Below are 226,565 nucleotides of genomic sequence, written 5' to 3'. Positions count from 1 at the left end.
ATGATCTCGTTATCAAGATTCATAGTGTATCTCCACAAGTCCGGCTGCAACCGGCTTAACTTCTACAATTCTTTTCTCCGGGCCAGTCGTCACTCGATAGGCTTGATGGTGTCGAGCAGCAGCCGGCGGCGCGTATTTTCTGCAAAATGACGGCATCCGGTCGCTTTGTGGTAAAACTCGTTTTTGCCAACGACCCACATCCGCTCTGTCTGATGCAGTTTTTTAACCTTCGGACCGTCTTTGGTGATCACGGTACCGGTATGGGTTTTTATGATTGTCATACGGACTCCCCAAGCACCCAACGGAGTGCGCTTGCATACTCACCCTCGGCAGATTCCAGGGCTTTAGTAATTTCTTTGCGGGTTTTCAGACGCGGCTTTTCCTCACCGAGAATCTTACGCTGACGCCGGGCTTTTTCATGGCCGGTTGTACCAGCTGTCGCCAGCTCGATTGCTGACACTTTTGCACGCTGCTCTTCAGGTGGGAGCGCACCAAGCTGACGCGCCTGGGTAACGGTGACAGTTCCAGATTCCACTGCATCGCGGACAGCCTGGGTGGCATCCAGCAGCGACAGCGTTGCACGTACTGTCTGAACACTCACGCCAAACATCAGCGATAAATCGTCCTCGTCGTGCCCGCGCTCCAGCGCATCAGCCATTTTCTTTGCTCGGCCCAGCGGCGTATCAGCCTGGCGGATTTCGTTAGCACTTACCATCGCCTGCGCCATGCGAACGGCAGAGCCACGTTTAGCGACTGCCGGAACCAGTAACGGTTCTTTGCCCTCTTTCGACAGACGCTTGTTGGCTTCCAGTGTATGTCGCACACGCTGGCGACCATCAACCACACAAGACAGCCCTGTCTCCGGGTCTTTCCAGACGATAATCGGCTCAAGAACGCCTTGGTCCATGATGTTCAGCACCATTGCCTCGCTGATAGGCAGGTGGATGCGCTCATCGTAAAGCGGGTGCGTTTTGTCGGTAACCAGGTGCAGGTTTTCAGGTTCAAACGTCAAAACGTTCGTTTTGCCACTGGCGCCGTATACAAGCTTTGAGTCTTTAGCCATCAGAGAGCCTCCACGTTACGGAAGCTGGTGGGACAAATTGCTTTCAAATCGCGCATTGCTTCGAGGACATGCAGATTTATACGCTTCTTGGTATATCGCTCAGTAATACGATCACACTCCTTCGCCCAGGATTTGACCTCTGCGAGAAGGGCGTCACGTTCGGTGCGCGTTTGGCGCAGAGCTATATTCGAAACATCGAGGACGGTAGCCAGTTCCTTGATGATTGCTGCCTGTTCTGGTGGCATAGTTTTGGCTATTTCGTACGCCTGTTTAAACAGTTGATTTGCTGTCTTAGCCATCTTTTGTTCTCCATCTGACGCGCTGCAACGCGTAAATTTAGGGTGCAGCAACCCAACCCATGAGAGTGGGTGAATAGCTGGTTAAAATTTCTTGCTGATGGGGGACCGCCACTGCAATGGCGGTACGTTAGTTCTCCACACAACAAAAAGAGCACTACCGCGTTCTGCCGTTCCATCCTGGCTTTTGGTACCGCAACGGCTGCGAGATATTTTTTGCATCCCAGCGCTCTTTTGGTTGTGCCCTGGTCTCTTCCGAGGCGTCACACCTTTTCGCCGCGCTGGTGGGGCGCACGTCGTGCCTGAAACACTTAGCTTGCACATTCTTCCGGAATTCCTGAGAGCGCATGGATAAAGGTAACTCTCTGGCGGCTAACGCTGCATGTGCCATACAGCGGTTGCGAATATTGCCGTTCACAACTGGAAGCGCACTCCTTCAGTTACAAACCGATCCCCACCGGAAAGAAGGGGAATGCGCTTCCATGTTGTGTGCATTCGGTTATCGGATAAACGTAATGTAGGATAACTTACCTTGGGGTGTCAATGATTATGGTAGGAAATCTTACATTGAGGTGTAAAAAAAAACCGACAATGAGGTCGGCTGTTTGTAAAAGAAGGGGGTTATAAGTCAGTTACAACCTGGCGAACGACTCCGACAATCTTGCAATTTCCGTTTACTTCAAGGACTCGGTAATTTGGATTCAGGGGGACCAGGTATTTTATAGGCCCATCGATTACAAATTTTTTGAGTGTAGCCTCGGCAGATCCCATTACCTGCGCGACAACTATCTTACCGTTAACCTCAAGTAAACTACCGTAATCAGGGTCAACGACAACGATTGATCCTTCGGGGATGCTGGGGGCTCCGTTCGGGTTGGTCATTGAGTCCCCACGGACCTTGAGAGCAAATCCTTCATCACAAAGGTTAGCTGTAGTATAAATCCATTCGGAAACATCGCTTTCAGTCACGGGGGCTCCGCTCTCAGTCCACTCTCCAGCTTGGACCCAAGATAGTACGGGTATTCTTTTCACGCCAAACCGTTCTGTTGGTTTGTAAGCCGCCTCTTCAGCATCTGATTCACCTAAGCCGCTTATAATCCACTGAGGGTTTGTTTTTAACGCAGTAGCCAGCGCCTGAAGATTAGATCCTCCAGGTTCATAGTCGCCTGATTCCCACCCAGTCACAGTTACACGATTCACGCCTACTAATTTGGCTAAAACCGCTTGGGTTAGTTTCAGTTCTTTTCGTCGAGCCCTGATGCGTTCATTCATTTTCATGTAGGTAATCCTACCACTTTGTAATGTAGGATTCCTTGACCTTGTAATGTAAGATATCCTACTATCATGAAGTCTATTCCTTTCCATCTGAGGCAAAAATGAAAAAAGAAGACGTGATCTCTTACTTTGGCACGGTCGGCAACGTAGCAAAGGCTTTAGGCATCTCACATGCATCTGTATCTGGATGGGGCGAGATTATTCCAAAAGGTAGAGCGTTTGAAATTCAGGCACTAACAGAGGAGAAACTGAAAGTTAATCCCGAACTTTATACAAAGCCTAATCAAACAGCAGCTTAACCGTAACTACAAATCGAATTTTAAAGGGGTAGGTGTGACAAAAAAAATTGAATCAGAGGTGATAAAGCGGTTGCAAGCGCTCAACCCTGAAACGGTAAGGCTGGATGAAATGAATCGAGTAGTGACTCTGATCGGGTGGACCTTATCAGAAAAACTTCCAGACACCTATAGCGATGAGAACAAAGGCAAGGATATCGAACACGACTCCGATTCGCTTGGGATTTCTCGGGTAACCAGAAATGGTTGCTGTAACCCGACCGAGGCCGTCGTACTGGAGCATTTCCTGGTAGGGGTGGTTAATCCACTCACCAATGCCCCAAAAAAAGACGCCAAGGGAAACCAGTGCTGTAGGGCCAGGAGGATATGCAGAAAGAACTCCAGTACCGTTCAGCAGAAAAACGAATGCACCAGCGACAATCAAAACTTTGTACCAGTAGTCCAGAGTCAATTTAGACAAAGGGTTATTCATTTAATACACCGGCTGTTCCGTGGGCTAAGAAAGTGATTTTAAGCGAAGGGTTATCAACATGGTAGAACAAAAGCAAAGTTTGAAAGATGTAGTCAAGGCTATGTGTAAGTCCATACATGGTGGGCGTGAGGCTATGGCTGGCGCGCTAGGCATGACCTTAACGCAGTTCAATAACAACCTTTATGAGAAAAATGGTTGTCGTTTCTTCGAAGTCAGCGAACTGGAAGCGATGGAGGACATTTCCAACACGTCGTTACTGGCTGACTACTTCGCTCGCCGTCGTGGTGCTCTGCTGGTGGATGTTCCGCACCTGGAAGAACTGGACCGCGTGGACTTGTTTAGCCGGGCAATGCGTACCTCTGCCGCCAGGGGGCAGGTTGATCAGATTATCGAACAGGCGCTTGAAGATGGCGTTATTGAAAGGCACGAGGCCGAAGAAATCATGGTGCATCACCGCCGTCACCTGGCAGCTCGTGAAGAAGAGATTGCCGCAATCATCACGCTTTTTTCACGCAAAAAGAAGTGACGCCAGCGAGTTGCAGCTCCTGGCGTCGTGGCGTGTCGTTATCAGTGGAGATTACTAACGCATGAACAGTTTATCAACACAATACCGCAGGTCGCAACTTGTAGCGCGGCCAGTTCCTGGTGGAGCAGGACCGGTGCAGTTCGTGTATGGGGTAAGAGTACCAGGCGGGTTCGAGCCTGTCTGCTACCAGTTTGCTCAGTGGGTGGTAGGGGACTTTAACGGCCAGGCGGAGAAAGTATGCGAGAGCTCAACCGATGGTTCAGAGATCACTACGGTGTCCCAGTCAGGGTCATACGCTGGGAGCCCCAGACACAGCGCGTTATATACCTGCGTGAAGGGTACGAGCATGAATGCTTTAGCCCCCTCGAGCAGTTCAGACGAAAATTCAGGGAAATAGAGGGGTCTTATGAGCCTGTTAATGCCATCAAGGCCGATAGTCATCAATCCTGACCTTGCGTATAGCATCGGCCTGAATGAAGCCATTGCGCTGCAGCAGCTTAACTACTGGCTGCAAGAGACTAACTCAGGGCTGGAGCGTGACGGCGTACGCTGGATCTACAACACAACAGAGCAATGGCTGGAGCAATTCCCGTTCTGGTCTGAATCCACTCTGAAGCGCACCTTCACCCGGCTGAAGAGCCTGGGCGTGCTTAAAGTTGAGCAGCTGAACAAGTCCCAGCGCGACATGACGAACTACTACACGATCAACTACGAGAGCGAGCTTTTAGATGAGGTCAAAGTGACCAAATCGAAGAAGTCAAAATGCGCCGCTCCATCAGGTCAAAATGACACGATGGAAGAGGTCAATGTGAAACGCTCCACCGGGTCAAAACGAACCGCTGTCATCAGGTCAAATTGGCACGATGATCTTACAGAGAATACAACAGAGAGTACTACAGAGATTACAGGTAAAGACTCTTGTCCGGTTGCGCTGCAACCAGACCAGACCGATCCGGCAGATCTCGTTCTGGATCATTTCAATCGGGTAACCAACTCGAACTATGGCAAGGGGGGACGAACCAAAACGACGCTGGGTTATATCCGGGGACGGCTGGCCGAAGATTACAGCCCTGAAGACCTGATGCTGGTGGTTGACTACCTGAACGCAAAATGGGCGCAGGACCCGAAGATGAGCGACTATCTGCGGCCCAAAACGCTGTTTGCTCCCGAGAACTGCGTCGAGTATTTCGACAAGGCCAAAAAATGGGAGGCCGCCGGACGCCCAGCCTGGACTGGCGGCAAGTGGGTTAAGCAGGATGATATTTTCAAATCCAGTTTCGCCAATGTGGTTTATACAGTGCCAGCGGGGTTCCGCTCATGAGTAAGCCATTTTTGAAATGGGCTGGTGGAAAGTATACCCAGCTGGCTGACCTGTTCGTGCATATCCCGGCAGGGAAACGCCTGATAGAGCCATTCGTTGGTGGTGGGTCGGTATTCCTGAACAGCGAAAAGCACGCAGATTACCTGCTGGCGGACGTTAACCCGGACCTGATTAATCTGTATCAGATGTTAGCGGTCGTGCCGGATGAAGTGGAATTGAAGGCCCGCTGGATGTTCGAGCACATGCGGTCACCAGAGGGCTATGAGCTGATCCGTTCCGAGTTCAACGCTCAGACGCTGGATGCTACTGAACGCGCAGCTGCATTCCTGTATCTCAACCGGCATTGCTTCAATGGCCTGATGCGCTACAACCAGGCGAACAAGTTCAATGTGGGATGGGGAGGCTACAAGGCGCCGTATTACCCGCTGGTCGAAATGAAATCCTTCGCCGCTGTGGCGCATAACTGCGTATTTATGACCGCTGACTATCGCCGGACAATCAGCCTGGCCGGGAAAGGGGATGTGGTTTACTGCGATCCGCCTTACGAACCGATGCCGGGAACAACCGGATTCACTGCCTACGCCGCTGGTGGGTTTAACTGGGAGAATCAGGTAGACCTGGCGAAGCAATGCGTATCAGCCTTTCACCGTGGGGCTCGGGTAGTGATTTCTAACTCATCTGCACCGAAGGTTCTCGACCTGTACCGGGAGCATGGTTTTAACCTGCAATTCATCAAAGCGCGCCGTTCGATCTCCTGCAAAAGCAGTACGCGGGAAGTCGCAAAAGACGTTGTAGCGATCCTTTAAGGGGGCTAAATGAAACTGACTTTACCATTTCCACCGAGCGTAAATAGTTACTGGCGCGCCCCGAGCAAGGGACCGCTGAAAGGCAGGCATCTGGTAAGCGAGACAGGGCGCAAGTTCCAGCAGGCAGCGAGAGCGGCGATTATTGAACAACTGCGGGCCGTTCCCCGGCCATCCTCTGATCTGGCTGAGGTTCACATTGTATTGTATCCGCCGGATCAGCGCCGTCGGGATATCGATAACTACAACAAAGCGCTGTTCGATGCCCTGACTCTAACAGGCGTCTGGGAAGACGACAGTCAGGTTAAGCGCATGCTGGTGGAGTGGGGGAACATCGTGAAGAAAGGGAAAGTAGAAATCACCATCCGACGTTTTCGTGCAGCTGCCTGACGTGGAGATGATATGAGAGCACTACTAACCCCTGAGATTGCCCCACGCATGGGCGTTGTTCTTCTTCGCCCAGGTGCTGATCTCATGCCGATGTTCAGGAGAGGGCGGGTACTGATTGAGCCTGCACCGGAAAAATACAGCGACTACGCAACTGGCGCTATCCCTCCCGCCACGCAGCCACTGGCAGAAGACCCGGTTTTGAAGCCAGTCTTCGAAAACAAAGACGTCATTCTGCGCGCGGGTGGTATCAGCTCGCTGGAGGCCGAGCTGGAGCGTCGTTTTGAATGCCAGTACCCGCACGGTTCGTGGCACAGCGAAAATTTTACGCTGTTCCGGCATGAGCCTGGCAGCATCCGCCTTTGCTGGGCCTGCGATAACCTGGTGCGTGATCAGTACACAGAGACGCTGGCAGGCATTGCGCGTGGGAACCTGGTATCCTGGCTGATAACGGTCATCCGCTCACAGCTGGGGTTCAACGAAGACCATCAACTGACGATCCCAGAGTTGTGCTGGTGGCTGGTAATAAACAATCTGGCGCACGTCATCCCTGAATCGCTGGCCCGGAAAGCCCTGCGATTGCCGGAAATAAAGCATCAACCAGTGATGAAGGAGAGCGATATTGTGCCGGAGCCAGCGGCGAACGAAGTGGTGCAGAAAAAGATTCTCGGTCTTCGCGTAGATCCTGAAACGCCGGAATCTTTCATGCTGCGACCAAAGCGCCGCCGCTGGGTTAACGAGAGCTGGACTCGCTGGGTTAAGTCTCAGCAGTGTATCTGCTGTAACAAACAAGCAGATGATCCCCATCACCTGATAGGCCACGGACAAGGTGGAATGGGAACAAAAGCGCATGACCTGTTTGTGTTGCCGCTTTGCAGAGCGCATCACGACGAGTTGCACGCTGACACCGTGGCATTTGAGGAGAAGCACGGCTCACAGCTGGAGCTGCTGTTTCGATTTCTGGATCGTTCGCTGGCAATTGGCGTGCTGGCATAGTGGAGAATGCATAATGATTAACCCGTCCGAGGTTGGAAAAGCTGGTGAAATGGTCAGGCTGAAAACGCTTGAGGCCATCTGGATTCAAGGGAAGCTGCGCATGTGGGGCCGCTGGTCCTACATCGGCGGCGGTAGTGGCGGCAATATGTTTAACCAGTTACTGGCTTCCGGGAAAGTCACCAAAACAGCCCTCAATGAGGCATTGCGCCGGATGAAGAAGTCTGGCATCTCGAAGCCAGAGCTTGAGGCGTTCTTTCGTGAAATACTCGCGGGGAAAAGCAAAAGCGGCCTGGCTTTCTGTACAGATGATGAAGGACTGCTGATTGATAAGGTAATGGGGGCAGTCCTTATTACGGGTGGTCACAAAGAGCTGTATCACCTGCTGGTGGAGCACTACCGGTTACGGAAGAGCAAACGCCGCATAGCGGAAGATCTCTATGAAAAGCATCCCGACTGGTGCTTTATGACCTGTAGACGCAGAGTTGATACGTGGCTTAGTTTGGCGGAATCGATGCTGTACGCACCAATGTGTGACGCATTCGGCACAAATGGCGACAGATTTTACTTGCAAAGTGAGCCAGAAACTGCTTGAATTGTGATACGCTCGGGACGTTAAAACGAACTGAGCAATAAACATAAATAACCCGCTTAGTGGCGGGTTTTTTGCTATGATGCCCAATAAAAAATTTACGGGGTTTTTATGGCTTGGCAAGGAATTCCATATCCGTCATTTATTTCAAATACAATTGATGCTGGGTTAACGGTCACTAAAATACCTGAGATTATTGTTGATACAGGGATTGGGTGGGATACTATTTTTGGGTCTGTACTTGCCGCTTTTATCGGTGCAGCCCTACCAACAGCTGTGGCATGGTACACAATTAAAAAGAATGATGATTTAGCTGCAACAGATAGAGACAATCAACGTCATATAGCAGAAATGGCTTTTGATTCTCAGGTTTTGTCTACAAATAGACAACAATGGATTAATACCCTTCGAAGTTACTGCTCAGAGTTCATTATGAGCTGTGAAAAAAATAAACGTTTTCGTAGATTGCACTCAGCTGAAAGAGATGAAGCTAGGTGGAACAATGGAACGAATGAAAAAGCAAACGAATACTTTGCTGTGGTCGTTGATTCTGAGCATCGTATCCTTGAGTTGGCAACTAATATACAGTTAATGCTAAACCCCCATGAATGGACGTCAAAGGCAATATTGAAGTGCCAGGAAAACATGATCTTTTTGTTAGAAAATGAAAATATCTATATGTTTTATGAAGATGATTCAGAGGTGGAAAAAGCTTACCGAAGACTAAAGAGGCTGTATATTAAATCAACTCAAAGATGCTTAAAAACAGAATGGAAGCGAGTTAAATTAAGACAATAATTATTTTTATCAAAAGGCTGCCTGAGAGCGGCCTTTTTTATTGCCCTCGCTATGAGAGGATTCACAGTAATTGAGGAGGACAGATGTCCGAACCAATAACCGGCACAGGCTTAGCTGGTGGCGCTTTAACTGGGGCGAGTGTTTACGGGCTATTAACCGGTACAGACTACGGTGTTGTGTTCGGGGCATTTGCGGGTTCCGTCTTTTATATAGCGACAGCGGCCGATTTGAGCGCCCCACGACGGATGGCATATTTCGTTGTGTCCTACATCGCTGGAGTTCTGTGCTCCGGGCTGGTCGGTTCTAAGTTATCCGACCTGACCGGGTATAACGATAAGCCTCTGGATGCTATTGGTGCCGTAATCATTTCGGCATTGGCCGTGAAAATACTCACTTTCCTGAACAATCAGGATATTGGCTCGCTGGTGGCGCTAATAACGCGCCGGGGAGGTTCCGGTGGTACTAAATGATCCTACTGCAACCATCAATGCGCTGTTATGTGCTGGTGTCGTTGTTACGTTGATGTTCTATCGCCGCAGAGACTCACGTCATCGTAAGTGGGTGTCGCGGCTGGCATGGCTGATAACAGTGATATACAGCTCTGTGCCGTTGGCGTATCTGTGCGGCATCTATCCCTATTCATCATGGCCCACCATTGCGGCCAATATCATGATCCTTGTTGTGCTGCTGAGCGTAAGAGGCAATGTAGCGCGGCTGGTTGATGCACTGAGGCACTAATGAATCAAACACAATTCCAGAAGGCGGCTGGTATCAGCGCCGGGTTAGCTGCGCGCTGGTATCCGCATATTACAGCCGCGATGAAAGAGTTTGGCATCACTTCCGCTATCGACCAGGCAATGTTCATTGCTCAATGCGGCCATGAAAGCCTCGGGTTTAACAGGGTGGTGGAGAGTTTCAACTACAGCATCGCCGGGCTTGCTGATTTTGTTCGTTACGGCAGGTTAACGCAGGATCAGGCCAATTCCCTCGGGCGCAGCCAGTCGGAAACTGTGTTACCTCTGGAGCGCCAGCGGGCTATCGCCAACATTGTCTATAGCAAGCGGTTGGGTAACAACAGGGCAACTGATGGCTGGGTTTATCGAGGGCGCGGACTTATTCAAATAACCGGACTTTCTAATTACCGAGACTGCGGCAGCGGCAGCGGGCTGAAGGTGGATCTGGTGGCACAGCCAGAATTACTGGAGCAGTCCTCTTACGCGGCCCGTAGTGCAGCGTGGTTCTATGTCTCAAAAGGTTGCTTGAAATATCCGGGTGATCTTGTTCGGGTAACGCAGATTATCAACGGCGGACAAAACGGGATTAATAACCGGCGAGTTCGCTTCCTGAAAGCAAAATCGGTGCTGGTGGTGTGATTATGGGAATCGAAGCTATCGCGGGGCTGGTGGTTGTCATCCTGGGTGCTATCGCTGGTGCGTTCGGCATCGGTCATGCTCGCGGGACCAGTAAGGCAGAAGCCAAAGCCGATCAGCAGCGTACTGAAGAGACCGCCGCTGCTACCGTCGCTGCGGCAGAACGTAAGGCAAAAGTCACGAAAGGGGCCAGCGATGTACAGCAGACTGTTAGCCATATGCCTGATGACTATGTTGATCGGGAGCTGCGCGAAAAGTTTACCCGCCCCGGTAGTCGTTGATACGGCCTGCAGTTGGGTGCGGATCATCTACCTGACTGACCACGATATCGACGTGCTGGATAAGCAGACCAAGCGCGACATTCTGGTGCATAACAAAGCGGCGCAGATTAACTGTGCTAAGTATATGAATGATAAAAGTGCTAATTAACAAGTTATTGGAGCGGTAAATTGTTGAGAGCAAATTGGTGTTCACAATAAATATTTTTTTGCTATATTGCTGATGATGCCAGCAAAAAATGTAAGTTTCTAACTATCAATCAATAACGTGTTGGCAGATTTTTTTGACTACACGGGATGGTTTTTATGTCAGAAGCCGCAGCAGAAGTTTTTCAGGATGCATGGCCTGAATTTTTTCCTAAAGGCGTACCACCGAAGACAGCCGAGGATGCTGAGGGGGAATTTTTTCGGTTAGTTCGAGTAAGCCCCCCTACAGCACAATGTTTTCTCTCTACGCATGAAGAGTACCCGAATCGCCACAAAAAATGTAAAGGTGAGGCTTTAATATGTGTTTTTGGAACCTCTTTCTTTTCTGAAATGAGAGGTGCCAATGATGCAAAAGCCAAATTCCCTGAAGCATTGGGCAACCGTTTGGTTGCTAAAGGTCAGGTAACCCCATTAATGGGTGTTATGAAAAAAACGTTTGCTGATCCTGCTCATTACACAATTTGGCTTAGAACTAATAGCCATATACATGAACACTTCGAGTGTGTGGGAGAAGGAGAATGAGTAATATCTTCCTCCCCAAAACTATGTTGGGAACACTGCTTTATAAAAGAGTGTATGAGTTCTTTGAAGAGCCTCGTTTCTTTTCAGTAGAAAATGAAGTTGGCTCTTTATACGTAGTGTATTGGATCTCTGAAGATGAAAATTCAGATAGTTGGTTTATCATACCGGTATCACCAACTAAACTTGAGCTAATTGAAAGAAAGAGAATAGATATTCACTCGGCTCTTACTGCGCTTGAACAAAGTTTTTTTTACAAGGTTCAGGCTCCTTACAATAGAGATGAGACTCCTGCTTGGGATGTTTTGTATGCAGAAGACTTAAATAATTTTAAGTTACCTGCCAGTGGATTGTTCATTAGCTCAGTTGTACCCGTTCTTGGCAATGGACGAATTGGCGCACCAATAAAATACTCCACGCATGAAATACATTTGGAAAAAAGCTCTAAGAAAAGTGAAGGTAATCTTGTTTTAGGCAATGTTTCAAGCGTATGCGACAGATTTAGCGAACTATACAACAGTCTTTTGGATTTAGATGGCCTTAAAGACAAATTACGTCCAGTTGATGCTCGCCCAGGATCGTTCATAATTTCATTTCAAGCAGAGAAGCTTTCTTTGTTTGAAGAATTGTTAAAATCTTTAAGCGCTTTGATAGAGGCAAGAGCTAATGTAATTGATTTCATTAATGAAAACAGGATTGATATTCAATCACTATCAAATCTTTTTCAGGCAGTTGTTTCTTCCGGTACGAACATGGAGCTCAGAAGCAACGAGACTGGTGAATTAATTTTTGTATTGACAAAGGCTGGGGCTGATTTTTATCTAAAAGATATTAATAAGTTATCAATGCTATCTGTTAGCGGTCACCAGATACCGCAAGCCGATACCTTAGAGCGAGTTTTTAATATCGTTGAAGTAAAATGGCGTGGTGAACCTTGTAGTGAGTTCAATACAGGTCTGCAGGAGCGCCATATATATTATTATATTCATGCCGCTAAGGTATTAGGGTTCCTTGATAATAATAGTAAGGTAACATCATTTGGTCAGCAGTTAATTCAATCAGAAGACGATGTTAAACTTAAGATTGCGGCGAGATGTTTTGAAACCAGTCATATAGGTTGGGCTTGGATAAATTGGGCGGGTGTTGAAAATCTCTCTCAGTTAGAACCGGAAACTGCAGAAGGTTTTCTTTTAGAGCAGTGCCATTCTTTAAGTGCCGAAACCGTGTCTAGGAGATCTAGAACTATAAGGCATTGGTGTAAGGTGTTAAAGGAGCATTACACCCCCCTTTAAGTTTTGTCTATGAATACTATCTTTTAAGCCTCGCACCTGCGAGGCTTTTTTATGTGCAAAAAAGCAGAGGTAAGACATGTCCGAGATCACCGCATCCGAGCAAATTTGCTTGGATATCATCAAGAAAGTTAACTACGACACCGCAGCGGCCAAGCTGGCCATTGACTGGGTTGGTGATAGCAATCTGAAAGCTGAGCTATTCGCTGACTCTTTCGATCGCGTCTTCACTGAAAGTGAGATTGTCTCGAAGACCCGTAAGGCCATCCAGGAAGCGACCGAGGCGCTGGCGCTGTTTGATACCATAGCAGAACAGGCGAGCTAAGGCATTACAACAGGCATTTATCGAGTGCCTGTGATAATGTTAAAGCTCTTACAAATCGGAGGGCTTATGTCAAAACAGGTCGTTTCGTTGCTTCCAGGTGATCAGGTAGATCTTATTTCAGTCGCAGATGATGATAACTACGTGACTTATTACGGAGACCAAGGTGCACAGCTTGGTATGCCGATTGAAACGTTTGCTCTTGATGATAAAGAATATTTGATTGCGAAGTGTTCAGGTAATGTAGCGGATGAAAGAATTATCGCTGCAATCAGGAAGTATTTCGGTTAAACATTTATCTTCTCGAAAAGCCACCGTTTAAAAGGTGGCTTTTTTTGGAGTGAATATGGCGTCAAGTTCACCCTGGCATCATCTCTATAACACTAAACGGTGGTATCGGCTGCGTTATCACCAGCTTCAGAAGCAGCCACTCTGCGAGTTTCACCTCAGACGAGATCAGGTGATATCCGCAACCGTTGTTGATCACATCAAACCTCACAAGGGCGATGAAACCCTTTTCCACAACCCGGACAATCTTCAATCGCTATGCAAGCGCTGCCACGACTCGGTTAAGCAACGCATGGAGAAGGGCGGAACGGTTACCGAGTTCGACAATGAAGGCAGGGTTATCTGGTAACAGGAGCACGCAATGCAAGACCTGAAGATTGAATACCAAGATGGCAAGCTGGTGGAGCTGAGCATTGATGGTGTGAGCTTTCTTTCTGCATCCGCCATCTCCTTCAGTCATACAGCAAAAGAGACGCTACCAACGATCATCCTGACAATGTCTGTCGGTGTCGGTGAGCGCCTGGTGTTACCCAGTCCTCCCCGTGAAAACCTGCGGATCATCGAGAAATGATAGCTTTTCTCATTATCAGCCCGACAGGATGGGGGGAGGGGTAAAACTCTGGCGGCAATCGTTAAAAGACCGCGCCCCCAGTTTTCTTTTCAAAAACGTCCAGAAAAAAAGGAAAAAAGCGATGGCACAGCGAGGCAGAAAATCTCTTGCCGCGACGACGGCTGTGTCGCTTCCGGCTCTGGCTGAAAGCAGGCTGCAGCCCTCGTTACACCTTAGCGATCCAGAGATAAACGTTTGGATCAGACTGGTTAACGATAACCCGGCCAGCTCATTTACTGAAACACATCGCGACATGATGGAAATGTACTGTCGGCATGTGGTGCAGGCGAGACTGTTAACCACTCAGATCGAGGAGTTTGAGCTGGAGTGGCTGGCTCGGGATGATGGGCTGAAGCGCTACGATAAATTGCTCACGATGCGCGAACGTGAAGTACGGTCTGCGTCTTCACTGGCAACGCGACTGCGTATCACCCGGCAGGCGACTGCTGATCCTAAAACAGTAGGACGCGCCAACAAAAATCTGCCGCGGGAGAAAAAACCCTGGGAAATTGAATAAGGCTCTTCGATGGCTAAAAAAACTCTGACAAGAGCCGAGAGGAATATCCTCTGGTGCGAAAGAAATATTTATATTCCCGAAGGTAAGTTTGTCGGCCAGCCTCTGAAAATGGCTGAGTTCATGAAGGATGACTTCAGAGCCATTTTCGACAACAAGCATGGTACACGTCGCGCAATCATCAGTCGCGGGCGAAAAAACGCCAAAACGGTGGAAACCGCCATGCTGATGCTGCTCTACCTGGTAGGGCCCGAGGCTGCACCGAACTCGCAGCTGTATTCTGCGGCACGCTCACGCGACCAGGCGGCCATTCTGTTTAACCTGGCCTCGAAGATGTGCCGGATGAACCCGGTACTAATGCAGTACGTTGCGATCAAGGATTCAGCTAAAGAAATCCACTGCCCTGAGCTGGGTTCTTATTACCGCGCACTGAGTGCCGAAGCTACCACGGCCTACGGTTTCTCGCCGCGATTTGTCGCACACGACGAACTGGGCCAGGTTCGTGGGCCGCGAGATCCGCTTTATGAAGCGCTGGAAACCGCCACCGCTGCACAGGATAACCCTATTTCGATAATCATCAGCACCCAGGCGCCCGATGCGAGCGACCTGCTTAGCCTGCTGATTGATGATGGCCTGACCGGAGCCGATCCCCGGACAGTGGTCCGGCTTCAGACCGCGCCGGAAGATATCGATCCTTTCTCTGTTGAGGCCATCAGGCTGGCAAACCCGGCCTTCGATGTGTTCATGAACCAGAAAGAAGTGCTGGATATGGCCGCCAGTGCGAAACGCCTGCCGTCTCGCCAGGCAGAGTTTGAGAACCTTGTTTTAAACCGCAGGGTTGAAGCGAAAAGCCCGTTCGTTAGCCAGAGTGTATGGCATATGAACAAGGAGGAACCCGGCGAACTGGCGGGGGCTACCGTATGGGGCGGGCTCGATCTTTCCAGCGTGTCAGACCTGACCGCACTGGTGCTGAACACCACGCAGGGCGATGTGCACTGTAAATTCTGGCTACCGGAGGAAGGGCTGGCAGATAAGGCGCGTAACGATCGTGTGCCTTATGACATATGGGCGAAGCAGGGCTGGCTAAACACGACACCTGGTAAGGCTATCGAGTATGGATTTATCGCCAGGGAGCTGCGGCGCGTTTTTGATCTCTGTAACGTCAGGGCGCTGGCGTTTGACCGCTATAACATGCGCTTCCTTCGCCCGCATCTGATCGATGCTGGTTTCACAGATGTGGAGCTCGAACGATTCGTAGAGTTCGGTCAGGGGTTTGTTTCCATGTCGCCTGCGCTCAGGGAGCTGGAAGCCAAACTGCTCGGTGCGCAGCTGAAGCACGGCAATCATCCGATCCTCGAAATGTGCGCCAAAAACGCCACGGTAATCACTGACCCTGCCGGTAACCGCAAGTTTGTGAAAGGTAAGTCGAGCGGACGTATCGACGGCATGGTAGCGCTGGCGATGTCTATTGGCGCGCAGACCAGTGACGAGGTAGAGGAGCAGGGTGACGTTAATGATTTCATTTACAACTTTTTGAGCGTGTAAAAATGGCAGATACCGATTACAGCATTGACCTGCGGACGCGATCGCCATTCTGGGCGCGCATGGCCTCTATCCTGACCGGCGGCCGCCTGGTGACACCCGATAAGGGCTCGCAAATGGCGGGTACGTCAGCGCACGGTGTGGTTGGTGATTCTGTTGTGACTGATGAGCGTAATATGCAAATCAGTACGGTATGGGCCTGCATCAGGTTAATCTCCACCGTAACAGCATCTTTACCACTCGATGTTTATCAGACCAAAAATGATCAGCGCACGAAAGTGGACAACAGTCACCCCCTTGCGAAACTGCTGAGATTCCGTCCCAACAACTTCATGACCGCTCTTGAGTTTCGCGAAGCAATGACTATGCAGCTATGTGCCTACGGCAACGCCTATGCACATGTTGAGCGAAACGGTGTTGGTGACGTGATTAGCATGGTTCCACTGATGAGCGCCAATATGGAAGTTCGGCTCAGCGATAACGGTAAAAATATTATCTACCGCTACCGACGGGACACTGAATACGCTGACTTTTCACAGAAAGAAATTTTTCATCTCAAAGGATTTGGCTTCAATGGTCTGACTGGTCTTTCGCCGCTGGCGTTCAGTGCGAAGTCTGCTGGTGTGGCCATAGCGATGGAAGATAACCAGCGTGAATTTTTCGCCAACGGTGCGAAGTCTCCGCAGATCCTGATGACTGACGGCAAGGTGCTGACGAAAGAGCAGCGTGGGCAGCTGGAGGAAAACTTTAAGGAGATTGCTGGTGGTCCGGTCAAAAAGCGGCTTTGGATCCTTGAGAGCGGCTTCACCACGCAACCTATCGGCGTTTCGCCTCAGGATTCAGAAATTCTGGCTGCGCGTAAATTTCAGGTCGCCGAACTGGCGCGATTTTACGGCGTGCCTCCACATCTGGTCGGCGACGTGGATAAAACCACCTCCTGGGGATCGGGGATTGAACAGCAAAACCTGGGCTTTCTCCAGTATACCCTCAAACCCTACCTTGATCGGTGGGAGTACAGCATTGAGCGCTGGCTGGTCAAAGAGTCAGAACAGGGCATCATTCACGCCGAGCATAACCTCGACGGGCTGTTGCGCGGTGATTCAACAAGCCGGGCATCATTTATGCAAATCATGGTCAATACCGGGATTCGGACCGTTAACGAGGTTCGAAGGCTCGATAACCTGCCGCCGCTGCCCGGAGGTGATGTGGCGACACGGCAGTCGCAGAACGTGCCCATTACCGATCTCGGAACAAACAAAGAGCCCCGCAATGCCGGGGCTTAATTTTTATGGGGGCTATGATGCCTGACATTCAGAAGACGCTGGCTTTCGACCAGACAGAAATCAAGTTCATCGGCGACGGCAGTAAGGGAACATTTGAAGGGTATGCCTCGGTTTTTAATAACACCGACGCCGATGGCGACATTATTTTGCCAGGTGCTTTTGCTGGTGTGATTGCTAACCAGAGTCGCAAGGTGGCCATGTTCTTTAACCACCAGACACGTGCTATCCCGGTCGGTAAATGGGATGCCATGCATGAAGATGACAAGGGGCTATTTGTCCGTGGTCAACTTACTCCAGGGCTTAGCCTGGCCGAAGACCTGAAAGCTGCCATGCAGCATGGCACGGTTGAAGGGATGTCTGTGGGGTTTTCCGTTGGGCCTGATGATTACACCGTTGGCACGTCAGGGCTCATCTTCAAAAACATCTCTTACCTGCGGGAAATTAGCGTCTGTACTTTCCCGGCTAACGAGCTTGCTGGCGTAACGGCCATGAAGAGCATCGACAGCATCAAATCTATTCGCGATGCGGAGGCCTGGCTGAGGGATTCAGTCGGGCTTTCGCGTTCTGAAGCACAGGCATTTATCGCCCGTGTTAAGTCTGCAGGCCGAAGCGAGTTCGGTAGCAACGACATTGACGCGCTGGCACAGCGCATTAACTCATTTGCCGCTAACCTGCGGACACCTTAACGGAGTAACACATGTCTGAATTATCTGTACTGGAAAAAGCTATCGAAAACTCCCAAAAAGAAGTAAAGGAGCTTATCGAAGAACAGCGTAAATCCATCAACCAGACCGGTGAAATCAACAAGCAGCTGCAGATCGATCTGACGAAAGCACAGGAAGAACTGAAAGCCACCGGCACCCGCCTGTTCGATCTTGAGCAGAAACTGGCCGGAAACTCTCCTGATCAGACTGCGCAGAAGTCATTTGCTCAGCGCGTATCTGAAGACCTGATGAAGGGCTGGGACGGCTCGCGTACCAAAGCGAAAGTCACCAGTTTTGATAAAGCGATTGGTTCCGGCGCAGCCTCGGCAGGCGCCCTGGTCCAGCCGCAGCAGCTGCCGGGTATTCTTATGCCGGGTCTTCGCCGTCTGACCGTGCGTGACTTGCTGGCACAGGGGCGTATCACCAGTAACGCGCTGGAATACGTGCGCGAAAACGTGTTTACCAACGCTGCAGCACCAGTGGCAGAAGGTACCCTCAAGCCGGAAAGTAATATTACCTTCACCAAAGAAACGGCGAACGTGAAAACTATCGCCCACTGGATCCAGGCATCGCGCCAGATCATGGATGATGCCCCGGCGCTCGAGTCTTACCTCAATTCCCGCATGATGTACGGACTGGCACTGGTGGAAGAGAACCAGATGCTGAACGGGGACGGTACCGGCGATAACCTGCAGGGGCTCAACGTAGTAGCGAATGACTACGAAACCACACTCAACGCAACCGGAGATACTGGCGCTGATGTTCTGGCACACGCCATCTATCAGGTATCGCTGAGTGAGTTCGAAGCAGACGGCATCATTCTGAACCCGGCGGACTGGCACCGTATTGCCCTGCTGAAGGACGCTAACGGCAATTACATTCTCGGTGGCCCGCAGGCGTTTGCCTCGAAAGTGCTTTGGGGGCTTCCGGTGGTGTCGACCACAGCGCAGACGGCAGGCAAATTCACCGTTGGCGCGTTTGGCCTGGCGTCGCAGGTTTGGGATCGCATGGATGCCACCATCGAGATCAGCAACCAGGACCGCGATAACTTCGTTAAAAACATGCTGACCATCCTTTGCGAAGAGCGCCTGGCGCTGGCCCACTATCGCCCGGCAGCGATTGTGACGGGTGATATTGCTGTCAGCACTGGTCCATAACAAAAGGGCGCGGCCAGCAATGGCCGCGTAAATGAGATGAAAATTAAAGCTCTCCGTATGTTCTCGCATTATCACCTGGGTACGGTATCTCAGGGGGAAATCCGCGAGGTGCATAAAGAAATCGGCGAAGTACTGGTGAAACTGCATCTGGCCGAGGCGGTTGAGCCGGAAAAGGCAACAGACTCTGGTTCTGCGGAGCCTGCTAAAGCCAAACCAGGGGGTAAAGGTGGAAATAAGCGAGGAACAGCTGGCGCAGATAAAGGCGCATCTGAAGGTTGATGGTGACGACGAAGATACGCTTATTGCTGCCTATGCTTCGGCCTCCGTCGATTATGTTGAGCGGTTCTGCGACGGTGCGCTGGTCGAAACATTAACGCCGCCAGTGGAAGGGGAAACTCAGCCCCGTGAGGTTATTTTTACTTCCGGCATCTGGGCGGCAATGCTTTTGCTGATTGGACACTGGTATGCGAACCGCGAAGCGGCAGCGCAGAACCTATCGGAAGTTCCGCTGGGCGTTGAGGCGCTGCTGATTAGGCACCGGAGGTGGAACTAATGGGCTGCTCAGGATGTGCTAAACGGCGTGAGTGGTTAAAAAAGTGGACGAAAATAGCCTATGAACGAGCAACTGGTAAACGCGCTGATAGCAGCGCTGAGAGAACAAACAACAGCACAGCGAGAGCAGACGGAAGCGATAAACCGCCTGGCTGAGTCTAACGTCGCCCTGTCCGATGTAATTATCCAGTCGCTTGCCGGCGATCTCGATGAGGCGCCAGAGCAGCAAACCTATCTGAGCGGGAAACCCAGGGGGTGATATGCAGGCCGGAAAATTGCGTCACAGGATCACCCTGCAGGAACCGGTCAAAGAACAGAACCCGACAACGGGAGCCGTAATTAATACCTGGCGCGATGTCGCAACCCTTTGGGCCGAAGTCGCTCCTTTATCCGCACGTGAGTTTATCGCCGCCCAGGCCTCTCAGGGCGAAGTTACCACCCGGATAACGATTCGTTACCGTGAGGGTGTTACCCGCAAACATCGGATCCTGTTTCGTGGCCGCATCTACAACATTGAGGGCGTTTTACCTGATCCACGGAGCGGCAGGGAATACCTGACACTGCCTTGTTCAGAGGGGGCTAACGATGGCTGATGGCGTGGAAGTAAACCTGACCGGCCTCGATTCCGTCCTGGGGAAACTGGATGCCGTCTCACAGGTCACTCGCGATAAATCCGGTCGTGCAGCGCTGCGTAAAGCGGCAAACGTCATCAGGGACAGAGCGCGCAATAATGCCGCGCGGGTTGATGATCCTCTCACCAAAGAGGCTATCTACAAAAACATTGTGGTCAGTTTCAGCAGCAAGGCATTTCGCAGAACCGGCGATCCAACGTTTCGTGTCGGGGTGATGGGAGGCGCCAGGCAATACGCCAATACAAAGGCCAACGTCCGAAAAGGCAGGGCGGGTAAAAGTTTTAACACTGCCGGAGATAAAGGTAATCCCGGCGGGGATACCTGGTACTGGCGATTCCTGGAGTTCGGCACAGAACATGCTGCAGCGAGGCCAATAATTAGGCCTGCACTGAATGGGGTCGATGCCGATGTGATTAACGTTTTTGCTTTGGAGCTGGAAAAGTCCATCGATCGCGCTGTACGACGGGCGGCTAAAAAAGGAACTCCGGTATGATTGCTCCAATATTTGCAGTTTGCGCAGCCAGCCAGGCAGTCAGGGATTTGTTAGGTTCTACTCCCGTGCGGCTTTATCCGTTCGGTATGCAGGACGACAATATCGTTTATCCCTACGCAGTCTGGCAAAACGTAGGTGGCTTCCCTGAAAATTATCTAAACCAGCGGCCAGATGCAGATCACTATTCTCTGCAGGTTGATGTCTATGGTGATACTGACACCGATGTGATCGCCGTTGCCCGCGCTTTGCGTGACGCAATAGAGGGCAAGGCCTATATCACCCGATGGGGTGAACAAAGCCGCGACCCTGAAACAATGCGATACCGCTATTCCTTCGATGTTGACTGGATAACGACCAGATAACCAACAACCCCAAACTGACCCGCCTTGTGCGGGTTTTTCTTTTATGGAGACAAAACATGTCTGTATTAACGCAAGGCACGCAGTTTTTTGTGCTCAAGTCTGGCGTGGTCAGCGAGGTTGAATGCATCACCAGTTTCAACCCCGGCGGGAACCCTGCCGATCAGATTGAAGATACCTGTCTGAGTGAACGGGATTCCAGAACCTACAAAAAGGGGCTTAAAACGCCTGCGGCCGCAACCGTCGGGCTTAACGCTGATCCGACGAACGCCAGCCACATTATGTTGCATGGCCTCGCTGAAGCGAATGACCAGACGCCGTTAACTTTTGCGGTTGGCTGGTCAGATGGAACCAGTGTCCCGACAGCCGCCGCTCCTGGCGCTGAGGATGCTGTTGATGGCCTGGTGCTGCCATCGGATCGCACCTGGTTCATTTTCCAGGGTTACGTTTCTGACTTCCCGTTTGATTTTCAGGGTAACGCTGTTGTGACGACCTCCGCCACGATCCAGCGGTCTGGCTCTTCCGTATGGGTGCCGAAGGCCGCAGCGTAATTAATATGCCCGGTTATCCGGGCTTTTCTATTCAGGAGCTGAAATGCAACTTACTCTCGATACGTTAAAAGAAACCGGTGCTTTTACCGGGCGTCCCGTGGAAAAAGAAATTAAGTGGAAAGGCCGTGACGGGAAAGAGCATATCGCAACCGTCTATGTGCGCCCGATGGGCTACCACACCACTAAAGCTGAACTGCTGGCGTACAACGGAAAATCTGATCCGGTGGCTGGGCGTATTGCTGCCCATATTTGCGATGAGGAAGGGAAGCAAATCTTTACTGAGGCAGACATTCTCGGAACTGCATCTGAAGACCGTGGCGCGCTCGATGGGCCAATCGTTATTGCTTTGCTGGCCGTCATCCAGGAAGTCAACGATCTGGGAAAGACTACGAACTCACAGGAGAAGACGAGTTCTGGTGTGAGTTAGTCATGAACGGCATCGGCGGGCGGACCATAGCGGAGGCTCAGGAGCGAATGAGCCTTCGTGAGTTTCAGGTGTGGGTAAAGTACCGTAATAAGTATGGTCAGCTTAACGTTATGATGCGAACCGAGTGGGGGGCTTCGCTGGTGGCTTCTGTCCTGGCTAACATCAATAAGGCAAAGAACACGCCGCCGTTCAAGGTAAGTGACTTTGCACCGCACATCAACGAAGCGCCATTATCTCTGGAAGATGCTATGAAAAGTTGGCATTAATAATTGTAAAATACAATTCAGCATCACTATGATCATAAGATCATTAACTACATGGATAGGGGTATGAAAAAGATAATTTTAGCTTTATTTCTTGGTGCTTCGTCTATAGCTATCACAGCTTGCGCGCCATCAGAACAGAAAATTGACTACAACCAGAAGTCAATGCTGTTGTCCCTTGGTATGACAAAAAATGATGTTATGCAGATCATGGGAGCACCGCGACGGACGGATGTAAACGCAGAACGTGAGCGCTGGATCTATTGGAATAAGACACGGTATGCCTACACAATTGTAGACAATGAACAGTTAGCCAATGATCGTTTGGTCGTTACTTTTGTAAACGGGAAAGTAACCAAATGGGGGCAGCAAACGCTGACTGATGATCTCATGGAGTCATCACAAAAAACTGCCCAAACCTATGCTGAGGCATTTAAAAAGTAGCCTTTCAAATTAATGATGAACCTCGCTGCGGCGGGGTTTTTTATTGCCTGGAGAAAACGCAATGGCTGGCAAGTCACTCGGTACGTTAACAATTGACCTGATTGCCAAAGTAGGTGGATTTGTTCAGGGCATGGGCAAAGCCGAAAGAGCTTCCCAGAAGTGGAGTGACCAGGTAAAAAAAGACGCCAAAGAGGTAAGTTCAGCAATCATCGCAGTTGGGGCAGCTGCAGCCACAGCAGCAGTTGGAATAGGGGCTGCTGGGTTATCCATTGTTAAAAATACAGCTCAACAGGTAACTGAGGCCGACCGCTGGGCTAAATCCTTAAAAATGTCCACGCAGGATTTATTGTCATGGCAATACGCAGCGGAACAGGCTGGTTTAACTGGCGATAACATTGCAGATATTTTTAAAGACATTAATGATAAAGTTGGTGATGCTGTTTTAAATAAATCAGGAGAGGCGGCTCAAGCACTCGATACTCTTGGCCTCTCTGCTAAAAAACTTTCCGAGCAATCTCCTGATAAGCAACTTATGGCTATCAGTGAAGCATTGCAGAAAATACCGAGTCAGGCTGGTAAAACTAATATTCTTGAAAGCCTCGGTAATGACTTATCAAAAATGCTTCCATTGTTCGAGAACAACAATGAGAAGTTAAAGCAATTTATTCAATTATCAAAAGATTTTGGTATTGCCCCGCCACAAGAGGATATTGACAACCTCGTCAAAGTAAACCAGTTCTTTCAGGATATTGAGGCTAGCGCTCGTGGCCTGAAGATGGAAATAGCCTCCGGGCTGGCTAAAGTGGATCTTACGCCATTACAGTCTGGACTTGATGATATTCGTGACGTCTTCACCGATCCCGCTGTTCTTCAGGGGCTATCAGACCTGGTTGGTGAAGCCATAAGCCTTGCCGGGGTTGTGGGGCGTATTGCTGGTGGCCTGGGGGCCATTGCAACTTATACCCGCTCTCGTATCGGTGCTGTATCTGGTAATTATAACGCTGCTGATGAAAGTGATATTGCACAGCGCATTGAATTCCTTAACAAACGAGGGAATCAAAGTAAGGAACAAAAAGACGAATTAGCCTTTTTAACTAAACGTCTTCAATTTCTTCGCGCGATAAAGTCAAGCATGACTCCGGAGCAGGTAGATAGAGGAGCGAAAGGGCTCACATCTCTACTTTCTGATCTTGGCATTGACACTTCTAAAGATAATGATTTTTCGTTGGGCAAAGGGGAGTCTAACCAGAACCAGCCAAAAACAAAACCAAAAAGCAATCCTACTGACAATGCTTTCAAAAATAGACTGCTTGATTTACAAAAGCAGGCCGCCCTAATTGAAACAACAGGTAAAAAAACTGCAGAAGTAACCGAACTGGAGAAGATTAATTTTGATATAACCAGCGGAAACCTTAAAAAACTATCAGAGTCACAGAAAGAGCAACTTCGTACTGCTGCAAAAGTTCTTGATGCAAGAAAAGAAGAGCTTCGCACAAACAAGGAGAATGCTAAGCTTGCAGAATATGTGTCAGGTTTAAATAAACAGAATAAGCTTGTTAAACAGGGTTATGATAATGAACTATCCGGTCTTTCATTCGGAGGGAAAGACCGCGAAAGAATGCGTGAAATAAACAGCATTCAGCAGGATTATGAAACTCGACAAGAGGAGCTTTTAAATCAACTTCAAGCTGGCGACATTGAAGAAAGCTTATATGAAAAAAAGAAAACCGCCTTAAAAAAAGCTCTTGAAGAAAGATTGCAGATCCAAAATGATTATTACCATGAGTCAGATGACCTAAGAAATGATTGGCAATCTGGTATTTCTAGTGCTCTAGCTGATTTTGCTGATAGCTCAACTGATTATTACCAACAAGCAGCGGACGCAATGACATCAATCTTAGGGGCTGCTACGGACTCAGTTTCAGAACATTTATATGATGTTGTAAGCGGAACTGAATCGATGGGGGAGGCAATAAAGGGAGTATTTGCAGACCTTGGCCAGGCAGTGATTAAAGCTCTGGTTGATATGGCTGCTCAATGGATTGTGTATCAAGGTGTTCAGATGCTGGTAAACAAAACAGCCCAAGCCTCTGCGATTCCTGCAATGATTGCTAACGCGCAAGCAACCGCATTGCAGGCTCAACTTGCCGCTTTTGCATCAACGGCTGCAATCCCAATTGTCGGACCGGGATTAGCTCCAGCCGCGATGGCTGCTGCAGCGGCTATAACAGAACCTATGGTTGCTGCTATTTCTGCAGCTTCCCTTTCTGGCATGGCCCACGATGGGATTGATGCAGTTCCTGAAACTGGTACTTGGTTGCTTCAAAAAGGAGAGCGGGTGACCACCGCAGCGACCAGTGCCAAACTGGATGCTACTCTGGATCGAGTAGCAAACCAGTCAACCGGTGGTGGAACTATTTATTCTCCCACGATCACTATCCCCATCAATGGTAACCCTTCCGATGCAACGTTGGCGCTGGTCCGTAAAGCTGCAGATGAGGGGGCAGAAAGGGGATACCGGAAGGCGGTTAATTCAGTCGCAAGCGGTCAGGGTGATTTGCATAAGGCCTTGATGGGGAAAACTACCTCGGGGAGGAAAATTAGCTAATGGCTATCACCACAACGCTTTATTACCCCTCCGCTTACCTGCCTGGACCGCTTAAAGAGAGTTTTGGTTTAACTCCTGTATCTCCTCTGAAACGGACTCAGATGGTAACTGGCCGGGCACGGCAGCGGCGTGCTTACACCTCGACACCAACCCAAACAGATCTGGCCTGGATTTTTTCTGACGCCCAGGCGCAGGCTTTTGAGGCGTGGTTTCGGGATGAGTTATCAGATGGGGCGGCGTGGTTCAACATACCGTTATTAACGCCTGTAGGGCTGAAAAATTACGTGTGTCGTTTCACGGATATTTATAAAGGCCCCACGCCAGAAGGCGGATTTTACTGGAGATATACCGCGCCAGTAGAACTCTGGGAGCGCCCATTGCCGCCGTCTGGATGGGGGCATTACCCGGAATGGATAGTCGGAAGTTCGTTGCTTGATATTGCCCTGAATAAGGAGTGGCCGAAGCATGACGCAGATTAAACGCCTCTACGCCAGCAGCGGCCCGGAGGTGATCATTGAAACGCTGCAGATCACCATTGGTTCTGACGTCCATTATCTGTGCCAGGGTTACGAGAACATCACGGCAACGACGGAGAACGGCGATACCGTAACGTTTACCGCCTGTGCGATAGACATTGCGCTGCCGGCGCGTAATGCGGACGGCACGCAGGACCTCAAATTTGCCCTGTGCAATATCGATGGTGTTGTGTCCACGGCGATCCGCAATGCGCTGGCTAACCGTCTGTCTGCATTTCTGACGTACCGGCGTTATATCTCCACGGATTTAGCGGCCCCTGCGGAAGTGCCGTATACGCTGAAAATCAAGTCGGGCTCCTGGACGGCGACAGAGGTGCAGATCACTGCGGGCTACATGAATATCCTCGATACCGCCTGGCCGCGATACCGCTACACGCTCCCTGTATTCCCCGGACTGCGTTATATCAGCTAAGGAATCCCAATGTTTAACCCTGATAAATACCGTTCAGTCACCTGGCTGAAGGGCGGGCGCGTATACCCGCAACTCGACTGTTTCGGCATTGTGAACGAGATACGCCGCGACCTGAATTTACCCGTCTGGCCCGATTTTGCAGGGGTCACCAAAGACGACGGCGGCCTCGACCGGGAAGCACGCCGGATGATGCTTACCCTTGAGCGCTGCGAACCCTGCGAAGGGGCCGGGGTGGCCTGTTATTCCGGGTCGACTGTCACCCACGTAGGGATCGTGGTCAGTATCGATGGTCTGTTGCATGTGGCGGAATGCAATCCGGGTACGAACGTCACCTTTCTGCCGTTGCCGCGGTTTAAGCGCCGATTTGTCAAAGTGGAGTTCTGGCAATGACCATTCGTTTTTACCCGTCCCGGCTTCCCGGTGAACCACTGGAAACGCATGAGCATGGTGTAACCAGTATTCGCACCTGGCTGGTGGCAAATGTTGAGGGTTACGAGGATCGGGATGTCCCACCGCTGACCGTTGAGGTCGAGGGGCAGTCAATTTTGCCAGGCGAGTGGGCCACCTGCGTGATCCGCCCTGATAGTGATGTCAGGCTTTATCCGGTTCCCTTCGGGCTGGAGGCCGCCACAATCGCGTGGATCGGCGTCGGTATCTCCGTTGCCGCTGCAGCCTATTCGCTTTTTATGATGAGCAACATCGATACGGGCGGCTATACCTCATCCACAGGGCGGAGTCTCGACCTGAACCCGGCAAAGGCAAATACGGCAAAACTCGGTGATGCCATTCGTGAGGTGTTTGGCCGGGTGCGTATCTACCCTGATTATGTGGTGCAGCCGGTTACCCGGTTTGATGCCGCTGATCCTACGAAAATGCGCGTCCAGATGCTGCTGTGTCTCGGTGTCGGTGATCTGATTTATACCAATGGCGATATCAGGGTTGGCAGTACGCCAGCTTCAACGCTACCTGGATTCAGCAGCACCCATTACCCGCCAGGCGCGGACGTTTCCGGTGATGAGCGCAGCGAAAACTGGGTCAACTCCACCGAAGTGGGCGGGACGTCATCCGGCACCGGGCTGGATATGGCCCAGACGTCGCCGGACGCAGACGACATTATCGCAGACAGCATGACCGTATCCGGTTCGAGCGTAACGTTTACCGGGCTGGACACGGATGATGATGACGATAATGACGAGAACGATAACGCGCTGCCGCCTAGCTGGGTCGCCGGCGCCGTGGTCGAACTGAAAGCCCCGGCGAACTACCAGATCACTTCGGCGGCTGGATACAGTGTTATCGCCAGCCCGCTGCTGACGGAGATCGCGCCGGTAGTAGGTATGCCGGTGACGCTGGGGTTTAACTCTGTCGATTACGATCTGTTTATCGCGTCATATACCCCCGGTCAGGCTGCAGTGCCCGGCGCCGGGGGGAGTGCGGCAAAACTCCAGGCCAGTGCGGCCCCGACCACCTACGATTTTTCGACCAGCTCCAGCACGTTCACGATCACCTGGCAAGGGGTTACCTACCCGGTGTCGCTGGTGGCTAACTATGTCTCGATGTCGGGACTGCTGGCGGCGATCACCGAGGGACTCACTGGCTCCGGCCTGGTTGCACAGGACAACGGCGGCACCGTACTGATAACCGAGTCGGCCAGTCCGTTCACGGGTGGGGCGATCACGTCCTCTTCGCTGCCTGCAGCTGTTTTCGGTGATGCTCCGGTTTACACCTCCGGCACGGCATCAACCGGCGGCAGCCCGGCGGTAACGGCGAATGTGACGCTTGCCTATAACAGCGCCACGGGAACAGCCTTTTCCGGCATGCCGGAGGGGGTGCAAAGGCTTTCACTTGCTCACCGCGGGAATGAGTACCGCATTGTCTCGACCGACGGCACAACGGCGACGGTGGCGCGCCTGGTTAATGGTGCCGTTGATGAGTCATGGCCGGGATTCACCGCCCGGACGATGATCGACTATGAGGCCACTGGTCTTAACGACACGTTGAGTTGGCTGGGGCCGTTCCTGGTTTGCCCTGAAAATGAGACCGTCGATATGTTCGAGGTGAATTTCTCCTTCCCGAACGGCATCTGTGGCTTTGACAGCAAGGGGAAAAAGCGGCTTCGGCATGTTGAGTGGGAGATTCAGTATCGCGTCTACGGTTCCGGTTCGGGGTGGGTGAGTCACCAGGGCGAGTATGCGCTGAAAAACGTCAACGGGTTAGGTTTCACTGAGCGGATCACCCTCAGCTCACCAGGGCTGGTAGAGGTTCGCTGCCGTCGGCGCAATGAGCAGGGCTCAAACAACGCGCGAGACAGTATGTACTGGCATGCGCTGCGCGGGCGACTGCTGACGCGCCCTTCATCCTATCCCGGCGTGTCGCTGATGGCGGTGACCGTTGAGACGGGCGGGAAGCTGGCGGCGCAATCAGACCGTCGCGTTAACGTTGTGGCCACGCGCGCCTATGACTCAGGAACGGCCAGAACCATTTCGGGGGCGCTGCTGCATGTTGGGAACTCGCTGGGGCTGGAGATGGATGCCGACACCATCAACGCGCTGGAGTCTGCGTACTGGACGCCACGGGGAGAGTATTTCGATTTCGCCACGGGCGACAGTATCTCAGCGCTGGAAATGCTGCAGAAGATAGCCAACGCCGGGAAGTCACGTTTTCTGCTGAGTGATGGCCTGGCTACCGTAAGCAGGGAAGGGATTAAGCCCTGGACCGGCGTGATCACTCCGCATGAGATGGTGGAGGAGCTGCAGAGCGGATTTACGGTGCCGTCCGACGATGATTTTGATGGCGTCGACGTGACGTACATCAACGGGACTACCTGGGCAGAGGAGACCGTTAAATGCCGGACGCCAGAAAATCCCACGCCGGTGAAAATCGAGGCCTACAAACTCGATGGGGTACTGAATCAGGATCACGCCTACCAAATCGGGATGCGCCGCCTGATGAAATACCTGCAGCAGCGGGTGACGTTCCAGACCACTACCGAGCTGGACGCGCTGTGCTACAACACGGGCGATCGCATCGTGCTCACGGATGATATTCCGGGTAACAACACGATTTCCTGTCTGGTGGAGGCGATGACAACGGCTGGTGGCGTGACAACGTTCACCGTTACGGAGCCGCTGGACTGGTCTTTCGAAAACCCCCGCGCGCTGATCCGCTATCAGGATGGCTCTGCATCCGGGCTGATGGTGGCTAGCAGGGTGGGTGATTTTCAGCTGTCAGTCCCGCACCTGAGCGAGTTTGATGACCCGATGAAGGTTGACCTGTCGTCGGCAACCATCGAGCCGATCCGCCTGGTGTTCTGCGGCTCAACGCGCCACGTCTACGACGCCATTGTAGAGGAGATCGCTCCGCAGTCAGACGGAACCTGTCAGGTCACCGCTAAAGAATACCTCGAATCGTTCTACCAGTACGACGACGCCACATACCCCGGCGACGTCGCTTAATACCAAAAAATCCCTTTCAACTTTTCTTTCGCTCAAACCCTCGTTTGGGCGAAGTCTCTTTTTGGAGCAAAAAACATGGCCGAACTTAACCCGCCTTTGGGAACGACGACGCCTGAAATATTCCTGGATAACGTCAAGCGCGCTGACGAGCTGGTTAACGGTCCGGCAGGAACGGTTAACGACCGCGCAGGTGAACCGCTGGATACGTGGCGTCAGATGATGGCGAAAAACGATGAGGTCAGGCAAAACATCATCCCGCTCAGTAAGCAGTATCAGACGCTGGCAGCGGCGCAGGCAGACATCGTGAATATTCCGGTGGGCTCGACCACGTATTACCGCAGCCCGGATAACAGTGCGCTCGCAATTGAGGTGATGAACGTTGGCGGGACGCTGCAGCCTACCGGGCGCCGTATGGTTTCACAGAAAACCGTAGAAGGGATTATCCCCAGTCTTGTTGGCCCCGGCATGAACCTGTTCAACAAGGGAGCGGTGATCTCCGGGTTCTATCTGTTTGAGGGAACAGGGATCCCCAGGGAAAATCCTAAGTACTGCTATTCAGAAAAGATCTCTGCCGTGGCCGGGGGAGCTTACACTTCCAGGCTTCTCACTCGTGTAGTGACATTTTTTGATGGTAACGACAATTATCTGTCTGATATCTCATCTGTTACTGCATTTACAGCGCCTGCCGGTACTGCCTATTTTATTGTTTCGGTACCGCTGGTAAACATCGACACCTATCAGGTAACGTTTGGTGCTGGCGAAATGCCCTATCGGGCATATCAGGCAGTACTGCGGGATAATATCAAAGGGGCGCCGACAAACTCCTATCGAACGCTGGGCTTTACTGCAGGTAAAAACTTATTCAATCCTGCCGACGCTATGCCCGGCGTGCATCTTTCCAGTATCGGCACAATTCTTACAGACTCTGATACCAGCATGACCGTATCGGGATACATCCCTGTTGACCCGACTCAACCTTATTGTGTCGATCATCCGTGGAAAGCAGCTACATACTATGATGCGAAAGGCGTGTTTATCAGCCGCCAGTATGATTCGTCCTATTCAACAAAACCTGTCAATCCGCTGACATTACCGTCAAATGCCGCGTATATGCGGATAGAAATTCCTGCTGTCGTGGCGTCTGTTACCATGGTGGAAAGGAATAATAAGGCCACCGAATTTGAGCCGTTTAAATCAAAGGCCCCATCGGAATATTCAGGTGTGCCAGTAGTCTTTTCTGAACCGGTAAAAGCCCTGACGGAAACAGACCTCTACGGCCCCGGTACGAACCTGTTCAATAAGAACAAGGTGGTTGATGGTTATATCAATGAGTTCGGTGCATGGTTCCCGGTTCCGGCAGCCAGTGGGTCCGTATACATCACCTCGGAATACATTAAAGTGTCGGCGGGTGATGTTCTTAATTCAAGCCGGTCGATGCGCTTCATTAACTTCTACGACTCGGACAAAAAACATCTTTCGTCGGTTTCAGCAGTTAATGTTGTCACTGCGCCTGCATCGGCAGCGTATGTGAGAATAACCACCCTTCTTTCAAACAAAGATGCGATGTTTGTCGCCAGAGCGTCAGTACTGCCGCCCGTTGAAGACTATGTGCATGTCATGCGCAAAGTACTGCCTGACGGTTTTCAGATCCGAATTCCTGGAGATATTGTTGACGCAGACCAGCTCGATATTGATTTTGTAAAGCATGGACTGATAGTACTGGGGAAAAACCTGTTTAACAGGGCGACCGTGCAATCAGGGTATATTAATGAATCGGGCACTGTTATATCCCCTGACTCACGTTACGTGTACTCAGATTATATTCCCGTTGAATTCAGCACGTCTTACGCACTTCGTGTTGGCGCCAGGTTCATTACGTTTTATAACGCCAGTAAAACGTTTATCCGTACGGATGCATCCTCCACTCAGACACTGACTTCGTTCGTTACTGGTTCGGAAATTGCCTATGTGAGAATTACATTTGGCTCGGATCGGTATGTAGAAGCCCAGGTTGAGAAAGGAGACAGCGCCACTGCATTTGAGGAATACGCGTTCTATTACCTGTCAGAAATGCCTGACGGCACGCCTGTCAAAGTGAAAGGCGCTGAAGTTGTATCAGAAGCGGTCCCGGATGTTTTTGGTATTGAGCGTCTTCGGGAAACGCATATGCGGATGACTAAAATGTCTTTTGGGGATGCTGTTCGTCTTATCGTTGCGATGATGGGAGACAGCTACACCAGAATGTCACCACGTTATGTGCTGAAAGTGGCACAAATCCTTTGGCGCTATTTCAATAGTGCAGGCACGGCCGCAACTATCCCCCCCATTGGGTACGGCTGGCGTTCGTTTGGTTTTGATCCTAACGGCGATAATACTGATGTTATGGGTACATCAGTTGTACAGTCCGGATTTTTCTGCGCTTACAACACAGGGCATGGCCCAGATATTTCGTCTGTGACGGCGAGTGCAAGCGGAGCAACGATTTCATACAGCCAGAATTTTGCGCTGGGTTTTGATTCGTTCCTGTTTGCCGAGGGGGGATCTGGTGTTATTCAGTGCCAGGGAACCGGGATGGCTGACCCCGTCACGATTGACCTGTCGGCTCATCCCGCCGGGATGCAGATTATCCCGCTGGCGTTACCAACAACCGGTAGCGGCACAGTAACGTTTACGGTTATCACTCCTCCGGTGACGTTGTACGGAGCGAATATCCTCAATCAAACCATGTCGGGTGTCCTGGTTCATAAAATGGGGGGTAGTGGTTCTCATACCAATCACTGGGTCAACGCAATGGATCAGCGCTGGCTTGATGCTTTTGATAACCTCGGGGCCGACCTCGTGACAATCATGCTGGGAACGAACGACCAGGGCGCGCAGCTCTCTGCCGCAACATTCCGGGCTAATATTCTCACGATGATAGATCGGGTTCGTTCTGTGCGGCCAACGGCTGATATTTTGCTGATTTGCCCGGCGGAAAATAACCGCGACGGCGGAAACAGTATTCCCATGTCCACTTACGCGGAGGTGATGTATAAGATTGCGCGCGATGATCGTGATGTGGCCTTTCTGAACCTGCAGGCGTCCTTCGGTCAGAAACACGAGGACTACGCAGCTGGATCAGACAGACCATGGATGATAGGGGACGGGTTACACCCTGACCCATCAACGGGAGGGTATGTCATTGCTGGAGCTATAGCTCGCGCCTTAGGCATATCTGTAAATTAACTTAATATTAGGTAATTAAATTTGCACTGTGCGAAATCATAATTTGGACAGTGCTTTTCATTTTTTTATGTGAAAATTCTGAGGGGTATTGCCACAATGTGGAAGTATAATAATGCAAAAGTGATCTGTTGTTTTTTTTATATACTGTCGCCCTCTAAATTTATTTTAAATTTGGCTGGGTGAGTTTATATTGTAAGACACGATTTGTCAGTGTTTTTAAACACTCTAAGTGCCATAAGGTTGAGATACTTCTCCGGTTAGCATATAGATAGAAAGAGCGCTCATATCTTCTTTTGTGTAATTTATCGGGTTTTTTGTTGGATACTCTAAGCGGCCGCCATGGAACTCAGGTGTAATACGGAGAATGCTGCCTTTGAAATGTTTGCCTAGGTCAAAGGAATGAAGGTTTTTGAAGATTTCTATTTCGGAAAAATAAGATATATGGACATAAAGATGTCCGATTGTGAAAGTTGATAAATAAAATGTCTGAGAGTCATCCGGGGATGTTGAATCAAAATTAATATGGCCTCTAAGGAATCTTGATGTGAAGTCGGTGTCGTGTCTGTAATATCCTATAAAGACAGATACATTATCAGGTATGTTACCATTCATTATTGTTGTGTAATGCTGGGGTGGTACTGTGGAACGCCCCTTTTCTAAATGTGATAATATTAATGCGGTTTTTATTGACCATAAGGCAAAATTATTGCATTGTTCTTCATTTAAAACTATATCATGCCCATGAATTAGCTTTGTCAATAAGTCCTTTATTCTACTTTCCAAAGCACTCATCCAACCATTGTTGCATACCATACATACATCATTTACAACTTGATCATACGGATGCAGTCCTTTTTTGAATTTGGAATTGTCAATAGGCTTTCTATGTTCAATATATTGCGAAGTATATACTAGGCCTCTGGTTTCTTTTAGTTCTTTTTTTAACCACTTAGGGAATACATGTTCCTTGGTTATTTTGTTTGTGCTACTGTCTTTTTTGCAGAAAATACATTTTTTCCCAAACATATGTTTCTCTTCTATTGGCAAAATTAGCAATGCTTTTAGTTTTTTTAATATAACAGGACTCTATGCTGCATAGCAATCTCTGAACATTATGCAAATATCCCTGCCTTATAAAACAATATCTACCATTCCTTCATATGATGCAGTTGCGCAAACACAACACGTTTAAGCCTAGAGTAGTTTCACTTAGAAAAAAGATCAATGCAAACTCCTGTCTACAAAGACTGACAAAGCATCAATTGATTTGGAATTGAAGTCACGAAAGGACTTGTTTTACCCATGACATCAGTATGTTACAACACAAGATAAAATTGATAGGCACGCCCTATCTTGATTTGGATCGTCGATAAAACTACTGTATATAAAAGCAGTATTTCAGGGGGGGTTATGCCGAGAAACTCAGATATCGAAATAGCCTGGCGTCAGGCAATTGTCATTGAGCCTAATGGCCGTCGCACCGTGACAACATCCGGTTTTATCCGGGAACTCGCCAAAGTTAACTGGATATGGTCACCGCGCCAGGCTAACCAATGGATTGAGCACTATGTTACCACTTTCCGGGATGTCTCTACTCAGGAAGGTGACGATCGCACATTCCAGCTTTACAACCCGAATGGAGGGCTGTAATCGTGGGATTTCCATCGCCAGCATCAGACTATGTAGAGGGACGGCTAACCGTCGATAAGCTATGCAGCATCGGCCCAAATACTCGGGTCGTACAGACAGAAACTGGTTATGCAGTGGTTGATTTCTCCGAAAAACCAAAGCAGCAGGACACGGTATTGATCCAGTACTCCGGCGGTACAGATTTTGCGAAAGTTATGGGGAAGGCTTTCATCACTCGGGATGGTGAAGCGCTGGAAGGTGAGGCTCTGGATGAGGTTACTGTTGTCGGGGTGGTGACATTCGTCATCAATCAAGCTTGGCCTACTGATGACGAATGTCCAATATGAGCTATAAGCGGATATTGATAATAGCATTTTGACAGATAAATGGGTGACTAACGTACCAATATATGAGCAAAAAGATAACACAGTGCTTCTAAATTGAACGTAGAAAGTGTCGGAAAGAGTAATTAAAAAAGCTTTAGAAGTACTTCTAAAGCTTATCCGTTACTCGTAATTCTAATTCAGAATTTTATTTAAATTAGCATTCAAATTTTTAATGCTTTCAATTATTTTATCAAATATAAAATCTAACGCATGGCTATAACCGGATGCTAAAGTTGCACTATCAAAGCCAAGATTAGATAAATGTACGATTGATTTATTTACTGCTTCATGTGCTTCAGCATTTCTCAAATCATTATTAATGAAGAGAGAGGCTAACTTAGGATTAGGCGAACTAAATGTTGCAAGTTCATTAGCATGTTTAAGTGCTGATTTATCCTCATTCTGTTCAATAATAGCATCAGTAAGGTTTAATATTCCTTGTAATAATTTCAGTGCTTGCAATCTATCAACATCCTTTGGGGCTACGCCCATTGCGATACTTAATTTCTTTAATGAACCAATTTTAATCTTATTTGTAATCTCGTTTATAGTTTTGCATCTCGCTAAAAAATCTTGCTCTTGCATATCGCATGAGGCTACATGAGAAAGCTTTTGCAATACAGGATAATTTCTTAATCCCTCTGCATTAAGTTCATCATTGTTATATTCAAAAATATCAGAACTAGATAGGGGAACATTTAAAAAATATCCTAAGGATACTAAGTTATCATTTAGATTTGCTAGTTCTCTTGCAAATCTAAAAGTCTTAGAAACAATATGTTCGACATTTAATGAGTTAACGTCGATAAGGTTCTGATCTTTCGCATAATCGAATACATGGTACACTTCCTTTTCTGGAACCCCTCGGTAAAGCTCATAAAAAGGTATTTTTACTAAGTTTCTGCCGACCCTGACACAGTCTCTAAAGGCCCACTGTCCTCCATAACTAGGGGCTACTTGATAATGGCCGTTATAAAGAAATGGAATGGCTTCATAGGTTTTATCTTTCTCATATTTAATAAGAAAAGCATCATCAACATATACATATTCATCTTTTCTAAAATCGCGAGCTCGGGACGCTGTCATCGGATCTTTGTGGCCAGGCCATACTAATTTGTTGATGTCCACTTCAGCACAAAGTTCGGGCAGAACAGATTGTACGGTTCCCCATGCTTGAAGTATTACTCTATTTCCATGATCAACTATTTCAAAATCAATCCAAGGAAGGTTTAATACAAAGTGATTAGACCCTGATAAAAGACCTAGTACCTCTTTGGTTCGTTCGATATAAGCTTCGAAGAAAAAAACCTTTACTCCTATGCAACCTTTCATCCATAAGTATTTCCTTAGAAATTCATTCCTCATTGTCCATTTTACATCTTTCTTGCTTTTGAAGTAGTATTCGCTTGAGACATCCCCTTGGGCGACACCATAAGATGGCGAGGCAACCTCATCAAATATTACTTTTTGTTCATCATCACCTATGAGCCTTGGTTTTAAACCCAGCTTCATCCAGACATCTTCGGCCAAAAAAAAGGAGTAGTGAGCATTAGATCCCCAAGAGGCTACTATATATCCATAACCAGAAATAGATATATCTATCCCCCTAGCTCCACCTTTCTCTGTACAATGTGGCGTGGAATATGTTACAACACCTTCACTTGATTCACGTAAAACATTTAATTTTGTGACATCATCTTCGGGAACTACAGCCATGATCATATGAGTATATTCATAATCATCTTGATGTATATTTCTTTCGTAACGATGAGTTACAGTAATATCTCGTTGAGGGTTGGAGTTGTCTTCAACAAATAGTAGATCCTTTAGGCCTTGTGGTATTTGGTCAACCGGTAATGGTATTTTTGATATATAATCAAGCACTTACTAGTCCTCTGTGATAATCATGAGTATATGCAAACTGCCTGTCTGCTGTTGACACTTAGCAGTCAATCACCGTAACTAATATGAACGTGTAAATAAGTTCCTGCAACTAAGATCATAGAGCGCTTGTAATGACAAAGGACTTGTAATTATATGACTAACGACTTCATAATTAAGCGATCTTTGTGTTTTTAACTATATGATAGTTAAGGGCAATTTCGTTCGTGTTTGTTATGAAACTCGATGATATATCTTTGATTATGATGTCAAAAACGCGCGATTTAAAATCCCTCGGCGTTCGCGCTGTGCGGGTTCAAGTCCCGCTCCGGGTACCATTGGGAAATACAGAATAATCAAAGCAATAAGCAGTGTCGTGAAACCACCTACGGGTGGTTTTTTTGTTTCTGTACTTTCGCTTTCTGATACCTTTCCCGCCAGCCTGACGCCACGGCGTTTTTCGGTTAACTCTTGCCTTACAGTCAATTTCTCATTTGTCCCAGGACAAAACGATCGCGCCTTGCTACTATCAAACGGACTCTCAGCCCAGCCTGCCGGAGGCAGCATGTTCAGTGGACTTTGCGCATTTCCTTTGACACCTTTGCATCAGCAAAAATTTGATGAAAAAGCGTTTATTCGTATTCTCGCCCGTCTTACCGATGCCGGAGTCGACTCTCTGGGCATCTTAGGTTCAACCGGTAGCTACGCTTATCTCAGCCGTGAGCAGCGCAGACGAGTGGTGCAGGTGGCGAAGGCGCATGCGGGGTCGATCCCGATGATGGTCGGCGTCGGCGCCATTGCGACTAACGAGGTGCTACGCCTGGTGGAGGATGCTCAGGAGGCAGGGGCGGATGCGTTATTACTGCCGATGATGTCCTATCAGCCGCTTTCCGCGGAGGAGATCTTTGCCTTTTACGAAGAAGTTTGCCGGCATGTCTCGGTGCCGGTTTGCCTGTATGACAATCCCCGCACTACCCACGTAATGCTGGCGGATGAGCTGCAGGGGCGCATCGCCGCCTTGCCGGCCATTGCCTCGATTAAAATTCCCGGCCTGCCCGCGCCACAGGCGAGCGAACGTGTAGCGGCCCTGCGTCAGCATCTTCCCTCTCGCGTTACGCTTGGCGTTAGCGGCGATGCGTGGGCCACTGCCGGGTTGCAGGCCGGCTGCGAAGCCTGGTATTCGGTCTGCGGCGGACTCTTTCCCCGCTGCTCACTGGCGCTGGTAAGAGCGATACGTAGCGGCGATGTGGCGCAGACTGCGGCACTGAATGAGCAGCTGGCCCCCCTATGGCGATCCTTTGATCGCTATGGTGGTAGCCTGCGAGTGATAGCCAGCGCCGCAGCGATGCTCGGACTCTGCGATCCAGACTCGCTTCCCCGTCCTTTGCTTTCGTTAGGGGAGGAGGCCTGTCGTGAGGTGGCGTCGGCGCTGCGCGGCCTGGCCTGATCGCGTATCGTTGACACCGACGCAATAGGTATCGCCGGGTGGCTTTCTGTCGGCAATTCGGCTACTGTAGGCCCGATTTTTACCATGCGAGCCTGTGAATGAATACCGGACCTTTGAACGAAAACGAACTGGAATGGCTGGATGACACTCTGGCGAAATACGCCGCCGAAGGCGCCATTCTGGATGTCTCTGAACTGGATGGCCTGCTGACGGCGATCCTCTCTGCGCCGACCGACATCGAACCCGCTCAGTGGCTGCTGGCGATTTGGGGCGGGGCGGATAATGTCCCGCGCTGGGCCAACGATCGCGAGCGCGATCGCTTTGTCAATCTGACGCTGCAGCATATGAGCGATATCGCCGAACGGCTGGAGTCTTATCCCGATCAGTTCGAACCGCTGTTCGGCACCCGCGAAGCGGAAGGTCAGGAGCTGACCATAGTCGAGGAGTGGTGCTTTGGCTATCTGCGCGGCGTGGCGCTGAGCGACTGGTCGACGTTGCCCGCTGAACTCCAGCCGGAGCTGGACGCTATCGCGCTCCACGGCAGCGAAGAACAGTTTAGCGCGCTGGATAATCTGACGGCGGATGAATTTATCGCCAGCATCGAGCGTATCACGCCGGCGGCGCTGGCGCTTTACCAGTACTGGATAGCGAATCCGCAGCCGGTGGAGGCCCCGCAGCCAATAAGAAATGAAGCGAAAGTCGGACGCAACGATCCCTGCCCATGCGGCAGCGGTAAAAAGTATAAGCAGTGTTGCTTAGCGAAATGAACAAGGGGCCAGCAGGCCCCTTTTTTATCCCACCGCGGGCAACAACCCGGCAGCGATGCTGAACTGAATAGCCACGATGCCGATCCCGCACAGCAGAACCAGCCATAGGGTCGGTGCGCCGCCGGCGACCCGCCAGGTAGCCTGCGGATGCTCTCGGCGACTCTTCATGACCAGCAGAGCCGGCATTATCAGCGCCAGCACGGCTAATGCCACCCCGGCGTAGCCGAGGGCCATGACGAAACCGCGGGGATAGAACAGGGCGAACGCCAGCGGCGGCAGGAAGGTGATTATCCCGCTCTGCAGACGCCCGCCGACGCTGTTTTTACGCTGAAACATATCCGCCAGATAATCAAACAGGCCGAGCGAGACGCCGAGGAATGACGTCGCCAGCGCAAGGTCGGCAAACAGGTGAACGGCCAGCTCCACATGCGGTGACGCCACCACTTCGCGGATCGCCTCCAGCAGGCCGTTCAGACCAGCGTTATTTGCCAGCAGGGCGGTAAAGGCCGGGGCGTCGATACTGCCCAGCGTCGCCAGCTGCCAGAAAATATAGGCCACCAGCGGAATAAAGCTGCCGATGATAAATACCCGGCGCAATTTGCGAATATCCCCCCCCAGATAGCTGACGATGCTCGGGACGCTGCCGTGAAAACCAAAGGAGGTGAAAATCACCGGAATGGCCGACAGGGCCAGGCCTTGCTCAACCGGCAGCGTCAGCAGGTTCACCTGATGAATGTGCGGCATCAGCAGGGCCAGCATAATCACCAGGAAGACGATTTTGGCGCTAAACAGGAAGCGATTGAACAGATCCACCAGCGCGGTGCCAATGCACACTACCGCCCCGCCGAGGAGGGTGAAGATCAGTACGCCTGCGGCCGGCGGTAGCTGCCAGTCCAGCCACTGGTTGAGGCTGGAAGCGAGTAATTCACCGGCGCCACTGATATAGGCTGCCGTGAGGGCGTACAGCAGAAACAGCATGCAGAATCCGGTAACCCACTGCCCATAACGGCCCAGATAGCGCGCCGCCAGAGAACCGAGCCCCATATCGGCAGGGACATGCTGGTAGACTTCCAGCAGCAAAAGGGCGGTATAGCACATCAATGCCCACAGGGTGAAAAGTAAACCCAACGTGACGGTAAAGCCGACGCCTGCGGCGGCCAATGGCATTGCCAACATTCCTGCACCGATGGTGGTGCCAGCTACGATTAAAATACTGCCCAGAGTGCGGTTTTTCACGCTTTTCGCTATCCCTACAGCAAATAACAATAAATTATGCCGCGCAGAGTAGGGGATATTACGGCTTTCGTCAAATCGGGATTACAAGTTGTGTAATGAAATGTTTACATAATAAGAGGGCGAAAGCCTGCGCTGGCGCAAGGCGCGGGTTGACGGTCTGGCCTAAGCTGGCGGTTTTTGCAGGAGGGGTTATGTCTTCTATTCATGGTCATGAAGTTTTACAGATGATGCTCGCCTCGGGTGAGTCCTGGACGGTTGCCTCGCTGGAGGCCGCCATTCGCCGCCGCTTTGGCGAAGAGGCGCGGTTTCACACCTGTTCAGCAGAGAATCTAAGCGCCGCACAGCTGGTGGCGTTTTTAGAGAAAAAAGGCAAATTTATTGCCAGAGAGGAAGGTTTTACTACCGCAGAAAATAAGATCTGCCGACATTAAGAGGGCCGCGACACGGACTGTCGCGGCGCGGGGGATTAATTCTGCGCGTCGAGGGTAGCCAGCTCTTTATCGATAAAGTACAGACCTTCGCCGCTTTTTCCAGCGAGGGTCAGTTTATCGATCACCGATTTAAATAATTTCTCTTCTTCATGCTGTTCAGCAACATACCACTGCAGGAAATTAAAGGTCGGGTAATCCTGGCTGGTCATGGCCGCGTGCGCCAGTTCATTTATTTTTTGCGTGATCAGCTGCTCATGCTCGTAGGTCTGGCGGAACAGCTCGTCGAGTGAGGCATATTCGGCAAACGGGGAGGCGATAGCGTTGATCCGCGGCAGGCTGCCGGTATCGGTTAGATAGTCGAACAGGCGCTGCATATGGGTCATCTCTTCCTGAGCATGGCGACGCAGGAAGGCCGCGGCGCCTTCAAAACTGTGGTAACTGCACCAGGCGCTCATCTGCTGATAAAGAAGAGAAGAATAGAGTTCAAGATTCATCTGTTCATTGAGTTTGTCAATCATGTCCGTTTTCAGCATCGTTGCACTCCTGGAATTAAATAATAGATGTTATTGGCTGCCACTATAATTTGTTATTTAATTATTTGCAAAAAGTAAATTTAAAAATGTTTTATTTAAAATGCTAATGGGAATAACACGCATTGGCAGTTTAATAATAAATGAGAATGCTTTTAATTTATTATTCATTGTTGCCAGGGGCGGTCAGGACTTTGTCGCCGGCGGGTGGTAAGGGAGGACGAAGCGGATGCGCCAGCATGCAGAGGGCTGAGGTCAACAGACAGGGGGAGCTTGCGAAAGTGTGAAGCACTGCGTAAATTTTAAAACAACCTTTCATAAAATTTGAAAGTTTGTTTTCAAGGTAGTAGAGTGCAGTCAACGCCAATGACATTCTGCGGGCAGGCCCGCACAGCATTCAGGAGAGTAAACCATGAAGATTGCACTGATGATGGAGAACAGCCAGGCGAACAAAAACGCCATCATCCTCAAGGAGCTTAACGCGGTTGCCGACGAAAAAGGATTCCCGGTCTATAACGTCGGCATGAGCGATGAGAACGATCATCATCTGACCTACATCCATCTTGGGATCATGGCCAGTATTCTGCTGAATTCGAAAGCAGTTGACTTCGTGGTCACCGGCTGCGGTACCGGTCAGGGGGCGCTGATGTCGCTGAACATCCATCCGGGCGTGGTCTGCGGCTACTGTATCGATCCGGCGGATGCGTTCCTGTTTGCCCAGATCAACAACGGTAATGCGCTGTCGCTGCCGTTTGCCAAAGGCTTCGGCTGGGGCGCCGAACTGAATGTGCGGTTTATCTTTGAAAAAGCCTTTACCGGCCGCAACGGCGAAGGCTATCCGCCGGAGCGCAAAGAACCGCAGGTGCGCAATGCCGGGATCCTCAACCAGGTCAAAGCAGCAGTAGTAAAAGAGAACTACCTCGATACCCTGCGCGCCATCGATCCGCAGCTGGTGAAAACCGCAGTCTCCGGCCCACGCTTCCAGCAGTGCTTCTTCGAAAACTGCCAGGATAAAGCAATCGAAGACTTTGTTCGCCAGATCGTCGCTTAACCGTCATCAGGGCCAGCGCCGCTGGCCCTTCCGTCGTTTATTTTTTCTTCTATTTCTTCTTCTCCGACACGCTGCTGCAGGCCGTTTTGGCCAGATGCAGGCTGTCGATCATCCCTACCAGACAGATCAAGGCGATAAACACAAACGACAGGCGGAAGCTGATCCCCGGTAGTTCAGTAAGATGCAGCCAGTCGCCGACCTGCTCGCCCAGGCGAATGCCAATCGCCCCGAGCGTGATCCCCAGCCCTACCGCCAGCTGCGACGCGGTACTGAACAGCGTATTAGCATCACTCATCTGCGCGGCGGGGACATCGGCGAAGGCCAGCGTGCTTACACCGGTAAACTGGATTGAGCGAAACACCCCGCCGAGATAAAGGATCAGCATGATGGCCCAGACCGGCGTCTGCGGCGTAAGCAGCGCGCAAGCCAGCAGCGAACAGACGTTCAACGCGCCATTGATCAGCAGTAGCCGACGAAAGCCCAGCCAGCGAATGAGCGGTGTGGTGGCGGGTTTAATGGTTAAATTACCGACAAACACCGCCAGCACCAGCAGGCCGGAATGAAAAGGATCCATACCGAATCCCACCTGGAACAGTAGGGGGAGCAGAAAAGGCACCGCGCTGATGGAGGCCCGGAACAACGAGCCGCCGTACATTGTCACCCGGAACGTCGGCACCTGCAGGGCGTCGAGACGAACCATAGGCGCCGCCGCCCGGCGGAAATGACGAATGGAATATAACAGACAGCCGAAGCCAAGCGCGGCGAGAGCCAGCGTCGGCCAGATCTGCGGCTGGCGATCGCCGAGCCGCTCCATCGCGGTCACCAGACTGACCATCGCGACCGAGGTAGTGATAAATCCGCTGAGATCGAAGGAGCGCCGTTCCGTTTCGCGAATATCAGGGATAATGCGCAGCGAAAGGATGATGGCGGCAAGGCCCAGCGGGACATTGATAAAGAAGATCCAGTGCCAGCTGGCGTAGCGGGTTATAAAGCCGCCCAAAGGCGGGCCGATAATGGGGGCCACCAGCGCCGGCCAGGTCAGGGTGGCGATGGCCTTGATCAGCTGGTGTTTCGGCGTGGTGCGTAGCACCGCAAGGCGACCAACGGGGACCATCAGCGCGCCGCCGACTCCCTGAAGGATACGCATGGCGACAAAGATATGCACCTCGGTGGAGAGGCCGCAGAAGACCGAGGCAAGGGTAAAGATCGCCAGGGCGAGAGTAAAAATAGCCCGGGCGCCGAAGCGATCGGCGATCCAGCCGCTGGCCGGGATCAGGACCGCAAGGGTAATCAGATAGGCGCTGATGCCGATATTCAGTTCGACCGCGGTGACGCCAAAATCCCTCGCCATATCGGGCAGGGCGGTGGCGATCACCGTCCCGTCGAGAAACTCCATAAAAAAGGCACCGGCCACCAGCAGCGCCGGCGCTGAAAAAGCACGTTCATCGCGGGAAGAGATCGCGGTATTCATGTTGTCACTGCCATCAAGAGTGTGATCCTGTGCAAAGCGGCAGGAGACGACCCGCCAGCCAGTAGGGTAGATAAAAAAACCTGCGACGGCAGGTTTTATTATCGTTAACGATTTAGGGTACTATTACGCTCCTGAAAAAAGGAGTAATTAATGTCTCAACATCTTACCGAACACGACGAGCTGGTTTCCGATGTGGTTGCCTGCCAGCTGGTTATCAAACAGATCCTCGATGTCATTGACGTCATTGCGCCGGTGGAAGTGCGTGAAAAAATGACCACTCAGCTGAAAGCTATCGACTTCGCCAGCCATCCGGCTTCTGCCGATCCGGTGACCCTTCGCGCGGTGCAAAAAGCGATCGCGTTGATTGAGCTGAAGTTTACTCCACAGGAAGAAACGCATTAATACCAGGCCTCGCCGGATACCGGCGGGGCCTTCTTCTTTAATGGGAAACGACGGTCTGCGCAGGCGCAGGGGCAGCATCTTTGAACAATTTGCTGTTGCCCCAGCACTCTTCGTAGCGATGGCCGACCAGATCCTCCACGATAACCCGCACGTCCGGCGCAATATCGCTAATTTTGCCGCCCGCTTTTATCCGCGCGACTTCCTGCAGCACCACCAGATGGGCCTTCCGGTCCAGCTTCATCTGCTTGCTGAAGACGATGGCGGCCAGGGCTAATGCGATCACCCCGACGCAGAATACCACTGCGATAGCGGTCACCGCGCTTTCCGGTTGGCTGTGCGCTTTTGACTGGAAACCGTAGAAGCTCAGGATCGCCCCCATCGAGAACACCACAATCGAGCGCAGAATTTTTCCCGAGAAGGTCATGGCGCCGGCATAGATCCCTTCCCGCCGGCGTCCGGTGTAGATCTCATCGACATCGGCCAGGAAGGTGTAAACGGTCCAGGGTATATAGTAAACCCCGCCGGTACCCAGGCCGAACAGCACGGTAATGCCGAACATCAGCACTGTCGCCAGGCCGGACGGTAGATGGAAAAACCACAGCGAGGTATACAGCAGAACCGCGAAAATGACGATCCCCAGCGCCAGGATATAGGGTTTGCTGAAGCCCTTTTTCACGCACAGGCCGATAAACAGCGCCGTAGAGATCAGCTGCAGAATCGAGTTCAGGCTGTTCAGCCCGGCCACCATCGCTGGATCGTGTTGTAGAACGAAGATCACGAAATAGGTGAAGATGGAGGCAAACAGCCATTCCGCGCCAAAGCCGCACAGGTACATACCAAGATGTTTGCGGAATACGCGTAGATAAAAAGTCGAACGCATATCTTTCGCCAGCGACAGCAGGGTGCTCAGCAGTCCTTTTTTCGCGCTGGTTTCCACCTCTTCCCCGCGCTCACGCTCCCAGCTGCACAACCACAGGCAGGAAATAGCGACGATCAGGATCGCGCCATAGGTCAGACCGGTGAGGAAGAAAGGGGTGGCAGAATCTTTGCCATACAGCAGAATGAACTGGCCGGGAATAAACGCCGCGAGGAAGTTGGCCAGCTTACCAAAGATAGCTTTATAGCCGGTCAGTTTTGAACGCAGTGAGAAATCATCGGTCATCTCTGTCGCCAGCGTTTCATAAGGCACCATGATAGAGGTGTAGATGATCTCAAACACCACATAGGTGCTAAGGTAGTACCAGAAACTCAGGCCTTCCACCCACAGCAGCGGGTAGAACATCATCAGCGGAATACCGATTAGCAGAAAGAAACGCCGGCGGCCGAAGCGCTTGCCCAAGCGCGTTTTGCCAAAATTATCCGTCAGATAGCCCATCAGCGGGTTGCTGATAGCGTCAATGATGCTGGCGACGGAGAAGATAAATGAGGCCTCGATCAGCGTCAGGCCGCAAAAGGTCGTATAAAAATAGAGTAGCCATGCGCCGCTTATCGCCAGTGCGCCGCTCCCTAACAGATTTCCGCCGCCGTAGGCTAACTGATGGCGTAACAAGATCGGTCTTCCCTGCAGCCCTTCAGAGGCTGAAGCCGTGTATCTAGCCATAAAAAAATAAACCTCGTGTTTTATATTTTTGAAACACTGTTTTTATATTTCTTTATGGTTCGTCAAAAAGTGACCGCGCTCACTAATCCCCCTTATGGGGTAACGGTGATGAGGGAATGGGATCGAGTTAAAACTTTTTTATTCTTGAAAGGAATAATAGGGGAGAAAAAATAGACGTAATGGATTAATAAACCGGGCGGGGCAGCGCAGACGCGCTCCCCCTGGCAGAGCGATAAAGGCTTGATTAATGCGCTTTCTGCGCTTCTCCAACGATAGCCATCAGACGCCGATCGGTCTGCTCCATCCCGAGACCGGCTTTATCGGCATTACGAATTTCCTCAAGCACGCTTTGCAATAGCAGGCCATCCTGCTGCTGCTCTTCCGCCAACAGCGTGAGAAACCGCCAGGTGCTGTCATCGCTTTGCGCTTTGGCTTCCTGAGCGAGACCGCTCAGCAGACGACTGCGCTGTTGGTAATCGCTCAGGGTTTGGGTAAACAGATCTTCCAGCGAGGTGCACTCAGGGTTACAGGCGTGGTCGGGATTGACGATCGGCCAGCTGCCGGCTTTTTTCAGGTAGTCAAATACGCGCATAGTGAGGGTGATGCTGCTTTGCGCGCGGGTGCGCAGAAACGTCGCGGCTCCGTCGAAGCGATGTCGGGCGCACCACTCACTTAAGTTCAGGTAAACGTTAGAGGCGTGAAACTCAAGATTCATTTGGGTGTTTAGCTTTTGTGCCATTCCTGGAACTGCCATAAAAAATATCCTTATTAACCGGGAAGGGGTTACTGGTGCGCGTCAGCGGATCCTGCGGATAACTACAAGATAAAATAGTGACACGCGGCACTGTTGCAGAATAATAAAACTCTACACATTCCGTATGAGTCGGGTATTTTTTCCATTTGCCGACGATTTAAGAATACTCGCTCAACGAAATTAAGAAAACTCTCAAGCGCGGTAATTTACGTTTTGTTACACCATTATTTGTGCAAACTACCAGGGCTGAGATTGTGCGCCGTTGGCAGGGGCTCGCTGGTTTCAGATTGGTTATAAGATATAAGTATTTGACTACGAGATTCGTCGTAGAAGAGAACGGAATAAGTTATTTCATTAGTAATGTTTCAGGTTGATGATCATTATTTTTATTTTTTGTTGCAGGCGCTTTTATCAAGAGGAATATATTTTTTCTATTCGGAATAAATTACGCCAAAGATCCGTTTTTTCGCGATATTAAGCGGGCCATGTGGCTCAGCGGTGCGAGGTGGGTTGCCATTTGAGTGGCGCACAGGCGATCGCCCGCAGCAACGCCGTCAATCGCTGATGATAACAGTGCTGTAACCCACCGTTAAACATCCTCTGACAACACAAGGATAAGCCTGCTGATGGTATAGATGATCCTGCTATGCCCCGGTAAAATTGTATGACAATTGTGTCATTTTTTATGTCATTTTTTGCTAAATGTATGTACGCAATTACTGTAATTCCGCGATGTGATAATGCTCTCGTATGGAGAAATAATTTCCGGGTATTACTACTCTAACAACGGCAGTGGGGAATGCGATTTTTCTAATGCCTTGTTTTGATGCCGATTAAATTGTTAATTCCGATTTTTCCCTACATGAAAGCGAATTAAAGCTGGAGTTTACCATGCACAAATTTACTAAAGCGCTGGCGGCCATTGGTTTCGCTGCAGTTATGTCACAATCAGCTATGGCGGAAAATCTTAAACTGGGTTTTCTGGTTAAACAGCCGGAAGAGCCATGGTTTCAGACTGAGTGGAAATTTGCTGATAAAGCAGGAAAAGATTTAGGCTTTGACGTTATTAAAATTGCGGTTCCGGATGGGGAGAAAACCCTGAATGCCATTGACAGCCTGGCGGCCAGCGGCGCGAAGGGCTTTGTCATCTGTACCCCCGATCCCAAGCTCGGGTCGGCGATTGTCGCCAAAGCGCGTGGCTATGACATGAAGGTGATTACCGTCGATGACCAGTTCGTCAATGCGAAAGGCAAACCGATGGAGAGCGTACCGCTGGTGATGATGGCGGCGAGCGAAATTGGCGCCCGTCAGGGGCAGGAACTCTATAAAGAGATGCAAAAGCGCGGCTGGGATGTCAAAGACACCGCCGTAATGGCGATCACCGCCGATGAGTTGGATACCGCGCGCCGTCGCACCACCGGCTCCATCGATGCCCTGAAGGCGGCCGGCTTCCCGGACGCGCAAATCTACCGCGTGCCGACAAAATCCAACGATATCCCGGGAGCGTTCGACGCCGGTAACTCGATGCTGGTCCAGCATCCGCAGGTTAAACACTGGCTGATCGTCGGGATGAACGACAACACCGTCCTCGGCGGCGTGCGCGCGACCGAAGGTCAGGGCTTTAAAGCTCCCGATGTGATTGGCATCGGCATCAACGGCGTGGATGCCGTTAACGAACTGTCGAAGGCGCAGCCGACCGGCTTCTATGGTTCTCTGCTGCCAAGCCCGGATATCCACGGCTACAAAACCAGCGAAATGCTCTACAACTGGGTCACCAAGGGCGTCGAGCCGCCGAAGTTCACGGCGGTGACCGATGTGGTGTTGATTACCCGCGATAACTTCAAAGAAGAGCTGGCGAAAAAAGGGCTGTAACAGCCTGATTAAACTGGCCCCCGCCGCGGCGCGGGGGCTGAGTGCAGAAGAGCGGAGTCGTTATGCAACAGTCTACCCCTTATCTCTCATTTCGCGGCATCACCATGACGTTCCCTGGCGTAAAGGCCTTGTCCGATATCAGTTTTGACTGCTACCCAGGACAGATCCACGCGCTGATGGGCGAAAATGGCGCAGGCAAATCGACGCTGTTGAAAATTCTCAGCGGCAACTATATCCCGACCGCGGGCCATCTGCAGATCGGCGGCCAGCAGATGGCATTCGCCAATACCATGGAGGCGCTGAATGCCGGCGTGGCAATTATCTACCAGGAGCTGCATCTGATCCCGGAGATGACCGTCGCCGAAAATATCTATCTCGGTCAGCTGCCGCACAGAGGCGGCATAGTCAATCGCTCGCTGCTCAACTATGAGGCCCGCCTGCAGCTGGAGCATCTGGGTCTGGATATCGACCCGGAGACGCCGCTGAAATATCTCTCCATTGGTCAATGGCAGATGGTGGAGATTGCCAAAGCGCTGGCGCGTAACGCCAAGATTATCGCGTTCGATGAGCCGACCAGCTCGCTCTCCGCCAGAGAGATCGACAACCTGTTTCGCGTCATCCGCGAGTTGCGGGAGGAGGGAAGGGTCATCATCTATGTTTCACACCGGATGGAAGAGATTTTTGCCCTCAGCGATGCCATCACCGTCTTTAAAGATGGCCGCTACGTTTGCACCTTTGACGATATGCCGAGCGTCAGCCACGACGCCCTGGTCCAGGCGATGGTAGGCCGCAATCTGGGCGATATTTATGGCTGGAAGCCTCGCTCCTATGGCGAGGAGCGGCTGCGCCTGGAGGAGGTCAAAGCGCCGGGCGTGCGCACGCCGGTTAGTCTCTCGGTGCGCAGCGGTGAAATTGTCGGTTTGTTCGGACTGGTGGGTGCCGGGCGCAGCGAACTAATGAAAGGCCTGTTTGGCGGCACGCAGATAACCGGCGGTCAGGTGTATATCGATGGCCAGCCCGTCTCCATTCGCAAACCGGCCCAGGCCATCCAGGCCGGGATGATGCTGTGCCCGGAGGATCGTAAAGCGGAGGGGATTATTCCGGTGCATTCCGTGCGCGATAACATCAATATCAGCGCCCGGCGCAAGCATATTCACGCTGGCTGCCTGATCAACAACGCCTGGGAGGCGGACAACGCCGATCAACATATCCAGTCGCTGAATATTAAAACGCCGGGCCCGGAACAGCTGATTATGAACCTGTCGGGCGGCAACCAGCAGAAAGCGATCCTTGGCCGCTGGCTGTCGGAAGAGATGAAGGTGATCCTGCTTGATGAGCCAACCCGCGGCATCGACGTCGGCGCCAAACATGAAATTTACAATGTGATCTATGGCCTCGCCGCCTCCGGTGTCGCCGTGGTGTTTGCCTCCAGCGACCTGCCGGAAGTGCTGGGCGTCGCTGACCGCATCGTGGTGATGCGCGAAGGACAAATCGCCGGCGAACTGCTGCATGAAGAAGCCAATGAACAGCAGGCGTTAAGCCTTGCGATGCCAACAGTGAGCCAGGCTGTCGCCTGAGTAAGGAGTAAATGATGTCATCAGTGACTACGTCCGGGGCTACCCGCTCAACCTTTAGCTTTGCCCGCATCTGGGATCAGTTTGGCATGCTGGTGGTGTTTGCGGTGCTGTTTATCGGCTGTGTGATTTTTGTGCCCAACTTTGCTTCATTCGTCAATATGAAAGGGCTGGGGCTGGCGATCTCGATGTCCGGGATGGTGGCCTGCGGCATGCTGTTTTGCCTGGCCTCCGGCGATTTTGACCTGTCGGTGGCGTCGGTTATCGCCTGCGCCGGGGTCACCACCGCGGTGGTGATTAATCTCAGCGAAAGCCTGTGGCTGGGGATCGCCGCAGGCCTGTTGCTGGGGGCGCTTAGTGGTCTGGTTAACGGCTTTGTCATTGCGCGCCTTAAGATCAACGCGCTGATCACCACGCTGGCCACCATGCAGATTGTCCGCGGCCTGGCCTATATTATCTCCGACGGCAAAGCGGTGGGGATCGAAGATGAACGTTTCTTCACCCTCGGCTATGCCAACTGGTTTGGTTTGCCGGCGCCGATCTGGCTGACCGTCGCCTGCCTGGTGGTTTTCGGATTATTACTAAACAAAACCACCTTTGGCCGTAATACGCTGGCTATTGGCGGCAATGAAGAGGCGGCGCGCCTTGCCGGCGTCCCGGTGGTGCGCACCAAGATTATTATCTTTGTGCTCTCCGGTCTGGTATCGGCCGCAGCGGGTATCATTCTGGCGTCGCGGATGACCAGCGGCCAGCCGATGACCTCGATTGGCTATGAGCTGATTGTTATTTCGGCCTGCGTGCTGGGCGGAGTGTCGCTGAAGGGCGGGATCGGCAAGATCTCCTACGTGGTGGCCGGGATCCTGATCCTCGGAACCGTGGAAAATGCGATGAACCTGCTGAATATCTCGCCATTCTCACAATACGTCGTGCGCGGGGTGATCCTGCTGGCGGCGGTGATCTTCGACCGCTACAAACAAAAAGCCAAACGTGCGGCCTGAATTTAAACCGAACTTTTTAGTTTACAGAGTAATTGCCGCCAGCGCCCGTTTCGCTGGCGGTAACTATCAAAAATGGCGAGGTTGGTCACACTGTCTATACTTACATGGCTCACATATAATTAACAACCAGCTTCGGCTGGCCATGATAAGGAGGAAACAGGGTGGATAACCAGATATCTGTACCGCCTGCGCTAACCGGAAACTACGCTTTTTTCTTTGACCTCGACGGTACTCTTGCCGATATCCAACCGCACCCCGATCAGGTGGTGATACCCGACAGCACGCTGCAGGCGCTCAATGCGCTGGCCCAGCAGCAGGGGGGCGCGGTGGCATTGATTTCAGGGCGCTCAATGGCTGAACTTGACGCGCTAACCCATCCCTGGCGGCTACCGCTGGCCGGCGTTCACGGGGCCGAGCGCCGTGATATCAATGGTAAAACCTACATCGTCTCTCTGCCGACAGCGCTGCGCGATGAGATCGCGGCTGAGCTGACGTCGGCGCTGGAAGCGCTCCCGGGATGTGAGCTGGAGAGTAAAGAGATGGCTTTCGCGCTCCACTATCGCCAGGCCCCGCAGCAGCAGAGCGCCGTGCTGGAGCTGGCGCAGCGGATTGTTCAGCGCTATCCGCTGCTGGCGTTACAGCTTGGCAAGTGCGTGGTGGAGATTAAACCCCGCGGCGTCAACAAAGGGGAGGCGATTACCGCGTTCATGCAGGAGGCGCCATTCGCCGGCCGCGAACCGGTTTTTGTCGGCGATGATTTGACCGACGAGGCGGGATTCAGCGTCGTTAATCAACTGCAGGGAATGTCGGTAAAAGTTGGCGCCGGGGAAACTCAGGCGCACTGGCGGTTGGCGGATGCCGCCGCTGTAAGGACGTGGTTGCAACATCTGGCGTATGACGCGCAAACCGAAAGGAGGGATGACCATGAGTCGTTTAGTCGTAGTCTCTAACCGTATCGCCTTACCGGACGATAAAAAATCGAGCGCTGGCGGTCTGGCCGTCGGCATCCTGGGGGCACTGAGAGCGGCGGGGGGTCTGTGGTTTGGCTGGAGCGGCGAGATTGGCGATGACCAGCAGCCGCTCAAGCAGGTCTCCCGCGGGAATATTTCCTGGGCGTCGTTCAACCTTAATGAACGGGACCATGATGAATACTACAACCAGTTCTCTAACGCCGTGCTGTGGCCGGCTTTCCACTATCGTCTTGATCTGGTCAGCTTTCAGCGCGAAGCCTGGGAGGGATATCTGCGGGTTAACGCCATGCTGGCGGACAAGCTTCTGCCGCTGATTGAGCCAGACGATACGCTGTGGATCCATGATTACCATCTTCTGCCCTTCGCCAGCGAGCTGCGTAAGCGCGGGGTGAACAATCGCATCGGGTTTTTCTTACATATTCCGTTCCCGACGCCGGAGATTTTTAACGCTCTGCCGCCGCACGCTGAGCTGCTGGAGCAACTGTGCGATTACGATCTGCTGGGCTTCCAGACCGAAAGCGACAGAACCGCTTTTCTCGACAGCATTGCTATGCAGACTCGCCTATCCGACCTCGGCGATAAACGCTATCAGGCATGGGGTAAGGCGTTCAGTACCGAGGTTTATCCGATAGGGATCGATCCGGACGAAATTACGCGCAACGCTAAAGGTCCGCTGCCGCCGAAGCTGGCCCAGCTGAAGAACGAGCTGAAAAATGTGAAGAATATCTTCTCCGTGGAGCGTCTTGACTATTCGAAAGGGTTGCCGGAGCGATTCCTCGCCTACGAGACGCTGCTCGAGAAGTACCCTCAGCACCACGGCAAAATCCGTTATACCCAGATCGCGCCGACCTCCCGCGGCGATGTGCAGGCCTATCAGGATATCCGCCACCAGCTGGAAACCGCAGCCGGACGCATCAACGGACAGTTTGGTCAGCTTGGCTGGACACCGCTCTACTATCTGAATCAGCATTTTGATCGTAAGCTGCTGATGAAGGTCTTCCGCTACTCTGACGTCGGGCTGGTGACGCCGCTACGCGATGGTATGAATCTGGTGGCGAAGGAGTACGTCGCGGCGCAGGATCCGGATAACCCTGGCGTACTGGTCCTGTCGCAGTTTGCCGGGGCGGCGCAGGAGCTGACCAGCGCCCTGATCGTCAATCCTTACGATCGCGACGAGGTTGCCGCCGCGCTGGATCGCGCGCTCAGCATGCCGCTGGCGGAACGTATCGCCCGTCATTCAGCGATGCTGGACGTGATCAGAGAAAATGATATTCATAACTGGCAGGCGCGCTTTGTCGAGGATCTGCAGCATATTTCACCGCGCAGCGAGGAGAGCCGTCTGCGGGGGAAGATAGCCACCTTCCCTAAACTGGCCTAGTTCAGGAAAAGGGCTAACCGGCGTTAGCCCTTTTCAAGGGAAACCAACAGGACATCAACGCCGCAGCTGCCGACGATACTTTTCGCCGAGCAGGTGGCGCGTGAAAAGAGGGAATGGTTGTGATTGCCGCAGATCACCAGATCAACACGGTGCGAGCGGCAGAAGTCCTTAATATGATGGCCTAGCTCGCCGCAGGCGATGGTCATTCTTTCTATTGGGTAGTCCGCGTGGCGAGCCAGCTCATTGAGAAACTCCCGCGTCTCTTCCTGCATCACTTCGCGCAGATTTTCCATCATCGGTGCGGCGAACTGGTTATACAGCTCCGGATCCGTAGCGAGAGTGATTAAGCTCACCTTCGCGTTAACGGGGCGGGCAATCGACACCGCTTTTTTAATTAATACCTGACTCTCCGGCGTTGGCGCGACGGCAACCAGCAGATGGGTATAAGGCATCTGGCCTCCTTGAGATACGCGGAATAACCCTTTCTTCCATTCTTTACTCCTGTTTCCCCGACTGCGCAAGGGCCGATCCCGGGATTTGCGAGCCTGTTCGTTAGTCGGCGACCTTCCAACCAGATCACATCAATGAACCTCTCTTTTGATTAAAAAGAAATGCTGTTTTATAAATGAGTGAAGTGGCGACGTCATCTCTTTGTCATTTTGCCACCGGCGACTGTTCCGTGGCAAAAGTACAAAGGTAACCTCCTTTCACAGCTTTTAGTGTAGCCAGGTACCCACTCCCTTCCGGTGGCAAATCCGGAACGATTGTCGGCGTTCTTTTAAAAAAAAGACACAGGATCACGGCGATGAAAACACGAAAAATTGGACTGGCTAACTATCTGGCCTACGGCGCGGGCGATTTTCTCGGCGCCGGCACGACGGCGTTAACCGCCGCATGGCTGCTCTACTTTTACACGACCTTTTGCGGACTGACCCCGATTGAGGCCACGCTTATTTTTGCTGCCGCCCGCGTGCTGGACGCGGTGGTAAGCCCGCTGATGGGCTTTCTCACCGATAACTTTGGCACCACCTGGCTTGGTAAGCGCTTCGGCCGCAGAAAATTCTTTATTCTGCTCGGCATCCCCTGCGTATTCAGCTATTCAGCGATGTGGGTCGGCGAGATGGGCTTCTGGTACTACCTGGCGACCTATCTGCTGTTTGATATGGTCTATACCATGATTCTGGTGCCCTATGAGACGCTGGTGCCGGAGATGACCGATGACTTTAAACAGAAAACCAAATTCTCCGGCGCGCGCATTTCGATGGCGCAGATGTCGGCGATTTTAGCCTCCTTCCTGCCGGGGATCCTTCTCTCCTGGCTCGGCAAAGATAATGCCAGCTCGTTCTTCTATGCCAGTCTGGTGTTCTCGGTGCTGTGCGCGGTGATGCTGACTCTGGTCTGGTGTTTCACCTGGGAACGACCGCGGGAGGCGTGGTCGGAAGCGGCCCTGCGGGCGGAAGCGGAAAAACAAAACTTAACCCTTGCTCAGAGCCTCAATCGCCTGGTGATTGAGCTGAGTTCTACGCTGCGGATAAAAATTTTCCGCCAGCACCTCGGCATGTATCTGGGGGCTATATCGCCCAGGACGTCTTCAATGCCGTGTTTACCTATTACGTGGTCTTTGTTCTGATGCAGGAAGCCGCCGTCGCCTCGAACCTGCTGGGGACGATGGCCATCTTCCAGTTTATTGCAGTAATCGCCATGATCCCGCTGTGCATTCGTTTTGGCCCCGCGCCGTCGTACCGCATGGTGGTGGTCCTGTTTGGCCTGAGCTCACTCTCCTACGCGCTGCTCTATTACGCCGGACTGAGCGACGTCTATTCCTTATTGCTGCTCATCTCTGCTGTCGCCGGACTGGGACGCGGCGGGATAAATTACGTACCGTGGAATACCTACACCTATATTGCCGACGTCGACGAAGCGATCACCGGCCAGCGCCGGGAGGGGATTTTTGCCGGCATCATGACCCTGACCCGCAAAGCCTCGCAGGCGGGGGCGGTGATGCTGGTGGGGATCATTATGCAGTTGTCGGGGTTTGTTTCCGGGCAAAAAATACAGCCTGAAGGGGTCAGCCATACCATTCTGCTGATCCTCAGCGTCGGCACTCTGGTGGTGTTAGCCTGCGGCTTCCTCGTCTCGCTGCGCTTCAAGCTCAACCTGCACACCCACAGCGTCCTGCGCAGCGAGACCCTCAGAATGCGCGAGCTCGGCTACGCTCAGTCGGAACAGACCAGTGCGGAACACCGCGCGGTGGTCGAGCTGCTGGCGGGGATGCCTTACGACTGTCTGTGGGGCAATAACAATATTGGCTATCTGAATCGTCATAAACCTGCTGCCCCGGCGCTCATTAAGGGCGGCGCTTTGAATTCGACATATACCCGAGGTTAACAACATGAAAGTTTGGCCGGTCAAACATAGCCCATTACTGCGTCAGCCTGAGCGTTTTATCGCCCGCAGCGAACTGCAGGCGCTGATCCGCAACGTGACGCAAAACCTGGTGAATATTAAGGATGAGAGCGGGCAATTTTTACTACGCCTGGATGACGGGCGCGTGATCGATACCAAAGGCTGGGCCGGCTGGGAGTGGACCCACGGCGTTGGGCTGTACGGCATCTATCAGTATTACCAGCAAACCGGCGATATCGAGATGCGTGATATCATCGATCGCTGGTTTGCCGACCGCTTCGCCGAGGGGGCAACGACCAAAAACGTCAATACTATGGCCCCGTTTCTGACCCTGGCTTACCGCTTTGAAGAGACCGGCCGTATGGCGTATCTGCCGTGGCTGGAGAGCTGGGCGGAGTGGGCGATGCACGAGATGCCGCGCACCGAGCAGGGCGGTATGCAGCACATGACTCTGGCGGAGGAGAACCATCAGCAAATGTGGGATGACACGCTGATGATGACCGTGTTGCCGTTAGCCAAAATTGGCAAGCTGCTTAACCGCCCGCAGTATGTGGAGGAGGCAACCTACCAGTTCCTGCTCCATGTGCAGAACCTGATGGACCGGGAGACCGGGCTGTGGTTTCACGGCTGGAACTATGAGGGGCGGCATAACTTTGCCCGGGCGCGTTGGGCGCGGGGCAACAGCTGGCTCACCATGGTGATCCCGGATTTTCTGGAACTGGTGGATCTCCCCGAGGGGAACGCGGTACGGCGCTATCTGATTACAGTCCTCGACGCACAGATTGCCGCCTTGGCAAAATGCCAGGACGACAGCGGCCTGTGGCATACCTTGCTGGACGACCCGCACTCTTATCTTGAGGCCTCGGCGACCGCCGGCTTTGCCTACGGCATTCTCAAAGCGGTGCGCAAGCGTTACGTCGGGCAGCACTACGCCGGGGTGGCTGAAAAAGCGATTCGCGGAATTGTGCAGAATATTTCGCCGCAGGGGGAGCTGCTGCAGACCTCATTTGGCACCGGGATGGGGTCAGACCTCGACTTTTATCGCCAGATCCCGCTTACCTCGATGCCCTACGGTCAGGCGATGGCGATCCTTTGTCTGACGGAGTATCTACGCAAGTACTTCTGAGCAGGGCGCCCCGCTGGCGAGGCGCCGAATAAAACTAACCCGGCTTTCGCCGGGTTGCTTGTTACATACGCTCGACGGTTTCGATACCGAGGGTATCGAGACCCAGCTTGAGGGTTTTCGCCGTGAGCAGCGCCAGCTTCAGACGGCTGTTGCGGGTCTCTTCGCTTTCCGCGCTGAGGATCGGGCAGTGCTCGTAGAAGCCGGAGAACAGGCCCGCCAGATCGTAGAGGTAGGCGCACATCACGTGCGGCGTCCCTTCGCGAGCGACCACGGAGAGGGTCTCTTCAAACTGCAGCAGGCGCGCGGCCAGCTGAGCTTCGCGATCTTCGGCGATGACCACCGGCGCGTCGATCATCGCGTTTTCGTCGATGCCGGCTTTGCGGAACACGGAGAGCACGCGGGTATAGGCATACTGCATATACGGCGCGGTGTTGCCTTCGAACGCCAGCATATTATCCCAGTCGAAGACATAGTCGGTGGTGCGGTTTTTCGACAGGTCGGCATATTTAACCGCGCCGATACCCACCACTTTCGCCAGATTTTCCAGCTCGTCAGCCGACATATCCGGGTTCTTCTCGGCCACCAGGCGACGGGCGCGCTCCAGCGCTTCGTCCAGCAGATCCGCCAGCTTCACGGTACCGCCGGCGCGGGTTTTAAACGGCTTGCCGTCTTTCCCCAGCATCATACCGAACATATGGTGCTCCAGTGGCACGGAGTCCGGCACGTAGCCTGCCTTGCGCACGATGGTCCACGCCTGCATCAGGTGCTGGTGCTGACGAGAGTCGATGTAGTAGAGCACGCGGTCGGCGTGCAGCGTTTCATAGCGATACTTCGCACAGGCGATATCGGTGGTGGTATAGAGGTAGCCGCCATCCTTTTTCTGGATGATGACGCCCATCGGTTCGCCTTCCTTGTTTTTGTACTCATCAAGGAAGACCACGGTAGCGCCTTCGCTCTCAACCGCCAGCCCTTTGGCTTTCAGATCGGCGACGATCCCCGGCAGCATCGGGTTGTACAGGCTCTCACCCATCACGTCATCGCGGGTCAGGGTGACGTTCAGGCGATCATAGGTGATCTGGTTCTGCGACATGGTGATGTCGACCAGCTTACGCCACATCTGCAGGAAGTACTCATCACCGCCCTGCAGCTTAACCACGTAGCTGCGCGCGCGCTCGGCGAAGGCTTCGTCTTCGTCATAGTGCTTTTTCGCTTCGCGATAGAAACCTTCGAGGTCGGCCAGGGCCATTTCGCCGGCGTTTTCCTGCTGCTGTTTTTCCAGATACGCGATCAGCATCCCGAACTGGGTGCCCCAGTCGCCGACGTGGTTGGCGCGGATCACCTTATGACCCAGGAACTCCAGGGTACGGACTGAAGCATCGCCAATGATGGTCGAACGCAGATGGCCGACGTGCATCTCTTTCGCTACGTTGGGTGCCGAGTAGTCGACGACGATAGTCTGCGCCTGCGGTTTCGTGACGCCCAGGCGCTCAGACTGCAGCGCGCGGTTGACGTTGTCCGCCAGAAACGCGGGGTCGAGGAAAATATTGATAAAGCCCGGCCCGGCGATTTCAACCTTGTTGGCAATGCCGTTGAGGTCAAGATGAGACAGTACCTGCTCTGCAAGTTGTCGCGGCGCCATACCCAGCTTTTTGGCGACAGCCATCACGCCGTTGGCCTGATAGTCGCCGAACTGAACTTTTGCTGACTGGCGGACCTGGGGTTCGCAATCGGCAGGCGCGCCTGCCGCGATCAGGGCCTGGCTGACTTTTTCTGAGAGAAGAGCCTGAATATTCACCGGAATACCTTACGTGTAATGCGCCTGCCCCCGAGGGAGGCGGCGCCATAATGTGGACAAATTAGGGCGGGAGTATACTGCATTTGTCCCCGTCCGTCAGCATTGCGCGCGGCGCGCCGGCGTGCGCAATCCATCGCCGGTCAGTTGCCCATCAGCGGGGCGGCGGTTGGTCCGCAGGCCGAAACACGGTAAATTACCTTTTCATTACTGACGAGCATTATTGACGAGCAAACCCATGGCAAACTGGCAGCAAGATGAACAACTGGCCGATATTACGGCGGATCTCCCGCGATTTTCCGATGCGCTTCAGCGCTTCACTGCGCGACTGGGACTGGAGATCGCCGGGCTCGACGCCGACCATATCTCCCTGCGCTGTCATCAGAATACCACTGCGGAACGCTGGCGCCGCGGTCTGGAGCAGTGCGGCACCCTGCTGTCGGAGAATATGATCAACGGCCGGCCCATTTGCCTGTTCAAACTGGCGGAGCCGGTCTGCGTGGCGCACTGGCGCTTCCATATCGTTGAGCTGCCGTGGCCGGGTGAAAAGCGTTATCCCCATGAAGGCTGGGAGCATATCGAAATCGTCCTGCCCGGCGATCCGGCAACCTTAAATGCCCGCGCGCTGGCGCTGCTGGCCGATGACGGACTCAGCCAGCCGGGGATCGTGGTCAAAACCAGCTCGCCGAAAGGGGAGCATGAGCGCCTGCCGAACCCCACCCTGGCGGTGACCGACGGCAGCGTGACGGTCAAATTTCATCCGTGGTCTATTGAACAAATCGTCGCCAGCGAGCAAGCCGATACGTAACAGTGTGAAGCCGCGCGGCGTCTGCCGCGTGAAATCGTGACATGCTGCAAAGGTTGTCTGGATCAGGGAGAGAGGAATGGCGGTACTGGAAGTGTGTTGCTACAGCATGGCGTGCGCCCGGGAGGCTGAGCGCTGCGGCGCCGATCGTATTGAGCTCTGCGCCGCGCCGCAGGAAGGGGGATTAACCCCCTCTTATGGGGTGCTGGTCTCGGCCCGCGAGGCGATTACTCTCCCGGTGCATCCGATCGTTCGCCCGCGCGGCGGCGATTTCTGCTACACCGAGGAAGAGTTCGCCGCGATGCTTAACGATATTCGCATGGTGCGGGATCTGGGCTTCCCCGGGCTGGTGACCGGCGTGCTGGATGCTGATGGCCAGGTCGATATCCCGCGGATGAAAAAAATAATGGCCGCGGCGGGGCCGCTGGCGGTGACCTTTCATCGGGCGTTCGATCTGTGCGCCGACCCGCGTCAGGCCTGGAAAACGCTGGGTGAGCTGGGGGTCAAACGTATCCTGACTTCCGGTCAACAATCCTCGGCGGAGAAAGGTATTTCATTAATTACGGAACTTATTGCCGCAGGGGATACTCCAATCATTATGGCCGGTGCGGGAGTCCGCGCCGCGAACCTGCCGCTGTTTCTGCAGGCGGGGGTGAAAGAGGTCCATAGCTCGGCTGGTCACTGGTTGCCGTCGGAAATGCGCTTTCGTCATCCGGGCGTTTCGATGTCAGCCGATCCCGATGCCGATGAATACAGACGCTACGCCGTGAATGGCGCAGCGGTGGCGGAGATGAAAAGGATTATCTCCGCCTGGAGAAGTTAAACGGTTTTTTGCTGCACATCATGTCGCCCAATATGATGATTGCCCGTACCAGGCCCCTGCCCATTAAACAGGGGCCTTTTTTTATCTCGCTTTTTTCGCCAGCGACTGCTGGGTTTCCGGTTTGGTGGCAATGATCACAGCCCGTAATGGCGCCGGATAGCCTTCCACCGTTTTGCGCTGATCCTGTGGGTCGAGGAAATCGGCCAGCGATTCGGTCGTCATCCATTCGGTGCGTCGCTGCTCCTCTGTCGAGGTGACGCAGGCGTCGACGATGCGCACGTCAATAAACCCGCACTTCTCCAGCCACATTTTCAGGGCCGCCGCCGAGGGGATAAAATAGACGTTGCGCATTTGCGCATAGCGGTCGCCCGGAACCAGCACCGTATTTTCATCTCCTTCAACCACCAGCGTCTCCAGCACCAGCTCGCCCCCTGGCGCCAGCTGATCTTTCAGCTGCCACAGATGGTCCAGCGGCGAGCGGCGGTGGTAGAGCACCCCCATCGAGAACACGGTGTCGAAGGCCTCCAGCGCCGGCAGCTGCTCGATGCCCAGCGGCAGCAAATGCGCCCGCTGGTCGTTACCGAGCAGCTTACGCACCGCTTCAAACTGGCACAGGAACAGCTGGGTGGGATCGATACCGACCGCCAGATGTGCGCCGGCGCCGATCATCCGCCACATGTGATAGCCGCTGCCGCAGCCCACGTCGAGGATAGTCCGGCCAGTGAGATCGGACAGGTGCGGCAGAACGCGCTCCCATTTCCAGTCGGATCGCCATTCGGTATCGATATTGATGCCGTACAGCGAATAAGGGCCTTTGCGCCACGGCATCAGGTTTTTAAGCAGATTTTCGATCCGCCGCTGATGGCCTTCGCTGAGCGGCGTTTCGCTCTCGGCGGTGACGCTGTGCAGAAGATCCAGACGCCAGGGCGTTAACTCCGGCAGAAATTCTACGGCGCGCTCCCATTCACGAAACTTGCCGTGCAGGGCATCGCGCTGCCAGGCGGCTACCTGGGCAGGCAGCGTCTCCAGCCAGTGAGACAGCGGGCTTTTGGCGATCAGCTGATAGAAGTTACTGAAGTCGATCATGCCTGCTCCCCGGCTTTCACGGCCACCAGCGAGCCAAAGTTAAAGCACTGGAACCACAGTTCGGCATGTTCAAACCCAGCCTGACGCAGGCGGGCTTTATGGGTTTCGACAGAGTCCGTCAGCATCACATTTTCCAGCATGCTGCGTTTCTGGCTGATCTCCAGTTCGCTGTAGCCGTTGGCGCGCTTAAAGTCATGATGCATATTGAACAACAGTTCGCCAACGTGGGCGTCTTCGAAGCTGAATTTTTCCGAGAGCACCAGCGCGCCGCCCGGATTCAGCCCCTGATAGACTTTATTGAGGATCGCCTGGCGATCGCCCGGCTCAAGGAACTGAATAGTAAAGTTCAGGATCACCAGCGAGGCGTTTTCAATGGTCACGTCGCGGATATCCCCTTCAATCACTTCGACCGGCGTCGGCGCTTTATAAGCGTCAATATGGCGACGGCAGCGCTCCACCATCGCGGGCGAGTTATCGATAGCGATAATGCGACAGCCCGGATGGCTAATATTGCGGCGCACGGAGAGGGTGGCGGCGCCCAGCGAACAGCCAAGATCGTAAACCTGAGTGTTGGGCTGAACGAAGCGCTCGGCCAGCATGCCGATCATCGAGATGATATTGGAGTAGCCGGGCACAGAACGCTGGATCATATCGGGGAAGACTTCAGCAACCCGTTCATCAAAGGTCCAGTCGCCGAGGCTGGCAATCGGCGCGGAAAAAAGCGTATCGCGGTGAGACATAACGTTAAACCCGAAAAAACGAAAACGGCGTATTGTGCGCTAACGGAGGGAGAAAACCAACTCCCAGGGCATATACCAGAGATTGGCCAGCACCATTAGCAACAACGCGCACCAGGTGGCGCTCATGCCGGAGCGGCGCCAGTAGTAGACGCGGTGATGAAAGCCCCAGGAGTGCATCAGTCGCCCGACAATCAATAAAATCCCGCAAACGTGCACCATCCAGGTCTGAGCGCCGTTCATCTCCATAAATAACAGCAAAATGAGGCCAATCGGCACATATTCGACGGCATTGCCGTGAACGCGGATGGCAACCTGCAGCTCGCTAAAGCCGCCGTCACCGTAGCCTACATGGTATTGGGTGCGCAGACGCACCACGTCAAATGAGAACTTCACTAACAATAACGCACCTAAAACGGCATACAGCGCGCTGACCATACGAAAACTCCCTTTAACTCTGGCAGATGGCTCCGGATATGATAGCAGGATATCAGAAAAGAGAAGATTGCTGCGGAATCGACGGCGCATTTCCTGCCGCCGGCAGGGCAGCGCGCAGGTCACCCCACAGGGTATCCACCAGCGCCGGGGCGAAGGCAATGTCCGGAGTATGCAGGAACAACCACGGGGTCCCCGACTGATGCCACTTCGCCAGGGTCTGAAGCCAGACGCGAAACAGTTCCCGGTTATGGGCCATATCGTCACCGCCGATAAAGCGCACCATTGGCTGTCGGGCGGTCATCACCGCATGTACCGGCACCTTCGGTTTCTTTTGTTGGGCATCGATCATCGCCGGACTGGTGGCCGCAGCGCTATGGACCGGGCGGCTGTCGAGGATCACGCGGTTGACGTTACGCTCGTGCAGCCCGCGGTTGAGCTGCTGTTCCGCTTCCCCTTTGGCGAAAAACTCGGGATGACGAACTTCGACGCCGTAGGTGAAATCCTTCGGCAGTCCGTCGAGAAAATGCCATAGCGCGGGGAGATCGCGAGGACCGAACGTCGCCGGCAGCTGCAGCCAGTACTGGCCGATGCGCGAGGCCAGCGGCGCCAGGCGGGCAAAAAATTCACTGCTTAACTCGTCGCAATGGCGCAGGGCGGCCTGGTGCGAGATGGTGGCCGGAAATTTGAAGCAGAAGCGGAAGTCATCGTGAGTCTGTTCGTACCAGCGGGCGACAATCTCCGGCTTTGGTAGCGCATACAGGGTGGTGTTGCCCTCCACGCAGTTAAAGTGGCGGGCGTACTCTTCAAGGCTGGTGATGCCAAGGCGCACCCATTTCGGGTGCGACCACTGGGGAAGCCCAATATAAATCATAGCGCCGTGAGGATCTCCTCGGTACTGCGCACCCGGCCGATGCGCGGGAAAATATGCGTCATACTGCCCTGATGCTGCTCGGCGGAGGCGGCGCTGCAGGCATCTTCAGCGATGACCAGGTTAAAACCCAGCTCCCAGGCATTGCGGGCGGTGGATTCGACGCCGATGTTGGTGGAGATGCCGCAGAGAATAATGGTGTCGATCCCGCGGCGGCGCAGCTGAAGCTCAAGGTCGGTGCCATAGAACGCGCCCCACTGGCGTTTGGTCACTTCGATATCGCTCTCCTGCTTACCCAGCGTGGCCGGGTAGGTCCACCAGTTTTCGGGCAGCGTATGCGCCCCGGCCTGAGCGTCGACAGGCTGTTTCAGCGCTTCGGCGAAATCGGCCGACCAGCCCACGCGGACCATGATGACCGGCGAACCCTGTTGCCGGCACTTGTCTGCCAGGCGAGCGGCGCGCGCCACCACCTCGTCAGCCCGATGCGGGCCGCCGGCGAAAGGCAGAATGCCTTCCTGCAGATCGATTACCACCAGCGCCGTGTTTTTTGCATTGAGTTCTAACATGGTATCCCCGTATCTTCATCTGTTGTCAGGCGGCTACAATACCTTTGCGGCTTCAGCAAAAGAGTAACAAATTTTGTTAATTTATGTGAGTGTGGACGTTAAGCGCGCAGCAAAGCAGCGTACATCGTGCGTCGGACTTATCGAACGACAGAATTTCCAGTATAATAGCCGCCTTTTTTCATTCAGTTGTGACATCAGCTAAAGCTGCGACCTCGTCGCCTGCAGGGCAGACGACAATCCGCCGACGGCTAAGTTAAGGGATATCTCATGCGTACAGAATATTGCGGACAGCTTCGACAGTCCCACGTTGGGCAGCAGGTGACTCTGTGTGGTTGGGTCAACCGCCGTCGCGATCTCGGTAGCCTCATTTTTATCGATATGCGCGACCGCGAAGGCATCGTTCAGGTGTTTTTCGATCCGGATCGTGCGGATGCGTTGAAGTTAGCCTCTGAACTGCGTAATGAGTTCTGCATTCAGGTCACTGGCACCGTTCGCGCGCGTGAAGAGAAAAACATCAACGCGGACATGGCCACCGGCGCTATCGAAGTGCTGGCTTCCGATCTGACGATCATTAACCGCTCAGAATCGCTGCCGCTGGACTCCAATCACGTCAACACCGAAGAAGCGCGTCTGAAATACCGCTACCTCGACCTGCGTCGTCCGGAGATGGCGCAGCGCCTGAAAACCCGCGCGAAAATTACCAGCTTTGTGCGCCGCTTTATGGACGACCATGGCTTCCTCGACATCGAAACCCCGATGCTAACTAAAGCCACCCCGGAAGGCGCCCGCGATTACCTCGTGCCTTCCCGCGTGCACAAAGGCAAATTCTACGCGCTGCCGCAGTCGCCGCAGCTGTTCAAACAGCTGCTGATGATGTCCGGCTTCGATCGCTACTATCAGATCGTCAAATGCTTCCGCGATGAAGACCTGCGTGCCGACCGTCAGCCTGAATTCACCCAGATCGACGTGGAAACCTCCTTTATGACCGCGCCGCAGGTGCGTGAGATCATGGAGGCGATGGTGCGTCAGCTGTGGCTGGAAGTGAAAGGCGTCGACCTGGGCGAGTTCCCGATCATGACCTTCGCCGAAGCCGAACGTCGCTATGGCTCCGATAAACCGGATCTGCGTAACCCGATGGAGCTGGTGGACGTCGCCGACCTGCTGAAGTCTGTGGAATTCGCGGTCTTTGCCGGCCCGGCCAACGATCCGAAAGGGCGCGTGGCGGCCCTGCGCGTCCCGGGCGGGGCCTCTCTGACCCGCAAGCTGATTGACGAATACGGCAACTTTGTGAAGATCTACGGCGCGAAAGGGCTGGCCTATATTAAAGTGACCGAGCGTGCCAAAGGCATGGACGGGATCAACAGCCCGGTGGCCAAATTCCTGACCGCTGAAATCGTGGAAGCGATCCTTGACCGCACCGGCGCGCAGGATGGAGACATGATCTTCTTCGGCGCCGACAACAAGAAAGTAGTGGCCGACGCGCTGGGCGCGCTGCGTCTGAAGCTGGGTAAAGACCTGAGTCTGACTGACGAGAGCAAATGGGCGCCGCTGTGGGTGATCGACTTCCCGATGTTCGAAGACGACGGCGAAGGCGGCCTGACGGCGATGCACCATCCGTTCACCTCGCCGAAAGATATGACCGCGGATGAGCTGAAAGCCGCCCCGGAAGAGGCTGTAGCCAACGCCTACGATATGGTTATTAACGGTTATGAAGTCGGCGGCGGTTCGGTGCGTATCCACCGCGGCGAGATGCAGCAGACCGTATTTGGTATTCTGGGCATTAACGAACAGGAACAGCGTGAGAAATTCGGCTTCCTGCTGGATGCGCTGAAGTACGGTACGCCGCCGCATGCAGGTCTGGCCTTCGGTCTTGACCGTCTGACCATGCTGCTGACCGGTACCGATAACATCCGCGACGTTATCGCTTTCCCGAAAACCACTGCGGCCGCCTGCCTGATGACCGAAGCGCCAAGCTTCGCCAATCCGGCGGCGCTCGGTGAGCTGGGTATTCAGGTTGTGGAGAAAGAGGCAAAAGCGTCTCTGGAGAACAAGTAATATGTCATTTAAGCTGCCCGTTTCGGTGCTGGTGGTGATTTACGCCGAAGATACGAAACGGGTGCTGATGTTGCAGCGGCGCGACGATCCCGCGTTCTGGCAGTCGGTCACCGGCAGCCTGGAAGCTGGAGAGACCGCGCTGCAGGCCGCCGCGCGTGAAGTAAAGGAAGAGGTCGCCATTGACGTTGCCTGCGAGCAACTGACCTTAATCGACTGTCAGCGCACGGTGGAGTTCGAGATATTTTCTCATTTGCGTCATCGCTATGCGCCGGGTGTAGAGCGCAATACGGAATTCTGGTTCTGTCTTGCGCTGCCTCATGAGCGGGAGATTACTTTCACCGAACATCTGGCCTATCGCTGGGTCAGCGCGACGGAAGCCGCTGCGCTGACCAAGTCGTGGAGCAACCGGCAGGCGATTGAAGAATTTGTAATTAACGCCGCCTGAAAGGGCGCGCTTTTTGGAGAGTTTTTTATGGCAGGTCATAGTAAATGGGCCAACACCAAACACCGCAAAGCGGCACAGGATGCCAAACGCGGTAAAATCTTTACGAAAATCATTCGCGAGCTGGTCACCGCCGCGCGTCTGGGCGGCGGCGATCCGGCTTCCAACCCGCGTCTGCGTGCGGCCGTTGATAAAGCGCTGTCTAACAACATGACTCGCGACACCCTGAACCGCGCCATCGCGCGCGGCGTCGGCGGCGATGAAGACGCGAACATGGAAACCATCATTTATGAAGGTTACGGCCCTGGCGGCACCGCGGTGATGGTGGAATGTCTGTCCGACAACCGTAACCGTACCGTTGCGGAAGTGCGTCACGCCTTCACCAAAACCGGGGGTAACCTCGGCACCGACGGTTCCGTCTCCTACCTGTTCAGCAAGAAAGGCGTTATCTCCTTCGAGAAAGGCGATGAAGACACTATCATGGAAGCGGCGCTGGAAGCAGGCGCAGAAGACGTGGTGACCTATGACGACGGCGCCATCGACGTCTACACCGCCTGGGAAGAGATGGGCGCCGTGCGCGACGCGCTGGAAGCCGCCGGCCTGAAAGCCGACGCTGCCGAAGTCTCAATGATTCCGTCCACCAAAGCGGATATGGATGCCGAGACGGCGCCGAAGCTGCTGCGTCTGATCGATATGCTCGAAGACTGCGACGACGTGCAGGAAGTGTACCATAACGGCGAGATCTCCGACGAGGTCGCAGCCACCCTGTGATGCAGCCGCATCCACGGTTAACCGGAGGCGCGTGATGGCTATTATTCTCGGCATTGACCCGGGGTCGCGCGTTACCGGTTATGGCGTGATCCGCCAGGTTGGGCGGCAGCTGAGCTATCTGGGCAGCGGATGCATCCGCACCAAAGTGGACGATCTGCCGTCGCGGCTGAAGCTGATCTACGCCGGGGTGACGGAGATCATCACCCAGTTCCAGCCCGACTATTTCGCCATTGAGCAGGTCTTTATGGCCAAGAATGCCGACTCGGCGTTAAAGCTCGGGCAGGCGCGCGGGGTGGCGATCGTCGCAGCGACCAATCAGGCGCTGCCGGTGTTTGAATACGCCGCCCGTCAGGTCAAGCAGACCGTGGTCGGGATTGGCAGCGCCGAAAAGAGCCAGGTCCAGCATATGGTGCGCACCTTGCTCAAGCTGCCCGCCAATCCGCAGGCGGATGCGGCGGATGCGCTGGCGATCGCCATCACCCATTGCCATGTCAGCCAGAATGCCGCTCAGATCAGCGAAACCCGGCTCAATCTGGCGCGGGGGCGCTTACGATAATCGCAAATCAGGCTGGATATCTATCCAGCCTTTTTTTATGATACCGCCTGATACTTAGACCATAACGCAGGAGCCCCACGTGATAGGCAGACTCAGAGGCATCATTCTCGAAAAACAACCCCCGCTGGTGTTGCTGGAAACGGCGGGCGTCGGCTATGAAGTGCATATGCCAATGACCTGCTTCTATGAGCTGCCGGAGGCCGGGCAGGAGGCGATCGTCTTCACCCACTTTGTGGTGCGTGAAGATGCCCAGCTGCTGTATGGGTTTAACAACAAACAGGAACGTACCCTGTTTAAAGAGCTGATTAAAACCAACGGCGTGGGGCCCAAGCTGGCGCTGGCGATCCTCTCCGGCATGTCGGCGCAGCAGTTCGTCAACGCCGTTGAACGGGAAGAGGTCGCCTCGCTGGTGAAGCTGCCGGGGATTGGCAAAAAAACCGCTGAACGTCTGATCGTTGAGATGAAAGACCGCTTCAAAGGGCTGCACGGCGACCTGTTCACCCCGGCGGCCGATCTGGTGCTGACCTCGCCGGCAGGCCCAACGGCGGACGATGCCGAGCAGGAAGCGGTTGCCGCGCTGGTCGCGCTGGGCTATAAACCGCAGGAGGCCAGCCGGATGGTCAGCAAGATCGCGCGTCCGGACGCCAACAGTGAAACGCTAATTCGCGAAGCGCTGCGCGCTGCGTTGTGAGGTAAGGGATGATTGAAGCAGACCGGCTGGTATCGGCAGACAGCAGCGGCTTTGAAGAGGCCGCTGACCGCGCCATCCGCCCAAAATTGCTGGCAGAGTATGTCGGCCAGCCGCAGGTGCGTTCGCAGATGGAGATCTTTATCCAGGCGGCGAAGCTGCGCGGCGACGCCCTCGATCACCTGCTGATTTTTGGCCCGCCAGGGTTGGGGAAAACCACCCTGGCCAATATCGTCGCCAATGAAATGGGGGTGAATCTGCGTACCACCTCCGGCCCGGTGCTGGAGAAGGCGGGCGACCTCGCCGCGATGCTCACCAACCTCGAACCGCACGATGTACTGTTTATCGATGAGATCCATCGCCTCTCGCCGGTGGTGGAAGAGGTGCTCTATCCGGCAATGGAAGACTACCAGCTGGATATAATGATTGGCGAAGGTCCCGCGGCGCGTTCCATCAAGATCGATCTGCCGCCGTTTACCCTGATCGGCGCCACCACCCGCGCCGGTTCGTTGACCTCGCCGCTGCGCGACCGCTTTGGCATCGTGCAGCGTCTGGAGTTCTATCAGATCCCCGATCTGCAGCATATTGTCAGCCGCAGCGCCCGCCATATGGGGCTGGAGATGAGCGACGAGGGCGCGCTGGAAGTAGCCCGCCGTTCACGCGGCACGCCGCGTATTGCCAACCGTCTGCTGCGCCGGGTGCGTGACTTTGCGGAAGTGCGCCACGACGGCACCATCTCCGCCGATATTGCCGCCCAGGCGCTGGATATGCTTAACGTCGATGCGGAAGGGTTCGACTATATGGACCGTAAGCTGCTGCTGGCGGTGATAGATAAGTTCTTTGGCGGCCCGGTGGGGCTGGATAACCTCGCCGCCGCGATTGGCGAAGAGCGGGAAACCATTGAAGATGTACTGGAGCCCTACTTAATTCAGCAGGGCTTTCTGCAGCGTACGCCGCGGGGAAGAATGGCGACGGTGCGCGCCTGGAATCATTTCGGGATTACGCCGCCGGAAATGCCGTAGCGCGTTGCGGTTGAGCAGTTCATGGTGAAGCCCGGTCAGCAGAGTGACCGGGCTTTTTCATTTTCAGCTGGCGGCTTTTTTCGTCATGCTGAGAATAAACAGCACCGCGGCGCAGAGCACCACCGACGGCCCGGCCGGGGTATCATAGAAAGCCGAGAAGGTTAACCCGCCGGTAACGGCCAGCATGCCCACGCCCACCGCCACGGCGGCCATCTGCTCCGGCGTACGGGCAAAACGGCGGGCGGTGGCGGCCGGGATAATCAGCAGGGAAGTAATGATCAGCGCCCCGACGAACTTCATCGCCACGCCGATAGTCAGGGCGGTGACCAGCATCAACAGCAGCTTGACCCGCTGCAGCTCCACGCCGTCGACAAACGCCAGGTCCGGACTGATGGTCATCGCCAGCAGATTCCGCCACTGCCAGAGCAGAATGCCAATCACAATCACCACGCCAATGGCAATGGCGATCAGGTCCTGCGGCGTAACCGCCAGCAGATCGCCGAACAGGTACGCCATCAGATCGACGCGGACGTTAGACATCAGACTGACCACCACCAACCCCAGGGACAGCGCGCTGTGCGCCATGATGCCCAGCAGGGTATCGATCGCCAGATGCGGTCGTTTTTCCAGCCACACCAGCCCGCCGGCCAGCAGCAGGGTCACGGCGATCACCGCATAGAACGGATTGACGTTAAGCAATAAACCGAAAGCGACGCCGAGCAGAGACGCATGCGCCAGCGTGTCGCCGAAATAAGACATGCGGCGCCAGACCACAAAGGAGCCCAGCGGACCAGCGGCGCAGGCCAGCATCATCCCGGCAAGCCAGCCAGGTAACAGAAGTTCAATCATTAGCGGCTGTTTCCCCGACGCAGTACAATTCGCCCCTGAAGGTCGTGGCGGTGATTATGGTGGTGGCGGTATATCCCCAGCTGTTCCGCGCCGCGCGGGCCGAACATGGAGATAAACTCCGGGTGCATGGAGACCACCTCCGGTGCGCCAGAGCAGCAGATATGCTGGTTCAGGCACAGAACTTCGTCGGTTTTGGCCATCACCAGATGCAGATCGTGGGATACCATTAGCACCGCGCAGTCCAGTTCATGGCGCAGCTGGTTGATAAGATCGTAGAGCGCCACCTGGCCGTTGACGTCAACACCCTGGGTCGGTTCATCCAGCACCAGCAGCTGCGGACGGTTGAGCAGGGCGCGGGCCAGCAGTACGCGCTGCGTTTCGCCGCCGGAGAGCTTTTGCATCGGCGCATCGATCAGATGCCCCGCCTGCACGCGCTTCAGCGCCGGCAGGATGTCGTCTTTACGGGTGCCCGGGCGCAAACGCAGGAAGCGGCTGACGGTCAGCGGCAGCGTGGCGTCCAGATGCAGTTTCTGCGGCACATAGCCGATGCGCAGGCGTGCGTCACGCTTGATAACACCCTCTGTCGGTGCTACCAGCCCGAGGACCACCCGCACAAGGGTCGATTTGCCGGCGCCGTTGGGGCCCAGCAGGGTTAAGATTTTGCCTGGCGTGAGAGCCAGCGAGATGTCAGACAACACGCGGCGTTGGCCAAAGGCCACCGAGACATTTTCCAGCGTTACAAGGTTTGTCATAGTAATTTAGGGGTTGCACAAGCTAGTGAATGTTATAATATCACATCACACTCACTTATTTCGATGACTAGACGCATTATGTTACATAAAAATACGCTTCTTTGCGCTGGACTTGGCGCTGTTTTTTTGTTCGCGCAGGTACCGCTGGCCAGCGCCGCCGTGGTGACTTCTATGAAACCGCTGGGCTTTATTGCGGCGGCCATCGCCGATGGGGTGACCGAGACCCAGGTGCTGCTGCCCGATGGCGCCTCCGAGCATGATTATTCCCTCCGTCCTTCTGATGTAAAACGCTTACAGAACGCAGACTTAGTGGTGTGGATTGGTCCGGAAATGGAAGCCTTTATGGATAGGTCGACGCAAAGCATTGCGGCGAATAAAAAGGTGACGATTGCCGAGCTGGATGGGGTCAAACCGCTGCTCATCACCGGGGCGGACGACGATGACGATCACCATGGTCATGACCATGGCGCAGCAGAAAAAGGTGACGGCGATCACCATCACGGTATTTACAATATGCATCTGTGGTTATCCCCAGAGATAGCGCGGCTTTCGGCGGTTGCAATCCACGATAAATTATTGGAACTTATGCCGCAGAGTCGAGCCAAACTCGACAGCAACCTGCAGCAGTTCGAGACCGCGCTGGCGGCGACCGACAAGCAGGTGAGCAATGAGCTGGCACCGCTGAAAGGGAAGGGCTATTTCGTTTTTCATGACGCCTACGGTTACTTTGAAAAACACTACGGTTTGACCTCGCTGGGGCACTTTACCGTCAACCCTGAAATACAGCCCGGTGCGCAGCGTTTACACGAAATCAGAACACAACTGGTTGAGCAGAAAGCCACTTGCGTTTTTGCTGAGCCACAGTTCAGGCCAGCGGTTATCGAAGCTGTTGCCCGGGGCACGTCTGTGCGCATGGGGACCCTGGATCCACTGGGGACAGGAATTACGCTGGGTAAAACGAGTTACCCGCAATTCCTCACCCAACTGGCGAATCAGTATTCGAGCTGCCTGAAAGGAGATTAACGAGGAAGTGAATACGTGCAACAGATAGCCCGCGCTGTCACTCAGGCATTCAACAATCTGCCACGACCTCATCGCGTCATGCTGGGGTCGCTTAGCGTTCTTACCTTAGCGGTCGCCGTCTGGCGACCCTACATTTACCACCCGGAATCCGTCCCCATCGTCAGAACCATTGAACTGGAAAAAAGCGAGATCCGTTCCCTGCTGCCGGAAGCCTCCGAGCCGATCGACCAGGCCCCGCAGGAAGAAGAAGCCATTCCTCAGGATGAGCTCGACGAAAAAGCCAATAGCGATGCCGGCGGGCACGAATACGTGGTGTCGACCGGCGATACGCTCAGCAGCATCCTGAACCAGTACGGTATCGATATGGGCGATATCGCCCAGCTTTCCTCCGCCGATAAAGAGCTGCGCAACCTGAAGATTGGCCAGCAGCTCTCCTGGACCCTGACCGCCGACGGCGATCTGCAGAGCCTGACCTGGGAGATGTCCCGCCGCGAGACCCGCACCTATACCCGTGTGGATAACGGTTTTAAAATGAGCAGCGAGCTGCAGAAAGGCGATTGGGTCAACAGCGTGCTGAAGGGCACCGTCGGCGCCAGCTTTGTCTCCAGCGCGCGTGATGCCGGGCTGACCAGCACGGAAATCAACGCGGTGATCAAGGCCATGCAGTGGCAGATGGATTTCCGTAAGCTGAAGAAAGGCGACGAATTCTCGGTATTGATGTCGCGCGAAATGTTCGACGGCAAACGTGAGCAAAGCCAGTTACTCGGCGTGCGTCTTCGCTCTGACGGTAAGGATTACTATGCCATCCGCGCCGAAGACGGCAAATTCTACGACCGCAACGGGACGGGTCTGGCGAAGGGCTTTATGCGCTTCCCAACGGCGCGTCAGTTCCGCGTCTCCTCTAACTTTAATCCGCGTCGTCTGAACCCGGTCACCGGCCGCGTCGCGCCGCACCGTGGCGTCGATTTCGCGATGCCGCAGGGAACGCCAGTGCTGGCGGTGGGCGATGGTGAAGTAGTCGTGGCCAAACGCAGCGGCGCTGCCGGGTATTACGTCGCGATACGCCACGGTCGCACCTATACCACTCGCTACATGCACCTGCGTAAGCTGTTAGTGAAGCCGGGGCAGAAAGTGAAGCGCGGGGATCGCATTGCGCTGTCGGGGAATACCGGACGCTCTACCGGGCCACACCTGCACTACGAAGTGTGGATCAACCAGCAGGCGGTCAACCCGCTGACGGCTAAGCTGCCGCGTACCGAAGGGCTGAGCGGTTCCGACCGGACCGACTATCTGGCGCAGGTCAAAGAGGTCGTTCCGCAGCTGCGGTTTGACTAACCACCGGTCAGTGGAAAGCCGGTGCCCCAGGGCGCCGGCTTTTTCTTTTGTAGGATACCCGACGTCTCGCTACACTATCCCATTATCTTGATTAAGCAGTCGATCTGCGGATTGGGCATGGAAACGAAAAAAAATAATATTGAGTTTATCCCTAAGTTTGAAAAATCCTTTTTACTGCCGCGCTACTGGGGCGCCTGGCTGGGGGTCTTTGCCTTCGCCGGTATTGCGCTGACGCCGCCATCCTTTCGCGATCCGCTCCTCGGCAAACTCGGTCGTCTGGTAGGGCGTCTGGCGAAAAGCTCGCGCCGCCGGGCGCAGATTAATTTGCTGTACTGCTTCCCGGAAAAAAGCGAGTACGAGCGGGAAGCGATTATCGACGCCATGTATGCCTCGGCGCCGCAGGCGATGGTGATGATGGCCGAGCTGGGCCTGCGCGATCCGCAGAAAATCCTTGCCCGCGTCGACTGGCAGGGGAAAGCGATCATCGACGAGATGCAGCGCAATAATGAGAAGGTTATTTTTCTCGTTCCGCATGCATGGGGTGTGGATATCCCGGCGATGCTGATGGCCTCCGGCGGGCAGAAGATGGCGGCGATGTTCCATAACCAGGGTAACCCGGTGTTCGATTACGTGTGGAATACCGTGCGTCGTCGTTTTGGCGGGCGTATGCACGCGCGCAACGATGGGATCAAACCGTTTATTCAGTCGGTGCGCCAGGGCTACTGGGGCTACTATCTGCCCGATCAGGATCACGGCGCCGAACACAGCGAGTTTGTGGATTTCTTTGCCACCTACAAGGCCACGCTGCCGGCGATTGGCCGCTTAATGAAAGTATGCCGCGCCCGCGTCGTACCGCTGTTCCCGGTCTACGATGGCAAGACGCACCGCCTGACGGTGCTGGTGCGCCCGCCGATGGACGATCTGCTGGACGCTGACGATACGACCATCGCCCGGCGGATGAACGAAGAAGTGGAAGTGTTTGTTAAGCCGCACACCGAGCAGTATACCTGGATCCTGAAGCTGCTGAAAACGCGCAAGCCGGGTGAAATCGAGCCCTATAAACGCAAAGAGCTGTTCCCGAAAAAGAAATAAAAAAAGCCTCCGTCAGGAGGCTTTTTTATCTCTACCGTGCTTACTCGACGGTGAGGATACGGGTGGTGTTGGTGCTGCCGATGGTGCTCATCACGTCACCCTGGGTAACGACCACGAGGTCGCCGGAGACCAGATAGCCTTTGTCCCGCAGCAGATTGACGGCGTCGTGCGCGGCGGCCACCCCGTCATTCTGGCTGTCGAAGAACACCGGCGTCACCCCGCGGTAGAGGGCGGTCAGGTTCAGGGTGCGCTCGTGGCGGGAGAGGGCGAAAATCGGCAGACCGGAGCTAATGCGCGAAGTCATCAGCGCGGTACGGCCCGATTCGGTCATGGTGATGATGGCGGTGATGCCTTTCAGGTGGTTGGCGGCATACATCGCCGACATGGCAATCGCTTCTTCCACGTTGTCGAACTGGACGTCCAGACGGTGTTTGGAGACGTTGAGGCTAGGGATTTTTTCCGCGCCCAGACACACGCGCGCCATCGCGGCCACGGTTTCCGAAGGATACTGACCGGCGGCGGTCTCCGCGGAGAGCATCACCGCATCGGTACCATCCAGCACGGCGTTGGCCACGTCCATCACTTCCGCGCGAGTCGGCATCGGGTTGGTGATCATCGACTCCATCATCTGGGTGGCGGTGATGACGGAACGGTTCAGCTGACGGGCACGACGGATCAGCGCTTTCTGGATGCCCACCAGCTCAGGATCGCCGATCTCGACGCCGAGGTCGCCACGGGCAACCATTACCACATCGGAGGCGAGGATCACGTCGTCCATCGCATCCTGATCGCAAACCGCTTCGGCACGCTCAACTTTGGCGACGATTTTCGCATCGCAGCCGGCATCGCGCGCCAGGCGACGGGCGTAGTTCAGGTCTTCGCCGCAGCGCGGGAAAGAGACGGCCAGGTAGTCGACGCCGATTTTAGCGGCGGTGACGATATCAGCTTTATCTTTGTCGGTCAGCGCTTCGGCAGACAGGCCGCCGCCCAGCTTGTTGATCCCTTTGTTGTTGGACAACGGGCCGCCGACGGTCACTTCAGTGAACACTTTCATCCCCTGAACTTCGAGGACTTTCAGCTGCACGCGACCATCGTCGAGCAATAAGATATCGCCCGGCACGACGTCCGCCGGCAGGCCTTTATAGTCGATCCCGACTTTCTCTTTGTCGCCTTCGCCTTTGCCAAGGTTTGCGTCGAGCAGGAATTTATCGCCGACGTTGAGGAAAATTTTGCCTTCTTTGAAGGTCGATACGCGAATTTTTGGTCCCTGGAGGTCGCCGAGGATGGCCACATGACGGCCCAGTTTTGCCGCAATCTCACGCACTTTGTCGGCACGGAGCTGATGATCTTCCGGGGTGCCGTGAGAGAAGTTCATACGTACTACGTTTGCGCCCGCGGCGATAACCTTTTCCAGGTTGTTATCGCGGTCAGTTGCCGGGCCTAAGGTAGTAACGATTTTGGTTCTGCGAAGCCTTCTGGACATGTAATACTCCGTTGACTGATACAACTTTGGTGTTGCGTGAACATGGATTCGGTAGCGCCAGCCTGCAACGTCGCACAGCCGGATCGTTATCGAAGGTGTAATGGGGTACTGCTTGTTATCAACTTTTATTGATTATCACTGGGTACGAATGGTTCTTTATCAAAACGCGATTCCTTCAGCGCTTCCTTGACCCTCTTCAAGTTATCTCTGAATTTTGCCCCCCGACGCAAGGTAAAGCCAGTCGCCAACACGTCAATGACGGTCAACTGGGCCAAACGGGAGACCATCGGCATATAGATGTCGGTATCTTCCGGCACATCAAGGGTAATGGCGAGCGTGGCTTCCCTGGCTAGCGGCGTACCGGCGGAGGTGAGCGCGATCACCATGGCATCGTTTTCACGAGCCAGCTGCGCCAGCTCCACCAGGCTCTTGGTTCTTCCGGTATGCGAGATAATCACCACCACATCATCGTCATCGCAATTCATACAGCTCATGCGTTGCAGGACAATGTCGTCGGAATAGATGACCGGCACGTTAAAGCGGAAAAATTTGTTCATCGCGTCGTGAGCGACCGCCGCTGAGGAGCCGAGGCCGAAAAAGGCGATTTTTTTTGCCTGAGTCAGCAGATCCACCGCGCGATTTACCGCCGACATGTCGAGAGAATGGTGCACCTGATCTAAACTCGCCATGGCCGATTCGAATATTTTTCCCGTGTATGACTCAACGCTGTCGTCTTCATCGACATTCCGGTTAACATAGAGCGTGCCGTGCGCAAGGCTCTGGGCCAGATGCAGTTTGAAGTCAGGGAATCCGCGGGTTTCGAGACTACGGCAGAAGCGATTGACGGTCGGTTCGCTAACCCCGGCCTCAAGGGCGAGGGCGGCGATGCTCGAATGAATGGCCTGCTCGGGGGTGGCGAGGATCACTTCCGCCACTTTGCGTTCAGATTTGCTAAGGTGTTCCAGTCGGGACTGGATTTTTTCCAGCATGTTCATTAGTAACAGGGCGCTCATCAATGGAAACGATTTCATTAATGGGTGAAATCATTGGGCGTTTTAGCAAGAATATACCCCTCCGCAAGCGCAAGCGGTGAGGAATGACGTGAAATGATGTTGTTTTTTTTCATTACATGATCAGGGTCGTATTTTACTGACCTGAACCAGGTACAAACAACGAACAATAACGGCCGAATGCCCAAATCATCGCCGAATGTTTTCACCCTGTGCGGTTTTACCGCCGCAAACGAAGGGGAAGGCTTTCGGGAAATACGTAAACACAGTACAGTGCAGTGTAAGAAAATTACAAATATAGCCTGGCAAAAGCACCAGACTATCAACTGAGGAGAATGACATGGCGGTAACGCAAACGGCCCAGGCATGCGACCTGGTCATTTTCGGCGCGAAGGGCGACCTGGCGCGGCGTAAATTGTTGCCTTCCCTGTATCAGCTTGAAAAGGCGGGCCAGATCCACGCTGACACCAGAATCATTGGCGTCGGCCGTGCCGACTGGGATAAAGCGGCTTATACCAAAGTCGTGCGCGAAGCGCTGGAAACCTTCATGAAGGAAAAAATTGATGAAGGTTTGTGGGATACCCTGAGCGGACGCCTGGAGTTCTGTAATCTTGACGTCAATGACACCAGCGGCTTCACCCGCCTGGGTGAGATGCTGGATCAAAAGAACCGTGTCACCATCAACTATTTCGCCATGCCGCCGAGCACCTTTGGCGCGATCTGTAAAGGGCTGGGCGAAGCGAAGCTTAATGCCAAGCCAGCGCGCGTGGTCATGGAAAAACCGCTCGGCACCTCGCTGGAAACCTCCCGTGAAATCAACGACCAGGTCGGCGAGTTTTTTGAAGAGTGTCAGGTCTACCGTATCGACCACTATCTCGGTAAAGAGACGGTCCTCAACCTGCTGGCGCTGCGCTTCGCCAACTCCCTGTTCGTCAATAACTGGGACTGCCGCACCATCGATCACGTCGAAATCACCGTCGCGGAAGAGGTGGGTATTGAAGGGCGCTGGGGTTACTTCGACCAGGCCGGGCAGATGCGCGACATGATCCAGAACCACCTGCTGCAGATCCTGTGCATGATTGCCATGTCGCCGCCGTCCGATCTCAGCGCCGACAGCATCCGTGATGAAAAGGTCAAGGTGCTGAAATCCCTGCGCCGTATTGACCGCTCCAACGTGCGCGAGAAAACCGTTCGCGGCCAGTATACCGCCGGCTTTGCCCAGGGCAAAAAAGTGCCTGGCTATCTCGAAGAGGAGGGGGCCAACAAGACCAGCAACACCGAAACCTTCGTGGCGATCCGAGTCGATATCGATAACTGGCGCTGGGCTGGCGTACCGTTCTATCTGCGCACCGGCAAACGTCTGCCGACCAAATGCTCAGAGGTAGTGGTTTACTTCAAAACCCCGGAACTGAATCTGTTTAAAGAGACCTGGCAGGAGCTGCCGCAGAACAAGCTGACCATTCGCCTGCAGCCGGACGAAGGGGTAGATATCCAGGTACTGAACAAAGTGCCGGGCCTCGATCATAAACATAACCTGCAGATCACTAAACTGGATCTGAGCTATTCCGAGACCTTTAACCAGACGCACCTGGCCGATGCCTATGAACGTCTGCTGCTGGAGACCATGCGTGGCATCCAGGCGCTGTTCGTTCGCCGCGACGAAGTAGAAGAGGCGTGGAAATGGGTTGACTCCATTACCGAAGCCTGGGCAGCCGACCGCGATGCGCCGAAACCCTATCAGGCCGGGACCTGGGGACCGGTTGCGTCGGTGGCCATGATCACTCGCGACGGTCGTTCATGGAACGAGTTCGAGTAAGGCTGGAGGCTAATCCGTCAGGGTTATTTTACCGGTAACATGATCTGACGCAGAAAGTCGCACGCTTTTTAATCTTTTAAGCCCCGTGAGGATTCACCCACGGGGCTTTTTTTATTACACTGCCTGCAGACATTTTGCCCCTGAGCGCTGGTGTTTGTGGCCTTTACCACGTCAACACGTCATCACGCAGCGGCCGGACAGATAAAAATTTGAGGAGCCTTTATGAATTCGACAATGTTACGGGTAACAAATCGCATTATCGAACGGTCGCGTGACACCCGCGCGGCTTACCTCGCAAGGATTAACCAGGCCAAAACCGACACCGTGCATCGTGCGCAACTGGCCTGCGGCAATCTGGCTCACGGATTCGCGGCCTGCCAGGCTGACGACAAAGCCTCCCTGAAGAGCATGTTGCGCAACAACATTGCCATCATCACCTCCTACAACGACATGTTGTCCGCTCACCAGCCCTATGAACACTACCCGGAGATCATCCGCAAAGCGCTGCACAGCGCCAATGCGGTCGGCCAGGTCGCCGGCGGCGTGCCGGCGATGTGCGACGGCGTAACGCAGGGGCAGGACGGGATGGAGCTTTCACTCCTGAGCCGCGAGGTGATCGCTATGTCCGCCGCCATCGGCCTGTCGCATAACATGTTCGACGGGGCCCTGTATCTCGGGGTCTGCGATAAAATTGTTCCCGGTCTGACCATGGCGGCGCTCTCATTTGGCCATCTGCCGTCGGTCTTTATTCCCTCCGGTCCGATGGCCAGCGGCCTGCCGAATAAAGAGAAGGTTCGCATTCGCCAGCTGTATGCAGAAGGGAAAGTTGACCGTATGGCGCTCCTGGAGTCCGAAGCCGCCTCTTATCACGCGCCGGGGACCTGTACTTTCTACGGAACGGCGAACACCAACCAGATGGTGGTCGAATTTATGGGCATGCAGCTGCCGGGCTCGTCCTTTGTCCATCCGGATGCTCCGCTGCGGGAAGCACTGACCGCCGCCGCCGCGCGCCAGGTCACCCGCATGACCGGCAACGGCAATGAGTGGATGCCGCTGGGCAAAATGTTTGACGAAAAAGTGGTGGTCAACGGCATCGTGGCGCTGCTGGCGACCGGTGGCTCCACCAACCACACTATGCACCTGGTGGCGATGGCCCGCGCGGCGGGAATTATCATTAACTGGGACGATTTCTCCGACCTGTCAGACGTGGTGCCGCTGCTGGCGCGCCTCTATCCCAACGGCCCGGCGGATATCAACCACTTCCAGGCGGCAGGCGGCGTTCCGGTACTGGTGCGCGAGCTGCTGAAAGGCGGCCTGCTGCATGAGGATGTTCACACCGTGGCCGGCTTTGGCCTGTCGCGCTACACCCTGGAGCCATGGCTGAATAACGGCGAGCTGGACTGGCGCGAAGGGGCGACAGCGCCATTGGACGACCAGGTCATCGCGACCTTTGAAAAACCATTCTCCCGCCACGGCGGCACCAAGGTGCTGAGCGGCAACCTGGGACGCGCGGTGATGAAAACTTCGGCGGTCCCGGTGGAGAACCAGGTGATTGAAGCGCCGGCGGTGGTATTTGAGAGCCAGCACGACGTGTTGCCGGCCTTTGAAGCGGGGCTGCTGGACAAAGACTGCGTGGTGGTGGTCCGTCATCAGGGGCCAAAAGCGAACGGGATGCCAGAATTACATAAACTTATGCCGCCACTTGGTGTATTATTGGACCGCCGTTTCAAAATAGCGCTGGTGACCGATGGCCGACTCTCTGGCGCCTCCGGTAAAGTTCCGTCTGCCATTCACGTCACGCCTGAAGCGTATGATGGCGGCTTGCTGGCGAAAGTGCGCGATGGCGATCTTATTCGCGTTAACGGACAGACGGGGGAACTGACGCTGCTGGTGGATGAGGCCGAACTGGCGGCGCGTCAGCCGCATATCCCTGACCTCAGCGCGTCGCGCGTGGGAACCGGTCGGGAGATGTTTGGGGCGCTGCGTGAGAAGCTCTCTGGCGCGGAGCAGGGCGCAACCTGCATCACTTTTTAAGACGATTTAATTTCTAGATCTGGCGAGAGAAAATCCTGATGAAAAACTGGAAAACAACAGCAGAAGCAATCCTCACCTCCGGTCCGGTTGTCCCGGTTATCGTAGTGAAAAAGCTGGAACACGCGGTACCGATGGCGAAAGCGCTGGTGGCGGGCGGCGTTCGCGTGCTGGAAGTTACCCTGCGCACCGAGTGCGCCCTGGAGGCGATCCGCGCGATTGCCAAAGAAGTTCCGGACGCGATTGTCGGCGCGGGCACGGTTACCAACGTTGAGCAGTTGAAAGCGGTAACGGAAGCCGGCGCGCAGTTCGCTATCAGCCCGGGTCTTACCGAATCCCTGCTGAAAGCGGCGACCGAAGACGGCACCATCCCGCTGATCCCGGGGATCAGCACGGTATCTGAGCTGATGCTGGGTATGCAGTATGGCCTGAAAGAGTTTAAATTCTTCCCGGCGGAAGCCAACGGCGGCGTGAAAGCCCTGCAGGCGATTGCGGGTCCGTTCGGCCACATTCGTTTCTGCCCGACCGGCGGTATCTCTCCGGCCAACTACCGTGACTACCTGGCGCTGAACAGCGTACTGTGCATCGGCGGTTCCTGGCTGGTGCCAGCCGACGCCCTCGAAGCCGGCGACTACGATCGCATCACCACCCTCGCGCGAGAAGCGGTGGAAGGCGCGAAATAAACCACGCCTCCAGGTCAACAACCCGGTCTGCGGCAACGCGACCGGGTTTTTTTGTCTTTACCCTTCGACGATGACCGCCGCGGCGGCGGCTTTAGCCCGCGCCACGGCTTCCTCAACCGAATCGGCGACGGCGAGGGTTACCCCCAGGCGGCGGGTACCGTCAATCTCCGGCTTGCCGAACAGACGCAGCTGCAGGCCAGCCCCGACGGCCGACTGCAGCTGGCCAAAGCTGACGTTCTGGCTGGACAACTGCGGAAGGATCACCGCGGAGGCGGCCGGACCATACTGGCGGATAGCGCCGACGGGTAGCCCGAGGAAGGCGCGAACGTGCAGGGCGAATTCCGAGAGATCCTGGGAGATAAGCGTCACCATCCCGGTGTCGTGTGGTCGCGGGGAGACTTCGCTGAAGATCACCTCGTCGCCGCATACGAACAGCTCCACGCCAAACAGACCATAACCTCCCAGCGCCAGCACCACCTCGCGGGCGATGGCCTGGGCACGCTCGAGGGCCAGGTCGCTCATCTGCTGCGGCTGCCAGGACTCGCGGTAATCGCCGTCTTCCTGACGATGGCCAACCGGAGCGCAGAAATGCACGCCATCGACAGCGCTGACGGTGAGCAGGGTGATTTCGAAATCGAAGTTCACCACCCCCTCGACGATCACCCGTCCGGCGCCAGCGCGGCCGCCCTGCTGCGCATAGCGCCAGGCTTCGCTGAGCTGGTCAGCCGAGCGGATAAAGCTCTGGCCTTTGCCGGAGGAGCTCATCACCGGTTTAACGATGCATGGCAAACCGATCTCGGTAACCGCCGCGCGGAAGCCTTCTTCGCTGTCGGCAAAACGATAGCAGGAAGTGGGAAGCTGCAGCTCTTCCGCCGCCAGGCGGCGAATGCCTTCGCGGTTCATGGTGAGCTTTGCCGCCCGCGCCGTGGGGACCACTTTCTGCCCGGCCTGTTCCAGTTCGACCAGGGTGTCGGTAGCGATAGCTTCGATCTCCGGCACGATGTAATCGGGTTTTTCCTGTTCAATCAGGGCGCGCAGGCTCTCGCCGTGCAGCATATTGATGACGTGGGCGCGGTGGGCGACCTGCATCGCCGGGGCATCGGGGTAGCGGTCTACGGCGATGGTTTCAATGCCCAGACGCTGACATTCAATAGCGACTTCTTTACCCAACTCGCCGGAACCTAACAACATAACTTTGGTGGCTGCCGGGCGCAGCGCGGTGCCTAATACAGTCATAACTCTCATCCGCAGTAAAAATAGATGGCAGCGATTATAAACGAAAACGTTTGCGTATGTCTTTACGCGCGTAACGCGCGTGAGTTGAGTCCGGGAGGGAAATTTGCTATACTGTATAAAAATACAGTGTTGAGAGGCTGCAGTATGGCGGTTGAAATTAAATATGTGGTGATCCGCGAAGGTGAGGAAAAAATGTCTTTTGCCAGCAAAAAAGAGGCCGACGCTTACGACAAAATGCTCGATCTGGCAGAGGTGCTGAATGACTGGCTGGTGGCATCGCCGCTGGAGATGGATGACGTCCAGCGCGATACCATGGCGATGTGGCTGGCGGAGCGTAAAGAAGCGCTGCAGCATATCCTGCGAGTTGGCCGACTGCCGGAGCAAGAGACGCCCGCACAGGACGCCTCCGCGCCGTCGGCTACCGCCGAGACTTCTCCGGCGGGTGATGACGCCGTGCCGGCGGCCAAAGCGCGCAAAGCCAAGGCAGCCTGAACGCTGGCGGTCAGTCACTGGTCGGTCGGCTCCGATGCTGCCGTCGCACGTACCTTTGCGCATCTTTAGCCATATCTAACATTTCCTGACATCGCGTCGTTTAGGCTGATAACAGTGTTTGTCACCTGAGAGGAAAACCATGGCTAACTGGCTACATCAACTGCAGTCGCTGCTCGGGCAGCAGGGTGCGTCACCGTCCGGCGAGTCGTCAAAAGGGAGCGGCCTGCTGCCCGGCGCCATCGGTGGGCTGGCCGGATTGCTGGTGGCCAGCAAATCGTCACGCAAATTGTTGGCGAAATATGGCACTAGCGCGCTGCTGGCAGGCGGCGGGGCGGTGGCGGGCACGGTGTTATGGAACAAGTATCAGCAGAAAATGCGCGCGCAGAATACGTCCGCCCAGGCGCCTGAGACGGCAGCGGCGCCGACGGATGTCGATCCGCGTAGCGTCCGGCTGATCACGGCCCTGGTATTTGCCGCGAAAAGCGACGGTCATATTGATGACCACGAGCGGGCGAATATTGAAACTCAGCTGCGGGCGGCCAATATTGACGTTCAGGCCCGGGTGCTAATTGACCAGGCGCTGGCCCAGCCGCTGGATCCGCAGCGTCTCGCCGAGGGCATCATCGACCCGCAGGAGGCGCTGGAGATCTACTACGTCAGCTGCGCGGTGATTGATATCGACCATTTTATGGAGCGTAGCTACCTTAATGCGCTGGGAGACGCCCTGGCGCTGCCGAAAGATGTCCGGGCCGATATAGAACAGGATATCCAGTCACAAAAACAAGCGCTAAGCGTCTAAATCATCACGTTTCGCTTGCATCGCTCGCGTCTTTTGCCACCCTTATATACACGTCATCATTCAGGCGCCACCCTGCGCCCTGAATGCTCTTGTGTCACGATAAAGCAGCAGAAGAATAACATGCCACCTAAAGCTAAACGGATCCCTCACGCCATGACCTTGCATGGCGATACACGCATCGATAATTATTACTGGCTGCGCGACGATGAGCGCGCGCGACCTGACGTGCTGGAGTATCTGCACGCGGAGAACGCTTACGGCAAGCAAGTGATGGATTCGCAGCTCAGCCTGCAGGAGCGTCTGCTGAAGGAGATTATCGACCGCATTCCGCAGCGGGAAGTCTCTGCCCCCTACAGTAAAAACGGCTTTCGCTACCGTCAGGTGTATGAGCCGGGCTGCGAATACGCTATCTACCAGCGGCAGTCGGTGCTGAAAGAAGAGTGGGATGAGTGGGAGATCCTGCTCGATGCCAACCAGCGTGCGGCGAAGAGCGAGTTCTACACCCTGGGCGGACTGGGCATTGCGCCCAACAACCAGCTAATGGCGGTGGCGGAAGATTACCTTTCCCGCCGCCAGTACGGCCTGCGCTTTTGCGACCTCAGCAACGGCGAGTGGTACCCGGAAATCCTCGAAAATGTCACCTCCGGCTTTGCCTGGAGCAACGATTCACGCTTTGTTTGGTATGTGCGTAAACATCCCACCACGCTGCTCCCTTATCAGGTCTGGCGCCACACCGTCGGGACACCGGCGCAGAGCGACGCGCTGGTCTACGAGGAAAAAGATGAGACCTTCTACGTCAGCGTGCATAAAACCACCTCCCAGCAGTTCGTGGTAATTTATCTCTCCAGCGCCACCACCAGCGAAGTGCTGCTGCTCAACGCCGAACTGCCAGACGCCGAGCCGGTCTGCTTTCTGCCACGGCGTAAAGATCATGAATACAGTCTTGATCACTATCAGCACGCTTTCTATCTTCGTTCCAACCGGGAGGGGAAGAATTTCGGCCTCTACCGTACCGTGCTGCGTGATGAAGAACAGTGGACCACGCTGATCCCCCCGCGTCACGACGTGATGCTCGAAGGATTTACCCTGTTTACCGACTGGCTGGTTGTGGAAGAGCGTCAGCGTGGCCTGACCAGTCTGCGGCAAATTAACCGCAAGACCCGGGAGGTGGTGGGGATCGCTTTTGACGATCCGGCCTATGTCACCTGGCTTGCCTATAATCCGGAGCCCGAAACGTCGCGACTGCGCTACGGCTATTCCTCCATGACTACGCCGGATACGCTGTTTGAACTGGATATGGATACCGGCGAACGAAGAGTGATCAAACAGCAGGAGGTAAAGGGGCTGGATACGAGCTGCTACCAGAGCGAACACCTGTGGGTGACCGCCCGCGATGGCGTCGAAGTTCCGGTCTCTCTGGTCTACCATCGCGAACATTTTCGCAAAGGGAGCAACCCGCTGCTGGTCTATGGCTATGGCTCATATGGCGAGAGTATCGATGCCGATTTCAGCGCCAGCCGGCTGAGCCTGCTCAACCGCGGCTTTGTCTACGCCATCGCCCACGTCCGCGGCGGCGGCGAGCTGGGTCAGCAATGGTATGAAGACGGTAAATTCCTGTGTAAGAAAAATACCTTCAACGACTATCTGGACGTCTGTGACGCGCTGCTTGCCCAGGGGTACGGCGATCCGCGGCTTTGCTACGGCATGGGGGGCAGCGCCGGCGGAATGCTGATGGGCGTGGCCGTGAATGAACGGCCAGAGCTGTTCCATGGCGTGATAGCCCAGGTGCCGTTCGTCGATGTGGTGACCACCATGCTGGATGAAACTATTCCGCTGACCACCGGCGAATTTGAAGAGTGGGGAAATCCGCAGGATGAAACCTATTATCACTATATGAAAAGCTACAGTCCCTATGACGGCGTGAGGGCGCAGGCCTATCCCCACATGCTGGTGACTACCGGTCTGCATGATTCCCAGGTGCAATACTGGGAGCCGGCTAAATGGGTGGCGAAACTGCGGGAACTGAAAACCGACGATAACCTGCTGCTGCTCTGCACCGATATGGATTCCGGACATGGCGGAAAATCCGGGCGCTTTAAAAGCTATGAAGGGGTGGCGCTGGAGTACGCCTTTTTCATCGCCCTGGCGCAGGGGACACTGCCGGGAAAAGCGGCAGTGTAGGCGCTATTCCCCGAGGTAATGCCTGAGCGTCAGGCGCAGTTCGGGGCTCATGCGGTCGAGATTGTTGAATAACCAGCGCAGATAGCCTGGATCGTTTTCAGCAATCTCGGCGACGGCCTTACCCCGGTATTTGCCGAAGGTAAAAGTAGTCAGCAGCGCCGGCCGACCGGTGATATCGGCCATTTCGTCAGGGGTCCAGCCGGAAACATTGATGATATCCAGCAGCAGCGCGGCGGTGATATAGCAGTCATACAGCGCCCGGTGGTGATGCAGTCCCGGCGGCGTAGTCACGTTCAGCTTACGTGATTTATATAACCCCATATTGCTGTATTTGATTCCCGGCCACAGGCGTCGGGCCAGCTTCATCGTACAGATCCACTCGCCGTGCATCTCCGGCAACACCCGGCGATCGAAGCTGGCGTTATGCGCGACGTACCACGGGCTGCCATGATAGTGCGGAATAATCTCCTCAATCCACGGCTTATCAGCGACCATCTCTTCCGTGATCCGGTGGATAGCCATCGCCTGCGGGCTGATGGGCCGATCGGGACGCACCAGATGGCTCATGGGATTGGTAATTTGCCCGTCGACTATATCGACCGAGGCGATTTCAACGATGCCCCCCTGCAGGCCGCAGGTTTCGGTATCAATGACGCGCAGCATGGCTCGCTCCAGAGCAAAACAATAAGCGTAATGGAATTGGCCGGGCTTGCCAACCGACGGGGAGGAGGCGAGCGCGCATTATTTCTGTTTCGGCTCCCACGGTAGTCGCGAAAGGGAGACGGAGGCCAGCCGATGGGCGATCAGTCGTTCACGGAACCAGTCGCGCAGATGTGCAGGCTGTTCACGCTCGACTAAATCAGCGACCACCGGCATATTGTACCGCTCCTTAAAAGCAACGCCGGCGGCGGCGAGATCGACATTGACTTTATCCATCTCATCTTGCGAAATTTTGGCCAGATTTCTTTCCATCATCCACTCCACTCTGCTTATAAATCCGGTCAGGGCCAGATGCCTGGCTCGACTCTGGCATTATACAGGGTTATTCTCTGTGCTACAGACATAACAAAAGGGAATGACGAATATGCGACTTCTTGCTGGACGCGCGTTGCGCCTCTCCGTTGCGCTTGCCGGGATGTTAACCGCGGCGGGCGCCTTCGCCCACGCTCACCTGCAGCAGCAGATCCCGACCGCCGGGGCGCAGCTTTCAGCTTCCCCACAGACGCTGACGCTCAGTTTTTCCGAAGGTATTGAACCCGCATTCAGCGGCGTGACCGTCACCGGTCCGCAGCAGCATGCGGTGGCTACCGGAAAACTGACCCGCAGCGCCGATAATCCGGCCGAGGTCACGTTACCTTTGGCGGAAGCCTTGCCGCCGGGAGAGTACACCGTGGCATGGCATGTGGTCTCGGTGGATGGTCATAAAACCAAAGGGCAATATACCTTTAGCGTGAAGTAAGCGATGCTGACCGGGCTCTATATTACCCTGCGCTTTGGGCACTTTATCTCCCTGATGCTGGCTTTTGGCTGCGTGCTGTATGGCGCCTGGTGGGCGCCGGTACCGCTGAGACGCGTGCTGATGCTGCGCTTTTATCCACTACTGCGCCCGCTGCTGCTGATCGGCGCGATCTCTACGCTGGCGCTGTATCTCCTGCAGGGAGGAATGATGGGCGAAGGCTGGACGGATGTCTGGCGACCCGCCGTCTGGCAGGCGGTGGCCGGGACCCACTTTGGTGGAGTGTGGATCTGGCAGATCCTACTGGCGTGGATCGCGCTTGCGGTAGTGTGGATCCGTCCCCGTCACGGCGCCCGCCAGCTGGTGGCCCTGCTGGCGGCACAGCTGCTGCTTTCCGCCGGGGTAGGGCACGCCGCTATGCACGATGGTCTCACCGGCGTGCTGCAGCGGACAAACCACGCTGTGCATCTCTTCTGCGTCGCCAGCTGGTTTGGCGGTCTGTTGCCCTTTATCTATTGCCTGCGCCTGGCGCAGGGGCGCTGGCGGCCGGCCGCGGTCTATACCATGGCGCGCTTTTCACGTTACGGGCATCTGGCCGTCGCCGGCACGATTGCCAGCGGAGCGCTCAATGCGCTGTTGATCCAGGGAGGATTGATTGGCGCATCGCCGTGGGGACGCATGTTGTTGATCAAATGTGCGCTGGTCGCCGGGATGGTGGTAATTGCGTTAGTGAACAGGTATGTTCTGGTACCGCGCATGTCGGCAAGCGGTTCGCGGGCGGAAAGCCTGATCCTGCGAACCACGCAGGCTGAAATAGGGCTGGGCGCGCTGGCGCTGCTGGCCGTCAGTCTGTTTGCCACCTGGGAACCTTATTGAATTAACTGGCAAAATCATGAAAAAAATTGTTCTGACCATGTTGTTACTGGCAAGCTCCGGGGCTGCTCTGGCAGCGCCACAAATTATCACCGTGAGCCGTTTTGAGGTGGGGAAGGAGAGCTGGGCGTTCAACCGGGAAGAGGTTATGTTGACCTGTCGACCGGGTAACGCGCTTTACGCCATCAACCCGAGCACGCTGGTTCAGTATCCGCTCAATGAGGTGGCTGAGCAGCAGGTCAAAGCCGGCAAAACCACCGCGCAGCCGATCTCAGTGATCCAGAACGACGATCCGCAGCATCCGGGACAAAAAATGAGCCTCGCGCCCTTTATCGAGCGAGCGCAGAAGCTCTGCTAAACTTTCTCGCTATCCTGCTGTAATAACATTAAAAAAACCGCCCTTGCCGGACAACGGCAGTGGCGGTTTTTTCGCTGGCAGGGGCCCCCTTTCCAGGAATTATGCAGCCACTTTGGCCGCGGACTGGAAAAGCTGACGCGTTAAACTATTCTTATAGTGCAAGGCGACTTAGCCTGCATTAATGCCAACTTTTAGCGCACGGCTCTCTCCCAAGAGCCATTTCCCTGGACCGAATACAGGAATCGTATTCGGTCTCTTTTTATCTTTATCTGTCTTCTTTCTCAATAGCCAGCGACATCCTGTCAGTCAAACACCCGCTGGCCTCTGGATGTCCCGTTATAGCACACCGTTTTTAGCATACACAATTCATTTACACATAAATCGCATCCTGTGGAAGGGGGAGGTGGCAAAGGTGGAACCGTAAACGAGGGCGGAGAAAAGAAAAAACCTGCACCTAAACAGGCCCGGCGTGCAGGTTAACTGGCGGGCCAACATCGGAAGCCTGCTAGTATACATATTTGTATGATAAATAAAATAAGCAAAATCTAAACGATTTGGCAATTCATGCGATTACACCTCGCCGGCTGACGAGGTGGCATAAATAATAAGCACGAGCACTTTTGCGGGCGGAAAATATTATTGCGGAACGCTGAATGTAGGGTATATCTGACTTTCCAGATAGCAGAGCAATAGCCAAATTTCATCGCTGAAAATAAACCATATGCTCCCGAGCAGAATGACCGCCAGAATAATCAGCAGAAAAATTTCGGTTTTACTCATTATGCAAGCGACTATCCGGTGGCCTTCGGGGACCCTGATAGTAGCGAAATATTGACATAATAAGCAAACGCCATGTTGTAATTCGGCTTCACCGACAGCGCAATTTAGTCACCGGCATGCCGCTGCGTCAATATTGCCACCTGCTCCGTCAGCTGATCCAGCAGCTGGAATCGCCGCCGATATTCAGCCCGTTTTTTACTGGCGATACTCTCCAGCGATTTTCTTTCCAGACATAGCGGTAGCCGCCAGCGCCAGGGGCTTTCCGGCTGGCCGTCGATAGACTGCCAGAACTCGTCGTAGCTGGCGTGGAAATGGCGGCCTTTGCTCAGGCGATAGCGCAGGGCGCGGAACACGTGACCATTATCGCTGACGCCGTAAATAGCCGCGATTTGGCTGCGCGCGGCCAGCTGCCAGATAAACTCCAGCAGCAGGCGCTTCGGAAACAGGCCGTAGCAGGCGCGAGTCGCCTGCTTTATCACCTCATGAGAAACGTGACGTCGTGGCCCCTGCAGACCGCCGATAACCAGCTGCCAGGCATCGTGATCACGGGTTACGCTGAAGGTGGCGCTGGCCAGCAGGGTGTGGTCGCTGTCGCGCAGCCACAGAGTGGTTTCACCCTCACGTTCGGCTTTGCCTGCCGAGGAGGCATAAAGAGTAAACCGGCGGTCCTCTTTTCCGTTTAACGTCAGCAGCGGGACCTCAGACACCGCGGTCATAGCGTGCGCCAGCCGCGATCCGCGTAGGGTGTCGATATAACGATAATGGTTGATTACCGCCACCGCCCGCTGCCAGGCGTTGAGATCGCGGGTCAGATATTGACGGTGTACTTTGCCCGGCAGCGTAGCCTGCGCGGCCAGCAGCTGATTAAAATCATCCCGAGCGCTGAGCGCTTCCAGCATCGCTCTGGTGGCGTTATAAAATAAGGCCGTGCGCAGCAAAAACTTAAAGCGGTAATTTTTTTGCCGCCAGATGGGGGCAGGTGTCAATCTGCCCATCACCAGATCGGCAATAAGATGCGAGCGCGGCGCTAGCACGCCGGATGAATGCAGGCTATTGTCTGTCACGATAAACACCTCGTTGTGATTTCCCCCTATTTTAAAGCGAGCCACTGACAAGCTTAATCCTCTGGCGGACTATATTTGCCGTCTGTTTAAAATTGATTGAGGTGTAAATTAAATTCCGTGGACCTTTGCTGGAATTACCTATAATTACCGCTGAGAGGTAATTATATGTATCAACGTATTAACGGCAGCGACTGGCGTAATATCTGGCTGATGGGCGATCTGCATGGCTGCTTTGCGCTGCTGATGAATCGCCTGCGTCAGCTGCGTTTTGATCCCTGGGCCGATCTGCTGATCTCGGTGGGCGATCTGATCGATCGCGGGCCGCAGAGCGCCGATTGTCTTGGCCTGTTGCGCTGTCGCTGGTTCAGGGCCGTTCGGGGGAATCATGAGCAGATGGCGCTGGAGGCGCTGGAGAGCGGAGATATGCGGCTCTGGCAGATGAACGGTGGCGACTGGTACGTCAAGGGCGATGCGCGGCAGCGGGCCGACGTCGATCGGCTGCTGGCGCACTGTCGGCGGCTACCGTTGATTATTGAAGTGGAATGCAAGAAAGCGCGGCATGTGATCGCCCACGCCGATTACCCGGCGCCGGTCTATCGCTGGCAGCAGCCGGTGGATCCCCAACGGGTACTATGGAGCCGCCATCGTCTGAGTGAACACCTGGCGGGGCGCCATGGCGCTATTGGCGGCGCAGACCATTTCTGGTTTGGCCATACGCCGCTTCAGGCGCGTTATGACCACGATAATCAACACTATATTGATACGGGCGCTGTGTTTGGTGGGACGCTGACGCTGGTGGCGCTGCAGTCGGCAGGCTAAAAGTCGCTGTATTCGCTGGCGGGTTGCCAGAAGCCATCAATAAAATCTTCTATCGGGTAGCAGCCACCGTGGCGGATCCGCTGATCCTCCATCGCCACTAAGCACTGCGTTTCCTCGCGGTAGACGTCAACCACAATGTCCTCGCAGCCGCCATCCAGATAGCAAATAAACAACACTAAGGCAAACATCCTGGCCTCATGCTCGGGTTCACATACTATTTAGTGTAGGGGATGACGGCGGGACGGGGAAATAAATAACCCGTCTCAGGCGACGGGTTCATTGGTGTCAGGCAAGGCGCATGACCCAGGCATCGGACTGGCGGTCGTAATGTTTACGGTAGAGAACGGAATGTTCGCCATTGAGAATCGCGGGCACGCTGGTGTCGGCATCCCAGGCGTCAAGCTGCATACATAAGTCTGGATCGGATTTGCAGGGTATGCTTAACGTTCGCTCACCCTGATGCTCACCGTGCAGTTCGGCATCGTCTATTTCGAACGCGCCGATGCGGACATTGGTTTTACTCATCGCTTCACCCCATTTTTCAGCTGAGTTGTGGTACGACCAGTTATGGCCGTTATTTTTCAGCGTAGTCAATGGGGCGAAAAGCGCCAGTCAAAAAGTGCGCATTTTTTGCGCGGCCTCACACCTTGCCGGCAAAAAGTTTTCCATCGCGCACCAGTTCGCGCGGATAGCTGTTCTTCAGTCGGGAGCCGACGCGCTTCGCCAGGCCCAGCGGGACGCCCTGGAAGGTCACAATGGTTTCATCCTGCCCAGGCGCGGTTTGCGGATAGACGTCGCGCCCGCGATACCATTCTTCCGCTTCCTCCTGCGACAGCTCGAAGGCGCGCTGCGGCGCGGCAAAGGCGATAACCGCCTCATGCTGCCAGCGGTACCCCTTATTGTGCAGCTCCGCCAGGCGCACGCCGATGCGAGAAAAGCGCACCTTGCCGAACAGGGGCTCCAAAGCCAGCGGAAACAGCCACAGCTCTTTATCCCGCTGCCACAGCGTATGGCCTGCGTCCCACTCCAGGCCAACAGCCCTGGCGGCGGCAGTTACCGCGGCGGCCTCCCGGTCCTTCAGCGGCGTAAACGGGAATTTACCGACCTTATAGCCTGGCGCCGGGAGCGGATCGATCGCCGCAGTTTTGCGCAACCTCGCGACAAAGAAGCCTTCGCAATCGTAAATTTGCGGAAAAACGTGCAGAAAACCTTCCGCGGTTAAGGCGTCGGCTGCGCCGGGAAACAACTCTCCCAGCGGCAGGATCTCCACCGCCTGCGGATAGCGGGACAGCAGCCACTCAATGACCGATTGATTTTCTTCACGATTCAGGGTGCAGGTGGAATACACCAGCGTCCCGCCAGGGCGCAGAGCATGGAAGGCGCTGTCGATAAGCTCGCGCTGAGTGGCGGCGATGTCGAGGTTGCTCTCCGGCGACCAGTTTTTCAGCGCGTCGGCGTCTTTACGTACAACCCCTTCGCCGGAGCAGGGGGCGTCAAGCAGGATGGCATCGAAGGTTTCGGGCAAGGCCGCGCCAAAAACCCGGCCGTCGAAGTGGGTCAGAGCGACGTTGCTGATGCCGCAGCGGCTGATGTTGGCATGCAGCACCTTCACCCGGCTGGCGGAGAATTCATTGGCGAGAATGCCGCCCGCGTTGCCCATTCGGGCTGCAATTTGGGTGGTTTTCGATCCCGGGGCGGCGGCAACGTCCATCACCCGTTCGGGCTGCCGGTTATCGGCGAACAGGGCGGCGACCGGCAGCATCGAACTGGCTTCCTGAATATAGAACAGCCCGCTGAGATGTTCGGCGGTACTGCCCAGCGGCAGCGCGTCGTCATCCTCTCGCTCGATCCAGAATCCCTCTGCGCACCAGGGCACCGGCGCGAGCTGCCAGCCGTAGGGGGCAACCAGAGAGAGGAAATCATCGACGCTAATCTTCAGCGTATTGACGCGAATACTGCGGCGTAGCGGGCGCTGACAGGCGGCGATAAAGTCGTCGAAAGAGAGATGCGCTGGCATCGCCGCGCGCATTTGAGCGAGAAACGCTTCAGGGAAATAGACAGTATTTTCAGCCACGGGCAGCGCACCACAGAAAAAAAGGGTGCGCAGTTTAGCACAAACGCCCCGGCGCGTGACACCGGGGCGTGCGGTTTACCCTCTCCCCGCGCCCGGCGTTGCCCGGGGCGGGAGAAGGGGGCATTACTGCGGCAGAGCGGTGCCCCACTCCCGCCACTCTTTCGGCTCGCTCTCCTGCAGCAGGAAGTGCTTGCCATCCTGGGCCTTCGGCGCCAGCGGCGTGCCCGGCGGCGTGGCAAAGGCGATCCCGCCGCGGATAAACTGATTGAAGGTACCGGTTTTCACCACCCCGCCAATCAGGCCGAAGTCGAGGCTGTAACCCGAGGCCAGCCAGAACACCGAGTTATTACGTACCAGGTACTGGTAGCGCTTACTGATGCGCAGCTTAACCATCACCCGGTCAGACATCGACCCCAGCGACAGTCCGGTAACCGTCCCGACTTCCAGTCCGCGGAACAGGACCGGCGTACCGATGCCAAGCGACCCCGCCTCCGGCGCTTCCACCACGATGTTCAGGCCGTCGATATAACGCGAATCGCTGATCGTCGTATCCTGGATCTCAAAATCGCGTCGTGCCGGGCCGCGGCCGGGCTCAACGTTGATGTAGGCCTGGAACAGGGTGTCGAGATGTTCCACGCCCGCGGCGGAGATTTGCGGAGTGATCACCGAGAAGCGGGTCCCGGCGCGAGCGAAGGTGCCGACGTATTCCGGATAGAGCACCGCTTTCGCCTGCACTTCGTTTTTGGCGGTGATTAGCTCCAGCGACTGGATTTGACCGATGTCGATGCCGAGATAACGAATCGGCATCCCGGCCGCCATCTTCCCGGCGTCGTACGCGTGCAGGGTGATTTGGCCGCCCACGGCGCGCGCCGCCGTTTCAGATGCATAAAGGATACGTTTGTTATTCAGCCGTGCTCCGGCGCTGCTGCCATTGAGGTTATCGAAACTGATCGCCCCTTTGATCGCGCGCGCCAGCGGCGAGGCCTGCACGGTGAGTCCGTTACCGTCAAGCTTGACCTTCGCACCGCCTTCCGCCCAGAAGACGCTGTTGTTGGTCAGCAGGTAGCGGTACTCCGGCTTGATATGCAGATCGATATCGAATGCATCCTTGCGCGGTTTGACGGCGATGATCTCGCCGACGGCAAATTTACGATACAGCACCACCGAGCCGGCCTGAACGTCAGGCAGCGTCTCAGCAGACAGGCTCAGGGTAGTGGTCGGCACTTCGCTCAGGCTATTTTCCTGCGCCTTTTCAAGGTTAGCGTACAGCGGATAGCTGCTTTGCATTTTGCCTTTTTCGCCCGGGATCACCCTGATCCCGCCGTTCACCCATTCGCTGGCGCTGGCGCCCAGCACCTGCACGCCGTCGAGCCCCACTTTGACGTCCAGACGACTGTTAACCACAAATTTGCTGTCGCCGTGAATTAGATCGCGGTATTCAGGATCAATGGCAACCTGAAAGGTTACCCCTTTGGCCGTCAGTTTACGCTCCAGCACCTGGCCGACTTTTACTCCGTGCAGCACCAGCGGCTGACCGCCGTCGATGCCGTAGCTTTCCGGCGCCGAGAGGGTAACGGTGGCGACGTTGGGCTCATCCAGCAGCGCTTTATCCGCGGGCATTACCGAGAAGTGATTGCGTGGCTCGCCTTCGCCGGGCACCAGCTCAAAGGTATTGCCGGTGAGTAGGGTGCTAATGCTGGGGTTATCGAGGGAGAGCTTCGGCTTCTTCATCTGAATCAGCGTTTTCTCCCGCAGCAGCGTCACCACGCTCGGGTCGACGGTCATCTCGCCAGTAACTTTGCCGCCGGGGTTTAGATTCAGTTTGCTTAACTGGCCCACCTCCAGCCCCTGATACATGAGCGGCGTCGAGCCTGCTTTCAGTCCGTCGCCATCAGGCAGATCGAGGGTCACTACCACGCCGCGCTGGCTATGCGCCAGATCTTCATACAGGTGATATTCATCGTTTTGCGAGGCGACATGCGAATCGGCGGGGGAGTCAAAGGCGATGGCGCCGTTCACCAGCGCGGACAGGTTCTCCAGTTGCACTTTGGCCCCGCTCAGGCCGACGTCGGCCTTGACGCCTGAGACGTTCCAGAAGCGGCTGCCTTTTTTCACCAGATTGGTAAACCGGCGCTCAATTAGCACATCGATGGTCACCCCCTGATTATTGGCATTCAGGGAATAGTCATACACCCGCCCGACCGGGATTTTTCGGAAGTAGACCAGCGAGCCGCTGTTCAGAGAGCCAAGATCCGGCGCCTGCAGGTGGATCATTAGCTCGCCGTTGTTGATGCGGTATTTAGGTTGGGTGTCGAGGGCGACAAAGTGATCTTCGGGTTCACCCTTGCCCGGCATCATGCCGATGTAGTTCCCGCCCACCAGCGCATCGAGGCCCGATACGCCTGCCAGAGAGGCTTTCGGCGTGACCAGCCAGAACTGGGTCTCTTTGCGCAGCGCATCTTTCATATCGCGTTTGATGCTGGCCGAAACCTCAATCTTACTCAGATCTTTACTGAGGCTAATATCCTGGACGGTGCCGACTTCAACCCCCTGATAGCGGATCGGCGTCCGTCCCGGCACGATGCCGTTCGCGGACTGGAAATCAATCGTAATCGTCGATCCGCGGTCGTCAAAGCTGGTCCAGATTAGCCAGGCGGCAATCAGCAACGCGATGACCGGCAGCAGCCAGAATGGCGAAATACGGCGTTTGGTTTTTATTCTGGCTTCAGTCTGCGAAGCGGGCGTTTCCTGACTCATGTGCGTCCCAAAGTAAGCGGCTGTCCAGCCATTCAACTGCAAGAATAGTTAAAATTACCGCGCCGCCAAAGTAAACCGCAGCCGGCCCCATGGTGAAGGCGAGGAGCTGATCGCGATTTATTAGCGACATGGTGAGTGAGATAACAAACAGATCCAGCATCGACCAACGGCCAATCCAGGTGATTAGCCGCAGCAGCAGGATGCGGGTGCGCAATCCCTGCTCGCACTTGAATTGTATGCTGAGCAGCAGGGTAAATAACACTATAACTTTGGTGAATGGCACCAAAATACTGGCGATAAACACGACCCCGGCAATGGCGATATTGCTGCTGGCCAGGGAGATGATCCCCGAGAGGATCGTGTCGTCCTGGCGCGCGCCGTTGACGTAGATGATGGAGATTGGCAACAGGTTGGCCGGAAAGAGGAAAACCAGCGAGGCAATCAGCGCCGCCCAGCTGCGCTGCAGGCTCTGCGGTCGGCGATGATGCAGCGGCGTGTGGCAGCGTCGGCAGCGGCCGCGCGCGTCGCGATAGCCGGTGTAATGGCAGCCGGTGCACACCTGCAGATTATTATCGGCGCGGGTCGCCGGACGCTCGGGATAGAAACGCTCCCATAGCTCTTCGACGTTCATATGAATAAGCGTCAGGATGCTCAACAACGTCAGGGAGATAAACGCCACCAGACCGATGCCCGGCTGCAGGAAGGCGTAATCCTGCACCTTGATGGAGGCGACGCCGATGCCCACCAGATAGATATCCAGCATCACCCACTCTTTAAGCTTGCCGAGCATCAGCAGCACCGGCCGCAGGTTCATCCCCAGCACATTGCCCAGCCAGAGATAGCTGATGGAGACCACCAGCAGCACCGGGGCGACTACCGCGCAAAACAGCACCATGGCGGCGGTAATCGGATCGCCCTGCGCGGTCATCTGCCAGATCCCCTGCAGGACGTTGGCGTCGATGCGTACGCCCAACAGATGCAGGCGCAGCAAAGGCTCAGACCAGGCGAAAGGCATGAGCAATAGCATCGCGAGGGCCATGCTGCCCAGGCGGGTCAGCGACCAGTCGCGGCCATCGCGCACCTTCGCGTTACAGCGCGGACACCAGGCGCTTTGGTTGCGTTTGAGCACCGGTAAGCGGAAGAGCATGTCACACTGCGTACAGCGCTGATAATGCGCATAGGGAAGCGGCGTGCTGACGGTATGCACGACCATCTTTTTCGCAGGTTTGAGGGTGGGTGTTTTTATCGGCATTTATTACGTACAGGAATGAATGTATCTCACTATCTTAACCTATGAATGAATTCATCTTGAGCCCAAGCGCATTTAATGCTTATTTTAGTAGGCTGTACGTATCAGGCAGTAAGACAACAAAGTGAAGATATAATGAGCAAAACAGAATTTTACGCGGATCTGAACCGCGATTTCCAGGCATTAATGGCAGGTGAAACCAGTTTTCTGGCGATGATCGCCAATACCAGCGCGCTGTTGTTCGAGCGGCTGAGCGAGGTCAACTGGGCCGGTTTCTACCTTCTGGAAGGCGATACCCTGGTGTTGGGACCGTTCCAGGGCAAACTGGCCTGCGTGCGGATCCCGGTCGGGCGAGGCGTATGCGGCGCGGCGGTGGCGCAGGCTCAGGTCCAGCGCGTCGAGGACGTCCACGCCTTTGACGGCCACATTGCCTGCGATGCCGCCAGTAATTCGGAAATTGTCTTCCCTCTGCGCGTGAATGGCCAGATTATCGGCGTGCTGGATATCGATAGTCCGGCTTACGGGCGCTTCACCGCTGAAGATGAGCAGGGGTTGCGCACGCTGGTCGAGCATCTGGAAAAACTCATTGCGGCCACGGATTATCAAAAAATCTTTACCCGTGTCGTGGGATAATCAACGGATAACGTAGCATTTAGCGAGGACGTCATTATAATGTCGCCTGTTCATGCCTGCGGCTTGTTGGCTACGTCCGTTGTAATCAGGAAATTTCATGGAAAATCAACCTAAGTTGAATAGCAGTAAAGAAGTTATCGCCTTTCTGGCCGAACGTTTCCCGCAGTGCTTTAGCGCTGAAGGTGAAGCGCGCCCCCTGAAAATCGGAATTTTTCAGGATCTCGTTGAGCGAGTGGGTGGTGAGATGAATCTCAGCAAGACCCAGCTTCGCGCTGCATTACGTCTCTACACGTCCAGCTGGCGTTATCTGTACGGCGTAAAAGCCGGCGCTATTCGCGTTGACCTGGATGGCAATCCGTGCGGCGAACTGGAAGAGCAGCACATTGCCCATGCGCGTCAGCAGCTGGAAGAAGCGAAAGCTCGCGTTCAGGCGCAGCGCGCAGCCCAGCAGGCGAAAAAACGCGAAGCCGCTGCGGCCGCAGGCCAGCAGGATGAAGGCGTTCGCCGCGAGCGTAAACCGCGTCCTCAGCAGCCGCGTCGTAAAGAAGGCGCTGAACAGCGTAAACCGCGTCCTGTTGCGGCCAAAGCCCCGCGTGAAGAGCGTCTTACTCCGGTATCGGATGTTTCCGTTCTGACCGTCGGCCAGGCGCTGAAGGTAAAAGCAGGCAATAACGCCATGGACGCCACCGTTCTGGAAATCACCAAAGATGGCGTTCGTGTACAGCTGACTTCTGGTATGTCAATGATTGTACGCGCAGAACACCTGGTGTTCTGAAACGGAGGCCGGGCCAGGCATGAACACATTTTTTAAAATCACCGCGCTTGCGGGCCTGCTGGCAATAGCAGGCCATGCATTCGCTGTTGATGACATAACCCGCGCAGATCAAATCCCCGTGCTGAAAGAAGAGCCGCAGCACGCGACGGTAAGCGAGCGCGTGACGTCGCGCTTTACCCGCTCTCATTACCGTCAGTTTGATCTCGACAACGCCTTCTCGGCAAAGATTTTTGACCGTTACCTGAACCTGCTGGACTACAGCCACAATGTGCTGCTGGCCAGCGATGTGGCGAAGTTTGCGGCTAAAAAAGACCAAATTGGCGATGAGCTGCGCAGCGGGAAACTGGACGTTTTTTACGACCTCTACAACCTGGGGCAGCAGCGCCGCTTCGAGCGCTATCAGTATGCGCTGAAGGTGCTTGAACGTCCGATGGACTTTACCGGCAATGATAATTTCAACCTTGACCGCTCCAAAGCGCCGTGGCCAAAAGACGAGGCCGAGCTGAACAAGCTGTGGGACGCTAAGGTTAAGTTTGACCAGTTAAGCCTGAAGCTGGCGGGTAAAGACGATAAAGAGATCCGCGACACCTTAACCCGTCGCTATAAGTTTGCTATCCGTCGCCTGGCGCAAACCAACAGCGAAGATGTCTTCTCGCTGGCGATGACCGCCTTCGCTCGCGAAATCGATCCGCACACAAATTATCTGTCGCCGCGTAATACCGAGCAGTTCAACACCGAAATGAGCCTCTCACTCGAGGGGATCGGCGCCGTGCTGCAGATGGATGATGACTATACCGTCATTAATTCGCTGGTGGCGGGCGGTCCAGCCGCGAAAAGCAAAGCGATCAGCGTCGGCGATCGCATCGTTGGCGTTGGCCAGACCGGGAAGTCGATGGTTGATGTCATCGGCTGGCGTCTGGATGACGTCGTGGCGCTGATTAAAGGGCCGAAGGGCAGCAAGGTTCGTCTTGAAATCCTGCCGGCCGGTAAAGGAGCCAAGACGCGTATTGTAACGCTGACCCGCGAGCGCATTCGTCTGGAAGACCGTGCGGTGAAGATGTCGGTGAAAACCGTCGGGAAAGAAAAAGTCGGCGTGCTGGATATTCCAGGCTTTTACGTTGGCCTGACCGATGACGTGAAAGTGCAGCTGCAGAAGCTGGAAAAACAGAACGTCAGCAGCATCATCATTGACCTGCGCAGCAACGGCGGCGGAGCGCTGACAGAGGCGGTATCGCTCTCGGGTCTGTTTATTCCGTCCGGTCCGGTGGTGCAGGTGCGGGATAATAATGGCAAAGTGCGCGAAGACAGCGACAACGATGGCGTGGTTTATTACAAAGGGCCGCTGGTGGTGCTGGTTGACCGCTTTAGCGCCTCGGCGTCTGAGATCTTCGCCGCAGCGATGCAGGACTATGGCCGCGCGCTGATCGTTGGCGAACCGACCTTCGGTAAAGGGACGGTACAGCAGTATCGCTCGTTGAATCGTATTTACGATCAAATGCTGCGTCCGGAGTGGCCGGCGTTGGGTTCCGTCCAGTACACCATCCAGAAGTTCTATCGTATTAACGGCGGCAGTACGCAGCGCAAAGGCGTGACGCCGGATATCATGATGCCAACCGGCAATGAAGATCGCGAAACCGGCGAGCAGTATGAAGACAACGCGCTGCCGTGGGATAGCATCAACGCGGCCACCTATGTGAAGTCCGGGGATCTGACCCCGTTTGGACCGGAGCTGCTCAAGCGCCACGACGAGCGTATTGCGCAGGATCCTGAATTCCAGTACATCATGAAGGATATTGCCCGTTATAACGCGATGAAGGACAAACGTAACATCGTCTCTCTGAACTACGCCCAGCGTGAGAAAGAGAACGAAGAAGATGATGCGATTCGTCTGGCGCGGATTAACGATCGCCTGAAACGCGAAGGCAAGCCGCCGCTGAAAAAACTGGACGATCTGCCGAAGGATTACCAGGAGCCGGATCCGTATCTTGATGAAACGGTCCATATCGCGGTAGACCTGGCGCATCTGGAAAAAGCGCGCCCGGCGGTGGAACCGCCGGCCAGCAAATAAGTTGCTAACGGGCACCCTGAGAGGTGCCCGTTTTTTTTGTGCGCGTTGTCATCGCCATTCAGCTCATCTAACAAAATGTCAACCTGCGCTGCCGCTGTCAGCAAGATGCTACAAAATGTAAAGTTGTGTTTTTATCGTGACTTAGCGGGGGCTGATGGTTGAAAATTGCAGCCTGACCCATACGATGTGGGTAATCGCATAGTGCGTTTTGTTAAATTGAGGTAAAAAGAAAATTATGATGCGAATCGCGCTTTTCCTGCTGACGAACCTGGCAGTGATAGTCGTGTTCGGGCTGGTGTTAAGCCTCACGGGGATCCAATCCAGCAGCATGACCGGTCTTCTGATTATGGCCCTGCTGTTCGGCTTCGGTGGTTCTATCGTTTCGCTGATGATGTCGAAGTGGATGGCGCTGAAGTCAGTGGGTGGGGAAGTGATCGAGCAGCCGCGCAACGAAACGGAACGCTGGCTGATGAATACCGTTGCGCAGCAGGCGCAGCAGGTAGGTATTGCCATGCCGCAGGTAGCTATCTATCACGCGCCTGACATTAACGCCTTCGCCACCGGCGCGCGTCGTGACGCCTCGCTGGTCGCCGTCAGCACCGGGCTGTTGCAAAACATGAGCCGTGATGAAGCGGAAGCGGTCATTGCCCATGAAATCAGCCACATCGCCAATGGCGATATGGTTACCATGACCCTGATCCAGGGGGTGGTGAACACCTTCGTTATCTTTATCTCCCGCGTTATCGCGCAGATTGCGGCCGGTTTCCTCGGCGGCAACCGGGAAGATGAAGGGGAGAGCAGCAATGGCAACCCGCTGATCTACTTCGCCGTCGCCACGGTGCTTGAGCTGGTGTTCGGTATTCTGGCCAGCATAATCACCATGTGGTTCTCGCGTTACCGTGAGTTCCATGCTGACGCCGGCTCGGCGCGTCTGGTAGGCCGCGAGAAGATGATTGCAGCCCTGCAGCGTCTGAAAACCAGCTATGAGCCGCAGGAAGCCAGCAGCATGATGGCGTTCTGCATTAACGGTAAAGCGAAATCCATGAGCGAACTGTTTATGACTCACCCGCCGCTGGATAAGCGTATTGAAGCCCTGCGTAGCGGTGAATATCTGAAATAATCCATCTTCTGACGCTGAAAACGAAAATCCGCAGCCCGCAAGCTGCGGATTTTTTTTACCGTCCGTCAGGCTGCGCGCGGCTGAGTGACCCGCAGACCGCTAATTAGCGCGGCGACGATAGCCAGGGTGCCGGCCAGCAGCAGGGCGGTGTGGGTGCCGTTGTTACCGAGCAAATTGAATAGCAGCGCCACCAGCGCCGCGCCGGTGCTCTGTCCGAGCAGGCGAGCGGTGCCCAGCATGCCGCTGGCGCCGCCGCTACGATGGCTCGGAGCCGAGGCGACGATGGTATGGTTGTTCGGCGACTGAAACAGCCCGAAGCCGGCGCCGCACAGCGCCATGCGCCAGATGATATCCAGATCGGAGGGCGACGAGGGCAGCAGCGCCAGGCCGAACAGGCCGCAGGCCATAATCAGCAGGCCGACAGCCCCCAGCAGCCCGGCATGACATTTCTCGATCAAATAGCCGGCCAGCGGCGCCATCACCATGGTCGCTAACGGCCACGGCGTTAGCAGCAGACCAGTCTCCACTTCGCTGCGCCCCATCATCGACTGCAGAAAAAAGGGCAGGGAGACCATCGCCAGCATCTGCGCGCAGAAGGAGCAGATGGAAGTGCAGATAGAGAGAGAGAAGAGTGGGATACGCAGCAGGTCGACCGGCAGCAGGGGGACGGGCATCGTGAGCTGGCGGCGAACGAAGAAGAACCCCACCACCAGCATAGCGGCGACCTCCGCCAGCACCAGCTGAGTGGACTGCCCCTGGGCGAAACCGCTCAGGGCGGTGATTAGCAGCCCGAAGGTAAGGGCGTTCATAATGGCGCTCGGCAGATCGAAGCGGATGATTTTGCTGCGCGCGCTGTTGGGCGGCAGAAAGCGCATGGCCAGAACAAAGGCGACGATGCCGAGAGGCACGTTAATTAAAAACAGCCATTGCCATGAGGCGAGGGAGAGGATCGCTGCGGCGATAGTCGGGCCGGCCGCCGAAGAGACGGCAACGACAAAGGAGTTAATGCCCATGCCGCGACCAAGAAAGCGCTGCGGATAAATCAGACGGATCAGCGCGGTGTTGACGCTCATCAGCGCGGCGCCGCCCAATCCCTGCGCGACGCGAGCGAAGGTTAGCATTTCGAGGCTACGCGACAGCGCGCAGGCCAGCGAGGTAAAGATAAACACCACCAGGCCTATCTTATAGATACGCCGATAGCCGACCATGTCGCCGAGGAAGGATAGCGGCAGCAGGGCGATGACAATGGCGATTTGGTAGGCGTTAACGATCCAGATTGAAGCCGCCGGTGAGGCGTTGAGATCGCTGGCGATAGTCGGCAGCGCGACGTTGGCGATAGCCCCGTCGAGCACGGCCATGGTCAGCCCAAGCACGATGGTCAGAATGGCGCCATAGCGTTGCGGCAACGGCACGCCATCAGAAGAATTTTTATCCATGGTGAATATGAGTCTTAAATGAAACGGTTTTTTGAATGATGAGTTTAGCATTGATTAATTCGCAGTATGTCGCAGATTTGTAACGAAGTGGCAGAAGAATGATTGCGGCTCAGAGGCGGCGAATTTATAATAAAAACCGGTTCTAATTTTTATAAAACAGTTACGACGAGGTGATAAATGGCAGGTGCAGATTTGGATAAACAGCCAGATTCTGTCTCTTCGGTATTGAAGGTTTTCGGCATCCTACAGGCGCTGGGTGAAGAGCGTGAAATTGGCATTACCGAACTGTCCCAGCGCGTCATGATGTCGAAAAGCACCGTTTATCGCTTTTTACAGACCATGAAATCACTGGGCTATGTGGCACAGGAAGGAGAGTCTGAGAAATACTCTCTCACCCTCAAGCTGTTCGAACTGGGCGCGCGCGCGCTGCAGAACGTCGACCTGGTGCGCAGCGCCGATATTCAGATGCGCGAACTTTCGCGACTGACGAAAGAGACCATCCATCTTGGGGCGCTGGATGAAGACAGTATCGTCTACATCCATAAAATTGACTCGATGTATAACCTGCGGATGTACTCGCGTATTGGCCGCCGCAACCCGCTGTACAGTACCGCGATTGGCAAGGTGCTGCTGGCATGGCGCGATCGCAGCGAAGTGGAGCAGATCCTCGACGGCGTGGAGTATAAGCGCAGCACCGAGCGGACCATTACCAGCACCGAGGAGTTGCTGAAAGTGCTGGATGGCGTTCGCGAGCAGGGCTATGGCGAGGATAATGAGGAACAGGAAGAGGGGCTGCGCTGCATTGGCGTGCCGGTGTTTGACCGTTTCGGCGTGGTCATCGCCGGGCTGAGCATCTCTTTCCCAACGCTACGTTTCTCTGAAGAACGCTTGCATGAATACGTGGCGATGCTCCATCAGGCGGCGCGTAAGATTTCTGAACAAATGGGATACAACGACTATCCGTTCTGAGGCGGCGGATACCGGGTTGGCGACCGCGGCGCTACGTCGCGATCGCCGGTTCGATGTTAGCCGTTATCAACCACGGTTGTGCTTTTACGCAGCAGAGGGCAACTGCTGACGCCGATCACTCCGCTGTCGGAATGAACATAAAGTGCGGTGCTGACTCCGCGGGCGGTGAGGTATTGGCACTTAAGACCCAGACCGCCGACGTTTTCCTCACTGTGGAATAACACCCCATAACCGCTCAATAATACGCCAATCCATAAGATAGCCACCAAGATAATAGTACGAATGATTAATCGCATTGATGCCTCATTATTTGTATGATCCCTGGCGTGATTTTGACACGAACACGTTTTGAAACAAGTCGATGATTCCTAAACTTACCTTTCGTAATACAGTTAGCCGCGGTTTAAGAAGGCCGTGCTATCCTGGCGACATTGCGTACTGATGCGGAGAGTGGAGTGAAAAAATTACGGTGGGTTTTACTGATAGTCATCATAGCAGGCTGCCTGTTGCTGTGGACTCAGATGCTTAACGTAATGTGCGACCAGGATGTTCAGTTTTTCAGCGGCATTTGCACTATTAATAAATTTATTCCGTGGTAAGACATTTTTCTGCCGACTGATTTCCTTCTGCGCCGCGGGTGGTAGAATGAACGCCTTCTCTTTGAGGTGGTGAAATGAGTGAGTTACTAAATCCTGGGATTTTAAATCTGGCATCGCTGGCTGTGTCCGTGGCGCTGCTGCTTGTTGGTCTGTTGTTATGGTTCTTCGTCAACCGCGCCAGTTCGCGGGCCAATGAGCAGATAGAGCTGCTGCAAGCGCTGCTGGATCAGCAAAAGCGGCAGAATGCGCTGTTACGTCGCCTGTGCGAAGCTAATGCGCCAGAGAAAGAGGATGTGGCTGAGCCGACCGTCGCCGGCAAGGCGAAAGGGGAGGATGAGTTTATCCGCCTGGTAGCTGAACGTTAAGGCGCCCGACAGGTGTGCATCATAAGATGCGCACCTGCATGATAGCGGGCGGTAATATCTTATTCTTATTCCATTATTCCTTTCTTAGTGCAATATCCTCTTTATTACACGCTGTAAATAAAGTCATTCTCGCCGCGTTTATTGTTGGGTAACGTGACACTGTCATCTTTTTTTCATTATTAAGGTGCAGAATTAGCACTATTTTTAGCGTGACGACTAACAGGTTTTATTATCACTACACTGGCACGGCTTAGCGATTTTTAGTCTGGAGTTATAACGAATTATGCGCATCAATATTCACCGTTGCCCACCAGACGCTTACATTACAGCAGTTCGTGTACGGACATACCTGGACGAAGCGAAGTTGTTGAGCTATGGTAAAAAAGTTGCAGTAATGAGGCAACGAATGGGCGATATTGGCTGATGCTGTAGCGCCTTGCCAGGGGCGGCAAAGACGCATAAATGTGCAGGCGATCAAATGATTACCTTATAATTTGTGCGAACGATCGAGACACGTTTAAAAATGGCTTGCCATTATTTACGTAGTGTGTGATAACACGTTTCGGGTTAAACGAGGTACAGTTCTGTTTATGTGTGGCATTTTCAGTAAAGAAGTCCTGAGTAAACACGTTGTCGTTGAATACCGCTTCTCTGCCGAACCTTAAATTAGTGCCTCATGCAGTTATGTGTCAGTTTTATCTAGGTAAACGCCAGCAGGCGAAGAAAACAGTCTAAGGAATTTTGCAAATGGCAAAGATTAAAGGTCAAGTTAAGTGGTTCAACGAGTCTAAAGGTTTTGGTTTCATTACTCCGGCTGATGGCAGCAAAGACGTGTTCGTACACTTCTCCGCTATCCAGGGTAACGGCTTCAAAACTCTGGCTGAAGGCCAGAACGTTGAGTTCGAAATTCAGGACGGCCAGAAAGGTCCGGCTGCAGTTAACGTAACTGCTATCTGATACAAGACCATTCTTCTTGTATAAAAGCCTCGCCTGCGCGGGGCTTTTGCATTTTTATTGCAAAGCATGTCATTTTTCCCCCTCCCGTCGCGTCTTGTTGCAAATACTCATCTTTATTAGCATTGTGTAGCAGTCTGTTTTGCTAATTTTCTGTTAAATCAGTTGGTTGCAAAACAATGCCGGAGCTATGGTGCTAAAGAAAAAAACGAAGTCCGCCGCCAGTTTCACCCCGATTCGCTTCGGGTTACTGTGTGTGGCCATTCTCGGTTGTCTGGGGCTGCTGCTGGTCCGCGTGGGCTGGCTACAAATTATCTCCCCCGATAACCTGGTAAAACAAGAAGATATGCGCTCCCTGCGCGAAGAACCCGTAGCGGTTGAGCGGGGGATGATCAGCGACCGGGAAGGACGGCCGCTGGCGGTGAGCGTTCCGGTCAGTGCTATCTGGATCGACCCGCAGACCACTATGGAGAAGGGCGGTGTGGGCTATGGACCCCGCTGGCAGGCGATGGCCGAAGCGCTGCACCTCAACCTCGGAGAGCTGGCCCAGCGGGTACAGAGTCATCCCCACGCTCGCTTTCTCTATCTGGCGCGTCAGATCAATCCCGAGCAGGCAGAGTGGATTGATAAACTGCATCTGCCGGGCGTCTACCTGCGCGATGAATCGCGACGGTTCTACCCGGCGGGCCACGTGGCTGCCAATCTGCTGGGCTTTACCAATGTTGATAATCAGGGCATCGAAGGGGTGGAGAAAAGCTTTAACGCCCAGTTGACCGGTAAACCCGGGCGACGTCTGGTGCGTAAAGATAAACATGGCAATGTCATTGAGAACATTACCGAAGTGCCGCCGGTTCCGGCGCATAATCTGCAGCTGAGTATTGATGAACGCCTGCAGACGGTGACGGAAGACGCCCTCGACAACGCCGTCCGCTGGAACAAAGCAGAGTCCGGGGCGGCGGTATTGATCAAAATTGATACCGGCGAGATCCTGGCGATGGCCAGCTATCCGGACTTCAATCCGAACAATCGCGATAGCGCGACGCTGGATGATTTTCGCAACCGGGCCATCAGCGACACCTTCGAGCCCGGGTCGACGGTCAAACCGCTGGTGATCATGACTGCGCTGCAGCAGGGGATTGTCCAGCCAGACAGCGTGGTGGATACCCATCCGTTCGTCCTCGATGGCCATCGTATTCGCGATGTGGGCTATTATCCGGAGCTGAGCCTGACCGGGATCCTGCAGAAATCCAGCGATACCGGCGTGTCCCACCTCTCGCTCGCCATGCCGGTGCAGCATCTGATCGATACCTATAAAGCTTTCGGCTTCGGCGAACCGACGGGGCTGGGGTTGACCGGCGAAAGCGCCGGGCTGATGCCGCATCGCCGCTACTGGGGGCAACTGGATCGCGCCACCTTCGCCTTCGGCTATGGTTTGATGGTCACCCCGCTCCAGCTCGCCCACGTCTACGCCACCATCGGCGGCTTCGGCATTGCGCGACCACTGTCGATTACCCGCATCGATCCGCCGGTGATGGGCACGCGGGTGATGCCGGAGAGTATTGTGCATAGCGTGGAACATATGATGGAGAGCGTGGCGCTCCCGGGCGGGGGCGGTACCAAAGCGGCGGTACGCGACTACCGGGTGGCGGTAAAAACCGGCACGGCGAAGAAAATCGGCCCGGACGGCAAATATATCGATAAGTATGTGGCCTATACCGCCGGCGTGGCGCCCGCCAGTCGACCACAGTTCGCGCTGGTGGTGGTGATGAACGATCCGAGCAATGGTTCCTATTACGGCGGCGCTGTGTCCGCGCCGGTCTTCAGCCAGATCATGGGCGATGTCCTGCGGCTGGAGAACGTCATGCCGGACGGCATGCCGCAAGGGGCGGAGAATCTGATCGTAATGCACGATAGCCACCCACAGGGGCCGGCGCTGTAACAGTGGTCTGCAGGGGCGAATAGCGCTACACTTTCGCCCTTTCAGCAACACCGGAGCCGTCATGTCATACAGTTGCCCCCTTTGTCACGCGCCGCTCAGCCGTAGCGACAACCACTATTCCTGCCCGCAGCGGCACCAGTTCGATCTGGCGAAAGAGGGGTACGTCAATCTGCTACCGGTGCAGTTCAAGCGGTCGCGCGATCCCGGCGATAGCGCCGAAATGATGCAGGCCCGGCGGGCGTTCCTCGACGCCGGACATTATCGGCCGCTACGGGATGCTATCGCTGAGCGGCTGCGACATTACGCCCCTACGGATTTACTGGATATCGGCTGTGGCGAGGGGTATTACACCCACGCGTTTGCCGCCATCGCCAGCCGCAGCTGGGGGCTGGACGTGTCGAAGCCGGCGATCCGCGCGGCGGCAAAACGCTACCCGCAGGTGAATTTTTGCGTGGCCTCCAGCCAGCGCCTGCCATTTTCCGACGCTAGCTTCGACGCGGTAGTGCGCATTTACGCGCCCTGCAACGCCGAAGAGCTGGCGCGGGTGGTGCGTCCCGGTGGTTGGGTGATCACCGCCACGCCGGGTCCCCGTCACCTACTGGAGCTGAAAGGGCTGATTTACGATGAAGTTCGCCTGCATGAGCTGAAGACGGAAGCGATGCCGGGGTTCCGCCTGGAGGCTCAGCAGCAGCTGGCTTACCCGATGATCCTGACGGGAAGTGAAGCGCAGGCCCTGCTGCAGATGACGCCGTTCGCATGGCGGGCTAAAGCCGAAGTGCACGCCGCGCTGCGTCAGCAGCCGACCTTTGGTTGCCAGACCGATTTTATGATCCACTGCTGGCAGCGCGAAGCGTAAAGCTTAACCGGCGAAATGGCTCCAGAGGATTTCGCTGCCGATGCCAATCAGCACGATACCGCCGAGAATTTCGGCTCGTTTGCCAAGCAGCGGGCCGATAAAGCGACCGACCATCATCCCCAGCGTCGACATGATAAAGGTGGCGCAGCCGATCGCCAGCGCGGTGGTCACAATGCTGACCTGCAGGAAGGCCAGACCGACGCCGACGGCCATCGCGTCAAGGCTGGTGGCGAAGGCGGTGGTGACCAGAAGCCAGAAACCATGTCGGTGAGGCGCCTCGCACGCCTCGTCGCTGTCGCCGCGAAAACCTTCGACGATCATTCGCCCGCCGAGAAACACCAGTAAAATAAAGGCAATCCAGTGATTCCACTCGAGGATAAACTGGCTGGCCAGCATGCCAAGCCCCCAGCCGACCAGCGGTGTCAGGGTTTCAATGGCGCCAAAAATCAGCCCGGTGCGTACTGCCTCTGAAAATTTGGGTTTATGCAGGGTGGCGCCTTTGCCGATGGAGGCTGCGAAGGCGTCCATGGACATGCCGAAAGCGAGAAGAATGGTAGCGGATAAATTCATGTGCGTGTCCTGACCGGGGATAATCCATATGACACATCGCTGCCCCCAGTAAACATACGCGGAGCCGCTCAATGGCTGAGCAATACGTACAGCAGTGATGTATCTATGGTCTCGCCTGATTGAATCTCTTCAACCCGTACGTGCCACGTTTTGCAACGAGTATGTTGACACGTACATTTCCTGGCGGGCAGGAAATCGGCTACTCCCCAACGACGGGCGCAACCTTAACATATTTTTAGAATATAAAACAATAACAGAAGAGGGCTATTTTAATAACCAAATGATAACGATTTTCATTTAAATTTATAAGTGAAAAAATAGTTAATAAAAAAGATAAGGTTAGGCGGGAAATATAGCCGTGGCTATAATATTTCTCCGCTGCTAACGGGAATAATATAGCGCTGGCTATATTTTTAAGTCATTGAGTTGTAATGAGAAGTTTGTATATCTTCTCCAGATCGTCGATATTTCGTACGCGTATCAGCAGCCGCCGTTGCTCTAATTGCATCACCAGCACACCGTCCTCGGATAAATTCATCTCTTTAATCCGCTGATATTCTATCCACACGTTGGCGAAGAAAAAGCCGCGCGGTTTAAAAATGATTTTCGGCGTACGGATCCAGAATAAATAGAGCCCCATCAGCGCCAGCGCAGATAATAGCCAGGTGGTGATCGCCGTGCCGTGCTGGGTGATGTTGTTATAGATCAGAATGGCGGTGAGGCCGACAAAGATCATGCCGTCAACGCGACTGTGGCGAAGCAGGGGGATGGCCAGCAGTACCGGGCCGTTTCGCCTCGGCATAATAAACTGGTCATATATCGCGTAGGCCAGTAGCGCAAGGATAAACAGGATGATCACCAGGTCCGTGAAGGTCATTGCTTTGCGTTTCTCCTGATAAAAAAAAGCCGGGGGCAAGCCCCCGGCGTACAGCCTGGAAATTACAGACCCAGCAGGCCGACCGCGTAGCCGGCGATACCGATGACGAAGAAGCCAACGATGATCCACAGCGGGTTAACTTTCTTACGCAGCAGCCACATACAGGCGAAGGTCAACAGCAGCGGCACCAGACCAGGCATCAGCTGATCAAGGATAGTCTGCACCGTGGTGACGTGAACCTGTCCGTCAGAGCCGGTGATTTTTGACACCACCATCGGAATGTTCACATGCGTCCACTTGTTAACCAGCGCCCCCATGACAAACAGGCCGAGGATTGACGCCCCCTCAGTCAGTTTCTGCAGGAAGCCGCCGCCCATATCTTTAACGATATCCACGCCTTTGCGATAACCATAGGCGACGCCGTAGTAACGGGTCAGCAGACGCACCGCGTTGAACAGGATAAAGAACAGCAGAGGACCGAGCAGGCTACCGCTCATCGCGATCCCGGCGCCTAAGGCTGCAAACACCGGACGCACGGTACCCCAGAAGATCGGGTCGCCAACGCCGGCCAGCGGTCCCATCAGACCGACTTTGATGCCGTTGATAGCGCCATCGTCAATCTCTGCGCCATTGGCGCGCTGCTCTTCCATCGCCAGCGTTACGCCCAGTACCGGAGCGGCAACGTAAGGGTGGGTGTTGAAAAACTCAAGGTGACGCTTAATCGCCTGCTTACGCGCATCGTTGTTCTCCGGGTACAGACGACGAATCGCCGGAACCATAGAGAAGCAGAACCCCAGCGCCTGCATACGTTCGAAGTTCCATGAACCCTGGAACAGGTTAGAACGAATGAACACGCCACGAATATCACTCTGTGTGAGTTTTTTCTCGGTGGTATTTTTAGTCATATCAACCATTTCGCTCACCTGTTAGTCCAGTTCGTTATCGAGATCGTTGTTACCAGCCGCCTGAGCCGGCGCACCGGCGACGCGGTTATATTTCGGGCTCAGCTGGATGTAGAGGATTGCCATGACCGCACCAATCACACCCAGGGCCACCAGGTTGAAGTTGGTGAAGGCGGCGGTGACGAAGCCGAGGTAGAAGAACGGCATCAGATAGCCTGCGCGCATCATGTTGATGACCATTGCATAACCGACAACCACGATCATTCCGCCGGCGATGTTCAGACCGCTGGTGACCACTTCCGGGATAGCATTCAGCAGGCCCTGAACTTCGCTGGTGCCGACGGAAATCGCCACGATAACGGCCGGGATAGCGATACGCATCGCCTGCAGGAACAGGGACGAGACGTGCAGCCACGACAGGGCGGTCAGGTTGCCATTCTCCGCCGCTTTATCCGCCGCGTGCTGGAAGGCCACGGTGATGGTGCGCACGATGATGGTCAGCACCTGGCCTGCCGCCGCCAGCGGGATAGCCAGCGCGATACCGGCGCCGATGCTCTGATGGCCGGCAATAACCAGGACGGTGGAAATAATGGACGCCAGCGCGGCATCAGGGGCTACCGCCGCACCGATGTTCATCCAGCCCAGGGCTATCATCTCCAGCGTACCGCCGATGATAATACCGGTTTTCATATCGCCGAGAACGGCGCCGATCAGCGTACAGGCGATCAGAGGACGGTGGAACTGAAATTCATCAAGTACCGACTCCATACCCGCAATACACGCGACGATGAACACCAGCACAATCTGAAGAAGGGTAATCTCCATTGTACTTCTCCTGTTGATTAAGTCTTAAAGTGAAAACTGGGGCGCGATCCGCCGGGTTATTTATCAACCTTAGCGATCAGATCCATCATTTTCAGTTTCGGGTCGGTGGACACTTTACGTGCCTCCAGCTCGATACCGCGGGCGTTCAGCTTTTTAAACGCCTCAATATCTTTGGCATCGACTGAAATCGCGTTGTTAACCTGGGTTTTACCCTGGCGGAACGCCATACCGCCGATGTTGACGCTGGTGATTTTCACGCCGCCCTCGACGATACGTTCAACGTCGGTCGGGTTAGTAAACAGCAGCATAACGCGCTGTCCGGCATACTTGGGGTTGTTGTAGACGCGGATCATTTTGGCCACATCCACCACGTGAGCGGTGACGCCCGGCGGCGCAACCTGGGTCAGCAGAGTTTTACGCACGGTATCCGCGGCCACTTCATCACTGACAACGATGATGCGGGTAACGTTGGTCTCTTTGGTCCAGCGGGTGGCGACCTGACCATGGATCAGACGGTCGTCTATACGCGCAAGGCCAATTACCATGTAGTCGTTCGGGCCCATGGGTTTGGCCGGTGCGGCGGCTTTTGGCGCTGCGGCAGGCGCGGGCGCAGGGGCCGCTTTTTCCACCGGTTTGGCTTTAAGCGCTTTCACGCCTTCGCTGCCGGTTTCAACCGCTAAGGCGACCAGTTCATCAAAGGAAGGATCGTCGTCGCGGGCCATGAAGGTTTCCACCAGCATCGGGATATTGACGCCGGCGATAACTTCGTAATGCTCTTTATCGACGACAATGCGGCTCGCAGCGTTGAAAGGGCTGCCTCCCCATGTATCGACGAGAAATAGCACGCCTTTACTGGTATCCAGTTTTGCCAACTGGGCGTTGTATTTCTCGATCAACGTTTCGGCATTTTCACCCGGAACGAAATCGATCCAGCCAACGTTTTCCTGCTCGCCCAACAGCATTTCTGCTGTTTTCAGCAGCTGTTCTGCAGCCCAACCATGTGTGCCTATTACAATAGCAATCGTCACTTGCTACCTCCTTTATTATCGTGAATGCATCATCTGCTTTGATACATCCTGAATCACTCTTGAGGACAAAATCGATTCAGTTAGGGTGTAAGATAGAAAATAGTTACTACCGCGAATTATTTTAGACAGTGAAAAAATAATTAATGTGATGAAGATCCGTTAATCACGTATCGTCTGCGAATAATTTTGCAGCGCAAAAAATAGCCTTAGTTATTGCAAATTCAGGTAAATTATTTCCAATTTCGATCTATATTTTGCTATGTTTAACTTCCGTTTAATTACTCAGGAGTATAGGGCATAGCCCGCAGTATGGACCGTCATCGACGTCTTTTCACTTTCTGGCATCTGATTGCCACCTCTACGTATCCCGCATTTCTTTCAGCACCTGGTGTCGCGCCCCTGCATGGCATGGCGATGACTGACCTTGCCGCAAACCGGAGTCGTACATGGAATTGTTAATGGATCCTTCAATCTGGGCCGGCCTGTTGACGCTTATCGTTCTGGAAATTGTGCTCGGTATCGACAACCTGGTGTTTATTGCCATCCTGGCGGACAAACTGCCGCCGAAGCAGCGCGATAAAGCGCGTCTGATCGGCCTGTCACTGGCGCTGGTGATGCGCCTGGGGCTGCTGTCGGTCATCTCCTGGATGGTGACGCTGACGAAACCACTGATTACCATCGCCGATTTCTCCTTTTCCGGGCGCGATCTCATCATGCTGCTCGGCGGGATCTTCTTGTTGTTTAAGGCGACAACCGAGCTGCATGAACGGCTGGAAAACCGCCAGCACGATGCCGGTCACGGTAAAGGCTATGCCAGTTTCTGGGTAGTAGTATTGCAGATAGTGGTGCTGGATGCCGTCTTCTCCCTGGACGCCGTGATCACGGCGGTCGGGATGGTTAACCATCTGCCGGTGATGATGGCGGCGGTGGTGATCGCGATGATCTTGATGCTGCTGGCCTCCAAGCCGTTGACGCGCTTTGTCAACCAGCACCCGACGGTGGTCGTGCTCTGTCTGAGCTTCCTGTTGATGATTGGCCTGAGCCTGGTGGCGGAAGGGTTTGGCTTCCATATTCCGAAAGGGTATCTGTACGCGGCGATCGGTTTCTCGATCATTATCGAGTTCTTTAACCAGGTGGCGCGCCGTAACTTTGTTCGCCACCAGTCGACGCTGCCGCTGCGCGCTCGGACCGCGGATGCCATCCTGCGCCTGATGGGCGGCCGCAAACAGGCCTCCGTCAGCCATGACGCAGACAGTCCAGCCGCGGTGCCCGTTCCTGAGGGCGCCTTTGCGGAAGAAGAGCGCTACATGATTAACGGCGTGCTGACCCTGGCCCAGCGCTCCCTGCGCAGCATCATGACCCCGCGCGGAGAAATCAGCTGGGTCGACGCTGAGCAGAGTGAAGATGAAATTCGTCGTCAACTGCTGTCGTCGCCGCACAGCCTCTTCCCGGTCTGCCGCGGAGAGCTGGATGAAATCATTGGTATCGTGCGGGCGAAAGAGATGCTGGTGGCCCTGGAGTCGGGGGAAAACGTCGCGGCGCTGGCTTCTGCCTCCCCGGCAATTGTCGTTCCGGAAACGCTGGACCCGATCAATCTGCTCGGGGTCCTGCGTCGGGCGCGCGGCAGCTTCGTCATCGTAACTAATGAATTTGGCGTGGTGCAGGGGCTGGTCACGCCGCTGGACGTCCTTGAAGCCATCGCCGGTGAATTCCCGGACGCTGATGAGACGCCAGAGATTGTCATCGATGGCGATGGCTGGCTTATTAAGGGGTCGACCGACCTGCATGCGCTGCAGCAGGCGCTGGGGCTGGATCCACTGATCAATGACGATGAGGATATTGCCACCGTTGCCGGGCTGGTGATCTCCGCCAATGGTCATATCCCGCGCATTGGCGACGTCGTGTCGCTTCCGCCGCTGCATTTTACCGTAGTGGAAGCGAATGATTACCGGGTCGATCTGGTGCGCGCGGTGGTCACTCGTCCGCCGAGCGACGAAGAAGAGTAATCGCCAGGCTCGCCGGCCGCTGCGGCCGGCGAGTTATTCTGTCGTCTCGCTCTCACTCTCACTCTCACTCTCACTCTCACTCTCACTCTCACTCTCACTCTCACTCTCACTCTCCTCCCTGCTGGCCAGCCACGCCGGGAACGCCTCCACCGGCATCGGCCGCGCATAATAAAACCCCTGCAGCACATCGACGCCGTGGCTACGCAGGTAGTTTTCCTGCTCCAGCGTCTCCACCCCTTCGGCAACGGTAACAATATGCAGGCGGTTGGCGAGGGCGATAATAATATCTGTCACCGTCGCGTTCACGCTATCTATGCCGACCGAGCTGGTGAACGAGCGGTCGATCTTCAAAACATCCGGGCGCAGCTTTTCCAGCCATGAGAGCGAAGTATTGCCGGTACCAAAATCATCGATCGCCAGCTGTACGCCCTTAAAGTGCAGATGTTCGGCCATATGCTGGTCGCCATCCTGCAGGACATCGCGTTCGGTTAGCTCGACCACCAGCTGCTGCACCGGATCCACGCTGAACCAGTAATTGTGCAGGTCGCGCAGCAGGAGTCCGTTAGCGAAATGGCGCGCGGCGACATTGATCGCGATGTGAAAATGGCGGTCGCGAGGAAAAGCGTCCAGGCGGCGAGCGGTTTCGGCAATCACATAGCGGGTGAGAGGGATGATCAGATTATTGCCTTCGGCGATGGGGATAAATACCTCCGGCGAAATCGTCCCACGTCGGGGATTATTCCAGCGCAGCAGGATCTCCACCCCGCAGCAGCGGCCGCTGCGCGCATCCTGCAGCGGCTGGCACCAGAGGGCAAACTCCCGGGCCGAAATGCCAAGGCTTATTTCCCGCGAGAAACTCATTCTGCCGGCGGTGGCCAGCCAGGCGATGCCGGTCATTAGCAGGCTAAAAATCAGCGCCAGCGGCAGCTCGCCGGGCAGCTCCTCAAGCGCAATCGCCGAGGCGCCAGGGCCGTTAATATTGACAGTAAACGGAAACTCCGTAGAGCGCTGGCGATAAATCACCGTGCCCTGCGGGACATGCGCTTTTTCGAGAAGCCCATGGCGGCTGCTAAAATAACGATCGCCAACCTGCAGGCTGACGTCGCTGATCAGGGCCGATTTTTCATTAAGAATTAAGGTTCCCAGCAGCTCAATATTCACCACCAGCATCACGCCGTCCAGGCCGCTCTCCGCGGCTGGATACCATTGGATCAGTACCGGCGAGCCTTTGAGCAAGGAGCTGTCGTTCGAGAAGAGCAGCAGAGGGCGGGGCGCAGGAAGCGCGGGCTGCAGGCGATGTAAGTCTGCCTGTCGCGGGCCAAAAATACTGGAACAGTAAACGATACCTGACGTGACGAGGGCGACGGAACGAATGGTTTGCAACGAGGCCGCCATTTTGCGCAGCGTCAGATGGATATCAGGGCAGGGTTTGCCCACCAGAGGGAGCAGGGTGGCTCGCTGCGCGCTTAGCGGGCGCAAGATGTCATTGAGCGCCGCCACCCGTTGGCTGGCGGCCGTGCGAATATAATCTTCATTTACGCTGCGCTGCGAAATAAATCGGATGGCTAATGTGGCGCCCAGGGTCGCCAGGGCTACCAGCAGGCAGACAATAATGCGTTTGTGACGATAGGCCGTAATGACTTTTTGTGCAGTCTGCATGTGCGACACCCTGTCGACAGGACGAGTGGTTAAGCGTGGCTTATTTTATAGAGCAAGTGTAGTGGCAGAATATCGCCAGGTATAGAAAAAAGAAAATGCGCCGTTGAAGGCGCATCAGGGAGATTTCAGTCACCAGGGTTAACCCCCTGCGCGCTTTGCAGGCGCAGAGGGGCACGAAAAGTTTAGTCACACTGAACTTTAATCGCCAGGCCGCCGCGCGAGGTTTCGCGGTACTTGGCGTTCATGTCTTTACCGGTTTCATACATGGTCTCGATCACCTTATCGAGCGAGACGCGCGGTTCGCTGGTGCGGCGCATCGCCATTCGCGCGGCGTTGATCGCCTTGACGGAGGCGATGGCGTTACGTTCAATGCATGGCACCTGCACCTGACCGGCGACCGGATCACAGGTCAGGCCGAGGTTGTGTTCCATGCCGATCTCCGCTGCCACGCAAACCTGTTCCGGGCTGGCGCCGAGCAGTTCAGCCAGGCCCGCCGCCGCCATCGAGCAGGCGACGCCCACCTCGCCCTGACAGCCGACTTCCGCGCCGGAAATGGACGCATTCATCTTGTACAGCGCGCCGATCGCCCCGCAGGCCATAAAGTAGCGAATATAGATCTCCGGGCTGACGGACTCGATAAAGTGATCGTAATAGGCGAGTACCGCCGGAACGATGCCGCAGGCGCCGTTGGTCGGCGCGGTTACCACGCGACCGCCGGCGGCGTTCTCTTCATTGACCGCCAGCGCGAACATATTGACCCAGTCAACAACGTTCATTGGATCGCTGGAGAGCTTATCGCTGGCCACCAGCAGACGACGCAGCGCCGAGGCGCGACGCGGTACGCGCAGCGGGCCAGGCAGCACGCCCTCGGTGTTCATCCCGCGGTCGATACAGGCGCGCATGGTCTGCCAGACGTTGGCGAAATAATCCTCGATCTCTTTTTTGCTGTGCAGAGCCAACTCGTTCTGCATCACCATCCCGGAGAGCGACAGGCCAGTCTCTTTGCAGTAGGCCAGCATTTCCTGCGCCGATTTAAATGGGTAGGGCACCTGCAGTTCGTTGGCGTTTTCCTTGCCGAAGTGCTCTTCGTCGACAATAAAGCCGCCGCCGATCGAGTAGTAGGTCTTGCAGTAGATCTCTTTCTCGCCGGCCCAGGCGTGAATGGTCATGCCGTTTTCGTGCAGCGGCAGGTTGTCGCTGCGAAAACGCATGCCGTCATCCGCCGGGAAGTCGACCTCATGCTGGCCGTTGGCCAGCAGCAGACGACCGCGCGCTTCGACGTCACGGATAAAAGCCGGGATCGCGTCAATATCGACCGTATCGGGCTGATTGCCCGCCAGTCCCATGATAATGGCGATGTCCGTATGGTGGCCTTTGCCGGTTAATGACAGTGAACCGTAGACGTCAACCGCCACACGAGTCACTGCATTAAGCAATCCTTTTTCGACCAGGTCATCGACGAACTGTTTTCCGGCCTTCATCGGGCCAACAGTGTGGGAAGATGAGGGACCAATCCCCACCTTGAACATGTCGAATAGACTAATCACGATAATACTCCTGACAGGGTTACCGCGGGTGCGGTAACGATGTAATAACTGCGCATAGTGTAAGAGGGAAGCGCCCTGTCAGTTCAACTATTCACATGAATTAAACTAATGGCTAACCGCGATTTTACTAATAATGAGAGCGCCCTCTCATTATCAGTATAGCTAAGGACGTGCGCCAATTTGCAGCGCCAGCTCGCGAATGATCCCGGCGGTCATTCCCCAGACAAAATAATGCTGGTACCAGGAGAGCCAGACGCGGTGGTCGTTGCCCCGGCGGTGGATATCGAGCGGATGGTAGCGCCCAAGGCGCAGGGCTTCGGCGAGCGGCATTTCAAATACCGCGGAGACTTCGTCCTGGCTGGCGTGATAGTGCAGATCCGGGGGAATAATGCCCACCACCGGCGTCACCTGAAAGCCGGTGACGCTGTCCACCGGCGGCAGGACGCCGATCACCTCGACCGCCTCTGGCGGGATCGCCACCTCTTCCTGAGCTTCGCGCAGGGCGGCGGCGATAAGCGTCGCGTCGGTATTATCTACTGCGCCGCCGGGAAAGGCGACCTGGCCGGCGTGCTTGCGCAGCAGCGGCGAACGCTGGGTCAGCAGCAGGCCGGGCTGCGGCCGGCGCACGATCGGCACCAGCACCGCCGCCTGCCGCTGATTGAGCGCATGGCGCGAAGGCTGCGGGCGCAGAAGCTGAAAGCGGGACAGAAAATCATCCAGATTAAGGGCGCGATCCGCCATGGTCTAGTTCTCCAGTTGCTGCAGGATACGATTAACTTTATCAAAAGTTTCCTGATATTCCGCCGCTTCCTCGCTATCCGCCACAATTCCGCCGCCGGCGGAGCAGTACAGCTGTCCCTGCCATGCCGTCAGGGTGCGAATGGTGATGCTGGTATCCATATTGCCGCAATAGCTCAGGTAGCCAATGCTCCCACACCAGGCGTTGCGACGCTGGGGCTCCAGTTCATCGATAATCTCCATCGCCCGCACTTTCGGCGCGCCGGTGATCGAGCCGCCGGGAAAGGCGGCGCGCAGCAGGTCGCTGGCGTGCAGCGTCATTGGCAGGCGGGCGGTGATGGTGCTGACCAGATGATGGACCGCCGGGAACGGCTCCACCACGAACAGCTCGGGGACCCGCACGCTGCCCGGGACGGCGACGCGGCCGATGTCGTTGCGCATCAGGTCGACAATCATTAAATTCTCGGCGCGATCTTTCGGCGAATTCGCCAGCTTCTCAGCCTGCTGCGCATCTGCCAGCGGCGAATCGAGCCGCGGCAGGGTGCCTTTTATCGGCCGCGTCTGGATCTCCCCCTGGCGCAGCTGGATAAAGCGCTCCGGCGACAGGCTTAAAATCGCCCCTTCATCGAGGCGAATAAAGGCGCTAAAGGGGGCGCGGTTGACGGCGTTCAGCTGGCGGAAGGCCTGCCATTCATCACCGACGTAGCTGGCCTGAAAACGCTGGGCGAGGTTGACCTGATAGCAGTCGCCGCTGTGCAGATAGGCCTGTACCTGGCGAAATTTTTCGCCGTACTGCTGGCGGCTCATATTTGACTGCCAGGCAGAGGTCAGGGCGAAGGTTTCACCCGGCGTCGGCGTTTGCGCCTCCAGCCACTGTAGACGCTGCTGCGGGTCGTCATAGCTGAGCAGCGATATCTGTTGGCGCTGGTGGTCGACGATAAGCGCCCAGTCATAGATCCCCACCGCCATATCCGCCAGCGCGATATCGGCCTGCGCGTGCGAAGGGAGACGCTCAAAGCGACGGCCCAGGTCGTAACCGAATAATCCCAGCGCGCCGCCGAGAAACGGCAGATCGTCATGGGGTTGCGGCGTGAACGGCTGACGATCCAACTGCTGCTGCAGGAGCTGCAGCGGATCTTCCGCTGAGACAACAACGGTTTCGCCGTCGTCGACCCACGTCTGTTCACCGCGCGTCAGCAGCGTGGCGCGCGGGGCAGCCACCAGAATATCAAAGCGGTTATGCGGATGGTCGGCAAAGCCGGAATGCAGCAGCATCGCCCAGGGCAGGGCGCTTAACGGCGCAAAATAGTGTTCGGCCGCATCCGGGCGCCAGGGCAGGGTAATAATCGCGGGGGACAACATCTTTCTCGATCCTGAACGTTGCCGCCCCTCTGGCGTAGTTGGGGACGGCGTGAAATAATTACGCCCCACAATGTAGCAGGAGTAAAAGATGTTTGCAGGTTTACCTTCGCTGAGCCACGAGCAACAGCAAAAAGCGGTCGAACGTATCCATGAGCTAATGGCTCAGGGGATAAGCAGCGGCCAGGCGATTGCCCTGGTGGCGGAAGAGCTGCGCGCAACGCATACCGGCGAGCAGATCGTCGCGCGCTTTGAAGATGAGGATGAGGACGAGTAATTACACCGCGGCGATAATTTTGATCTCAACTTTATACTGCGGGTTCATCAGCGTCGCTTCCACCGTGCAGCGCACCGGGGCGTGACCAGCCACCACCCACGCGTCCCAGGCTTTATTCATCGCCGCAAAGTCGCTTTTATCGGCGAGGAAGATGGTGGCGTCAAGAATACGCGACTTGTCGCTGCCCTGTTTTTCCAGCACCGCGTCAATCTGCGCCAGGGTATTGGCGGTCTGCTCGAAAGCGTCGGCATCGAGATTTGCCGGCACGCCGGTGTAGTACAGGGTCTGGTTGTGGATCACCACGTCTGACCAACGGGCTTCGGCATCAATACGCGTAATTGTCATTGCTTTTTCCTCTTTAAGCATTCCATTCGGCTGCGGCAAGACTGCCATAATGTGCCGCTCGCGTCACTACCCGGACTGGCGAAACGCCGTCCTCCCTGACATAATCACTGTCCAAATAACCAGGGGGCAATGTGATCGACGATTTTGCAGCAGACGGCCAGCTAGCCAAAGCCATACCGGGATTTAAACCGCGCGAGCCGCAGCGCCAGATGGCGGTGGCGGTCAGCGAAGCGATTGAGGCCTCCCGGCCGCTGGTGGTGGAAGCGGGGACCGGAACCGGTAAAACCTACGCTTACCTGGCGCCTGCGCTGCGGGCGAAAAAAAAGGTGATTATCTCCACCGGCTCGAAAGCGCTGCAGGATCAGCTTTACAGCCGCGATCTGCCCACCGTCGCCAAAGCGCTCAAATTCACCGGGAAACTGGCGCTGCTCAAAGGGCGCTCCAACTACCTGTGTCTCGAACGTCTTGAGCAGCAGGCGCTGGCGGGCGGCGATCTGCCGGTGCAAACCCTCAGCGATGTGATCCTCCTGCGCTCCTGGTCGAATCAAACCCAGGATGGCGATATCAGCACCTGCGCCAGCGTCGCGGAAGACTCTCAGGCCTGGCCGCTGGTGACCAGCACCAACGATAACTGTCTCGGTAGCGACTGCCCACTGTATAAAGATTGCTTCGTGGTGAAGGCGCGTAAAAAAGCGATGGACGCCGACGTGGTGGTGGTCAACCATCACCTGTTTCTGGCCGATATGGTGGTCAAAGAGAGCGGCTTTGCCGAGCTGATCCCCGAGGCGGAAGTGATGATCTTCGATGAAGCCCATCAGCTGCCGGATATCGCCAGTCAGTACTTTGGCCAGTCGCTCTCCAGCCGCCAGCTGCTGGACCTGGCGAAAGACATCAACATTGCCTACCGCACCGAACTGAAAGACACTCAGCAGCTGCAAAAATGCGCCGACCGCCTGGCGCAAAGCGCGCAGGATTTCCGCCTGCAGCTGGGAGACCCGGGCTACCGCGGCAATCTGCGCGAGCTGCTGGCGGACAGCCACATTCAGCGAGCGCTGCTGCTGCTCGATGACGCGCTCGAGCTATGCTATGACGTCGCCAAACTTTCGCTGGGCCGCTCGGCGCTGCTCGACGCCGCTTTTGAGCGTGCCACCCTCTATCGCGGGCGCCTGAAGCGGTTGAAAGAGATCAACCAGCCGGGCTACAGCTACTGGTATGAGTGTACCTCGCGCCACTTTACTCTCGCGCTGACGCCGCTGACCGTGGCCGAGAAGTTTAAAGAGGTGATGGCGCAGAAGTCGGGGAGTTGGATCTTTACCTCGGCGACGCTGTCGGTGAACGACGATCTGCATCACTTTACCGCCCGGCTGGGGATCGATGAGGCGCAGACTCTGCTGCTGCCGAGTCCCTTTGACTATCAGCACCAGGCGCTGCTCTGCGTGCCGCGCAACCTACCCCTGCCGAACCAGCCCGGCGCGGCGCGACACCTGGCGGCGATGCTCAAGCCGCTGATCGAGGCCAACGATGGTCGCTGCTTTATGTTGTGCACCTCGCACGCCATGATGCGCGATCTGGCGGAGCAGTTCCGCGCCACCATGACGCTACCGGTGCTGCTGCAGGGCGAGACCAGCAAAGGCCAGCTGCTGCAGCAGTTCGTCAGCGCCGGCAACGCGCTGCTGGTGGCTACCAGCAGCTTCTGGGAGGGAGTCGATGTGCGCGGCGACGCGCTGTCGCTGGTGATTATCGATAAGCTACCGTTCACCTCGCCGGACGATCCGCTGCTAAAAGCGCGGATGGAAGATTGCCGGCTGCGCGGCGGCGATCCCTTCGATGAAGTGCAGCTCCCGGATGCGGTGATCACCCTTAAGCAGGGGGTGGGGCGTCTGATCCGCGATATCGACGACCGCGGGGTGCTGGTGATCTGCGACAACCGGCTGGTGATGCGCCCCTACGGCGCGGTGTTCCTGGCCAGTCTGCCGCCGGCGCCGCGAACCCGCGATATCCGTCGGGCGGTGCGCTTTCTCGCCGTACCGCCGGCAAGGTAATCCGCACTAAAATGTGTTAAGCTGCGCGCCATTTTGTTAATTAGCGGTTCCCAATAGACTTCGGGCGGCATGGCGGCGGGTTGGCCGTTTGCCGGAAATCAGGCTGCCTGAAGGCCTGAACTATGTAACGAGAGCGTGACCACCCATGCGAATTTTGGCTATCGATACCGCCACAGAGGCCTGCTCCGCGGCTCTGTGGAATGATGGCACCCTTAGTGCTCATTTCGAAATTTGTCCCCGCGAACATACCCAACGTATCCTGCCGCTGGTGCAGGAGGTCCTCACCGAGAGCGGCACCACGCTGAGCGAGCTGGACGCGCTGGCCTTTGGCCGCGGTCCGGGCAGCTTTACCGGCGTGCGCATCGGCATCGGTATCGCCCAGGGGCTGGCGCTGGGCGCCGAACTGCCAATGATTGGCGTTTCCACGCTGGCCACCATGGCGCAGGGCGCCTGGCGCAAAACCGGCGCCACCCGTGTGCTCGCGGCCATTGATGCGCGTATGGGCGAAGTCTACTGGGCCGAGTACCAGCGCGACGAGCAGGGCGTCTGGCATGGCGAAGAGACGGAAGCGGTGCTCAAACCGGACGCGGTAGCCGAACGACTGGCACAGCTTTCCGGCGAATGGGCCACCGTCGGCACCGGATGGCAGGCGTGGCCGGATCTGGCGAAAGCGAGCGGACTGACCTTAAGCAGCGGCGAAATTGAATTGCCGGCGGCGGAGGATATGCTGCCGTTAGCCTGTTACCTGCTGGCGGCGGGGAAAACCGTGGCCGTGGAGAAAGCGGAGCCGGTTTATTTGCGAAACGAGGTGGCGTGGAAGAAACTTCCAGGCCGCGAGTGAATCTCAGTAACAAGAAGACTGAGAAAAGGAGTCGCATCATGGCGGGTCAAAAACAGGGCGTTCGCTGGCTGCTGGCCGCAGCGATTGCCGTTGCGCTAAGCGGCTGCGTATCGGTGCCGGATGCCATCAAAGGCACCAGCCCGACGCCGCAGCAGGATTTGGTGCGGGTGATGAACGCCCCGCAGCTGTACGTTGGCCAGGAAGCGCGCTTTGGCGGTAAGGTGGTCAATGTGCAAAACCAGCAGGGGAAAACCCGCTTAGAAATCGCCACCGTACCGCTGGACAGCGGCGCGCGGCCAGTGCTGGGCGAGCCGTCCCGCGGAAGGATTTTTGCTGACGTCAATGGCTTCCTCGATCCGGTGGATTTCCGCGGTCAACTAGTGACTGTGGTCGGACCGATCGCCGGGGTGGTTGACGGCAAGGTGGGCAGCACGCCGTATAAATTTATGCTGATGAACGCCACCGGCTACAAGCGCTGGAACGTAGTGCAGCAGGTGGTGATGCCTCCGCAACCTATCGACCCGTGGATGCTGGGTCCGCGCCCCTGGGGCTACGGCTATGGCGGCTGGGGCTGGTACAATCCCGGCCCTGCTGAGGTGAGAAACGTTGTAACCGAATGATTTTGTTGTTTATGTTAGTTCAAAGAAACAGCGGCCGGTCCGCTGTTTCTTTGTTTTCAGTCGAATAAGAAAAAAAATAGTGACGCGCTTCGCAACCTGCTCATTGCCTAATTAATAAACTGGTACGCTGAGTTAATATAATGTTAACAAAATGTATTATCCAGGGGCTGTGATGACGACGAATAACTATTTCAGAGGTGATGCAGTGAAAAAGGTTTGGCTAAACCGTTATCCCGCAGATGTTCCGGCGGAGATAAATCCTGACCGCTATCAATCCCTGGTTGAACTGTTTGAACATGCCACCACCCGTTACGCCGACCAACCGGCGTTTATCAATATGGGTGAAGTGATGACCTACCGTAAGCTGGAGGAGCGTAGTCGCGCCTTCGCCGCTTATCTTCAGGAGGGGTTGGGGTTACAGAAGGGCGATCGCGTGGCCCTGATGATGCCTAACCTGCTGCAGTATCCGGTGGCTCTGTTTGGCATCCTGCGCGCCGGGATGATCGTGGTTAACGTCAACCCCTTATATACCCCGCGCGAACTGGAGCATCAGCTCAACGACAGCGGCGCGGCGGCGATCGTCATAGTCTCCAACTTTGCCCATACCCTGGAAAAAGTGGTGGCGAAAACTCAGGTCCAGCATGTGATCCTGACGCGCATGGGCGACCAGCTTTCCACCGCCAAAGGCACGCTGGTGAACTTTGTGGTCAAGTACATTAAGCGCCTGGTGCCGAAGTACCACCTGCCGGACGCCATCTCGTTTCGCAGCGCGTTGCAGCACGGCTATCGCATGCAGTACGTCAAGCCGGAGATCGTTGCGGAAGATCTGGCGTTTCTGCAGTACACCGGGGGCACCACCGGCGTGGCCAAAGGTGCGATGCTCACCCACCGCAATATGCTGGCTAACCTCGAGCAGGTCAATGCCACCTACGGCCCGCTGCTGCATCGCGGCAAAGAGTTCGTGGTGACCGCGCTGCCGCTGTATCACATTTTCGCCCTGACCATGAACTGCCTGCTGTTTATCGAACTGGGCGGGCAAAATTTGCTGATCACCAACCCACGCGATATCCCCGGGCTGGTGAAGGAGCTGGCGAAGTATCCTTTTACCGCCATGACCGGGGTCAATACCCTGTTCAACGCCTTGCTGAACAACAAAGAGTTCCAGCAGCTTGATTTCTCCTCGCTGCATTTGTCCGCCGGCGGTGGAATGCCGGTGCAGCAGGCGGTGGCCGAGCGCTGGGTAAAACTGACCGGGCAATATCTGCTGGAGGGCTACGGCCTGACAGAGTGTTCCCCGCTGGTCAGCGTTAACCCGCACGATATTGACTACCACAGCGGCAGCATTGGCCTGCCGGTGCCCTCCACCGAAGCCAAACTGGTGGATGATGATGATAACGAAGTGGCGCCGGGTCAGCCGGGCGAGCTCTGTATTAAAGGGCCGCAGGTGATGCTGGGCTACTGGCAGCGCCCTGACGCGACGGATGAGATTATCAAAGACGGCTGGCTGCACACCGGGGATATCGCGGTGATGGATGAAGAGGGGTTCCTGCGCATCGTCGATCGCAAAAAAGATATGATCCTGGTGTCGGGTTTTAACGTCTATCCGAACGAAATCGAAGATGTGGTCATGCAGCATAGCGGGGTGCTGGAAGTGGCGGCCATCGGCGTGCCGTCCGGCAGCAGCGGCGAAGCGGTGAAGATTTTCGTAGTCAAGAAAGATGCTGCGTTAACCGAAGAGGCGCTGATTACGTTCTGCCGTCGCCATTTGACCGGATACAAGGTGCCGAAGCTGGTGGAATTCCGTGACGAACTGCCGAAATCCAACGTCGGAAAAATTTTGCGGCGAGAACTGCGTGACGAAGCGCGCGCTAAAGTGGACAATAAAGGCTAAGTAACGAATGAGTCGCCTGACGCCGGCTACGCCGGCGTTTTTTATGGGCGCAAGTTAAGAGAGTATGCTTTGAACTATCAGATGATCACCACCGACGATGGCCTGCGCGCTGTCTGCGAAGCGGCAAGCGCGGCCTCCGCCGTCGCTCTGGATACGGAATTTGTCCGCACCCGCACCTATTACCCGCAGCTGGGCCTGCTGCAGCTGTTCGACGGCCAGCAGGTCTCTCTGATCGATCCCTTGACGATTAACGACTGGGCGCCGATGCGCGACCTGCTGCTCAACCAGGATGTGACTAAATACCTGCATGCCGGCAGCGAAGATTTAGAAGTCTTCCTTAATGCATTTAACCTGATGCCGCAGCCGCTGATTGACACCCAGATCCTGGCGGCCTTCTGCGGCCGCCCAATGTCCTGGGGCTTCGCTTCGATGGTGGAAGAGTATTCCGGGGTAGCGCTGGATAAAAGTGAATCCCGCACCGACTGGCTGGCGCGCCCGCTGACTGAGCGTCAGTGTGAATATGCCGCGGCCGACGTCTGGTATCTGCTGCCGATCGCCAGCCAGTTAATGGCGGAGACCGATCGCGCTGGCTGGCTGCCGGCGGCGCTCGACGAGTGCCGCGTGATGCAGCAGCGTCGTCAGGAGGTGGTCGACCCGGCCGAGGCCTGGCGCGATATCGGCAACGCCTGGCAGCTGCGTACCCGCCAGCTGGGTTGTCTGCAGCTGTTGGCGGAGTGGCGCCTGCGCAAAGCGCGCGAGCGCGACCTGGCGGTAAACTTTGTGGTGCGGGAAGAGCATCTGTGGAGCGTGGCGCGCTATATGCCCACCAGCCTGGGCGAGCTCGACAGCCTCGGGTTATCCGGTAGCGAAATTCGCTTCCACGGCAAAACGCTGATTAGCCTGGTCGAAAAAGCGCAGGCGCTGCCGGAGTCGGCCCTGCCGGCGCCGCTGCAGAACCTGATCGACATGCCGGGCTACCGCAAAGCCTTTAAAGATATTAAAGCGCTGGTGCAGGAAGTGAGCACGGAGAAGGGCGTAAGCGCGGAGCTGCTGGCGTCGCGTCGGCAGATCAACCAGCTGCTGAACTGGCACTGGCAGCTGAAAACGCAAGCCGGTGAACCTGAGCTGATTTCCGGTTGGCGCGGGGAGCTGATGGCCGAGCGGCTGAAGAGGCTGTTAAACGACTATCCGCGCTAGTTCGCGGCCAGGTTCAGACCATTAAAAAACCGGCGGCGCGTGGCGTAGCCGGTTTTTTTTCGCGATAGCGCGACAGGTCAGGATTTCGACTCTTCCGTTTCGGGTAGGGTCACGTTCAGCTCAAGAATGGATATATCCCCGTCCCGCTGCTCCAGCTGCACGCTGACCATCTCCGGGTCGATCTGTACGTATTTACAGATCACTTCCAGGATATCTTTGCGTAACTGCGGCAGGTAATGCGGCTCCGCGTCGCCGCGGCGGCGCTCGGCGACGATGATTTGCAGGCGTTCTTTCGCAATATTAGCCGTGTTCTTTTTTCGCGAGAGAAAAAAGTCGAGTAAAGCCATAATTTATCCTCCGAACAGGCGTTTGAGGAAACCTTTCTTCTCTTCTTCAATGAAGCGGAAAGGGCGTTCTTCTCCGAGCAGACGTTCAACGGTATCGGCATAGGCTTTGCCTGCGTCCGAGGCGGCATCGAGGATCACCGGCTCACCCTGGTTGGATGCGCGCAGGACTGACTGGTCTTCCGGGATCACGCCTACCAGGTTGATGCGCAGAATTTCCAGCACGTCTTCCATGCTCAGCATATCGCCTTTATTAACGCGGCCTGGATTGTAGCGGGTCAGCAGCAGATGCTCTTTGATTGGCTCTTCGCCATTTTCCGCGCGGCGGGATTTAGAGGCGAGAATGCCAAGGATACGGTCGGAGTCGCGAACGGAGGAGACTTCCGGGTTAGTGGTGATGATGGCTTCATCAGCAAAGTAAAGCGCCATCAGCGCACCGGTTTCAATGCCTGCCGGGGAATCACAGACGATGAAATCGAATTCCATTTTCTTCAGTTCTTCGAGAACCTTGTCGACGCCTTCGCGAGTCAGAGCGTCTTTATCCCGGGTCTGGGAAGCCGGGAGAATGTAGAGATTTTCCGTGCGCTTATCTTTAATCAGCGCCTGGTTCAGTGTGGCATCGCCCTGAATGACGTTGACGAAATCATAAACGACGCGACGTTCGCAGCCCATAATCAGGTCGAGGTTACGCAGGCCGATGTCGAAGTCGATAACGACGGTTTTCTTTCCCTTCTGGGCCAAACCTGTAGCGATGGCCGCGCTGGAGGTGGTCTTGCCAACGCCCCCTTTACCCGAAGTCACAACAATAATGCGTGCCATAGAAATTCCTTGTTAAAAAGGGATTAATTTAACGGTTGAATTGCCAAAGCGCTTTCACCTAAACGCAGGCGCGCCGCTTTGCCATAAAATTCGGCCGGGATGTTATCGCTCAGCCAATATTCCCCGGCGATGGAGACCAGCTCCGCCGCAAGGTGGGTACAAAATATCTGGGCGTCTCTGTCGCCACCGGCGCCTGCCAGCGCGCGTCCTCGCATCATGCCATATACATGGATATTTCCGTCAGCGATAAGTTCCGCACCGGCACTCACATGATTTGTAACAATAAGATCACAGTGTGGCGCATAAATGCGCTGACCGGAACGTACCGGCTGATCAATCAAACGCGTTTTTGTGATCTGACTAGCAACTGGCGGCGGCGGGGTGGGGTCGGACGGTGCCGGACGAGAGGCTTTTTCTTTCCCTTCGGTTAATAACGGGATGCCGGCGCGGTCGATTTCGGTTTTCAGGCGCGGAATTTTGCATCCGCTAACGCCCATAATACGTAAACCGGTCGCGGCGATAGCCTCGTTGATGGCGCGCCATTCCACCTCCTCCTCGATGCTGGCGATATTCACCACCACCGGAGCATGACGTAAAAAAGCGGGAGCCTGGGCGATTTTGTCTTCTAACGCCTGACGAATAACCTCGGGATTTGCATCGTGCAAATGAACGACAGATAACGTGAAGCTACTGCCTTTAAGTTCGATTGGCGTATTTGACATCCTGGCCTTACTCAATTTGCTGTTTATCAACCGCCGAAGTGCGGTGATATTCCGAAGACTAAAAGGCATGTTATAGTCACTCATATATTGAGGCAAGTGACCACGGGTCTAATTCCGAGTAAAACTATGTTTTGTGTGATCTATCGAAGTACTAAACGTGAACAAACCTATTTATACGTCGAAAAAAAGGACGATTTCTCGCGCGTTCCTGACGAGCTAATGCGCAGCTTTGGCACGCCGCAAATGGCGATGCTGCTGCCGCTGGATGGGCGCAAAAAACTGGTTAACGCCGATCTGGAAAAAGTGAAACAGGCGTTAAGCGAACAGGGCTATTACCTGCAACTGCCTCCGCCGTCTGAAAATCTACTAAAGAAACACCTGGCGGAACAGGGGAAACAATCCGATTAACCCACGAGGGAAAATAATGTACCAACATCATAACTGGCAGGGTGCGCTTCTGGATTATCCAGTAAGCAAAGTAGTGTGCGTCGGCAGTAATTATGCGAAACACATCAAGGAAATGGGCAGTGCGACGCCGGAAGAGCCGGTGCTGTTTATTAAACCTGAGACTGCGCTGTGCGATCTTCGTCAGCCGTTGGTGCTTCCTGAGGGGCTGGGCTCGGTGCATCACGAAGTCGAGCTGGCGGTGCTTATCGGCAGCACGCTGCGTCAGGCGACGGAAGAGCATGTGCTGAAAGGGATTGCCGGCTATGGCGTCGCGCTGGATCTCACGCTGCGCGACCTGCAGGCGAAAATGAAAAAAGCGGGACAACCCTGGGAGAAGGCCAAAGGCTTCGATAATGCCTGTCCGATCTCCGGCTTTATCCCGGCCGCTGAGTTCCACGGCGACCCGCAGAATACGTCGTTAAGCCTGAAGATTAATGGCGAAGTGCGCCAGCAGGGCACCACTGCCGACATGATCCATAGGATTGTGCCGCTGATCGCCTATATGTCGCGCTTCTTTACCCTCAAAGCCGGGGATGTGATCCTCACCGGCACCCCGGAAGGCGTGGGGCCGCTGCACAGCGGTGACGAGCTGGAGGTCGGCTTCAACGGCCTGGCGCTCACTACCCGCGTGCTGTAAGCGCTATTTGCCGCCTTTTGGGGCGGCAAAACTTGCATCGGCGTGCCAGACTGGTTATAAGGTGCACCCTTAACTGGCAACGACGGACACTCCGATGAGCGAACAACCTTTCTGGCAACAAAAAACACTGGATGACATGAGCGACGCGGAGTGGGAATCGCTGTGTGACGGCTGCGGCCAGTGCTGCCTGCACAAGCTGATGGATGAAGACACTGACGAGATCTACTTCACCAACGTCGCCTGTCGTCAGCTCAATATCAAAACCTGCCAGTGTCGTAACTACGCGCGTCGCTTTGAGTATGAGCCGGACTGCATCAAGCTTACCCGCGAAAATCTGCCGACCTTCGAATGGCTGCCGCCGACCTGTGCCTATCGCCTGCTGGCGGAAGGCAAGCCTCTGCCGGCCTGGCACCCGCTGCTGACTGGCTCAAAAGCGGCGATGCACGGCGAACGCATCTCCGTTCGCCATATTGCGGTGCCTGAGTCCACGGTGGTCGACTGGCAGGACCATATCCTTAATCTGCCTGACAGGGCGCGCTAAGCGCCGTCACGCTTTCTTCGCGTGGAACAGCCCGTTTTCACCGTCGGTTTCTTCCGCCACCCAGAAGTGAATATTGAAGCGGGCGTCGTCACTGAGTTCGACGCGGTGCCAGTACTGCGGCGGACTGGTAGCAAACTGCCCGGCATGAATCACGACTTTTTTCTCCGGCTCCGTCGCCTGTTCATTGGCAAAACCGTAATAGGTCACCGTTCCCTCCATGACGCACAGCTGGCCGAAGACGCCAGCCGCGGTGTTGTGGTGGCTCAGCAGGGCGGCAGGGACATTCTCTTTGGTAAAGAATGGGGTGGAGCGTTTAACTTTCCAGTCTGCGGGGATCAGTAAAGATGACATGTGAGCTCCTGTTGGGTTTTAAAAGATGTATTTAATATGCTCCTTTTAATTGCTATGGTCAACCATAGAGGTCAACCATAGACGGGAAACGATTCAGCGATGCGCAGGAGGCATAAAAAAACGCCCCGCAGGGCGTTTCATTGTGGGCTGTACTCGCCGCGGCTTAACGACCAAACAGATCGCGTTTTTTCGCTTTGAAAGGCTGAGCAACGATCACCAGAATAGCGACCAGCAGATAGGCGGCGAAAATCCCCACCAGCCATTGCGGCATCTCCAGCGACAGGAACTGCCACTGACGTACTGAACAGTCTCCGGACGCAACGAAAACCTGCGGCAGCCATTTATCCAGCGGCAGCCAGGTTGGGAAGCGGGCGGCGAAATCGCAGGTCTGGAACGGTGAAGGGTGCAGCTGGATCATCGTATGCTCCCACGCCAGCTGTAGTCCGCGTATCGCGCTGTACAACCAGATTGCCATGGCGACATAGCGCAGCGGCGTTTTGGGGGCGATAGCGCCCACCAGTCCCGCGCCCATGATGCCGAACAGCGCGCAGCGTTCGTAAATACACATGACACACGGCTGCAGCAGCATCACGTGCTGGAACCACAGCGCGACAAGTTCGAGAATAAAAGCGGTCAACGCCATCAGGAGCCAGGCACCGCGTCCTCTTGAGCACTGGTTTAAATATTGCAACATAATCATTTCCCTGGAAGATGCTAAATCATGGCAGTGTAAACGAAAACCGAACCGACGCCAGAGGCGCGGCGGAAAATATTCCGTAACGGGTTATTGATGCGCCCGGGCGAACCCGGGCAAAAACTGACTCAGGGCAGGCTGGGCGTCACCAGCCAGCCGTGCGCCAGCAGCCAGTCGGTGACTGGCATCAGGGTGAACTCGACGCATAACAGGCCGACCAGCGTCAGTACGATGGTGTAGGGCAGCGCCATCCACACCATACGGCCATAGGAGAGCCTAATAAGCGGCGCCAGGGCGGAAGTCAGCAGGAAGAGAAACGCCGCCTGGCCGTTCGGGGTGGACACCGAGGGCAGGTTGGTGCCGGTGTTGATCGCTACCGCCAGCATCTCAAACTGGGGCAGGCTGATGGCGCCATGTTCGAGCGCCGCTTTCGCTTCGTTGATGTAGACCGTGCCGACAAACACGTTATCCGAAATGGACGACAGCAGGCCGTTGAACAGATAAAACAGCGACAGCTGCGCGTGCGGCGAGGCCTGCAGGACAAACTCGATCACCGGCGTGAACAGCTGCTGATCGATGATAACCGCGACGATGGAGAAGAAGACCGTCAGCAGCGCGGTAAAGGGCAGCGCCTCGGTGAACGCCTTGCCAATGGCGTGCTCATCGGTAACGCCGGTAAAGGTGGTGGCGAGGATGATCACCGACAGGCCAATCAGGCCGACCTCAGCCAGGTGAAAAGCCAGGGCCACGATCAGCCAAACGCCAATGAGCGCCTGGGCAATCAGCCGCAGTCGCTCCTGACGGCTGCGCTGGGCGCGGCTGCGATCGTCAAACTCCTGCAGCACCTTGCGCACCGTCGGCGGTAGCGGTTCGCCGTAGCCAAACAGGCGATACTTTTCGACCAGCAGACAGGTTAACAGACCGCAGACCATCACCGGCAGGGTCACGGGCGCCATGCGAAGAAAGAACTCGCCAAAATGCCAGCCCGCGGCTTTGGCGATAATCAGGTTTTGCGGCTCGCCGACCATGGTCATGACGCCGCCGAGCGCGGTCCCGACGCCGGCGTGCATCATCAGGCTGCGCAGAAAGCCGCGGAACTGCTCCAGCACCTCACGGTAGTGCTGCTCGATATGGCTGTCATCGAGCAGGTCGCTATCGTCCGGGCGCGCCGAGGCGACGCGGTGATAGATGCCGTAGAACCCGACGGCGACGCTGATCACTACCGCCACCACCGTCAGCGCATCGAGAAAGGCCGAGAGGAAGGCGGCCGCCAGGCAGAACGCCAGCGATAGCAGCATTTTGCTGCGGATCCCCAGCAGCAGGCGCGTAAACACGAACAGCAAAAGCTGTTTCATAAAGTAGATACCCGCCACCATGAACATCAGCAGGAGCAGCACCTCCAGATTGCCGGCGATCTCTTCCCGGACGTGCGCCGGGCTGGTCATGCCGATCAGCAGCGCCTCGATAGCCAGCAGACCACCCGGCAGCAGCGGATAGCACTTCAGCGCCATGGCGAGGGTAAAGATAAACTCGACCACCAGCAGCCAGCCGGCGACAAACGGCGCCACGGCGAACACCAGCGGATTTACGATTAAGAAAATGATTAATGCCAGCTTGTACCAGTCCGGCGACTGGCCAAGAAAATTGCGCCACAGCGCGCGGCCATAAGAAATTTCCACGACAGAATCCTTCCCCGTCAATGAGTGCATGGTTTTGTGCATAACGATTGGCAAGAGTACCAGTTGAGCAAAATGAGAAGCAACTTTCTTCGCGCCGCGCTGGCGGTTTGTGAAGATAAGGAAAAGCGCAAAGTAAAAGCGGAAAATTAAACGGCGATCCCTTTTTAATTCACTTGCCATGCTATCTGCGCTATAGCGGCTCTGGTATGATGAGTGCAATTGTAACGCTGTGTAATGGAAATCTTACTATGGTCATTAAGGCGCAGAGCCCTGCGGGTTTCGCGGAAGAGTACATCATTGAGAGTATCTGGAATAACCGCTTCCCTCCCGGATCGATTCTCCCCGCTGAACGCGAGCTTTCTGAGCTGATCGGTGTCACCCGCACAACCCTGCGCGAAGTATTGCAGCGTCTGGCCCGTGACGGCTGGCTGACCATTCAGCATGGTAAGCCCACTAAAGTGAATAACTTTTGGGAAACCTCCGGCCTGAATATCCTCGAAACGCTGGCGCGCCTCGATCACGACAGCGTACCGCAGCTGATTGATAATCTGCTCTCCGTGCGCACCAACATTTCCACGATTTTTATCCGCACCGCGTTTCGCCAGCATCCGGATAAAGCGCTGGCGGTCCTGGACAGCGCCCGGGAGGTGGAGGATCACGCCGACGCCTTCGCCGAGCTTGATTATAATATTTTCCGTGGTCTGGCGTTTGCCTCCGGCAACCCGATCTACGGTCTGATCCTCAACGGCATGAAGGGGTTGTATACCCGCATCGGCCGCCACTATTTCTCCAGCCCGGAAGCGCGCAGCCTGGCGCTCGGTTTCTATCATCAGCTGGCGAAAGTGTGTGAGGCTGGCCTGCATGACCAGGTTTACGAGCTGGTTCGTCGCTACGGCCATGACAGCGGCGAGATCTGGCACCGGATGCAGAAATCGCTGCCCGGTGATTTAGCCATGAATATGCGTTAAGCGGGCTTTTCGCGATCGATATACAGAACAAGGGGGCCAATGGCCCCCTTTGTTATTTTACTCGCCCCGCAATGCTATAGCGCGTTCGGCCGCGCCGGGCAGCGGTCCAACAGCTCAATGCTGCCGTCGGCGTTCTGCTGCTCCAGCAGCACATCGAACCCCCACAGACGATGCACATGCTTCAGCACTTCGCGCCGGCCTTTGTCCAGCGGGACGCGGTTGTGCGGCACATAGCGCAAGGTCAGCGATCGGTCGCCGCGCAGGTCAACGTTCCACACCTGGATGTTCGGCTCAAGATTGCTGAGGTTATACTGCGCGGAGAGCTTATTGCGGATCTCGCGATAGCCCTCTTCGTTGTGAATCGCCGAGATCTCCAGATAATTGTTGTGATCGTCGTCGAGCACGGTAAAGAAGCGGAAATCGCGCATGATCTTCGGCGACAGGAACTGACTGATAAAGCTTTCATCCTTAAAGTCGCGCATGGCGAAATGCAGCGTTTCCAGCCAGTCAGAACCGGCGATATCGGGGAACCAGTACTTATCCTCTTCCGTGGGCGACTGACAGATGCGCTTGATGTCCTGGAACATGGCGAAGCCCAGCGCGTAGGGGTTAATCCCGCTGTACCACGGACTGTTGTACGGCGGCTGGAACACCACGTTGGTATGGCTGTGGAGAAACTCCAGCATAAAGCGCTCAGTCACTTTCCCTTCATCGTAGAGATGGTTGAGGATGGTGTAGTGCCAGAAGGTGGCCCACCCCTCGTTCATCACCTGGGTCTGTTTCTGCGGGTAGAAATACTGGCTGACTTTACGCACGATGCGCAGGATCTCGCGCTGCCACGGTTCGAGCAGCGGGGCGTTCTTCTCCATAAAGTACAGCAGGTTCTCCTGCGGTTCGGAAGGGTAGCGACGAGCGGATTCAATCGCTTTTTCCTCTTCGCGCTTCGGCAGGGTGCGCCACAGCATATTCACCTGGCTTTGCAGATACTCTTCCCGGCTTTTCTGCCGCGCTTTCTCCTCCTGCAGAGAGATTTTTTGCGGACGTTTATAGCGGTCGACGCCGTAGTTCATCAGCGCGTGGCAGGAGTCGAGCAGTTTCTCTACTTCGTCGACGCCATAGCGCTCTTCGCACTCGGTGATGTACTTACGGGCAAAGATCAGATAGTCGATGATCGAGCTGGCGTCGGTCCAGCTGCGAAACAGATAGTTATTTTTAAAAAACGAGTTATGCCCGTAGCAGGCATGGGCCATCACCAGCGCCTGCATGGTGATGGTGTTTTCCTCCATCAGGTAGGCGATACAGGGGTTGGAGTTGATGACTATCTCATACGCCAGACCCTGCTGACCGTGCTTATAGGCCTGCTCGGTCTCAATAAATTTTTTGCCAAACGACCAGTGCGGATAGTTGATGGGCATGCCGACGCTGGAGTAGGCGTCCATCATCTGCTCGGAAGTAATGACTTCGATCTGGTGCGGGTAGGTGTCAAGACGATAGAGCTTGGCGACCCGGTCCACTTCGGCCAGGTAGGTTTCCAGTAACTCGAACGTCCAGTCGGGTCCATCGCTTAAACGGGTGGTGTCCCTGTTCATGGAGTCAATCGTAGCCATTAGCGCGCCCTCGTTGTTGTTGGTTTTCTCTGAACGGAAAACCTCTAAACAAGCATAGAACACGGTGCAGCAAACTGTGCTGTACGCCAATCGCTTTTCTTCGCGATTTCCCCATCTCAAAGCCGTTTTTTTGCCTTGTTTGCAGAATTTAATGCTGGGTAAAAATAAAGCGCAGCATGAGATCGTAAATCTCACAGCGCAGGGCTGGTGCGGTTTGCTGTGAGTTAAGTCACCATAAATAAAGCGTATGTTGAATAATATTTTCAACTGAGTTATCAATTTGTAATTAGATGATTGTTCTTTAACTGTTACGGAGTCGCTATGCGTGTCGTCATACTGGGAAGTGGGGTGGTTGGGGTAGCCAGCGCGTGGTATTTGAGTCAGGCGGGTCATGACGTGACGGTCATCGACCGTCAGCCCGGTCCGGCAGAGGAGACCAGCGCGGCCAACGCCGGGCAGATTTCTCCCGGCTATGCGGCGCCCTGGGCGGCGCCGGGGGTGCCGCTGAAGGCGATCAAATGGATGTTTCAGCGCCATGCGCCGCTGGCGATCGGTCTTGACGGCACCTCGTTCCAGTTGAAGTGGATGTGGCAGATGCTGCGCAACTGCGACACCCGCCACTATATGGAGAACAAAGGCCGTATGGTGCGCCTGGCGGAGTACAGCCGCGACTGCCTGAAGGCGCTGCGCGACACCACCGGCATTCAGTATGAAGGGCGCCAGGGCGGGACGCTGCAGCTGTTCCGTACCGCCAAACAGTATGAAAATGCCACCCGCGACATCGCGGTGCTGGAGGACGCCGGCGTGCCGTATCAGCTGCTGGAAGCGAAGCGGTTGGCGGAGGTGGAGCCGGCGCTGGCGGAGGTCAGCCACAAACTGACCGGCGGCCTGCGTCTGCCAAATGATGAAACCGGCGACTGCCAGCTGTTTACCACCCGTTTGGCGGCGATGGCGGAGCAGGCCGGCGTGACCTTCCGCTTCAACACCGCAGTGGATGCGCTGCTGCACGAGGGCGATCGCATTGCCGGGGTGAAATGCGGCGATGAGATTATCAAGGGCGACGCCTATGTGATGGCCTTCGGCTCCTACTCGACGGCGATGCTTAAAGGGCTGGTGGATATACCGGTCTACCCGCTGAAAGGCTACTCATTGACTATTCCGATCGCTCAGGAGGACGGCGCGCCGGTTTCAACTATCCTTGATGAGACTTACAAAATCGCCATCACCCGCTTCGATCAGCGCATTCGGGTCGGCGGCATGGCGGAGATCGTCGGTTTTAACAAAACGCTGCTGCAGCCGCGTCGCGAAACCCTGGAGATGGTGGTGCGCGATCTGTTCCCGCGCGGCGGCCACGTGGAGCAGGCGACGTTCTGGACGGGCCTGCGGCCGATGACGCCGGACGGCACGCCGGTGGTCGGCCGCACAGCGTATAAAAATCTGTGGCTCAACACCGGCCACGGCACGCTTGGCTGGACCATGGCCTGCGGCTCCGGGCAGCTTATCAGCGATCTGATCTCCGGCCGCACGCCGGCGATCCCTTACGACGATCTGGCGGTTGCCCGCTACAGCCCCGGTTTTACCCCGGCGCGCCCGCAGCACCTGCACGGCGCACACAACTAAGGAGCTTGCATGACCCGTCCGGTAGTGGCCAGCATCGACCTGCTGGCCTTGCGGCAGAATTTACAGATAGTGCGTCGCGCGGCCCCCGGGTCGCGCCTGTGGGCGGTGGTCAAGGCCAACGCCTACGGCCACGGCGTGGCGCGCGTATGGAGTGCGTTAAGCGCGGCGGATGGTTTCGCCTTGCTCAACCTGGAAGAGGCGATCCTGCTGCGCGAGCAGGGCTGGAAAGGCCCGATCCTGCTGCTGGAGGGCTTCTTCCATGCCGATGAGCTGGCGGTGCTGGATCAATATCGTTTAACCACCAGCGTCCACAGCAACTGGCAGATTAAGGCCCTGCAGCAGGCGAAGCTGCGCGCGCCGCTGGATATCTATCTCAAGGTGAACAGCGGCATGAACCGGCTGGGCTTTATGCCTGAGCGGGTCCACACCGTCTGGCAGCAGCTGCGGGCGATAAGCAACGTCGGCGAGATGACGCTGATGTCGCACTTCGCGGAGGCGGAGAACCCGCAGGGAATTGTCGAGCCGATGCGCCGTATCGAACAGGCGGCGGAGGGGCTGGATTGCCCGCGCTCGCTGGCCAACTCGGCGGCGACCCTCTGGCATCCGGAAGCGCATTTTGACTGGGTTCGTCCAGGCATCGTGCTGTATGGCGCGTCGCCTTCCGGGCAGTGGCAGGACATCGCCAACACCGGGCTGAAGCCGGTGATGACGCTGCGCAGCGAGATTATCGGCGTGCAGAACCTGCGCCCCGGCGAGGCGATTGGCTATGGCGGCCTGTACCGCACCACCCAGGAGCAGCGGATCGGCATCGTCGCCTGCGGCTATGCCGATGGCTATCCGCGGGTGGCGCCGAGCGGCACGCCGGTGCTGGTGGATGGCGTACGCACCACCACCGTTGGACGCGTATCGATGGATATGCTGGCGGTCGATTTAACGCCTTGTCCGCAGGCCGGGATCGGCGCGCCGGTCGAGCTGTGGGGCAAAGAGATTAAAATCGACGACGTGGCGGCCAGCAGCGGCACCGTCGGCTATGAGCTGATGTGCGCCCTGGCGCCGCGGGTGCCAGTTGTGACCCTGTAACCTATTCCGGGGCGGATCACTCCGCCTCGTCTTCCGCGACCCGCACCCCAACCTTCAGCACGTGATCGTTCTCTTTTTCAGCTACCGTCCACACCATCCCGGCGAACTCCACCTGGTCGCCCACCACCGGCGCCGCGCCCAGCAGCTGCTGCACCACTTCCCCGAGCGACTGCTGATGCTCGCGGAACTCCTCACCGCCGTCGAGACCGTAGATTTGCGCCACATCGGCGAAGCGGGCCTCAGCATCAAGAATGAAGTCGCCGAAAAAGCGCTGATCGAGCGCCACCGGCGGCGACTGGCTGAACATTTTGCCCAGCGCCGGCAGGTCGTGCTCTCGACCAATAACGCACAGGATATCGCCTTCCCGCAGGCGGGTGCTGCCGGTGGGGTGCAGCAGGACATTGTTGCGAAACAGCGCGGCAATCCGCGTCTCCGGTGGCATGTGCAAGTCGCGCAGCGCCGCGCCGATGCACCACTTATCGGCCCCCAGCTGGTAGACAAACTGCTCCCACGGGTTTTCCGGGTGAATATCCAGCCCGACGCGGGAGATGGGCCAGCTGATGGGCGGAACCACCACTTTGGCTTTTTTCGCCGCCCACGACAGCGAAGTGCCCTGCAGCAGCAGCGACACCAGCACCACGAAGAAGGCGACATTGAAGAACAGGCGGGCGTTGTCCAGGCCGGCCATCATCGGGAACACCGCGAGAATAATGGGCACCGCGCCGCGCAGGCCAACCCAGCTGATAAACACCCGTTCGCGCAGGTTAAAGCCGCGAAACGGCAGCAGGCCGGCAAACACCGACAGGGGCCGGGCAATGAATATCATCCACATCGACAGCAGCAGCGCCGGGATAGCGATCGGCAGCAGGTCGGAGGGCGTCACCAGCAGGCCCAGCACCAGGAACATGGCGATCTGCGCCAGCCACGCCAGGCCGTCGAAGTTCTGCAGGATGCCGTGCCGGTTGCGGATCGGCCGGTTGCCCAGCAGAAAGCCGCAGAGATAGACGGCGAGGATACCGCTGCCGTCGAGGGAGGTGGTGACGGCAAAAATCATGATCCCGCCGCTCAGCGCCAGCAGCGGATAGAGGCCGGCGGGCAGCACGATGCGGTTAATCATCTGCAGCAGCAGGTAGCCGCCGCCGAGGCCGATGGCGATCCCGAGGCCGAACTGCTGAATGATATGCACGGCGAACATCCAGCTGAGGCCGGTTTGGTGCTGCTGGATCATTTCGATCAGGGTGATGGTCAGGAAGACCGCCATCGGGTCGTTACTGCCTGACTCTATCTCCAGCGTCGAGCCGACGCGCTCGTTGAGCCCCTTGCCGCCGAGCAGCGAGAAGACCGCCGCGGCGTCGGTGGAGCCGACAATGGCGCCGATCAGCAGGCCTTCGATCAGATCCAGCTTGAACAACCAGGCCGCCATCATCCCGGTCAGCGCCGAGGTGATCAGTACCCCAACCGTCGCCAGCGACAGCGCGGGCCACAGCGCGACGCGAAAGGAGCTGGCCTGGGTGCGCATCCCGCCGTCCAGCAGGATCACCGCCAGCGCCAGGTTACTCACCATATAGGCGAAGGGGTAGTTGTCGAAGGGGATGCCGCCGATGCCGTCAATGCCTGCCAGCATCCCGATGGCCAGAAAGATGACCAGAATCGGGATGCCAAGGCGCGAAGAAAAGGAGCTCAATAAGATACTGCAGGTTACTAAAACAGAACCCAGAATAAACAGACTAATGACCGCAGCGGCGTCCAATGTTCACGTACTCCCTGACTGGCGTGAAAAAATGGCTAAAAGTGACACTATTTTAACAATTCGCAGGGGATCCGCCTATGCGTTCGGGAAATTTATTCTGTCAGCACCGGATGGCCGCCGATCGTCAGAGTGGTGGCCGTCGCCTGATTCACCAGGCGCGCGCGGGCGCCCAGCGGCAGGGTCACCGTGCGCTGCTCGTGGCCAAACTCCAGTCCGCTAATCAGCGGCAGGGGGAGCTGCTGGCGCAGATAATCAAAGACCTGCGGCAAATCGTATCCCGCGTCATAGTCGTTCGGCGCGCTGCCGGTGAAGCTGCCGAAGATCACCGCTTTCTGCGCCGCCAGCACGCCACTGTGCAACAGCTGAAGCAGCATGCGCTCGACGCGGAACGGGTGCTCGTTGATATCCTCCACCACCAGGATGCCGTCGCGGATCGCCGGCAGCCACGGCGTGCCGATAAGCGAGGTCAGCATCGCCAGATTTCCCCCCCACAGGGTGCCTTCCACCCGGCAGTTCGGCCCTTCGCCCGGCCATTCGAGGGTGAATTCCGGCTGGCGTAGCGCCTGCCAGAAATGGTGCTCGGTAAACGGGTCGAGTGTCTCCGCGCCGAAGTTGCCGGCGAGCATTGGCCCGCTGAAGGTGATGACGTTGCCCATGGCCAGCAGGCCCGACTGGATAGCGGTGAAATCGCTGTGGCCGCAAATCAGCAGCGGGTCGCGCTGCTGGCGGGCAACCAGTCCCTGCCAGTCGATATGCGGCAGCAGGCGACTGGCGCCGTAGCCGCCGCGCACGGCGAGGACGATCCGGTTGCGGCCGGGCAACTGGGCCAGCTGGTTAATATCGGCCAGCCGTTCATGTTCAGTCCCGGCGAAACGCTGCTGCCGGCGGGGAATGACCTGCTGGTGGGCCACCTCGTGTCCGGCCTGCTGCAGACGCTCGACGCCGCGGGCTGCCGCCTGCTGGTTGATGCAATACCCGGATGGCGCGACCAGATAAAACTGAGACATGATAATTCCTTGCTATGAATGAAAGGGTTATGATGCCGCCTGGAATGGCGATTGTCATCTCCAGGTGGCTAACTTCAGTCCGCACCCGTCATCCTTCAGGTTGTCGGCAGGCGGGAGACGTACCGCGGCCGTCGTTCTGTAGCATGATGGCGTTTGGGTAGATAAGGATAGATGTGTGAAATTGAGATGGTTGCTTATTTTAGTCGTTTTTCTGGCCGGTTGTAGTTCGAAACATGATTACACTAACCCGCCGTGGAACCCCGAGGTCCCGGTGAAGCGGGCGATGCAGTGGATGCCGATCAGTGAAAAAGCCGGCGCCGCCTGGGGCGTGGATCCGCAGCTGATCACGGCGATCATCGCCATCGAGTCGGGTGGTAATCCTGCGGTGGTGAGTAAATCCGGCGCCGTCGGGCTGATGCAGCTCAAGCCGTCGACCTCCGGACGCGATGTCTATCGGCGGATGGGGTGGCGCGGCGAGCCGTCGGTCAGTGAGCTGAAAAACCCGGAACGTAATATCTCGATGGGGGCCGCCTATCTGAGCATTCTGGAGAACGGTCCGCTGGCGGGGATCAAAGACCCGCAGGTGATGCGCTATGCGGTGGTGGTCTCCTATGCCAACGGCGCTGGCGCGCTGCTGCGTACCTTCTCCTCGAACCGCCAGGACGCCATCGAGGAGATTAACGATCTCGACGCCGATGAGTTCTTCGAACATGTGGTGAAAAAACACCCGGCACCGCAGGCGCCGCGCTATATCTGGAAACTACAGAAAGCGCTGGACGCCATGTAATCCCTCGTTTGGCCTCCGGTAGTCTCCCGGAGGCCACGTCCTCAGAAATCGTAGCCCACGGTGGCTATAACGCTGCGCTCTGCTCCCCAGTAACAGTTGCCGGTGCCATAGCAGCCGGAAATATACTCGCGGTCGCCGATATTGTTGGCGTTAACCTGCACATAAGCGCCTTTCAGCGTTGGCGACCAGACGCCGAGGTCGGCCCGCATCATGGCGTCCATCAGCGTGACCGACGGCAGCCGCGCGGTGTTGGCATCATCCGCCCACTGTTTACCGATGTAGCGGACGCCGGCGCCAACGGAGATCCCCGCCGGGAACTGATAGCGCGCCCAGAAGGAGGCCATCTGATCCGGGGTCAGCTGCGGCGTGTTATTGTCGGTCCCGTCTTTGGTGTCCTGGAAACGCAGACGATTCCAGGTATACGAGGCGATAGTACTCAGCTGCGGGGTGATCTGGTGGTGCGCTTCCAGCTCAACGCCCTGGGAATGGACCTTACCCGCCGGAATATAGGTGGCGGTGGCGATGTTCGGGTCGCGAGTGGCGACATCCTTTTGCGTCAGGTCGTAAATCGCGATGCTATAGAGATCGCTGCTGCCCGGCGGCTGGAACTTCAGGCCGGCTTCAACCTGTTCGGCGGTGGTCGGTTTCAACGGTTTGCCGTCCGCGCCCGGCAGCATCGCCGGAGTGATCGCCTGGCTGTAGCTCAGGTAGGGCGACAGACCGTTGTCCAGGGCGTACAACAGCGAGGCGCGGCCGCTGATATGGTCGTCTGAACGGCGGTTTGAGGTCCCCTGTGTATCGCTGACCTGCTGGGAAACGATGCGGTCGTAGCGGGCGGAAACATCCACATGCCAGCGGTTCCAGACCATCTCATCCTGCAGATACAGCCCGGTCTGGTAATAGCGGCGATTATTGTCGTCGCTGTAGGTAACGGTATGTCCGGTCTGCGCGGTATAGCCGCTAAACGGGTTAAGGGGCGCCGCGCCGCCGGCGCCGGTCCACAGGTCGTTACGGAAGCGATGATATTCGGCGCCGAGGATCAGGGTGTGCGCCAGGTCGCCTGTATTGAAATCGGCGCGCAGGCGGTTATCGGTTGACCAGCCGTCCAGCGAACCGCGCGAACCGCTGTAGCCGCGGGCCAGCATGTCGCTGTCATCTATCCAGCCGACCTGGTAGACCTGATCGAGGGAGACGTTGGTATGGGTGTAGCTCCCGGCGGAAGAGACCGACCAGACGTCGGTGAACTGGTGGTCAAACTCATAGCTGTAAATCTGCTGGCGGCGCTGATAGCCATCTCCCGGATCGCCTTCGTTGGTGCTGGGGGAGAGCTTACGGCCATTGTGCGCGTAGCGGGTGCCGTCCAGCGGCAAAGAGCCGTGGTAGCCGCCGGAAGGATCTTTTTGCAGATAGGCGCGCAGCAGCAGCGAGGTGTCGCTGTCCGGCTGCCACAGCAGGGAAGGCGAAATCGCGTAGCGCTCTTCGCGGGTATGGTCATACTGCGTGTCGCTGCTGCGGGTCATCCCGATCAGCCGCCATGCCCACTGGTCATTGATGGCGTCGGTGTAATCGAAGGCCGCGCCTTTGGTATTTTGCGTGCCGCCGGTCAGGCGGATGTGGCCCTGCTGACTGAACTGCGGACGTTTGGAAGTCAGGTTGACCACGCCGCCCGGCACGCTCTGCCCGTAGAGCGCGGAGGAGGGGCCGCGGATCACATCCACGCGTTCGATAAACCACGGGTCGATTTGCAGTACGTTATGGCTGCCGCCGTCGCTCATCAGGCGCATGCCGTCGAGGAACAGGTTATCGACGTCGCCGCCGTGGTAGCCGCGCAGGGAGATGGCGTCGAACCGGGTGGCGCCGCCGCCGAAGCTGGAGTAGACCCCCGGGGTATATTCCAGCGCCTGGCTGATGGTATTCGCCCCCTGATCCGCCATCTGCTGGCGGGTGACCACCGACACCGACTGGGCGGTAGTGATTAACGGCTGGTCGGTTTTCGTCGCCCCGAGCGAGGTGCTGGCGCTGTAGCCCTCCGTCGGCGCGCTGGCGGACGCCGGCGGGGTGGCAGTGACCACCACCGTCTCTTCGGCTTGCGCGGTGAAGGGGAGTGCGACCGCAAGGGCATACAGCAGCCCCGGGCGTTTTCGAGAAATAGCCACGTTCATAAGATCATCCTGAACCAACGCGGTCTGGTACTCCTGTACGCCGCCGCGTGAAAAACGAATCTGTCATTATTCGTTAAAAAGTAATGCGAATTATTATTGTTTGTATTTGTGCGATCAAGCGAAAAGGTGACCTGTTCAACGCGAGGGGGTGGGGAAGTGTTTCCCGGGAGCCGCAGAATGGGTCTGCGCGGGATGATAGTGACCAGGGAGACCGCTTCCCCCTACCGATTTTGGTAGGGGGCGGCGATGCGTCAGGAGCCGGTCTTTTGCGGTTCCGCAGGGGCGGGGTCGTTAGCCGCGGGCGCCGCAACAGGTTTGTCCTGCGGTGAAGGGGTTGTCGCCGGACGGGTAGCGGGCAGCGCATCGCAGGGTTTCTCCTGCGGGCAGATCAGATCCAACATCTTCAGGGTGACGCCGTTGGTCCAGCCAAAGCCGTCCTGCAGCGGATATTCCCCGCCGCCGCCGCCGGTGCCGGTCGAGCTCACGTCATACTTCTCCACCAGCTTTTGCTTACTGTCATAGGTATGCTGCACGTTGGTCAGGAAGCGCCAGGTGACCTCCATGGCGATCTTCTGCTGACCATAGTTTTGCAGCCCCTCGACCGCCACCCACTGCAGCGGCGCCCAGCCGTTGGGGGCGTCCCACTGCTGGCCGCTGTTGACGGTGGTGGTGGTCAGCCCGCCGGGTTTAAGCAGGCGCGACTCGGCGGCGGCGGCCACTTTCGTCGCCCGCTCGCGTGACGCGGCATTGACGTACAGCGGGAACAGCGCCGCCGCGGTCAGCTGATTGCGCACCTTGTGGCTTTTCAGATCGTAGTCGGCGTACCATCCCTCTTTATCATTCCACAGGTATTTCTCGATGGCCTGCTGGCGGGCGTTAGCCAGCGCATCGTACTGCGTAGCGCCAGCGCTGTCCCCGGATGCCTTGCTGGCGCGGGCGAGGGTTTTCTCCAGATGGAACATCAGGGCATTGAGATCGACCGGGACAATCGAGGTGGTGCGAATGGTGGCGAGCTGCTGCGGATTGTCCATCCAGCGGGAGCTGAAATCCCAGCCGGAGGCGGCGGCGGAGCGCAGGTCGCGATAGATCTCGGTTGCCGGACGATTCGGGTTGCTTTTGGCGGTTTTGACGTCGTCAAGCCAGGACTCGGGACGCGGGGTGTCGTTATCGTCCCAGTAGCGGTTGAGCAGCGCGCCGTCCGCCATCCGCACCGCCCGTTTGTCGGCGCTGCCGGGAGCCAGCGCGTCCGCTCCGGCCATCCAGTAGCGATACTCTTTCTCCAGCTGCGGCTGGTAGGTTTTCAGCACCTGGTCGCCATCGTGCGTCGCCAGCAGGCTCACCATAAAGGAGAAGAAGGGGGGCTGCGAACGGCTGAGATAATAGGTGCGGTTGCCGTTGGGGATATGGCCCCAGGCGTCAATTTCCGCGGCGAAGTTGGCGACCATATCCTCGACTTTATCCCAGTGACCGCTTTCGGCAAGACCCAGCATGGTGAAATAGCTGTCCCAGTAATAGACTTCGCGGAAACGTCCTCCGGGCACCACGTAGGGCTTAGGCAGCGGCAGCAGCGAGTCCCATTTTTCCACCTCGACGGTGCTGCGGGTCAGGACCGGCCACAGGCCATCGATATGTTGACGCAGAGTTTGCCCTTTGGGCGGCACATAGGTGTCGTTCTCTTTCGGCAGCGTGAAGTTCAGTTCGACGAAGTGGCGCAGGTCGAAGCTGGCCTGGTTTTTTTGCATCCGGTAATCGGCAAGGATCATCAGCGGATCGCTGTTAGGGATAGCGTCGGCGAAGGTTTTCTGATCGGCAAACAGCTTCGCGCTCTGGACATCATTGAACAGCGGGCCCAGCAGAATATCCGGCGAGGGGGGCGGCGCGGTTTTGCCGTCTTCCGCCTGAGCGTTCAGGCTCATCAGGGCGATCAGAGCGCCGCCGATCGCCAGGCGCAGGGAACAGGGCAAAGCAGCGGGACGACGTGCATCAGTACTCGTCATGGGGAGTTCTCCTTATCATTATCGACTGCGGGCCACGACGTTTGGCCATCCAAAAACCTTAGACGAATATCTGCCGCTGCGCGTGTCAGGGGTAACATTTTGCGTGAAAACAGAGGATTTACCTGCCAGGTCTCCTGAGACCGCCGCGGGCTGGGCCGCCTGGCTGAGGGCGCTGGCGTCCACGATGGCGCAAAAAACGTCGCCCTGCCTCACGACGGTGCAGCCGCCGCCGGGCGCGGGCGGCTGTTTTGGCGATTTTTTGCACAACCAGACGGCGGGGCTGAACCGATTTGCACAACGCCGCGGCGGCAGAGGACCTGGCATAATTAATGCTTATCTCTTAGCGGGATTACCACAAAGTGAGTACAACCGGAGGGGATAGCCATGATTAAAATTACGCTACCTGACGGGCATTATTATGACGAGATGCTGACCGCGCAGGGTGAACAGCGGCCGCACTATAATGCCTGGTGGCAATGGTTTCGCAACACCGATCAATTCTCTATCCGGCAGAAAAAAGCGCAAGCGGAACTGCTTTTTCACCGTATCGGCATCACCTTTAACGTGTACGGCGAGGATGAGGGGACCGAGCGGCTGATCCCGTTTGACAGCGTGCCGCGGATCATACCCGCCGGGGAGTGGCAGCGCATTGACCGCGGCATACGCCAGCGGGTGAAAGCGCTGAACGCCTTCCTCTATGACATCTATCATGAGCAGAATATCCTGCGCGCGGGGCTGATCCCGGCCGAGCAGGTGCTGGCCAACGAGCAGTATCAGCCGTGCATGCAGGGCATCAACCTGCCAAACAACACCTATGCCCATATCACCGGCGTCGATATGGTGCGCAATAACGACGGTCAGTACTACGTGCTGGAGGATAATCTGCGCACGCCGTCCGGCGTCTCCTACATGCTCGAAAACCGTAAGATGATGATGCGCCTCTATCCGGAGATGTTCGAGCAGCATCATATTGCGCCGGTGGAGCGCTACCCGAGCTACCTCCTGCAGACCCTGCGCGAAAGCTCGCTGGTGGATGATCCCTGCGTCGTGGTGATGACCCCGGGTCGCTTCAACAGCGCCTACTTCGAGCACAGCTTCCTGGCGCAGCAGATGGGGGTCGAGCTGGTGGAGAGCGCCGATCTGTTTATTAAAAACGGCGCGGTGTATATGCGCACCACCGAGGGGCCGCGGCGGGTGGATGTGATTTATCGCCGCATCGACGACGCCTGGCTCGACCCGCTGGCCTTCCGCGCCGATTCGATGCTCGGCGTCCCGGGGCTGCTGTCCGTCTATCGCGCCGGCGGCGTAGTGCTGGCCAACGCCATCGGCACCGGGGTGGCTGACGACAAATCGATCTATCCGTACGTCCCGGAGATGATCCGCTTTTACCTCGGCGAACAACCGATCCTCAGCAATATCCCCACCTGGCAGTGCCGGAAAGCGGAGGACCTGCGCTACGTGCTGAGCAATCTCGAGCTGATGGTGGTCAAGGAGGTCCATGGCGCCGGGGGCTACGGCATGCTGGTCGGCCCACGTTCCACCAAAGAGGAGCGGGAGGCCTTCCGCCAGCGCCTGCTGGCCAATCCGGCCAACTATATCGCCCAGGACACCCTCGCGCTGTCGACCTGCCCCACCTTCGTTGAGGAAGGGCTGTCGCCGCGGCATATCGATTTACGGCCCTACGTGCTGTCCGGGCAGGAGATGCGGCTGGTGCCCGGCGGCCTGACCCGCGTGGCGCTGACCGAAGGGTCGCTGGTGGTCAACTCGTCGCAGGGCGGCGGAACCAAGGATACCTGGGTGATGGAGGATGACGCATCATGCTAAGTCGTACGGCGAGTGAACTGTTCTGGATGGCCCGCTATCTCGAGCGGGCGGAGAGCTACGCCCGGGTGCTGGACGTGACCTGGAAATTATCGATGATCCCCCGCCACAGCCAGCAGTCGCGGGATCTGGCGCTACCGCTGAATTTGTCGATGACCCACGAGTTGTTTCAGGCGCGCCATGCCCGCTTTACCATGAGCAATCTGCTCAACTTTTTTGCCCTTGATGGCAACAACCCCTGCAGTATTTACAGCTGCGTGGAGATGGCGTGGAACAATGCGCACGCCGTGCGCGGCAGTCTGTCGGCCGAAGTGTGGGAGAGCATCAATGCCACCCGCATTGAGCTGCGAAGCCTGCGCCAGCAGGGGCTGGGCGAGCTGGGGAGCGACGGCTTTTTTGAGTGGGTGAAAGAGCGGGTGCATCTGTTTCGCGGAGCGGTGATAGGCACGCTGCTGCGCAACGACGCGCTGAGCTTTATCGGTATCGGCACCCTGATTGAGCGCGCCTTCGCCACCACCCAGCTGCTGCTGATTAAGGATCAACAGCTGACCAACGATCCGGACCCGGTGCGGGAATACTACCGACTGGATACCCTGCTCAATGCGGTCAGCGCCCGCGAAGCCTACAACAGCCTCTACCGCCAGCCGGTCAGTCGCGAAACGGTGATGGAGCTGCTGATCCTGCGCAACGATATTCCGCGTTCGCTGCGCGCCAGCATTGCCGACCTGGTGGGCGAACTGGAGAAGATCGCCAACGACCGCTCCTATCAACCGCTGCGCCTCGCCCATCAGCTCAACGTTGACCTGCGCTTCAGCACCCGTGACGACCTGGCGCAGGCGGACCTGCAGACCACCCTTAACGGGCTGCTGGCGAGAATTAACGCGCTGTCCGACAGCATCAGACAAACCTACCTGGAGGCCTTATGAAACTGGTCATCGATCATCTCACCCGCTATGGCTACGATGAAGAAGTGAAGTTTTCCACCCAGTATCTGCGCCTGACGCCGCGCAGTACCGCCCGGCAGACGATCACCGCCTGGACGCTGACCCTGCCGGACGGCGCGGCGGTGACCACTACCGACGGCTGGGGCAATGTGCTGCATGTGCTGACGCTGGATAACCCGCACAAGGAGATCACCATCCGCGCCAGCGGGATTGTCGATATCGCCGACGAAGGGGAGGAGACGCGTGATGAAGAGGCCGAGCTGCTGTCGCCGCTGGTTTTTCTGCGCTGTACGCCGCTAACCCGCGCCGATACGGCGATCCGTGAGTTTGCCCAGCGCCTCTATCGTCCCGATGCGGCGGAAGAGAGTCTGAATCAACTGATGGCGGATCTGCTGTTAAGAATGCCATACTCCCCCGGCGCGACCCAGGTGCAGGACTCCGCCGCCGACGCCTTCGCCCGCGCGAAGGGGGTGTGCCAGGATCATACCCATGTTTTTCTCGCCTGCTGCCGCGCGCTGGAGATCCCGGCGCGCTACGTCAGCGGCTATGTCTACAGCGATAACGCCCAGCATGTGGCGATGCATGCCTGGGCGGAAGTCTGGCTCGACGGCCGCTGGCTGTCGTTTGATATCACCAATAATACCCGTCGCCTGAATCAGCATTTACGGCTGGCGACCGGGCTGGATTATCTCGACGCCTGCCCGGTACGGGGCACCCGGCTGGGCGGCGGCGGGGAGATTATGTTAACTAACGCTGAAGTGCGCGAACACAGCCAGCAGGCGCAGCAGCAATAATACGGGAATAACCGCAATGACCTACTGTGTGGCCATGTGCCTGGCGGATGGACTGGTGTTTGCTTCCGACTCCCGCACCAACGCGGGCGTCGACCATATTGCCACTTTTAAAAAGCTGCACGTTTTCCATCAGGAGGGGGAACGGGTGCTGGTGCTGCAATCCGCCGGCAATCTGGCCACCACCCAGAGCGTGATAAGCCTGCTCAGCGCGCGCATCCGTACCCAGCAGGAGCCGAATCTGATGCAGGTCACTTCCCTCTACGACGCCGCGATGCTGATCGGTAAAACGCTGCTGGAGGTGATCCAGCGCGACAGCAGCAACCAGCAGACCTGCAGTAACACCAACTTCAACTGCAACCTGCTGCTTGGCGGCCAGATCGCCGGCGAAACCCATCGTCTGTTCCATATTTATCCGGAGGGCAACTTTATTGAAGCCACCCGCGACACGCCTTATTTCCAGATTGGCGAAAGCAAATACGGCAAACCGATCATCGATCGGGTGCTGACCATCGACACGCCGCTGGAGCAGGCGATGTGCTGCGCGTTGATCTCCATTGATTCGACGCTGCGCAGTAATCTGTCCGTCGGCCTGCCGCTGGATACGCTGCTCTACCGCAGCGGCAGCTTCAGCAGTGCCGGGCAGCATCGCATCACCGACAGCGATCCCTACTTCAACCGCATTCGCAAGGCGTGGTCCGAAGGGCTGTTGCACACCTTCCAGACTCTGCCGACCTGGACGCCAGCGGAGCGGGAAGAGGAGTAGTCGCTGTGACGCTCCGCCGGTATCGTCGGCGCGAAGGCGGGTAAGGCGCTGGAGTCCTTTAGTATCCTCGACCTGGCGGTAAAATTTCAGCAACAGCGGTAAATAAATTAACGACAGGCCGCACGGATTGTAGGCCGGGCAAGGTGTCGCCGCCGCCCGGCACAAAAGCGACGCCGCTGTCCTTGTCCGGCGGCGCTGCGCCTGCACCGGCCTGGATGGCCCGGGGAGGGGTTATCCCATAGGCCCGGCAAGCGCAGCGCCGCCGGATGATGGACCGGTTTAAACACCGCCAAGCTGTTGCGCCATGGACGGTATTCTCTTTGCCCTGTTGAACACAAACGCGCTTTTTGGCAAAGCTAAGTCAATTAAATACTTTGTTATTTAACGTGTTATCTCACATCTTCGGTGGGAATGAGGCAACACGGCAAGGTATCGGAAGTGACGGAAAAGAAGACGGCTGTCTATGTGGATGACCAACAGCGCAACCTGATCAGCCAGCTGGCGCGCGGCTGGCTGTGGCGCAGCGAGCTGCCGACCTGGCTGCTGATTGTGACGGTTTACGGCGGCTGGTTTGCCTGCGTGGCGGGCTGGCGGACGCTGGGACTGTTTCCGGCCACGCTGCTGTTGATCTGGTTTACCGCCTGGTATATGTCCTTACAGCATGAGCTGATCCATGGGCATCCCACCCGGCTGGCATGGTTTAACCAGCTGTTGGGGACGCTGCCGCTGGCGGTCTGGTATCCCTATGGCGTCTACCGCGACAGCCACCTGGCGCACCATCGCAACCATCTGCTGACGCACCCTGAGGATGACCCCGAATCGTACTACGTAACGGCGGAAAGCTGGCAGCGCTTCTCAGCCTGGCAGCGCCGCCTTATCCACCTGCGCAACACCTTCTGGGGGCGTCTGCTGCTGGCGCCGATGATGGATATTATTCACACCCTGAACAGCGCGCTGTGGGCTTTCCGCGAGGGCGACCGCCGCGCTATCGCCATGTGGAGTCTGCATCTGTTGCTGCTGACGGGTCTGCTGACCTGGATGGCGGCGCAGGGTTTTTCTCCGCTGTGGTTTGTGCTGGCGGTGAGCTACCCGGCGCTGGCCCTGACCAAAGTACGCTCTTTTCTCGAACACCGCGCCGCGGATGACCCGCTGGCCCGCTCGGTGATCAACGAGGCCGGGCTCCCCTGGCGGGTGCTGTTCCTCAATCTCAACTACCATGCGGTGCATCATGATCTGCCAGGGGTCCCCTGGTACGCTTTACGTCAACTGTATCTGCATCGCCAGGCGGCGTATCTGCAGCGTAATCAGGGGTTCCTGGTGCGCGGGTACGGCGAGTGGCGACGCCATTTTAGCCGCCGGGCGGTGGCGGTGAACGCCCATCCGGGCTTTGGCGAGCAGGCGCAGGCGGGAGGAGAATATGGCTGAACGCATGACTTTTCCGATGTATGCCATCCACCGTCAACAGACCCAGGCCCTGTGGCAGGCGGTGCAGTCGCTGCTGGACGAACGCGGCGTGATGGTGGCGGGGGACCCTCCGGCGGCTGACCCCGGGGATCTGCTGGCTCACTGGCGCCAGCCGACGCTGTTGCTGAGCCAGACCTGTGGCTACCCGCTGGTGACCCAATTGCCTGAGGTGCAGACGGTGGGCTGCTTCCACTACGCTGCGCCCGGTTGCGAAGGGCGCCGCTATCGCAGCCTGCTGGTGGTCCGCGAAGCGGATAGTCACCGGATGCTGGGGGACTTTTTTGGCCGTCGGGCGGTGTGCAATGCCGAGCACTCGCAGTCCGGCTACAACGTACTGCGTAAAATGGTCGCGCCGCTCTCCCGGGAGGGGCGTTTTTTTTCAGCGGTGATGTTCAGCGGCAGCCATCGGCAATCGCTGCGCGAACTGCAGCAGGAAAACGCCGATATCGCCGCCATCGACTGCGTGACCTACGCTCTGCTGCAGCGCCATCAGCCGCAGGCTCTGGCTGGCCTGGTGGCGATCGGCTGGAGCCCGGCCGCGCCGGGGCTGCCGCTGATCACCGCCGGCGCCACCCCGGCGGCAACGCTGAATAGCCTGCGCGAGGCGCTCCAGCAGCTGGTAAGCGATGATCGCTATCGTTCCCTGTGCGACGCCTTGCTGATCTGCGGCTATAGCGATATGTCGCGGGAGGCCTATGCGCCGCTGCTGGCGTGGCGGGATGAGGCCGCGGCGCTGGGGGTCAGCCAGCTATAGGCGAAATGCCCGGGCCAGCGATCTGCGCCGGGGCGGGCTATAGCGGCTGGTCCCACGGCTGGGCGCTGAGATCCATTCGCAGATAGGAAGAGAGCAGGTCGACAGCCAGCTGGTCGCTCATCAGCTGCTCGTTAAGCTGCTGGCGCAGCCGCGGGATCATCTCTTCACGATAGGCCGGGTCGTTGTTTTATGGATTTGTGATCGGCAACACAAATGACTCTCCAATGGCCGTCGTAAAAGATAAATTACCAGGGTTGATTTTAATCAAAGTATGACCAACTGCGCTATGGCGGAAAAAAGATCGCTGCCTATCGCGACCCAAAAGAAAAATTGTGAATTTAATGTTTCTTTGGTGTAAATAATGACCGTGCATTTTCCCCAACCGCCGGGGATAAAATGTGATGCCCGACCGGCTTGTCGTTAAATAATGGCGTTTATTACGTCTGCCTTTTATTCTTTACAGCATTAATTTAATTTTCGGCTTTCTTCTCAACCTGATAGCGCGGGTCGAATAACGTACAAAAGACGTATTTTTTATCGCCATTTCGCCGTCGATGTTATCGCCATCAATTATTTTTATCCCCGCATTCGGCCACGGCAAAAGGCGCGCAAATAGCGTTCATGATGCTTGTAATGTATTGATTTTAATTTGCTTATTCTGGCTCGTGGATCCTGCTTATCCGCCGCGGCGGAGCCTTTGTGAGAGCTCTCACATAACCCGGCAATTGCGATTTGTTACACTTTCCGCCGTCAACAAAGGAATGAAAGTGAGACGCGATGAATACTTTTTCTCTGCCTAAAACACAGCATCTGGTAGTTTTCCAGGAAGTGATCCGCAGCGGGTCAATCGGGGCCGGAGCAAAAGCGTTAGGACTCACTCAGCCGGCGGTCAGTAAAATTATTGGCGACATGGAGAGTTATTTTGGTAGCGAATTAATCGTCCGGCGAAATACCGGCGTCTCGCTCACCGAGGCCGGGCAGGTATTTCTCAACTGGTCAGAAGCGATCACCCGTGAAATGAAAAATATGGTCAATGAAATGAATGCTCTGACCAACAGCGCGGTGGTGGATGTCTCCTTTGGTTTCCCTTCGCTGGTCGGGTTTACCTTTATGTCGGAGATGGTGCATCAGTTTAAAATGACTTTCCCCAAGGCGCGGGTCTCGATGTATGAGGCGCAGCTCTCCGCCTTTTTGCCGGCAATCCGCGACGGGCGCCTCGACTTCGCCATCGGGACGCTGAGCGATGAGATGAAACTGCAGGACCTGCACGTCGAGCCGCTGTTTGAGTCTGAGTTTGTGCTGGTGGCGAACCGGGCGCGGATCGGCAACGGCACCGTCCGCCTGGCCTCGCTCCAGCACGAGCAGTGGGTGCTGCCGGAGACCAATATGGGCTACTACAGCGAACTGCTGACCACCCTGCAGCGCAGCGGTATCCGCCGTGAAAATATCGTTAATACCGATTCGGTGGTGACGATCTATAACCTGGTGCTCAATGCCGATTTTCTGACGGTGATCCCCTGCGACATGACCACGCCGTTTGGCTCGAGCCAGTTTGTCACCATCCCCATTAAAGAGGCCTTGCCGGTGGCGCGCTATGCGGCGGTATGGTCGAAAAATTACCGGTTAAAAACCGCCGCGGCGTCGCTGGTGGAGATGGCGAAACACTATTCCTCGGGGCAGGGCAACCGCCACTGGCAGCCATTACAAATTATTGCGTAACTGAAAGTCGTTAAATAATCCAACACACGTCCTCGCTGTTATCAGCAGGATGACGCCCGGTCATTGACTTTATATTAAGATACAGAGGCCATAATGCATATTACCTACGATCTTCCGGTATCTATTGACGATATTCTCGAAGCGAAACAACGCCTCGCGGGAAAAATATATAAAACAGGCATGCCCCGTTCGAATTATTTTAGCGAGCGCTGCCAGGGCGAAATATTTCTTAAATTCGAAAATATGCAGCGCACGGGTTCATTTAAAATTCGCGGCGCCTTTAATAAACTGTGCGGTTTAACCGCGGCGGAAAAACGCAAAGGGGTGGTGGCCTGCTCAGCGGGCAACCACGCCCAGGGCGTCTCGCTCTCCTGCGCCATGCTAGGCATTGACGGGAAAGTAGTGATGCCGAAAGGGGCGCCGAAATCGAAAGTTGCCGCCACCTGTGATTATTCGGCGGAAGTGGTGCTACATGGCGATAACTTTAACGATACCCTCGCCAAAGCCAGCGATATTGTTGAACTTGAGGGCCGCATTTTTATTCCCCCCTATGACGACCCGCAGGTTATCGCCGGGCAGGGGACGATTGGACTCGAAATATTAGAAGATCTGTATGACGTGGATAATGTCATCGTGCCCATTGGCGGCGGCGGCTTAATTGCCGGTATCGCGATTGCGATTAAATCCATTAACCCGACAATCCGCATTATCGGCGTGCAGTCGGAGAATGTTCACGGCATGGCCGCCTCCTGGTATGCCGGGGAAATCACCAGCCATCGCCACGCCGGCACCTTAGCCGATGGTTGCGACGTCGCCCGCCCGGGGAAACTGACCTATGAAATCGCCCGCCAGCTGGTGGATGACATCGTCCTGGTGAGTGAGGACGACATTCGCCAGAGCATGGTCGCCTTAATTCAGCGCAATAAAGTGATCACCGAAGGGGCCGGGGCGTTAGCCTGCGCCGCGTTATTAAGCGGCAAACTCGACAGCTATATCCAGAACCGCAAAACGGTCAGCCTGATTTCCGGGGGCAATATCGATCTCTCCCGGGTATCGCAAATTACCGGTTTTGTTGACGCTTAATTCAATACATAAGTGAGGACAGGATATGAGTACGACTGAGAGCATTGCATCCAGCCAGACAAGCCTTTCGTCCTGGCGTAAATCTGACACCACCTGGACCCTGGGCCTGTTTGGCACCGCTATCGGCGCCGGGGTGCTGTTTTTCCCGATCCGCGCCGGCTTCGGCGGGCTGATCCCGATCCTGGTGATGCTGGTGCTGGCCTATCCCATCGCCTTTTATTGCCATCGGGCCCTGGCCCGGCTATGCCTGTCGGGGGCTAACCCCTCCGGCAATATCACCGAAACGGTGGAAGAGCATTTTGGCAAAACCGGCGGGGTGGTGATCACCTTTCTGTACTTCTTCGCCATCTGCCCACTGCTGTGGATTTATGGCGTCACGATCACCAATACCTTTATGACTTTCTGGGAGAACCAGCTGCAGATGCCGGCTCTCAACCGCGGGGTGGTGGCGCTGCTCCTGCTGCTGCTGATGGCGTTTGTCATCTGGTTTGGTAAAGACCTGATGGTCAAGGTGATGAGCTATCTGGTGTGGCCGTTTATCGCCAGCCTGGTGGTGATCTCCCTGTCCCTGATCCCCTACTGGAATAGCGCGGTGATTGACCAGGTCAACCTCAGCGATATCGCCTTAACCGGTCACGACGGCATTCTGGTGACGGTATGGCTGGGCATCTCCATCATGGTGTTCTCCTTCAACTTCTCGCCGATCGTCTCCTCGTTTGTGGTCTCCAAACGCGAAGAGTATGAAGCGCAGTTTGGCCGCGAGTATACCGAACGCAAATGCTCACAGATCATCTCCCGGGCCAGCATGCTGATGGTGGCGGTGGTGATGTTCTTCGCCTTCAGCTGCCTGTTTACCCTCTCACCGCAGAACATGGCGGACGCCAAGGCGCAGAATATCCCGGTGCTCTCCTATCTGGCGAACCACTTTGCCTCGATGTCGGGCACCAAATCCACCTTTGCCACCCTGCTGGAGTATGGCGCGTCGATCATCGCCCTGGTGGCCATCTTCAAATCGTTTTTCGGCCACTATCTCGGCACGCTCGAAGGGCTGAACGGTCTGATCCTGCGCTTTGGCTATAAAGGGGATAAAACCCGGGTCTCCAGCGGCAAGCTCAATACCCTGAGCATGGTGTTCATCATGGGCTCGACCTGGGTGGTGGCGTATGCCAACCCCAATATCCTCGACCTGATTGAGGCCATGGGCGCGCCGATTATCGCCTCGCTGCTGTGCCTGCTGCCGATGTACGCCATTCGTAAAGCGCCTTCGCTGGCCAAATACCGTGGCCGTCTCGACAACCTCTTTGTGACCGCTATCGGTCTGCTGACCATCCTCAACATTGCTTACAAACTGTTCTAATCCGGCTCAGGCCACGCGGAGTACAACATGACTGAATTTCCGGTAGTACTGGTGATTAACTGCGGCTCGTCGTCAATCAAATTTTCCGTCCTGGACGCCGCCAGCTGCGACTGCCTGCTCAACGGCGTGGCCGAGGGCATCAACGCGGAACGGGCGTCTCTCTCGCTCAACGGCGGCGAGCCGGTGGCGCTGGCGCAGCGCGGCTACGAAGGCGCCCTGCAGGCGATTGCCGGGGCATTAGCCCAACGCGACCTCATCGACAGCGTGGCCCTGATTGGCCACCGCGTCGCCCACGGCGGCGACCTGTTCACCGAGTCGGTCATTATTAGCGAGGAGGTTATCAATAACATTCGCCAGGTATCGTCCCTGGCCCCGCTGCATAACTACGCCAGTCTCAGCGGCATCGCCTCGGCGCAGCGGCTGTTCCCGGAGGTGATGCAGGTGGCGGTCTTTGATACCAGCTTTCACCAGACCCTGGCCCCGGAAGCTTTTCTCTATGGTCTGCCGTGGGAGTATTACCAGAATCTCGGGGTACGCCGCTACGGTTTCCACGGCACCTCGCACCGCTATGTGTCCCAGCGCGCCCTGGCGCTGCTCGGGTTGCCGGAGCAGGAGAGCGGCCTGGTGATCGCCCACCTGGGCAATGGCGCCTCGATCTGCGCGGTGCGTAACGGCCGCAGCGTGGACACCTCGATGGGGATGACGCCGCTGGAGGGGCTGATGATGGGCACCCGCAGCGGTGATGTCGACTTCGGCGCCATGGCGTGGATTGCCGGGGAAACCCGGCAGACCCTCAGCGACCTGGAGCGGGTAGCCAACACCGCCTCCGGCCTGCTGGGGATCTCCGGTCTTTCCTCCGACCTGCGGGTGCTGGAGCAGGCGTGGCATGAGGGCCATGCACGCGCCCGCCTGGCGATTAAAACCTTTGTCCATCGTATCGCCCGCCATATTGCCGGCCACGCCGCGGCGCTGCAGCGTCTCGACGGCATTATTTTCACCGGCGGGATTGGCGAGAACTCGGTGCTGATCCGTCGGCTGGTGAGCGAGCGGCTGGCGGTCTTTGGCCTTGCGATGGACGCCGCCCGCAATCAGCAGCCCAATTCGGCCGGCGAGCGCCTGATCTCCGCCGACGGCAGCCGGGTGCGCTGCGCGGTTATTCCTACCAATGAAGAGCGCATGATTGCCCTCGATGCGATCCGCTTAGGCCGGATCCACACCGCGGCGGCGCTGGCCTGACTTTTTATTCTGTAGAGAGACGATGTTCATGAAAGTAGATATCGATACCCAGGATGTACGATACGCCGACGCCTGGCTGGGCTTTCGCGGTACGGCGTGGCAAACGCAGAACGACGTTCGCGACTTTATTCAGCATAACTACACCCCTTACGAGGGCGATGAGTCTTTCCTCGCTAACGCGACGCCAGCGACCACCGCCCTCTGGGAGCAGGTGATGGCCGGGATCCGCGTCGAGAACGCCACCCATGCGCCGGTGGATTTCGACACCAATGTCGCCACCTCCATCACCGCCCACGCGGCGGGCTATATCAACCAGCCGCTGGAAAAGATCGTCGGCCTGCAAACGGACCAGCCGCTGAAGCGCGCCCTGCATCCTTTTGGCGGCATCAAGATGATCAAAAGCGCCTTCGAGGCCTATGGTCGCGAAATGGATCCTGACTTTGAGTATCAGTTTACGGCGCTGCGTAAGACCCACAATCAGGGCGTTTTTGACGTCTATTCCCCGGATATGCTGCGCTGCCGTAAATCCGGGGTGCTGACCGGGCTACCGGACGGCTATGGCCGCGGACGGATCATCGGCGATTACCGCCGCGTGGCGCTGTACGGCATTCGCTATCTGGTCCGCGAACGTGAGCTGCAGTTTGCCGACCTGCAGCCGGCCCTTGAGCGCGGCGAGGCGCTGGAGGCCACCCTGCGCCTGCGCGAAGAGCTGGCCGAACAGCGGCGCGCGCTGCTGCAGATGCAGGAGATGGCGGCCCGCCTCGGCTGCGATATCTCTCTCCCGGCGCGCACTGCCCGGGAGGCGGTGCAGTGGCTCTACTTCGCCTACCTGGCGGCGGTGAAGTCGCAGAACGGCGGCGCCATGTCGCTGGGGCGCACGGCCACCTTCCTCGACATCTATATCGAACGCGATCTGCGCGCCGGTTTATTGAATGAGGAGCAGGCCCAGGAGCTCATTGATCACTTCATCATGAAGATCCGCATGGTGCGTTTCCTGCGCACCCCGGAATTTGATTCGCTGTTCTCCGGGGATCCCATCTGGGCGACGGAGGTGCTGGGCGGCATGGGGCTGGATGGTCGCACCCTGGTCAGCAAAACCACCTTCCGCTATCTGCATACTCTGCATACCATGGGCCCGGCGCCGGAGCCGAACCTGACCGTGCTCTGGTCGCAAGCGCTGCCGGCGGCGTTTAAAAAATATGCCGCCCGGGTCTCTATCGCCACCTCGTCGCTGCAGTATGAGAACGACGATCTGATGCGCAGCGATTTTCACAGCGACGACTACGCCATCGCCTGCTGCGTCAGCCCGATGGTGATCGGCAAGCAGATGCAGTTCTTCGGCGCCCGCGCCAATCTCGCCAAAACGCTGCTCTACGCGATTAACGGCGGGGTGGATGAGAAACTGAAGATTCAGGTGGGGCCGAAAACCGCACCGTTGCGCGATGAGGTGCTGGACTACGACACCGTGATGGCCAGCCTCGACCACTTTATGGACTGGCTGGCGGTGCAGTACATCAGCGCGCTGAACATCATCCATTGCATGCATGATAAGTACAGCTACGAGGCGGCGCTGATGGCCCTGCACGACCGCGACGTCTACCGCACGATGGCCTGCGGCATCGCCGGCCTGTCGGTGGCAGCGGATTCGTTGTCGGCGATAAAGTACGCCCGGGTGAAGCCGGTGCGCGATCACCACGGGCTGGCGGTGGACTTTGTCATTGAAGGCGACTATCCGCAGTACGGCAACAACGACGATCGGGTTGATGCCATCGCCTGCGACCTGGTGGAGCGCTTTATGCGCAAAATTCAGGCGCTCCCCACCTGGCGTCAGGCGGTGCCGACCCAGTCGATCCTGACCATCACCTCCAACGTGGTATACGGCCAGAAAACCGGCAACACCCCGGACGGACGTCGGGCGGGGACGCCGTTCGCTCCGGGGGCCAATCCGATGCATGGCCGCGACCGGAAAGGGGCGGTGGCGTCGCTGACCTCGGTGGCGAAACTGCCGTTTACCTACGCCAAAGATGGCATCTCGTATACCTTCTCCATCGTGCCGGCGGCGCTCGGCAAAGCCCCGTCAGCGCAGGAAAACAACCTGGTGGGCCTGCTGGACGGCTACTTCCACCACGAGGAGACGGTGGAGGGGGGACAGCATCTCAACGTCAATGTGCTGAACCGGGAAAAGCTGCTCGATGCGATAGAACACCCGGAGCAGTATCCGAATCTGACGATCCGCGTCTCCGGCTATGCGGTCCGCTTTAACGCGCTGACCCGCGAACAGCAGCAGGATGTGATCTCCCGAACGTTCACCAGTCAACTCTGAGCGGCCACCGGGTCACAGGAGAGCCTTTAACGGGCTCTCCTGTTATCATCTTCACATTACCGCAACAAAATAATCACCACTGTTGATCATATTCGCATTTTTGCACCACGCTGGCGCGCAGCGACCGCTAACTGCATCTATGTTTAGCTCACGGGCCGGTACGGATACCGCGTTGTCCGGCTCGCCACGTGATGGCAACCGATCTCCTGACCTGAAAGGGAATGCGCCCTTGCCGGATGCGGCACGGGTTGCCGTCGCGTGCGTACCGACCGGGGCGACTGTTCTCCGGTGTTCCACTCCTTCCTGGCGGGATTTTTGCTTCTTCCACCCTGGCCGTCCTGGCGCTGCGCCAACGTCGGCACCACACGGTAAGTGATATTTTCTGCGTCATTCCATGACGCCAGGCTTTACATCGCTGAGGAATATCCGAATGTCTTTGAAACTGAAAACAATGACGCTTCATGTTGTGATAGCAGGTTGTATGAGCATGGCCTTTTACGCCCAGGCAGACGTGAAGATCGGCGTCGCCGGGCCCTTTACCGGCCCCAACGCCACCTACGGCGCCCAGTACTGGAAGGGAGCCTCGCAGGCGGTGGCCGATATCAATGCCGCCGGCGGCATCAAAGGCGAAAAGATTGTGCTGGTGCAGGGGGATGACGCGTGCGAACCGAAGCAGGCGGTGGCGGTGGCCAACCGGCTGGTGGATGAAGCGAAAGTCTCCGCCGTGGTGGGGCACTTTTGCTCTTCCTCAACGATGCCGGCCTCCGAGGTATATGACGAAGCCGGGATCCTGACCATTACCCCCGGCTCGACCAACCCGCAGATCACCGAGCGCGGCATGAAAGATCTCTTCCGCATGTGTGGTCGTGACGATCAGCAGGGGGCGATCGCCGCCAACTATATGCTGGACGTGCTGAAGGCGAAGAAAATCGCCGTGATCCACGATAAAGACACCTATGGTCAGGGGCTGGCCGATGCCACCCGCGCGGCGCTGGCGAAGCGGGGTACCAAAGAAGTGTTGTACGAAGGCCTTTCCCGCGGTGAAAAAGACTTTAACGCCCTGGTGACCAAGATCGGCGCCCTCAAGCCGGACGTGGTCTACTTTGGCGGCTGCCATCCGGAAGCGGGCCCGCTGGTGCGCCAGATGCGCGAGCAGGGGGTGCAGGCCAAATTCTTCTCCGGCGACTGTATCGTCACCGAGGAGCTGGTCACGGCCGCCGGCGGGCCGCAGTTCACCAACGGCGTGCTGATGACCTTTGGTCAGGATCCGCGCACCCTCCCGGACGGCAAAGCGGTGATCGAGAAGTTCCGCGCCAGCGGCTTTGAGCCGGAAGGTTATACCCTCTACGCCTACGCCTCCATTCAGGCTATCGCCGCGGCCTGGAACGCCGTCGGTACCGATAACGCCAAAGCCAGCGACTGGCTGAAGAGCCACGACGTCGAGACGGTGATGGGCAAGAAAGCCTGGGATGGCAAAGGCGACCTCAAGGTGTCCGACTACGTGGTCTATCAGTGGGACGACAAGGGCAAATATCACCAGCTCTGATCGGCCACGACCTGAGGACGCTCTGTCCTTTTGACTTGCGAATTGTCACATAACGGCGGTTGACCGGGAACGGAACCCGGCGGCCGTCTGCCTGGCGGCTGGAGGGGCTATGACGGCGTTTTTTCTGCAACAACTGATCAATGGGCTGACGCTGGGCGCGGTGTACGGCTTAATCGCCATCGGCTACACCATGGTGTATGGGATCATCGGCATGATCAACTTCGCCCACGGCGAGGTGTATATGGTCTCCGCCTACCTGTGCGCCATCGGCCTGGCGCTGCTCTCTTTCTTCGGGATCCACTCCTTTCCGCTGCTGATTTTCGCCACCCTGGTGTTCACCATCGTGGTCACCGGCGTATACGGCTGGGCGATCGAGCGCATCGCCTACCGGCCGCTGCGCAACTCGACGCGGCTGGCGCCGCTGATCTCGGCTATCGGGATGTCGCTGATCCTGCAGAACTATGTCCAGCTGAGCCAGGGGCCGAACCAGCAGGGGATCCCGACGCTGCTTAGCGGCGCGTTGCGCATGACGGTGGGCGATGGGGTGGTGCAGATCACCTGGACCAAGGTGTTTATTTTCGTCGCGGCGCTGGTGGGGATGCTTATCCTGACCTGGATTATTCAGTATACCCGGCTGGGGCGCATCTGCCGCGCCACCCAGCAGGACCGGCGCATGGCGGCGATCCTTGGCATCAATACCGACCGGGTGATCTCCCTGGTGTTTGTCATCGGCGCGGCGATGGCCGGTCTGGCCGGCGTGCTGGTGACCATGAACTACGGCACCTTCGACTTCTATATCGGATTTATTATCGGCATCAAAGCCTTCACCGCCGCGGTGCTGGGCGGGATCGGCTCGCTGCCTGGCGCGATGCTGGGTGGTCTGCTGCTTGGGGTGGCCGAAGCCCAGTTCGCCGGGCTGGTGAATTCGGATTACAAAGACGTCTTTTCCTTTGCGCTGCTGGTGGCGATCCTGATTTTTCGCCCGCAGGGGCTGCTGGGACGTCCGCTGGTGGCCAAGGTCTAAGGAGGCTTTATGGGTGAAATTACGCGCCAGCCTGCGCGGGCTATCCAAAACGCGCTGATCGACAGCGTACTGGCCGGCCTTTGCGCGTTAATTGTCTTTGGCCCGATCGTCGGCGTGGTGCTCAAAGGGTATGGTTTTACCCTCGCGCCTGCGCGGGTGGCGATTCTGGTGGCGGTGGTGATGGCCGGCAGGCTGGCGCTCAGTCTGCTGCTGCAGAGCCACAGGGGAAAAGCCTTTATTGCCCGCTTTGAGGGGGCGGATGACGGGGTGTACGTCCGGCCGCCGGGCTACCGCTCGCGGCTGCGCTGGATAATACCGCTGCTGGTGGGGCTGGCCATTGTCTTTCCGTTTCTCGCCACAAAATATCTGCTGACCGTGGCCATTCTTGGGCTGATCTACGTTCTGCTTGGCCTGGGGTTGAATATTGTGGTGGGCCTCGCGGGCCTGCTCGATCTGGGCTATGTGGCGTTTTACGCCATCGGCGCCTACGGCCTGGCGCTGGGCTACCAGTACCTGGGACTTGGCTTCTGGGCGATGCTGCCGCTGGGGGCGGTGATGGCGGCTCTCGCCGGGGCGTTGCTGGGCTTTCCGGTGCTGCGTATGCATGGCGACTATCTGGCCATCGTCACCCTCGGCTTTGGCGAAATTATCCGCCTGGTGCTCAACAACTGGGTGAGCTTCACCGGCGGCCCTAACGGCGTACCGGTGCCATCCCCCACGCTGTTTGGCCTCGAGTTTACCCGCCGGGCGAAAGATGGCGGCATCCCCATCCATGAGTTTTTCCACGTCAGCTACAACCCCAACCTGAAATTCATCTTTCTCTACGCCGTGCTGTGTCTGGTGGTGATGCTGGTGCTGCTGGTGAAGCATCGCCTGACGCGGATGCCCATCGGCCGCGCCTGGGAGGCGCTGCGCGAGGATGAGATCGCCTGTCGGGCGATGGGGCTCAATCACGTGCTGGTGAAGCTCTCGGCGTTTATGCTCGGCGCGTCGACGGCCGGCATCGCCGGGGTGTTCTTCGCCAGCTATCAGGGGTTTGTTAACCCGACGTCGTTCACCTTTTTTGAGTCGGCGCTGATCCTGGCGATTGTGGTGCTCGGGGGAATGGGCTCCACCCTGGGAGTGGTACTGGCGGCGTTTGTTCTGACGGTCACCCCGGAGCTGCTGCGCGGCTTTGACGAATATCGGGTGCTGCTGTTCGGCGTGCTGATGGTGATGATGATGATCTGGCGGCCGCGCGGCCTGGTGCGCACCAGCCGCAGCGGGGTTGCGTTGCGAAAAGGAGTCGCGCCATGACCGACAGCATCTTACGCGTTGAGCATCTGATGATGCATTTCGGCGGCATCAAAGCGCTGAATGATGTCAATCTGGAGGTGGAGCGGGGGTCGATCACCGCCCTGATAGGCCCCAACGGCGCGGGCAAGACCACGGTGTTTAACTGCCTGACCGGTTTTTATCGGGCGACGGGGGGCAGTATCGTGCTGCGGGCGCGGGAAAAGGTCACCGATGTCATTCAGGTGCTGGGGCAGAAGCTTCACCCGGACGATTTTCTCCACCCGGCGCAGCTGGGGAGGCGGATCTATTACAAGATGTTCGGTGGCACCCATCTGGTGAACCGCGCTGGCCTGGCGCGCACCTTCCAGAATATACGTTTATTCCGCGAGATGTCGGTGATCGAGAACCTGCTGGTGGCCCAGCATACCCAGGTCAACCGCCATCTGCTGGCCGGGATCCTCAATACCCGTGGGTATCGGCAGGCGGAGAGTCAGGCGCTGGATCGCGCTTTTTACTGGCTGGAGGTGGTGGAGATGGTGGACTGCGCCAACCGTCTGGCGGGGACCCTCTCCTACGGACAGCAGCGGCGGCTGGAGATCGCCCGCGCCATGTGCACCCGTCCGGAGATGATCTGTCTGGACGAGCCGGCCGCCGGTCTCAACCCGGTGGAAACCCAGGCGCTGAGCCGGATTATTCGCTTTCTGCGCCAGCAGCACGGCATCACGGTGCTACTGATCGAGCATGATATGGGGATGGTGATGGAGATTTCGGATCATATCATCGTCCTCGATCACGGGGACGTCATCGCCCGCGGCGCGCCGCAGGCGATCCAGGCCAACGCCAGCGTGATTGCCGCCTATCTAGGCGCTGAGGAAGAGGAGACGCGCCGATGAGCCAGCCTTTGCTTGCCTTTAATGAGGTGGATGTCTTCTACGGGCCGATCCAGGCCCTGAAGCAGGTCTCCCTCACCGTCAACGAGGGGGAGACGGTGGCGCTGATCGGCGCCAACGGCGCCGGTAAATCAACGCTGCTGATGTCGGTCTTCGGCCAGCCGCGCATTGCCGGCGGGGAGATTTTCTATCGCGGGGAGGCGATCAGCCGGAAATCGACCCACTTTATCGCCAGCAACGGCATCGCCCAGGCCCCGGAAGGGCGGCGCATCTTTCCCGATATGACCGTCGAGGAGAATCTGCTAATGGGGACCATTGCCATTGGCAACCGCTATCAGGCCGAGGACAAGGCGCGAATGTACCAGCTGTTCCCCCGGCTGGAAGAGCGGCGGGGACAGCGGGCGATGACCCTCTCCGGCGGCGAGCAGCAGATGCTGGCCATCGCCCGGGCGCTGATGAGCCGACCGCGCCTGCTGCTGCTGGATGAGCCGAGCCTGGGGCTGGCGCCGCTGGTGGTGAAGCAGATTTTTCAGATCCTGCGCGAGCTGACGGCCCAGGGGATGACGCTGTTTCTGGTGGAGCAGAATGCCCGCCATGCCCTCAACCTGTCGGACCGCGCCTACGTGATGGTGAACGGCCAGATCCGCCTGAGCGGTAGCGGCCAGACGCTGCTCAACGACCCGGAGGTGCGTAAGGCATATCTGGGGATCAGCGGCTGAGGGGGTTATTCCCGCGGTTCGTTACGGGTTTTAATGTGCTGCCAGAAACGTTCGGCGGCCTGGTTAAGCCGCGAGCCGGAGCGGTAGAGCCAGGCGCCGATCGGCAGCGACAGGCTCTCATCGAGGATCGTCAGCCGGCCTTCGTCCAGCTCGCGCTGAATGGAGTACTGCGGCAGCCAGCCCACGCCGTCGCCATTGAGGATCATGCGCTTGAGCAGCTCACTCATGGAAGAGACAAAGGTGAGAGAGAAGGTGATCTCCGGCGTGCGGTCGATCACCTGGTTCACCTGGCGCCCCATATAGCTGTCGTTGGCGTATTTCATCAGCGGCAGCACGCCGCGATGTAAATGAAACAGCGGGCGGCCATGTTCGTCGCAGGGGGAGACCAGGTGCAGATAAGAATCAAAAATTTTATGATTAATAAACGGATAGTTCATCAATTCTTCATTATAGAAGGAGAGGATAAAATCGCTTTTTCCCTCTTTCAGGTTAAATACGGCGTCGTTGACGTTAATCGATTCAACATGAAAAGTCTTATTTTTACGGTCGGTGTAACCGGCGATGATCTCGGGCAGTAATAACACCGACAGCGAAGGGGCGGCGTCGATCCTTATTTTCTGGGTAGTGTTATTTAAGCCTTTAATACGGCTGATCTGAAAATCCATGTCATCGAGCATATTTCGCGCATAGCCGACAAAAATTTTCCCGCGGTTGGTCAGCTGCAGAGGGTTGGCGCTACGATCGAAGATGCTGAATCCGAGGGAAGCCTCCAGCGACTGGATGCGTCGGCTGAACGAGGACTGAGAGATGTTGCGGGCTTTGGCCGCCAGGGTAAAGCTGCGCGACTCCTCGAGGGCAATCACATCATACAGCCATTTTACTTCCAGATTTGCCAACACCGATCCAGTCCTCAAAAACGCAATAAAGGCTATGCAATTTTAGCATAGCGCATAGAAACTATGCAATTAACATAATTATCGACAGGTGTTAACATTTTTTGGAAAGTTGAGATTTATGAATGCATATCGGCGACCCTACATGAGCACGATATGAAATCGCGACTCACGGTTATTTATTGCTTTATTTCATTGTCCAGGACTTATCTTATTAAATAGCCGGCGACGATGACGAAAGCAATGAATAACCCAGGCCTCTTACCTTAAATAGTTTGTCAGGAGTTCCATGTCACAACAAATTGAATCAGTAAAAATGGCTCTGCAGGAGCTGGGGATTAATGCAAGCGGCGAATTCTTTTACAACCCTGATTACGATTTGCTTATTGCACATGAAACCTCTCCTGAGCTGACCGGCGCGGCCCGCGGCGTGATGACCGACTCTGGCGCTGTGGCTGTTGATACCGGGATCTTCACCGGCCGTTCGCCGCGCGATAAATACATCGTCCGCGACGAACAGACTCGCGACACCGTCTGGTGGGCAGACTCCGGCCTCGGCCGTAATGACAATAAGCCGTTATCGCCAGACGTGTGGCGCAGCCTGAAAAGCCTGGTCGCGGGCCAGCTGAGCGGCAAAAAACTGTACGTCATCGACGCCTGGTGCGGCGCCAGCCCGGACACCCGTCTTGGCGTACGCTTCGTCACCGAGGTGGCGTGGCAGGCCCACTTTGTCAAAAACATGTTCATCGTGCCAAGCGCCGACGAGCTGGCCAGCTTTACGCCAGACTTCGTGGTGCTCAACGGCGCGGGCTGCACCAATGCCAACTGGCAGGCGCAGGGGATGAACTCCGAGAACTTTGTCGCCTTTAATCTCAGCGAGCGTATTCAGCTCATCGGCGGTACCTGGTACGGCGGCGAAATGAAGAAGGGGCTGTTCTCGGTCATGAACTACCTGCTGCCGCAGAAAGGCATCGCGTCGATGCACTGCTCGGCCAACCGTGGCGAAGCAGGGGACGTGGCGCTGTTCTTCGGCCTCTCCGGGACCGGGAAAACCACCCTGTCGACCGATCCGCATCGTCAGCTGATCGGCGATGATGAGCACGGCTGGGACGATGACGGCGTGTTTAACTTCGAAGGCGGCTGCTACGCTAAGACCATCAATCTCGATCCGCAGGCGGAGCCGGAGATTTATGGCGCCATCCGCCGCAATGCGCTGCTGGAAAACGTGGTAGTGCGCGCTGACGGCAGCGTGGATTATGCCGACGGCAGCAAAACCGAAAACACCCGCGTCTCCTATCCGCTGTCGCATATCGACAATATCGTCAAGCCGGTGTCCCGCGCGGGCCATCCGTCGAAGGTGATTTTCCTTGCCGCCGATGCGTTTGGCGTCCTGCCGCCGGTCTCCCGTCTGACCACCGAGCAGATGCAGTACCATTTCCTGTCGGGTTTCACCTCGAAGCTGGCGGGCACCGAGCGTGGCATTACCCAGCCGACGCCGACCTTCTCCGCCTGCTATGGCGCGGCGTTCCTGCTGCTTCACCCGACCCAGTACGCCAGCGTACTGGCAGCGAAGATGGCGGAATCCGGTGCCGAAGCCTGGCTGGTCAACACCGGCTGGAACGGCGAGGGCAAACGCCTGTCGCTGCGCGATACCCGCAGCATCATTAGCGCGATCCTCAACGGCACTACCGGCCCGCTGCGCGAGGAGACCATCCCGGTGTTCGGTCTTGCGATCCCGCAGAGCATTCCAGGGGTAGACAGCGCGGTGCTGGATCCGCGTAATGGCTGGAGTTCAGCGGATAAATGGCAGGAGAAGGCCGAGAGCCTGGCTCAGCTGTTTATGGATAACTTCAAGCAGTACAGCGATACCGAAGCGGGTGCGCGTCTGGCGCTGGCCGGTCCGCAGCTGCAGAAGAGCGCGGTCGAAGCCTGATCCGCGACCAGCAGGTCGACGCCTGGCGCCGACCTGCTGGCGAGCCGCTTTACTCCGCAAAGGCCCGCAGCGCATCGCCAGTGAGGCGATAACGCACCCACTCATCCTGCGGCTGCGCGCCAATGCTCAGATAGAAATCAATCGCCGGCTGGTTCCAGTCGAGCACGCTCCACTCCAGACGCCCGCACTGACGTTGTACAGCATATTGCGCGATGGTTTTCAGCAGCGCTTTTCCGGCGCCGATCCCGCGATAGTCGGGGGTGACGTACAGATCCTCCATATAGATACCATTGCGTCCAAGCCAGGTGGAGTAGCTGGTGAAGAACACCGCGTAGCCCACCGCTTTGCCCGCCACCTCGCAGATCAGCGCTTCGGTTTTGCTGCCGCTGGCAAACAGTGTCTCTCTGATCTCCTCTGGCGTCGTCACTACCTCTTCGGGGGCTTTCTCGTAGACCGCGAGTTCATAAATCATGTCGTAGATAGCGGTGGCGTCGTCCGGGGTGGCCTGGCGGATTGTGATGCTCATGGGGTGTCCTGTATCCATAGTCAAAAGAGAGCAAAATTGCTGACCCTGAGGATAAGCGGTATTGTGAAAAGAATTAAGTGCAATGAAATCAGCAAACGATGAATATTATGCATCCTGTCCTGCGCCGGATTGACCTCAACCTGTTGCCGGTCTTTGACGCGGTCTATCGCTCCCGCTCGGTACGCCTGGCGGCGGAAGAGCTGGCGATGAGCACCTCGGCGCTGAGCCATGCGCTTTCCCGGCTGCGCAGCGCCCTCAACGATCCGCTGTTCTACCGCGAAGGCCACCGGATGTGCCCCAGCGTCTATGCCAGCCAGTTGGCGCCCTCTATCGCTTCGGCGCTGAAGTTTCTCAACCAGGAGCTGACGCCGCCGGAGGCGTTTGTGCCGGCCGCCAGCACCGACTGCATGCAGATTGCGATCACCGATTTCACCGCGTTCTGCGTCTTTCCGACGCTGATGCATCACCTGCAGCGTGAGGCGCCCGGGCTGCGGTTTGAGCTCCGTTATCTGCCCCACAGCCCGGCGCTGACCGAGCTGCTGGCGGGCGAGGTCGACCTGGCCCTCGGGTTCAATACCCCTGACGAGCCAGCCCATCCCGATCTTGAGGAGATTAACTGGCTGCGGGACGAATATGTGGTCATCAGCCAGGCCAACCGGACGGCGCTGACCCTGGACGCCTACCTTGCGGCCCGTCATCTGGTGGTGACCCCGTGGAATGAGCGGCAGGGGGTGCTGGACTGTGAGCTGGAGCGACAGGGCTATTCGCGGCAGGTGGCGATGAAAACCCCCTCGATGCTGAGCGCGCCCTTTATTATTGAGCAGAGCGACCTGTTGATGGCGCTGCCCCGGCGGGCGGCGGAGACGATGGCCCGCGCCGCCCGGCTGACCATTTTCCCGCTGCCGTTTCCGGTTCCGCCGTTTGACGTCAAGATTTACGCCCACCAACGCAGCGGGAAACGCGAGGCTACCCGCTGGCTTATCTCCCTGTTGCAGACGCTGGTGGGGGAGTCCACCGCTTCCTGACGCGCTTTCCAGCCGGCAGGGTATTTCGTTACCCCAGGCCAGGTTTTATGCCTTCAACCCACGGCGACATATCCTGGCCCCGGTCACAAAACGGAAAACTGACTTTTTCGCCGTCACCCGCGGCGTGGTTAGGACGGTGTGTGTTAAATGATTGTATGCAAAAGTAATGTTAATTAGTTAAATGTTATTCATGCGTAAAATGCATTAGTGGATGCGTTTATTACGCTTATTTCGTTCCCGGTTCTGTTTCAGTCTTCAGCGACAGGCGCGCGACAACGCGTGGATAACAAACTGGAGACCTGCATGCATTCAACAACCTCACAGATGAGTACCCGTGACCGGATCGGCGCCATTCTGCGCGTCACGTCCGGTAACTTTCTCGAACAGTTCGACTTTTTTCTGTTCGGGTTTTATGCCACCTACATCGCCCATACCTTTTTTCCGGCGAGCAGTGAATTCGCCTCGCTGATGATGACCTTCGCAGTCTTTGGCGCCGGCTTTTTGATGCGCCCCATCGGCGCTATCGTACTTGGCGCCTATATCGACAAGGTGGGGCGGCGCAAGGGGCTGATCGTCACCCTGTCGATCATGGCCACCGGCACCTTCCTGATCGTGCTGATCCCCTCTTATCAGACCATTGGCCTGTGGGCGCCGCTGCTGGTGCTGATCGGCCGTCTGCTGCAGGGCTTTTCCGCAGGCGCCGAGCTGGGCGGGGTGTCGGTCTATCTGGCCGAGATCGCCACCCCGGGCCGCAAAGGCTTTTACACCAGCTGGCAGTCGGGCAGTCAGCAGGTTGCCATCATGGTGGCAGCCGCGATGGGCTTTGCCCTCAACGCGGTACTGGAGCCGAGCGCTATCAGCGACTGGGGCTGGCGTATTCCGTTCCTTTTCGGCTGCCTGATTGTTCCGTTCATCTTTATCCTGCGCCGTAAGCTGGAGGAGACCCAGGAGTTTACTGCCCGCCGCCATCATCTGGCGATGCGCCAGGTATTCGCCACCCTGCTGGCGAACTGGCAGGTGGTTATCGCCGGGATGATGATGGTGGCGATGACCACCACCGCGTTCTACCTGATCACCGTCTATGCCCCGACCTTTGGTAAAAAGGTGCTGATGCTCAGCGCCTCTGACAGCCTGCTGGTCACGCTGCTGGTGGCGATTTCCAACTTCTTCTGGCTGCCGGTGGGCGGGGCGCTGTCCGACCGCTTTGGCCGCCGATCGGTGCTGATCGCCATGACCCTGCTGGCGCTGGCTACCGCCTGGCCTGCGCTGACCATGCTGGCGAACGCCCCGAGCTTTTTGATGATGCTGAGCGTGCTGCTGTGGCTGTCGTTTATCTACGGCATGTACAACGGGGCGATGATCCCGGCGCTGACCGAAATTATGCCCGCCGAAGTGCGCGTGGCAGGTTTCTCGCTGGCCTACAGCCTGGCGACCGCGGTGTTTGGCGGCTTCACGCCGGTGATTTCCACGGCGCTGATTGAGTATACCGGTGATAAAGCGTCTCCCGGCTACTGGATGAGCTTTGCCGCCATCTGCGGTCTGCTGGCCACTTGCTACCTCTATCGCCGTAGCGCCGTTGCGCTGCAGACGGCACGTTAATCAGGGAGAAGATGATGCGTAAAACGACAGGAACCCTGCTCGCCACGCTGCTGCTGGCCGCCACCGGCGGCAGCGCGTTGTCCGCTGAGGTCACCGTGATGATCTCCGGCGGCTTCAAAGCGGCGCTGGAAAAGCTGGCCCCGGCGTGGGAAAAACAAACCGGCAACCACCTCGTGGTGATCCCTGGCCCGTCGATGGGAAAAACGCCGCAGGCGATCCCTAACCGTCTGGCGCGCGGCGAACACGCGGACGTGGTGATCATGGTCGGGGACGCGCTGACCAGCCTCGAGAAAGCGGGCCGTACGCAACCGGATTCGCGCCGGGAGCTGGCCGACTCGCCGATCGGCGTGGTGGTGAAGGCGGGGGCGCCGCTGCCGGCTATCCACAACGCAGACCAGCTGCGTGCGACGCTGCTGGCGGCGCCATCGGTCGCGTACTCCGACAGCGCCAGCGGACGCTATGTCAGCTCGACGCTGTTCCACACCCTGGGCATTGATGACGCGATGCAGAGTAAAGCGCAGATGGTGGAGCGCATTCCGGTGGCCTCGGAAGTGGCCAAGGGACGGTATGCGATCGGTTTTCAGCAGGTGAGCGAACTGCTGCCGGTGCCCGGCGTAACCTTCGTCGGCGAACTGCCGGATAACCTGCAGTACATCACCCGCTTTGCCGGGGCGGTGACCATCAGCGCCGACCACCCGCAGGAAGGCAAGGCGCTGCTGACGTATCTGGCGTCACCGGCGGCGCAGGAGACCATCCACGCCACCGGTATGCGAAGCGTAGCCGCCGCCGCGCCGGTCAGCCAGAAGGATACTGTTCAATAATCAGCTTCTCCAGCTCTGCCGCCACGTAGGACTGAATACGGCCGCTGAGGCGGATCAGGCCTACCGTACGCGTGACCACCGGGTCGGTGAGCGGCACAGCGCGGAGAACGGAATGCTCCCCGGCGGGCATCGACATCGCGGGCACGGCGGCAATGCCGATGCCCGCTTCCACCATCCCCAGCATCGTGGTGACGTGGCGGGTTTCGCAGATACTTGGCCGCGCCGGCGTCAGATGCGCCAGCTCCCGGTCAAGCAGCGTCCGGTTGCCGGAGACCCGATCCAGGCCAATATAATCCTGTTCAAAATACGCCTGCCAGCTTAGGTGCGTCTTGCGCGCCAGCGGATGATCGTGCCGACAGGCGGCCACATAGCGGTCGTCGGCAAGAGGGGTGAATTCGATACTGGCTGGCAGGTTTTTGGCAAAGCAGAGGCCAAAGTCAGCCTGTCCGCTGCTGACCGCCTCGATCACATTCCCGACGCTGCTGTCAATCAACCGGATGCGCACCTGGGGATAACGCGCCTGAAAGCTGCGGATTATTTCCGGCATAAAGTAGTAGGCGGCGGAAGGCACTGTCGCCACCGTCACCAGCCCGGTGCGCGCCTTGCTGACCTGGCTGATATCCGCCAGCACCGTCTCGACATGGGCCAGCAGCTGCTCCGAACGTTCGGCAAAATTTTGTCCATACAGCGTGAGGGTCACCCGCCGGGTGGTGCGATCGAACAGCCGGTTGCCCAGCGCCGTCTCCAGCTTTTCGATGCGTCGGCTAAGGGCCGACTGCGACAGGCAGATGGATTCGGCCGCCAGCCGGAAACTGCCATATTCCATCAGGGCGCGAAAGGCGTAGAGATCGTTGAAGTCAAAATTTACGGGCATGGCGGCATCCTTATCGGCTCTCTGGCGCCATCGCCCCGTCCGGCGAGGGGCGATGGCGGGTAGCATATCGGGCAGGACTTCGGGCGCGCGGGAAACCGCGCGCCAGGGCTTACACCTTAAGCAGTTTTACCGTGGCATCGATATCGATTTCGTCTTCCGAAAAGATCAGGGTTGTCCCCTGAAAGGTGGTGATCGCCAGCTTTTTCACCGAGCGCATCTCTCCCGGCTGCACCGTGGCTTTTGGCCGGATGCTGTTCATCAGCAGCCCGACCGACAGCACGGCGTTTTCTTTATCGACGCGGGTCTCGACCGGCTCTTCTTCCCGGTACACCACATAGGATTTGATGGAGGTCAGCTTCAACCGCTCGCCGGCAATATAGATATATTTGCTTTCCGGAATGACCTTCACCGCGTAGGCCGACAGCCCTTTATTGTTGGTGGTAGGTTCGAAAGTCACCGCCGCGTCTTTCTTGATAAGATCAGGATTGGCGACCTTAATCACGTGAAAATAACGATTTTCGCCGTTTTCATCTTTGATAAATCCAAAACCTTTATCTTTAAACCACGTTGTGATTGTTCCGTTCATCGCCATTACCGTATTACTCGTTGGTTAACACAAATTTTGCAGCGCGCAGTGTAAAGCACATTGCCTGTACAGGCCATGCCTTTGCGATAAGTGTGGGTGATAAATGACGCCGCCGCGAGGGCGGATTGTGCGCCAGCATCGTGCCGCTGGGCAAAATGAGGTACTATCGCCAGCCACTCCTTCTTCGGGCCGCCTGATGTCCACCATTATCGATACCTTTGTCGCGCCGCCGTGTCGCGAACAGATCACCCTCTTGTATCAGGACGAACACCTGGTGCTGATCAATAAGCCCGCCGGGCTGCTGAGCCTGTCGGGCAAAGATCCGCGCAACCTCGACTCCGTGCATCACCGGCTGGTACAGCGCTTTCCGGGCTGCACCCTGGTGCACCGCCTGGACTTCGGCACCTCCGGCCTGATGGTGATCGCCCGCAACAAGGGCATTAACGCCTTGCTGTGCCAACAGTTCAGCCAGCGCACGGTGGACAAGGTCTATACGGCGCTGCTGTGCGGCCACCTGGCGGAAGATGAGGGGATAGTGGAGGCGGCAATCGCCAAAGATCCGGCCCGTTTCCCGCGCATGGCGCTCTGCGCCCGCCACGGCAAACCGGCGCGTTCGCGCTATCGGGTCATAGACCGCCTGTATCAGGCGCGAGAAGGCGAGAGGGCGCTGGCGTTAACCCGGGTGACGCTCACCCCGGAGACCGGACGGACCCATCAGCTGCGTATTCACTGCCAGCTGCTGGGCTATCCGATCCTTGGCTGCGATCTGTACGGTGGCCGGGAGCTGCCCGGCACGGAATGCGCTCCGCGGCTGATGCTGCACGCCAGCGAACTGCGTTTTGTCCACCCCGTCAGCCATGAGCCGATGCATATCCAGCAGGCGAGCCCGTTTTGATCGCCCGCGGCGGGAAAGCCCGGGGTTACCACATCAGATCGTCGGGCACCTTAAAGTCGGCGTACGGATCGTCTTCATCCTGCTCATCCTGACTCAGGGCGCTGTGCAACACGATGCTGCTGGCGTCGCGCTGGGCAATTTTCTCAGCCACTACCGCCGGAATAATCGCATATTCACCTTCGGGCTTGTTATCCACCGCCAGGCGGGCAATCGCCAGACGGCCGTTAATCAGCTGGGTCTGGGTGGGCTTGTCGACCATGATTTTTTTGATCAGATTATTATCGGTAAAGTTAAAGCCGATATCGCCCCGGGCGACCGTAATGCGGTTCATCTCGATCAGCTGCTTCACCTGGGCTTTATACTCTTTCGCCAGCACCGCCTGCTTTTGCTGCTCGCTAAGCTGTTTATCACGCTCCAGCTGGGCTTTTTTATTTTCTTCCACCGCTTCCCGGGCCTCACGGGCCTGAACGCGGGATTTTTTCGCCGTCCTCTGGACTTTAGCCATTTTTTTGCTGCTGACCAGGCCGGCTTTGAGCATCTGCTCTTGTAAGGTGAGTTTTGTCATCTGCGTGTCTGAAACTGAGGAAACATCTGGCAAGTATACCTGCATTGGCAGAAACGACGCCAGACTCGCGATCGCGCTGGGCTGCTGTACCATGCCGCGCAGCGCGGCGGGGGATTACCCCCGGGGCTGAAGCTGATAAATCCAGGCGCTGATCTGCTGTCCATCGTCGGTGGTCACTTCCACCGGCACCCGATCGTACCCTTCCTCAAAGTCGTCCAGCATGGGCCAGTGCGCCGCCAGCCGATCGGACAGGAACAGATAGCCGTTGACCCGTGGGCCGTGAGCGTCGAGGACGATCCCCGGGAAATCGGCGGCTGCGCCCCAGCCGCGCGCGTAAAAGGTGCCGGTGACGTAGCCGGGACGCCACTCGCCCCCGATCGCCTCCAGAATATGCGCATTGCTGCGACCGGGACAGAGCGTCCCATAGACAAATAGTGGTTTCATTTTCTCTCTCTCGTTCGCCCTGACACCCGCCCACAGCGGAGCGGGAAACCAAAATACGGGGTAATGCAGCGCCTGGCAATGGCCGGGTGGGGGCGGGGCACTCCTCCGGGTATCTGGCAGTTGCCGGGGGAGATTCTGGACTCAGCGCTACTGAGGGTATATCGATTGCGGTGATATTTTTATTATTATTTATATTTAAGGTAAATATAAATATTCCCTACGGAGGGATTAATTCGCTAATTAATATTCAACAGGAAAATAATAAAAGGGCCGCTTATGGAATATTCCTTCTACATGTTATGACCGAGAGCAATAAAGCTACCTTGGGTTGAATTCAGATATTATTTAGGGCCAGGCGTTACCTCCCCCTGACTCTTTCGCTTTATGATAAACATCCCTTGACCAAAAATATCATCTGACTTCGAAACTCTCGCGGGCAGGGGAGATATTTCCTTTCCCTGAAGCGGCAGGTAATAAATCCAGCCGAACACACGGCGGATGAGGGATATCCGTCCGGGCATTTGGTCCTGTCTGCAGACCAATGAAAGCGAAAGGCACAGGAGGTGCAATGAAGATTTTCCGCCCATTATGGCGCGACGGGGCTTTTCTGGTCCCGCAGCAGTTTCAGCAACAGGCCCGCTGGGACGCGCACGTCGCCGATACGGTCTCCCGCATGGCGCTCGCCCACCCGTGGGGGGTATTGCGCGCGGAGTTTGACGCGAGCGCGCTCACCCTTTCCCGGCTCAACGCTACCCGGCTGATCGTGCGTTTCGCCGACGGAACGCTGATTGACACCGAGCTGGCGGATATTTTGCCACCGGTCCGCGATGTATCGGACGTGATGCAGGACAGGGTGGAGGTTCTGCTCGCTCTGCCGCTGCTCAGCGCCAGCGGCGGCAATCTTGATGACGGCCAGGAGAGCGCCCGCCCGCGCCGCTGGCGCGCCGAGCAGGTGACCGTCCAGGAGCTGGCCGGCCATGAACGCAGCGAGCTGGCCGTTCTGCGACACGCGCTAACGCTGCGTCTCTCCACCGAGGAAAATGCAGCCTTCCTCACCTGCCCGGTAGCGCGTCTGGTGCGCGACGCCCAGGGGCAGTGGATCGTTGACCCGGAATTCATCCCGCCGCTGCTGTCGCTGGCGGCAAGCCCGACGCTGGTTAGCGAGCTGGGCGAGCTGTTACATCGCCTGCAGGCCCGACGCAGACGCCTGATGGCCATGCGTCGTGAAAGCAATGCGCGGATGGCTGATTTTGCCGTGGCGGATGTTTCCCTGTTCTGGCTGCTCAACGCGCTGAACAGCGCTGAACCGGTGCTCAGCGAGCTGCATCAGGACCCTTCGCGCCATCCGGAGCTGCTCTATCGCGAACTGGCCAGGCTGGCCGGCAGTCTGCTGACTTTCTCCCTTGAACATCATCTGGAAGCAATCCCCCGCTACCGACATGCCTCGCCAGAGCAGGTATTCCCGCCGCTGTTTGCCCTGCTGGATATGCTGCTCGAAGTCAGCCTGCCCTCAAGGGTGATCGCCATCGCTCTGGAGCAGGGCGCCGACCGGGAGATCTGGCGGGGCAGGCTACACGATGCGCGGCTGCGCGAGGGGGCGGATTTTTATCTGTCGGTGCGCTCTTCACTCCCCCCTCACCAGCTACAGAGCCGCTTTCCGCAGCTCTGTAAGGCGGGTAGCCATGATGATGTCGCCGAGGTCGTCAATATTGCCCTCAGCGGCATCGCGATCAAACCGCTGAGCCATGTGCCGGCGGCCATTCCGCTACGTCTGGAAAACCAATATTTCGCTCTGGATCTCTCCACCGATGCCGCCCGCGCGATGCTGGAGGCCGGCAACTGCACCTTCTATACCCCGGAATCGCTTGGCGACGTGAAACTTGAACTCTTTGCGGTACTGCGCTCATGAATACCTCTGAAAGCGATCTGATCAACAAAACCTTTTACCCGGGCTGGCTGATGGTCAGCCAGTTACGCTGCGGCCAGCCGGTGACCGATGGCGAGGCGCTCTATCGCCAGGCCTGTCGATGGGTGACCGAGGCGCGCGAGGCGCTGACGGCGGGGGGAGTCAGTGAAGCCAGCGCTGAGCAGATACTCTATGCCTACTGCGCGCTGCTCGATGAGAGCGTCCTCAACCGCGCCAGTCAGGATGATGGCTACCGCAGGTGGCGCAAGGATCCGCTGCAGGCGCGCTTTTTCAGCACTCTCAACGCCGGGGAAGAGCTCTGGGAACGGATCCGCCAGCTGCTGCGAGAGCCCACGGCGGATGCGGCAGTGCTGACCTGCTTCTTTCGTACTTTACAGCTGGGATTTGTCGGACAGTACCGCGCCGAGGATGACGAACGGCGTGAGGACGTGGCGCAAGCGCTTGGCGCGCGGGTCCCGCCGTTCAGCATGACCCAGGAGGCGCCGGTGGTGGTTCGTGCCTCCCGGCTGCGCAGCGGACGGCGGATGTACTGGTGCGGCTGGGCGGCTGGCATTGTGGCGCTGGCGGCGCTGTGGTTGACCTTCTCCTCCGTGCTGTCACAGATGGTGGCGCAGATAGCAGGGCAGGGATAAGAGATGCGTGATAACGCCCGTCGTCTGCTTACGATACTGACCGTCATCCTGGCCCTGTGGCTGGTGCTGGGCTTCTGGCCGCTGTCCATCGGCAACCAGGTGATCTTCAGTCTGTGCATCCTGCTGGCGGGCGGCGCGGCGCTCTGGCGTCAGCGTCGCCGGGCAGTCAGCCGTCAGCGATCGGAAATCGTCCTGCCGCCCGAGGATTTTCAGGGGGCGGTGGTTCTGGTCTGCGGGGATACCGACGGTCTGTTTCCCGGGCGTTCGGCGCACGGCGAAACCCGTCACGGCTGGTATCTCCGGGGTGACAGCGCGGAGCAGTTGCCGCGGCTGGCGCAGTACCTGGCGGCGGCGCGTCCGGCGCTGGTATCGCAGGTTTCCGTGCTGCTGGCGGTGGTACCGGAGCACCACCCCTCCGGGGAGCATCTGGCGCAGTCGCTGCGCGACTGGCGGCGGAGTATCGTTCAGTGCCGAACCTGGCTAAACGGTCTGCCGCCGGTGTGGAGCGTGTTCTGGGTGACGCCGCCAGGCGGCCAGGCCGCGGAAAGCCGCTGGTTTACCATCACGCCGGAGAGGGCTGGTCTCCAGGTGCAGCTGAAGGGACAAGCGCCCCAGGCGGTTGCCGGGTGGCAGCGGGAGGGCAGCTCTGCCTCACGCCTGCATCAGACGCTGTGGCTGGAGAGCATTCTGACCTTGGCCGAAAACGCTCTTTTCCGGCCATTCCGCGCCCGGCAGGCAGAACTTCCTCCGCTGAACCTGTGTGCCGCGGGCATCTGCCTGACACCGGTAGCGGCGGTGGCGAATAACCTCTGGCAACAGCAAATCGCCGGGATCACCACGCTCTCCCCGGGCAACGACGCGGCGCCAGGTCCTCACCCGCTGCCGGATCTTCTTCTGTCGTCACTGCCGCACCGCCACGGGGTCAGCCGCCGGATGCGCGATGCCGGTCTTGCCGCTGGGGTGGGCTTCCTCTTTCTGGCGCTGGCGATGCTGGCTTCCTTTATCAACAACCAGCGCCTGGTGCGCAGCGTCGGCGATCATCTGGCGGTGTATCACCGCCTCAGCGGCACGCCGCCGACGCCGAAGCTGCAAGCGCAGCAGCGTCTGCGTGCCGACAGCCGCCTGCTGGATGACTGGTTGCGCCGGGGGGAGCCGCTGCGTTATCGGCTGGGGCTGTATCAGGGGGGCCGGCTGATCCCCTTCGTTGAAGCCGCTATCAATGACTGGGCGCCGCCCCCGCCGCCGCGTCCGGTCATTAAGCAGGTTGTTCAGGGGCCGCAGACGATCCGCCTCGATAGCATGGCGCTGTTCGATACCGGCAAATCGACGCTGAAACCGGGTTCGACAAAGCTGCTGGTGAACTCGCTGCTGGGCATTAAGGCCAAACCCGGCTGGCTGATCGTGGTGGCAGGCCATACCGACAGCATCGGCAACGATAAATCCAATCAACAACTCTCCCTGAAGCGTGCCGAGGCGGTCCGCGACTGGATGCGCGATACCGGCGATGTGCCGGAGAGCTGTTTTGCGGTGCAGGGCTACGGCGCAAGCCGTCCTGTCGCCAGCAACGAGACGCCAGAGGGGCGGGCGCAAAATCGCCGGGTGGAGATCAGTCTGGTCCCGCAGAAGGACGCCTGTCTGGCGCCGGGCACGGCCAATACCTCAGGAGCAGAGACTAACGGATTAAAAAGCGAAACCGAGTAATCAGCGACCCCGATCGCGGAGGTTGAACAACAATCTGCCTGCCTGACCTTGTGCGCTACGGGTCCCTGATAAACAGGAAACAGCGATGGGCGGTAGCGTGCCTGCAGCCAGTCAATCTTGTCGGCTAGGCGAAGCCTCTGCGGGGATGAAGCTCGGGAAAGGGGATGGATAAAGGAGATCATTATGGATAGCGCTAAGGACAGTGGCAGAGAAATGCTGGCGGCGATAAACGTTGAAGGCTCCGGTTTCTGGCTGCTTTTTTTATTTCTCAGTCAGTGAATATAAATATCCCTGGGGTTACCTTTTAGTTACGAAACTCCTGGTGGGGTATCTGATATATCGATATGCACATAAATATATTTATGATGAATGAGATGATTATCATTAAACAAAATTAAACAGGGCGTCCTGTGAATTGATTTTTGATGGTCATTACAGCGGAGTAAAACAGGAATATAATGGATACCTCTTCAATAATTACCGGCACCACCCTTAACCGTTACCAGCTGGATATTCCTTCATGTACCGCATCGCTGGATGTGGAAGAATTCAGTGGGGCAGAAAAACTGAGTGAACTTTATTATTACACTATTACGTTTACCAGCGCAGAGAAAAATATTGATGCCGCACAGCTCCTGAGCAAACCCGCCATGCTGACGATGGGCGGCGGCGCACTGCAGCAGCTGGCGGACTGCAAACGCGTCCATGGCGTGGTGACTGCCTTCCGGCGTATCAGCAGTTCAGAAGATCAGTCGAAATATCAGATAACCCTCGAACCCTTCCTCTCCTTACTGGATAAACAGTTTCGCAGCCACCGTTTTTTCGTGAATAAATCGGTGCCGGAGGTGGTGGAGCAGGTATTGCAGGAACATCACCTGCATGACTGGGAGTATGAGTTTAATCTCAAGCAACACTATCCGCGGCGCGAGCAAATTAATCAGTATCAGGAGAGCGACCTGGCATTTATCCAGCGCCTGCTGGCAGAGGTGGGGATATTTTATTTCTTCACCCTGCAGGAAGAGGCCCAGAGCGAAGTGGTCCATTTCGCCGACGCGCAGCGGGCGCTGATGTTCGATAAAACACTTCCTGTAAACAGCCCGTCCGGGATGAGCGACAGCGGTACGGAATCGATATGGGGTCTGAACATCACGCACAATGTCGTAGAGGCGAACGTCACTACCCGGGATTATAACCCCCGCGATGCGCAGAGCGTTCTCCAGTCGGCAACAGCGGATATGACCCGGGGAAATGGTGAAGGCATCACTTACGGTGAGGTATACCACTATAAGCTTCGCCACCGGGAGCGTGGCGATAAAATCGACCCGCAGACGGAGACCGCCAACTTCTATGCCCGCCTCGACCATGAGCGTTTTCTGGCTCACCAGACGCTTATTACCGCGAGCAGTACTGCAGCCTGGCTGGCGCCGGCCCAGGTGCTGACCGTTACCGACAGCCTGCCGTCGACCCTGCCTGCGCCCATACAGGATCCGCTGTTAATCACCGGCACCGGTTTTACCGCCAGCCGCCGGGAGGCGCTGCGGGTGTCCCTGCTGGCGGTGCCCTACAGCGAAACATTGTGCTGGCGTCCGCCGCTGCTGCCGCGCCCGAAGGTGACTGGCACCATGACGGCGCGGGTGACCAGCGCGAAAGCGAATGATATCTACGCCTGGCAGGATGCGTCCGGCCTGTACCGGGTGAAATTTGACCCTGACAGAGATGAGAAAGGGCAGGGGCAGGAAAGCATGCCGGTGCGTCTCGCCAAACCCTACGGCGGCGACGTGTACGGCTTTCACTTCCCGCTGATCCAGGGCACGGAGGTGGCGATTGCTTTCCACGAAGGCGACCCTGACCGGCCGTATATTGCGCATGCGCTGCACGACTCACGGCATGTCGACCCTGTGACGGAGAAAAACAGCACCCGCAATGTGATTCGTACTCCGACCAACAATAAGCTGCGAATGGAGGATAAGCGCGGCGAGGAGCATATCAAGCTCAGCACCGAGTACGGCGGCAAGACGCAGCTGAATTTAGGACATAACGTTGATGCCAGCCGCAAGCTTAGGGGGGAAGGGTTTGAACTGCGTACCGATTCGTGGGGAGGGATCCGGGCGGGGAAAGGGATATTCATTACTGCGGACAGCCAGCCTGAGGCACAAGGGAAAGTGCTGGATATGGCTGCAGTACATTCCTTGTTGACGCAAGCCGTTAGTCAAATGGAGTCTCTTTCACAGGCAGCATCAGCAGCAAAAGCACAGCTCTTGCAATATGAGCAACAACAGGCACTGATGGAAGAGAAGTTACTTGCGCTAAAGCAGGCTGTATTACTGATGAGTGCACCAGAAGGTATTGCTTTAGCCAGTGGAAGTCATCTTCAGGCAGTTGCAAGCGAAAATATTTATATGACTGCAGGGCAAAATGTTGAACTGGGAGCAAAGAAAAATATTACTCTTGCCGCTTCTGAAAAAATATCAATCTTTACCGAAACTGAGGGCATAGAAGCTATTGTGGCCAAAGGCGATCTAATATCACAGGCTCAGTCAGGAAATATTGAAGTAATAGCTAAGCAAAATATTTCGCTGACCAGTACAACAGAGGGTATGACTTTTACAGCGGCAAAAACTTTAACGTTTACCTGTGCTGGCGGGGCATACATTCGCCTTTCCGGAGGAAACATCGAGTTAGGCTGCCCTGGTGATATTATGATGAAGCAAAGTAAGCTTCTCTACAGTGGCCCAGCTTCTATGCAGTCAAATATTCCAGAACTTCCTGATAGTGGTCCACAGTCAATGAGTTTTATGCTCTTAGATGCTCTTGGTAATGCTGCGCCATCTACTATGAAAGTGAGTCTTTTTGATAGTAAATCAAAAGAACAAATATGGAGTTCTGCTTTTAATGATGGAGAGTCAGGTTGTTTTGAACCGCCTGAAAGTGAAAATTTTCATGCAATAATTGGCGATGATAAATGGACGAGCCTTTTTTCTTATAACGATGAGCATGATATTGAGGATGAGACTGATGATGACCTGGATTTCGATGAACATGGTCCGCAATATGATGGTGAATTAAACGAACAAGATAAGGAATAGCCATGGAACAGTATACAGTTCAGAAGGGTGACAGCCTGTGGAAAATCAGTCGTAAATTCGGAATTGATGTTAATGAACTGGCCAATATTAACGGTCTTCTCACTAAAGCAGAGCAGCATATTATCCAGCCCGGTCAGGTATTGAGTTTACCATCAAAAGACAAAGTTTATGATACTCAATTGACTTTGAGGATTTGCGATCTCGTCTGGCGCCCGCTTGGCAATGCAAAACTCAGACTCACTTTTGATGGTAAGACGTATGATTACGTAACAGACAGCACTGGTGTTGTCGCTGGTCTGCTTATTGAAGACAGCACCAAAGGTATAAAGGTTGAACTGCAACATTTAAATAAAAAAGAATACATTCTGATTGCAGACCATAAAAAATTGCCGCTGGGAACGTTAAGTTTGCGGATATCATCCAGGGAAATGATAATAAAAGGGAGTACCAGAGTTAAACAAGGTACCCAACAATCGAGCAAACAACAGGAAAAAGTAAAGGCGAAACAGATAAATGACTCATCTGCTTCCGGCCCATCAGAAAGTAGAACAGCGGAAAGCCCGACACCTTCTGTAAATCAAACCACGAGAACCGAAGGTGGTGCTCCCACCAGTGTGAGTAATATTGGTAATGTCAGTGAAGGGTTACGCCTTCCTCCAGAGGCAGAACAATATCGAGATTATATCATTGAAACAGCTAAAAAATATGGATTCCAGCCAGAGGGACTTTCTGCATTAATTTATGCAGAGTCAAGATGGAAAGCAAATGCGACCAATCCTACTGGTTCTGGAGCGGTAGGGTTAGGACAGTTTAAACCTGATACATGGCTATCCCTATGTGCAGAATCGGAGTCTAAAATATATCAGCTTATAACAGGAAAATATTCCTACCAGAAACTGGTCTATAAAAATAGAAAACTTTTTGGTGAATTGGTCGATGGAACTATAACGGAAATCGATAAAGATACTGTTTTATCTTTGCGGGTTAATGCAGAATACAGTATTGATATGATTGGTTTGTATGATCGAAAAGGGATTGACTCACTTAGTTTAAAGTTATCAGCAGTTAGTGCTCTTGAATCAGATGAATTAGTTAAAATAGCTTACCTTGTTCATATGAATGGGGCATTTGGCGCATATGACATTATTATGAATGGGAAAGAAACTCCTGGAAAAGGCGAAAAAATCCCGACTAATATTGCTTTCTATAACCGACTAATTGGTAATTTAAAAGATAATGAGATGATAATTAGGTATTATTCTATTGATAGTACATGGAGGACCGCTTTTGTTGCATGGATGGTCAATTATTTCGATTCAATTATCGTACCTGATCATTACCGAATTGAACCGAAGATGAAAAATTACTCCACCAAAGATATTATTCAGAAACTTAATTCTACGTACATTCTAAATACGGATTTACCTCCAGTAACTATTATGAATTCGCAGCCAAGAAATACCCCATCTCCTTCTGTAAACGTTGAGGGGAATACATGGAGTAATCCACTTTCTGTTTGCCGGATTCGTACTCATGCTCTTCCTCGAGTCCGTAGTGCTACTTTTAAGGGATGGAGAACTCGCTCTAATGGACGTCGTTATCAACACCAGGGCTTGGATATAGAAGCTGCGCCAAATACACCAATATTTTCAGTAGCAGATGGTCGCATCGCTTTTATAATTGATCCTCCTCGTAGTGATTATGGCAGACAGTTATGTATTATTGTTCAGGTTGACGATCTTCCACTAGAGAAGGCGTTGCTTTGTAGATGTAATGATAGTGAAATTAGTGAGGTTTATTTTTTCTACGCCCATCTGTCTGCAATTCATTCTGGTTTAGAGAGGGGAGACCATGTACGTTGTGGTGAATTATTGGGAGAAACTGGTTGCACAGGTAATGCCAATGGAATGACCAGTATAGCTTTAGGTGCTCATCTCCATTTTGAAGTTAGAGTAAAAGAGAGACCTGGTCCTGGTATAGCAAACAGGCTTGATCCTGCTCCTTTCATCGATGGGTTTAATTATCCTTAACAAGAAAATGAGAAATGAGAATTTTTATTAAATATTCTTTCATGTCGCTTTTATTTTTAGAAGCGGCAAGCTTACAAATCTGTTATGCGTCAGATAATTCAGTATCCAGCGTCAACTCGGATACAAATTCCATGACATTCTCGGAGATTTTTTCAAGACAGGAACAACAACGTGTTGATGAGGAATATCGCGGTGATTATCGTAATTACAAAAATAAGCAAAATAATTTACCTGATTCTCAGAGGAGCAAAGTTTTTTCAAGTAATGAATATTGGTTGGTAAATAAAGAACAGGATCTATGGCTTGGCTTGTTTGATGGAAAAAATATCAAAGTGCCAGCAAACTATTACAAGGACATTCCTAATGGTGGGTATCATCAACAACGAATATTAAGAGTTAAAAGAAAGGGTAAAATTTCACAATTTCTATTGCAACGTGAAACTAATAATTACCCATCTAAATGTCTCAGTGTAATAAATAATATAGTTTTTGACTCTTCATTATATACATATTTTTACTCTGGATGTACTAGTTTTAGTTTTGAACCTAACTCAACCCGCCATATCATATTATATGATATTTTACTATATGATAAAATATATGATGCGATAATTGTGCTTGATTCAATACCTTATTCAACTCCTGAAGATCTTAAATATATAAAAGAATCTTTGGTGTCAATAAATGGATACTATCGGTATGATGCGCTTGACGTTGCATTTAGAATAATCGCAAAAGATCAGATCGTTATTGTTGACCCTGACACAGGCAAAGCTTTACCTAAGGTACCAAAAACTGATGACAATGGGAAAATCATCTTGATTAATGGAAAGCCAGTAATGGTTGATGACCCTGATGGCTATAATCCTGTCATTTTAAAAAGGCTTCCTGAAGTTACTGTTTTTGATTAATATCTTTATCAATTATTTTGATTATCCATAGGATGGTAAATCATGAAATATTTTGTTTTATTTTATTTTTTGATATCAACACAATTTATCCATGCTAGCGATAGAAATGATGAGATACTCTTTTCCAAGAGTGACCCTGGAAATCTATTAGATCGAGATGCAAACGAAAGATATCATGATCAATTTATTGATTTTAAAACAACTCAAAACAATCTCCCAGATATAAAGAGAAATAAGTCTTTATTTTCCAATCAGTATTGGTTGGTAAATAAAAAACAGGACTTATGGATTGGGGTGTTTGATGGGAAATATGTAAAAATACCCGCAGGTACTTATGTTAATATTCCTGGTGAAACGTTATTTCCTGAAAGCATAATTCGAATAAAAAGAGGAGGTAAAATATCTCAATTTTTATTACTAAATAGTAATTGTACATATCCATCCGTTTGTGTCAATCGAAGATATGGGATATTATTTGATGCTCATGATTATATGGTTTTTTATACTGGATGTGCCCGTGATGATAGATTAGCCTCTAAAAAATTAAGCGTTTTTTATAATATACTATTTTACAGTAAGACATTTGATACAATATTGCGGCTTGATGAATTCCCTGATTCTGCATTGCAGGGCGAAAGTATCAATGTTTTCAATACATCTATTGAAAAAGTTAAAGATTACTATATCGATTATAGTATCGAGTCGGCATTTAAGTTTACAGGTCCAGATCAGGTTATCGTTGTTGATGAAAAAACTGGAAAACCTCAGGAGAAGGTTCAGGAAACAGATGATAATGGAAATCCTGTCATGAAAAATGGTGAACCGGTTATGATTGATGATCCCGATGGATTCCAACCTGTCATTTTAAAAAGACTTCCTGAAGTTACTATTGCCAATTAATATATCAGACTGAATAGATTAGAATATGAAAAAAACTATTTGTGTAGGTGATAAAACATCTCATGGTGGATCTGTCTTAACGGGCTCATCTCAGATAATCATTGATGGTAAATCTGTGGCACGTAAGTCTGATCTAGTCTCATGTCCAACACACGGTATAAATAGTATAAGTGAGGGAGATGAAAAACATTGCGATAACGGGTTAGCTGTTGCGTTAGAAGGGCATCGCTGTTCATGTGGCGCTATTCTTATTTCCACCGGTTCGCGTGTTTTAAAGGAATGAATTTATGCCAGTAAATATTTTTGATATTCCTTCGGAAGAGAAAACATCCCAAAAAACATTATCATTATGGGTTGAATTCGGAATTTGTGTTTGTATTCTTGCTGTATATGTATGTGTTTTTTTGGTTTATTTTCCTGAGTATTTATCAAAAAATAATTATGCTTTCTGGTCTGAGTTATTGCTGGTGCCGCTACTCTTAAGCGGGGCTGTATTTTTCTTCAGAGTTATAATATGGAATAATGAGGATATCGAAACAGTTTACTGGAATAAAACTCGCCTGGATTATTATCAGGAGTTGCTTCAAAAAGGAAGGGCCTATCTTGAGGTCATTGAGTTACAGGTCAGATTGCCTGATTTAAATGGTGGTGTGACTAATATCATAGAGGGGGATTTATTGCCTGTTCGCTATGCACCAAAGTTAACGCATATGTCCAGATATCTTAGTTTTAATTCCCCAATAAATGAATTAAATAGCATTCATCAAATACAGGATAGAAATGCTATTTTATTTAATAAAATAATGGGATTTCTAATTAATGATATCCATATGCATATAACCCTTTTGCCTAAATATGTTAGGGTAAAAGTGATATGCGCTCTTAATGATAATTTAAAACCTCTGATGGAAAAGATTTGGCAAGAACGACTTGATAATATATATCCGGGGGGGGGATATTGAGTTTAGTAGAAACTTATCTGAATCCATCGATAACTTGCTGGATAGCTCTTCTGATGAATATATAGTTCTTATTGCCGCCAGTTTTTATGGCGCAGAATTACTTGACGATGAAATCGACGATAAATCTGAATCTGTGATGTTTTTGTTGGGAAGACTGAGAAATGATGGTGAGACTGGTGGTCACTCATCTTTAGGGGCTTTTTTTCGACCAGAATGTGATTGGGTAGGAATAGATTAATCGCTCCTTTGGGGAAGGGTTAATGAAGGGAGGCGGCTATCTGGTGTTATATATTCTGGGTTGAATGAAGAAGAGCTTAAAAAAGTGGTGTTAAAAACAACAGATGTAATGTCGGAAAGTGCACTTTCGTCGTATATATACATTGATTCAGACAACTATTTATGTAAATGCCCGCCTCTTACCGAGTTTTTGCAATTGAGTTATGTAAATGAGCATCTTCCCCCAGGACAGTATTTATTGGTAAATAAAAATAATGATGTTTTGAACTCTCATTTGTTTAACTCGGTTGCCAGTGTTTAGAGGTTTATTATAACATGAAGAAAATCCTTATTAAATTTTCTGGCGTTTTTTTTGTCGTTATTATTACTGTTATTTTGTTTCTACTATATTACCTGTGGGGACCATCCCTGGGATGGATGGAACCAGCAGAAAAATTTCGGGTGCTCTGTACTATTTTCGCAGTTCCTGTTTTCCTCTCTTTGTTGCTAGTCAGTCGGTACTCACTTGTTGCGTTTGCATCAAGATTGCGTTTTTTCCATAAGTTAAATGATAAACAGAATACTTGGTCAAACAATAGTGCTCATTTGAAACAGGTAGACATAAGTAAAAAGATAATAAACGACGTACAACAAGTTCTGCGACATACTTACGGTCATTTCTGGCATAGCAAAGTCCGTATCCTGCTGATGACCGGCTCAGTCAGTGATGTGGAACAACTGGCCCCAAAACTCACCAGGGAACTCTGGCAGGAAGACCGGGGGACTGTGCTGCTGTGGGGTGGTGATCCTGCGACTCCGGCCGATGCAGACTGGCTGGCTGTGTTGCGTAAACTGCGCCGCCGTGCGGTGGACGGAATGGTCTGGGTGACCTCAGCGCTGGACGTTCTGCCGGCAACGGAAAACAGCGCAACCTCAGGTCTCACGCCAGATGCAATGGATAGCGTGTCTCATGCTTTAAAGCTTCGCTATGAGGCTCTGGGCTGGAAGCTGCCACTGTACGTCTGGTCGCTGCATCCGCGCGCCGGAGAACAGGCCGGGCGCGTCACCCAGCCAGTGGGGTGCCTGTTGCCTGCGAATTGTTCACCGCAGACGCTCGCCGGACAGCTTACCGGGCTGATACCGCAGCTGACCGCGCAAGGCATACAGCAGGTCTGCGGTCAGCCACAGCACAATTTTTTACTCGCGCTGGCCGATCAGTTGACCCGTAAACCGGAAACGGTGACGGAGCCGTTATCGGTATTGCTTAATCCTTACCGCCCGCAGCCGCTGGCCGGAGTGGTGTTCAGCGCGCCGTCGGCGGAGGCCGGCCGCAGCATCAGCCATCACTGGGGCCGGGATAACCGCTGGGATATTCTGCCGGACAGGATGACGGAATTACCCGCAGGTCTACGTCCGCGCAAACAGGGAGTCAACTGGATGCGTGGGATGAGCGTGGCAACTGCCGCCCTGATGTTATTTTGGGCCGCCACTCTGCTGGTCTCTTTTATCGCCAACCGCGAGCTGGTTACGACCGCACAGCAGCAGGTGCAGCAGGCCTCGGCGGGAAAACAGCCGCTGGCCGTACGCCTTCATGCGCTCTCCGCGTTACAGAAAACGCTTTCTCAACTGGAATACCGCTCGCAGCACGGCGCGCCGTGGTACCTCCGCGCTGGCCTCAGTCAGAACGATGACCTGCTGGCGGCGCTGTTCCCGCGCTACGGAGAGAGGGCGCAGCCGCTGCTGCGCGATGCGGCGGCGCATCATCTGGAAGAGCAGCTCACCGCCTTCGTGCAGCTGCCGCCGGACAGCCCACTGCGTGAGAAGATGACGAAGACCGCTTACGGACAACTGAAACAATATCTGATGTTGACCCGCCCGGAAAAAATGGACGCCGCGTGGTTCGCCACTACGCTAATGCAGGACTGGCCGCAGCGCTCAGGCATCGCCGACGCCGTCTGGCAGGGCAGCGGCCCTTCGCTGCTGGCATTTTATGCCGCCAGTCTGGCGTCGCATCCGCAGTGGCGTCTGCCTGTCGATGACGGTCTGGTCAGCCAGGTGCGCACACGGTTAATTCGACAGATGGGCCAGCGCAACAGTGAGTCCACGCTTTACCAGAAGATGCTCGCGCAGGTGGCGAATCAGTATGCCGATATGCGCCTGGCGGATATGACTGCCGACACCGATGCTTCGCGTCTGTTCAGCACTGATGAGGTGGTGCCGGGCATGTTTACCCGTCAGGCCTGGGAGCAGGCCGTGCAGCCGGCCATTGAGAAAGTGGTCGCGGAACGCCGCGATGAAATGGACTGGGTGCTGAGCGACACGAAGCAGCCTGCCGCGCAGTCGACGTCGCCGGAAGCTCTGCGAGCCAGGCTGGCGGAGCGTTATTTCGCTGATTTTAGCGGCGCCTGGCTGGATTTCCTCAACAGTTTGCGCTGGCAGCGCGCGGCGACCCTCTCTGATGCCATTGACCAGCTGACCCTGATGGCCGATGTGCGCCAGTCGCCGCTGGTGGCGCTGATGAACACCCTGAGCGTGCAGGGGCGAACCGGCCAGACCGGGGAAGCCATCGCCGATTCGCTGGTCAAATCGGCCAGGCAGCTGTTCAACCGTGACAACCCACCCGCCATCGATCAGCAGTCCGGCTCGCGCGGTCCTCTGGATGCCACCTTCGGGCCCGTACTGGCGCTGCTGGACAATCGCGACGGCGGGACACCCACCAGCCGTCTTAGCCTGCAGACCTTCCTGACCCGCGTCACCCAGGTGCGTCTGCGCTTGCAGCAGGTCACCAACGCCACCGATCCGCAGGCGATGACCCGGTTGCTTGCGCAGACGGTATTCCAGGGCAAGGCCGTGGATTTAACCGAAACGCGCGACTACGGCAGCCTGGTGGCGGCGGGGCTGGGCCAGGAGTGGAGTGGATTTGGGCAAACGCTGTTTGTTCGCCCGATGGAACAGGCCTGGCAGCAGGTGCTGACCCCGGCGGCGGAAAGTCTCAACGCCCAGTGGCGCAGCGCGGTGGTGGAGGACTGGAATAGCGCTTTTGGCGGTCGCTACCCCTTTAAAAATACCAGCAGTGAAGTCTCTCTGCCGCTGCTGGCAAAATACCTCGACAGCGAGACCGGGCGCATCGCCCGCTTTCTGCAGACCCGGCTGAACGGCGTGCTGCATAAAGAGGGGAGCCGCTGGATGGCGGACAGTATCAATGCTCAGGGGCTGACGTTTAACCCGGCCTTTCTGCAGGCGATGAATACCCTGAGCCATCTCTCCGACGTCGCGTTCGCCAACGGCGAAGCGGGATTGCATTTTGCGCTACGTCCCGGCACCGCGGACGGCGTGATGCAGACGGAGCTGGTCATCGACAATCAGAAACTTGTCTATATGAACCAGATGCCGGTCTGGCGGCGGTTCAGCTGGCCCGCTGACACCGAAGCGCCGGGCGCCAGTCTGAGCTGGATCAGTACCCGGGCGGGCACCCGCCAGTATGGCGATTTCCCGGGCGCCTGGGGGTGGATCCGTCTGCTGGATAAGGCGGTGGTCAGCGCTTATCCCGGAACGAGCAGCAGCTGGAGCCTGAGCTGGAAAGCGCCGGATGGTCTGTTGCTGAACTACACGCTGCGTACCGAGGCGGGGGAAGGACCGCTGGCGCTGCTGGCGCTGCGAAACTTTACGCTACCGGAGACGATATTCAGCGTGCGCGCGTCTGCTGAACGTGTTCCGCTGACCGACGATATACCCGGCGAAGAGGGATACTGAACCTTCTCCCTCACTGATTGGCGTTAACCTGCAACGCCAGGCCTCCTTCGCTCATGGCCGCCCGACGGCCAACTAATCTGACCGCGCAGCCATGCTGCGTGTCTCCCTGTAGACGAATAAGGGAATATTCATAATGGACGATTTAACCCTGCGATATTTTGATGCTGAAATGCGCTACCTGCGCGAGGCGGCAAAAGCGTTCGCGCAGGCTCACCCCGATCGGGCGGCGATGCTGGATCTCGATAAAGCCGGTACGCCGGACCCTTACGTTGAGCGCCTGTTTGAAGGCTTTGCCTTTTCCGTAGGTCGCTTGCGCGAAAAAATTGATGATGATCTGCCGGAGCTGACCGAGGGGCTGGTCAGCATGCTGTGGCCGCACTATTTGCGCACTATTCCATCGCTATCGATGGTGGCGCTGACCCCAACGCTGCCGGCGATGAAGATGGCGGAAACGGTGCCCGCCGGGTTTGAGATTAGCTCCCGCCCACTGGGGCCGAAAAATACCGTGTGCCGGTACCGAACCACCCGCGATCTGACGCTTAACCCGCTGGCGATAGAGGAGGCGGTGATGACGGCGGAGCCGGACGGACGTTCGGCCCTGCGACTACGATTCGCCTGTAGCGAGCTGGCTGACTGGTCGCAGACCGATCTCCGCCGCCTGGCGCTGTACCTGGGGGAAGACGCTGTTACCGGCAGCGCCCTCCATCTGTGGCTGACCCGACGCCAGGCCGCGCTGTACCTGCGTCTGCCGGGTCAGACAGAGCGGGTAAGCCTCGACGGCTATTTTTCCCCGGGGGGATTCAGCGAGGAGGATCGTTTATGGCCGAAGGGGGAGAGCGCTTTCAGCGGCTATCAGCTGCTGCTCGAGTATTTCACCTTTCGCGAAAAATTTATGTTCGTGCAGCTAAATGGCCTGGAAAACATCACCCTGCCGGCGGGGATATCGCATTTCACGCTTGAGGTGGTGTTCAGCGAGGTCTGGCAAAGTGATCTACCCGTCAGCGCAAGCAGCCTGCGCCTGCACTGTGTGCCGGTGATTAACCTGTTTACCCTTGAGGCCGATCCGTTGACCATCAGCGGGCTGGAGAGCGAATATCTCCTGCGTCCGAAGCGCCTGCAGGACGGGCATACCGAAATCTATTCTGTTGACAGCGTGACCGGCTCCGGGCGCACCGGGGAGGCACGCTATGTGCCTTTCACCCGCTTTCGTCACCAGGGGGGAATGATGCGTCGCCATGCGCCGGAGCGCTACTACCACACCCGCGTAAAACGGGGCGTAACCGGCATGCACGATACCTGGCTTATCCTCGGCGGACAGCAATGGGAGGCTGACCGGGAGCTGGCGCGGGAAACGGTCTCCTTGCGCATCACCGGCACTAACGGCCAGCTGCCGCGCCGGGCGCTACAGAGCACGCTGCTGGATCGCTGTGAGTCGATATCAGCCACGCCGCTTACCGTCCGCAATCTCTGTAAGCCCACGCTGCCGGCCTATCCCCCGGCGGAAGACCGCTACCACTGGCGGGTCATGAGCCATCTGGGCACCCGTTTTCTCAACATGATGAGCAGCGCCGAGGTGCTGCGCGGCACGCTGTCGCTCTACAACTGGCGGGAGGATGAGCTCAATAATCGCCGTCTGGACGCCATTCTGGCGGTCAGCCATCACCGAATTCAGCGTTTCGAGCAGGGTTTCCTGCTGCGCGGGCTGGATATTGAAGTGACGCTCGACGGTAGCGGATTTACCGGTGCGGGCGATGTCCACCTGTTTGGCGACATGCTCAACCGCTTTTTCGCACTGTATGCCGATATGAATCAGTTCAACCAGCTGACGCTCATTGTTCAACCTGAAGGGAAATGTATCCGGTGGAAAGAGAATCACAGTCTGCGCCTGCCCGGCTGATGGCGCAGCTCCGGCCTCAGTTGCCGTACATGAATTTTTACCGCTTCTGCCAGTTGCTGGAGAAGAACCATCCGAAGGCGCCGATCATCGGCAGCGGCTGGCTAGTAGGTGATGAACCCATACGCTTTCGCCCGCATCCGGGGATGGGCTTTCCGGCTGGCGAAATCCGTGGAATGGACGATCCTGAACCGCCCCGTTCGCCGGCGGTTCGCGTGACTTTTATGGGACTCTACGGCGTGGAATCCCCGCTGCCGACCCACTATAGCGATGACATTGCGCAACGGCGGGAAGGCGTCGAGGCCACCGAGGATTTCCTCGATATCTTTAACCATCGGCTGATCGCCCAGTATTACCGTATCTGGCGCAAATATTCCTACCCGGCAACCTTTCGGGCGGGCGGCACGGACAACATCTCGCAGTATCTGCTGGGCCTGGCGGGGCTGGGTATACCGGGATGTGCCGCCGTTGCCGCAGCGCCGCTGTCGCGATTTCTGGCGCTGCTGCCGGTGATGATGCTGCCGGGGAGATCCGGGGAAGGCATGGAGGCGCTGGTGGCGCTCCTGGCCCCGGGGACCCGGGCGACGGTGTACCACCACGATCCCTGCCGGATCCCCTTGTCGCAGCCGTTAACGATGAGCGTCCGTCAGCCGGTTAGCCTGCAACATAGGCCAGTGATGGGAACCCACGCCACGGATGTGAACGGTCAGGTATTGCTGCAGCTGGCCACGGAAAAGCCTGATGAGGTTCGCGGCTGGCTGCCCGGCGGCGAACTGTTCAGCGACCTGATGGCGCTTCTGCACGTCTGGCTCGGATCTCATCTTGACGTGCGGCTGCAGCTTTGCGTCGCCCGCCATTTACTGCCGGATGCGCAACTTTGCTGCCAGCAGGAGCATGCCGTCCAGCTCGGCCGTACCGCTGTGCTGCGTCCTCTGGATGCGCAGAAACAGGCTGACGACAGAGTCACGATTTATCTGGGGCGCTATCAGCGCGTCCGGGAAAATATCCACCGCAGGGAGAGCGATGAAGATGGCGATTACCGCAGTTAAACCCTCCGCCAGGTTGCTGGCATTCCTCATGGTTACCCTCTTAACCGGCTGCGGCCTGACGCAGACCGTGAAAGACGGCGCCGTTTCCGTGACCCAGTCCATTTTTTACCCCCAGGTGAAAACCCTGCATCTGGATCTTCGCGCCCGGGAAGGCGTGAATAACAACGCCAAAGGCGCCTCCCTGGCGACGGTGGTGCGTATTTATCAGCTGAAGGACCGGCAAGCGTTCGACAATACTGACTACCCGTCGCTGTTTGCCGGCGATGGCCAGGCGCTGCAGGCGGACCGGGTGGCGGAAAAAGATGTTCGCCTGCGTCCGGGCGAATCGGTGACCGTCGATATGCCCATGGAAACCAGCGCGCAGTTTGTGGCGGTGGCGGCCATGTTTATCGATCCAGACCTGACGCAAAACAGCTGGCGGCTGGTACTCACCCGGGACGAACTTGATCCGGCGAGGCCGCGCATTATCGAAGCCAGCCAAAATCAACTGACGCTGCACCCGTTTAAGGAGAAGTGAAAATGCCTCGTCCCTCCCTGTATGACATCCTGTACGGCAATTTCGCCGGCGGGCTTGACCTGAATACTGTCAGCGAAACGGATCAGGTCATCCTGTCGGTGCTCGATAACATGCAGCGCATCCTCAACTGTCGGGCCGGAACGCTGGCGCATCTGCCGGACTACGGCCTGCCGGATATGACCGCTATCCTCCAGGGGATGCCAGCGTCGGCGCACCAGCTGATGAGCACGTTGTCGGCGGTGTTGCTGAAATACGAACCGCGCCTGCAGCGGATCGCGGTGGTGATGCTCGATCAGCATGCGCCCGGCGAACTGCGCTATGCCATTGATGCGGAGCTGAAGGATATTGGCCTGGTGCGTTACGGCACGGAGTTTATGCCCGAGGGCAGGGTGTTGATCCGCCACCTCAAACGTCAGCAGTACCTTGACGCCCGCTCCGCCCTCTAATCTCTCGCTGAAAGACATCATGATGACAACACACCACGACCGTCACTATAAAGCCGGTGGCGACCCGCGCACGCTGGCTGATTTTATGGCCCTGCGTGCGGAAATGAACAAGCTCAGCCACCCGGCGCGGCCGGATATTAACTGGCCGTATGCCGAGCAGCTTGCCCGCGGGCTGTTGGAGCATCACGGCGCGGACCTGCAGACTGTCGCCTGGTATACCCTGGCCCGCGCCCGGCTGGGCGGGGTGGCAGGGATCAATGAGGGGCTGACGCTTATGGAGTCGCTGCTGGTTCGTCAGGGGAAAAACCTGTGGCCACAGGCGCTCCCGGCCCGGACAGAGATCTTCCGCACCCTGAGCAAGCGGCTGCGGCAGGTGATCCGTACCCTGAATCTTACCCCAGAGGATGTTGATTCGCTTGAGCAGGCTGAACGTTCGCTGCAAAGCTTCGACGCAGTGCTCCAGCGCCTTGAGATCGCTCCTGAAAACCAGCTGAGCGACCTGCGGGCGCTACTGCACAGCACGGCAACTCGCTTCGAGAGCCTCGACCCTGCGCCAGCGCTTCCCACCGCGCCGCCGGTGGCGGTGTCTGACGCGGAACTTCCCGGCACTCTGGTCAGCGAAGAGGATGCGGCGAAGGCTGAGCCAGTGCCAGACCTAAAACGTAGACCAAAGGCTGAGCCGCTGGCTCCGCCTTCACCTGCAAAGCGGCCCGCGCCGGTGGCGGCGTCTACTCCGGCAGCCGCGCCGCGCTGGAAGCCGTTTATCGCCGGGATGGTTACCATGCTGGCGGTAACGGGTATCGCCGTCGGCGGATGGCTGGCGCTGCGTCAGTCCGACTTGCCGCCCATTTCGGTCACCCAAAATGCCGGACCGATACCGGGCCTGCCGGCGACAACGCCCCCGGGGCCGGTTGATCTGCCACAGACGCAGCGCCAGCTTGGCGAGCTTGCCCGCCTGGCGCCGGACTGGGCGGTCAGCTACGGCGACCAGCTGGTCCACCAGGCCCTTATCCGCTGGCCGGATCAGGCGCAACCGCTGGCGCAGCAGTGGCGGCAGCAGCTGAGTGCTGGCGCATTGCCCGCGGAAAACCTTACCGGCTGGTCGGAGGGCATGCTGCAGCTGCAGCGGCTCGCCGACCAGCTCAATGCCCTCGACGAGCAGAAGGGGAAGTACCTGACGGTGAGCGAACTGAAAACCGCAGTATTTGCCATCACACAGTCGTTTAACCGAGCTGTTCCGCTGGAGGAGCAGCTGCGCCAGCTGGCCGCGCTTCCGGTTGATCAACCCTGGCCAGCCGCGCGGGGAAGCCTCGCGGAGCTGCATCTGCAACAGCTGATAGTGGAGTATGCCCTGCTGAAGCGAAAACAGCCGGCGTCGCCGACCGCTGCGCTCCCCGCAACCGGTGAGCCCTCGGTGAGTGAGGCGGTGAAATAAAGTGTGCGCATGGCAACATTTTCTTTACATCAATATTGCAAGAACCGAACGCCCTTCGTAGTCTGAAAATGATTTAAATATACCGTTTGTAGTTGTATTGAAAATTTTATTTCGATCTCTGAGGGCATACTATGAAGCACTGTAAAATCATCCTGTTAGTAGGCCTTCTGGCCAGTTCCGCTTCGGCATTAGCAGAGAAGATCGGCGTCTCAATGGCCTACTTCGATCAAAACTTTCTCACTATTATCCGCCAGTCCATTGAGAAAGAAGCTCAAGCCCGCCACGTCGACGTACAGTTTGAAGACGCCCGCGGCGACACCGGACGCCAGGCCGATCAGGTGCAGAGCTTCATCGCCTCCGGCGTGGACGCGATCATCGTCGACCCGGTGGACTCCGCCAGCACCCCGCAGCTGACGAAGATGGCGCAGCAGGCCAAAATGCCGCTGGTGTATGTGAACCGGACGCCGGGGGATAAAACGTTACCGCCCGGCGTGGTGTTTGTCGGTTCGGACGAGCGGGAGTCTGGCACATTGCAGATGGAGGCGCTGGCGAAGCTGGCGAACTACAAAGGCAACGTCGCCATCATGATCGGCAATCTCACCGACGCCGGCGCGCTGCAGCGCACCAAAGATGTGGAGCAGGTGGTGGCCAAGTATCCGGCAATGAAAGTGGTGCAGAAACAGCCGGCCAACTATTCCCGCAGCGAGGGCATGGATCTGATGCAGAACTGGACGGGCAACGGAGAAGCGATTGATATTGTGGCGGCGAACAACGATGAGATGGCGATTGGCGCGGCGATGGCGCTGGAGAAAAGCCAGAAGAAGCTGCTGATCGGCGGGATCGACGCCACCCCGGACGGGCTGAAAGCCCTGGCCAGCGATAAGATTCAGGTGACGGTTTTCCAGGACGCCGTCGGTCAGGGCAAAACGGCCTTAGCGGTAGCGCTGAAGCTGATTAAAGGAGAAAAGGTCGAGTCTCATGTCTGGATCCCGTTTGAGTTAGTGACCAAAGAAAACATGCAGACCTATGTGGAAAAGAGTCATTAACGGCAAGGCGCAGGTGCGCGAACCTGGCTGATAAAACCGGGCTGATAATGTGACGCCCGGGCAACTAAATCGGAGGAAAAGGCATGGCAACGGCAAGAAGCGGCTATACGCTGCAGGTGATAAAGGCAGGGCAGCAGGGGCATGTTGAAATGAGATGGGGGCATCTCGCAGACGTTGATACGCGCGCGGCGGCGGCGGCTATCATGCAGCATATCGGGCGTTCTTCGTCCTCGCGGGGCCAGCAGGAGATCAGCCTGTCGCTGACCAATGCCGCCAGCGGTATATCGGTGGAGCTTCATCACCCGGCCTCAGGGGAAAGCGCTACCCCGGCTTTTATTGAGGCTGAGTTAAAGAAAATTGTGCAGATCGTTGATGGCTACGAGGCGGCAGAAGATACCCATATTGTGGAGTAGCGTGTCGCCTGGGTAAAAAAAATCCACGCCGCTGCGTGGATTTTTTTGCGCGGTGGCGGCGAAAACGCCAGCCAGTGGGATTAGACGTTGAACAGGAAGTTCATCACATCGCCATCTTTCACGATGTAGTCTTTACCTTCAGCACGCATTTTACCGGCTTCTTTCGCGCCCTGTTCGCCTTTGTAGGCAATGAAGTCTTCATAAGCGATGGTCTGCGCGCGGATAAAGCCTTTTTCGAAGTCGGTGTGGATCTTACCGGCTGCCTGCGGCGCGGTCGCTCCGACCGGGATGGTCCATGCGCGAACTTCTTTCACGCCCGCGGTGAAGTAGGTCTGCAGGTTCAGCAGAGCGTAACCGGCGCGGATCACGCGGTTCAGGCCCGGCTCTTCGAGGCCCAGCTCAGCCATAAACTCGTCACGCTCTTCATCGTCCAGCTCGGCGATGTCCGCTTCAACGGCGGCGCACACCGGCACCACCACAGACCCTTCCTGCTCGGCGATGGCGCGAACCTGATCGAGGTACGGGTTGTTCTCGAAACCGTCTTCATTGACGTTCGCGATGTACATGGTCGGCTTCAGGGTCAGGAAGCTCAGATAGCGGATGGCCTCTTTCTCTTCTTTGGTCAGATCCAGCGCGCGCAGCATACCGGCGTTTTCCAGCTGCGGCAGGCATTTTTCCAGCGCGGCCAGCTCAACCTTCGCGTCTTTATCGCCGCCTTTGGCTTTTTTGGAGACGCGGTGAATCGCGCGTTCGCAGGTATCAAGGTCAGACAGCGCCAGTTCGGTGTTGATAACGTCGATATCTTCCGCCGGGTTCACTTTCCCCGCGACGTGAATAATATTATCGTTTTCAAAGCAGCGAACCACATGGCCGATGGCTTCGGTTTCACGGATGTTGGTCAGAAACTGGTTGCCAAGACCTTCACCTTTGGACGCGCCTTTCACCAGGCCCGCGATATCCACGAACTCCATGGTGGTCGGCAGGATGCGCTGCGGTTTGACGATTTCAGCCAGCTTGTCCAGACGCGGATCGGGCATCGGTACGACACCGGTGTTCGGCTCAATGGTACAGAAGGGGAAGTTGGCCGCTTCAATACCCGCTTTGGTGAGCGCATTGAACAGGGTGGATTTGCCGACGTTGGGCAAACCGACGATACCGCATTTGAATCCCATGATTTAAATCACCTTAATCTTTGGATAATCAATCTGTTACAAGGAACAGATTGCAGAAAATTGAATAGCTTTGCCTATTATACACGGTGCGCGGCAAAAATGCCGCACGACAACGGCTTATTGCGCCTTAAAGGCGTGCAAACGGTTGGTCGCTTTGGTCAGCCCGTCCTTTAACCAGATTTCGGTACAGCGCGCCGCTTCGTCGACAGCGTCATCGATCAGTTTCTGCTCGCTGGCCGGTGGTTTGCCAAGCACAAAGCCGACAACCTTGTTTTTGTCGCCCGGATGGCCGATTCCGACGCGTAAACGGTGAAAGTTCGGGTTATTGCCGAGCTTACTGATGATATCCTTCAGGCCATTGTGGCCGCCATGGCTACCGCCAAGCTTAAATTTCGCCACGCCCGGCGGTAAATCCAGCTCGTCATGGGCGACCAGAATTTCATCCGGGTTGATGCGATAAAAGGTCGCCATCGCGGCCACGGCTTTACCGCTGAGGTTCATAAAGGTAGTGGGGACCAGCAGGCGGACGTCCTCGCCCGCCAGGTTGATGCGCGAGGTGTAGCCGAAGAATTTGCTCTCTTCGCGCAGCGGCGCACGATGGCGATCCGCCAGTAAATCCACATACCAGGCGCCAGCGTTGTGCCGGGTGGCGGCATATTCCGCACCGGGGTTGGCCAGGCCGACAATCAGTTTAATGGTCACGTTTTCTATCCTGCATGGGGCATTCTCTGCCGCGTAGTGTACTGTCTGCGGGCGCGCTTGACAAAATTCTGGCTATTAGACAATACCCGCATTGATGATTTACTCACTAAATCATTAGAATTTGATATGGTTCATAGACTTATTTGTAAATTTTTGTCTATTCGCTGTTCACTAATGTGATCGTGGACGCACTCCGCAGAAGAGACCTTGTCTATACTACACCTATAAGATTTGGGGACATTCCCTGGCAACCCAAAGTCCGGAGGTGACACATGAAACGCAAAAACGCTTCGTTACTCGGTAACGTACTCATGGGGTTAGGGTTGGTGGTGATGGTTGTGGGGGTAGGTTACTCCATTCTGAACCAGCTTCCGCAGCTTAACCTGCCACAATTCTTTGCGCATGGCGCAATCCTAAGCATCTTCGTTGGCGCAGTGCTCTGGCTGGCCGGTGCCCGTATTGGCGGCCACGAGCAGGTCAGCGACCGCTACTGGTGGGTGCGCCACTACGATAAACGCTGCCGTCGTAACCAGCATCGTCACAGCTAACCGTAGCATGATTTCCCGCATCGGCCGCTGAAGGCCGATGCGCTTTTCTGTGTCTCACTTTATCTCTTCCTCTTTTCCCGCCATATTACGTCCCCATTCCGTCCTGGCCTTCGTGCTGCTATGGTTGCCAGCAAAAATGAATAGCAAGCGCGGTTTTTGCTTGACCCTGACGTTACGTCAGGCTGCAGAGTAGCGGTCCTGGCCACAGAGAGGAGCAGTCATGTTAATTCAGGTGGGAGAGCTGGCGAAGCGTGCCGGACTGACGGTACGTACGCTGCATCATTATGAACAGACGGGGCTGTTAACGCCTTCGGCCAGAAGCGAGGCGGGCTATCGGCTCTATAACCTGTCCGCGGTTCAGCGCCTGCATATGATAAAGGCGCTGGCGCAGGCCGGGCTAACGCTCGCCACAATCAAGGACTATCTCGATCGGCAAACGCTGTCGCTGCCCGAGCTGCTGACGCAGCAGATAGATATGCTCAACGCCCAGCTACGCGATGTTGGCAGGCTGCGCGACCGACTATTGGTGCTGCGCGAGGCGCTGGCGAGCGGCAATGAACCCGATCTGGAGTCCTGGCTACAGACGCTGGAGTTAATGAAAATGTACGATCGTTGGTTTAGTCAACAGGAGTTAGCCGCGCTGCCGTTTGCGGCACAGGATGAACAGCGGGCGCAGGCGTGGCGCGAGCTAACGGAGGAGGTGCAGACGCTGATGGCGAGCGGCTGCCCGACGGACAGTCCGCAGGCGATGCGTCTGGCGACGCGCTGGATGGAGCGCCTGGAGCAGGATACGGCCGGGCGTCCGGAGTTTCTGACCCGCCTGAACGAGATGCATGCCGCCGAGCCGCAGATGGTTGAACAGACCGGCGTCACGCCGGCAATCATCGCCTATATCACCGAGGCCTTTGCCGAAAGCAAACTGGCCATCTGGGCGCGGTACCTTGACGAAGAAGAGATGGCGTTCACCCGCCAGCACTATTTTGACCGGCTACAGGAGTGGCCTGCGCTGGTGGCGAAGCTGCATCAGGCGTGCCGGGAGGGCGTAGCGCCGGACTCGGCGTCGGGTCAGGCGCTGGCCCGGGCGTGGCTTGAACTGTTTCAGTCCTACGCCGGTACCCGGCCGCAGACGTTGCAGAAGTTTCGTCGGGCAATGGAGCAGGAGCCGCATTTGATGAAGGGCACCTGGATGACGCCGGCAGTGCTGAGCTGGCTGCAGCAGGCGACCGGATCCTTGATGCGGCAGGCGCAGGGACCTGCCGCCGGGTGATCACAGGTCAGCCAGCGCGGCCTGACGATCGGGGTAGAAGCTCAGGCGTCCGGGCAGCGGCTTGACGCCGGCGCGCGCTAGCGTGCGTAGCGGCTGAAACTCGAGGTTAGATACGCGCAATTCACAGCCTTCCGGCAGCTTGTTCACAAAGCGCTGGAAGGCATCCAGGCCACCGGCGTCGAGAACCGGCACCGCGTCCCATTTCAGCACCACGATGCGCTTGCCGGCGATCCGGGTCTCCAGATCGTTGAACAAGCCTTCGGCGGCGGCAAAGAACAGCGGCCCAATTACCCGCAGCACCAGCACATCGTCTGGCACCTCGACGTTGACCGGCGCCAGATGAGTCATGCGTGCGATACGGCGCATAAACAACAGCGAAGCCAGCACGATCCCGACGCTGATAGCGATCACCATGTCAAACAGCACCGTTAGCGACATGCACATCAGCATCACCACGATGTCGTCCTTCTGCGCGTGGCGCAGCAGATTGATGACTTTATGCGCCTCGCTCATATTCCATGCCACCATCAGCAGCAGGGCGGCCATCGCCGACAGCGGCAGCCAGGAGAGCAGTGGGGCGAGGATCAGCAGCGCCAGGATCACCAGCAGGGCGTGGATCACGGCGGCAACTGGCGATGTGGCGCCGGCGCGGACGTTCGCCGCCGAGCGGGCAATCGCCGCGGTGGCAGTGATCCCGCCGAAGAACGGCGCGACAATGTTGCCCAGCCCCTGGCCAATCAGCTCGCTATTGGCTTTGTGCTTGGTGCCGGTCATGCCATCAAGCACCACCGCGCACAGCAGAGATTCAATGGCGCCGAGCATCGCCATTGAGAAGGCGGCAGGCAGCAGAGCCTGCAGCGAGGCCCAGCTCAGGGTAAAGTTTGAGCCCGGCATATCCCAGGGCAATACCAGCTGCGGCAGCAGCTGCGGAATGCCATTGCCCTGAGTGCCGTCCGCCAGCTGATAATGGAACTGTGAGCCGATCGTCGCGACATCGCCGCCGAGCAAGTTGACCACCAGCATGACCGCGCAGCCGCCCAGCAGCGCCGGGAGGTGGCCCGGCAGGCGGATACCCAGCCGCGGCCAGAGGATCAGAATGCCAAGAGTAACGACGCCGATGGCGGCATCGCCAACGTTAATGGTCGGTAGGGCCATCGCCAGCGCCGCCACTTTCTGCAGATAATGCTCCGGCACATGGGGCATCTGCAGGCCGAGGAAATCTTTAATCTGCATGGTGCCGATGGTGATACCGATCCCCGAGGTGAAGCCGAGGGTGACTGACAGCGGGATATATTCGATCAGGCGGCCAAAGCGCGCCAGGCCAAAGAGGATTAAAAAGATCCCCGACATCAGCGTCGCCACCAGCAGTCCCGCCAGACCAAACTGCTGGGAAACCGGATAGAGGATCACCACAAAGGCGGCGGTCGGACCGGAAACGCTAAAGCGTGACCCGCCGGTCAAGGCGATCACAATCCCTGCCACCGCTGAGGTATAGAGGCCGTACTGCGGCGGCACACCGCTGCCAATCGCCAGCGCCATCGCCAGCGGAATCGCAATGATCCCGACGGTGATCCCGGCGATCAGGTCACGCGTGAAGCGGGCGGAGGTGTACTTTTCTTTCCAACAAGCGTCGATGAGGGCGCGGAAAGGCATCACATGTGAGGAAAATAATCTGTTCACAATAATGTTTCATCCATGAGCGCATCATCTGTCAACTAAATGGCAGGTGAAGGAGGCATTGATCATACAAATAAGGTGCGGAGACAAAAAAACCCGCCGCAGCGGGTTTTTGTGCTGGGCTCGATTAATGTTCGAACATAGCAGAGATAGATTCTTCATTGCTGATACGGCGAATAGCTTCAGCCAGCATACCGGAGAGCGTCAGAGTACGCACTTTATCCAGCGCTTTAATTTCTGGTGCCAGCGGAATGGTATCGCAGACGACAAATTCATCAATGACAGAGTTTTTGATGTTCTGGATAGCGTTGCCGGAGAAAATTGGGTGCGTTGCGTAAGCGAATACGCGTTTCGCGCCACGCTCTTTCAGCGCTTCTGCCGCTTTACACAGGGTGCCGCCGGTGTCGATCATATCGTCGACCATCACGCAGTCACGACCGGCAACGTCGCCGATGATGTGCATCACCTGGGAGACGTTGGCGCGCGGACGGCGCTTGTCGATGATAGCCATATCGGTATCATTCAGCAGTTTAGCGATAGCGCGGGCACGCACGACGCCGCCGATGTCCGGAGAAACCACAATCGGGTTGTCCAGGTTCAGCTGCAGCATATCTTCCAGCAGGATTGGGCTGCCGAACACGTTATCGACTGGCACATCGAAGAAGCCCTGGATCTGTTCTGCGTGCAGGTCAACGGTCAGCACGCGGTCAACGCCGACGCTGGACAGAAAATCCGCCACCACTTTCGCGGTGATTGGCACACGAGCAGAACGAACACGACGGTCCTGACGAGCATAACCGAAGTAAGGGATAACGGCGGTGATACGACCTGCCGAAGCACGACGCAGAGCATCAACCATAACAACCAGTTCCATCAGGTTGTCATTGGTGGGAGCACAAGTGGACTGGATGATGAAAATATCACCACCGCGTACGTTTTCATTGATTTGTACGCTGACTTCGCCGTCGCTAAAACGACCTACAGCGGCGTCGCCAAGAGAAGTGTACAGGCGGTTGGCAATACGTTGTGCTAGTTCCGGGGTGGCGTTACCAGCAAAAAGCTTCATATCAGGCACGAGAAGAACCTCAGGCATGCGTCCAGTGGTGGATGAATGGGCCAATAATGTGCGGGATGGCGCCATTCGATCCAGTCGGTGTATTTAAAGAGCACGATGCAACGTCTGGAACAGGGTGACGTTGTCACCGTAACTCAATTTCCCCGGCTGACTCATTATCAATGTGCCATCACGGCGCAGGATTCAGAGCAGGGCCTGCTTGAGCGGCGAAAGGTTAACTCCGCGCGCCACAAAGCCATTTAGCCATGCCGGGGCAGTGTCTAGCACCTGACGGGCAGCGGATTCGGTGTTAAATTCAGCAAACACACAGGCCCCTGTGCCGGTCAGGCGTGACGGCGCATATTCTAACAGCCAGGAAAGCGCGGCATCAACCTCGCGAAAACGTTTTCTTGCGATAAGCTCGCAATCGTTGCTGAATTCACAATTTAATAACGTATTAATTGACCGGCGCGGGGTATTTCGTGGTAGCTCCGGATCGCGAAAAATGATCGGCGTCGGAATACTGACCCCCGGGTGGGCCACCAGGTACCATTTTTCCTCGGGTTCTACCGGCGTCAGTATTTCACCCACCCCCTCGGCGAAGGCGGCATGGCCGCGCACGAAAACCGGCACATCGGCCCCCAGCTGAAGGCCAAGAGTCGCCAGCTCATCTTCCGAGAGACCGCAGCCCCACAGATGGTTGAGCGCCACCAGCACGGTGGCGGCATTGGAGGAGCCACCGCCCAGGCCGCCGCCCATCGGCAGGCGCTTATCGATACTGATATCGGCGCCGCTGCCCGCCGGCAGGCGATCGCTTTCGCTGGCGGCATGCATCAGCAGACGCGCGGCGCGAACGATCAGATTCTCCTCGTCCGGCACGCCGGCCACCGGCGTCAGCAGGCGCAGTTGGCCGTCACTACGCGGTTCGATGGTCAACGTATCGCCGTAATCGAGAAACTGAAACAGCGTTTGCAGGGTATGGTAACCATCGGCCCGCTGGCCGGTGATATATAAAAACAGATTCAGTTTTGCAGGAGAGGGCCAGCGGGTCATCATTTCACGATCCAGTTATCCATCTTCAGCTTGATGCGCTGAGCGCCATTGTTCAGCTCGACATTGGACGGTAGGGCTGGCTGGGTATCGCTGGTGTAGCCGCCGTAGGTCACGTGCCAGGTTTTGCCGTTTTGCGTATAGTTCAGTTCACGCAGACGGTACCGATCGTCCAGCGAATAGTCGGTGGCGTCGCCCGGCAGGCCGATGATCCACTGGCGCAGGCTGTTCAACGGGATCGGCATCCCGGTCAGACGGCCAATCATCTCTTCGGCATCAGTGGCGGTATAGGTCTGGCCTTTGTTATCGATCAGCTGCACGCTGCCCGGCTGCGCGGTCAGCGACAGCTCGGTGCTGCCCAGCGGGTTGGTCAGCAGCAGGCGATAGCGGTCCTGGCCGGTTTGCTGCCAGAAGAAGCGGGCATAGACTTTTTGCTCATCGGAAAGATAGGCAAACGCCCCGCGGGTCTGGAACTGATTGAGGCTGCGGACAGCCTGCTGGTGCTGACGCCACTGCGGCGAATCCGGGCTTTTGCCAGGCCCTTGCGGCGTATGAAGAGAACAGGCGGTGAGGACGAGGCTGGCCAGCGGCAGCAGGCGGAACAGTCGATTCATAATGATGACAAATCCTTGATGTCTACAGGGAAAAACGGCGACAGGGAACAGCGGGCCGATTTGTGTAGCAGGTTACATTTATAACCCTTAATGCTAGCGTCGCCGGGCCATAGCGTCTACGTTCAAGTTGTCTGAAATCAAAAAATTAACCTTAATGGCGGTCTTGCTTTAACTATTACTCCAAAAGGGGAGCCTCTCTTTTATTGATTACGCGCATCCTGTATGATGCACTCAGACTAACCTTAGCAACGCTGGTACTACTCCCTCACAATGACCCTTTTAGCTCTTGGCATCAATCACAAAACAGCTCCGGTCGCCCTGCGAGAACGCGTCACGTTTTCGCCGGAAACGCTCGATAAGGCGCTGGAGAGCTTGCTGGCTCAGCCGATGGTGCAGGGTGGGGTGGTGCTGTCGACCTGCAACCGCACGGAACTCTATCTCAGCGTCGAAGAGCAGGATAACCTGCAGGAAGCGCTGATCCGCTGGCTGTGCAACTACCACGGCCTCAACGAAGAAGACCTGCGAAAAAGCCTTTACTGGCATCAGGGTAATGACGCCGTCAGCCATCTGATGCGCGTCGCCAGCGGCCTCGATTCGCTGGTGCTGGGCGAGCCGCAGATCCTCGGCCAGGTGAAAAAAGCCTTCGCCGACTCCAGCCGCGGCCATCTTAACGTCAGCGAGCTGGAGCGGATGTTCCAGAAATCCTTTTCAGTGGCTAAGCGCGTGCGTACCGAAACCGATATCGGCGCCAGCGCGGTCTCTGTGGCTTTCGCCGCCTGTACCCTGGCGCGGCAAATCTTTGAATCGCTCTCCAGCGTCACCGTGTTACTGGTCGGCGCCGGTGAAACCATTGAGCTGGTAGCGCGCCATCTTCGCGAACATCACGTGCGCAAAATGGTGATCGCCAACCGCACCCGTGAACGCGCCCAGGCGCTGGCGGAGGAAGTGGGCGCCGAGGTGATAGCCCTCAGCGATATCGACGAACGGCTGAAAGAGGCCGACATCATTATCAGCTCCACCGCCAGCCCGCTGCCGATCATCGGCAAAGGCATGGTGGAGCGTGCGCTTAAGGCGCGGCGTAACCAGCCGATGCTGCTGGTGGATATCGCCGTCCCGCGCGACGTTGAACCAGAGGTCGGCAAACTGGCTAACGCCTACCTCTACAGCGTCGACGATTTGCAAAACATCATTCAGCATAACCTGGCGCAGCGTAAGGCTGCCGCGGTGCAGGCGGAATCGATCGTCGAGCAGGAAACCAGCGAATTTATGGCCTGGCTGCGCGCGCAGAGCGCCAGCGAGACCATTCGCGAATACCGTTCTCAGTCTGAGCAGGTCCGTGAGGAGCTGACGGCGAAAGCGCTGGCCGCGCTGGAGCAGGGCGGTGATGCCCAGGAAATTATGCAGGATCTGGCGCGCAAGCTCACTAACCGCCTGATCCACGCGCCAACCAAATCTCTTCAGCAGGCCGCCCGTGACGGGGACGACGAACGTCTGCATATTCTGCGCAACAGCCTCGGGCTGGAATAGCGCACCTTTCTCTTATTTTCAGGACAGGGTGAATTCACGCCTATGAAGTCTTCTATTGTTGCCAAACTGGAAGCGTTGTACGAGCGCCATGAAGAAGTGCAGGCGCTGCTCGGCGATGCCGCGACGATTGCCGATCAGGATAAATTCCGCGCGCTGTCGCGGGAGTATGCTCAACTGAGCGATGTGGCGCGCTGCTATACCGACTGGCGTCAGGTGCAGGAGGATATTGAAACCGCGCAGATGATGCTCGACGATCCGGAAATGCGCGAAATGGCGCAGGAAGAGCTGCGTGACGCCAAAGAAAAAGGCGACCAGCTGGAGCAACAGCTGCAGGTTCTCCTCCTGCCGAAAGATCCTGATGACGAGCGTAACGCCTTCGTGGAAGTGCGCGCCGGGACCGGCGGCGACGAAGCAGCGCTGTTTGCCGGCGATCTATTCCGCATGTACACCCGTTACGCAGAATCGCGCCGCTGGCAGGTAGAGATCCTCAGCGCCAACGAAGGTGAGCACGGCGGCTTTAAAGAGGTGATCGCCAAGATCAGCGGTGACGGCGTCTATGGTCGGCTCAAATTTGAATCCGGCGGCCATCGCGTGCAGCGTGTGCCGGCCACCGAATCGCAGGGGCGGATCCACACCTCCGCCTGTACGGTGGCGGTGATGCCGGAGCTGCCGGAAGCCGAAATGCCGGACATTAACCCGGCAGATCTGCGCATCGATACCTTCCGTTCCTCCGGGGCAGGCGGTCAGCACGTTAACACCACCGACTCGGCTATCCGCATTACCCACCTGCCCACCGGCATCGTGGTGGAGTGCCAGGACGAGCGTTCTCAGCATAAAAACAAAGCCAAGGCGCTGTCGGTGCTGGGCGCGCGCATTCGCGCCGCCGAAGTGGCCAAACGTCAGCAGGCGGAAGCCTCCACGCGCCGCAACCTGCTGGGCAGCGGCGACCGCAGCGACCGCAATCGCACCTATAACTTCCCGCAGGGCCGCGTGACCGACCACCGCATCAACCTGACGCTCTACCGTCTGGATGAGGCGATGGAGGGCAAACTCGACATGCTGATTGAGCCGATTGTCCAGGAACATCAGGCCGATCAGCTGGCGGCGCTGTCCGAGCAGGAATGATGACCTTTCAGGCCTGGCTGCATCAGGCGATCGCCCGCCTGGCGGAGAGCGACAGCCCACGACGCGACGCCGAGATCCTGCTGGGACACGTTACCGGCCGGGCGCGAACCTGGATTTTGGCCTTCGGTGAAACGACGCTCTCTGCTGACGAGGCGGCGAGGCTGGAGGCGCTCCTGGTGCGACGCCAGCGCGGGGAACCTATTGCTCATCTGGTCGGGCAGCGCGAGTTTTGGTCGCTGCCGCTGTTCGTCTCCCCGGCGACGCTGATCCCCCGCCCGGATACCGAATGTCTGGTAGAGCAGGCGCTGGCGCGTCTGCCAACCGCGCCGTGCCGTATTCTCGACCTCGGCACCGGGACCGGCGCCATTGCCCTGGCGCTGGCCAGCGAACGTCCGGACTGTGAGGTCACCGCGGTGGACGTGATGCCGGACGCCGTGGCGCTGGCGTTGCGCAATGCCGAACATCTGGGCATCGCTAACGTGACGATAAGTCAAAGCGACTGGTTTAGCGCGCTGGACGGGCAGCGCTTCGCCACGATCGTCAGCAATCCCCCCTATATCGACGCCGCCGACCCGCATCTCGCCGAAGGCGATGTGCGCTTTGAGCCGTTGACGGCGCTGGTCGCAGGCGACCAGGGGCTGGCCGATCTGGCGCATATCATCCGCGAGGGACGGCAGTATCTGCAGCCCGGCGGTTGGATGCTGCTGGAGCATGGCTGGACTCAGGGCGAGGCGGTTCGCGCGCTGTTCCGCGAAGCGGGCTATCTGGACGTCGCGACCTGTCGCGACTATGGCGACAATGAGCGTCTGACCCTCGGACGTTTACCCGACATGGAGAATGTTGGCTGATGAACTTATTCACGGCTGTCCTCTACCTGCACATTGCCACAGTGGCGGTGTCGGTAGGATTGTTCGTTTTACGTTACTGGTGGATGTATCACCAGAGCCCGCTGCTGAACCAGCGGTGGGTGCGAATTGCGCCGCACTGCAGCGATACGCTGCTGTTTCTCAGCGGCGCGGGGTTAATGGCGATAACGCACTACCTGCCGTTCACAGAAGACGGCGCATGGCTGACTGAAAAGCTGTTTGGCGTTATCATTTACATCGCATTAGGTTTTATCGCGTTGGGCCGTCGTCGTCCGCGCAGCCAGCAGAGCCGCTTTATCGCGTTCCTGCTGGCGCTGGTGGTGTTGTTTATCATCATTCAACTCGCCATCACAAGAATACCGATACTGGGGTAGGTCATGGGGTCATTAGCGGATTTCGAATTTAACAAAGCGCCATTGTGTGATGGCATGGTCCTCATTTCTGAACAGGTCCGCGACGATTTTCCGTCGCGTTTTGTCGAGGAAGAGCTGCAGCGATTGCTGCGCCTCGCGCAGGAGGAGATTGCGCCGTCGTGGGACCAGGAGCGCCAGATAGAACGATTGCTGGAGCTGTTTTATGACGAGTGGGGCTTTGGCGCCTCGCAGGGCGTGTATCGTCTTTCCGACGCGCTATGGCTGGATAAAGTGCTGGTTAACCGCCAGGGGAGCGCGGTGTCGTTAGGCGCGATCCTGCTGTGGATCGCCCAGCGCCTGGCGCTGCCGGTGGTGCCGGTGATCTTCCCGACCCAGATGCTGCTGCGTGCGGACCCGGAAACCAGCGAAGAGATGTGGCTGATTAATCCGTTTAACGGCGAGACCCTCGACGAGCATACCCTGGAGGTATGGCTGAAGGGCAACATCGGGCCGGTGGCGGAACTGTTTAATGAAGATCTCGACGAAGCGGATAACGCCGAGGTGATCCGCAAGCTGCTGGACACCCTGAAGTCGGCGCTGATGGAAGAGCGGCAGATGGAGCTGGCCCTGCGCGCCAGCGAAGCGCTGCTGCAGTTTAATCCGGAAGATCCGTATGAGATCCGCGACCGGGGGCTGATATACGCCCAGCTGGACTGCGATCACGTGGCGCTGTTGGATCTGAGCTATTTCGTTGAGCAGTGCCCGGAGGATCCGATCAGCGAGATGATCCGCGCGCAGATCAACACGATTTCGCATAAACAAATTACATTGCATTAGTCTGGAACCATTCCGGTTACACCCTGATAAGGCGAACTTATGAAACAAAAAGTGGTTAGCATTGGTGATATCAACGTAGCGAACGACCTGCCGTTCGTGCTGTTCGGCGGGATGAACGTGCTGGAGTCGCGCGACCTGGCGATGCGTATCTGCGAACATTATGTCACCGTTACGCAGAAGCTTGGTATTCCCTACGTCTTCAAAGCCTCCTTTGATAAAGCCAACCGTTCCTCCATCCACTCCTATCGTGGGCCGGGTCTGGAAGAAGGGATGAAGATTTTCCAGGAGCTGAAGCAGACCTTTGGCGTGAAAATCATCACCGACGTTCATGAAGCCAGCCAGGCGCAGCCGGTAGCTGACGTGGTGGACGTGATCCAGCTTCCGGCTTTCCTCGCGCGCCAGACTGACCTGGTGGAAGCGATGGCGAAGACCGGGGCGGTGATCAACGTCAAGAAGCCGCAGTTTGTCAGCCCGGGTCAGATGGGCAACATCGTCGATAAGTTTATCGAAGGGGGTAACGACAAAGTAATCCTCTGCGACCGCGGCGCGAACTTCGGTTACGACAACCTGGTCGTGGATATGCTCGGCTTCGGCGTGATGAAGAAAGCCTCCAACAACTCGCCGGTCATTTTCGACGTCACCCACGCGCTGCAGTGCCGCGACCCGTTTGGCGCAGCCTCCGGCGGTCGTCGTGCGCAGGTGAGCGAGCTGGCCCGCGCCGGTATGGCGGTAGGTATCGCCGGTCTGTTTATTGAAGCGCATCCGGATCCGGACCACGCGAAATGCGACGGCCCGTCCGCGCTGCCGCTGGATAAACTGGAGCCGTTCCTCAAACAGATGAAAGCGATTGACGATCTGGTGAAAAGCTTCGACGAGCTGGATACCAGCAAGTAAGCCTGACTGCATCAGTAAAAAAGCCTGCCGGCGTCAAAACCGGCAGGCTTTTTTTCGCCCGGACTCCGCCGGGTGGGAAAGCGGGGTCAGGCGAAAATGGTCATCAGATAGGCGGCGAACAGCGCCATGTGGGCCGCGCCGTTCAGCACATTGGTGCGTCCGGTGGAGAAGGAGATATGGCACAGCACCAGCGAGGCGACCATCACCACCATCTCCGGGGCGCCAAGGCCAAAGCGCAGCTCATTGCCGGTCAGGAAGGCGATGAGGGTGACCACCGGGACCGTCAGCGATATGGTGGCCAGCACGGAGCCGAAAAACAGATTCATCGCCCGCTGAACCTGATTGTTGAGCACCGCTTTCAGGGCGCCAAGGCCTTCCGGCGACAGGATCAGCAGAGCCACCAGGAAGCCTGTAAAGGCCACCGGGGCATTCATGCTGGTCAACAGCGTTTCCAGCGGGTTAGCGTTCATTTTGGTAACCGCGATCACTGCCACCAGGTGCACCAGCAGCCAGGCGGTATGCCACCCGCTGCTGTGGGCGGACGGTTTACCGTGGTGCGGGTCGTCATCGTCGCTGTCGTCTTCATGCTCATAAACAAACAGGCTCTGATGGGTTTTGGTCTGAATAAGCAGGAAAACGCCGTACATGGCCGCCGAAATTACCGCCACCAGCAGCGATTGCCCGGTGCTGAAGTTCGCGCCCGGCAGCGCCATCGGAAAGACCAGCACGATAATCGCTAGCGGAAACAGGGCGATAAGATACTGCTTAATGCCGAACAGATTCATATATTGGGTGGCGAATTTACGCCCGCCCAGCAGCAGAGAGAAACCGACCAGACCGCCGGTGACGATCATAATAATGGAGTAGAGGGTATCCCGCATCAAGGTCGGCGCGGCGTCGCCGGTGGCCATTAAGGCAGAGATCAAACTGACCTCAAGGATAACCACCGACAGGCTTAAAATCAGGGAGCCATAGGGTTCGCCCAGGCGGTGGGCGAGGACGTCGGCGTGGCGGACCACGCTGAAGGCGCTGCTCAAAATGCCGACCAGTGCGAGGATATTGATCGCGATAACCACTGGCAGTGACTGGCTGCTGCCCCAGAAAAACAGCACCGCCAGCGCCAGCACCGGAAAGACGAGGGAAGACTCCTTATGGCGGGTTTTTACCGCCTCATGTGCATGGGTCATGAACCATCTCCATTTATGCAGGTGTTATAATTATAAAAACGTAGGGCGGTAAAGTAACAGATCTTGCTAAATTACCGCTGGTTTTTTACTTAAATTTACGGGTATCGAGGGATATCTTGATTAGTTTATTATAATTTATGTTTACTTATATTTAGTTCTTATTATTCAGATAATTACTAAAATAATTTTTCTACTCATTTTGACCTTGATAGCCAGCCGACTGCGTACCAGACTTAAACTTAATGCTCAAACAGGAGGTCAGTATGCCCTATCGCAGTAAACAAGAACTCCCCGACAGCGTTCAGCATGTACTGCCTGCCCATGCGCAGGAAATTTATAAAGAAGCGTTTAACAGCGCCTGGGATCAATATAAAGATAAAGACGAGCGGCGCGATGACGCCAGCCGCGAAGAGACGGCGCACAAAGTCGCCTGGGCGGCGGTGAAGAACAGCTATGAGAAAGGCGATGATGATAAGTGGCATAAGAAAAAATAATCGCTGACGCCGCTTTTTCGCTTGCCAGCGCCCCGCTGATTGCTTATTGAAAGATAAAGCTGGATAATATTTCAGCAATATTGACGGATGCATGAGACGAACGCCGGGAAGCGGGCAGTGGCGGAGGTAGTAAACAGTGTTAACTCGTGATTTCTTAATGAATGCGGATTGTAAGACAGCGTTTGGCGCTATTGAGGAATCGCTACTCTGGTCGGCAGAACAACGTGCAGCCTCGCTGGCGGCGACGCTGGCCTGCCGCCCGGATGATGGCTCAGTATGGATCTTTGGCTACGGTTCGCTTATCTGGAACCCGGCGCTCAATTATCGCGAGTCCTGCACCGGCACGCTGCCGGGCTGGCACCGCGCGTTTTGCCTGCGGTTGACCGCCGGGCGCGGTAGTGCCTGCCAGCCGGGACGCATGCTGGCTCTCAAAGAGGGCGGCCGAACCACCGGCGTCGCCTATCGTCTGCCTGACGACACGCTGGAGGAGGAGCTGACCCTGCTGTGGAAGCGGGAGATGATCACCGGCTGCTATCTGCCCACCTGGTGCAAGCTGGAGCTGGACGACGGACGGACGGTGAATGCCCTGGTGTTTATTATGGATCCGCGCCATCCACTGTTTGAACCGGATACCAGTGCCCAGGTTATCGCCCCGCTGATCGCCCGGGCCAGCGGGCCGCTCGGCACCAACGCCCAGTATCTGTTTTCGCTTGAGCAGGCGCTGCGCAAGCTGGGCATGCACGATGCCAGTCTCGATGACCTGGTGGCCAGCGTCCGCGCGCTGTTGGGCGAGAGTCCGACGCCGGGCCTGGCCTGAGCGCGCGCAAAAGAAAACGCCCGGCATGACCGGGCGTCCGATTGCTGACCAGTAAGGAAAAAGCGTGGTTTTTCCTTACTGGTGGTTATCAGCCGAAAATCAATAAATTGATTTTCCTTGTTATTTTTCTGGTGCAATCTGCAAGTACAATGATTGCATGAGGTTTGTCATGAATCCCACGCCCGGCATGACCGGGCGTGTGTTCTGGCAGTGACGGTCAGGCCGGCACGTAGCTGATGGAGTGCTCCAGCGACTGGCTGTGACTGTCGATAAGCACGTTCCAGGTGCCGCTGTAGGGCACCGTCAGATAGGCGCTGTCCCGATCCTGCACGCTCAGAATATCCGCATGACTGTCGCCCGGGACCTTCGCGCTCATCAGATGAATATGGCAGCGCTCTGAGCACCGCACCACCAGCGTGTCACCACCAAATAACGTCAAACTTGCTTTAACCATCGCCATTTTATACCCCGTTTCTGTCCCGCTACAGCATCCTGCCCACCCAGTCCTCGCGTGATATTGTTCACACTTTGCTCTGTGCATCACACCAAACGGCGCGGGTCGGGATGCTGATTTTGATCAAAAAAAGGGATAAAGATTAAACAAAAATGACGTTGTTCCTGAAAGCATTCAGCTAACGTTTTTTTTACCTCTGCAGGCGGCGAAACCTGATATTTCCTGCCGTTTGGCGCCCCAGATTCAGAAGGTCAGCACTTTATCTGCCGCCAGGGTCCACTGGGCCAGCTCAACGAGAGTGCCAACCTCCACGCCGTCAACCAGCGGCAGTGCGCTGACCCCGCGGCCGTCCGCGCAGGTTTTACACAGCTTCACGGGAACCTGCTGGGCGGTGAGGATCTCCAGCATCTGCTGCACATTATACCCTTCTGCCGGCTTCTGCCCCCGCAGCCCGGCGGTGACGGCGTCGGACATCAGAAACAGCTTGAGATCGAGGTCGGACTGCTGCTCGCGCAGGGCAATGGCCAGGCGCAGGCTGTTGAACAGGGATTCGCTGCCGTAGGCGGCGCCGTTGGCGATGATCACAATACGTTGCATACAAACTCCTTCTTAAAGGCACGGTTATTGCTTTAGGCAGTATAAAGCTTTAACCCGGAGGAGGGGTATGAATAATACGACTGGTCATGCGCACGATGCGACGGCCTGGCTGCAGCTGGCGCGTCGCCTGCAAAAACAACAGCTTCAGCAGCTTAGCCAACTGGGGGAACTGGCCAGCCAGCTCAGCGCGCTGGTGCATATGCTGCAGTGTGAGCGCGGGGCGTCAAATATCTATCTTTGCTCGGGCGGCTTGCTGTATACAGCGGAGTGTCGGGCGGGAGGGGCGCTGGTTGACGAGCGGCTAGCCCTGTTTTATGCCAGCCTCGAACGGGCGCGCGCGGTAGCCGGCAGCGCGCTGTGCTGGCGTATCGCCAGAGCGGTTGACGAGCTGGCGCAGCTCCCGGCGCTACGCGCGCAGATCGGCCGCCGGCAAATTGCTGCTGAAGCCGCGACGGAGCAGTTCAGCCGCGTCATCCGCCATCTGCTGAACATCGCCCCGCAGCTCAATGACAGCATTGACGATCCGCCGGTGGCTGGTCGGATGGTCGCCCTGTACAGCTTTATGCAGGGAAAAGAGCTGGTGGGCCAGGAGCGCGCGCTGGGAGCATTGGGCTTTACCCGCGGCGAGTTCAGCGACAGCCTGCGCCAGCAGCTGGTGGACCGTATTGACGGTCAGCAGCCCTGCTTCGACAGCTTTCAGGCGCTGGGCAGCCCGGCGACCGTCCAGTTGTTCAGAACCCAGTGCCACGCCGGTCTGGATATTGAACAGCTGCGGCGGATCGCCTGTACCCGCCAGCCGGCTGCCGACGGCGGGGAAACGGCGCTGCGCTGGTTTGGCCTGCAAACCCAACGGCTTGAGCAATTGCGCGAAGTGGAAGAGCAACTGATCGACGATCTGCTGGATGCCACCTACGCGCTGTTAGCAGACGACGCGCCTGGCTGGCAGGCCGGAGAGGAAGACGATAGCGTGATGCCACGGCTCGATAAACAGCTACTGCCGCTGGTGCGCCAGCAGGCCTATGAGCTGCAGCAGCTCTCCAGCCAGCTGGCCTCGCTGAAAGACGCGCTCGAAGAGCGCAAGCTGATCGAAAAAGCGAAAAGTCTGCTGATGACGCACCAGGGAATGCAGGAGGAGCAGGCCTGGCAGACGCTGCGCAAGATGGCCATGGACAAAAATCAGCGCATGGTTGAGATAGCCCGCGCGCTGCTGATGGTGAAGGCGATTTGGCTGCTAACACCAAAGGAGTAGATGCACAATCGATGGGCATTCTTTGCCTGTCGGCGGTGCACTTTTAGGTGAAAAACCGGCCAGCGTTGGGAAAAAGCCCGCCAGCGCGCTATTGCCAAAGCTGGCATCCCGTTTGCATTACTTATTAAGTGAATAAAAGTCCGGGCAACGAACCAATGGCGGTTCGGGTGTCCGTGGATAAAGGCGTCCTGCAGTGCGTATGCACTGTCGGGCGCTTTTTTTTTGCGCATGGTGGAGCGGATATGGGCGACAAATTTTCAATTTCCCGGCGGCGCTTGCTGCAGGCAGGGGCCGCGCTGGGCGGCGCGATGCTGCTGCCGGGCGTGATGCAGGCCGCCTGGGCCGGCGGCTCGGACAAACCGGAGCAAACCCGCGTGCGGGTCGGATTTATTCCGCTGACCGATTGCGCGCCGCTGGCCATCGCCGCGGCGAAGGGGTTTGACCAAAAATATGGCATCACCCTGGTGGCGAGTAAGGAAGCCAGCTGGGCGGCGGTGCGCGACAAGCTGGTGGCCGGCGAGCTCGACGCGGCGCATATTCTCTATGGCCTGCTGTACGGCCTCGAACTGGGGATCGCCAGCAAGCCGCAGGCGATGGCCAATTTGATGACCCTCAACCGCAATGGCCAGGCGATTACCCTCTCCAGCGAGCTGCAGGAGAAAGGGGTGACCGACCTCGGCGGGCTGAAGCGGCTGATCGACCGCAGCGCGCCGGGCAGTTACACCTTCGCCCATACCTTTCCTACCGGCACCCATGCCATGTGGCTTTACTACTGGCTGGCGAGCGCCGGCATCGATCCCTTCAACGATGTGCGCACCGTCGTGGTGCCGCCGCCGCAGATGGTGATGAACATGCGCATCGGCAATATGAGCGGCTTTTGCGTCGGCGAGCCATGGAACGCCCGCGCCATTAACGACCGTATCGGCTTCACCGCGGCCACTTCCCAGGATATCTGGCCCGAGCATCCGGAAAAGGTGCTGGGCACCCGTCGCGACTGGGTGGAACGCAACCCGAACACCGCCCGCGCGCTGGTGGCGGCCCTGATGGAGGCGCAGCGCTGGATCGCCGCCTCGCCGGAGAACACCCGGGAGACGGCCCGCCTGCTCGCCAGACGCGGCTGGCTCAATACCAAGGAGCAATACCTCACCGGCCGGATGCTTGGAGAGTATGACAACGGCCTTGGCCGCCGCTGGCAGGATGCCCATCCGATGCGCTTCTGGGCCGGGGGCGAGGTGAGTTTCCCGTGGCTGTCGGACGGGATGTGGTTCCTCACCCAGTTCCGCCGCTGGGGGTTGCTGAAGCAGGCTCCGGATTACCTCGCGGTGGCGTCGCGCATTAACCGCATCGATGTCTGGCAGGCTGCCGCCCAGGCGGTAGGAGGGATCAGCGCGCCGGCAGCCAGGATGCGCAGCAGCACACTAATGGACGGGACGGTCTGGAACGGGTCCGACCCGGAAGGCTACGCCCGCCATTTCTCTATTCAACGTAAGGGGGCATGAGATGAAGCAGGCACAACGTAAGCAACCGGTCGTCAGCGTGGACAACGCGCCTGGCGAAGTGATTATCCTGCCGCCGGTGCAGGTCCGGCGCACCACGCCGACCGTCACGCGCTGGCTGCGTGAGCTCACCCAGCGCCTGCTGCCCCCGCTGTTGGGGCTGGGAGTGCTGCTGCTGGCCTGGCAGCTGGCGGCGATGCATAGCAAAGGCTTTCCCACGCCGCTGAGCACGCTGGACTCGGCGCTGACCCTGTTTGCCGATCCGTTCTATCAGGACGGGCCCAATGACATGGGCATCGGCTGGAACGTGCTGGCCTCCCTGCAGCGCGTGGCGGTGGGCTTCGGCCTGGCGGCGCTGGCGGGCATTCCGCTGGGGTTTTTGATCGGCCGTTCGCTGTTCTTCGCCCGCATGTTTAATCCGCTGATTGCTCTGCTGCGCCCGGTCAGCCCGCTGGCCTGGCTGCCAATTGGCCTGCTGCTGTTCCAGAAGGCGGAGCCGGCTTCCAGCTGGACCATTTTTATCTGCTCCATCTGGCCGATGGTGATCAACACCGCGGAGGGTGTGCGGCGGATCCCGCAGGACTATCTCAACGTCGCCCGCGTCCTCCAGCTCTCGGAGTGGACGGTGATGCGCAAAATCCTCTTTCCGGCGGTGCTGCCGGCGGTGCTTACCGGCGTGCGCCTCTCCATCGGCATCGCCTGGCTGGTGATCGTGGCGGCGGAAATGCTTACCGGCGGGCTGGGGATCGGCTTCTGGATCTGGAACGAGTGGAACAACCTCAATGTGGAAAACATCATCATCGCCATCGTCATTATCGGCGTCGTCGGCCTGCTGCTGGAGCAGGGCCTGATGCTGCTCGCTCGCCGCTTTAGCTGGCAGGAAAAATAAGGAGCCAACATGAAACCATTAATTCAGGTGCAGGCCGTCAGCCAACGCTTCAACACCGCCAGCGGCGAGTTCCTGGCGCTGCAGAATGTCTCCTTCGATATCGTCGAAGGGGAGACCATTAGCCTGATCGGCCACTCGGGTTGCGGAAAATCGACCCTGCTGAACCTGATCGCCGGGATCACCACCCCTACCGAGGGCGGACTACTGTGTGATAACCGGGAAATCGCCGGTCCCGGGCCGGAGCGGGCGGTGGTTTTCCAGAACCACTCGCTGCTGCCGTGGCTGAGCTGTTTCGACAATGTGGCGCTGGCGGTGGATCAGGTGTTCCGTCGCACCATGAGCAAGAGTGAGCGCCGGGAGTGGATCGAACACAACCTGGCGCGCGTACAGATGGGTCATGCGCTGCACAAACGTCCCGGGGAGATCTCCGGCGGCATGAAGCAGCGGGTGGGTATCGCCCGGGCGCTGGCGATGAAGCCGAAAGTGCTGCTGCTTGATGAGCCCTTCGGCGCCCTGGATGCGCTGACCCGCGCCCACCTCCAGGACACGGTGATGCATATCCAGCAGGAGCTCAATACCACCATCGTCATGATCACCCACGACGTTGATGAAGCGGTGCTGCTCTCGGATCGGGTACTGATGATGACCAACGGTCCGGCGGCGACGGTCGGCGAGATCCTCGCGGTCGATCTGCCGCGTCCGCGCCACCGCGTTCAGCTGGCGGACGACAGCCGGTATCACCATCTGCGCCAGCAGATCCTCCATTTCCTGTATGAAAAACAGCCGAAAGCGGCGTAAGGAGGCGGTCATGACGCGGCGACTGGTGGTGATCGGTAACGGCATGGCGGCCACCCGGCTGGTGCAGCGGCTGGTTGAGCGCGACCCCGCGCGGTTTGCCATTACCGTCGTCGGCGACGAGCCGCACCCGGCCTATAACCGCATTCAGCTCTCGCCGCTGCTGGCAGGTGAAAAAACGGCGGCGCAGATCCCGTTGCTGCCGGCGGAGTGGTACACCCGGCACGGGGTGTGCCTGCGGTCTGGCGAGGCGGTCGATGAAGTCGATATTCAGCAACGGCGGCTGCGCATCGCGGAAACCTGGCTGCCGTGGGATGAGCTGGTGTTCGCCACCGGTTCGCGGCCCTTTATCCCGCCGCTGCAGGGCATTGATCGTCCGCAGGTTATGCCCTTCCGCACTCTGGCGGACGTGGAACGTATTCTGGCGATACCCGGCCCGGCGGTGGTGATTGGCGGTGGCGTGCTGGGGGTGGAAGCGGCGGCGGCGCTGCGTCGTCACGGCGGAGAGGTCACTCTTCTGCATCGCGGCAGCGGATTAATGGCGCCGCTGACCGACGCTTTTGCCGCCGATGAGCTCAGGCAGCAGCTTGAAGCGCGCGGCATTCGCTGCGTGCTGGAGTGCCGCATCGCCGCCATCGACGCCGATGGCGTGCGGCTGGCGGACGGGCGCGTATTCCGCGCCGCCAGAGTGGTGCTGGCTACCGGCGTGCAGCCCGACAGCCGTCTGGCGGCGCAGTCCGGCGTGCTGTGCCAGCGGGGGATCGTGGTCGACCGTCAGATGGCCTCCTCGCTGCCGGGGATCAGCGCCATCGGCGAATGTTGCGAAATTGACGGCCAGACCTGGGGGCTGGTGGCTCCCTGCCTGCGTCAGGCCGAGGTGCTGGCGGATCGCCTGTGCGGCGCCCCCGGCGAGGGCTTTGTCTGGCAGGACGCCGGGACCCGCCTGAAGGTCACCGGCATTGAACTCTTTAGCGCTGGCGAGCAGCAGGCCGGCGAACAGGATGACATTTATACCAGCTGGGACCCCATCGACCGCCACTATCGCCGCCTGCTGCTGCGCGATGGCCGCCTGCGCGGCGTGCTGCTGATGGGCGACTGCACCGCCGCCGCCGCGCTCACCGCGCGCCTGGAAAGCGATGAGCCTGCCACCGTGGACTGGCTTTTTGACCCCTCTTCAACGCAGCCGCAGGCTGCAGGAATAATGACGATGACGAAACCTGTATTAGTGCTGGTGGGACATGGCATGGTCGGCCACCATTTTCTCGAACAATGCGTGAGCCGCAATCTGCATCAGCAATATCGAATCGTGGTGTTTGGCGAAGAGCGTTACCCCGCCTACGACCGGGTACATCTCTCCGAGTATTTTGCCGGACGCAGCGCCGAGTCGCTGTCGCTGGCGGCCGGGGACTTCTTTATTGAACACGGTATTGAACTCCGCCTCGGCGAGGCGGTGGCGACCATCGACCGCGAAGCACGGCTGGTACGGGACGCCGAGGGGCATGAAATCCACTGGGATAAACTGGTGCTGGCGACCGGCTCGTATCCCTTTGTTCCGCCAATCCCCGGTAACGATCTCGCGGGGTGCTTTGTCTACCGCACTCTTGACGATCTCGACCGTATCGCCGCCCATGCCGCCGCGGCGAAGAGCGGGGTGGTTATCGGCGGCGGGCTGCTCGGGCTGGAGGCGGCCAACGCCCTGAAACAGCTGGGGCTGGAGACGCAGGTGGTGGAGTTTGCCCCGAACCTGATGGCCGTCCAGCTGGATAACGGCGGGGCGGCGATGCTCCGGGAGAAGATCGTCGCCCTCGGCGTGGGGGTGCATACCAGCAAAGCGACCACCGCCATCGTGCGCGAGGCCGACGGCCTGCGGCTGAACTTTGCCGACGGCGGCGCGTTGCGGACCGACATGGTGGTCTTCTCGGCGGGGATCCGCCCGCAGGACGCGCTGGCCCGCGACTGCGCGCTGCAGGTGGGCGAACGCGGGGGAATTCACATCGACGGCCAGTGCCGCACCTCTGACCCGGACGTGCTGGCGATAGGCGAATGTGCCCTGTGGGACAATAAAATTTACGGTCTGGTGGCGCCGGGCTATCAGATGGCGCGCATCGCCGCGGCCACTCTCGCAGGAGAGGACGCCTGCTTTAGCGGCGCCGACATGAGCACCAAACTGAAGCTGCTGGGGGTCGACGTGGCCTCGTTTGGCGATGCGCAGGGGCGCACGCCGGGCTGTCAGAGCTATCAATGGACCGACGGTCCGCAGCAGATTTACAAAAAAATCGTCGTCAGTCAGGACGGCAAAGCCCTGCTTGGCGGCGTGCTGGTGGGGGACGCCAGCGACTATGCCACGCTGCTGCAGATGATGCTGAACGGCATGGCGCTGCCGCCGCGTCCGGAGAGTCTGATCCTGCCCGCGCTGGAGGGAGCCGCGCCGAAGGCGCTCGGCGTCGCGGCGCTGCCGGACAGCGCGCCGATCTGCTCCTGCCATAACGTCAGCAAAGGCGATATCTGCCAGGCGGTGAACAATGGGGCGGGGGATATGTCGGCGATAAAAAGCTGCACCAGAGCGGCTACCGGCTGCGGCGGCTGCAGCGCGCTGGTGAAACAGGTGATAGAGTATCAGCTGGCGGAGCAGGGCGTCGAAGTGAAAAAAGACGTCTGCGAACATTTCCCGTGGTCGCGCCAGGAGATCTACCACCTGGTGCGGGTTAACCATATCCATACCTTCGAGCAGTTGATTAGCCGCTACGGCCAGGGGCACGGCTGCGATGTCTGCAAACCGCTGGTGGCCTCGGTGCTGGCCTCCTGCTGGAACGAGTACCTGCTGAAGCCGGCGCACCTGCCGCTGCAGGATACCAACGACCGCTATTTCGCCAATATCCAGAAGGACGGGAGCTATTCGGTGGTGCCGCGGATGGCGGCAGGGGAAGTGACGCCGGACGGACTGATCGCCATCGGGCAGATCGCCAAACGTTACCAGCTCTACAGCAAAGTGACCGGCGGCCAGCGCATCGACCTGTTTGGCGCGCGGCTGGAACAGCTGCCGGCTATCTGGCGCGAGCTGGCCGACGCCGGGTTTGAAACCGGCCACGCCTACGGCAAGTCGCTGCGCACGGTGAAATCCTGCGTCGGCTCAACCTGGTGTCGCTACGGCGTGCAGGACTCCACCGGGCTCGCGGTACGGCTCGAGCATCGCTATAAAGGGCTACGCGCCCCGCACAAAATCAAGATGGCGGTCTCCGGCTGCACCCGCGAATGCGCTGAAGCCCAGGGGAAAGATATCGGGGTGATTGCCACCGACAAAGGCTGGAATCTGTACGTCTGCGGCAACGGCGGGATGAAACCGCGTCACGCCGACCTGTTTGCCAGCGATCTCGACGAAGCGACGCTGATCCGCAGCATCGATCGTCTGCTGATGTTCTATATCCGTACCGCCGATCGCCTGCAGCGAACCAGCACCTGGATGGATAACCTGGAGGGCGGCGTCACCTATCTGCGGCAGGTGGTGCTGGAGGATAGTCTTGGCATTGGCGAGGAGCTGGAGCAGGAGATGGCCCGGATCGTCGACAGCTACCAGTGCGAGTGGCAGACCACCCTCAACGATCCGCAGCGTCTGGCGCTGTTCCGCTCCTTCGTTAATAGCGACCAGCCCGACGAGGCTGTGCAGCGCCGCGATCTGCGCGGTCAGCCGCAGCCGCTGCTGACTGAGACGTTGCCCGAAGGCGAACTCCCATCCCGACCGTGGCAGGCGGTATGCGACCTTGACGCCATTCCGGCGCAGGCGGGGATCGGCGCCCGCTTAGGGGAGCGGCAGATTGCCCTGTTCCGCTTCGGCGAGCGGGTCTACGCCCTCGACAACCGCGAGCCGGGCAGCGCGGCCAACGTGCTGTCGCGTGGGCTGTTAGGGGACGTCGGCGGCGAGCCGGTGGTGATCTCCCCGCTGTACAAACAGCGGATACGCCTGCGCGACGGCTGGCCGTGCGACGGCGACGAACAGGCGGTACGCGCCTGGCCGGTGAAAGTGGAAAACGGCAAAGTGTGGGTGGGCAACCAGCAGCTGCTGGCCCGCGCGGAGGCCTCCTGATGAAGACCATCCGAACGACCTGCCCCTACTGCGGCGTAGGCTGCGGGGTGCTGGCGAGCGTGGACGACGCGGGGCAGGTGAGCGTGCGCGGCGACGATCAGCACCCGGCGAACCTCGGCCGTCTGTGCGTCAAAGGGGCCGCCTTAGGGGAGACCACGGGCCTGGCGGGGCGGCTGCTGACGCCGGAGGTCGACGGCCAGCAGGTAGCCTGGCCTCAGGCGCTGGCGGAAACCGCTGCGCGCCTGAGACAGATCATCGACCAGCACGGACCGCAAGCGGTGGCCTTTTACGCCTCCGGCCAGCTGTTAACGGAGGATTACTATGCCGCCAATAAGCTGATGAAAGGGTTTATCGGCGCGGCGAACATCGATACCAATTCACGGCTGTGCATGTCGTCAGCGGTCACTGGCTACAAGCGGGCCTTTGGCGCCGACGTGGTGCCCTGCAGCTACGATGATGTGGAAAACAGCGATCTGGTGGTGCTGGTCGGCTCGAACGCCGCCTGGGCGCATCCGGTGCTGTTCCAGCGGCTGGCGCAGGCGAAGCGGGATAATCCCCGATTGCGGATCGTGGCGATCGACCCCCGACGCACCGCTACCTGCGAGATCGCCGATCGCCATCTGGCGCTGGCCCCAGGAAGCGACGGCGGGTTGTTTGCGGGGCTGCTTAACGCCCTGGCTGAGGCAGGAGCCTGCGTCGATGGCTTTCGCGACGGCCCGCAGGCGCTGGCCGCCGCCCGCAGCCGG

Annotated in this window: 231 protein-coding genes and 7 pseudogenes (1 of these 238 only partly in view); 161 read left to right on the top strand and 77 right to left on the bottom strand. The window is 56.5% G+C overall.

Annotated features, from left to right (window positions below; genetic code table 11):
• The 5 genes from BHE81_RS10075 to BHE81_RS10055 all read right to left on the bottom strand — a co-directional run.
• Positions 1-23 carry the beginning of a DUF4224 domain-containing protein gene (locus tag BHE81_RS10075; RefSeq protein WP_072071868.1) on the bottom strand. It extends 208 nt beyond the left edge of the window, so only the first 23 of its 231 coding nucleotides appear in the window; it begins with the start codon at positions 21-23; the stop codon falls past the left edge of the window.
• 66 nt (positions 24-89) lie between these two features.
• Positions 90-281 (bottom strand): hypothetical protein, encoded by a 192-nt coding sequence (locus BHE81_RS10070; RefSeq protein WP_040188683.1) that lies wholly within the window; start codon positions 279-281, stop codon positions 90-92.
• Entirely contained in the window at positions 278-1,063 is a 786-nt protein-coding gene (locus BHE81_RS10065) for a ParB/RepB/Spo0J family partition protein (RefSeq protein WP_074385152.1), read from the bottom strand. Before BHE81_RS10065 ends, BHE81_RS10070 begins: the two co-directional genes overlap by 4 nt.
• Positions 1,063-1,362: a hypothetical protein gene (locus BHE81_RS10060; protein ID WP_074385151.1), complete on the bottom strand. Its 300-nt coding sequence runs from the start codon at positions 1,360-1,362 to the stop codon at positions 1,063-1,065. Before BHE81_RS10060 ends, BHE81_RS10065 begins: the two co-directional genes overlap by 1 nt.
• A gap of 618 nt (positions 1,363-1,980) precedes the next feature.
• Positions 1,981-2,637: a LexA family protein gene (locus tag BHE81_RS10055; RefSeq protein WP_032412845.1), complete on the bottom strand. Its 657-nt coding sequence runs from the start codon at positions 2,635-2,637 to the stop codon at positions 1,981-1,983.
• Positions 2,638-2,735: 98 nt separating this feature from the next.
• Between BHE81_RS10055 and BHE81_RS10050 the strand changes: the two genes are divergently transcribed.
• Complete coding sequence (locus BHE81_RS10050; RefSeq protein WP_038992039.1) at positions 2,736-2,933, top strand: Cro/CI family transcriptional regulator; 198 nt, start codon at positions 2,736-2,738, stop codon at positions 2,931-2,933.
• A 145-nt stretch (positions 2,934-3,078) separates the two neighbouring features.
• Here the strand turns inward: BHE81_RS10050 and BHE81_RS10045 are convergent, their stop codons facing one another.
• Complete coding sequence (locus BHE81_RS10045) at positions 3,079-3,402, bottom strand: hypothetical protein (protein ID WP_032429376.1); 324 nt, start codon at positions 3,400-3,402, stop codon at positions 3,079-3,081.
• A gap of 58 nt (positions 3,403-3,460) precedes the next feature.
• Between BHE81_RS10045 and BHE81_RS10040 the strand changes: the two genes are divergently transcribed.
• The 40 genes from BHE81_RS10040 to BHE81_RS09840 all read left to right on the top strand — a co-directional run bounded on the left by BHE81_RS10040 (position 3,461) and on the right by BHE81_RS09840 (position 32,862).
• Positions 3,461-3,928: a YmfL family putative regulatory protein gene (locus BHE81_RS10040; RefSeq protein WP_023149828.1), complete on the top strand. Its 468-nt coding sequence runs from the start codon at positions 3,461-3,463 to the stop codon at positions 3,926-3,928.
• Between the two features lie 237 nt (positions 3,929-4,165).
• Positions 4,166-4,378: a DUF4222 domain-containing protein gene (locus BHE81_RS10030; protein ID WP_071994923.1), complete on the top strand. Its 213-nt coding sequence runs from the start codon at positions 4,166-4,168 to the stop codon at positions 4,376-4,378.
• A complete protein-coding gene (locus BHE81_RS10025; protein ID WP_061891351.1) occupies positions 4,335-5,249 on the top strand; it encodes a conserved phage C-terminal domain-containing protein in 915 nt (304 codons plus the stop codon). Before BHE81_RS10030 ends, BHE81_RS10025 begins: the two co-directional genes overlap by 44 nt.
• Complete coding sequence (locus BHE81_RS10020; RefSeq protein WP_038992043.1) at positions 5,246-6,055, top strand: DNA adenine methylase; 810 nt, start codon at positions 5,246-5,248, stop codon at positions 6,053-6,055. Before BHE81_RS10025 ends, BHE81_RS10020 begins: the two co-directional genes overlap by 4 nt.
• A 9-nt stretch (positions 6,056-6,064) precedes the next feature.
• Complete coding sequence (locus BHE81_RS10015) at positions 6,065-6,442, top strand: RusA family crossover junction endodeoxyribonuclease (RefSeq protein WP_000779146.1); 378 nt, start codon at positions 6,065-6,067, stop codon at positions 6,440-6,442.
• 12 nt (positions 6,443-6,454) lie between these two features.
• Complete coding sequence (locus BHE81_RS10010; RefSeq protein WP_149888799.1) at positions 6,455-7,435, top strand: DUF968 domain-containing protein; 981 nt, start codon at positions 6,455-6,457, stop codon at positions 7,433-7,435.
• A 13-nt stretch (positions 7,436-7,448) separates the two neighbouring features.
• Complete coding sequence (locus tag BHE81_RS10005; RefSeq protein WP_149888798.1) at positions 7,449-8,027, top strand: DUF1133 family protein; 579 nt, start codon at positions 7,449-7,451, stop codon at positions 8,025-8,027.
• A gap of 108 nt (positions 8,028-8,135) precedes the next feature.
• Positions 8,136-8,822: a hypothetical protein gene (locus BHE81_RS10000; RefSeq protein ID WP_135696982.1), complete on the top strand. Its 687-nt coding sequence runs from the start codon at positions 8,136-8,138 to the stop codon at positions 8,820-8,822.
• Between the two features lie 83 nt (positions 8,823-8,905).
• Positions 8,906-9,292: a phage holin family protein gene (locus BHE81_RS09995; RefSeq protein WP_001294159.1), complete on the top strand. Its 387-nt coding sequence runs from the start codon at positions 8,906-8,908 to the stop codon at positions 9,290-9,292.
• Entirely contained in the window at positions 9,279-9,560 is a 282-nt protein-coding gene (locus BHE81_RS09990) for a phage holin family protein (RefSeq protein WP_000243811.1), read from the top strand. The genes BHE81_RS09995 and BHE81_RS09990 overlap by 14 nt, the downstream gene beginning before the upstream one ends.
• Positions 9,560-10,195, top strand: a complete 636-nt coding sequence (locus BHE81_RS09985) for a glycoside hydrolase family 19 protein (RefSeq protein ID WP_135696980.1) — start codon at positions 9,560-9,562, stop codon at positions 10,193-10,195. The genes BHE81_RS09990 and BHE81_RS09985 overlap by 1 nt, the downstream gene beginning before the upstream one ends.
• A 2-nt stretch (positions 10,196-10,197) precedes the next feature.
• Positions 10,198-10,473, top strand: a complete 276-nt coding sequence (locus tag BHE81_RS09980; RefSeq protein WP_135696978.1) for a hypothetical protein — start codon at positions 10,198-10,200, stop codon at positions 10,471-10,473.
• The gene (locus BHE81_RS09975; protein ID WP_052454910.1) at positions 10,424-10,621 is read left to right on the top strand and encodes a hypothetical protein; all 198 of its coding nucleotides are present in this window, start codon (positions 10,424-10,426) and stop codon (positions 10,619-10,621) included. Before BHE81_RS09980 ends, BHE81_RS09975 begins: the two co-directional genes overlap by 50 nt.
• Before the next feature lie 155 nt (positions 10,622-10,776).
• Positions 10,777-11,199: a hypothetical protein gene (locus BHE81_RS09970; protein ID WP_106493672.1), complete on the top strand. Its 423-nt coding sequence runs from the start codon at positions 10,777-10,779 to the stop codon at positions 11,197-11,199.
• Positions 11,196-12,488: a DUF6575 domain-containing protein gene (locus BHE81_RS09965; protein ID WP_064184914.1), complete on the top strand. Its 1,293-nt coding sequence runs from the start codon at positions 11,196-11,198 to the stop codon at positions 12,486-12,488. Before BHE81_RS09970 ends, BHE81_RS09965 begins: the two co-directional genes overlap by 4 nt.
• Positions 12,489-12,564: 76 nt before the next feature.
• Positions 12,565-12,810, top strand: a complete 246-nt coding sequence (locus BHE81_RS09960) for a DUF2560 family protein (RefSeq protein WP_149888797.1) — start codon at positions 12,565-12,567, stop codon at positions 12,808-12,810.
• A 66-nt stretch (positions 12,811-12,876) separates the two neighbouring features.
• Positions 12,877-13,098 carry a hypothetical protein gene (locus tag BHE81_RS09955; RefSeq protein WP_042950192.1) on the top strand — a complete coding sequence of 74 codons (222 nt, stop codon included), beginning with the start codon at positions 12,877-12,879 and terminating at the stop codon, positions 13,096-13,098.
• Between the two features lie 55 nt (positions 13,099-13,153).
• Positions 13,154-13,444 carry an HNH endonuclease gene (locus tag BHE81_RS09950; protein WP_149888796.1) on the top strand — a complete coding sequence of 97 codons (291 nt, stop codon included), beginning with the start codon at positions 13,154-13,156 and terminating at the stop codon, positions 13,442-13,444.
• 12 nt (positions 13,445-13,456) lie between these two features.
• On the top strand, positions 13,457-13,666 hold the full coding sequence (locus tag BHE81_RS09945) for a serine acetyltransferase (RefSeq protein ID WP_087825803.1): 210 nt from the start codon (positions 13,457-13,459) through the stop codon (positions 13,664-13,666).
• Positions 13,667-13,787: 121 nt separating this feature from the next.
• A complete protein-coding gene (locus BHE81_RS09940; RefSeq protein WP_004143905.1) occupies positions 13,788-14,222 on the top strand; it encodes a hypothetical protein in 435 nt (144 codons plus the stop codon).
• Between the two features lie 9 nt (positions 14,223-14,231).
• The gene (locus BHE81_RS09935) at positions 14,232-15,764 is read left to right on the top strand and encodes a terminase large subunit (RefSeq protein ID WP_004143904.1); all 1,533 of its coding nucleotides are present in this window, start codon (positions 14,232-14,234) and stop codon (positions 15,762-15,764) included.
• A 2-nt stretch (positions 15,765-15,766) separates the two neighbouring features.
• Positions 15,767-17,044, top strand: a complete 1,278-nt coding sequence (locus BHE81_RS09930; RefSeq protein WP_017880221.1) for a phage portal protein — start codon at positions 15,767-15,769, stop codon at positions 17,042-17,044.
• 17 nt (positions 17,045-17,061) lie between these two features.
• Positions 17,062-17,730: an HK97 family phage prohead protease gene (locus tag BHE81_RS09925; RefSeq protein ID WP_032413442.1), complete on the top strand. Its 669-nt coding sequence runs from the start codon at positions 17,062-17,064 to the stop codon at positions 17,728-17,730.
• A gap of 11 nt (positions 17,731-17,741) precedes the next feature.
• Positions 17,742-18,905, top strand: a complete 1,164-nt coding sequence (locus BHE81_RS09920; RefSeq protein WP_058842800.1) for a phage major capsid protein — start codon at positions 17,742-17,744, stop codon at positions 18,903-18,905.
• Between the two features lie 36 nt (positions 18,906-18,941).
• The gene (locus BHE81_RS09915) at positions 18,942-19,184 is read left to right on the top strand and encodes a hypothetical protein (RefSeq protein WP_044067369.1); all 243 of its coding nucleotides are present in this window, start codon (positions 18,942-18,944) and stop codon (positions 19,182-19,184) included.
• Positions 19,132-19,458: a head-tail connector protein gene (locus BHE81_RS09910; RefSeq protein WP_017880223.1), complete on the top strand. Its 327-nt coding sequence runs from the start codon at positions 19,132-19,134 to the stop codon at positions 19,456-19,458. Before BHE81_RS09915 ends, BHE81_RS09910 begins: the two co-directional genes overlap by 53 nt.
• Positions 19,459-19,518: 60 nt before the next feature.
• On the top strand, positions 19,519-19,716 hold the full coding sequence (locus tag BHE81_RS09905) for a hypothetical protein (protein WP_004143899.1): 198 nt from the start codon (positions 19,519-19,521) through the stop codon (positions 19,714-19,716).
• Position 19,717: 1 nt separating this feature from the next.
• The gene (locus BHE81_RS09900) at positions 19,718-20,050 is read left to right on the top strand and encodes a phage head closure protein (RefSeq protein WP_004184710.1); all 333 of its coding nucleotides are present in this window, start codon (positions 19,718-19,720) and stop codon (positions 20,048-20,050) included.
• Positions 20,043-20,582 carry an HK97-gp10 family putative phage morphogenesis protein gene (locus BHE81_RS09895; protein WP_000763233.1) on the top strand — a complete coding sequence of 180 codons (540 nt, stop codon included), beginning with the start codon at positions 20,043-20,045 and terminating at the stop codon, positions 20,580-20,582. Before BHE81_RS09900 ends, BHE81_RS09895 begins: the two co-directional genes overlap by 8 nt.
• Positions 20,579-20,944, top strand: a complete 366-nt coding sequence (gene gp17 / locus BHE81_RS09890) for a tail completion protein gp17 (RefSeq protein ID WP_000561415.1) — start codon at positions 20,579-20,581, stop codon at positions 20,942-20,944. The genes BHE81_RS09895 and gp17 overlap by 4 nt, the downstream gene beginning before the upstream one ends.
• A 56-nt stretch (positions 20,945-21,000) precedes the next feature.
• Positions 21,001-21,492 (top strand): phage tail tube protein, encoded by a 492-nt coding sequence (locus tag BHE81_RS09885; protein WP_000115125.1) that lies wholly within the window; start codon positions 21,001-21,003, stop codon positions 21,490-21,492.
• A gap of 43 nt (positions 21,493-21,535) precedes the next feature.
• Complete coding sequence (locus tag BHE81_RS09880) at positions 21,536-21,919, top strand: phage tail assembly chaperone family protein, TAC (RefSeq protein WP_004899623.1); 384 nt, start codon at positions 21,536-21,538, stop codon at positions 21,917-21,919.
• Positions 21,920-21,921: 2 nt separating this feature from the next.
• Positions 21,922-22,185: a hypothetical protein gene (locus BHE81_RS09875; protein WP_004899621.1), complete on the top strand. Its 264-nt coding sequence runs from the start codon at positions 21,922-21,924 to the stop codon at positions 22,183-22,185.
• Positions 22,186-22,248: 63 nt separating this feature from the next.
• Complete coding sequence (locus BHE81_RS09870) at positions 22,249-22,626, top strand: outer membrane protein assembly factor BamE (protein WP_004899620.1); 378 nt, start codon at positions 22,249-22,251, stop codon at positions 22,624-22,626.
• A gap of 61 nt (positions 22,627-22,687) precedes the next feature.
• Entirely contained in the window at positions 22,688-25,234 is a 2,547-nt protein-coding gene (locus BHE81_RS09865; RefSeq protein WP_058842798.1) for a phage tail tape measure C-terminal domain-containing protein, read from the top strand.
• The gene (locus tag BHE81_RS09860) at positions 25,234-25,713 is read left to right on the top strand and encodes a hypothetical protein (protein WP_004899614.1); all 480 of its coding nucleotides are present in this window, start codon (positions 25,234-25,236) and stop codon (positions 25,711-25,713) included. Before BHE81_RS09865 ends, BHE81_RS09860 begins: the two co-directional genes overlap by 1 nt.
• Positions 25,700-26,182 (top strand): DUF1833 family protein, encoded by a 483-nt coding sequence (locus tag BHE81_RS09855; RefSeq protein WP_064184942.1) that lies wholly within the window; start codon positions 25,700-25,702, stop codon positions 26,180-26,182. The genes BHE81_RS09860 and BHE81_RS09855 overlap by 14 nt, the downstream gene beginning before the upstream one ends.
• A 9-nt stretch (positions 26,183-26,191) precedes the next feature.
• On the top strand, positions 26,192-26,572 hold the full coding sequence (locus BHE81_RS09850; RefSeq protein ID WP_004152651.1) for a hypothetical protein: 381 nt from the start codon (positions 26,192-26,194) through the stop codon (positions 26,570-26,572).
• Positions 26,569-29,637, top strand: coding sequence for a host specificity factor TipJ family phage tail protein (locus BHE81_RS09845; protein WP_149888795.1), 3,069 nt, complete (start codon positions 26,569-26,571; stop codon positions 29,635-29,637). The genes BHE81_RS09850 and BHE81_RS09845 overlap by 4 nt, the downstream gene beginning before the upstream one ends.
• A 75-nt stretch (positions 29,638-29,712) precedes the next feature.
• Positions 29,713-32,862 carry an SGNH/GDSL hydrolase family protein gene (locus BHE81_RS09840; RefSeq protein WP_228268709.1) on the top strand — a complete coding sequence of 1,050 codons (3,150 nt, stop codon included), beginning with the start codon at positions 29,713-29,715 and terminating at the stop codon, positions 32,860-32,862.
• A 225-nt stretch (positions 32,863-33,087) separates the two neighbouring features.
• Here the strand turns inward: BHE81_RS09840 and BHE81_RS09835 are convergent, their stop codons facing one another.
• Positions 33,088-33,888, bottom strand: coding sequence for a hypothetical protein (locus BHE81_RS09835; RefSeq protein WP_149888794.1), 801 nt, complete (start codon positions 33,886-33,888; stop codon positions 33,088-33,090).
• Between the two features lie 384 nt (positions 33,889-34,272).
• On the opposite strand from BHE81_RS09835, the gene BHE81_RS09830 reads away from it, so the two are divergent.
• Positions 34,273-34,512, top strand: a complete 240-nt coding sequence (locus tag BHE81_RS09830) for a hypothetical protein (protein ID WP_040225406.1) — start codon at positions 34,273-34,275, stop codon at positions 34,510-34,512.
• Between the two features lie 113 nt (positions 34,513-34,625).
• Positions 34,626-34,838 (top strand): hypothetical protein, encoded by a 213-nt coding sequence (locus BHE81_RS09825; protein ID WP_228268708.1) that lies wholly within the window; start codon positions 34,626-34,628, stop codon positions 34,836-34,838.
• A 171-nt stretch (positions 34,839-35,009) separates the two neighbouring features.
• Here BHE81_RS09825 and BHE81_RS09820 read toward each other — a convergent pair whose 3' ends face one another.
• Positions 35,010-36,761, bottom strand: coding sequence for a hypothetical protein (locus BHE81_RS09820; RefSeq protein ID WP_149888792.1), 1,752 nt, complete (start codon positions 36,759-36,761; stop codon positions 35,010-35,012).
• A 562-nt stretch (positions 36,762-37,323) separates the two neighbouring features.
• Here BHE81_RS09820 and BHE81_RS09810 point away from each other — a divergent pair.
• Together BHE81_RS09810 and BHE81_RS09805 are read left to right on the top strand one after the other, a co-directional pair.
• Positions 37,324-38,205, top strand: coding sequence for a dihydrodipicolinate synthase family protein (locus BHE81_RS09810; RefSeq protein WP_110246373.1), 882 nt, complete (start codon positions 37,324-37,326; stop codon positions 38,203-38,205).
• Between the two features lie 98 nt (positions 38,206-38,303).
• Positions 38,304-38,972: a YecA family protein gene (locus tag BHE81_RS09805; protein ID WP_004141106.1), complete on the top strand. Its 669-nt coding sequence runs from the start codon at positions 38,304-38,306 to the stop codon at positions 38,970-38,972.
• Positions 38,973-38,996: 24 nt separating this feature from the next.
• Here BHE81_RS09805 and tyrP read toward each other — a convergent pair whose 3' ends face one another.
• On the bottom strand, positions 38,997-40,208 hold the full coding sequence (gene tyrP, locus BHE81_RS09800) for a tyrosine transporter TyrP (protein WP_004151453.1): 1,212 nt from the start codon (positions 40,206-40,208) through the stop codon (positions 38,997-38,999).
• A 191-nt stretch (positions 40,209-40,399) separates the two neighbouring features.
• Here tyrP and BHE81_RS09795 point away from each other — a divergent pair, with 191 nt between their 5' ends.
• Entirely contained in the window at positions 40,400-40,639 is a 240-nt protein-coding gene (locus tag BHE81_RS09795) for a YecH family metal-binding protein (protein ID WP_004175410.1), read from the top strand.
• A 35-nt stretch (positions 40,640-40,674) separates the two neighbouring features.
• Here the strand turns inward: BHE81_RS09795 and ftnA are convergent, their stop codons facing one another.
• Both ftnA and BHE81_RS09785 read right to left on the bottom strand, forming a co-directional pair.
• The gene (ftnA, locus tag BHE81_RS09790; RefSeq protein ID WP_004141101.1) at positions 40,675-41,172 is read right to left on the bottom strand and encodes a non-heme ferritin; all 498 of its coding nucleotides are present in this window, start codon (positions 41,170-41,172) and stop codon (positions 40,675-40,677) included.
• Positions 41,173-41,229: 57 nt separating this feature from the next.
• Positions 41,230-41,410: pseudogene (locus BHE81_RS09785) on the bottom strand (hypothetical protein).
• Between the two features lie 171 nt (positions 41,411-41,581).
• Between BHE81_RS09785 and BHE81_RS09780 the strand changes: the two are divergent.
• On the top strand, positions 41,582-42,220 hold the full coding sequence (locus BHE81_RS09780; RefSeq protein ID WP_002911528.1) for an RpiB/LacA/LacB family sugar-phosphate isomerase: 639 nt from the start codon (positions 41,582-41,584) through the stop codon (positions 42,218-42,220).
• Positions 42,221-42,269: 49 nt separating this feature from the next.
• On the opposite strand, the gene BHE81_RS09775 is transcribed toward BHE81_RS09780, so the two are convergent.
• On the bottom strand, positions 42,270-43,691 hold the full coding sequence (locus BHE81_RS09775) for an MFS transporter (RefSeq protein ID WP_110246372.1): 1,422 nt from the start codon (positions 43,689-43,691) through the stop codon (positions 42,270-42,272).
• A gap of 150 nt (positions 43,692-43,841) precedes the next feature.
• On the opposite strand from BHE81_RS09775, the gene BHE81_RS09770 reads away from it, so the two are divergent.
• Positions 43,842-44,093, top strand: coding sequence for a DUF2766 family protein (locus tag BHE81_RS09770; protein ID WP_002911524.1), 252 nt, complete (start codon positions 43,842-43,844; stop codon positions 44,091-44,093).
• A 37-nt stretch (positions 44,094-44,130) separates the two neighbouring features.
• Here BHE81_RS09770 and BHE81_RS09765 read toward each other — a convergent pair whose 3' ends face one another.
• Positions 44,131-45,642: an MFS transporter gene (locus BHE81_RS09765; protein WP_002911522.1), complete on the bottom strand. Its 1,512-nt coding sequence runs from the start codon at positions 45,640-45,642 to the stop codon at positions 44,131-44,133.
• 66 nt (positions 45,643-45,708) lie between these two features.
• Here BHE81_RS09765 and BHE81_RS09760 point away from each other — a divergent pair, with 66 nt between their 5' ends.
• Entirely contained in the window at positions 45,709-45,867 is a 159-nt protein-coding gene (locus tag BHE81_RS09760; protein WP_004148869.1) for a succinate dehydrogenase, read from the top strand.
• Between the two features lie 70 nt (positions 45,868-45,937).
• Here the strand turns inward: BHE81_RS09760 and BHE81_RS09755 are convergent, their stop codons facing one another.
• Both BHE81_RS09755 and BHE81_RS28195 read right to left on the bottom strand, forming a co-directional pair.
• Entirely contained in the window at positions 45,938-46,447 is a 510-nt protein-coding gene (locus tag BHE81_RS09755; RefSeq protein WP_004175413.1) for a non-heme ferritin-like protein, read from the bottom strand.
• A 434-nt stretch (positions 46,448-46,881) separates the two neighbouring features.
• A pseudogene (locus tag BHE81_RS28195) lies at positions 46,882-46,977 on the bottom strand (hypothetical protein); the annotation flags it as partial.
• 361 nt (positions 46,978-47,338) lie between these two features.
• Between BHE81_RS28195 and BHE81_RS09745 the strand changes: the two are divergent.
• From BHE81_RS09745 to otsA, 5 genes are all read left to right on the top strand, one after another.
• The gene (locus BHE81_RS09745; protein WP_004891019.1) at positions 47,339-48,319 is read left to right on the top strand and encodes an arabinose ABC transporter substrate-binding protein; all 981 of its coding nucleotides are present in this window, start codon (positions 47,339-47,341) and stop codon (positions 48,317-48,319) included.
• A gap of 62 nt (positions 48,320-48,381) precedes the next feature.
• Entirely contained in the window at positions 48,382-49,896 is a 1,515-nt protein-coding gene (gene araG, locus BHE81_RS09740) for an L-arabinose ABC transporter ATP-binding protein AraG (protein ID WP_110246371.1), read from the top strand.
• Positions 49,897-49,910: 14 nt separating this feature from the next.
• Positions 49,911-50,891, top strand: coding sequence for an L-arabinose ABC transporter permease AraH (gene araH / locus BHE81_RS09735; RefSeq protein WP_002911507.1), 981 nt, complete (start codon positions 49,911-49,913; stop codon positions 50,889-50,891).
• 161 nt (positions 50,892-51,052) lie between these two features.
• Positions 51,053-51,841, top strand: a complete 789-nt coding sequence (gene otsB / locus BHE81_RS09730; protein WP_002911505.1) for a trehalose-phosphatase — start codon at positions 51,053-51,055, stop codon at positions 51,839-51,841.
• Complete coding sequence (gene otsA / locus BHE81_RS09725; protein ID WP_004175414.1) at positions 51,816-53,240, top strand: alpha,alpha-trehalose-phosphate synthase; 1,425 nt, start codon at positions 51,816-51,818, stop codon at positions 53,238-53,240. The genes otsB and otsA overlap by 26 nt, the downstream gene beginning before the upstream one ends.
• Positions 53,241-53,263: 23 nt before the next feature.
• Here the strand turns inward: otsA and uspC are convergent, their stop codons facing one another.
• Positions 53,264-53,692: a universal stress protein UspC gene (uspC, locus tag BHE81_RS09720; protein ID WP_002911500.1), complete on the bottom strand. Its 429-nt coding sequence runs from the start codon at positions 53,690-53,692 to the stop codon at positions 53,264-53,266.
• A gap of 353 nt (positions 53,693-54,045) precedes the next feature.
• On the opposite strand from uspC, the pseudogene BHE81_RS09715 reads away from it, so the two are divergent.
• A pseudogene (locus tag BHE81_RS09715) lies at positions 54,046-55,628 on the top strand (MFS transporter).
• Positions 55,629-55,632: 4 nt separating this feature from the next.
• Positions 55,633-56,772 carry a glycoside hydrolase family 88/105 protein gene (locus BHE81_RS09710; protein WP_004184668.1) on the top strand — a complete coding sequence of 380 codons (1,140 nt, stop codon included), beginning with the start codon at positions 55,633-55,635 and terminating at the stop codon, positions 56,770-56,772.
• Between the two features lie 61 nt (positions 56,773-56,833).
• On the opposite strand, the gene argS is transcribed toward BHE81_RS09710, so the two are convergent.
• Positions 56,834-58,567, bottom strand: coding sequence for an arginine--tRNA ligase (gene argS / locus BHE81_RS09705; protein WP_004151452.1), 1,734 nt, complete (start codon positions 58,565-58,567; stop codon positions 56,834-56,836).
• A 235-nt stretch (positions 58,568-58,802) separates the two neighbouring features.
• On the opposite strand from argS, the gene BHE81_RS09700 reads away from it, so the two are divergent.
• Together BHE81_RS09700 and cutC are read left to right on the top strand one after the other, a co-directional pair.
• The gene (locus BHE81_RS09700; protein ID WP_110246369.1) at positions 58,803-59,372 is read left to right on the top strand and encodes a VOC family protein; all 570 of its coding nucleotides are present in this window, start codon (positions 58,803-58,805) and stop codon (positions 59,370-59,372) included.
• Positions 59,373-59,448: 76 nt separating this feature from the next.
• Positions 59,449-60,192 carry a copper homeostasis protein CutC gene (cutC, locus tag BHE81_RS09695; RefSeq protein ID WP_004145568.1) on the top strand — a complete coding sequence of 248 codons (744 nt, stop codon included), beginning with the start codon at positions 59,449-59,451 and terminating at the stop codon, positions 60,190-60,192.
• An 81-nt stretch (positions 60,193-60,273) separates the two neighbouring features.
• Here the strand turns inward: cutC and cmoB are convergent, their stop codons facing one another.
• From cmoB to BHE81_RS09670, 5 genes are read right to left on the bottom strand one after another with little or no spacing between them, the layout of a single operon-like run.
• Entirely contained in the window at positions 60,274-61,278 is a 1,005-nt protein-coding gene (gene cmoB / locus BHE81_RS09690) for a tRNA 5-methoxyuridine(34)/uridine 5-oxyacetic acid(34) synthase CmoB (protein WP_004151451.1), read from the bottom strand.
• Positions 61,275-62,018 (bottom strand): carboxy-S-adenosyl-L-methionine synthase CmoA, encoded by a 744-nt coding sequence (gene cmoA / locus BHE81_RS09685; protein WP_002911486.1) that lies wholly within the window; start codon positions 62,016-62,018, stop codon positions 61,275-61,277. Before cmoA ends, cmoB begins: the two co-directional genes overlap by 4 nt.
• Positions 62,019-62,057: 39 nt before the next feature.
• Positions 62,058-62,453 carry an MAPEG family protein gene (locus tag BHE81_RS09680; protein WP_002911484.1) on the bottom strand — a complete coding sequence of 132 codons (396 nt, stop codon included), beginning with the start codon at positions 62,451-62,453 and terminating at the stop codon, positions 62,058-62,060.
• 52 nt (positions 62,454-62,505) lie between these two features.
• Positions 62,506-63,324, bottom strand: a complete 819-nt coding sequence (locus tag BHE81_RS09675; RefSeq protein WP_002911483.1) for a DUF72 domain-containing protein — start codon at positions 63,322-63,324, stop codon at positions 62,506-62,508.
• Positions 63,321-63,887, bottom strand: a complete 567-nt coding sequence (locus tag BHE81_RS09670; RefSeq protein WP_004145564.1) for a hydrolase — start codon at positions 63,885-63,887, stop codon at positions 63,321-63,323. The genes BHE81_RS09675 and BHE81_RS09670 overlap by 4 nt, the downstream gene beginning before the upstream one ends.
• A 267-nt stretch (positions 63,888-64,154) precedes the next feature.
• Here BHE81_RS09670 and aspS point away from each other — a divergent pair, with 267 nt between their 5' ends.
• From aspS to ruvB, 6 genes are all read left to right on the top strand, one after another.
• Positions 64,155-65,942, top strand: a complete 1,788-nt coding sequence (gene aspS, locus BHE81_RS09665; protein ID WP_002911479.1) for an aspartate--tRNA ligase — start codon at positions 64,155-64,157, stop codon at positions 65,940-65,942.
• A 1-nt stretch (position 65,943) separates the two neighbouring features.
• On the top strand, positions 65,944-66,387 hold the full coding sequence (nudB, locus tag BHE81_RS09660) for a dihydroneopterin triphosphate diphosphatase (protein ID WP_002911477.1): 444 nt from the start codon (positions 65,944-65,946) through the stop codon (positions 66,385-66,387).
• Positions 66,388-66,414: 27 nt separating this feature from the next.
• Positions 66,415-67,155 (top strand): YebC/PmpR family DNA-binding transcriptional regulator, encoded by a 741-nt coding sequence (locus tag BHE81_RS09655; protein WP_002911459.1) that lies wholly within the window; start codon positions 66,415-66,417, stop codon positions 67,153-67,155.
• Positions 67,156-67,189: 34 nt separating this feature from the next.
• A complete protein-coding gene (ruvC, locus tag BHE81_RS09650; RefSeq protein ID WP_002911456.1) occupies positions 67,190-67,711 on the top strand; it encodes a crossover junction endodeoxyribonuclease RuvC in 522 nt (173 codons plus the stop codon).
• A gap of 79 nt (positions 67,712-67,790) precedes the next feature.
• Positions 67,791-68,402 carry a Holliday junction branch migration protein RuvA gene (gene ruvA / locus BHE81_RS09645; protein ID WP_002911454.1) on the top strand — a complete coding sequence of 204 codons (612 nt, stop codon included), beginning with the start codon at positions 67,791-67,793 and terminating at the stop codon, positions 68,400-68,402.
• Positions 68,403-68,410: 8 nt separating this feature from the next.
• Positions 68,411-69,421 carry a Holliday junction branch migration DNA helicase RuvB gene (gene ruvB / locus BHE81_RS09640; protein WP_004148860.1) on the top strand — a complete coding sequence of 337 codons (1,011 nt, stop codon included), beginning with the start codon at positions 68,411-68,413 and terminating at the stop codon, positions 69,419-69,421.
• A 63-nt stretch (positions 69,422-69,484) separates the two neighbouring features.
• On the opposite strand, the gene znuB is transcribed toward ruvB, so the two are convergent.
• Both znuB and znuC read right to left on the bottom strand, forming a co-directional pair.
• Complete coding sequence (gene znuB, locus BHE81_RS09635) at positions 69,485-70,270, bottom strand: zinc ABC transporter permease subunit ZnuB (protein ID WP_110246368.1); 786 nt, start codon at positions 70,268-70,270, stop codon at positions 69,485-69,487.
• Positions 70,270-70,989, bottom strand: coding sequence for a zinc ABC transporter ATP-binding protein ZnuC (znuC, locus tag BHE81_RS09630; RefSeq protein WP_004197828.1), 720 nt, complete (start codon positions 70,987-70,989; stop codon positions 70,270-70,272). The genes znuB and znuC overlap by 1 nt, the downstream gene beginning before the upstream one ends.
• Before the next feature lie 111 nt (positions 70,990-71,100).
• Here znuC and znuA point away from each other — a divergent pair, with 111 nt between their 5' ends.
• The 3 genes from znuA (at position 71,101) to lpxM (ending at position 74,472) form a co-directional block, all read left to right on the top strand.
• Complete coding sequence (gene znuA / locus BHE81_RS09625) at positions 71,101-72,045, top strand: zinc ABC transporter substrate-binding protein ZnuA (RefSeq protein ID WP_016946464.1); 945 nt, start codon at positions 71,101-71,103, stop codon at positions 72,043-72,045.
• Positions 72,046-72,060: 15 nt separating this feature from the next.
• The gene (gene mepM, locus BHE81_RS09620) at positions 72,061-73,380 is read left to right on the top strand and encodes a murein DD-endopeptidase MepM (protein ID WP_110246367.1); all 1,320 of its coding nucleotides are present in this window, start codon (positions 72,061-72,063) and stop codon (positions 73,378-73,380) included.
• Between the two features lie 117 nt (positions 73,381-73,497).
• Complete coding sequence (gene lpxM / locus BHE81_RS09615) at positions 73,498-74,472, top strand: lauroyl-Kdo(2)-lipid IV(A) myristoyltransferase (protein WP_004175421.1); 975 nt, start codon at positions 73,498-73,500, stop codon at positions 74,470-74,472.
• Between the two features lie 40 nt (positions 74,473-74,512).
• On the opposite strand, the gene pyk is transcribed toward lpxM, so the two are convergent.
• Together pyk and BHE81_RS09605 are read right to left on the bottom strand one after the other, a co-directional pair.
• On the bottom strand, positions 74,513-75,955 hold the full coding sequence (gene pyk, locus BHE81_RS09610) for a pyruvate kinase (RefSeq protein WP_002911440.1): 1,443 nt from the start codon (positions 75,953-75,955) through the stop codon (positions 74,513-74,515).
• A gap of 125 nt (positions 75,956-76,080) precedes the next feature.
• A complete protein-coding gene (locus BHE81_RS09605; protein ID WP_004145555.1) occupies positions 76,081-76,986 on the bottom strand; it encodes a MurR/RpiR family transcriptional regulator in 906 nt (301 codons plus the stop codon).
• 159 nt (positions 76,987-77,145) lie between these two features.
• Between BHE81_RS09605 and BHE81_RS09595 the strand changes: the two genes are divergently transcribed.
• From BHE81_RS09595 to BHE81_RS09580, 4 genes are all read left to right on the top strand, one after another.
• Complete coding sequence (locus tag BHE81_RS09595; RefSeq protein WP_004145554.1) at positions 77,146-77,295, top strand: hypothetical protein; 150 nt, start codon at positions 77,146-77,148, stop codon at positions 77,293-77,295.
• Positions 77,296-77,305: 10 nt separating this feature from the next.
• Positions 77,306-78,781 (top strand): glucose-6-phosphate dehydrogenase, encoded by a 1,476-nt coding sequence (gene zwf, locus BHE81_RS09590; protein ID WP_002911427.1) that lies wholly within the window; start codon positions 77,306-77,308, stop codon positions 78,779-78,781.
• Between the two features lie 222 nt (positions 78,782-79,003).
• Complete coding sequence (gene edd, locus BHE81_RS09585) at positions 79,004-80,815, top strand: phosphogluconate dehydratase (RefSeq protein WP_002911425.1); 1,812 nt, start codon at positions 79,004-79,006, stop codon at positions 80,813-80,815.
• A gap of 38 nt (positions 80,816-80,853) precedes the next feature.
• On the top strand, positions 80,854-81,495 hold the full coding sequence (locus BHE81_RS09580) for a bifunctional 4-hydroxy-2-oxoglutarate aldolase/2-dehydro-3-deoxy-phosphogluconate aldolase (RefSeq protein ID WP_002911423.1): 642 nt from the start codon (positions 80,854-80,856) through the stop codon (positions 81,493-81,495).
• A 57-nt stretch (positions 81,496-81,552) separates the two neighbouring features.
• Here BHE81_RS09580 and purT read toward each other — a convergent pair whose 3' ends face one another.
• Positions 81,553-82,731, bottom strand: coding sequence for a formate-dependent phosphoribosylglycinamide formyltransferase (gene purT / locus BHE81_RS09575; RefSeq protein ID WP_009307537.1), 1,179 nt, complete (start codon positions 82,729-82,731; stop codon positions 81,553-81,555).
• 144 nt (positions 82,732-82,875) lie between these two features.
• Here purT and BHE81_RS09570 point away from each other — a divergent pair, with 144 nt between their 5' ends.
• The 3 genes from BHE81_RS09570 to ptrB all read left to right on the top strand — a co-directional run bounded on the left by BHE81_RS09570 (position 82,876) and on the right by ptrB (position 86,203).
• On the top strand, positions 82,876-83,223 hold the full coding sequence (locus tag BHE81_RS09570) for a YebG family protein (RefSeq protein ID WP_004175424.1): 348 nt from the start codon (positions 82,876-82,878) through the stop codon (positions 83,221-83,223).
• 139 nt (positions 83,224-83,362) lie between these two features.
• A complete protein-coding gene (locus BHE81_RS09565; protein ID WP_004145550.1) occupies positions 83,363-84,022 on the top strand; it encodes a tellurite resistance TerB family protein in 660 nt (219 codons plus the stop codon).
• A gap of 120 nt (positions 84,023-84,142) precedes the next feature.
• A complete protein-coding gene (gene ptrB / locus BHE81_RS09560) occupies positions 84,143-86,203 on the top strand; it encodes an oligopeptidase B (protein ID WP_004151449.1) in 2,061 nt (686 codons plus the stop codon).
• A gap of 3 nt (positions 86,204-86,206) precedes the next feature.
• Here the strand turns inward: ptrB and exoX are convergent, their stop codons facing one another.
• A complete protein-coding gene (gene exoX / locus BHE81_RS09555; protein ID WP_002911407.1) occupies positions 86,207-86,866 on the bottom strand; it encodes an exodeoxyribonuclease X in 660 nt (219 codons plus the stop codon).
• Positions 86,867-86,944: 78 nt separating this feature from the next.
• Positions 86,945-87,175: a DNA polymerase III subunit theta gene (locus tag BHE81_RS09550; RefSeq protein WP_002911406.1), complete on the bottom strand. Its 231-nt coding sequence runs from the start codon at positions 87,173-87,175 to the stop codon at positions 86,945-86,947.
• Between the two features lie 112 nt (positions 87,176-87,287).
• Here BHE81_RS09550 and yobA point away from each other — a divergent pair, with 112 nt between their 5' ends.
• Genes yobA through BHE81_RS09535 form a run of 3 tightly spaced genes read left to right on the top strand, consistent with a single transcriptional unit; the run spans position 87,288 to position 88,890 of the window.
• On the top strand, positions 87,288-87,662 hold the full coding sequence (gene yobA / locus BHE81_RS09545) for a CopC domain-containing protein YobA (RefSeq protein ID WP_004151448.1): 375 nt from the start codon (positions 87,288-87,290) through the stop codon (positions 87,660-87,662).
• Positions 87,663-87,665: 3 nt separating this feature from the next.
• A complete protein-coding gene (copD, locus tag BHE81_RS09540; RefSeq protein ID WP_009307538.1) occupies positions 87,666-88,535 on the top strand; it encodes a copper homeostasis membrane protein CopD in 870 nt (289 codons plus the stop codon).
• A gap of 16 nt (positions 88,536-88,551) precedes the next feature.
• Positions 88,552-88,890 carry a YebY family protein gene (locus tag BHE81_RS09535; RefSeq protein ID WP_009307539.1) on the top strand — a complete coding sequence of 113 codons (339 nt, stop codon included), beginning with the start codon at positions 88,552-88,554 and terminating at the stop codon, positions 88,888-88,890.
• Positions 88,891-89,526: 636 nt separating this feature from the next.
• Here the strand turns inward: BHE81_RS09535 and BHE81_RS09525 are convergent.
• Together BHE81_RS09525 and BHE81_RS09520 are read right to left on the bottom strand one after the other, a co-directional pair.
• Positions 89,527-89,670, bottom strand: a complete 144-nt coding sequence (locus tag BHE81_RS09525) for an Ecr family regulatory small membrane protein (protein WP_002911398.1) — start codon at positions 89,668-89,670, stop codon at positions 89,527-89,529.
• A 104-nt stretch (positions 89,671-89,774) separates the two neighbouring features.
• Positions 89,775-90,743 carry a VirK/YbjX family protein gene (locus tag BHE81_RS09520; protein ID WP_004151446.1) on the bottom strand — a complete coding sequence of 323 codons (969 nt, stop codon included), beginning with the start codon at positions 90,741-90,743 and terminating at the stop codon, positions 89,775-89,777.
• A 156-nt stretch (positions 90,744-90,899) separates the two neighbouring features.
• On the opposite strand from BHE81_RS09520, the gene pphA reads away from it, so the two are divergent.
• On the top strand, positions 90,900-91,553 hold the full coding sequence (gene pphA, locus BHE81_RS09515; RefSeq protein ID WP_009307541.1) for a protein-serine/threonine phosphatase: 654 nt from the start codon (positions 90,900-90,902) through the stop codon (positions 91,551-91,553).
• Here the strand turns inward: pphA and BHE81_RS09510 are convergent.
• The 5 genes from BHE81_RS09510 to yebS form a co-directional block, all read right to left on the bottom strand.
• Positions 91,550-91,741, bottom strand: coding sequence for a YebW family protein (locus tag BHE81_RS09510; RefSeq protein ID WP_002911395.1), 192 nt, complete (start codon positions 91,739-91,741; stop codon positions 91,550-91,552). The genes pphA and BHE81_RS09510 overlap by 4 nt on opposite strands.
• 97 nt (positions 91,742-91,838) lie before the next feature.
• A complete protein-coding gene (locus BHE81_RS09505; protein WP_002911393.1) occupies positions 91,839-92,078 on the bottom strand; it encodes a YebV family protein in 240 nt (79 codons plus the stop codon).
• A gap of 115 nt (positions 92,079-92,193) precedes the next feature.
• Positions 92,194-93,627 carry a 16S rRNA (cytosine(1407)-C(5))-methyltransferase RsmF gene (rsmF, locus tag BHE81_RS09500; protein WP_004148845.1) on the bottom strand — a complete coding sequence of 478 codons (1,434 nt, stop codon included), beginning with the start codon at positions 93,625-93,627 and terminating at the stop codon, positions 92,194-92,196.
• A gap of 123 nt (positions 93,628-93,750) precedes the next feature.
• Entirely contained in the window at positions 93,751-96,384 is a 2,634-nt protein-coding gene (locus BHE81_RS09495; RefSeq protein WP_002911388.1) for a PqiB family protein, read from the bottom strand.
• A complete protein-coding gene (gene yebS, locus BHE81_RS09490; RefSeq protein ID WP_002911387.1) occupies positions 96,353-97,636 on the bottom strand; it encodes a membrane integrity lipid transport subunit YebS in 1,284 nt (427 codons plus the stop codon). Before yebS ends, BHE81_RS09495 begins: the two co-directional genes overlap by 32 nt.
• 132 nt (positions 97,637-97,768) lie before the next feature.
• On the opposite strand from yebS, the pseudogene BHE81_RS09485 reads away from it, so the two are divergent.
• The 4 genes and pseudogenes from BHE81_RS09485 (at position 97,769) to htpX (ending at position 102,229) form a co-directional block, all read left to right on the top strand.
• Positions 97,769-98,282 (top strand): annotated as a pseudogene (locus BHE81_RS09485) (GAF domain-containing protein).
• A gap of 81 nt (positions 98,283-98,363) precedes the next feature.
• Positions 98,364-99,041, top strand: a complete 678-nt coding sequence (proQ, locus tag BHE81_RS09480) for an RNA chaperone ProQ (RefSeq protein ID WP_002911385.1) — start codon at positions 98,364-98,366, stop codon at positions 99,039-99,041.
• Between the two features lie 19 nt (positions 99,042-99,060).
• Complete coding sequence (gene prc / locus BHE81_RS09475; RefSeq protein ID WP_004145536.1) at positions 99,061-101,109, top strand: carboxy terminal-processing peptidase; 2,049 nt, start codon at positions 99,061-99,063, stop codon at positions 101,107-101,109.
• 235 nt (positions 101,110-101,344) lie between these two features.
• Positions 101,345-102,229 (top strand): protease HtpX, encoded by an 885-nt coding sequence (gene htpX, locus BHE81_RS09470; RefSeq protein WP_009307542.1) that lies wholly within the window; start codon positions 101,345-101,347, stop codon positions 102,227-102,229.
• 65 nt (positions 102,230-102,294) lie between these two features.
• Here the strand turns inward: htpX and BHE81_RS09465 are convergent, their stop codons facing one another.
• Positions 102,295-103,665: an MFS transporter gene (locus BHE81_RS09465; RefSeq protein ID WP_004184658.1), complete on the bottom strand. Its 1,371-nt coding sequence runs from the start codon at positions 103,663-103,665 to the stop codon at positions 102,295-102,297.
• 177 nt (positions 103,666-103,842) lie between these two features.
• Here BHE81_RS09465 and kdgR point away from each other — a divergent pair, with 177 nt between their 5' ends.
• On the top strand, positions 103,843-104,634 hold the full coding sequence (gene kdgR / locus BHE81_RS09460; protein ID WP_002911378.1) for a DNA-binding transcriptional regulator KdgR: 792 nt from the start codon (positions 103,843-103,845) through the stop codon (positions 104,632-104,634).
• 56 nt (positions 104,635-104,690) lie between these two features.
• Here the strand turns inward: kdgR and BHE81_RS09455 are convergent, their stop codons facing one another.
• Positions 104,691-104,930, bottom strand: a complete 240-nt coding sequence (locus tag BHE81_RS09455) for a YobH family protein (protein ID WP_004145533.1) — start codon at positions 104,928-104,930, stop codon at positions 104,691-104,693.
• 159 nt (positions 104,931-105,089) lie between these two features.
• On the opposite strand from BHE81_RS09455, the gene mgrB reads away from it, so the two are divergent.
• The 6 genes and pseudogenes from mgrB to rlmA all read left to right on the top strand — a co-directional run bounded on the left by mgrB (position 105,090) and on the right by rlmA (position 109,347).
• Positions 105,090-105,233 (top strand): PhoP/PhoQ regulator MgrB, encoded by a 144-nt coding sequence (mgrB, locus tag BHE81_RS09450; RefSeq protein WP_002911375.1) that lies wholly within the window; start codon positions 105,090-105,092, stop codon positions 105,231-105,233.
• A 74-nt stretch (positions 105,234-105,307) separates the two neighbouring features.
• Entirely contained in the window at positions 105,308-105,598 is a 291-nt protein-coding gene (locus tag BHE81_RS09445) for a YebO family protein (protein ID WP_002911374.1), read from the top strand.
• A 590-nt stretch (positions 105,599-106,188) separates the two neighbouring features.
• A pseudogene (locus BHE81_RS09430) lies at positions 106,189-106,260 on the top strand (DUF2627 domain-containing protein); the annotation flags it as partial.
• An 85-nt stretch (positions 106,261-106,345) separates the two neighbouring features.
• Positions 106,346-106,555, top strand: a complete 210-nt coding sequence (gene cspE, locus BHE81_RS09425) for a transcription antiterminator/RNA stability regulator CspE (protein WP_001062678.1) — start codon at positions 106,346-106,348, stop codon at positions 106,553-106,555.
• 187 nt (positions 106,556-106,742) lie between these two features.
• Entirely contained in the window at positions 106,743-108,491 is a 1,749-nt protein-coding gene (ftsI, locus tag BHE81_RS09420; RefSeq protein ID WP_002910924.1) for a peptidoglycan glycosyltransferase FtsI, read from the top strand.
• Between the two features lie 61 nt (positions 108,492-108,552).
• Positions 108,553-109,347, top strand: a complete 795-nt coding sequence (gene rlmA / locus BHE81_RS09415) for a 23S rRNA (guanine(745)-N(1))-methyltransferase (protein WP_009307543.1) — start codon at positions 108,553-108,555, stop codon at positions 109,345-109,347.
• 3 nt (positions 109,348-109,350) lie between these two features.
• Here the strand turns inward: rlmA and mntP are convergent, their stop codons facing one another.
• From mntP to manX, 5 genes are all read right to left on the bottom strand, one after another.
• The gene (gene mntP / locus BHE81_RS09410) at positions 109,351-109,917 is read right to left on the bottom strand and encodes a manganese efflux pump MntP (RefSeq protein WP_002910921.1); all 567 of its coding nucleotides are present in this window, start codon (positions 109,915-109,917) and stop codon (positions 109,351-109,353) included.
• Positions 109,918-110,335: 418 nt separating this feature from the next.
• Entirely contained in the window at positions 110,336-110,794 is a 459-nt protein-coding gene (locus tag BHE81_RS09405) for a DUF986 family protein (RefSeq protein WP_009307544.1), read from the bottom strand.
• Positions 110,795-110,856: 62 nt separating this feature from the next.
• Positions 110,857-111,708 carry a PTS mannose transporter subunit IID gene (locus BHE81_RS09400; RefSeq protein ID WP_004145526.1) on the bottom strand — a complete coding sequence of 284 codons (852 nt, stop codon included), beginning with the start codon at positions 111,706-111,708 and terminating at the stop codon, positions 110,857-110,859.
• Positions 111,709-111,720: 12 nt separating this feature from the next.
• A complete protein-coding gene (locus BHE81_RS09395) occupies positions 111,721-112,521 on the bottom strand; it encodes a PTS mannose/fructose/sorbose transporter subunit IIC (protein ID WP_002910918.1) in 801 nt (266 codons plus the stop codon).
• Between the two features lie 56 nt (positions 112,522-112,577).
• Positions 112,578-113,549 carry a PTS mannose transporter subunit IIAB gene (gene manX / locus BHE81_RS09390; protein ID WP_002910917.1) on the bottom strand — a complete coding sequence of 324 codons (972 nt, stop codon included), beginning with the start codon at positions 113,547-113,549 and terminating at the stop codon, positions 112,578-112,580.
• 446 nt (positions 113,550-113,995) lie between these two features.
• Between manX and yoaE the strand changes: the two genes are divergently transcribed.
• On the top strand, positions 113,996-115,555 hold the full coding sequence (yoaE, locus tag BHE81_RS09385; RefSeq protein WP_004145524.1) for a CNNM family cation transport protein YoaE: 1,560 nt from the start codon (positions 113,996-113,998) through the stop codon (positions 115,553-115,555).
• A gap of 33 nt (positions 115,556-115,588) precedes the next feature.
• On the opposite strand, the gene BHE81_RS09380 is transcribed toward yoaE, so the two are convergent.
• The 4 genes from BHE81_RS09380 to pabB form a co-directional block, all read right to left on the bottom strand.
• Entirely contained in the window at positions 115,589-117,214 is a 1,626-nt protein-coding gene (locus BHE81_RS09380; RefSeq protein ID WP_040206130.1) for an EAL domain-containing protein, read from the bottom strand.
• 182 nt (positions 117,215-117,396) lie between these two features.
• On the bottom strand, positions 117,397-118,761 hold the full coding sequence (gene sdaA / locus BHE81_RS09375) for an L-serine ammonia-lyase (protein ID WP_004151445.1): 1,365 nt from the start codon (positions 118,759-118,761) through the stop codon (positions 117,397-117,399).
• Between the two features lie 162 nt (positions 118,762-118,923).
• Complete coding sequence (locus tag BHE81_RS09370; protein ID WP_004180429.1) at positions 118,924-119,502, bottom strand: CoA pyrophosphatase; 579 nt, start codon at positions 119,500-119,502, stop codon at positions 118,924-118,926.
• A gap of 3 nt (positions 119,503-119,505) precedes the next feature.
• Positions 119,506-120,861, bottom strand: coding sequence for an aminodeoxychorismate synthase component 1 (pabB, locus tag BHE81_RS09365; protein ID WP_004145520.1), 1,356 nt, complete (start codon positions 120,859-120,861; stop codon positions 119,506-119,508).
• Positions 120,862-120,949: 88 nt separating this feature from the next.
• Here pabB and BHE81_RS09360 point away from each other — a divergent pair, with 88 nt between their 5' ends.
• Entirely contained in the window at positions 120,950-121,135 is a 186-nt protein-coding gene (locus BHE81_RS09360) for a YoaH family protein (protein WP_004145519.1), read from the top strand.
• On the opposite strand, the gene BHE81_RS09355 is transcribed toward BHE81_RS09360, so the two are convergent.
• Entirely contained in the window at positions 121,136-121,480 is a 345-nt protein-coding gene (locus tag BHE81_RS09355) for a RidA family protein (RefSeq protein WP_002910910.1), read from the bottom strand.
• A 131-nt stretch (positions 121,481-121,611) separates the two neighbouring features.
• Between BHE81_RS09355 and BHE81_RS09350 the strand changes: the two genes are divergently transcribed.
• From BHE81_RS09350 to rnd, 5 genes are all read left to right on the top strand, one after another.
• Positions 121,612-123,522, top strand: a complete 1,911-nt coding sequence (locus tag BHE81_RS09350; RefSeq protein WP_009307547.1) for an ATP-dependent DNA helicase — start codon at positions 121,612-121,614, stop codon at positions 123,520-123,522.
• A gap of 145 nt (positions 123,523-123,667) precedes the next feature.
• The gene (tsaB, locus tag BHE81_RS09345; RefSeq protein ID WP_004151443.1) at positions 123,668-124,363 is read left to right on the top strand and encodes a tRNA (adenosine(37)-N6)-threonylcarbamoyltransferase complex dimerization subunit type 1 TsaB; all 696 of its coding nucleotides are present in this window, start codon (positions 123,668-123,670) and stop codon (positions 124,361-124,363) included.
• 38 nt (positions 124,364-124,401) lie between these two features.
• Positions 124,402-124,983 carry a Slp family lipoprotein gene (locus tag BHE81_RS09340; RefSeq protein ID WP_023282757.1) on the top strand — a complete coding sequence of 194 codons (582 nt, stop codon included), beginning with the start codon at positions 124,402-124,404 and terminating at the stop codon, positions 124,981-124,983.
• A 205-nt stretch (positions 124,984-125,188) separates the two neighbouring features.
• Positions 125,189-126,874, top strand: a complete 1,686-nt coding sequence (gene fadD, locus BHE81_RS09335) for a long-chain-fatty-acid--CoA ligase FadD (protein ID WP_002910904.1) — start codon at positions 125,189-125,191, stop codon at positions 126,872-126,874.
• A gap of 81 nt (positions 126,875-126,955) precedes the next feature.
• The gene (gene rnd, locus BHE81_RS09330) at positions 126,956-128,071 is read left to right on the top strand and encodes a ribonuclease D (RefSeq protein ID WP_004148826.1); all 1,116 of its coding nucleotides are present in this window, start codon (positions 126,956-126,958) and stop codon (positions 128,069-128,071) included.
• 77 nt (positions 128,072-128,148) lie between these two features.
• Here the strand turns inward: rnd and minE are convergent, their stop codons facing one another.
• From minE to minC, 3 genes are read right to left on the bottom strand one after another with little or no spacing between them, the layout of a single operon-like run.
• On the bottom strand, positions 128,149-128,418 hold the full coding sequence (gene minE, locus BHE81_RS09325; protein WP_002910902.1) for a cell division topological specificity factor MinE: 270 nt from the start codon (positions 128,416-128,418) through the stop codon (positions 128,149-128,151).
• 3 nt (positions 128,419-128,421) lie between these two features.
• On the bottom strand, positions 128,422-129,234 hold the full coding sequence (minD, locus tag BHE81_RS09320; RefSeq protein ID WP_002910900.1) for a septum site-determining protein MinD: 813 nt from the start codon (positions 129,232-129,234) through the stop codon (positions 128,422-128,424).
• Positions 129,235-129,257: 23 nt separating this feature from the next.
• Complete coding sequence (gene minC, locus BHE81_RS09315; protein WP_004180423.1) at positions 129,258-129,956, bottom strand: septum site-determining protein MinC; 699 nt, start codon at positions 129,954-129,956, stop codon at positions 129,258-129,260.
• 126 nt (positions 129,957-130,082) lie between these two features.
• Between minC and BHE81_RS09310 the strand changes: the two genes are divergently transcribed.
• The 3 genes from BHE81_RS09310 (at position 130,083) to BHE81_RS09300 (ending at position 131,581) form a co-directional block, all read left to right on the top strand.
• Positions 130,083-130,364 (top strand): YcgL domain-containing protein, encoded by a 282-nt coding sequence (locus BHE81_RS09310; protein ID WP_002910898.1) that lies wholly within the window; start codon positions 130,083-130,085, stop codon positions 130,362-130,364.
• A 16-nt stretch (positions 130,365-130,380) separates the two neighbouring features.
• Entirely contained in the window at positions 130,381-131,040 is a 660-nt protein-coding gene (locus tag BHE81_RS09305; RefSeq protein ID WP_004180422.1) for a fumarylacetoacetate hydrolase family protein, read from the top strand.
• Between the two features lie 94 nt (positions 131,041-131,134).
• Positions 131,135-131,581, top strand: a complete 447-nt coding sequence (locus tag BHE81_RS09300; protein WP_002910896.1) for a YcgN family cysteine cluster protein — start codon at positions 131,135-131,137, stop codon at positions 131,579-131,581.
• 6 nt (positions 131,582-131,587) lie between these two features.
• Here BHE81_RS09300 and BHE81_RS09295 read toward each other — a convergent pair whose 3' ends face one another.
• The 3 genes from BHE81_RS09295 to nhaB form a co-directional block, all read right to left on the bottom strand.
• A complete protein-coding gene (locus BHE81_RS09295; protein WP_002910895.1) occupies positions 131,588-131,932 on the bottom strand; it encodes a DUF1971 domain-containing protein in 345 nt (114 codons plus the stop codon).
• A 163-nt stretch (positions 131,933-132,095) separates the two neighbouring features.
• A complete protein-coding gene (gene dsbB, locus BHE81_RS09290) occupies positions 132,096-132,626 on the bottom strand; it encodes a disulfide bond formation protein DsbB (RefSeq protein ID WP_002910894.1) in 531 nt (176 codons plus the stop codon).
• A 128-nt stretch (positions 132,627-132,754) separates the two neighbouring features.
• Positions 132,755-134,305 (bottom strand): sodium/proton antiporter NhaB, encoded by a 1,551-nt coding sequence (gene nhaB, locus BHE81_RS09285; RefSeq protein ID WP_009307552.1) that lies wholly within the window; start codon positions 134,303-134,305, stop codon positions 132,755-132,757.
• Positions 134,306-134,553: 248 nt separating this feature from the next.
• Between nhaB and fadR the strand changes: the two genes are divergently transcribed.
• Positions 134,554-135,273 (top strand): fatty acid metabolism transcriptional regulator FadR, encoded by a 720-nt coding sequence (gene fadR / locus BHE81_RS09280; RefSeq protein ID WP_002910890.1) that lies wholly within the window; start codon positions 134,554-134,556, stop codon positions 135,271-135,273.
• A 74-nt stretch (positions 135,274-135,347) separates the two neighbouring features.
• Here the strand turns inward: fadR and BHE81_RS09275 are convergent, their stop codons facing one another.
• Positions 135,348-136,880, bottom strand: a complete 1,533-nt coding sequence (locus BHE81_RS09275) for a SpoVR family protein (protein ID WP_002910889.1) — start codon at positions 136,878-136,880, stop codon at positions 135,348-135,350.
• Between the two features lie 76 nt (positions 136,881-136,956).
• Between BHE81_RS09275 and BHE81_RS28190 the strand changes: the two genes are divergently transcribed.
• From BHE81_RS28190 to dadX, 3 genes are all read left to right on the top strand, one after another.
• On the top strand, positions 136,957-137,103 hold the full coding sequence (locus BHE81_RS28190; protein WP_004145506.1) for a hypothetical protein: 147 nt from the start codon (positions 136,957-136,959) through the stop codon (positions 137,101-137,103).
• Positions 137,104-137,201: 98 nt separating this feature from the next.
• A complete protein-coding gene (locus BHE81_RS09270) occupies positions 137,202-138,500 on the top strand; it encodes a D-amino acid dehydrogenase (protein WP_009307557.1) in 1,299 nt (432 codons plus the stop codon).
• 9 nt (positions 138,501-138,509) lie between these two features.
• The gene (gene dadX, locus BHE81_RS09265) at positions 138,510-139,580 is read left to right on the top strand and encodes a catabolic alanine racemase DadX (protein WP_002910887.1); all 1,071 of its coding nucleotides are present in this window, start codon (positions 138,510-138,512) and stop codon (positions 139,578-139,580) included.
• Between the two features lie 16 nt (positions 139,581-139,596).
• Here dadX and BHE81_RS09260 read toward each other — a convergent pair whose 3' ends face one another.
• Positions 139,597-141,330, bottom strand: a complete 1,734-nt coding sequence (locus BHE81_RS09260; protein ID WP_002910885.1) for a potassium/proton antiporter — start codon at positions 141,328-141,330, stop codon at positions 139,597-139,599.
• Positions 141,331-141,422: 92 nt separating this feature from the next.
• Positions 141,423-142,337: a muramoyltetrapeptide carboxypeptidase gene (gene ldcA / locus BHE81_RS09255; protein ID WP_004175466.1), complete on the bottom strand. Its 915-nt coding sequence runs from the start codon at positions 142,335-142,337 to the stop codon at positions 141,423-141,425.
• A 175-nt stretch (positions 142,338-142,512) separates the two neighbouring features.
• On the opposite strand from ldcA, the gene emtA reads away from it, so the two are divergent.
• A complete protein-coding gene (emtA, locus tag BHE81_RS09250) occupies positions 142,513-143,124 on the top strand; it encodes a membrane-bound lytic murein transglycosylase EmtA (RefSeq protein ID WP_002910846.1) in 612 nt (203 codons plus the stop codon).
• A 41-nt stretch (positions 143,125-143,165) separates the two neighbouring features.
• Here emtA and BHE81_RS09245 read toward each other — a convergent pair whose 3' ends face one another.
• Together BHE81_RS09245 and BHE81_RS09240 are read right to left on the bottom strand one after the other, a co-directional pair.
• Positions 143,166-145,286, bottom strand: coding sequence for a TonB-dependent siderophore receptor (locus BHE81_RS09245; RefSeq protein WP_009307564.1), 2,121 nt, complete (start codon positions 145,284-145,286; stop codon positions 143,166-143,168).
• Between the two features lie 251 nt (positions 145,287-145,537).
• The gene (locus tag BHE81_RS09240; RefSeq protein WP_004211063.1) at positions 145,538-147,283 is read right to left on the bottom strand and encodes an alpha,alpha-trehalase; all 1,746 of its coding nucleotides are present in this window, start codon (positions 147,281-147,283) and stop codon (positions 145,538-145,540) included.
• Positions 147,284-147,467: 184 nt separating this feature from the next.
• Between BHE81_RS09240 and BHE81_RS28185 the strand changes: the two are divergent.
• The 7 genes and pseudogenes from BHE81_RS28185 to BHE81_RS09205 all read left to right on the top strand — a co-directional run.
• Positions 147,468-147,596: pseudogene (locus BHE81_RS28185) on the top strand (biopolymer transporter TonB); the annotation flags it as partial.
• Positions 147,597-147,667: 71 nt separating this feature from the next.
• Positions 147,668-149,107, top strand: a complete 1,440-nt coding sequence (locus BHE81_RS09230; RefSeq protein ID WP_004211064.1) for a circularly permuted type 2 ATP-grasp protein — start codon at positions 147,668-147,670, stop codon at positions 149,105-149,107.
• Positions 149,101-150,030 carry an alpha-E domain-containing protein gene (locus BHE81_RS09225; RefSeq protein WP_004184646.1) on the top strand — a complete coding sequence of 310 codons (930 nt, stop codon included), beginning with the start codon at positions 149,101-149,103 and terminating at the stop codon, positions 150,028-150,030. Before BHE81_RS09230 ends, BHE81_RS09225 begins: the two co-directional genes overlap by 7 nt.
• Complete coding sequence (locus BHE81_RS09220) at positions 150,027-150,842, top strand: transglutaminase family protein (protein ID WP_002910832.1); 816 nt, start codon at positions 150,027-150,029, stop codon at positions 150,840-150,842. Before BHE81_RS09225 ends, BHE81_RS09220 begins: the two co-directional genes overlap by 4 nt.
• A 16-nt stretch (positions 150,843-150,858) precedes the next feature.
• A complete protein-coding gene (locus tag BHE81_RS09215; RefSeq protein ID WP_002910830.1) occupies positions 150,859-151,605 on the top strand; it encodes a proteasome-type protease in 747 nt (248 codons plus the stop codon).
• Between the two features lie 438 nt (positions 151,606-152,043).
• Positions 152,044-153,030, top strand: coding sequence for a fatty acid desaturase (locus tag BHE81_RS09210; protein WP_172622140.1), 987 nt, complete (start codon positions 152,044-152,046; stop codon positions 153,028-153,030).
• Positions 153,023-153,823, top strand: coding sequence for a phosphate/phosphite/phosphonate ABC transporter substrate-binding protein (locus tag BHE81_RS09205; protein ID WP_004189318.1), 801 nt, complete (start codon positions 153,023-153,025; stop codon positions 153,821-153,823). Before BHE81_RS09210 ends, BHE81_RS09205 begins: the two co-directional genes overlap by 8 nt.
• Before the next feature lie 37 nt (positions 153,824-153,860).
• On the opposite strand, the gene BHE81_RS09200 is transcribed toward BHE81_RS09205, so the two are convergent.
• Positions 153,861-153,983, bottom strand: a complete 123-nt coding sequence (locus tag BHE81_RS09200) for a nitrilotriacetate monooxygenase (RefSeq protein ID WP_004145488.1) — start codon at positions 153,981-153,983, stop codon at positions 153,861-153,863.
• 297 nt (positions 153,984-154,280) lie between these two features.
• On the bottom strand, positions 154,281-154,424 hold the full coding sequence (locus BHE81_RS28180) for a hypothetical protein (protein WP_014343223.1): 144 nt from the start codon (positions 154,422-154,424) through the stop codon (positions 154,281-154,283).
• 176 nt (positions 154,425-154,600) lie between these two features.
• Between BHE81_RS28180 and tdcA the strand changes: the two genes are divergently transcribed.
• From tdcA to pflB, 5 genes are all read left to right on the top strand, one after another.
• Complete coding sequence (tdcA, locus tag BHE81_RS09190) at positions 154,601-155,542, top strand: transcriptional regulator TdcA (protein WP_002910764.1); 942 nt, start codon at positions 154,601-154,603, stop codon at positions 155,540-155,542.
• Positions 155,543-155,635: 93 nt separating this feature from the next.
• A complete protein-coding gene (gene tdcB, locus BHE81_RS09185; protein WP_002910762.1) occupies positions 155,636-156,625 on the top strand; it encodes a bifunctional threonine ammonia-lyase/L-serine ammonia-lyase TdcB in 990 nt (329 codons plus the stop codon).
• 25 nt (positions 156,626-156,650) lie between these two features.
• Positions 156,651-157,982 (top strand): threonine/serine transporter TdcC, encoded by a 1,332-nt coding sequence (gene tdcC, locus BHE81_RS09180; protein ID WP_004145486.1) that lies wholly within the window; start codon positions 156,651-156,653, stop codon positions 157,980-157,982.
• A gap of 27 nt (positions 157,983-158,009) precedes the next feature.
• On the top strand, positions 158,010-159,218 hold the full coding sequence (tdcD, locus tag BHE81_RS09175) for a propionate kinase (protein WP_002910759.1): 1,209 nt from the start codon (positions 158,010-158,012) through the stop codon (positions 159,216-159,218).
• Positions 159,219-159,246: 28 nt separating this feature from the next.
• On the top strand, positions 159,247-161,541 hold the full coding sequence (gene pflB / locus BHE81_RS09170) for a formate C-acetyltransferase (RefSeq protein ID WP_009307576.1): 2,295 nt from the start codon (positions 159,247-159,249) through the stop codon (positions 161,539-161,541).
• Between the two features lie 51 nt (positions 161,542-161,592).
• On the opposite strand, the gene BHE81_RS28175 is transcribed toward pflB, so the two are convergent.
• A complete protein-coding gene (locus BHE81_RS28175) occupies positions 161,593-161,739 on the bottom strand; it encodes a hypothetical protein (RefSeq protein ID WP_004225356.1) in 147 nt (48 codons plus the stop codon).
• A gap of 289 nt (positions 161,740-162,028) precedes the next feature.
• On the opposite strand from BHE81_RS28175, the gene BHE81_RS09165 reads away from it, so the two are divergent.
• The 5 genes from BHE81_RS09165 (at position 162,029) to BHE81_RS09145 (ending at position 166,995) form a co-directional block, all read left to right on the top strand.
• Positions 162,029-163,087: a branched-chain amino acid ABC transporter substrate-binding protein gene (locus BHE81_RS09165; RefSeq protein WP_004189329.1), complete on the top strand. Its 1,059-nt coding sequence runs from the start codon at positions 162,029-162,031 to the stop codon at positions 163,085-163,087.
• A 109-nt stretch (positions 163,088-163,196) separates the two neighbouring features.
• On the top strand, positions 163,197-164,111 hold the full coding sequence (locus BHE81_RS09160) for an ABC transporter permease subunit (RefSeq protein ID WP_009307577.1): 915 nt from the start codon (positions 163,197-163,199) through the stop codon (positions 164,109-164,111).
• A gap of 9 nt (positions 164,112-164,120) precedes the next feature.
• A complete protein-coding gene (livM, locus tag BHE81_RS09155) occupies positions 164,121-165,407 on the top strand; it encodes a high-affinity branched-chain amino acid ABC transporter permease LivM (protein ID WP_004148804.1) in 1,287 nt (428 codons plus the stop codon).
• Entirely contained in the window at positions 165,404-166,279 is an 876-nt protein-coding gene (locus BHE81_RS09150; protein ID WP_004148803.1) for an ABC transporter ATP-binding protein, read from the top strand. Before livM ends, BHE81_RS09150 begins: the two co-directional genes overlap by 4 nt.
• Positions 166,276-166,995: an ABC transporter ATP-binding protein gene (locus BHE81_RS09145; protein WP_004175491.1), complete on the top strand. Its 720-nt coding sequence runs from the start codon at positions 166,276-166,278 to the stop codon at positions 166,993-166,995. The genes BHE81_RS09150 and BHE81_RS09145 overlap by 4 nt, the downstream gene beginning before the upstream one ends.
• A gap of 5 nt (positions 166,996-167,000) precedes the next feature.
• Here the strand turns inward: BHE81_RS09145 and BHE81_RS09140 are convergent, their stop codons facing one another.
• A complete protein-coding gene (locus tag BHE81_RS09140) occupies positions 167,001-167,894 on the bottom strand; it encodes a LysR substrate-binding domain-containing protein (protein WP_002910720.1) in 894 nt (297 codons plus the stop codon).
• Positions 167,895-168,177: 283 nt separating this feature from the next.
• On the opposite strand from BHE81_RS09140, the gene pckA reads away from it, so the two are divergent.
• A complete protein-coding gene (pckA, locus tag BHE81_RS09135) occupies positions 168,178-169,821 on the top strand; it encodes a phosphoenolpyruvate carboxykinase (ATP) (RefSeq protein WP_004148802.1) in 1,644 nt (547 codons plus the stop codon).
• Between the two features lie 49 nt (positions 169,822-169,870).
• On the opposite strand, the gene BHE81_RS09130 is transcribed toward pckA, so the two are convergent.
• On the bottom strand, positions 169,871-170,347 hold the full coding sequence (locus BHE81_RS09130; RefSeq protein ID WP_002910717.1) for a GNAT family N-acetyltransferase: 477 nt from the start codon (positions 170,345-170,347) through the stop codon (positions 169,871-169,873).
• 98 nt (positions 170,348-170,445) lie between these two features.
• Here BHE81_RS09130 and BHE81_RS09125 point away from each other — a divergent pair, with 98 nt between their 5' ends.
• The 3 genes from BHE81_RS09125 to BHE81_RS09115 all read left to right on the top strand — a co-directional run bounded on the left by BHE81_RS09125 (position 170,446) and on the right by BHE81_RS09115 (position 173,792).
• The gene (locus BHE81_RS09125) at positions 170,446-171,372 is read left to right on the top strand and encodes a LysR family transcriptional regulator (RefSeq protein ID WP_009307580.1); all 927 of its coding nucleotides are present in this window, start codon (positions 170,446-170,448) and stop codon (positions 171,370-171,372) included.
• A gap of 303 nt (positions 171,373-171,675) precedes the next feature.
• Positions 171,676-172,971 (top strand): MFS transporter, encoded by a 1,296-nt coding sequence (locus BHE81_RS09120; RefSeq protein WP_004175494.1) that lies wholly within the window; start codon positions 171,676-171,678, stop codon positions 172,969-172,971.
• Positions 172,972-172,982: 11 nt separating this feature from the next.
• Positions 172,983-173,792 carry a substrate-binding domain-containing protein gene (locus BHE81_RS09115; RefSeq protein ID WP_004145468.1) on the top strand — a complete coding sequence of 270 codons (810 nt, stop codon included), beginning with the start codon at positions 172,983-172,985 and terminating at the stop codon, positions 173,790-173,792.
• On the opposite strand, the gene BHE81_RS09110 is transcribed toward BHE81_RS09115, so the two are convergent.
• Together BHE81_RS09110 and BHE81_RS09105 are read right to left on the bottom strand one after the other, a co-directional pair.
• Entirely contained in the window at positions 173,767-174,666 is a 900-nt protein-coding gene (locus BHE81_RS09110) for a LysR family transcriptional regulator (RefSeq protein WP_004152315.1), read from the bottom strand. The genes BHE81_RS09115 and BHE81_RS09110 overlap by 26 nt on opposite strands.
• Before the next feature lie 109 nt (positions 174,667-174,775).
• Positions 174,776-175,258, bottom strand: a complete 483-nt coding sequence (locus BHE81_RS09105) for a cold-shock protein (RefSeq protein WP_002910657.1) — start codon at positions 175,256-175,258, stop codon at positions 174,776-174,778.
• Between the two features lie 190 nt (positions 175,259-175,448).
• Here BHE81_RS09105 and BHE81_RS09100 point away from each other — a divergent pair, with 190 nt between their 5' ends.
• Positions 175,449-176,147 carry an RluA family pseudouridine synthase gene (locus tag BHE81_RS09100; RefSeq protein ID WP_004197491.1) on the top strand — a complete coding sequence of 233 codons (699 nt, stop codon included), beginning with the start codon at positions 175,449-175,451 and terminating at the stop codon, positions 176,145-176,147.
• Between the two features lie 25 nt (positions 176,148-176,172).
• On the opposite strand, the gene BHE81_RS09095 is transcribed toward BHE81_RS09100, so the two are convergent.
• Together BHE81_RS09095 and BHE81_RS09090 are read right to left on the bottom strand one after the other, a co-directional pair.
• Positions 176,173-176,712 (bottom strand): DUF2058 domain-containing protein, encoded by a 540-nt coding sequence (locus BHE81_RS09095; RefSeq protein ID WP_002910652.1) that lies wholly within the window; start codon positions 176,710-176,712, stop codon positions 176,173-176,175.
• A 114-nt stretch (positions 176,713-176,826) separates the two neighbouring features.
• Positions 176,827-177,156, bottom strand: a complete 330-nt coding sequence (locus BHE81_RS09090; RefSeq protein WP_002910650.1) for a gamma-glutamylcyclotransferase family protein — start codon at positions 177,154-177,156, stop codon at positions 176,827-176,829.
• A gap of 86 nt (positions 177,157-177,242) precedes the next feature.
• Here BHE81_RS09090 and BHE81_RS29020 point away from each other — a divergent pair, with 86 nt between their 5' ends.
• From BHE81_RS29020 to BHE81_RS08995, 19 genes and pseudogenes are all read left to right on the top strand, one after another.
• Positions 177,243-177,488, top strand: coding sequence for a hypothetical protein (locus BHE81_RS29020; RefSeq protein WP_077251083.1), 246 nt, complete (start codon positions 177,243-177,245; stop codon positions 177,486-177,488).
• A gap of 236 nt (positions 177,489-177,724) precedes the next feature.
• On the top strand, positions 177,725-179,065 hold the full coding sequence (tssK, locus tag BHE81_RS09075) for a type VI secretion system baseplate subunit TssK (protein ID WP_009307582.1): 1,341 nt from the start codon (positions 177,725-177,727) through the stop codon (positions 179,063-179,065).
• A complete protein-coding gene (gene tssL / locus BHE81_RS09070) occupies positions 179,062-179,715 on the top strand; it encodes a type VI secretion system protein TssL, short form (RefSeq protein ID WP_149888791.1) in 654 nt (217 codons plus the stop codon). Before tssK ends, tssL begins: the two co-directional genes overlap by 4 nt.
• A 3-nt stretch (positions 179,716-179,718) precedes the next feature.
• On the top strand, positions 179,719-181,416 hold the full coding sequence (locus tag BHE81_RS09065; protein ID WP_009307583.1) for an OmpA family protein: 1,698 nt from the start codon (positions 179,719-179,721) through the stop codon (positions 181,414-181,416).
• A gap of 183 nt (positions 181,417-181,599) precedes the next feature.
• A pseudogene (locus BHE81_RS28170) lies at positions 181,600-181,724 on the top strand (hypothetical protein).
• 150 nt (positions 181,725-181,874) lie between these two features.
• The gene (locus BHE81_RS09060) at positions 181,875-184,502 is read left to right on the top strand and encodes a type VI secretion system Vgr family protein (protein WP_009307584.1); all 2,628 of its coding nucleotides are present in this window, start codon (positions 181,875-181,877) and stop codon (positions 184,500-184,502) included.
• Positions 184,503-184,504: 2 nt separating this feature from the next.
• The gene (locus tag BHE81_RS09055) at positions 184,505-186,532 is read left to right on the top strand and encodes a peptidoglycan DD-metalloendopeptidase family protein (RefSeq protein ID WP_023342696.1); all 2,028 of its coding nucleotides are present in this window, start codon (positions 184,505-184,507) and stop codon (positions 186,530-186,532) included.
• A gap of 14 nt (positions 186,533-186,546) precedes the next feature.
• Positions 186,547-187,443, top strand: a complete 897-nt coding sequence (locus tag BHE81_RS09050; RefSeq protein ID WP_004148791.1) for a hypothetical protein — start codon at positions 186,547-186,549, stop codon at positions 187,441-187,443.
• A gap of 42 nt (positions 187,444-187,485) precedes the next feature.
• Entirely contained in the window at positions 187,486-188,343 is an 858-nt protein-coding gene (locus tag BHE81_RS28685; RefSeq protein WP_023301799.1) for a hypothetical protein, read from the top strand.
• A gap of 25 nt (positions 188,344-188,368) precedes the next feature.
• Positions 188,369-188,626: a PAAR domain-containing protein gene (locus BHE81_RS09040; protein ID WP_029499423.1), complete on the top strand. Its 258-nt coding sequence runs from the start codon at positions 188,369-188,371 to the stop codon at positions 188,624-188,626.
• Positions 188,627-188,630: 4 nt separating this feature from the next.
• Positions 188,631-189,305 carry a hypothetical protein gene (locus tag BHE81_RS28680; RefSeq protein WP_225545387.1) on the top strand — a complete coding sequence of 225 codons (675 nt, stop codon included), beginning with the start codon at positions 188,631-188,633 and terminating at the stop codon, positions 189,303-189,305.
• Positions 189,306-189,857: 552 nt separating this feature from the next.
• Positions 189,858-193,274, top strand: coding sequence for an ImcF-related family protein (locus tag BHE81_RS09030; protein ID WP_023301801.1), 3,417 nt, complete (start codon positions 189,858-189,860; stop codon positions 193,272-193,274).
• A gap of 133 nt (positions 193,275-193,407) precedes the next feature.
• Positions 193,408-195,171, top strand: a complete 1,764-nt coding sequence (gene tssF, locus BHE81_RS09025) for a type VI secretion system baseplate subunit TssF (RefSeq protein ID WP_110246360.1) — start codon at positions 193,408-193,410, stop codon at positions 195,169-195,171.
• Between the two features lie 29 nt (positions 195,172-195,200).
• The gene (tssG, locus tag BHE81_RS09020) at positions 195,201-196,217 is read left to right on the top strand and encodes a type VI secretion system baseplate subunit TssG (RefSeq protein ID WP_004152910.1); all 1,017 of its coding nucleotides are present in this window, start codon (positions 195,201-195,203) and stop codon (positions 196,215-196,217) included.
• Positions 196,198-196,734 carry a type VI secretion system lipoprotein TssJ gene (gene tssJ, locus BHE81_RS09015; protein WP_004184604.1) on the top strand — a complete coding sequence of 179 codons (537 nt, stop codon included), beginning with the start codon at positions 196,198-196,200 and terminating at the stop codon, positions 196,732-196,734. Before tssG ends, tssJ begins: the two co-directional genes overlap by 20 nt.
• 2 nt (positions 196,735-196,736) lie before the next feature.
• Positions 196,737-197,180 (top strand): type VI secretion system baseplate subunit TssE, encoded by a 444-nt coding sequence (gene tssE, locus BHE81_RS09010; RefSeq protein WP_004152261.1) that lies wholly within the window; start codon positions 196,737-196,739, stop codon positions 197,178-197,180.
• Positions 197,181-197,199: 19 nt separating this feature from the next.
• Entirely contained in the window at positions 197,200-198,615 is a 1,416-nt protein-coding gene (locus tag BHE81_RS09005; RefSeq protein WP_009307590.1) for a VasL domain-containing protein, read from the top strand.
• A gap of 131 nt (positions 198,616-198,746) precedes the next feature.
• The gene (locus BHE81_RS09000; RefSeq protein WP_002910453.1) at positions 198,747-199,661 is read left to right on the top strand and encodes a sugar ABC transporter substrate-binding protein; all 915 of its coding nucleotides are present in this window, start codon (positions 198,747-198,749) and stop codon (positions 199,659-199,661) included.
• 83 nt (positions 199,662-199,744) lie between these two features.
• Positions 199,745-200,074, top strand: coding sequence for a DUF1869 domain-containing protein (locus tag BHE81_RS08995; protein ID WP_004145442.1), 330 nt, complete (start codon positions 199,745-199,747; stop codon positions 200,072-200,074).
• A gap of 80 nt (positions 200,075-200,154) precedes the next feature.
• On the opposite strand, the gene ychF is transcribed toward BHE81_RS08995, so the two are convergent.
• Complete coding sequence (gene ychF, locus BHE81_RS08990; protein WP_002910443.1) at positions 200,155-201,246, bottom strand: redox-regulated ATPase YchF; 1,092 nt, start codon at positions 201,244-201,246, stop codon at positions 200,155-200,157.
• A 117-nt stretch (positions 201,247-201,363) separates the two neighbouring features.
• On the bottom strand, positions 201,364-201,948 hold the full coding sequence (pth, locus tag BHE81_RS08985) for an aminoacyl-tRNA hydrolase (protein ID WP_009307591.1): 585 nt from the start codon (positions 201,946-201,948) through the stop codon (positions 201,364-201,366).
• Between the two features lie 272 nt (positions 201,949-202,220).
• Here pth and ychH point away from each other — a divergent pair, with 272 nt between their 5' ends.
• The gene (gene ychH, locus BHE81_RS08980; RefSeq protein ID WP_002910437.1) at positions 202,221-202,496 is read left to right on the top strand and encodes a stress-induced protein YchH; all 276 of its coding nucleotides are present in this window, start codon (positions 202,221-202,223) and stop codon (positions 202,494-202,496) included.
• A gap of 220 nt (positions 202,497-202,716) precedes the next feature.
• On the top strand, positions 202,717-203,763 hold the full coding sequence (locus BHE81_RS08975) for a MerR family transcriptional regulator (protein WP_004175547.1): 1,047 nt from the start codon (positions 202,717-202,719) through the stop codon (positions 203,761-203,763).
• On the opposite strand, the gene dauA is transcribed toward BHE81_RS08975, so the two are convergent.
• From dauA to lolB, 4 genes are all read right to left on the bottom strand, one after another.
• Positions 203,764-205,443 (bottom strand): C4-dicarboxylic acid transporter DauA, encoded by a 1,680-nt coding sequence (gene dauA, locus BHE81_RS08970; RefSeq protein ID WP_110246359.1) that lies wholly within the window; start codon positions 205,441-205,443, stop codon positions 203,764-203,766.
• A gap of 124 nt (positions 205,444-205,567) precedes the next feature.
• Positions 205,568-206,515 (bottom strand): ribose-phosphate diphosphokinase, encoded by a 948-nt coding sequence (gene prs / locus BHE81_RS08965; protein WP_002910407.1) that lies wholly within the window; start codon positions 206,513-206,515, stop codon positions 205,568-205,570.
• A gap of 183 nt (positions 206,516-206,698) precedes the next feature.
• On the bottom strand, positions 206,699-207,547 hold the full coding sequence (gene ispE / locus BHE81_RS08960) for a 4-(cytidine 5'-diphospho)-2-C-methyl-D-erythritol kinase (RefSeq protein WP_014343188.1): 849 nt from the start codon (positions 207,545-207,547) through the stop codon (positions 206,699-206,701).
• Positions 207,547-208,158 carry a lipoprotein insertase outer membrane protein LolB gene (gene lolB / locus BHE81_RS08955; protein WP_002910405.1) on the bottom strand — a complete coding sequence of 204 codons (612 nt, stop codon included), beginning with the start codon at positions 208,156-208,158 and terminating at the stop codon, positions 207,547-207,549. Before lolB ends, ispE begins: the two co-directional genes overlap by 1 nt.
• Positions 208,159-208,428: 270 nt before the next feature.
• Here lolB and hemA point away from each other — a divergent pair, with 270 nt between their 5' ends.
• Genes hemA through kdsA form a run of 6 tightly spaced genes read left to right on the top strand, consistent with a single transcriptional unit; the run spans position 208,429 to position 213,760 of the window.
• On the top strand, positions 208,429-209,685 hold the full coding sequence (gene hemA / locus BHE81_RS08950; protein ID WP_004891136.1) for a glutamyl-tRNA reductase: 1,257 nt from the start codon (positions 208,429-208,431) through the stop codon (positions 209,683-209,685).
• Positions 209,686-209,727: 42 nt separating this feature from the next.
• A complete protein-coding gene (gene prfA, locus BHE81_RS08945) occupies positions 209,728-210,810 on the top strand; it encodes a peptide chain release factor 1 (protein WP_002910403.1) in 1,083 nt (360 codons plus the stop codon).
• Entirely contained in the window at positions 210,810-211,658 is an 849-nt protein-coding gene (gene prmC / locus BHE81_RS08940; protein WP_004891138.1) for a peptide chain release factor N(5)-glutamine methyltransferase, read from the top strand. The genes prfA and prmC overlap by 1 nt, the downstream gene beginning before the upstream one ends.
• Positions 211,658-212,050, top strand: a complete 393-nt coding sequence (gene sirB2, locus BHE81_RS08935; protein ID WP_004145428.1) for an invasion regulator SirB2 — start codon at positions 211,658-211,660, stop codon at positions 212,048-212,050. The genes prmC and sirB2 overlap by 1 nt, the downstream gene beginning before the upstream one ends.
• 3 nt (positions 212,051-212,053) lie before the next feature.
• The gene (gene sirB1 / locus BHE81_RS08930; protein WP_002910395.1) at positions 212,054-212,866 is read left to right on the top strand and encodes an invasion regulator SirB1; all 813 of its coding nucleotides are present in this window, start codon (positions 212,054-212,056) and stop codon (positions 212,864-212,866) included.
• 39 nt (positions 212,867-212,905) lie between these two features.
• The gene (gene kdsA, locus BHE81_RS08925) at positions 212,906-213,760 is read left to right on the top strand and encodes a 3-deoxy-8-phosphooctulonate synthase (RefSeq protein ID WP_002910393.1); all 855 of its coding nucleotides are present in this window, start codon (positions 212,906-212,908) and stop codon (positions 213,758-213,760) included.
• Between the two features lie 86 nt (positions 213,761-213,846).
• Here kdsA and chaA read toward each other — a convergent pair whose 3' ends face one another.
• Positions 213,847-214,947 carry a sodium-potassium/proton antiporter ChaA gene (gene chaA / locus BHE81_RS08920; RefSeq protein WP_002910392.1) on the bottom strand — a complete coding sequence of 367 codons (1,101 nt, stop codon included), beginning with the start codon at positions 214,945-214,947 and terminating at the stop codon, positions 213,847-213,849.
• 263 nt (positions 214,948-215,210) lie between these two features.
• Between chaA and chaB the strand changes: the two genes are divergently transcribed.
• Both chaB and BHE81_RS08910 read left to right on the top strand, forming a co-directional pair.
• On the top strand, positions 215,211-215,441 hold the full coding sequence (chaB, locus tag BHE81_RS08915; RefSeq protein ID WP_002910389.1) for a putative cation transport regulator ChaB: 231 nt from the start codon (positions 215,211-215,213) through the stop codon (positions 215,439-215,441).
• Between the two features lie 136 nt (positions 215,442-215,577).
• Positions 215,578-216,258, top strand: coding sequence for a gamma-glutamylcyclotransferase (locus tag BHE81_RS08910; protein ID WP_004152258.1), 681 nt, complete (start codon positions 215,578-215,580; stop codon positions 216,256-216,258).
• Between the two features lie 217 nt (positions 216,259-216,475).
• On the opposite strand, the gene BHE81_RS08905 is transcribed toward BHE81_RS08910, so the two are convergent.
• Positions 216,476-216,718, bottom strand: a complete 243-nt coding sequence (locus BHE81_RS08905; protein ID WP_002910387.1) for a DUF1883 domain-containing protein — start codon at positions 216,716-216,718, stop codon at positions 216,476-216,478.
• Between the two features lie 237 nt (positions 216,719-216,955).
• Positions 216,956-217,309 (bottom strand): DsrE/DsrF/TusD sulfur relay family protein, encoded by a 354-nt coding sequence (locus BHE81_RS08900; RefSeq protein ID WP_002910380.1) that lies wholly within the window; start codon positions 217,307-217,309, stop codon positions 216,956-216,958.
• Between the two features lie 67 nt (positions 217,310-217,376).
• Here BHE81_RS08900 and nasR point away from each other — a divergent pair, with 67 nt between their 5' ends.
• From nasR to BHE81_RS28675, 6 genes are all read left to right on the top strand, one after another.
• Positions 217,377-218,558 (top strand): nitrate regulatory protein NasR, encoded by a 1,182-nt coding sequence (gene nasR / locus BHE81_RS08895; protein WP_023301804.1) that lies wholly within the window; start codon positions 217,377-217,379, stop codon positions 218,556-218,558.
• A gap of 242 nt (positions 218,559-218,800) precedes the next feature.
• Entirely contained in the window at positions 218,801-220,057 is a 1,257-nt protein-coding gene (locus tag BHE81_RS08890) for a CmpA/NrtA family ABC transporter substrate-binding protein (RefSeq protein ID WP_004175561.1), read from the top strand.
• A gap of 1 nt (position 220,058) precedes the next feature.
• Entirely contained in the window at positions 220,059-220,943 is an 885-nt protein-coding gene (gene ntrB / locus BHE81_RS08885) for a nitrate ABC transporter permease (protein ID WP_004152255.1), read from the top strand.
• Between the two features lie 9 nt (positions 220,944-220,952).
• The gene (locus BHE81_RS08880; RefSeq protein ID WP_004145418.1) at positions 220,953-221,741 is read left to right on the top strand and encodes an ABC transporter ATP-binding protein; all 789 of its coding nucleotides are present in this window, start codon (positions 220,953-220,955) and stop codon (positions 221,739-221,741) included.
• A gap of 10 nt (positions 221,742-221,751) precedes the next feature.
• Positions 221,752-225,819 carry a nitrite reductase large subunit NirB gene (gene nirB / locus BHE81_RS08875; RefSeq protein ID WP_023301806.1) on the top strand — a complete coding sequence of 1,356 codons (4,068 nt, stop codon included), beginning with the start codon at positions 221,752-221,754 and terminating at the stop codon, positions 225,817-225,819.
• The coding region (locus tag BHE81_RS28675) for a molybdopterin-dependent oxidoreductase (protein ID WP_228268707.1) at positions 225,819-226,565 on the top strand (747 nt) is incomplete at its 3' end. The genes nirB and BHE81_RS28675, both read left to right, overlap by 1 nt.

Origin of the sequence: Klebsiella sp. AqSCr (assembly GCF_008452795.1) — a bacterium.
Taxonomy (GTDB): Bacteria; Pseudomonadota; Gammaproteobacteria; order Enterobacterales; family Enterobacteriaceae; genus Klebsiella; species Klebsiella pneumoniae.
This window is presented reverse-complemented; position numbering and strand designations above follow the sequence as displayed.

Bases quoted from the DNA above. Each gene is read 5' to 3' on its own strand.
- BHE81_RS10070 (WP_040188683.1), bottom strand. From the start codon at position 281: ATGACAATCATAAAAACCCATACCGGTACCGTGATCACCAAAGACGGT.
- BHE81_RS10065 (WP_074385152.1), bottom strand. From the start codon at position 1,063: ATGGCTAAAGACTCAAAGCTTGTATACGGCGCCAGTGGCAAAACGAAC.
- BHE81_RS10060 (WP_074385151.1), bottom strand. From the start codon at position 1,362: ATGGCTAAGACAGCAAATCAACTGTTTAAACAGGCGTACGAAATAGCC.
- BHE81_RS10055 (WP_032412845.1), bottom strand. From the start codon at position 2,637: ATGAAAATGAATGAACGCATCAGGGCTCGACGAAAAGAACTGAAACTA.
- BHE81_RS10050 (WP_038992039.1), top strand. From the start codon at position 2,736: ATGAAAAAAGAAGACGTGATCTCTTACTTTGGCACGGTCGGCAACGTA.
- BHE81_RS10045 (WP_032429376.1), bottom strand. From the start codon at position 3,402: ATGAATAACCCTTTGTCTAAATTGACTCTGGACTACTGGTACAAAGTT.
- BHE81_RS10040 (WP_023149828.1), top strand. From the start codon at position 3,461: ATGGTAGAACAAAAGCAAAGTTTGAAAGATGTAGTCAAGGCTATGTGT.
- BHE81_RS10030 (WP_071994923.1), top strand. From the start codon at position 4,166: ATGCGAGAGCTCAACCGATGGTTCAGAGATCACTACGGTGTCCCAGTC.
- BHE81_RS10025 (WP_061891351.1), top strand. From the start codon at position 4,335: ATGAGCCTGTTAATGCCATCAAGGCCGATAGTCATCAATCCTGACCTT.
- BHE81_RS10020 (WP_038992043.1), top strand. From the start codon at position 5,246: ATGAGTAAGCCATTTTTGAAATGGGCTGGTGGAAAGTATACCCAGCTG.
- BHE81_RS10015 (WP_000779146.1), top strand. From the start codon at position 6,065: ATGAAACTGACTTTACCATTTCCACCGAGCGTAAATAGTTACTGGCGC.
- BHE81_RS10010 (WP_149888799.1), top strand. From the start codon at position 6,455: ATGAGAGCACTACTAACCCCTGAGATTGCCCCACGCATGGGCGTTGTT.
- BHE81_RS10005 (WP_149888798.1), top strand. From the start codon at position 7,449: ATGATTAACCCGTCCGAGGTTGGAAAAGCTGGTGAAATGGTCAGGCTG.
- BHE81_RS10000 (WP_135696982.1), top strand. From the start codon at position 8,136: ATGGCTTGGCAAGGAATTCCATATCCGTCATTTATTTCAAATACAATT.
- BHE81_RS09995 (WP_001294159.1), top strand. From the start codon at position 8,906: ATGTCCGAACCAATAACCGGCACAGGCTTAGCTGGTGGCGCTTTAACT.
- BHE81_RS09985 (WP_135696980.1), top strand. From the start codon at position 9,560: ATGAATCAAACACAATTCCAGAAGGCGGCTGGTATCAGCGCCGGGTTA.
- BHE81_RS09980 (WP_135696978.1), top strand. From the start codon at position 10,198: ATGGGAATCGAAGCTATCGCGGGGCTGGTGGTTGTCATCCTGGGTGCT.
- BHE81_RS09975 (WP_052454910.1), top strand. From the start codon at position 10,424: ATGTTGATCGGGAGCTGCGCGAAAAGTTTACCCGCCCCGGTAGTCGTT.
- BHE81_RS09970 (WP_106493672.1), top strand. From the start codon at position 10,777: ATGTCAGAAGCCGCAGCAGAAGTTTTTCAGGATGCATGGCCTGAATTT.
- BHE81_RS09965 (WP_064184914.1), top strand. From the start codon at position 11,196: ATGAGTAATATCTTCCTCCCCAAAACTATGTTGGGAACACTGCTTTAT.
- BHE81_RS09960 (WP_149888797.1), top strand. From the start codon at position 12,565: ATGTCCGAGATCACCGCATCCGAGCAAATTTGCTTGGATATCATCAAG.
- BHE81_RS09955 (WP_042950192.1), top strand. From the start codon at position 12,877: ATGTCAAAACAGGTCGTTTCGTTGCTTCCAGGTGATCAGGTAGATCTT.
- BHE81_RS09950 (WP_149888796.1), top strand. From the start codon at position 13,154: ATGGCGTCAAGTTCACCCTGGCATCATCTCTATAACACTAAACGGTGG.
- BHE81_RS09945 (WP_087825803.1), top strand. From the start codon at position 13,457: ATGCAAGACCTGAAGATTGAATACCAAGATGGCAAGCTGGTGGAGCTG.
- BHE81_RS09940 (WP_004143905.1), top strand. From the start codon at position 13,788: ATGGCACAGCGAGGCAGAAAATCTCTTGCCGCGACGACGGCTGTGTCG.
- BHE81_RS09935 (WP_004143904.1), top strand. From the start codon at position 14,232: ATGGCTAAAAAAACTCTGACAAGAGCCGAGAGGAATATCCTCTGGTGC.
- BHE81_RS09930 (WP_017880221.1), top strand. From the start codon at position 15,767: ATGGCAGATACCGATTACAGCATTGACCTGCGGACGCGATCGCCATTC.
- BHE81_RS09925 (WP_032413442.1), top strand. From the start codon at position 17,062: ATGCCTGACATTCAGAAGACGCTGGCTTTCGACCAGACAGAAATCAAG.
- BHE81_RS09920 (WP_058842800.1), top strand. From the start codon at position 17,742: ATGTCTGAATTATCTGTACTGGAAAAAGCTATCGAAAACTCCCAAAAA.
- BHE81_RS09915 (WP_044067369.1), top strand. From the start codon at position 18,942: ATGAAAATTAAAGCTCTCCGTATGTTCTCGCATTATCACCTGGGTACG.
- BHE81_RS09905 (WP_004143899.1), top strand. From the start codon at position 19,519: ATGAACGAGCAACTGGTAAACGCGCTGATAGCAGCGCTGAGAGAACAA.
- BHE81_RS09900 (WP_004184710.1), top strand. From the start codon at position 19,718: ATGCAGGCCGGAAAATTGCGTCACAGGATCACCCTGCAGGAACCGGTC.
- BHE81_RS09895 (WP_000763233.1), top strand. From the start codon at position 20,043: ATGGCTGATGGCGTGGAAGTAAACCTGACCGGCCTCGATTCCGTCCTG.
- gp17 (WP_000561415.1), top strand. From the start codon at position 20,579: ATGATTGCTCCAATATTTGCAGTTTGCGCAGCCAGCCAGGCAGTCAGG.
- BHE81_RS09885 (WP_000115125.1), top strand. From the start codon at position 21,001: ATGTCTGTATTAACGCAAGGCACGCAGTTTTTTGTGCTCAAGTCTGGC.
- BHE81_RS09880 (WP_004899623.1), top strand. From the start codon at position 21,536: ATGCAACTTACTCTCGATACGTTAAAAGAAACCGGTGCTTTTACCGGG.
- BHE81_RS09875 (WP_004899621.1), top strand. From the start codon at position 21,922: ATGAACGGCATCGGCGGGCGGACCATAGCGGAGGCTCAGGAGCGAATG.
- BHE81_RS09870 (WP_004899620.1), top strand. From the start codon at position 22,249: ATGAAAAAGATAATTTTAGCTTTATTTCTTGGTGCTTCGTCTATAGCT.
- BHE81_RS09865 (WP_058842798.1), top strand. From the start codon at position 22,688: ATGGCTGGCAAGTCACTCGGTACGTTAACAATTGACCTGATTGCCAAA.
- BHE81_RS09860 (WP_004899614.1), top strand. From the start codon at position 25,234: ATGGCTATCACCACAACGCTTTATTACCCCTCCGCTTACCTGCCTGGA.
- BHE81_RS09855 (WP_064184942.1), top strand. From the start codon at position 25,700: ATGACGCAGATTAAACGCCTCTACGCCAGCAGCGGCCCGGAGGTGATC.
- BHE81_RS09850 (WP_004152651.1), top strand. From the start codon at position 26,192: ATGTTTAACCCTGATAAATACCGTTCAGTCACCTGGCTGAAGGGCGGG.
- BHE81_RS09845 (WP_149888795.1), top strand. From the start codon at position 26,569: ATGACCATTCGTTTTTACCCGTCCCGGCTTCCCGGTGAACCACTGGAA.
- BHE81_RS09840 (WP_228268709.1), top strand. From the start codon at position 29,713: ATGGCCGAACTTAACCCGCCTTTGGGAACGACGACGCCTGAAATATTC.
- BHE81_RS09835 (WP_149888794.1), bottom strand. From the start codon at position 33,888: ATGTTTGGGAAAAAATGTATTTTCTGCAAAAAAGACAGTAGCACAAAC.
- BHE81_RS09830 (WP_040225406.1), top strand. From the start codon at position 34,273: ATGCCGAGAAACTCAGATATCGAAATAGCCTGGCGTCAGGCAATTGTC.
- BHE81_RS09810 (WP_110246373.1), top strand. From the start codon at position 37,324: ATGTTCAGTGGACTTTGCGCATTTCCTTTGACACCTTTGCATCAGCAA.
- BHE81_RS09805 (WP_004141106.1), top strand. From the start codon at position 38,304: ATGAATACCGGACCTTTGAACGAAAACGAACTGGAATGGCTGGATGAC.
- BHE81_RS09795 (WP_004175410.1), top strand. From the start codon at position 40,400: ATGTCTTCTATTCATGGTCATGAAGTTTTACAGATGATGCTCGCCTCG.
- ftnA (WP_004141101.1), bottom strand. From the start codon at position 41,172: ATGCTGAAAACGGACATGATTGACAAACTCAATGAACAGATGAATCTT.
- BHE81_RS09780 (WP_002911528.1), top strand. From the start codon at position 41,582: ATGAAGATTGCACTGATGATGGAGAACAGCCAGGCGAACAAAAACGCC.
- BHE81_RS09775 (WP_110246372.1), bottom strand. From the start codon at position 43,691: ATGAATACCGCGATCTCTTCCCGCGATGAACGTGCTTTTTCAGCGCCG.
- BHE81_RS09770 (WP_002911524.1), top strand. From the start codon at position 43,842: ATGTCTCAACATCTTACCGAACACGACGAGCTGGTTTCCGATGTGGTT.
- BHE81_RS09755 (WP_004175413.1), bottom strand. From the start codon at position 46,447: ATGGCAGTTCCAGGAATGGCACAAAAGCTAAACACCCAAATGAATCTT.
- BHE81_RS09745 (WP_004891019.1), top strand. From the start codon at position 47,339: ATGCACAAATTTACTAAAGCGCTGGCGGCCATTGGTTTCGCTGCAGTT.
- araG (WP_110246371.1), top strand. From the start codon at position 48,382: ATGCAACAGTCTACCCCTTATCTCTCATTTCGCGGCATCACCATGACG.
- araH (WP_002911507.1), top strand. From the start codon at position 49,911: ATGTCATCAGTGACTACGTCCGGGGCTACCCGCTCAACCTTTAGCTTT.
- otsA (WP_004175414.1), top strand. From the start codon at position 51,816: ATGAGTCGTTTAGTCGTAGTCTCTAACCGTATCGCCTTACCGGACGAT.
- uspC (WP_002911500.1), bottom strand. From the start codon at position 53,692: ATGCCTTATACCCATCTGCTGGTTGCCGTCGCGCCAACGCCGGAGAGT.
- BHE81_RS09710 (WP_004184668.1), top strand. From the start codon at position 55,633: ATGAAAGTTTGGCCGGTCAAACATAGCCCATTACTGCGTCAGCCTGAG.
- BHE81_RS09700 (WP_110246369.1), top strand. From the start codon at position 58,803: ATGGCAAACTGGCAGCAAGATGAACAACTGGCCGATATTACGGCGGAT.
- cutC (WP_004145568.1), top strand. From the start codon at position 59,449: ATGGCGGTACTGGAAGTGTGTTGCTACAGCATGGCGTGCGCCCGGGAG.
- cmoB (WP_004151451.1), bottom strand. From the start codon at position 61,278: ATGATCGACTTCAGTAACTTCTATCAGCTGATCGCCAAAAGCCCGCTG.
- cmoA (WP_002911486.1), bottom strand. From the start codon at position 62,018: ATGTCTCACCGCGATACGCTTTTTTCCGCGCCGATTGCCAGCCTCGGC.
- BHE81_RS09680 (WP_002911484.1), bottom strand. From the start codon at position 62,453: ATGGTCAGCGCGCTGTATGCCGTTTTAGGTGCGTTATTGTTAGTGAAG.
- BHE81_RS09675 (WP_002911483.1), bottom strand. From the start codon at position 63,324: ATGATTTATATTGGGCTTCCCCAGTGGTCGCACCCGAAATGGGTGCGC.
- BHE81_RS09670 (WP_004145564.1), bottom strand. From the start codon at position 63,887: ATGTTAGAACTCAATGCAAAAAACACGGCGCTGGTGGTAATCGATCTG.
- aspS (WP_002911479.1), top strand. From the start codon at position 64,155: ATGCGTACAGAATATTGCGGACAGCTTCGACAGTCCCACGTTGGGCAG.
- nudB (WP_002911477.1), top strand. From the start codon at position 65,944: ATGTCATTTAAGCTGCCCGTTTCGGTGCTGGTGGTGATTTACGCCGAA.
- BHE81_RS09655 (WP_002911459.1), top strand. From the start codon at position 66,415: ATGGCAGGTCATAGTAAATGGGCCAACACCAAACACCGCAAAGCGGCA.
- ruvC (WP_002911456.1), top strand. From the start codon at position 67,190: ATGGCTATTATTCTCGGCATTGACCCGGGGTCGCGCGTTACCGGTTAT.
- ruvB (WP_004148860.1), top strand. From the start codon at position 68,411: ATGATTGAAGCAGACCGGCTGGTATCGGCAGACAGCAGCGGCTTTGAA.
- znuB (WP_110246368.1), bottom strand. From the start codon at position 70,270: ATGATTGAACTTCTGTTACCTGGCTGGCTTGCCGGGATGATGCTGGCC.
- znuA (WP_016946464.1), top strand. From the start codon at position 71,101: ATGTTACATAAAAATACGCTTCTTTGCGCTGGACTTGGCGCTGTTTTT.
- lpxM (WP_004175421.1), top strand. From the start codon at position 73,498: ATGGAAACGAAAAAAAATAATATTGAGTTTATCCCTAAGTTTGAAAAA.
- pyk (WP_002911440.1), bottom strand. From the start codon at position 75,955: ATGTCCAGAAGGCTTCGCAGAACCAAAATCGTTACTACCTTAGGCCCG.
- BHE81_RS09605 (WP_004145555.1), bottom strand. From the start codon at position 76,986: ATGAAATCGTTTCCATTGATGAGCGCCCTGTTACTAATGAACATGCTG.
- BHE81_RS09595 (WP_004145554.1), top strand. From the start codon at position 77,146: ATGCCCAAATCATCGCCGAATGTTTTCACCCTGTGCGGTTTTACCGCC.
- zwf (WP_002911427.1), top strand. From the start codon at position 77,306: ATGGCGGTAACGCAAACGGCCCAGGCATGCGACCTGGTCATTTTCGGC.
- edd (WP_002911425.1), top strand. From the start codon at position 79,004: ATGAATTCGACAATGTTACGGGTAACAAATCGCATTATCGAACGGTCG.
- BHE81_RS09580 (WP_002911423.1), top strand. From the start codon at position 80,854: ATGAAAAACTGGAAAACAACAGCAGAAGCAATCCTCACCTCCGGTCCG.
- purT (WP_009307537.1), bottom strand. From the start codon at position 82,731: ATGACTGTATTAGGCACCGCGCTGCGCCCGGCAGCCACCAAAGTTATG.
- BHE81_RS09570 (WP_004175424.1), top strand. From the start codon at position 82,876: ATGGCGGTTGAAATTAAATATGTGGTGATCCGCGAAGGTGAGGAAAAA.
- BHE81_RS09565 (WP_004145550.1), top strand. From the start codon at position 83,363: ATGGCTAACTGGCTACATCAACTGCAGTCGCTGCTCGGGCAGCAGGGT.
- ptrB (WP_004151449.1), top strand. From the start codon at position 84,143: ATGCCACCTAAAGCTAAACGGATCCCTCACGCCATGACCTTGCATGGC.
- exoX (WP_002911407.1), bottom strand. From the start codon at position 86,866: ATGCTGCGCGTCATTGATACCGAAACCTGCGGCCTGCAGGGGGGCATC.
- BHE81_RS09550 (WP_002911406.1), bottom strand. From the start codon at position 87,175: ATGGAAAGAAATCTGGCCAAAATTTCGCAAGATGAGATGGATAAAGTC.
- yobA (WP_004151448.1), top strand. From the start codon at position 87,288: ATGCGACTTCTTGCTGGACGCGCGTTGCGCCTCTCCGTTGCGCTTGCC.
- copD (WP_009307538.1), top strand. From the start codon at position 87,666: ATGCTGACCGGGCTCTATATTACCCTGCGCTTTGGGCACTTTATCTCC.
- BHE81_RS09535 (WP_009307539.1), top strand. From the start codon at position 88,552: ATGAAAAAAATTGTTCTGACCATGTTGTTACTGGCAAGCTCCGGGGCT.
- BHE81_RS09525 (WP_002911398.1), bottom strand. From the start codon at position 89,670: ATGAGTAAAACCGAAATTTTTCTGCTGATTATTCTGGCGGTCATTCTG.
- pphA (WP_009307541.1), top strand. From the start codon at position 90,900: ATGTATCAACGTATTAACGGCAGCGACTGGCGTAATATCTGGCTGATG.
- BHE81_RS09510 (WP_002911395.1), bottom strand. From the start codon at position 91,741: ATGTTTGCCTTAGTGTTGTTTATTTGCTATCTGGATGGCGGCTGCGAG.
- BHE81_RS09505 (WP_002911393.1), bottom strand. From the start codon at position 92,078: ATGAGTAAAACCAATGTCCGCATCGGCGCGTTCGAAATAGACGATGCC.
- BHE81_RS09495 (WP_002911388.1), bottom strand. From the start codon at position 96,384: ATGAGTCAGGAAACGCCCGCTTCGCAGACTGAAGCCAGAATAAAAACC.
- yebS (WP_002911387.1), bottom strand. From the start codon at position 97,636: ATGCCGATAAAAACACCCACCCTCAAACCTGCGAAAAAGATGGTCGTG.
- proQ (WP_002911385.1), top strand. From the start codon at position 98,364: ATGGAAAATCAACCTAAGTTGAATAGCAGTAAAGAAGTTATCGCCTTT.
- prc (WP_004145536.1), top strand. From the start codon at position 99,061: ATGAACACATTTTTTAAAATCACCGCGCTTGCGGGCCTGCTGGCAATA.
- htpX (WP_009307542.1), top strand. From the start codon at position 101,345: ATGATGCGAATCGCGCTTTTCCTGCTGACGAACCTGGCAGTGATAGTC.
- BHE81_RS09465 (WP_004184658.1), bottom strand. From the start codon at position 103,665: ATGGATAAAAATTCTTCTGATGGCGTGCCGTTGCCGCAACGCTATGGC.
- kdgR (WP_002911378.1), top strand. From the start codon at position 103,843: ATGGCAGGTGCAGATTTGGATAAACAGCCAGATTCTGTCTCTTCGGTA.
- BHE81_RS09455 (WP_004145533.1), bottom strand. From the start codon at position 104,930: ATGCGATTAATCATTCGTACTATTATCTTGGTGGCTATCTTATGGATT.
- BHE81_RS09445 (WP_002911374.1), top strand. From the start codon at position 105,308: ATGAGTGAGTTACTAAATCCTGGGATTTTAAATCTGGCATCGCTGGCT.
- cspE (WP_001062678.1), top strand. From the start codon at position 106,346: ATGGCAAAGATTAAAGGTCAAGTTAAGTGGTTCAACGAGTCTAAAGGT.
- ftsI (WP_002910924.1), top strand. From the start codon at position 106,743: ATGGTGCTAAAGAAAAAAACGAAGTCCGCCGCCAGTTTCACCCCGATT.
- rlmA (WP_009307543.1), top strand. From the start codon at position 108,553: ATGTCATACAGTTGCCCCCTTTGTCACGCGCCGCTCAGCCGTAGCGAC.
- mntP (WP_002910921.1), bottom strand. From the start codon at position 109,917: ATGAATTTATCCGCTACCATTCTTCTCGCTTTCGGCATGTCCATGGAC.
- BHE81_RS09405 (WP_009307544.1), bottom strand. From the start codon at position 110,794: ATGACCTTCACGGACCTGGTGATCATCCTGTTTATCCTTGCGCTACTG.
- BHE81_RS09400 (WP_004145526.1), bottom strand. From the start codon at position 111,708: ATGGTTGATATGACTAAAAATACCACCGAGAAAAAACTCACACAGAGT.
- BHE81_RS09395 (WP_002910918.1), bottom strand. From the start codon at position 112,521: ATGGAGATTACCCTTCTTCAGATTGTGCTGGTGTTCATCGTCGCGTGT.
- yoaE (WP_004145524.1), top strand. From the start codon at position 113,996: ATGGAATTGTTAATGGATCCTTCAATCTGGGCCGGCCTGTTGACGCTT.
- BHE81_RS09380 (WP_040206130.1), bottom strand. From the start codon at position 117,214: ATGCAGACTGCACAAAAAGTCATTACGGCCTATCGTCACAAACGCATT.
- BHE81_RS09370 (WP_004180429.1), bottom strand. From the start codon at position 119,502: ATGGCGGATCGCGCCCTTAATCTGGATGATTTTCTGTCCCGCTTTCAG.
- pabB (WP_004145520.1), bottom strand. From the start codon at position 120,861: ATGTTGTCCCCCGCGATTATTACCCTGCCCTGGCGCCCGGATGCGGCC.
- BHE81_RS09360 (WP_004145519.1), top strand. From the start codon at position 120,950: ATGTTTGCAGGTTTACCTTCGCTGAGCCACGAGCAACAGCAAAAAGCG.
- BHE81_RS09355 (WP_002910910.1), bottom strand. From the start codon at position 121,480: ATGACAATTACGCGTATTGATGCCGAAGCCCGTTGGTCAGACGTGGTG.
- tsaB (WP_004151443.1), top strand. From the start codon at position 123,668: ATGCGAATTTTGGCTATCGATACCGCCACAGAGGCCTGCTCCGCGGCT.
- BHE81_RS09340 (WP_023282757.1), top strand. From the start codon at position 124,402: ATGGCGGGTCAAAAACAGGGCGTTCGCTGGCTGCTGGCCGCAGCGATT.
- rnd (WP_004148826.1), top strand. From the start codon at position 126,956: ATGATCACCACCGACGATGGCCTGCGCGCTGTCTGCGAAGCGGCAAGC.
- minE (WP_002910902.1), bottom strand. From the start codon at position 128,418: ATGGCTTTACTCGACTTTTTTCTCTCGCGAAAAAAGAACACGGCTAAT.
- minD (WP_002910900.1), bottom strand. From the start codon at position 129,234: ATGGCACGCATTATTGTTGTGACTTCGGGTAAAGGGGGCGTTGGCAAG.
- minC (WP_004180423.1), bottom strand. From the start codon at position 129,956: ATGTCAAATACGCCAATCGAACTTAAAGGCAGTAGCTTCACGTTATCT.
- BHE81_RS09310 (WP_002910898.1), top strand. From the start codon at position 130,083: ATGTTTTGTGTGATCTATCGAAGTACTAAACGTGAACAAACCTATTTA.
- BHE81_RS09305 (WP_004180422.1), top strand. From the start codon at position 130,381: ATGTACCAACATCATAACTGGCAGGGTGCGCTTCTGGATTATCCAGTA.
- BHE81_RS09300 (WP_002910896.1), top strand. From the start codon at position 131,135: ATGAGCGAACAACCTTTCTGGCAACAAAAAACACTGGATGACATGAGC.
- BHE81_RS09295 (WP_002910895.1), bottom strand. From the start codon at position 131,932: ATGTCATCTTTACTGATCCCCGCAGACTGGAAAGTTAAACGCTCCACC.
- dsbB (WP_002910894.1), bottom strand. From the start codon at position 132,626: ATGTTGCAATATTTAAACCAGTGCTCAAGAGGACGCGGTGCCTGGCTC.
- fadR (WP_002910890.1), top strand. From the start codon at position 134,554: ATGGTCATTAAGGCGCAGAGCCCTGCGGGTTTCGCGGAAGAGTACATC.
- BHE81_RS09275 (WP_002910889.1), bottom strand. From the start codon at position 136,880: ATGGCTACGATTGACTCCATGAACAGGGACACCACCCGTTTAAGCGAT.
- BHE81_RS09270 (WP_009307557.1), top strand. From the start codon at position 137,202: ATGCGTGTCGTCATACTGGGAAGTGGGGTGGTTGGGGTAGCCAGCGCG.
- dadX (WP_002910887.1), top strand. From the start codon at position 138,510: ATGACCCGTCCGGTAGTGGCCAGCATCGACCTGCTGGCCTTGCGGCAG.
- ldcA (WP_004175466.1), bottom strand. From the start codon at position 142,337: ATGTCTCAGTTTTATCTGGTCGCGCCATCCGGGTATTGCATCAACCAG.
- BHE81_RS09245 (WP_009307564.1), bottom strand. From the start codon at position 145,286: ATGAACGTGGCTATTTCTCGAAAACGCCCGGGGCTGCTGTATGCCCTT.
- BHE81_RS09240 (WP_004211063.1), bottom strand. From the start codon at position 147,283: ATGACGAGTACTGATGCACGTCGTCCCGCTGCTTTGCCCTGTTCCCTG.
- BHE81_RS09230 (WP_004211064.1), top strand. From the start codon at position 147,668: ATGATTAAAATTACGCTACCTGACGGGCATTATTATGACGAGATGCTG.
- BHE81_RS09225 (WP_004184646.1), top strand. From the start codon at position 149,101: ATGCTAAGTCGTACGGCGAGTGAACTGTTCTGGATGGCCCGCTATCTC.
- BHE81_RS09220 (WP_002910832.1), top strand. From the start codon at position 150,027: ATGAAACTGGTCATCGATCATCTCACCCGCTATGGCTACGATGAAGAA.
- BHE81_RS09215 (WP_002910830.1), top strand. From the start codon at position 150,859: ATGACCTACTGTGTGGCCATGTGCCTGGCGGATGGACTGGTGTTTGCT.
- BHE81_RS09205 (WP_004189318.1), top strand. From the start codon at position 153,023: ATGGCTGAACGCATGACTTTTCCGATGTATGCCATCCACCGTCAACAG.
- BHE81_RS09200 (WP_004145488.1), bottom strand. From the start codon at position 153,983: ATGATCCCGCGGCTGCGCCAGCAGCTTAACGAGCAGCTGATGAGCGAC.
- tdcA (WP_002910764.1), top strand. From the start codon at position 154,601: ATGAATACTTTTTCTCTGCCTAAAACACAGCATCTGGTAGTTTTCCAG.
- tdcB (WP_002910762.1), top strand. From the start codon at position 155,636: ATGCATATTACCTACGATCTTCCGGTATCTATTGACGATATTCTCGAA.
- tdcC (WP_004145486.1), top strand. From the start codon at position 156,651: ATGAGTACGACTGAGAGCATTGCATCCAGCCAGACAAGCCTTTCGTCC.
- tdcD (WP_002910759.1), top strand. From the start codon at position 158,010: ATGACTGAATTTCCGGTAGTACTGGTGATTAACTGCGGCTCGTCGTCA.
- pflB (WP_009307576.1), top strand. From the start codon at position 159,247: ATGAAAGTAGATATCGATACCCAGGATGTACGATACGCCGACGCCTGG.
- BHE81_RS09165 (WP_004189329.1), top strand. From the start codon at position 162,029: ATGGCCTTTTACGCCCAGGCAGACGTGAAGATCGGCGTCGCCGGGCCC.
- BHE81_RS09160 (WP_009307577.1), top strand. From the start codon at position 163,197: ATGACGGCGTTTTTTCTGCAACAACTGATCAATGGGCTGACGCTGGGC.
- livM (WP_004148804.1), top strand. From the start codon at position 164,121: ATGGGTGAAATTACGCGCCAGCCTGCGCGGGCTATCCAAAACGCGCTG.
- BHE81_RS09150 (WP_004148803.1), top strand. From the start codon at position 165,404: ATGACCGACAGCATCTTACGCGTTGAGCATCTGATGATGCATTTCGGC.
- BHE81_RS09145 (WP_004175491.1), top strand. From the start codon at position 166,276: ATGAGCCAGCCTTTGCTTGCCTTTAATGAGGTGGATGTCTTCTACGGG.
- pckA (WP_004148802.1), top strand. From the start codon at position 168,178: ATGTCACAACAAATTGAATCAGTAAAAATGGCTCTGCAGGAGCTGGGG.
- BHE81_RS09130 (WP_002910717.1), bottom strand. From the start codon at position 170,347: ATGAGCATCACAATCCGCCAGGCCACCCCGGACGACGCCACCGCTATC.
- BHE81_RS09125 (WP_009307580.1), top strand. From the start codon at position 170,446: ATGAATATTATGCATCCTGTCCTGCGCCGGATTGACCTCAACCTGTTG.
- BHE81_RS09120 (WP_004175494.1), top strand. From the start codon at position 171,676: ATGCATTCAACAACCTCACAGATGAGTACCCGTGACCGGATCGGCGCC.
- BHE81_RS09115 (WP_004145468.1), top strand. From the start codon at position 172,983: ATGATGCGTAAAACGACAGGAACCCTGCTCGCCACGCTGCTGCTGGCC.
- BHE81_RS09110 (WP_004152315.1), bottom strand. From the start codon at position 174,666: ATGCCCGTAAATTTTGACTTCAACGATCTCTACGCCTTTCGCGCCCTG.
- BHE81_RS09105 (WP_002910657.1), bottom strand. From the start codon at position 175,258: ATGGCGATGAACGGAACAATCACAACGTGGTTTAAAGATAAAGGTTTT.
- BHE81_RS09100 (WP_004197491.1), top strand. From the start codon at position 175,449: ATGTCCACCATTATCGATACCTTTGTCGCGCCGCCGTGTCGCGAACAG.
- BHE81_RS09095 (WP_002910652.1), bottom strand. From the start codon at position 176,712: ATGACAAAACTCACCTTACAAGAGCAGATGCTCAAAGCCGGCCTGGTC.
- BHE81_RS09090 (WP_002910650.1), bottom strand. From the start codon at position 177,156: ATGAAACCACTATTTGTCTATGGGACGCTCTGTCCCGGTCGCAGCAAT.
- tssK (WP_009307582.1), top strand. From the start codon at position 177,725: ATGAAGATTTTCCGCCCATTATGGCGCGACGGGGCTTTTCTGGTCCCG.
- tssL (WP_149888791.1), top strand. From the start codon at position 179,062: ATGAATACCTCTGAAAGCGATCTGATCAACAAAACCTTTTACCCGGGC.
- BHE81_RS09065 (WP_009307583.1), top strand. From the start codon at position 179,719: ATGCGTGATAACGCCCGTCGTCTGCTTACGATACTGACCGTCATCCTG.
- BHE81_RS09060 (WP_009307584.1), top strand. From the start codon at position 181,875: ATGGATACCTCTTCAATAATTACCGGCACCACCCTTAACCGTTACCAG.
- BHE81_RS09055 (WP_023342696.1), top strand. From the start codon at position 184,505: ATGGAACAGTATACAGTTCAGAAGGGTGACAGCCTGTGGAAAATCAGT.
- BHE81_RS09050 (WP_004148791.1), top strand. From the start codon at position 186,547: ATGAGAATTTTTATTAAATATTCTTTCATGTCGCTTTTATTTTTAGAA.
- BHE81_RS28685 (WP_023301799.1), top strand. From the start codon at position 187,486: ATGAAATATTTTGTTTTATTTTATTTTTTGATATCAACACAATTTATC.
- BHE81_RS09040 (WP_029499423.1), top strand. From the start codon at position 188,369: ATGAAAAAAACTATTTGTGTAGGTGATAAAACATCTCATGGTGGATCT.
- BHE81_RS28680 (WP_225545387.1), top strand. From the start codon at position 188,631: ATGCCAGTAAATATTTTTGATATTCCTTCGGAAGAGAAAACATCCCAA.
- BHE81_RS09030 (WP_023301801.1), top strand. From the start codon at position 189,858: ATGAAGAAAATCCTTATTAAATTTTCTGGCGTTTTTTTTGTCGTTATT.
- tssF (WP_110246360.1), top strand. From the start codon at position 193,408: ATGGACGATTTAACCCTGCGATATTTTGATGCTGAAATGCGCTACCTG.
- tssG (WP_004152910.1), top strand. From the start codon at position 195,201: ATGAATTTTTACCGCTTCTGCCAGTTGCTGGAGAAGAACCATCCGAAG.
- tssJ (WP_004184604.1), top strand. From the start codon at position 196,198: ATGGCGATTACCGCAGTTAAACCCTCCGCCAGGTTGCTGGCATTCCTC.
- tssE (WP_004152261.1), top strand. From the start codon at position 196,737: ATGCCTCGTCCCTCCCTGTATGACATCCTGTACGGCAATTTCGCCGGC.
- BHE81_RS09005 (WP_009307590.1), top strand. From the start codon at position 197,200: ATGATGACAACACACCACGACCGTCACTATAAAGCCGGTGGCGACCCG.
- BHE81_RS09000 (WP_002910453.1), top strand. From the start codon at position 198,747: ATGAAGCACTGTAAAATCATCCTGTTAGTAGGCCTTCTGGCCAGTTCC.
- BHE81_RS08995 (WP_004145442.1), top strand. From the start codon at position 199,745: ATGGCAACGGCAAGAAGCGGCTATACGCTGCAGGTGATAAAGGCAGGG.
- ychF (WP_002910443.1), bottom strand. From the start codon at position 201,246: ATGGGATTCAAATGCGGTATCGTCGGTTTGCCCAACGTCGGCAAATCC.
- ychH (WP_002910437.1), top strand. From the start codon at position 202,221: ATGAAACGCAAAAACGCTTCGTTACTCGGTAACGTACTCATGGGGTTA.
- BHE81_RS08975 (WP_004175547.1), top strand. From the start codon at position 202,717: ATGTTAATTCAGGTGGGAGAGCTGGCGAAGCGTGCCGGACTGACGGTA.
- ispE (WP_014343188.1), bottom strand. From the start codon at position 207,547: ATGACCCGCTGGCCCTCTCCTGCAAAACTGAATCTGTTTTTATATATC.
- lolB (WP_002910405.1), bottom strand. From the start codon at position 208,158: ATGAATCGACTGTTCCGCCTGCTGCCGCTGGCCAGCCTCGTCCTCACC.
- hemA (WP_004891136.1), top strand. From the start codon at position 208,429: ATGACCCTTTTAGCTCTTGGCATCAATCACAAAACAGCTCCGGTCGCC.
- prfA (WP_002910403.1), top strand. From the start codon at position 209,728: ATGAAGTCTTCTATTGTTGCCAAACTGGAAGCGTTGTACGAGCGCCAT.
- prmC (WP_004891138.1), top strand. From the start codon at position 210,810: ATGACCTTTCAGGCCTGGCTGCATCAGGCGATCGCCCGCCTGGCGGAG.
- sirB2 (WP_004145428.1), top strand. From the start codon at position 211,658: ATGAACTTATTCACGGCTGTCCTCTACCTGCACATTGCCACAGTGGCG.
- sirB1 (WP_002910395.1), top strand. From the start codon at position 212,054: ATGGGGTCATTAGCGGATTTCGAATTTAACAAAGCGCCATTGTGTGAT.
- kdsA (WP_002910393.1), top strand. From the start codon at position 212,906: ATGAAACAAAAAGTGGTTAGCATTGGTGATATCAACGTAGCGAACGAC.
- chaA (WP_002910392.1), bottom strand. From the start codon at position 214,947: ATGACCCATGCACATGAGGCGGTAAAAACCCGCCATAAGGAGTCTTCC.
- chaB (WP_002910389.1), top strand. From the start codon at position 215,211: ATGCCCTATCGCAGTAAACAAGAACTCCCCGACAGCGTTCAGCATGTA.
- BHE81_RS08905 (WP_002910387.1), bottom strand. From the start codon at position 216,718: ATGGCGATGGTTAAAGCAAGTTTGACGTTATTTGGTGGTGACACGCTG.
- BHE81_RS08900 (WP_002910380.1), bottom strand. From the start codon at position 217,309: ATGCAACGTATTGTGATCATCGCCAACGGCGCCGCCTACGGCAGCGAA.
- nasR (WP_023301804.1), top strand. From the start codon at position 217,377: ATGAATAATACGACTGGTCATGCGCACGATGCGACGGCCTGGCTGCAG.
- BHE81_RS08890 (WP_004175561.1), top strand. From the start codon at position 218,801: ATGGGCGACAAATTTTCAATTTCCCGGCGGCGCTTGCTGCAGGCAGGG.
- ntrB (WP_004152255.1), top strand. From the start codon at position 220,059: ATGAAGCAGGCACAACGTAAGCAACCGGTCGTCAGCGTGGACAACGCG.
- BHE81_RS08880 (WP_004145418.1), top strand. From the start codon at position 220,953: ATGAAACCATTAATTCAGGTGCAGGCCGTCAGCCAACGCTTCAACACC.
- nirB (WP_023301806.1), top strand. From the start codon at position 221,752: ATGACGCGGCGACTGGTGGTGATCGGTAACGGCATGGCGGCCACCCGG.